Genomic DNA, 197,842 nt, shown 5'->3' with positions numbered 1-197,842 from the left:
GTTTGGTGCGCGTTGAAACCGTTCAAAAAGAGCAGGCCTTGGACATCAAACCAGGCTTCCAGAGCCTTCCGAAAACTGCTCATTTGACTTCCAGAGAGTTCCGGAAACGAAGGCCTAACTAGGATATAGACGTCACAAGTGACGGTTTTGGAGGCCAAAAGTGATGGATAACCTGTGAGGTAGGGGCCGGAGTGACGGATAACCTGGAAGCACATCGCGGCGATAAGTGCTTGATGTGTAAGCAGAGTCTGGCATCTTGTGGCATGTCCCTCCCAGGATATGTGGCGATGTGTTTGATGTGATGAACAGTCTACATGTGCCGGAGCGCTGAGTGGCCCCCCCCCTGTGGTGGGGCCTACTCCATGTAAGCCACCTGACTGGTGCCAAGGGGTGGCGTGAGCTGAGTTCGGGTGCTAGACTGAAAGCATGAATGCACGCGTTGATCAATTGTTTGACGAGGCTAGGCTGCTAGACCCCGTGAAGCGCTCGATGTTGGCGCTTGCCTTGCTGGACAGCATTGAGGGCGATCCTGTGGACGAGCAGGCTGTTGAGCAAGCATGGATCGCTGAGGCACATCGTCGCCTGGACTTGATCGTTGCAGGGTCTTTGACGACTATTCCTTGGGAAGAAGCCAAGGCTCGGATCAGGGCCCTGTGATTCGATACTCCGTAGAGATTACGCCGCAGGCGGAGCAAGAGATTGCTGATGCTGTTCTGTGGTATGCATCCAAGAGCAAAGTTGTAGCCGAAAATTTCGTGTAATTGTGTTTGACTCAATTGAGTTGATTTCAAATTCGCCACTCAGTTGGGCAGCGGTTTCAGCACGCGGAGTTCGGAGGTTTGTGCTGCCGAGGTACCCATACACGGTATTTTTTCATGTGATGGGTAGCACGGTCAAAATTATTGCTGTAACTCACCATCATCGTAAACCGAAGATTTGGTGATAGAGGCTGGGCTATTGAATTTCGTCGAGGCTGTCCATCCAGCGATCTGCTTCGACCATGCTGTCTTCGGCGATGAAGTTCCAGATGTCCAGGATGTCGACGGCGGCTTCTGGGCGACGAGTGACGCGAGCCATTCAGGCGGCGCCTGTGGTCGGCTTGCGCCTTGCGCGGGCAGCAGCTTTGAGCTCAGTGGCGTTCCAATCTTGACTTGGTCCACTTTCAAGCCCGCGGCGTATGTCTCTGCGCAGTTCTTCAAGCTTGGCCTCGCGCAATTGATCCTGTTCCTGCATGAGGCGTAGCGCCTCTCTGACTACTTCGCTGGCAGACGTGTACATCCCAGAACTGACTTTGGCACGTACCCAGTCCTCAAGCTGCGGTGTCAGGTTGACGTTCATTCCCATGGCTGGTCCCCTGAAGAAGCGATCAGTTCATGGCGGCAAAGTATGGCAATGTTTGACATTCTTTGCTGGTTGCTGAGGTGTGGCGCTGTTGGCAGCCGACGGCGCGGGAGATGTGGCCTGACTATCAGGTCACCGGCGCCGAAGGGCTATTCATTGGGTGTTTTCATGACCCTTGGTGGCGCCCGCGTTGTCCTGACAGTTCGGCGCAGTAGCCATGAAAGACGCTTGCCCTATGGATGCCGAAGCGCTAGCGTGTGGATAAACCGCCTAATGAATACACAACATGCGCACAAACATTGAGATCGACGACAAGTTGATGAGCGACGCACTTCGCTTGACTGGCCTGAAGACCAAGAAGGAGGTAGTGGAGCTTGGCTTGCGCACGCTGTTGAGACTGCGCCAGCAAGAAGAGCTGCGGCGCCTCCGAGGCAAGTTGCAGTGGGACGGTGACCTGAACGCCATGAGGACGGACAAGTGATTGTTGTTGACTCCAGCGTGTGGATTGACTTCTTCCGTGGAGTGGTGACGCCCCAGACCGAGCGACTGGATGCCCTGTTGAGCACCGATCCACTTGCGGTTGGGGACCTGATCCTGGCTGAAGTGCTGCAAGGCTTCAGCAGTGAGAGAGACTTCAATCTGGCCAGAAGGCTGATGACTGGCCTGGACGTGATCACGCTGGGTGGGCAAGAGATCGCGTTACAGGCCGCACGGAACTACCGTGTCCTGAGGGCGCAAGGCGTGACGATATGCAAAACCATTGACACGGTCATCGCGACTCGGTGCATTGAGGACGACCTGCCTTTGCTTTACAGCGACCGGGATTTTGATCCGTTCGTTGAGCATCTGGGTTTGCGTTCTGCGATGGTGGAAGACTGAGTCCGACTACCAAGGTAACCGGCGCTGGATTCGGTCAGGGCGAAGGGCACACCAAGCGTCATGATGATGCCGACCTGGCGGCCCTTGGTTGGGTGCGGGTTGACATTGGAACCACTGCTCTATGACGGACTCATCTTCGATGCAGTCGCGCCAGTACCCGCACGGCTTGCATGCACTCTCAGAGCATGCCCCAGCGAACCTCGCCCCAACTGCACGTCAGCGGTCATGCCCCCTTGAGTGGGATATTGGGCTGTGAATTTATACAGTATCGTAAGGCATGGTCGCGCCACGCCCACAGCCCCGCACTGCTCCTCCACCAGCCCCCGGTCGCCTGCTCGATCAGGTGCGCGATCGCATCCGCTACCTGCACTACAGCCGCCGCACTGAAGAGGCCTACGTCTACTGGATCAAGGCCTACATCCACTTCCATGGCTTGAGGCACCCCCAGGAGATGGGGGGCCCTGAGATCGAAGCCTTCCTGCAGCACCTGGTATCCCAGCGCTCCGTCTCGGGCAACACCCACAAACAGGCGCTGTCGGCTTTGCTGTTTTTGTACGCCAAGGTGTTGGGCCAGACCCTGCCGTGGCTGAATGATGTGCAGCGTCCCAAGGCCACGCAGCGCTTGCCGGTGGTGCTCACCCAAGACGAAGTGGCGCGCTTGTTGGCGGCCTTGCCCGCGCAGCACCGCCTGTTGGGACAGTTGCTGTATGGCACCGGCATGCGCTTGATGGAGGGTCTGCGCCTTCGCGTCAAAGACATCGACTTCGATCACCGCGCCATCATCGTGCGCGAAGGCAAGGGCGCCAAAGACCGCACCGTGATGCTGCCCGACGCCTTGATCCCGGTGCTGCGCCAGCACCTGCAGCAGGTGCACCTGTGGTGGCAGGCCGATCGTGATGCGGGTGTGGGCCCGGTGTACCTGCCACATGCGCTGGAGCGCAAGAACCCGCGCGCGGGCCTCAGTTGGTCGTGGTTCTGGGTATTTGCCCAGCCCGAGCTGTCGGGCGATCCGCGCACGGGCGAAGTGCGCCGCCACCACGCGCAAGACCAGGCCTTCCAGCGTGCCTTCAAGAAGGCCCTGGCGGTGGCCCAGATCGCCAAGCAGGCCACGCCGCACTCGCTGCGCCACTCCTTCGCCACCCACCTGCTGCAGGCCCGGTACGACATCCGCACCGTGCAAGAGCTGCTGGGCCACAGCGATGTCAGCACCACCATGATCTACACCCATGTGCTCAAGGTGGGCGGCGGCGGGGTGGCCAGTCCGCTGGACGCCATGCTCCAGCGCGCCCATCCCTTGGAGGCCTCGCCGTCACTGCAGGCACAATAAGGCAGCTTTGTTCTCCGGAAGTCCATGTCTCAGCAACCGCTTGATTTCGTCCAGCCGCCCAGCGATGGTGGCGAGTCCCTGACCCTGGCTCACTACGCCGAACGGGCCTACCTGGAGTACGCCCTGAGCGTGGTCAAGGGCCGCGCCTTGCCCGATGTGTGCGATGGGCAAAAGCCCGTGCAGCGCCGCATCCTGTACGCCATGGAGCGCATGGGCCTCACCTTCAGCGGGGCCAGTGGTGCCAAGCCTGTCAAGAGCGCCCGGGTGGTGGGTGATGTGCTGGGCCGTTTCCACCCCCATGGGGATTCGGCCGCCTACGAAGCCCTGGTGCGCATGGCGCAAGATTTTTCGCTGCGCTACCCACTGATTGACGGGCAGGGCAACTTCGGCTCGCGCGACGGCGACGGTGCAGCCGCCATGCGCTACACCGAAGCCCGCTTGTCACCCATTGCACGTCTGCTGCTGGACGAGATCGACATGGGCACGGTTGATTTCGTGCCCAACTACGACGGCTCGACCGACGAACCGCGCCAGCTGCCCGCGCGCCTGCCTTTCGTGCTGCTCAATGGCGCCAGCGGCATCGCCGTGGGCATGGCCACCGAGATCCCCAGCCACAACCTGCGCGAGGTGGCCGCGGCTGCCGTGGCCTTGCTCAAGAACGATCAGCTGCCGGATGAGGACCTGGCCGAGCTCATCCCGGGCCCGGACTTCCCTGGCGGTGGGCAGGTCATCTCGGCGCCCCAGGACATCCAGGAGGCCTACCGCACCGGCCGTGGCAGCCTGAAGGTGCGCGCCCGCTGGAAGATTGAAGATCTGGCCCGTGGCCAATGGCAACTGGTCGTCACCGAGCTGCCCCATGGCACCAGCGCCCAGAAGGTGCTGGAAGAAATCGAAGAGCTGACCAACCCCAAGGTCAAGGCGGGCAAGAAGGCGCTCACGGCCGATCAAACCCAGCTCAAGACCACGGTGCTGTCGGTGCTGGATGGCGTGCGCGACGAGTCCAGCAAGGATGCGGCCGTGCGCCTGGTGTTCGAGCCCAAGAGCCGCGCCATTGACCAGCAAGAGCTGATCACCACCTTGCTGGCCCACACCAGCCTTGAAAGCTCGGTCTCCATCAACCTCACGATGGTGGGGGCCGATGGCAAGCCCACCCAGAAGGGCTTGCGCCAGATCCTGACCGAGTGGGTGGGCTTCCGCCTTGACACCGTCACGCGCCGTACCCAGCACCGCCTGGGCAAGGTGCTGGACCGCATCCACATCCTGGAGGGGCGCCAGAAGGTCCTGCTCAACATCGACGAGGTCATCCACGTCATCCGCCACAGCGACGAGCCCAAGCCCGCGTTGATCGAGCGCTTCCAGCTGAGCGACCGCCAGGCCGACGACATCCTCGACATCCGCCTGCGCCAGTTGGCCCGTCTGGAAGGCATCAAGATCGAGCAAGAGCTGGCCGAGTTGCGCACCGAGCAAGGCAAACTCGAAGACATCCTCTCCAGCCCCGCCACCTTGCGCCGCACCGTGGTCAAAGAGATCGAGGCCGACGCCAAGCAATACGGTGATGGACGCCGCACCCTGATCCAGGCTGAAAAGCGCGCCGTGGCCGAGGTCAAAGTGATCGACGAGCCCGTCACCGTGGTCATCAGCCAGAAGGGCTGGGTGCGCGCCCGCACCGGTCATGGCCATGAGCCGGCCAGCTTCGCCTTCAAGGCGGGCGATGGCCTGTACGGCACCATCGAATGCCGCACGGTCGACCCACTCATCGTGCTGGGCAGCAACGGGCGCGTCTATAGCGTGCCGGTCAGCGCCTTGCCCGGCGCCCGTGGCGACGGTCAGCCCATCACCACCATGATCGAGCTCGAATCGGGCACGCAGCCCGTGCACTACCTGGCAGGCGCCCTGGACCAGACCATCCTGTTGGCCAACACCGGAGGGTTTGGACTGCTGGCCAAGCTGGGTGACCTCACCACCCGTCAAAAGGGCGGCAAGTCCTTCCTGACGCTGGACGAGGGGTGCGCGCTATTGCCCCCGGTGGTGGTGCAAGCCATCCATACCCAGGTCGCTTGCTTGAGTGGCGATGGCCGCATGCTGGTCTTCGGGCTGGATGAGCTGAAGCTGCAGTCCAACGGCGGACGGGGTCTCACCCTGATGGAGGTCGATCCGCCCAAGGTGCCTCTGGTGTCGGTGGCATCGGTGCACAACGGGGTTCGCGTGATCGGCACCACCCGCGGCGCCAAGCCCAAGGAAGAAGATGTGCGCAACTCGGCCTATCAGGCGCACATCGGCAAGCGAGCGCGCAAGGGCAAGGCCGTGGACGCCTTTCAAAAGGTCTCTCGCTTGCAAGCGCTGCAGTGAGCACATCAGGGTGGCGAGCGCACACCTCGCCCCCATTTGGTAGCATCTTGGCAAACGCTCCCCCATCCACCGATGAGAACCGCAGAACAAGAGGCCGTGCTGCGCTCCGTGCGCAAGCTCGTTGATTTCTGGCAGATCGAGGCCCACGAACTCGGCATGGACGCCCCTGCTCGTCAGGCAGTCGAGGTGGCGCCGCCCGTGCGCGTGCCCAAATACCGGCACCCCCGAACCGGCGACACCTGGGATGGTGTGGGTTCTCAGCCTGAATGGCTGCGCCTGGCGCTGACCAAAGAGGGCTACACCGTGGAAGAGCTGCGGGTGGTCCCCCCGACAGGAATCGAACCTGTATCTGCCCCTTAGGAGGGGGCCGTTCTATCCATTGAACTACAGAGGGCGGGCCACGTCGCGCGGCCTGTGCCAACGCGAGCGCCGTAGTGTACTGCGAGCTCGCTTAATCCTTGCATAAGCTGGCTGTTGTGCAATCGCCGCTTCTGATCATCAGAGGGATCCGGCATGCGCGCGCAATTCAGTTCAATGCGGTGGACACTGTGGTGGCGCCTGTGGGCGATGTTCATGGTGATGTCCACCGTGTTGCGCCTGGGCCTGATGACCCAGGGGGTTCTGCAGGCACCGCACCATGACTTGCCCATGGCGTTCTTGCGTGGGGCCTTGTTTGACGCCTTGTCCGGCGCTGCGGTGCTGTACGTGCTTGCCTGGTTTCTGGCCGTGCTGCCGGCGCGGGCCTGGCGGGGCCCTTGGTGGCGCGCCTGGATGGTGATGGGCACCGCCTGCTGGTTGGCTTTTTTCGCCGTGGTTCTGGTGTCTGAATGGATCTTCTGGGGTGAATTCCAGTCCCGCTTCAACTTCATCGCGGTGGATTACCTGGTCTACACCCACGAGGTGCTGGGCAACATCTGGCAGTCGTATCCTGTGGGGCGCTTGTTGGCCTTGGTCGGGGTGCTGGCGGTCTTGGGCAGCCTGACCTTGTGGCAGCGCTGGCTGCCGCGCTCGCGTGCGCTGAACGCCGACATCGGGCCACGCTGGGGCTTTCCGTTGGCACTGACGGCCGTCTTGGCCGGGGGATTCTCTGTGGCGTCGGGCGCCAGCCACCGCTGGTCTGAGGACGCGCGGCTCAACGAATTGTCTGGCGCGGGCGTGTACGAGTTCTTCTCGGCCGTGCGCAACAGCGAGCTCGATTACGAGCATTTCTACGCCAGCATGCCCGCCCCTGAGGCCATGCAGCGCCTGCGCCATCAACTGGTCACGGCGCACGCCGGGCTGGCCAGCGATGACCCCATGGATATCACCCGGGTGGTGCGCTACGACCAGCCCGAGCAGCACTGGAACGTGGTGCTGGTGAGCATTGAAAGCCTGTCGGCCGATTTCCTGGGCGTGTTTGGCAACCCACGGGGCTTGACGCCGCACCTGGACGAGCTGGCCCGCCAAGGCCTGTTGTTCACCAGGCTGTACGCCACGGGCACCCGCACGGTGCGGGGGCTGGAGGCGCTGACGCTGTCCGTGCCGCCCACGCCGGGGCAGTCCATCGTCAAGCGGCCTGGGCACGCCGGGCTGTTCACCCTGGGCAGCGTGCTGCGCAGCAAGGGCTACGACACCCAATACGTCTATGGTGGTTACGGCTACTTCGACAACATGAACGCCTTTTTTGGCGACAACCACTACGAGGTGGTGGACCGCACGGCCATCACCCAGCCCGTGCACCACGAAAACATCTGGGGTGTGGCCGACGAAGACCTCTTCAGCCTGGCGCTCTCGCAGGCCGATCAGGCCCACCAACGGGGGCGGCCCTTCTTTTTGCATGTGATGACCACCTCGAATCACCGGCCATACACCTACCCGTCAGGGCGCATCGACATCCCATCGCACACCGGACGCGAGGGCGCCGTGAAGTACACCGACTGGGCCTTGGGGGACTTCGTCCGGCGCGCCAAGGCACAGCCCTGGTTCGACCGCACCGTGTTCGTTTTCGTGGCCGACCACTGCGCCTCCAGCGCCGGCAAGACCGAGCTGCCCATCGAGAAGTACCACATCCCGGCCATCGTCTACGCGCCAGGCCTGGTGCAGCCTGGGCGTGTGGACCGCCTGGCCAGCCAGATCGATCTGGCCCCCACGCTGCTGGGCCTGATGCACATGAACTACACCAGCCGCTTCCTGGGTTATGACCTGATGGACCTGGAGCCCGGGCGAGAGCGCGCTTTCGTGTCCACCTACCAGAACCTGGGTTACTGGCGCGGCAACACCCTGGTGGAGTTGTCGCCTCAGCAGCTCACATCGGTCACCGCTGTCGCAGGGGCAGATGCCAGTGATGCCGGACACCTGTTGCGCGACGACGTGATGGCCGATGCCATCAGCTGGTACCAGGGCGCCGCCTGGGCCTACCGGCACGGCGGCCTGGCCGACGTCAACAGCGCAGGCCTCAAGCGGCCTTGAGCATGCCCTTGGTTTCGATGAATTCGATGACCTGATCCAGGCCAGTCTTGGTTTTGAGGTTGGTCATCACAAAGGGGCGCGTGGGTCGCATGCGCTTCGTGTCGGCTTCCATGATCTCCAGGTTGGCGCCCACGTGCGGGGCCAGGTCGGTCTTGTTGATCACGAACAGGTCGCTCTTGGTGATGCCGGGGCCCCCTTTGCGCGGGATTTTTTCGCCAGCGGCCACGTCGATCACGTAGATGGTGAGGTCGCTGAGCTCCGGGCTGAAGGTGGCCGCCAGGTTGTCGCCGCCTGATTCAATGAACACGATGTCGGCATCCGGGTACTTGGCCAGCATGCGGTCCACCGCCTCCAGGTTGATCGAGGCGTCTTCACGGATGGCCGTGTGTGGACAGCCGCCCGTTTCAACGCCCATGATGCGATCCGGGTCGAGCGCGCCGGCCACGGTCAGCAGGCGTTGGTCTTCTTTGGTGTAGATGTCGTTGGTGATGACCACCAGGTCGTGGTGCTCGCGCATGGTCTTGCACAGCATTTCGAGCAGGGTGGTCTTGCCCGAGCCCACGGGCCCGCCCACGCCCACGCGCAGGGGGGGGAGCTTCTTGGTGCGGCCAGGGATGTTGTGCAAAGCGCTCATGATCGGAACAGTCGAGAGTATTGAGATTCATGCTGCGCACTGAGGATGGCCAGCATGGGGGTGAAAGCCTGTCGCTGACCATCCGACAGCGACAGGGCGGTGTCGATGGCCTGGGGAATGTCGTCCACCAGGGCCTGCAAGATGCGCTGGCCAGCGCTTTGTCCCAGGGGCACGGCCTTGATGGCCGCCTGGACCATGTTTTCAGCCCAGCCAAAGGTGAAGCTCAGCAAGGCCTCGCGCACGATGGGGGCGGTCGATGCCGCACAAGAGCGCACGGACCCCGGCGGCAAACACTGCGCCACCGCCAGTGCAAAGGCCACTGGCCAGGTGGGGGCAGGCGCCAGCGCGGCGCATTCGCTCAGGCGGGCATCGTCTGTGGCCACCTGAGCCCCGCCACCCCGGTTGCGCAACCACTCCACCAGCGAGCGCCCCATTTGTTCGGTCTGCAGCCGAAGCTCGCTGGTTTCACGGGTGTGGATCACCCAGTCGTTGAGTTCCCGCACGCGCATCAGGTCGTGCCGCTGCCACGCGGCCACGGCACGGGCCACCACGGCCAGGTCACTGCGGGCCACGGCCAGGTGCAGTTGGTCCACCAGCCAGGCCTGGGCCTGGGCCTCTGTGCCCACCAGGCCGGCATCGATGGCCGCCTCCAGGCCTTCTGAGTAGCTGAAGCCACCCACCGGCAGGGCCGGCGAGGCCAACCACATCAGTTGCAAGCGGGCGGCGGCGGTGATCGGGGCGCTGCGCTCAGTGATCATGGCCGCAGCCCGGGCCGTGCACATGAGGTGTGGCGGGCGCTCCTTTGACGGGAATCCCGACGGGCTTGCCACGGGGCGTTGGCGCATGGTCGTGATCGTGGCCGTGTGCATGGTCATGCCCATGCCCATGCCCACCCGCAGCGTAAGCGCCCCCTTCAGGTTCGAAGGCCTCGTGGGCCTCACGCACCGTCAGGTGCATGGCGCGCAGCATGTCGGCCAGCACGTAGTCGGGCTCGATTTTCAGGTGGTCCGGCTGCAGTTCGATCTGCACGTGGCGGTTGCCCAGGTGGTAGGCCGCGCGCACCAAGTCGAAAGGCGACCCGTGTGCCGCACAAGGCGTGATCACCAACACCGCCTGGGGCGCCGACACCACGCGGATCATGGAGCCGTCTTCAGCCACCAGCACATCACCGCCTCGCACGGCCGTGCCACGAGGCAAGAACACGCCCAGGGTGCGGCCCTGGCTGTCGGTGGCGTCAAAGCGGCTTTTCTGGCGCACGTCCCAATCCAGTTCGACGGTGGCGGCGCGCTTGAGCAGCACAGGGGCCAGGCCCTGGCCTTGAGGGAGGAGTTTGTTGACGGTCAGCATGGACGCCAGTGTGGCTCAGAACAAGAAGTACTTCTGCGCCATCGGCAATTCGGTGGCGGGTTCGCACACCAGCAACTGCCCGTCGGCGCGCACCTGGTAGGTTTGCGCGTCGATTTCCATCTTGGGCAGGTAACTGTTGTGAACCATGTCCGTCTTCTTGACGGTGCGGCAGCCCTTGACGCCCACGATCTGCTTGTTCAGCCCCAGCTCGCCCGGGACGCCCGCAGCGATGGCCGACTGGCTCAAGAACGCCAGCGAGGTACGTGACAAAGCGCCCCCAAAGCTGCCAAACATGGGCCGGTAATGCACGGGCTGCGGCGTGGGGATGGAGGCGTTGGGGTCGCCCATGGCCGCCGCTGCAATGAAGCCGCCTTTCATGATGATGCTGGGTTTGACGCCAAAGAAGGCGGGCTTCCAGATCACCAGATCGGCCCATTTGCCTTCTTCCACGCTGCCCACCTCGTGGGCGATGCCATGGGCCAGCGCCGGGTTCATCGTGTACTTGGCCACATAACGCTTCACGCGGGCGTTGTCATGCCGTGCCGTGTCACCGGGCAGGGCACCGCGCTGCGCCTTCATCTTGTGGGCCGTCTGCCAAGTGCGCATGATGACCTCGCCCACGCGGCCCATGGCCTGCGAGTCCGAGCTGAACATGCTCATGGCGCCCAGGTCGTGCAGGATGTCTTCGGCGGCGATGGTCTCGCGCCGGATGCGGCTTTCCGCAAAGGCCAGGTCTTCGGCGATGGACGCGTCCAGGTGGTGACACACCATCAGCATGTCCAGGTGCTCGTCGATGGTGTTGACCGTGTAGGGGCGGGTGGGGTTGGTGGACGAGGGCAGCACATTGAGCTCGCCCACCACCTTCATGATGTCGGGGGCGTGTCCGCCGCCGGCGCCTTCGGTGTGAAAGCTGTGGATGGTGCGGCCCTTGAACGCCGCCACGGTGTCTTCGACAAAGCCCGATTCATTGAGCGTGTCGGTGTGGATGGCCACCTGCACGTCGGTTTCTTCGGCCACGCTCAGGCAGCAGTCGATGGCCGCCGGTGTGGTGCCCCAGTCTTCGTGCAACTTCATGCCGATGGCGCCGGCGTGCACCTGCTGGCGCAAGGCCTCGGGCTGGCTGGCGTTGCCCTTGGCCAGGAAGCCGATGTTCATCGGGAAGGCTTCGGCCGCCTTGAGCATCAGGGCCAGGTTGTCGGGCCCTGGCGTGCAGGTGGTGGCAAAGGTGCCCGTGGCCGGCCCGGTGCCGCCACCGATCATGGTGGTCACCCCGCTCATCAGCGCCTCTTCGATCTGCTGCGGGCAGATGAAGTGGATGTGGGTGTCGATGCCGCCGGCCGTGACGATCATGCCTTCGCCGGCCACGATCTCTGTGCCTGGGCCGATGACGATGTCCACGCCCGGCTGCACATCGGGGTTGCCGGCCTTGCCGATCTTGACGATGCGGCCGGCCTTGATGCCGATGTCGGCCTTGACGATGCCCCAGTGGTCCAGGATCAGCGCGTTGGTGATCACGCAGTCGCAGGCGTCACCCGCGCCAGGCCCGTTGGGGCGCTGCCCCTGGCCCATGCCATCGCGGATGGTCTTGCCACCACCGAACTTGACCTCTTCCCCATAGCCGCCAGCGCGCAGGGTCAGGTCGTTTTCAACTTCAATGATGAGGTTGGTGTCGGCCAGGCGGACGCGGTCGCCAGTGGTGGGGCCGAACATTTCGGCATAGGCGCGTCGGGGGATGCTTGCCATCTTGATCAGGCTTTCAGTAGGGGGGCGTGCTCAGAGCTGGCCTTGAACCAGGCCACGGAAGCCATAGACCGTGCGGTCTCCGGCGTAGTCCACCAGCTCCACGGTGCGTTGCTGGCCCGGCTCGAAGCGCACGGCCGTGCCCGAGGCGATGTTCAGCCGCATGCCCTTCGCCGCCTCACGGTCGAAGCGCAGACCGGCGTTGGTTTCGGCAAAGTGGTAGTGCGAGCCCACCTGGATGGGCCGGTCGCCTGCGTTTTCCACCACCAGGGTGAGGGTGCGGCGTCCCGGGTTCAGGTCGATGTCGGGCCCATCGGTGATCAGCTCGCCGGGCACCATCACTTGCGCCCCTTGAACCAGATCACGCCGACCACGATGGCGGCCAGCGCGACAAAGCCCAGCACGTCGGTGGCGTGCCAGTGGGCCAGGCCGGGCAGGCCGTGGCCTTCATGCGCCAGGGCCGGTGCGCTGAGGCTGCCCAGCAAGGCCAGGGCGGACAGTCGGGCGGCAAGAATGCGGTGCGTCATCTTGGGGCTTTCGGGTGGAAGTCTGTAAATCGTGGCGGGTTGAACCCCGATCAATTGAACCAAAAAGGTGCAAATGCGGATTGATCGGTTCTTTATGCAATGGGTTGGTGCACGGTCACCAATTTGGTGCCATCCGGGAAGGTGGCCTCCACCTGGATCTCGGGGATCATGTCGGCCACTCCCTCCATCACGTCGGCCCGGCTGAGCACGGTCTTGCCATCGCTCATCAGGTCGGCCACGGTCTTGCCATCACGCGCGCCTTCCATGATGGCGGCGGTGATCAAGGCCACGGCTTCGGGGTAGTTCAACTTCAGGCCGCGTGCCTTTCGCCGCTCGGCCAGCAAGGCGGCGGTGAAGATGAGCAGCTTGTCTTTCTCGCGTGGGGTGAGTTCCATGGGTGCCTGGCAGGTCGGTGGCCCCGGGCATTGAATTTGCGGTCTTGGGGCCGGATCAGAATGCCACTATGCAAGAGACAGACCAGTTTCGTCCAGACGCCTTCAGCAGCGCCCACGCCCACGCCCCGGAGGCTCCGCAGCGGGTCGTCAAGGTGCGACGTGATTACAACAGCTGGGTGGCCGATGAGACCATCGAGGATTACGCCCTGCGCTTCACCCCACGTTCAGCGCGCAAGTGGGGCGGCTCCTGGGTGGCCAACACGGCCTTTGGCGTGGCCTCGTTCCTGGTGCTGGAGGCGCTGGGTGCCACCTTGCTCATCGAATACGGGTTCATCAACGCCTTCTGGGCCATCGTGGCCACGGGCCTGCTGATCTTGCTGGCGGGGTGGCCCATCAGCATCTATGCGGCCCGTTACGGCGTTGACATGGATTTGCTCACCCGCGGCGCGGGCTTCGGCTACATCGGCTCCACCATCACCTCGCTGATCTACGCGTCCTTCACCTTCATCTTCTTTGCGCTGGAGGCCGCCGTCATGGCCTATGCGCTGGAGCTGGCCTTTGGCATCCCGCCAGCCTGGGGTTACCTGGTGTGTGCCGTGGTGGTCATCCCCTTGGTCACCCACGGCATCACCACCATCAGCTGGCTGCAGGTGCTCACCCAGCCCATCTGGCTGGTGATGCTGGTCATTCCGTTTGTGTATGTGTTTCAGACCCAGCCCAATTTGCTGCCCGAGTTGATGCAGTACGCCGGCAAGACCGGCACCCACCAGGGTTTTGACCTGCTGGCGTTTGGCGCGGCCTTGACGGTGGGCATCGCCCTGATCACGCAGATGGGCGAGCAGGCCGATTACCTGCGCTTCATGCCCGAGCCCGTGCGGCCAGCGCGCGACCGATCAGATTGGCGCTGGCACCTCAATGTCTTCGTGGGTGGGCCTGGATGGGTGATCATGGGCGTGCTCAAGATGCTGGGTGGCGCCTTGCTGGCCTTTCTGGCCCTGCAGGTGGGGCGCTCGGTGGATGACGCCCTCGACCCGAATCAGATGTACCTGGTGGTGTGGAAGCTGATCGTGGGGCACCAGACCTGGGCCATCGCGGCCGTGGTGGTGTTTGTCGTGATCTCGCAGATGAAGATCAACGTCACCAACGCCTACGCGGGCTCGCTGGCGTGGTCCAACTTCTTTGCCCGTGTCACGCACAGCCACCCCGGTCGCGTGGTGTGGGTGGTGTTCAACGCGCTGATTGCCCTGCTGCTGATGGAGCTCAATGTGTTCCAGGCGCTGGGCAAGGTGCTGGGGCTGTACGCCAACATCGCCATCGCGTGGATGATGGCCGTGGTGGCCGACCTGGTGGTCAACAAACCCATGGGCTGGTCGCCCCGTGGCATCGAGTTCAAGCGCGCGCACTTGTACGACATCAATCCGGTGGGCGTGGGCGCCATGAGCCTGGCCTCGCTGGTGTCCATGATGGCGCATGTGGGCTGGATGGGTGAGGTGGCCCAGGCGTTTTCGGCGGTGATCGCCATGGTGGTGGCGTTCGTGACCTCGCCGTTGATCGCGTGGGCCACGCGGGGTCGCTATTACCTCGCTCGGCAGCCGCTGGTGGCCGCAACAGACGAAACCGCGCCCGACACCGAAGGCGCCCCGCTGGCCCGGGTGATTCGCCTCAAGGCCTTGCACCGCTGCACGGTGTGCGAGCGCGAGTACGAGGCCGATGACGTGGCCCAGTGTCCGGCTTACCAGGGCTTCATCTGCTCGCTGTGCTGCGCGCTGGACGCACGCTGTCAGGATTTGTGCAAACCCCATGCGCGCTGGGCCGTGCAGTGGCGTGCCCTGGCCACACGCTTGATGCCGGGCCCGGTGTGGCAACGGGTGGACACCGAGTTGGGGCACTTTCTGTTGATCATGCTGGTGCTGGCGCCCTTGCTGGCCGCCTTGTTCGGCCTGGTCTACCAGCAGCAGCTCAAAGACCTGGGGCAGCTGGATGCTCAGGCCTACGCCGGGGCCGCCAGCATGCTCAAGGACACCTTGCTCAAGCTGTTTGCTGCGCTCTTGCTGATCGTGGGGGTGGTGAGCTGGTGGGTGGTGCTGACGCACAAAAGCCGCCAGGTGGCGCAAGAAGAATCCAACCGCCAGACCCATTTGCTGGTGCGCGAAATCGACCTGCACCGCATCACCGATGAAAAGCTGCAACAGGCCAAGCACGTGGCCGAACAGGCCAACCACGCCAAAAGCCGCTACATCTCGACCATCAGCCATGAGTTGCGCACGCCGCTCAATGGCATCCTGGGCTATGCGCAACTGCTGGATGACGATCTGACGCTGCCCGAGCACGTCAAGCACGCCGTGGGCGTGATCAAGCGCGGGGGCGACCACCTGCTGTCGCTGATCGAAGGCACGCTGGACATCGCCCGCATTGAAAGCGGCAAGCTGACGCTGGACGTCAAACCCGTGTTGCTGGGTGAGCTGCTCAAGCAGATCACCGGCCTGATCGAGCACGAGGCCCGGGCCAAGCACCTGCAGTTCATCGCCGACATCGACCCGGCCTTGCCTGAGGCCGTGCGGGCCGATGAGCGCCGCGTGCGGCAGATTTTGATCAATGTGTTGGGCAACGCCGTGAAGTTCACGCAAGCCGGGCAGGTGCGTTTGAGCCTGCGTTACGCCCGCGAGATCGCCCACATCGAGATCACCGACACCGGGCCCGGCATCGCCACCGAGGAGCTGGACAAGGTGTTCGAGCCCTTCGCGCGGGGCTCTTCGGCGGCGGGCTCCTCGGTGGGGGGCACCGGCCTGGGCCTGACCATCAGCAAGATGCTGACCGACCTGATGGGCGGCGAGATGACCGTGCACAGCGTGCCAGGTCAGGGCACGAGCTTCCGCATTCGGCTGTTTTTGCCGCAGGTGCGCCATGCCGAGGTGCCTCACGTCGTGCCGCGTGGTCAACGCATCGGCTACGTGGGTGAGCGGCGCCGCATCTGGGCCGTGGACAACGAAGAGGCCGATCGCGGCCTGCTGGTGCGCATCCTGGAGCCCCTGGGCTTCGAGGTGACGCCCTTGCCTTCGGGGCTGGAGTGTCTGGCCCAGTTGCGGCTGCTGCCGCCCACGCAGCACCCCGATGCCATCTTCATGGACCTGGCCATGCCCGGGCTGGACGGCTGGGACACCCTGCGTCAGGCTCGTGACGAGGGCCTGACCGAGGCGGCCGTGGCCATCGTCTCGGCCAACGCCTTTGACAAGGCGCTGGACAACGACGTGGGCATCACCCCCGACGACTTCATCGTCAAGCCCGTGCGGGTGGCCGAGTTGCTGGACTGGCTGGGTCGTCGTTTGCAGCTGCAATGGGTGGAGGCAGCCCGTGCCGCGGCGCCACAGGCCATCGTGCCGGCCGAGTCCAGCGCCCCCGAGGCCATGCCTTCGGTGGAGGCCTTGCGCAGCCTGGAAGACCAGATCCATGCCGGTTATGTGCGCGGCGTGCACAAGGTGCTGGACCAGATCGCCGCCGCCGAGCCGCAGTGCGATGCCTTTGTGCAGCGCCACCGGCAGTGGGCCAAGCAGTTTCAGCTCGATGCCCTGGCCCATTCGGTGAGGTCTTGCCTGGAGCAGGCACAATCGGGCCCGGAGTCTTCCGAGGCCAACGCCGCCTGACCATGCTCGAACACCTGGACCGCAGCCGCACCGACGTCGTGCTCATCGTGGACGATGTGCCCGATAACCTGTCGTTGCTGCACGATGCGCTGGACGAGGCGGGCTACACCGTGCTGGTGGCCACCCACGGCGAGGCGGCCATGCAGCGCGCCACGCAGGCCGTGCCCGACATCATCTTGCTGGACGCCATCATGCCGGGCATGGATGGCTTCGAGGTGGCGCGCCGCCTCAAGGCGCAGGCCGAGACCAGCCACATCCCCATCGTGTTCATGACCGGGCTGACCGAAACCGAGCACGTGGTGGCAGCCTTCCAGGCCGGCGGGGTGGACTACGTGACCAAGCCCATCCGCCCGCGCGAGGTGATGGCCCGCATCGAGGCCCACATGCAAAGCGCCCGCCAGGCGCGTCAGGCGCGCAATGCGCTGGACGCCTTCGGACACGCGTCGCTGACGGTGCGCATCAGCGACGGGCGGGTGCTGTGGCAAACGCCTTTGGCCCGCAAGCTGCTGCAAACCTACTTTGATGCGCCTGATTCCGTGGCGCCGGCCGAACTGGCCGATTGGTTGCTGCAGACGGCGCCTGCGCTCAGCCGTGACCTGGCGGCAGGGCGGCCACCCAGCGCCGTGCCGGTGTGGACGGTGAACCAGGCAGGCAGCCGCCTGAGCTTCACCCTGCACCAGCCCACGGGTGACGATGAATGGCTGCTGGTGATGCAGGAGAGCTCGGATCAGGCCGCCATCGACGCCCTGACACAGGAGTTCAAGCTCACCACCCGCGAAGGCGAGGTGCTGTACTGGGTGGTGCGCGGCAAGACCAACCGCGACATCGGCGACATCCTGGGCAGCAGCCCGGCCACCGTCAAGAAGCAACTGGAGCACATCTTCGCCAAGCTGGGCGTGGAGACCCGCACGGCGGCAGCAGGCCTGGCCATGAGCCGCGTGGCCCAGCTCAAGGCGCGTTGAGCCCCTTGGCGACTTCAGGCACTTCACATGGCCCGGAAGTGATGGGCATGGCTGCGGCTGACCCACAGCGCTTGGGCCAGACCAGCAAGGTGCACGCACAAGCGGCCGCTGTCATCGCGCTCGATGCGGTCGATGGCATTCCAGCGCACGATGCAGCCACGATGGATTTGTACGAACAGGTCAGGCGACAGCCGGCTGGCAAGTTCACGCATGGGGGTTCGGATCAACCAGACGCGCTCAGAGGTGTGCACTTGCACGTATTTGTCATCCGCGATGAGGCAGCGCACCGCCTCAATGGGCACCAAGTGGAGACTGTTGCCGTGCGCCGCCTGGATGTGGCGCAGCGGCGCGTGTCCGGCATGGCGCTCGAGCTGGTGACAGCTTTGAATGGCGCGTGAGGTGTGGCCCTCCCGTTCGGTCATCCGGGCCTGCAGTCGGGACACCGTTGTTCTCAGGCGTGCGGGCTCCACCGGTTTGAGCACGTAGTCGATGGCGCCTGCTTCGAACGCCTCGATCGCGAAGCGGTCGAACGCGGTGATGAACACCAGCAGCGGCAGTGCACGCCCTTCGGGCCAGTCGTCCACGACGTGACGCGCAGCTTCCAGCCCGGAGAGCTCCGGCATCCGGATGTCAAGCAGCAGCAGGTCGGGCAGGTGGGTGAGTGCTGCTTCTACTGCCGCACGCCCGTCGTGCACGATGCTGTCGAGGTGAAGCTGGGGCCACAGACCACGCAGTGACCGAGCCAGTCCGCGGGCCAGCACCGGCTCATCTTCAGCGAGCACGGCACGGACGGTCGAATTCATGGGCAGCGTTTGGGCCGGCGGCGCGGATTTCATCGGAGGTGGCGGGGGAGCGGGGGTAGCTCAGGTGGACAAGGGAACGCGCACCGTGGCACGCGTCAGTTGTTGAGCGGCATCATGCGACAACTCCAGCAGGCCGCGGTCACCGTGCAGCGCATGCAAGCGCTGTTGCACACACGCCAGACCGAATCCCCCATGGGGGTCGGAGGCAGGGGGCACTTCGGCGGTGTTGCTCACCTCCAGGACCAGGCAGCCGCCTTGGTGCCGGGCGGTGATGTCCAGTTGCCCACCCTGCCGGTGGGGCGCCAGGCCGTGCTCGATGGCGTTCTCCACAAGGGGCTGAAGTACCAGCGCGGGCACCTTCACCGACGCCAGGGTCTCGGGCAGATCCAGGCGCACGCGCAGGCGGTCGGCCATGCGAATCTGCATGATGGACAGGTAATCTGCGACCAGCGCGAACTCTTGGCTGAGCGCCTGCTCGCTGGCTCGACTGCCCGCCAGCGTGGCCCGCAGGAACCCAATGAGGCGGTTGACCATGTCCCGAGCTTGTTTCGGGTTTTCTTCCATCAAATCAACCACATTGGCCAGCGTGTTGAACAGCATGTGCGGATCGAGCTGCGAGCGCAGCAGGTCCAGCTGCGCCTGCGCCGTGAGTTCTTCGGCACGTTGCACGCGCCAGCGGCTCAGCGCCACGCGGTCCTGGAAGGCTTCGAACGCGTACACCGCCAGGCACCCGTACAGCGAGTTGAACAGGGCGAACTGAAAGGGCGGTAGCACATCAGGCAAGCCCTCTGCCAAGGGCAAGGCCAGACAGACCGCCATGAGCGTCTGGGCCGCCAGGGACGCCGCACCAATGCTGAAGATCCCGCCCAGCAAGAGCTGCCAGCGGACGCGCGCAGGCAATCCAAGGTAGACGCCTCGCTGGGCGTAGCGTTCGGCCATGTCTGGCGTCATGCGCCAACCGCGCCGCGCCAGCCCCAGTATGACCGAGCCGTTGATGGTCAGGCCGCACAGGCCGATGAGGTGGATCCACAGCAACTGGTAGGGCAGACCCAGGCTGGTCCGTCCCCCGCCAGCCAGCACGTCGGTGACGTGCATGGAAATGGCGCCGACCCAGACGAGGATTTCGTTGAGCAGCGCCAGCCGCGGCATCACGACGCGCCATCTCAGGCCGGGCGGGAACGGGGGGGTAATCGTCTGCGGCGATTTCATGTGTGCAGCCTAGCGCAGGCGGCGCCAGCCGTGCGCAGCGTGACGCGGGTTGCGCCCTGAGCGCGCCAACGTCCACCGGCTGGCGCCAACGGTGGTTTGACCTCGGCGATTCGATCCCACGGCGCCTTGCGCTGCGCAGCGGCGTTTGGCGCCCACACGCCGCCATTGATCGCATTGGTCGCACACGGCGGCCGGCCGGGTCTAGCCTGCGGCATCTTCAACTCATTCAGGAGCGAGCATGAAAACAGTCATCAAGGGATACACCCGCGCAGCCAGTTGGGTGGCGGCACTGTGGTGTGCCGGCGTGGCCGCCTCCGCCACCGCCGCCGACGTGGCCCTCACAGCGCAGGTGAGCGAAGGCACCTTGAGGGGCGCCCTCATCGATGGTGTTCACCAGTTCCGGGGCGTTCCGTATGCGCTGCCGCCGGTGGGGTCCTTGCGCTGGGCTGCTCCGCAGGCGCCTCGCCACTGGTCTGGCGAGCGGGACGCTTCGCGCTTCGGGGCCGCGTGCCCGCAGCGCCCCGAGCCCTTCGCCGATCCGGGCCCGCACAGCGAAGACTGTCTCTTCCTCAATGTGTACGTGCCACCGTCGAACCCTGCGGATGGTGTACCGAGGCCGGTCATCTTCTGGATTCCGGGCGGCGGCACGGTGCTCGGTTCTGGCGCGCAGTACGACGCCAGTCGGCTGTCGCTGGCCACCGACGCCATCGTGGTCACCATCAACTACCGCCTGGGCGCCCTGGGCTGGTTGTGGACCAGCGGCATGGCGGCAGAGAAGCGCGGGCACAACTTTGCGCTGCAAGATCAGCAGGCGGCCATGCGCTGGGTACAGCGCAACATTTCAGCCTTCGGGGGGGATCCCGGACGCGTCACCTTGGTGGGGGAGTCGATCGGTGCCACGTCTGCCTCGGTGCACCTGACCTCGCCGAGCGCGGCTGGGCTGTTCCAGCGCGTCATCCTCGCCAGCGGGGTCGAAGCGCCAGGCTTGCCCACGGCCGCCCAGGCCGCGCAGCGAGGGGATGCCCTGGCGAGCACTTGGGGCTGTCCGGCTGGAGACGGGCAGATGGCCTGCCTGCGCTCACTCGGTGTGTCGGAGATGCTGGCTTCGGCCCCGGGCTACATAGACATTGGCCGCCAGGGCGTGCCCTGGACCAACTTCGTGGACGGTGAGGTGGTTGCGCAAGACGTCCTCAAAGCCATTTCGCGTGGAGAGTTCAACCGCGTGCCGATCATGGTGGGCACCACGCTTGATGAGGGCCGTGGCTTCATCCCGCTGTCCTTCGACCTCGATGGCTCGCCCATGACCGAGGCCGAGTACAAGCAGGCGATCCGCGCCTTCCTGGGGGCGTCCCTTCAGCCCGTGTTGACCGACTGGCTCTATCCGGTCAGCAAGTATGGTGCGCCCAACCTGGCCGCCTCGCAGGTCTGGACGGATGTTTTCGCGTGCCAGTCCAATGAACTTGCTCAGCGCGCCCACGCCCAGGTGCCGGTGTACATGTACGAATTCGCCGACAGGCAGGCGCCCGTCTTTGTGGAGGACCCCTTCATTGACCAGGGGGCCTTCCACGCCTCGGACCTGCTGTACTGGTTCCAGACGCCTCCTGGCGGTGCGCCACTCAAGCTGTCGGCTGAACAGTTGCGGCTGTCCCAGCAGACGCAGCGACTGTGGAAGCGGTTTGTGCACGTGGGCGACCCCGGCAGCACGACGGCGGCGGCTGCGGGCGACCCGGTCTGGCCACGCTACAGCGGCTGGCGCAAGCCTGTGCTGAGCCTGGCCCCACAGGCAACCCAGGTGCTGGACTGGGGGGCCTTCCAGCGCTCGCACCAGTGTGGCGCGTGGTCATTGTTCATCGCCTTGCGGCTCGCGGGTCTGGGATGAGCTGCTGATCATGCCAGTGGTTGCGGGTCGTGTCCGCGCGAGATCAGCCAGTCCCGCAGGGCCAGTCCCGTGGCCACGGGCCAGTAGCGCGCCTTTTCTGGGGGGATGCGTTTGTAGTCCGACAGCTCCTCCCCCAGCGCAATCACGCCAGTGGCAGAGACGTGATAAGCCAGGATGATCTGGTTTTGTCGCTCGAACCGGTAATGTCCGATGAAGTGCACGCCGGTCGCGTCCAGGTTCAGCTCTTCCTTGACTTCCCGGGCAATCGCTTCTTCGGGGCTGGGGTCGCTTTGCTCCAGAAACCCCGTGATCAGGGCGTAAAACGGCACCGGCCATGCCCTGTTGCGCGCCAGGATCACAGCGCCTTCGTGCTCAACCACGGCGGCCACCACGGGCACGGGGTTGTTCCAGTGGATGAACCCACACGCCTCGTCGGCACAACTGGGCCGTTGCACCGCAGGTGAGCCCGAGTGGGCGCGAAAGGTCAGGGGGCGGGCACAGGTCGGGCAGTAGTTGAACCTCATCGAATCCTCTTTCTCAGGGCCCGCTCCAGTCGGGTGGAGCAGGCGGCCAGCGTGGTCTGGTGCACAGTGGGCAGCGCATCCCAGCGCGCCCCAAAGTCAGCTGCCAGGGCGTCAAGGTCGGAGCGGTCGTTGGCCGCTGTGACGATCTCGTTGCCGCCCTCGTCGGACTCCACCGATATGCTCTGGCCGTCAAACACCTTGCTCAGACGGTCTCGGAGCTGGCGCGCCTGGCTGGTCGCGGCCTGCACGTTGGACACCAGGATGCCCGAGGGCGTCAGGGCCTCGCGGCAATGGGTGTAAAAGCGCCGCGTGCTGAGGTCGGGCGGGATGCCTGCGCCATCAAACCCGTCAACCAAAATGAGGTCGTAGCGCTGCGGTGGGGTGGCCACGAAGGCGGCACCATCTGCACAAACGATGCTCAGCCGTTCGCTGTCGGGGGGGATGCAGAACTCATCGCGCAAATCGATCACGCCCTGGCTGATTTCCACCGCCGTCACGCACGCCTCTGGCACATGGCGGTGCAGGTACTTCAGCATGGAGCCGCCGCCCAGTCCGATCATCAACACCCGCCGCGGGCAGGGGTTGAACAACAGGGCGCCCATCATGGTGCGGGTGTAGTCCAGCACCAGCTCGTCGGGGTCTTCCAGGCGCATGCAGCTCTGGATGAGGGTGGTCGACAAGCTCAGCGAGCGGGTCTGGCGGTTGGTGTGGATGTGGATGTCATCAGGCATGATTGGCGCCATCAGTCTAGGCCATGACGTCGCCCAGGCGACACACCGATACGCCATGTGGCGTATTCCTCGTTTTGGGGCCCCTGGGCACACTGGGTTCACTGATTCAACAACCCACGCTTACCAGGAGCGCTCACCCATGAAACTCACCCGTCGCAGTGCCGTTCAATCCCTGTCCGCCGTCGCCCTGGGCGTCGCCGGTCTGGCCTTCAGCTCCATGGCTATCGCCGCCGACACCATCAAGGTCGGCGTGCTGCACTCGCTGTCCGGCACCATGGCCATCTCGGAAACCGTGCTCAAGGACACCGTCCTGATGGCCATCGACGAGATCAACGCCAAGGGCGGCCTGCTGGGCAAGAAGCTCGAGCCCGTGGTGGTGGATCCGGCCTCCAACTGGCCCCTGTTTGCCGAAAAGGCCAAGCAACTGCTGACCCAGGACAAGGTCGATGTGGTCTTCGGTTGCTGGACCTCGGTGTCCCGCAAGTCGGTGCTGCCCGTGTTCAAGGAGAACAACGGCCTGCTGTTCTACCCCGTGCAGTACGAAGGTGAAGAGCTCGAGAAGAACGTGTTCTACACCGGTGCCGCCCCCAACCAGCAAGCCATTCCCGCTGTGGAATACCTGATGAGCAAGGACGGTGGTTCGGCCAAGCGCTTCGTGCTGCTGGGCACCGACTACGTCTACCCCCGCACCACCAACAAAATCCTGCGCGCCTTCCTGAAGAGCAAGGGCGTGGCCGAGGCCGACATCATGGAGGAGTACACCCCCTTCGGCCACTCTGACTATCAAACCATCATCGCCAAGATCAAGAAGTTCGCGTCTGAAGGCAAAAAGACGGCCGTGATCTCGACCATCAACGGCGACTCCAACGTGCCCTTCTACAAGGAACTGGGCAACCAGGGCCTGAAGGCCAAGGACGTGCCCGTGGTGGCCTTCTCGGTGGGTGAAGAAGAACTGCGCGGTGTGGACACCAAGCCGCTGGTGGGCCACCTGGCCGCATGGAACTACTTCATGTCGATCAAGAACCCGACCAACGACGCCTTCATCAAGAAGTGGAGCGACTACGCCAAGGCCAAGAACATCCCTGGCCACAAGGACAAGCCGCTGACCAACGACCCGATGGAAGCCACCTACATCGGCATCAACATGTGGGCGCAGGCCGTCACCAAGGCCAAGACCACCGATGTGGACGCCGTGATCAAGGCCATGGCGGGTCAGACCTTCAAGGCCCCGGGCGGTTTCATGTCCAAGATGGACGAGAAGAACCACCACCTGCACAAGCCCGTCTTCATCGGCGAGATCAAGGCCGACGGTCAGTTCAAGGTGGTGTGGAAGACCCCGGGCCCGATCAAGGCCCAGCCCTGGAGCCCCTACATCCCTGGCAACGACAAGAAGAAAGACGAGCCTGAAGTCAAGTGAGTCTTTCAGCGGTGGCCTCATCCGGGCCACCACCGCTGCCCCCATGTCGTGGGGCAGCGGCCCCAGCCGGATGAATTTTTGTTGCAGAGCGTTCAGCCCCGCTGGGGGTGACCCCAGGGGGCTATTTTTTTGAGCTGCAAGATGAGTGAAAGACAGGACATGCCTGTGAAATCAATTGATGTCAGCCATGCGCCACACCGTGTGTGGGGTTCTTTGAGGCAGGCCGCCAGCGTGTGCGGCCTGGTGGTGTTGATGCTGACGTCCGGGGCGCATGCGCTCACCATGCCCGAGGCCCTGTCCATCTCGGCAGGCGACAACGACGAGCGCATCGCCGCGCTGCAGGCGCTCACGCCACGCAATGACCCGGCCTTGCCCGCGCTGATCGAAGCCCTGTTGGCCGATCAGGTGAAGGTTGCGGGTGAGACCGTGCTGATCTACGACGGCGAAACCGCCCGCCATGCCATCACGGGTGAGGTGATGCCGCTGCCCGAGGCGGCAGAAGATGTGGTCAACAACAGCCGCATGAGTGGCGAGCTGGAGGCCGTGCTGGCCCTGCCCAAATTGCTCAGCGACGATGCCGACGAGCGCGAGTCCGCCATCGATGCGGTGGCCGAGGCACCGGATGAATCCAAACTGCCTGCGGTGGAGCAGGCCCTGGCCCAGGAAACCGTGCCTGCCTTGCGCAAGCAGCTGGAAACCGTGCAGGCCAAGATCCTGTTGCGTGCCAAAGACCCCGCTCGGCGCATCGAGGCCGCCAGTCTGCTGGCCGGCAAGGGCAGCCCCGAGGTGCGTGCCCTGTTGATGGAGCGCATGCAGCCCGAGGAAGAAACCGACCCGGCCGTGATGGCCGCGCTGGAAGACTCGCTCAAACAGGTCAACCGCACCCTGGCCTGGGGTGAACACGCCGGCGTGATCTTCACCGGCATCAGCCTGGGGTCGATCTTGTTGCTGGCCGCCCTCGGTCTGGCCATCACCTACGGCCTCATGGGCGTGATCAACATGGCCCATGGCGAGCTGATCATGATCGGCGCTTACGCCACCTTCGTGGTGCAAAACCTGTTTCGGCAGTACCTGCCTGGCGCGTTTGATTACTACATCTGGCTGGCCGTGCCGGCCTCCTTCATGGCCGCGGCCATCGTGGGGGCCATCCTGGAGCGCAGTGTGTTTCGCTTCCTCTACGGTCGGCCGCTGGAAACGCTGCTTGCCTCGTGGGGCATCAGCCTCATCCTGATGCAGCTGGTGCGCACCATCTTCGGCGCACAGAACGTGCAGGTCGAGAACCCCAGCTGGTTGTCTGGCGGCATGGACGTGCTCAGCAACCTCACCTTGCCCTATAACCGCCTGGCCATCATCGCGTTTGCGGTGCTGGTGCTGGTGGGCGTGTCCCTGCTCATCGCCCGCACCCGATTGGGCCTGTTCGTGCGCGGCGTGACGCAAAACCGCGCCATGGCCTCGTGCATGGGCGTCAACACGGCGCGCATCGACACCCTGGCGTTTTCGCTGGGCGCCGGCATCGCCGGGCTGGCAGGGTGCGCCTTGTCGCAGGTGGGTAATGTGGGGCCAGACCTCGGCCAAGCCTACATCGTCGACTCGTTCATGGTGGTGGTCACCGGCGGGGTGGGGCAGTTGGCCGGCACGGTCTACGCCGCGCTGGGCCTGGGGATGATCAACAAGTTCCTGGAAGGATGGTCGGGCGCCGTGCTGGCCAAGATCATGGTGCTGATCATGGTGGTGATCTTCATCCAGAAGCGACCCCAAGGGCTGTTCGCCTTCAAGGGCCGCGAGGCATGACCCCCCGATACGCTTGAGGAATCACACCATGAGTTCAATCACCTCTTCTGTCTTGCTCAAGCCCCAAAGCGGGCTTCTGCTGGGCCCGACCGGCTGGACCGCCCTCATGGCGGCCATCATCAGCGTGGTGGTGCTGGCCCCCGTGCTCAACCTGTTGGTGCCCGAGGGCTCGGCCTTCCACCTGTCCGACTACATGCTGGCGCTGATCGGCAAGATCATGTGCTACGCCATCTGCGCGCTGGCCATGGACCTGATCTGGGGCTACACCGGCATCCTGTCGCTGGGGCATGGGCTGTTCTTCGCCCTGGGCGGTTATGGCATGGGCATGTACCTGATGCGCCAGATCGGCACCGATGGCAGCTACGGCTCCGAGTTGCCCGATTTCATGGTGTTTCTGGACTGGAAAGAAGTGCCCTGGCACTGGACGTTCAGCGACTCCTTCATCGGGCAGATGATCCTGGTGGTGCTGGTGCCGGGCCTGTTGGCCTTCATCTTCGGCTTCTTTGCCTTCCGCTCGCGCATCAAGGGGGTGTACTTCTCCATCATCACCCAGGCGCTCACCTTCGCGGCCATGTTGCTGTTCTTCCGCAATGAAACCGGCTTTGGCGGCAACAACGGCTTCACCGACTTCAAGCGCATCCTGGGCATCACCATCGCCCAGCCGTCCACCCGCATGGTGCTGTTCATCATCACGGGGCTCACGCTGATCGGCTTCTACCTGATGGCCCGCTGGCTGGTGAACACCAAGTTCGGTCGGGTGCTGCAGGCCATCCGTGATGCCGAAAACCGCGTCATGTTCTGCGGCTACAACCCCCTGGCCTACAAGCTGGCGATCTGGACGCTGTCGGCCGTGATGTGCGCCATCGCCGGGGCCCTGTATGTGCCCCAGGTGGGCATCATCAACCCCAGCGAGATGTCGCCCGCGGCCTCGATCGAGATGGCCATCTGGACGGCGGTGGGCGGTCGCGCCACGCTGATCGGCCCCATCATCGGCGCCTTCTTTGTCAACGGGGCCAAGAGCTGGTTCACGGTGGCCTTTCCGGAGTACTGGCTGTACTTCCTGGGCCTGCTGTTCGTGCTGGTGACGCTGTTCCTGCCCGATGGCATCGTCGGCGGCGTGAAGAAACTGTTCAACAAGAAGGCGGAGGTGAAGGCATGACGCCCGATCTGATGGAAGAAGGCGCCAAGACCCTGTCGCGCGCCTATCAAGCTCCCACCAATGCCGGAGAATCTGGCGGGCGCGAGGCCAGCTACAGCCGTGTGGTGGAGCCCGGCCAGCTGGATGTGGCCCACGGCTCGATCCTGTACCTGGAGGACATCGAGGTCAGCTTTGACGGCTTCAAGGCCTTGAACAAGCTCAGCCTGGACATCTCGGTGGGTGAGATGCGTTGCATCATCGGCCCCAATGGTGCGGGCAAGACCACGATGATGGATGTGATCACCGGCAAAACGAGGCCGGACACCGGCACGGCGTTTTTTGGGTCAACCATCGACCTGCTGAAAATGCGCGAAAACGAGATCGCGCAGATCGGCATCGGCCGCAAGTTTCAAAAGCCCACCGTGTTCGAGCACCTGAGCGTGTTCGAGAACCTGGAGCTGGCGCTCAAGGCCGACCGTCGGGCGCGTGCCTCGGTGTTTTTCAAACTCAGTGGCGAACAGCTCGACCGCATCGCCGCCATGCTGCAGCTCATCCACCTGAAAGACCAGGCCCAGCGCACGGCCGGCTTGCTCTCGCACGGGCAAAAGCAGTGGCTGGAGATCGGCATGTTGCTCATGCAAGACCCCAAGCTCTTGCTGCTGGACGAACCCGTGGCGGGCATGACAGATGAAGAAACCGAGCGCACGGCCGAGTTGTTCCTCTCGCTGGAGGGCAAGCACTCGCTGGTCGTCGTTGAGCACGACATGAAGTTCATCCACGAGCTGACCACGCAAGGCCCCACGGCCGGCAAGAAGAAGGTGACCGTGCTGCATGAGGGCTCGGTGCTGGCCGAAGGCACGCTGGCCGAGGTGCAGGCCAACGACAAGGTCGTTGAGGTTTATCTGGGACGTTAAGGATGGGCCCACCCCCGAGCGCTTTCAGCGCTCCCCCTCAAGGGGGCGCCACTGGTGGCCCGGCGAAGCCGGTTCCACGGTGGCCGCTGGGTTGGGCAAGACGTGATGACGTGAGAGGGCAGAGATGCTGCAAATCAACAGTGTGAATCAATACTACGGCGGCTCGCACATCCTGCGCGGCCTGAGCTTCGAGGCCAAAGTGGGCGAGGTCACCGTCATCCTGGGGCGCAACGGCGTGGGCAAAACCACGCTGCTCAAGAGCCTGATGGGTCTCGTGCCCATCAAGAGCGGCGACATCCAGCTCGATGGCCGCTCCATCAACGGACAAAAACCTTACGAGCGGGTTCGTCTGGGCATGGGTTATGTGCCCCAGGGCCGCGAGATCTTCGGTCGCCTCACGGTGGCCGAAAACCTGCAGATGGGCCTGGCCTCCAAGCCCGGCAGCACGCCGGTGCCCGAGCAGTTGTTCGAGCTCTTTCCCGTGCTCAAGCAGATGCTGGGTCGCCGGGGTGGCGACCTCTCCGGCGGGCAGCAGCAGCAGCTGGCCATCGCCCGCGCGCTGTGCGCCGGCCCCAAGGTGCTGATCCTGGATGAGCCCACCGAGGGCATCCAGCCCAGCATCATCAAAGACATCGGACGGGCCATTCGCAAGCTGGCCGACGAGGGCTTGAATGGCCAGAAGATGGCCGTGGTGCTGGTGGAGCAGTTCTACGACTTTGCGGCCGAACTGGCCGACCAGTACCTGGTGATGGAGCGTGGCGAGGTGATTCGCCGTGGCCGCGGTGCCGACATGGAGGCCGACGGTGTGCGTGAATTGATGTCGATCTGAAGTCCCTGTTGACATGCATCCCGCAGGGCCCGAGGTTAGACTCGGGCCCTTGTTTTTGGACACCTCTACCCTGAAAGGAATCGCCATGCCCGTGGTCACCACCACCTCTGGTCTGCAATACGAAGACGTCACCGAAGGCAGCGGCGAGCTGGCCAAGGCTGGCGCTTACGTCACCGTGCATTACACCGGCTGGCTGTACGACAACGGCGTCAAGGGCGCCAAGTTCGATTCCAGCAAAGACCGAAACGACCCCTTCGAGTTCCCGCTGGGCGCCGGCCACGTCATCCGCGGCTGGGACGAGGGTGTGCAGGGCATGAAGGTGGGCGGCACCCGCATCCTGGTCATCCCGCCCCAGCTGGGCTACGGCGCCCGTGGCGCGGGTGGCGTGATCCCCCCCAACGCCACCCTGATGTTTGAAGTTGAACTGCTGGGCGTTTGAGCCTGGCTTGAGGCAGCGCCACCATGTTTGCACCCAACCAGGAAACCGTGCGCCGCTTTTTCTGCGAGGCCTGGGCCAAGCACCAGGCGGCACAGCCCCTGGCGCCCATGGAGGCACTGGCGGCCGACTGGATCAGCCAGCACCCCGAGTACCACGACGATCTGGCCGACGCCGAAGCTGCCGTGGCGGCCCAATTCACGGTGGAGGAGGGGCGCACCAATCCCTTCCTTCATTTGTCCATGCACCTGTCGATATCCGAGCAGGTGAGCATCGACCAGCCCCGGGGCATCCGCGCGGCCGTGGAGCGACTGGCGCACAAGCGCAACTCACTGCACGAGGCCCATCACGGGGTGATGGACGCGCTGGGCGAAACCCTTTGGGAAAGCCAGCGCTCAGGGCAGCCGCCCGACGCCCTGGCCTACCTGGAGCGCATTCAACGGCTGGCGGCTAGCTGATGCTGCAGTGCATCACTGTGTGATGCTTGTCACGGAATTGCGGCTTCTTGGGGGGTTAACCATCCATCTGGGGGTGCCGGCATGGGCCATGCGGGGGTGAATCTGCCTACACTGTGGGCATCTCAGCGTTCACCGAGAGTCAGACGCCATGCCCATCCTTGCCATGTCCGCCGGTACCGTTGTCGCTATTCGCGGCACCGCCTTCATTCGCCTGCCTGATGGCACCCTGCAGCCCCTCAATGTGGGCGACAAGGTCAAGGGTGGTCAACATGTCGTCACCGATGACAACAGTTGGGTGCAGATCTCGCCTGATCCCGATGCCAAGCCGGTCGTGGCTGCGCCCGCAGACCCGGTCGACCAGGCGATCACGGCCATCGAAACCGATGAAGAGGCCCCAGCCGCCGGTTTGACGGGTGGCGCCAGCGGTGGCCTCTTGCCCGGCCTGCGCGTGGACCGCGTGCAAGAAGGCGTGACCCCGCTGTCTTACCAGTACGACACCCAGCGTGGCCCTTCGGGCTTCCCGATCGGCTCCACCGCCGACCAGCGCGCGTTGCCGGCCAGCACGGATGAGGGCGAGCCCGAGCCCACGCCGCCGGTCCCGCCCAGCCTTGATCTGGATGCCAACAACTCGGCCGCCACTGGCACGGGCTACCAGACGTCCGCACTGGGCAACGGTGGGCCGGTGTCCATCGCAGACATTGATTCCCTGATCACGGACACCGACAGCACCCAGATGTCGGGTGCCACCATCGTCCTGACCAATCCGCAGGCCGACGATGTGTTGGCCCTGGGTGATCTGCCTGTGGGTATCACGTTGTCGCCCTCGTCCGATCCTTACACCATCATCCTGACGGGCAACGCCTCCCTGGCCGATTACCAGACCGCCATCCAGGCCATCACGTTTGAAACCGAGCAGGACAACCCCAGTACCACGCCGCGGCAGATCGAAGTCACGGTCACTGACGAAACCGGCCTGGACAGCAACACCGCGGTCAGCACCATCAACGTGTCTGCCGCACCGCCTGTTCTGTCCATCTTCTCGACGGGTGTGACCGAAGGCGGTCAACTGCCTTATGTGCTCGCGCTGAACAAACCGTCGTCAGAGGCCGTCACTGTGCAACTGACCCTGGCTGATGGTGCCGGCAATGCGGGCACAAGCCCCGCCACCGTGGGTGTCGACACCGGCACCCAACTGCAGTACGAGTCGGCGCCTGGCGTGTGGACGGACGTGCCCGCTTCGGGCGAGCTGACGTTTGCGCCGGGCCAGACCCAGATCAACCTGCGCCTGTCCACGGTGGACGATCAGGCCATCGAGCCCACCGAATATGTTCGTCTGACAGCCAACGTGGTGGCGGGCAACACGGTCAATCCCAGCGCCACGAACGAGGCCGAGATCCGTGACAACGACAGCGCACCGACCGTGCTTGCCCAGCCCCAGGCTGTGTCCGAAGAGGGGCTGAATGGCGGGCTGCCGGATGCGGATGGCGCCAGCGACAACAGCAACAGCGCCGTCGTGATCGGCCAGATCCAGGCCAGCGATGCCGACGGCGATGCCGTCACCGTGACCGTGGGCGCCCCCACAGAGACCCTCTACGTGGTGGGCTCCACCACGCCCATCAGCTGGACATCGGATGGGCAGGGCGGCTGGATCGGTACGGTGGGCACGGGGGCGGGTGCGCCCGTGGCCGCCACCATGGTGGTCGGCGCTGATGGCGCTTACACCTTCACGCTGAACATGCCGCTGCAGCACCCGGCGCAGGGCGAGGATGCGCTGCCGATCAGCTTCCCGGTCAGCGTCAGCGATGGGCTCAACACCAGCGCCACCACATTGACCATCCAGGTCGAAGATGATGCCCCGGCGCAGGCCGACATCTCCCGCGAGGTGGCTTCTCTGGACACCAACCTGCTGATCGTGCTGGACAACTCCAGCAGCATGCGCGTGCCCAGCGGCATCGGTGACCTCACCCGCCTGGAGGCGGCCGTCGAGGCCATCGGTAAGTTGCTGGACCGCTACGATGACGTGGGTAACGTCCGTGTGCGACTGGTCACGTTCAACTCATCGGCCAGTGCGCTGAGTGATGTTGAAGACTGGGTGACCGTGGACAAGGCCAAGGAATTGCTGGAATCGGTGCAACTGACCGGCCAGACCAACTACGACGCGGCGCTGGACAAGGCCATGGAGGCCTACGGCGCCACCTCAGGAAAGCTGAGCAATGCCCAGAGCGTGGCCTACTTCCTGTCGGATGGCAACCCGACCTTGTCTCGCGAGAACCCCAGCTCGGGCCAGAATGGACAGGACGGCAACATCACGCAAGAGGCCTTGGGTGACGGCATCGGCCTGACCGAAGAAGCCGCCTGGACCAGCTTCCTGCAGGCCAACAACATCAAGAGCTATGCGATCGGTCTGGGCACCAACGTGAGCCAAACCTACCTGAACCCGGTCGCGTTTGACGGCCAGGCCGGGATGAACATGGACGGGGTGGTGGTGTCTGACCTCACCCAATTGGAGCAGGTGCTCAATGGCACCGCCACCGAGTTTGCCGTGGGCAACCTGGGCGCGGCCGGCACGGTCGAGTCCGTGATGGGGGCCGATGGCTTTGGCCGTGTGGAAAAGGTGGTCATTGACGGGGTCACCTACCTTTTTGACGACGCCAACACGGAGGTGTCGGTGACGACCAGCCTGGGCGGTCGCCTGACGATCGACATGAGCACCGGGGACTACAGCTACGCGGCCTCGCCCAACCTGACCGGTGTGCAGTCCGAGACCATCGAGTTCACCCTGAGTGACCGTGATGGCGACGAGGTCAGCTCGCAGTTGCGCATCGAGGTCGACAAGGCCGTGGTGCTGTCGGGTACGTCAGGGGATGACAACCTGGTGGGCACCGCCCAGGCCGACGTGATCTACGCTGGTCAGGGCAATGACACCGTGGCCGCGGGTGCGGGCAACGACCTGGTGTACGGCGGCGATGGCGATGACCGCCTGTCGGGCGGTGCGGGCAATGACCTGCTGCTGGGCGGCCCTGGCTCGGACGTCTTTGCCTGGAGCCTGGGCGACCAGGGCACGGGTGGGGTCGGCGGCGCTGCGGCGGTCGACGTGATCCGTGACTTTGACGGTCGCGCCCCGTCGGCCGGTGGCGACGTGCTGGACTTGCGCGACCTGCTGCAAGGAGAGAACACCACCGGTGGCACCGGCAACCTCGACAAGTTCCTGCACTTCGAGACCGCAGGCAGCGACACCGTGATCCACGTCAGCCACGCGGGTGATTTTGATGCCGGTGGCATGGGCACGGAAACCCAGCGCATCGTCTTGCAAGGGGTGGACCTGCGCGCAGACCTCGGTTTGACCGCGGGTGCGGGCGACGTCGAGGTCATTGCCAAACTGCTGGACCAGAACAAGCTGATCGTGGATGCCAGCTGAACGCTGATACTGCCGCAGGCCAGACCATCACCGGCTGGCCCGGCACCCCAAACACAAAGCCCGCCGATGGCGGGCTTTGTTCATTCAGGCCGTGCCACCGCCCGGATATCAGCGGAAGCGGCTTTGCGGTACCACCCGCAGATCGCCCGGCAGGCTGCCGATGTAACGTGCCATCTGCTTGAGTTCGGCCTGGGTGAAGGCCTTGACCTGCCCCCGCATGATGGCGTTGGAGCGGCCCTGGTAGGGCTTGCCTTCCACCTGGTAGGCGCGCAGCGCGGCGTACAGGTAGTCGCTGTGCTGGCCCGCGATCTTGGGGTAGGAGGGGTCGATCGGGCTGTTGAAGTTGGCGCCGTGGCACGACATGCAGGCCCCACGGTCCAGCAGCGCTTGCACCTCAGGGGGCGCCGCCGGCGGCGCGGCCGGCACGGCGGGCGCGCCCTCGCCATGGCTGGCATAGAACGCCGCCAGGTCGGCGATGTCCTGGTCGCTCAGCGAGACCGCCACACCGCGCATCGTGGGGTGTTGGCGGTCGCCCTTGCGGTAAGCCTGCAGGGCCGCGCTGACATAGGCTGCGCCCTGGCCCGAGATCATGGGCACTTTGTAGACCTCGGGGAAGCTGGATTGGTAGCCCACGATGCCATGGCAACCGATGCACATGGCGGCTTTTTGGGCGCCCGCAGACGCCTGGCCCACAGGGGCGTCCTGCGCCAGGGTGGGGGTCGATACCGAGGTGAAGCCGGCCGCCGCAACGGCGAGCAGCAAGCGGGGCAGTCGGGGCAAGGCGTTCATGCGTGAGGTGTTCATGAGGGTTGAGGGTTGCCATAAAGGCCCGCAGGTCAAACCATTATTGGCTGTCGGCCTATACTCGAACACAGTAACAACCCGGTTGAGACAGCGCATGAAATTCCAAGGCACCGACCAATACGTGGCCACTGACGACCTGAAACTGGCCGTCAATGCCGCGCTGAAACTGCAGCGCCCCCTGCTGGTCAAGGGCGAACCCGGCACCGGCAAGACGATGCTGGCCGAAGAAGTCTCGGCCGCGCTGGGCATGCCGCTGTTGCAATGGCACATCAAATCGACCACAAAAGCGCAACAGGGGCTCTATGAATACGACGCGGTCAGCCGCCTGCGCGACAGCCAACTGGGCGAAGAAAAGGTCAAGGACATCCACAACTACATCGTCAAAGGGGTGTTGTGGCAAGCGTTCGAGGCCGACCAGCCGGTGGCCTTGCTGATCGATGAGATCGACAAGGCCGACATCGAGTTTCCGAACGACCTGCTGCGCGAAATCGATCGCATGGAGTTCTATGTGTACGAGACACGGCAGACCATCAAGGCCGTGCACCGTCCGCTGGTGATCATCACGTCCAACAACGAAAAAGACCTGCCCGACGCTTTCTTGCGCCGCTGTTTCTTTCACTACATCCGCTTCCCGGACGCGACCACGATGGAAAAGATCGTGGAAGTGCACTTCCCCCACATCAAACGTGATCTGCTGTCGGCGGCCCTGCGTCAGTTCTACGAGGTGCGCAACCTGCCGGGCCTGAAGAAAAAGCCCAGCACGTCCGAGCTGATTGACTGGCTCAAGCTGCTGGTGGCCGAAGACATCCCGCCCGAGGTGCTCCAGAGCCAGGATCAAAAGGCCGCTGTGCCGCCGCTGGTCGGGGCGCTGCTCAAGAATGAGCAGGACCTGAGCCTGTTCGAGAAGCTGGTGTTCATGGCCCGCAACAACCGCTGAGCGCAGCCGCGCGGATTGGTGGTGTCGTCAGGCCACCAGTCGACGCTGGGCGGTCACGACGCGGTTGCGGCCTTGGGCCTTGGCGCGGTACAGCGCCTCGTCGGCGCGTCGCAAGACGTGGTGCAGGGCTTCGTTCGGGTCGTTGGTGGCCGCCACGCCCACGCTCACCGTCACGCTCACCGATTCGTCCGACCAGGGCACCACCGTGGCCAGCACGGCTTCCCTGAAGCGCTCGGCCGCCAGCCGGGCGCCTTCGCCGTCGGTGCGGGGCAAGAGCACACAAAACTCCTCGCCGCCAAAACGCGCCACATGGTCCACCTCTCGCGCCTGGCTTTGCAGCACCGATGCCACGGCGCTGAGCACCAGGTCGCCAGCGGCATGGCCCAGCCGGTCGTTGACCCGCTTGAAGTGGTCCACGTCGATCAGCACCAGGGCGAATGGGTCGCCAAATCGGTGCAGGTGTTGCGCCTCTTTGTCCATGAGGGTTTCAATGGCGCGGCGGTTGAGCAATCCGGTCAATGCGTCGTGCTGAGACAGGTACTCCAGTCGGCGTACCAGGCGCATGACCACCACGTAGCCCAGCACAAAGCTGCCGGCGATCGACAGCCCCACGCTCGTGAAGACCACCCAGAAGCGCATGACATCCGGGTTCATGACCGCGTGCCATGCGTCAGGCGTCCATCCCTGGGACACCAGCGCGATGGCCACGAACATCAACACGGCCAGCACATGCACGGTGGTGGAGACCCAGGCCGTCGAGGCATCGAACTCGGCGCTCAATGCCGGGTGGGTCTGATGTGCGCTGATCAGCAAGACGGCCGCCGAGATGGCCACCGCGGTCAGCGACCCCGCGGTATCCCAGGCCATGGGCCAGCACAGGCCCAGCGTGAACAGGGTGAGCATGCCCAGGCTGGCGGCCTGCAGTGCATCGCGGGTGGGCAGGCGCAAAAAGGCCTGCAGACCACGGCGGAAACCAAAGGCGCCCCAGGCTGCCAGGGTGGCCGACAGCAGGTTGCGACCCACGTTGGCGTCATGTTGATTCTGGACCAGCAGCAACAGCGCCATGCCGTTGGCCAGGCTGGCGCCCATCCAGTGGCGCGCCGCGCGCCGTGACAGACCCATCACCCCACCCCCGATCAGCCAGGTCAGGGTGGTGAGGGTGTGGGTCAGGAGGATGAATGCGATCAGTTGGTGGTGAGAAGCCATCACTCAAAGGCTGTGCACGTGGGGCAATGACCCGACGCGCACGTCAGGCCCATTCCAGGGCCACAATAGGGGCAACAAGGCGAGACACCCATGCTCATTGATTTCTTCTTTGCGCTGCGATCGGCCCGGCTGCCGGTGACGATTCCCGAATACCTCACCCTGCTCGAAGCGATGCGGGAGGGGGTCATCGAGCCCTCGGTGGACGACTTCTACCATCTGGCCAAACTCACGCTGGTCAAGAATGAAACACATTTTGACAAGTTTGATCGCGCCTTTTCAGCTTACTTCAAGGGGGTCAGCGAAGCCGTCGATCTGACCAAGGGTATTCCCTTGGAGTGGCTGCGCAAACACCTTGAAAAAGAGCTGAGCCCCGAAGAAAAGGCCCAGATCGAAGCCATGGGTTGGGACAAGCTCATGGACCGCTTCAAGCAGCTCATGGAAGAGCAAAAAGAACGGCACGAAGGCGGCAACAAGTGGATCGGCACGGGCGGCACCTCGCCGTTCGGCGCCAATGGCTACAACCCGGAGGGGTACCGCATTGGCCAGGAGCGCTCACGCCATCGCAAAGCGGTCAAGGTGTGGGACAAGCGCGAGTTTGCCGACTACGACGACAGCATCGAACTGGGCACGCGCAACATCAAGGTGGCGTTGCGCCGCCTGCGCAAGTTTGCGCGCACGGGGGCGGCCGAAGAGCTGGACCTGGACCACACCATCCACGCCACGGCGGCCAACGCCGGCATGCTGGACATCAAGATGGTGCCGGAGCGCCACAATGCCGTGAAGGTGCTGCTGCTGATGGACGTGGGCGGCACCATGGACGACCACATCCATCGCGTGGAAGAGTTGTTCTCGGCGGCCAAGTCCGAGTTCAAGCACCTGGAGTTTTATTACTTCCACAACTGCGTTTATGACTTCATGTGGCGCAACAACCATCGGCGCTACACCGAGAAGATTCCCACCTGGGACATCATCCGCAAGTACAACAAGGACTACAAGCTGATCTTCGTGGGCGACGCCACGATGAGCCCCTACGAGATCCTGGAGCCCAGCGGCAGCGTCGAGTACAACAACGACGAGCCTGGCGCCGAATGGATCCAGCGCCTGACGCATGCCTTTCCCAGCCATGCGTGGATCAACCCCGAGCCGCCCGGGGTGTGGCCGTATCGCCAAAGCATCGACATCATTCACCGGCTGGTGGGTGGGCGCATGTATCCCATGAGTTTGCAGGGGCTGGAAGCGGCCATGCGTTTGCTGACCAAGTGACGAGTTCATGAGCCTGGGCCTGGGAGTGCGGCAGCGGTTGGTCAGGGGCTTGGCCGCCCTGGCCCATGGGGGTGTTGTCGCTGGGTTGGGCTGGTGGTCGGGGGTCTGCATGGCGCAGACCGTTGAGCCCAGCGTGTCCCCGGCGGAGCAGCCCGCTCCCCGCTGGCGTGTGCCGGCGCGCTGGACGCTCGACATCCAGGCGCCGGACGAACTGGCCCGCCTGCTGAGGTCGTACCTGGACGTGGCTCGTTTTCAGAACGAGACCGTCGATGGTGAGCCCGTGCGGGTGACCCGCTCCGAGCTCAGGCGCCTGGTGGCTGCCGTGCCGGATCAGGCGCGCGCCTTGCTGGAAGCCGAAGGCTACTTTGCTGCGCGCGTGGATGTGGCCGTTCAGGAGCCTGCCAACCAGGCCAGCGAGGCACCTCAGCGGGTGTCGATCAGGGTCGAGCCCGGGCCCCGATCCCGCATCCGTGACACCCGGTTCCTGTTTGAAGGCGATCTGGATCAGCTGCTACAGGACGAGGACCCGCAGGCGCAGGCCTTGCAGGAGCGCCTGCGTGCGGGATGGGGCCTGCAAGATGGTGAGCTGTTCACCCAGGGCGCCTGGTCATCGTCCAAAAACGCGGCCTTGGCGCAGATGCGTGCCCAGGGGTTTCCGCTGGCCAGCTGGAGCGGTACCTCGGCCACCGTCGATGCCAGCACCCACCAGGCGCGGCTGTTCCTGGTGGCCGATTCCGGCCCGCTGTTTCATTTTGGCGATGTGCAGGTGACCGGGCTGGCTTACCACCCCCTGTCGTCGGTGCTGAACGTGGCGCCCTTCGAGCCGGGCGCACGCTACCAGGAGTCGATGCTGCTGGATTGGCAAGAGCGACTCCAGAAGCTCAACCTGTTTGAAAACGTGTTCGTGTCGGCCGATCCGGATCCGGCCCAGCCGGGCCAGGCGCCCGTGCGCATCAGCTTGCGCGAGTTGCCCTTGCAGACGGCCACCACCGGGGTCGGTGTCAGCAGCGACACGGGGCCTCGCATCACGCTGGAACATCTGCACCGCAACCCGTTTCGCAGCAACTGGCTGTCTCGCAGCAAGGTGCAGTGGGGCACCAAGGAATCGCTGCTGCAGCTGGACCTGACCTCCCACCCCTGGCCGGGCCGCCGGCGTGGCCTCGCCTCGGCCGAGTGGTCGCGCACGATCGATTCGTTCGACTCCGAAACCCTCAGCCGTCGTGTGCGGGTGGGCCGCCTGCATGAGGGTGAACGGCTGGAGCGCACGAACTACGTCGAGTGGCAAAGCACGGCGGTGCGTGATCAGGGCGATGTCTTGCTGTCGGACGCCAGTGCATTGAGCCTGACCACGCAGTGGATCTTGCGCGAGGTTGACAACCAGGTGCTGCCCTTGAAGGGCTACACCGTGCTGGCGCAGGCGTCGGGTGGGCGCACCTTTTCTGCGCTGAATCAGGTGGGGTGGTTTGGCCGACTGTATGGCCGGGTGAACGCCTACCTGCCCCTGGGAGGGCAGTGGCACCTGACCGCGCGCGGTGAACTGGGTGACGTGCTGGCGGCCGACGATGTGAGCGTGCCCGACACGCTGTTGTTCAGGGCCGGTGGCGACGAGTCGGTGCGTGGTTACGCCTACCGGTCGCTGGGCATCACGCGCAATGGGGTGGTGATCGGGGGGCGCACCTTGTACACCGCCAGTGTCGAGGTGGCGCATCCCCTGCCAGGATTGCCGCCGGCGGTCTGGGGGGCCTTGTTTGCCGATGTCGGCGACGCCGCTGATCGGTTTCAGGACCTGAGTGCCAACACGGGCTACGGCCTGGGCGTGCGCTGGCGCAGCCCGGTGGGGCCCTTGCGGCTGGATGTGGCCTATGGCAATCGGGTGGCGTCCTGGCGGCTGCACTTCAGCGTGGGGATCAGCCTGTGACGGCGCCTGCGGCCCCCAAGACCCGCTGGTGGGTGACCACCGCCGGCCTGCTGCCTTTGTTGTTGGTCGTGATGCTGGTGGCGGCGGCCTGGGTCGGGCTGCGGCAACCCTGGGCCTCGGCGCAGTTGCTCAAGCGCCTGCCCGGGGTGGAGGTGTCGCTGCCTGAGGGCGCCTTGTGGGGCGACTTCAAGGCCGCGCGGGTCACCGTGCAGTTGCCGCGCGGCGGGCAAGTGGTGCTGGAGCAGTTGGTTTGGCAGGGCTTGCGCCTGGCCTGGGACGAGACGGCCCCGTGGGGCGTCGCGGTCGAAGCCGACCGCCTGGCGGTGCAGCGCCTGACCCTGGATTGGGTGCCAGACCCTGCTGCACCAGCGAGTGCGCCATTGCAGGCCCCGACCACCCTGGCCTTGCCGGTGTCGGTGCGGCTGGGGGCGCTGTCTGTGGTCGAGGCGCACAGCACCCTGTGGGGGCCAGAGCCTTTGCGTGATGTGCGTCTGAGCCTGCAGGCGATGGTGCCGAGTGGGTCTTCTGGCGCCTCGGGCACCCCTGAGCCCGCCGGGGTCACGCATCGCCTGGTTCTGGACCGACTGGATGTGCAGGGTTGGCGGCTGCAAGGGCAGGCCACGGTGGGGGCGGCATCGCCCCTGCCGGTGGCGCTCAAGCTCAACGTCAGCCAGGTGATTCCCACGCCGGGGCAGCCCGGGCTGGCGTTGAACATCACAGGCCCGCTGGCCGATTTGCAGGCGCAGGCCACGGCCCGCTGGGCCGTGGAAGGTGAGCAGTCGCCGTCCACGCTGAATGCGCGTGCACAGCTCTTGCCGTTTGCACCCTGGCCGCTGGTGTCGGCACAGGCCGAGCTGGACGCGGTCAACCCGGCAGGATTGGCCGCAGCAGCCCGACGCGATGCGGCCGGCTGGCCGCTGGCCAGACTGTCTGGGCGCGTGTCATTGCAGGCCGATGCCCAGGGCCCGGGCACCCTGACCCTGGCCTTGCGCAACGCGCCAGCGGGCGCCTGGGATGCGCAACGCCTGCCCCTGCAGGCCCTCTCGGGCGAGGTGTCGTGGCAACAACGGCCGGGCCAGGTGCCTTGGCGCACCTGGGTGCTGGACACCGCGGTGGACCTGGAGCTGACGGTGCCCGGCTGGCGTCCATCGTCTGAGCGATCCGGCGAGCCGCCAGGCGTCATCCGCCTGCAAGGGCGTCCCCAGGATGCCGACGGTCTGGTGCTGAGCTGGGATGGCTTCAACCCACGTGGTGTGCACACCTCGGCGCCGGATGTGCGCAGCCAGGCCCGTCTGGCCTTGCGCCCGCGGCTGACCAAGCCCGAGGGGCTGGCCGTGCGAGGCGAGGTTCAAGGGGTGCATGGGCGCGGTGCGGCGGCCCGACCGGTGTCGCTGTCGCTGGAGGCGTCGTATGCGGTCACGGCCGCAGGTCAGTTGCTGGAGGTGACTCGCCTGAGCACCCGCACCGGGCAAGGCTCGGGCGAGTTTCGAGACGTCCGCGTGACCCTGGCCGAGGGGCAGCCCTGGAAAGCCTCAGGGCAGGTGGTGCTTCAGGCGCTGGACCCTTCCGTCTGGCTGCCCTGGCCGATGGCGGCCCGGGGGCGGCACGCGCTGACGGGGAACGCGTCGTTCGATCTGGACGCCCAATGGCGCGGCCAGGCCAGCTTGCGCATGGAGCGCAGCCTGCTGGCCGACGTGCCGCTGCAAGCCACGGTGGACTGGCGTTCTGACGCGTCCTCGGTGATGAGCCTGAGCGCACAGGCCGATCTGGGCGGCAACCGGCTGGACGTGGAGGGCCGCGTGCCTTTGGTCACCAACGCGCAGGGCGCGGCGACCCTGGGCACGCGATGGACACTCAAGGCGAAATGGCAGATGGATGCGCTGGAGGCCTTGCAGCCTTGGGCCGTGCTGGCGGGGGCCGAGCAGTTGAGCGGTCGTACCCAGGGCAACATCGCATTGAGCGGGCAGTGGCCGCAGTGGGTCACGTCCGGGCAAGCGTCGGTGCAGGCGCTGCTGTGGCGCGACCCGCAGGCCACCACCGTCAGCGTGCCGCAGGCCGAAGCCCGGTGGGATTGGCAAGGCCATGAGGCCACCTCACCGGTCGAAGTGCAGGTGCAGGCCCGTGGTCTGAGCCTTCAGCGCGCGGGGCTGGGCGACCTGAAGGTGCCAGAGCTGGACGTGTCTGCACAAGGCGAGGTGGGGCAGCACCGCGCTCGCTGGCAGGTGAGGGCTGAGCTGCCGTCCGAGCGCACCTGGAGCCTGTCCGGGGGAGTGCAAGGTGGCTTTGAGGGGCTGGCCAGCGCGCAGCCCGCCTGGCGCGGTGCACTGCAGCAGGTGCGTGTGCTGGAAAGCTGGATGGCTCGTCGCGCAGGTCGATCCGCCGAGACTCAGCAACGGTCATGGTTGGTGGTTGACGACCTGCCCTGGCGTTGGCAACGCACGGCCCAGCATGACCGCATCGAGGTGTCGGCCTCCGACTTGAACACGGCGGGGCTGACCTGGCGTGTGCAACAGGCGCGCTGGCAGCGGCCTCGTGGCGCACTGCAGGCCGCCGATGGGGTGCCCGTCGATGCCCTGACCCTGCAAGCCCAGTTGATGCCTTGGCGCGTGGCGCCCTGGTTGCAGCAGCTCCAGCCGCAGGTGGGCTGGGCAGGCGATCTGGAGCTGGAAGGCGGCGTGTCCATCGTCCACACGCCAGAGCAGCCCTGGCAGGTGCAGGCCCACCTGCAACGTCGCGAGGGTGACCTTCAGATCATTGAGCAAGCCATCCAGGGTGGTCAGGCACAGCGGCTGGGCATTCGGGATGCCCGCATCGAGTTGTCTGCCCGACAGGGCGTGTGGACGCTGACCCAGCGCTTCAATGGCCGCGTCCTGGGCGATGTGCAGGCCCGTCAGCAGCTCACGGCGCGGCCTGCGCACCGTTTGCCCGATGTGCACAGCCCCCTGTCGGGTGAGCTGGCGTTCAACGCCCCTTCATTGCGACCCTGGGGCAACTGGCTGCCGGCTGGCTGGCGCCTGGGCGGCAAGCTTCAGGCCTGGGCGGCCCTCGGCGGCAGCCTGGCCGAGCCCAGGCTGACCGGCGGCGTTCGTGGCGAAGAACTGTCGGCCAGCCAGTTGCTCACGGGCGTCTCGCTCAGTGATGGCCGTCTGTCCATGGTGCTGGATGGCAGTCAGGTGCGTCTGGATGAGCTCATGTTCGCTGACGGGCAGGGTGGGCAGTTGCGGCTGTCGGGTCTGGCCGAACTGGGGGAACAACCCCAGGCCACGCTCGACGCGCAGTTGCAGCGCTTCACCGCCTTGCAACGCATCGACCGGCGCCTGCGCCTGTCCGGTGGCGTGCAAGCTCGGTTGCAGGGCGACGATGTGACGGCCACGGGTCAGCTCAAGGTGGACGAGGGTCTGTTTGACATCAGCCGTTCTGATGCGCCCACGATCGGTGACGACGTCCGGGTGGTCAACCGGCCGGGCGAGTCTGACGACACCGCAGAGGCCTCGGGCGATGGCGCCACCGAACGCCGCTCCGACATCCAGATCGGCATCGACCTGGGGCAGCGGCTGCGCATCCGCGGTCGCGGCCTGGAGGCCACCCTGCAAGGCGCTTTGCAGCTCACCACCCCCAACAACCGCCCCAGCCTCACCGGCACCGTGACGGTCAAAGACGGTGTCTACGCGGCCTATGGGCAGCGCCTGGTCATTGACCGAGGCGGCATCACCTTCACCGGCCCGATCGAGAACCCTCGTCTGGACTTGCGGGCCATGCGCGCCCAGTCGCCGGCGGCACGGGCTGACGATGTCAAGGTCGGGGTCACGATCACGGGCACAGCCCAGGACCCGCGCATCCGGCTGTACTCGGAGCCCTCGATGTCAGAGACCGAGAAGCTGTCGTGGCTGCTGCTGGGGCGCGCGCCCTCCGGCCTGGACGGCGCCGACATCGGTCTGTTGCAGACCGCGGCGGTGGCCTTGTTGTCGGGTGAAAGCGGCGGCCCCAGCGAGTCCCTAGTGCAGCGCCTGGGCCTGGATGAGTTGTCGGTGCGCCAGACCGACGGCACCGTGCGTGAAACGGTGGTCAACCTTGGCAAACAGCTCTCGGAGCGCTGGTACCTGGGTTACGAGCGCAACCTCAACGCCACCACCGGCAACTGGCAACTGATTTACCGGGCGGCGCAGCGCTTCACCTTGCGCGCTCAGGCGGGCGATGACAACGCACTGGACCTGATCTGGCAGTTCCGGTGGAACGGACGTGCCAAGCCGCAGACCGCGGCACCCTGATCACACCGTGATCAATCGTGCAGGCGTTTGCGGATTTGCCGGGTGGCCCACCAGATGGTCAGCACCACCACCGGTGTCAGTGCGCCGGCCAACATCTCGGGGTGCACACCGATGCCTGCGGCCTTGGCGGCCTTGCCGGCGTACAGGATCAGGCTGATCACGTAATAAGAGATGGCCGCGATGGACAGGCCCTCCACCGTGCTTTGAAGGCGCAGTTGCAGCTCTTGCCCTTTGGTGAGCTTTTCCAGCAGTTGCTGGTTTTGTGCTTCGGCCGCGATGTCCACCCTGGTGCGCAGCAAGGCGCTGGTGCGCTCGATGCGCTGTGACAGGGCGTTGAGCCGCTGCGCCGTGGCCTGTACCGTGTTGATGGCCGGGGCCAGCCGGCGCTGCAAAAACTCGCCCAGCATCTGCGTGCCCGGGATGGGCGCCTCCCGCATCTCTTCGATGCGCTGTTCAACCAGCCGGTGGTAAGCCAGGGTGGCCGAGAATCGGTACATGTGGCTGGCGGTGGCCCGCTCAATGCGTGCAGCCAGCGCGATCAGCGTGTCCAGCAGGGCTTGATCAGAGGTGTCGGCTTGCTCCATGCGCGCGGTGATGTCGGCCAGCTGGCTTTCGGCCTCGCTCAGCATCGGGGCCAGTTCCTTGGCCACGGGCAGACCGCGCAGGGCCATCAGCCGGTAGGTTTCCACTTCCAGCAGGCGTTGCGACAGCCGCCCCGCCCGCAACTCCGAGGTGTTGGGCGGCGAGATCACCAGCAGGCGCTCAAACCCGCTGTCACGCAGGCGGAAGTTGCTCATGGCACATGAGCGGCGCACCCCCAGCAGCGACGCCAGGGGCTCGCGGCTGTCCAGCCAGGGCTCGGCGGTGCGCCGCATGGCGGTGGGGTCATCCACATCGCCATGCACCATGGCCATCATGATGGCCGTCACCGTTTTGCCCGGGATGGCCGCCCACCACGAAGGCGGGATCACCAGCGATTGCAGCAAGGCGGCTTCATCGCCGCCGTTCAGCGCGTCATCGGGCAGTTTCTGCACCAGAGAGTACCGAGAGAACTCGGTGTGCCGCTCCCACTTCAAGGTGTAGTTGTCAAACCGCAGCCGCAAAAAATTGCCGGCCAGGGCCTGCACCGGCAGGTCGTCCTGGCCCGACAGGGCCCGCAGGTGCGCGCATTCCTGTTCTCGGGTGACGCCTTCGTTGAGCACCGCCACATAAACCACCAGCGCGGGCAGACGGATGCGGGCTGGCGGGCGTGCGTGCACCTCGTTGTGCAACACCTCGCGCGACTCGTCGCTGGGTGGCAAGGCCTGCACCGGAAAGGGATGCCGGGGTGCCTGCCGCGTGGGGTAGGGGGCCGTGTCGATGTGATGAGGCATGGGCAGATTGTCCCTCAGTCACTCAGGGACACCGCTTGGCGGCAACTTGCATACCCCTTATCGTATGCCAGACTGTCGCCCGTGTTGTGCCCCATGCTGAGGAGTGCCCATGTCTGAAGGTCCAAGGTTCACCAACCCGTCCGTGCAAGCCGTGCCAGACCCATCGCGTCGCCGTCGCCTGGCGGGTGGGCTGGCCCTGTTGCTGGGGGGCGCCATGGTGGCGATGCAATGGGCACGGCAGGCCCACGCGACATCGACGCCCGGTGAAAGCGTCACCTTGGCGCAGGCCCGCCAGGCCCATGAGCGCGGGCAGGCCGTACTCATCGACATTCGTGAGCCCCATGAGCATGCCGCCGGCATTGCCGCTGGCGTGCGCTTGCTGCCCACCAGCCAGTGGCGCGAGCGCTGGCACGAGATCCCGACCGATCCTGCCAAACCCGTGTACCTGATCTGTGCCACCCAGAATCGCTCGCGTGCGGCGTGGCGGCGGTTGCAGTCGCAGCCAGGCTACGAGCACGTGCGCTATGTGGTGGGCGGCATGAGCGGCTGGAAGGCCCAAGGCTGGCCCACGACGGCGCCTTGATCAGACGAAGGATCACAAGGCATTGAGCGGGATCTTCAGGTAGCGGGTGCCGTTGTCTTCGGGCGGCGGCAACTGGCCCGCGCGGATGTTCACCTGCACCGAAGGCAGGATCAGTCGGGGCATGCCCAGCGTGGCATCCCGGGACTGCCGCATCTGCACGAATTCGGTCTCGCTGATGCCATGGCGGACATGGATGTTGTGTGCACGTTGTTCGCCCACCGTCGTGACCGACTGGGGCGTGACGCGGTGGGCCGGGGGGTAGTCATGGCACAGGTACAGGCGCGTGTTGTCAGGCAAGGCCAACAAGCGCCGAACCGACTGGTAGAGCTGGTGCGCGTCGCCACCGGGAAAGTCACAACGGGCCGTGCCCACATCCGGCGGAAAGATCGTGTCGCCCACGAACACGGCCGAGCCCACCACATAGGCCATGTCTGCCGGGGTGTGGCCGGGCACATGCCAGGCTTGCGCCGTCAGGTCTCCGATCTGGAAGGTGTCGCCGTCGGCGAACAGGTGATCAAACTGTGTGCCGTTCGTGGCGAAGTCGGGCTCCAGGTGAAACAGGGCCTTGAATGTGCGTTGCACCCGCTGGATGGCCGCGCCAATGGCCACGCGTCCTCCCAGCGTTTGCTTCAGGTAGGGCGCGGCCGACAGGTGATCCGCGTGGGCATGGGTTTCCAGAATCCATTGCACCGTCAGCCCCTGATCCCGCACGAACGACACCACTTGATCCGCGCTGCGGGTGCTGGTTCGCCCTGAAGCGGCGTCGTAATCCAGCACAGGGTCGACGATCGCGGCGTGTCCGCCAGGACGGTCGTGCACGATGTGGGTGAAGGTGCTGGTGTCGGGGTCAAAGAGGCTGTGCACCAGCGGGTGCTGCGCAGGCGTATGCGAGGAAGGGGTGTTCATGGGGGGCTCCGGGACAACTCACGGCGTGTCATCAGTTGATTGAATAATAGTATATCTATAGATATAATGTTTGGTATGAAACTGTCAATGCCCACACCTGAGCAGGCCGCTGCGGGCGCCGCGCCAGCGCACGGCGAGCCTTGCGGGCGTCCGCCGGCGCCGGTCAACCTGTTGGAATTGCAGGCCTCGGCGGCGCAGGCGTGTGCTTTGTTGAAGGTGATGGCCCATGTGGACAGGCTGGTGCTGATGTGCCGCTTGGCCCAGGGCGAGTTTTGCGTCAGCGAGCTTGAGCGCGACCTGGGCATCCGTCAGCCCACCTTGTCGCAGCAACTGGGGGTGTTGCGGCAAGAGGGGCTGGTGGGCACGCGCCGCGAAGGCAAACATGTGTTCTACCGTCTGGCCAGCGCCGATGCGGCGGCGGTGATGGCGGTGCTGCACAGCCGCGTGTGTGGTGCGACGGAGCACCGCGCGTGACCCCGCACCAGGCACCGTCTCCTTGGGCCATGCCACCGGTGTGGTGGCGCCGATGGCAGCGCAGCGATTTGCCCGGTGACCTGAGCGCCGGTCTGGTGGTGGCCGTGATGCTGGTGCCGCAAAGCCTGGCCTATGCCATGTTGGCAGGCCTGCCGCCCCATGCGGGCTTGTTGGCCAGCATCCTGCCCCTGCTGGCCTACGCCGTGTTTGGTGACAGCAGGACGCTGTCGGTCGGGCCTGCGGCGGTCACGTCCTTGATGGTGGCGCACGCGCTGTCACCGCTGGCCTTGGCGGGCTCGCCGCTGTACGTGTTGCTGTCGGCCTTGCTGGCGGTGGCCAGCGGCGCGCTGATGCTGGTCATGGGCGTGTTGCGCATGGGTTTCTTGTCGCAACTGATGAGCCGGCCTGTGGTGCAGGGCTTCACGGTGGCGTCCGCCCTGTTGATCCTGGCGGGGCAACTGGGGCCGCTGCTGGGCACGCGTGGCTTGGGTCACACCTTGCCGGACATGTGGCAGACGGTGGCCAGCCGTTGGGGCACCGCCGCCGACGTCATGCCCGGTGTGGACGCGATGGTGGGCATGACCTCGCTGCTGGCCTTGTGGGTGGGGCCTCGCTGGCTTGGGCGTGTGCGGCAGGGCGGGCCAGGGCTGCGGGCTTCTTGGCTGCTGGGCCGACTCTGGCCCTTGTTGGTGCTGACCTTGTCGGGCGCGCTGGCGTGGTGGTGGGCCAGCACCAACGGTCCTCAAGTGCAGGTGGTCGGGCCCTTGAGCCTGGGACGGCCCGGCGAGGTCTGGTCCTTGCTGGGGCCTGAGCTGACATGGCGCATGGCCGGTGACCTGGTGCTGCCGGTGTTGCTGGTCAGCCTGGTGGGCTTTGTCAGCAGCATGTCGGTGGCGCAGACGTTTGCGCTCAAGCACGGTGACCGTGTGGACGCCGACCGCGAGTTGCTGGGCCTGGGGCTGGCCAATCTGGGCGGTGGCTTGTTGGGCGGTTTGGCGGTCTCCGGCGGGCTGTCACGCACGGTGGTCAACGAGGCTGCGGGGGCGCGCAGCCCGTTGGCGGGCGTGATCACCGCCGTGTTGCTGGTGCTGCTGATCGCGCTGGTGTTGCCTGCCCTGGCCTGGTTGCCGCGCGCCACGCTGTCGGCCGTGATCATCATGGCCGTGGCCAACCTGGTGACCTGGGCGCCCTGGCGCGCCACCTGGGCCTACGATCGCGCCGATGCAGGGGCCTTCGCCAGCACCTTGCTGGGGGTGCTGCTGCTGGGCTTTGAAGTGGGCTTGCTGGTGGGGCTGGTGTGGTCATTGGGGGCCATGGTCTGGCGACACAGCCAACCCCACGTGGCCGAAGTGGGCCGGGTGCCCGGCACCGAGCATTTCCGCAATGTTGATCGCCATCAGGTCGAGCGCCTGCCCGGCGTGCTCATGGTGCGGGTGGACGAGAGCCTGGAGTTCACCAACATCCAGCGGGTGGAGCAGGGCGTCATGGCCATGTTGGCGCGCCGTCCCGGCACACGAACGCTGGTGCTGCTGATGAGTGCGGTCAATCACGTGGACCACACGGCCTTGCAGGCCCTGATCGAGTGGCAGCAGGGGCTGGCGCAGCAAGGCATCACGCTGTGCTTGACCGACATCAAGGGGCCTGTGGCAGACCGACTGCACGCTACGCCTTGGTGGGAGCACATGCAAGCCCATGTATTCCTGAGCGCCAACCATGCCTGGCAGGCGCTGTCACAGACTTTCATCAACGGGTCGGGTTCGACCCACCACACGCGTTGTTAACACGCACAGGAGAAGCACATGACATCGAACGTTGGCGGCCTGGACCGCATCGCACGCATCACCGCCGGGGTTGTTCTGATCGGCCTGGCCGCCACCGGCACGGTCGGGGTCTGGGGCTGGATCGGCATCGTGCCCCTGGCCACGGGGCTGAGCGGCTGGTGTCCGGCTTACCTGCCGTTTGGCCTGTCTACCTGCAAGACCCGTTGAGCCCACCACCCGCGTGCGGTGCTTCAGCGTATCTTGCCCAGCAGGGTTTCGATTTCCTGCATCATCTGGGCAAGGGCCGGCTCGGCCCCGTCGGGCTCACCCCGACTGAGTTGTTCATGAAGGTGTTGCTCCACGTAACACATCGTCATGCGCACATAGGTGCTGTCCAGGGCCTTGCGCACGGCCGCCATCTGGGTGGCAATGGGCAGGCAACCTTCACCTTCTTCGATCATGCGCTGAATGCCCCGTAACTGCCCTTCAGCACGTTTGAGGCGGTTCAGGATGTCGGTGCGGTGTTTGTCGTTGTCGAATGCCATGGCGTCATCGAAAATGCGGTCCGACGCCTGGGCCAGCGGCGTCGGGCTCAATTGAAGGTGCCCTGAGGCCATTGTCCTACGACTTGGACGATGTCGGGGCCTGTGGTGTTGGGCCCGGCTCTGGTGTCAACAGTTCTTGGCGGCGCAGGCCCTTGATGGTCGCTGACGACAGCCCCGCCAGGACCAGGGTGACGCCCGCCAGCAAGGCCGTGGGCAGCAGTGCTGCGCCGGCCACCCCGGTGCGGCTTGACAGTTCATGGCCCAACATCCAGCTCAGTGAGGCCCAGGCCGCCAGCGGAAAGCTCAGTGCCCAGTGTGACAGGCCAAAAGGCATGGTCTTGAGCTGCGGCAGAAGCTGCATGGTCAGCCACAGCACCAGCACCGTGGCCATCAGCCAGGCCACCCAGGGCCCCACACTGCCCCAGCCCAACTCGGCCATCGACAGACCGATCACGGCCAGTGGCGCCACCTGAATGAAGCGTGCCGGCGCCAGTGGTGCCGGCAAGGGCGGCCCCCGTCGCCGACGTTGCCACAGCAGGGTGGCCCACATCATCCAGAGCACCGTGCCCAGGGCGAACTGCGCCAGGGCCCAGTCGTGATGGCCCAGGCGGATGCCGGCCAGCGGCGTCAGCACATGCCCCACCACGGGAATCAGGTGCACGGGTGTCACGCCGGCCAGTGGCATGCCCTGTCGCCACCACCGATGCAGCACCCAGGCCGACACGGCCAGCTGTGTCACGGCCCCGAGCATCCACAGCCCGTCGGCCAGCCGGGTCAGCGATGAGGCCCAGTGGGCAGACAACACAACGGTTTGCCCATCCACCGTCAGTGCACCTCGGCCCAGCAATGCCGCCAGGGCTTGCAGCCAGGTGGACACCAAAATCATCGACACCGGGATGGCCGCCACAAACGCATGCCGAACAGGGTGGGCCAGATCGGCCCGCCACTGTGCCGGGTGTTTCAAGACGCGCCACAGGCTGATCGCCGCCACAGTGACAAACACCAGCGTGGCCAGCAGCCCCACCACGACCCCGATCCACCACGCCGGCATGCCCATCGTGGGCGCGGCGCGCCACCAGGCCAGGGCCAGACCGATGCCCCCCATCACCGGCGTGAACCAGCCGGGGTGCATGTACGCCAGGGAAAAGTTGCTGGAAGCCACGGGTGACGGTGCGCTCAGGAATGATCAGCCAGGGATCAGCACGCTGACGGAGGGTTTGGCCGGGTCGTAGTACACGCGCACGGGCTGGCCCACCGGAAAGTCGGCCAGTTCTTTGAGTGACTCGGCCTCGCTGCTGTGGTTGTAGCCAAAGGCCCGAAGGCGGTTGCCGGTGTAGCTTTGGCCCTGCACCACGTAGCGGTAGCGCACTTCGCTGTGCCACATGTGCATGTCATGGCCGCTGCCGTCGCCGGTTTCATTGCGCGCCACCGCGCGGGCAGACAGCATCTCGCCCATCACAGAGGGCCACTGCGGGCTGGCCTGACGGATCTGCCAGGCGCGCCAGCCCAACACCGCAAACAGTGCAATCACTGCGATCAGGATCAATTTGCCCATTTCGTCCGACATGGCGTGGTCAAGGTTCTTGGTTGGCTTGATGCACGCTCATTTTGCGCGAAGATGATGACCTGTCATTGCCTTGCCGAGTTCGTGCCGTGTCCCTGTCTCCCCACAGCCCCTTTTACGCTCACCTGTACCGCCTGCGTTTCATCAAGCGCTGGGGGCTGATGCGCAATGCCGTGGAAGAGGATGTGGCGCAGCACAGTTGGGATGTGGCGGTGCTGGCCCATGCGCTGGCCGTGATCCGTCGTGATGTGCTGGGCCTGCCGGCCAACCCCGACGCGGTGGCCGCCAAGGCCTTGTTCCATGACGCCACCGAAGCCATCACCGGTGATTTGCCCACCCCGGTGAAGTATTCGCCTGCGATGCGTCAGGCCACGGGCCACCTGGAAGAGCAGGTGGCCGTTGAAATGACCCGCTTGCTGCCCGAGGCGCTTCGGCAAACCATGAAACCGATGATGGAGCATGCCGCCTGGTCGGACGACGAGGTGCAGCTGATCAAGACGGCCGACCGCCTGGCCGCCTGGCTCAAATGCCGCGCCGAGCTGCGCTATGGCAACCGAGAGTTCGAGCAGGCTGAAGCTCAGGTGCGCGAAAAAATGGACGCCACCATGACGCCCGAGCTGCGCTACTTCCTGGACGTGTTTGCGCCAGCCTTCGACCTGACGCTGGATTCGCTGATGCGGGGCGGGTGATCGCGCATGCACGGCGCCATGCCCTTGATCGTCACCCTGGCTGCGGCACTGGGCCTGGCCTTGGTGTTCGGCTTCGTGGCCAGCCGCCTGAAGCTGCCAGCCCTGGTCGGCTATCTGCTGGCAGGCATCGTGATCGGGCCCCATTCGCCCGGCTTCGTGGCCGACGTGAACCTGGCCATGCAACTGGCCGAGATCGGCGTGATGTTGCTGATGTTCGGCGTGGGGCTGCACTTCTCTCTGGACGATTTGATCGCGGTGCGTCGCATCGCGGTGCCTGGTGCGGTGGTGCAGATGGGAACGGCCACGGCCATGGGCGCGGTGCTGGCCTGGTGGTGGGGCTGGCCGTGGCCCGCCGCGTTGCTCTTTGGGGTGGCGCTGTCGGTGGCCAGCACGGTGGTGTTGCTCAGGGCCCTGGAAAGCCGAGGCGCCATCGACAGCGTCAACGGCAAGATCGCTGTGGGCTGGCTGGTGGTGGAAGACCTGGCGATGGTGCTCGTGCTGGTGATGTTGCCCACCGTGGCCGCCTGGTCGCACGGTGAAGGGCAGGCGCAAGACGCCTGGCAGACTCTGTTGCGCACCTTGCTGGCCGTGGGCGCCTTCCTGGTGGTGATGCTGGTGGCGGGCCGCAAGGTGCTGCCCTGGGTGCTGTTGCACATCAGTCGAACGGGCAGTCGCGAGTTGTTCACGTTGGGGGTGATGGCGGCGGCCGTCACCATCGCGTATGGGTCGTCTGCGCTGTTTGGGGTCTCGGTGGCCCTGGGGGCCTTTTTCGCCGGCCTGGTCTTGCGTGAATCCGAGTTCAGCCACCGCGCGGCCGAAGAGTCGCTGCCGTTTCGCGATGCCTTCGCCGTGTTGTTTTTCGTCTCGGTGGGCATGCTGTTCGATCCGGCGGTTCTGGTCGATCAACCGATGCATGTGCTGGGGGTGGCCGCCATCATCATCCTGGGTAAATCAGTGGCTGCCGCGGCCTTGGTGCTGGCGTTTCGCTATCCGCTCAACACGGCGCTGACGGTGTCCGTTAGCCTGGCGCAGATTGGCGAGTTTTCATTCATTCTGGCGGCGCTGGGCACCAGCCTGGGCGTGTTGCCGGCCGAAGCCAAAAGCCTGATCGTGGCCGGGGCCATGCTCTCGATTGCGCTCAATCCCTTGCTGTTCTCGCTGATCGAGCCGGTGCGGCAATGGGTGCTGCAGCGCTCCGAGCTGGCCCGCAGGCTGGAGGCGCGCGAAGACCCCCTGGCCGAGCTGCCCATCACCACCCACCAACGCTACCTGGCCCGGCAGGTGGTGCTCGTGGGCTACGGTGGCGTGGGGCGCCGTGTGGCCGAGGCCTTGTACGCGCAGCGCGTGCCGTTCGTGGTGGTGGCGCGCAGCCGCGCCGTGGTGGAAGACCTGCGCGCACGGGGGTGGGCGGCCGTGTTTGGTGAGGCGGTCGAGCCAGCCACCCTGATCCAGGCCCACATTGCCCACGCTCGGCAACTGGTGGTGACGGGCCACGACGCCGGAGAGGCCTTGATCATGCTGGAGACGGCGCGCGCCTTGAATACCGACATCGTGGCCGTGGCGCAGGCCGGCAGCGACGATGAAGCCCGCTGGTTGCGGCAGGCTGGCTACCAGCAGGTGTTCACCGGAGACGATGGCCTGTCGGCCATGCTGGTGCAAACGGTGGAAATGGCGCCTGGCGCATCGGGTGCCTCTGGCTCGTCTGGTAGCGCATGAAAAAACCCAGCGCAGACGATGTCTGGGCTGGGTTGGCAGAGTGGCTCCCCGACCTGGGCTCGAACCAGGGACCTACGGATTAACAGTCCGGCGCTCTACCGACTGAGCTATCGGGGAATATCTGTTGATGTCGGGCCTTGCGATTTCGGCAGGCAAGGCCGTCTTGGATGTTTGGCTCCCCGACCTGGGCTCGAACCAGGGACCTACGGATTAACAGTCCGGCGCTCTACCGACTGAGCTATCGGGGAATACTTCGCCGTCGTTGACTGCGAAGACCAAGACTATAGCATCGTTTCCGTGACCGGCGCTGCGTTCATGCAACGCCCGACGTCACAAAACCATCACGGTTTTTCAGCAGTCGCTCAAAAGTCCACTTGCGCCGAGGCCATCACGCTGCGGCGCGCCATGGGGAACAGGTAATAGTGCCCGAACTCTTTCGGCGACTCCCGCCAGGCACGCACGTCGAACAGGTTGTGCACCGCCACGCGCCAGGTGATGTTGTACGGGCCACCCAGGCTCTGCACGGCGCGCAGGCTCAGGTCGGCGCGCGTCCAGCTGGGCAGGTGCACGCGGTTGTCGTCCGTCACGGCGCGACGCCCTTCGTGGATCACGTCCATCTGCAGCGTCACGGGCAGCGGGGCGGCCCAGGTGTGGCTGCCCGAGAGCTTCACCGTCTGGCGCGGTACGTTCACCGGCTCTTTGCCATTCAGTGCCGCCGTCGCGCTGTTGCGGCGCTCGGCGTCCAGGATCATGGCGCTGGCGGCCAGGCCCCAGGCACCGAAGCGCCCTTGCCAGAAGCCCTCCAGGCCACGGTGCTCGGCCTCGCCGTCGTACTGGAAGCGGTTGTTCACCTCTTCGGCCAGCGGGCGGTGGATGAGGAACAGGTTCGCCCCCCACTGGCCGCTGATTCGACCAGCGCGGTGCTGGCCTTTGATGCCCAGCTCGGTCTGGCGGCTCTTCAAGGCGGGCAGAACCTGACCAGCATTGTCCAGCCCTGTGTTGCGCGGAGCTGCATTCAGCTCGATGCCCTGGCCCCAGCTCAGGTAGGCCTGGGTTTGCGGCGCCACCGTCCAGCCCAGGGCCAACCAGGGGGTCGTCACGTTCTGCGACAAGCGAATGGCCTCGCCACCATCTGTTTGAACGCTGCTGCGGGTCAATTGGGTGTGGCGAAGGCCCACCCAGGCTTGCCAGGTCTCCGAGAAGCGGATGTGGTCCAAGGCCGACCACTCGGTGCTGCGCTCCCAGCGGTTCGTGCCCGCCACATCCAGGCTGGGGGCTGCCGGCACCGGTGTGCCTGGCGCGTTCACGGCAATGGTGCCGCTGTAGTTGTAGGCTTGGGGCTTGATGTCGGTGTCGTACAGGCTGCGCATCACGCTGAAGCGCAACTGGTGCTGCAGGCCACCCCACTGCACTTGGCCATTCAACTCGGCCTTCAGGGCCTGGCTGTGGCGGTACTCGTTGTCAGAGCGGTAGTCATAAATGTCCACCGTTCCGTCGTCGTAGAACGAGATGCCATGGTCCAGCTCGGTGTAACCGTATGGAAACGCCGCCCGGTCATCGGTGCGCAAGCGCTGAAACCCATACATCACGCTGCTGTCCCAGCCCTGACCCAGGTTCTGGCGCCAGCGCAGGCTGCCACTCAGACCACGCAGGTCCACGGGCTGGGTCCAGGCCTGGTCGTTCAGGTTGAGGCTGCGGCGGTAGGCCGTGTCAGAGGGCAGGGCATCGCCCAGCAGGCTCAGCCCAGGCACGCTGGGTTGTTGCGTGCGGCTGTGCTCCAGTTCAGCCTCCACCACGGTGTCGGCCGACAAACGCCAGTCGGTGGCCACCGCCAGCAGGTAGGCGCGGCCCTTGGTGTTGTCGATGTGGGTGTTCAGGCGTGAGGCGGCGGCGTTCACGCGCAGGCCCATGGCGCCATCAGCGCCAAAGCGTGTCGACACGTCCAGCGCGCCGCGCTGGGCCCCGGCATCGTCCAGACCCACCTCCACCGAGCGCTGCGGCGCCGCCGTGGGGCGCTTGACCAGCAGGTTCACCAGGCCGCCGGGCGAACTCACGCCCGACTGCAGGCCACTGGTGCCCTTGAGCAACTCCACCGCCGCTTTGTTGTCCAGCAGCAGGCGGGTCTCGGCGCTGATGGGCAGGCCTTCGCGGCGGTAGTTGTAGGCGTTGTCCAGCTTGAAGCCCCGAATGCTCAGGTAATCCCAGTAGCCGGTGGTGTTGTACGAGTCGGTGGTGCTGGCGTCCAGCTTGCTCACGTCCGACAGGCGCGCCATGCCGGCATCCTTCATGGTGTCGGCCGCGAAGGTCTGGGCTTGCAGCGGGGTTTGCCAGGCGGGCAGCTCGCCCAGTCCGGCGATGCCGGCCCGCGCACTGCGCTTGACGATGCTGGCGCTCACGCCGATGGCGGGCAGCTCGTCTGCAGATGGCGTGGTGGCGGTCGCCGTGGTGGTGGTTTCAGCCTGCGCATTGATGGCGCCACACAGGGCCGTCAAGGTGAGCACCGAGACCGACACCGCGACGGGCCGGCAAGGCAAGGCAGGACGCAAAGAAAGGCGACGCATCAGAAGGACTCCAGCAGATGGTCGCGCAGGAGCCGATGACGCCGCCGTGCTTGCTCTGCGCTGTCAGGCGCACATGACGCCTTGAGCGAAGCGGCCCGGCAGGCCATGCTTCCCTACGCGAGGATGATCTCGTTCAGGTTCGAAGGGACTCTCTCAGTGCTGGCACGACAGGCCAGCACACCCCTAGCAAGGCGTGGATTCTAGCGCCATGCCCGTCGACGGGCGGGCGCTGGCACATCACCCTCGGCCCAGGCGGGCCTTCAGCAATGGGCTGGTGGTGGTGTAAAGCAGGTGCTGGGGGGCGTCTGGGTGCAGCGCGGCATGGGCGGCGTGCGCCGCCAGCGTGGCCTCATGAAAGCCACACAGCAACAGGCGCTTCTTGCCGGGGTAGGTGTTGATGTCACCCACGGCATACACCCCGGGCAGGCTGCTTTCAAAGCGGTCAGGTGACACGGCCACCTGCTTGCGCTCCAGCGTCAAACCCCATTCGCTCAGCGGCCCCAGTTTGGGGCTCAGTCCCAGACGGATCAACAAGTGGTCCAGCGGCAGGTGGTGGTGCTGGCCGTCCGCCCCCAGCAAGCGCAGGCTGCGCAGGCCCTCCTCGGGCCGTTCTTGTTGATACTCCGCGCCGTCCGGCAGGCCCAGCGCCAACTGAACGCTGCCCAACGACAGCTGCTCACGCAGTGCGGCGTCCAGCTCGGCGTCCACCTGAAAGGCATCGCGACGGTGCAGCAGCGTCAGGCGGGCTGGGCGCCGCTCGGGCGCCTCGGCCAGCAGGTTCAACACGGCGCTGACGGCTTCTTCTCCGCCACCGTGCACCACGAGATGTTGGCCCGCCCAGGCCGGCGTGGCGTCGGCCGCCGGCAGGTGGTGATGCACATTGGGGGCCAGCGCCAGCCCCGGCATCTTCAGTGTGCGCGGCACGAACGCGCCAGCCCCGGCCGCCACGAACACCGCCCGTGCCAGGAACTGCTGGCCATGGTCGGTGTGCAACTCGAACCGGCCGTCGCCTGTGGGCCGCAGGCTCGCCACCCGTTGGTTCAGGTGCAGCGAGGCCCACTGGCCATCGGCCTGTCGGGGCAGGAACGGCGACGCCTGCTCCAGCAGGCGCTGAGCCAGCTCGCGCCCAGAACAGGCCGGAACGCCGGGCACGTCGTAGATGGGTTTGTCGGGATACAGTGCAACGCACTGTCCCCCGGGTTCGGGCAGGGCATCCACCACCTGGGCACTCATGCCCAGCAGGCCCAGCTGAAAGACCTGGAACAGGCCGACAGGGCCCGCCCCGACGACCAGGGCGTCCGTCTCGATCAGGGTGGAGGCCGACACGCCGATGTCAGCGAATCAGTTGATCCAGCTTGTCCGTTTTGTCCTTCCAGTCATCCGCGTCAGGCAGTGGCGTCTTGCGCTTGGTGATGCTGGGCCATTTTTTGGCCAGGTCGGCATTGATCTGGATGTATTGCTGCTGGTCACCCGGCACATCTTCTTCCGGGACGATGGCATTGACGGGGCATTCGGGGATGCACACCGCACAGTCAATGCATTCATCGGGATCGATGACGAGGAAGTTGGGGCCTTCGCGGAAGCAATCCACCGGGCACACGTCCACACAGTCCGTGTATTTGCAGCGGATGCAGGCTTCGGTGACGACGTGGGTCATGACGTTCTCAGTTGATGTTGATGATGGGGATCGGGGCCGGATTTTACGGGTGCTCAGCCCTTTGCGGGGGGCTGACCTTCTCCGCACAGGGGGATGTGGGTCAAAGGTTCGTCAGGTAGTTCGGTGGCGCCAGCGCCCACAATGACCAGGGTGGGGCGGCCGGCATGGATGGCCGAAGCCTCGTCCAGCGTGCCCACCGTGTGCACGGTGTGGCGCATGTCAGGCCAGCCGGCGCGCGACACCACGCTCACCTCGGCGTTGGTGGGCCAGCCGGCATCCAGCAGGCCTTGCGACAAGGGCGCCAGTTGGCGACCGGCCATGTAGAAGACCTCGGTGTCGGCGCGTTGGCCGGGGCCCATGCCGCACTGGAGATCGCCGGTGCGGGTCATGGCCGTGGTGAAGCTCACGCTGCGGCCCGTGCCCCGCCGGGTCAAGGGACGCAGGGTGGCTGCGGCCGCCGCCAAGGCCGACGTCACGCCCGGCACCACCTCGCAGGCGATGCCGGCGCTGTGCAAGGCATGCAGTTCTTCTTCCAGCCGCCCGAACAGCGAGGGATCGCCCCCTTTGAGTCGGGCCACCACGCCGTTGGCACCATGGCTGGCTCCGACGGCCTGGGCATGTTCAACCAGCAGGCGGTTGATGCGGGTCTGGCCATTGAAATCACTGCCTTCTTTGCCAGAAAAGCCGCGCTTGCCCACGTCCACCCAGGTGGCCGACGGTGCGAGGTCGCGCAGGCCGGGGTCGGCCAGGGCGTCGAACAGCACCACCTGCGCCTGCGCCAGCAGGCGGGCGCCGCGCACGGTGATCAGGTCGGCCTCGCCAGGGCCGGCGCCGATGAAGATCACACGTGCAGTGGCTTGACTCATGGCCGCCTTACTTGACCAGCAGTGCGCCAGAGGTGCGGTTGGTGGTTGGATCAACCACGATGAGCGCGCCGCCCACGCGGTTGTCCACGTAGGCTTCCACCGGCAGCGGCTGCTGCGTTTGCACGGTCACGCGGCCGATCTCGTTGACGGCCAGTTCTTGGGCGTCAGAGTCTTCCAGCGATTGGATGTTCAGGCGGCTTTCGATGGCCGAGATGCGGGCCTGCACCCAGCGGTTGCCATGGCGCACCCAGTACTTGCGGCCCACCACAGCGGGCTCGGTGTCCAGCCAGGCCAGCGTGGCGCTGAAGCTGTCGGTCGGCTTGATCGAGCCGGGGGTGTGGATCCAGTCGCCGCGCGAGATGTCGACCTGGCGGTCCAGCACGATGCCGGCCGACTGGCCCGCTTCGCATTGGTCCACCACCAGGGCGGCGTGGCGCACTTCAGCCACCACGGCGGTCTGACCGCTCGGGAAGATCTGCACTTCGTCACCGGCCTTGACCGCGCCATGCGCGATGCGGCCCCAGAAGGTGCGGTACTGGTGGCCCGTGCCGGAAGCGTTGGCCTCGCCTTCACCCACTGCGTCGCGCGTCACGTACTGCACCGGGTGCAGCAGGGCGCCGTCATGGCGCTCGTCGGTCACGGGCAGTTGCTCCAGCACCTGCAGCAGGGTGGGGCCCTGGTACCAGGGCCAGTTGGCCGACGGGGTGGTGACGTTGTCGCCGCGCAGGGCCGACACCGGGATCACGCCCTTGTTGACGATGCCCGCCTGCTCGGCAAAGGCTTCCAGCGAGGCCTTGACGGCGTTGAACGCCGCTTCGGTGTCTTGCTCGATGGCGTCCAGCTTGTTCACGGCGAACACGATGGAGGGCACGCGCAGCAGGTGCGCCAGCAGGCTGTGGCGGCGGGTCTGGGCCAGCAGGGGCACAGGCGACGCCTTCCAGTCGATCTTGGTGATGTCCACCAGCACCACGGCGGCGTCAGAGCCGGCGGCAGCGGTCACCATGTTGCGGGTGTACTGCTCGTGGCCGGGGGCGTCGGCGATGATGAACTTGCGGGTTTTGGTGGCGAAGTAGCGGTAGGCCACGTCGATGGTGATGCCTTGCTCGCGCTCGGCTTCCAGGCCATCGGTCAGCAGCGACAGGTCGATGGGGGCGCCAGCGGCGCGCTTTTCCAGCGCGTCGAGCTGGTCGGCCAAGATGGCACGGCTGTCAAACAGCAGGCGGCCGATCAGGGTGCTCTTGCCATCGTCCACGCTGCCTGCGGTCAGGAAGCGAAGCGCTTTGTGGGCCAGCTCTTCGGTGGCCTCGTTGTGGATCACGTTGCTCATCAGAAATAACCTTCCTTCTTGCGGCGCTCCATCGAGGCCTCGGACGTGCGGTCGTCCATGCGGGTGGCGCCACGCTCGCTCACGGTCACGTGCAGGGTTTCGGCCACGATGTCGGCCGGGCTCGCTGCGGTCGATTCCACCGGGCAGGTGCAGGTCATGTCACCCACGGTGCGGAAGCGCACGTCCACGGTCTCGATGGTTTCGCCTTCCAGCGCGGGCGTGACTTCGGTCAGAGGCACCAGCAGGCCCTTGCGGCGCATCACCTGACGGGGATGCTTGTAGTAAATGCCCGGCAGCGGGATGTTTTCGCGGGCGATGTACAGCCACACGTCCAGCTCGGTCCAGTTGCTGATCGGGAAGGCGCGGAAGTGCTCGCCCGGCTTGATGCGGGTGTTGAACAGGTTCCACAGCTCGGGGCGCTGCTCTTTGGGCTGCCATTGGCCAAAGCTGTCGCGGTGGCTGAAGATGCGTTCCTTGGCGCGGGCCTTCTCTTCGTCACGGCGGGCGCCACCGATCAGGCAGTCGAACCGGTTGTCTTCGATGGCTTCCAGCAGGGTCACCGTCTGGTGGCCGTTGCGCGACTCCAGCGGGTGGGCCAGGCGCACGGTGCCGCGCTTGATGGAGTCTTCCATGTGCGCCACGATCAGGCGCTCGCCGATCTCGGCCACGCGCTGTTCGCGGAACTCGATCACCTCAGGGAAGTTGTGGCCGGTGTCCACGTGCACCAGCGGGAAGGGCAGCTTGCCTTCCAGCTTGCCGGTGGCGGGGTTCTTCATCTTGAAGGCCTTTTCGGCCAGTTGCAGCACCACGCACGAGTCCTTGCCGCTGGAAAACAGCAGGCCTGGGCGCTCGAAGGTGGCGGCCACTTCGCGCAGGATGAAGATCGCTTCTTCTTCCAGCGCATCCAGGTGGCGGTGGTCCACTTCCGCCAGCAGTTGGTTCACATCACTCATGTTGTTCTCACTCTTGAAACTTCAGGCTGCCGTTCATTTGTGGACGTGCAGGCCGCATTCCTTGGCACCCTCGTCTTCCCACCACCAGCGGCCGGCGCGGAAGTCCTCGCCCACGGCGATGGCGCGCGTGCAGGGCGCGCAGCCGATGCTGGGCATGAACTGGTCATGCAGCGGGTTGTACGGCACGTGGTTGACAGACACGTAGTGCCACACATCGCCCCAGGTCCACTCGATCATCGGGTTGAATTTGGCGCGGCCCTTGTCATCGGTCTCGCGGGCGAGCATGTCGCCACGGTTGTTCGACTGCTCGCGGCGCAAACCGGTGATCCAGGCGCTGCGCTCGGCCAGCATGCGTGCCAGGGGCTCCAGTTTACGGATGCCGCAGCACGCTTTTCGCAGGTCGATGCTTTCGTACATGGCCTTTTCGCCATTCTTCTGCACGAACTCGATCACCGCTTCCTGCACGGGCCTGTACACCTCGACATGGATGCCTGCGTCGGCATAGTGCGTCTCGATCGTGCCGATCAGCGCAGCCGTCTCGGGGTTGAGCATGCCGGTTTCCAGCGTGCCGATGGCGATCGGCAAGCGGTGGCGAGCGATCAGATCGGTCACGATCATGTCTTCCACGCCCAGGCTGGTGGCCTGCACCACCTTGCCGGGGTGCTCGGCGGCCGCGGCCTTGAGCAGTTCGATGGTGTCGTGCACCTTGGTGGCGTAGTCGGGGCTGGCCTTGGCGTACAGCGTGATGGCCGAGCCTGCAGGCGCCGGACCACCGAACAAGGAAGAGACTTCACTCATGGTTGAGGCTCCGTCAGAAGGTCAGGCCGCGCGGCCGAACACCGGCCGGGTTTGTTGCACATCGCCCTGGTAATGACCGCGCGCACCAAAGAAGCCCAAGGCCCGTTCGGCGGCTGCACGGTCTTGATCGGCGCGCAGCACCACGGCGTTGAAGCCCGTGCGTGCCAGCAGCGGCATCATGTCCACCAGCACATCGCCGGTGGCGCGAATCTCGCCGCCAAACCGGTACCGTGCACGCAGGATGCGGGCCTGCGTGTACGCACGGCCATCGGTCCATTTGGGAAACTGCAGCACCACCAGAGACAGCTTGGCCGCGTCGGCTTCCAGCACTTCGATGTCGGTGTCATTGGCCAGGATCACGCCCACGGGCTTGTGGTCGGCCGCGTCCTTGGCTGGCCACTGATCGCGCACGGCATGCCATTGCGCCAGCGTCAGCAGGCTGTGCGACTTGATGGGCGGGTGGGCCATCGGGCCGTCTTCGCCGCCCACGGTGTGCCATTGATCGTGATGGGTGTCGATGAATTGCATGTGTGTTCTCCTGGGCTGGCTCAAGCCGTTTTGGCGGTGCTGCGGCGTGTGGCGTTGGCGGCCGCCTTGAACGGCTCCAGCCCCAGGCGCTTGACGCAGTCCACGAACTTCTCCTGGCCCTGGCGCTGCGCCTGGTAGGTCTCGATGATGGCTTCGATGGCGTCCTGCACTTCATCGGCCGCGAACGAGGGGCCGATCACCTTGCCGGCGACCGCTGCAGGCGCGTGTGCCGAGCCGTCCGAGCCGCCCAGGGTGATCTGGTACCACTCGGTGCCGTCCTTGTCCACGCCCAGGATGCCGATGTGGCCGCTGTGGTGGTGGCCGCACGAGTTGATGCACCCCGAGATGTGCAGGTCGATCTCGCCAATGTCATAGAGCTCGTCCAGGTCTTGATAGCGTTCGATCAAGGCGTTGGCGATGGGGATGGAGCGGGCATTGGCCAGGGCGCAGAAGTCGCCACCCGGGCAGGCGATCATGTCGCTCAGCAGGCCGATGTTGGGCGATGCCAGCGTGGCGGCCTTGGCGGCTTGCCACAGGGCGTACAGGTCTTCTTCGCGCACGAAAGGCAGCAGCACGTTCTGGTCGTGGGTCACACGCAGTTCGCCGCAGCTGAACTGGTCGGCCATGTCTGCAATGGCCTCCATTTGCGTGTCGGTCACGTCACCGGGCGCCTGGCCCACGCGCTTGACCGACAACTGCACGCATCGGTAGCCCTGCACCTTGTGGCCTTCCACATTGCGCTCCAGCCACTTGGCAAATTGCTGTTTGTCAGCGTCCGAGGCATCGACAGGCAGTCCATTGCCGGCGGCCACATGGGCCTGCACCGACGCGGGGAACGTAAACCCGGCGTTCACGCGGTCGAATTCGGCCTGCGGGATCAGGTGGGCCGCGCCGTCCAAGTCGCGCTCCAGGATGTTCTGGAACTCGGCGTTCACTTGATCAAAGAACTTCTGACCTTCTGCCTTCACCAGGATCTTGATGCGGGCCTTGTACATGTTGTCACGGCGGCCATAGCGGTTGTACACGCGCACGATGGCCTCGATGTACACCAGAATCTGCCGCCAGGGCACGAAGTCGTTGATCACGCTGCCGGTGATCGGGGTGCGACCCATGCCGCCACCCACCAGCACGGTGAAGCCCACCTCGCCGGCATCGTTCTTGACCAGGTGCAGGCCGATGTCGTGCCAGGCCACGGCGGCGCGGTCTTCCTTGGCGCCGCTGATCGCGATCTTGAACTTGCGGGGCAGGAAGGCAAACTCGGGGTGCAGCGTGGACCACTGGCGCAGCACTTCGGCGTAGGGGCGTGCATCGACGATCTCGTCGGCGGCCACACCCACCTTGGCGTCGGCGGTGATGTTGCGGATGCAGTTGCCCGAGGTCTGGATGCCGTGCATGTTGACCTCGGCCAGCAGGTCCATCACATCGGCGGCCTTGGGCAGCGGGATCCAGTTGTACTGGACGTTCTGGCGGGTGGTGAAGTGGGCGTAGCCGCGATCAAACTCACGGGCGATGCGCGCCAACTGGCGAATCTGCTTGCTGGACATCTCACCGTAGGGCACGGCCACGCGCAGCATCGGGGCATGACGCTGGACGTACCAGCCGTTTTGCAGACGCAAGGGGCGGAACTCTTCGTCACCCAGCTTGCCGGCCAGGTTGCGCTCAAGCTGGTCGCGAAACTGGGCGGCACGTTGTTGAACGAAGTGCTTGTCGAATTCGGTGTACTGGTACATGGCAAGACTCTCGTGGGCGGGTCGGATTCTGGATCAAGTTCAGACGAGCCTCAGCACTTTGTTGGCTGCCAGCAGCAGGCAGACACACAGCGCGAAGCGGGTGACGATTTCGGGCAGGAGACGGGTCAATTTGGCGCCGAGCCAAATCGCAGGCAACGAACCCAGCAACAGCGCCAGCAACAGCCCCCACTCCACATTGCCCAGTGAAGCGTGGCCGACGCCAGCCACCAGCGTGAGCGGCACGGCGTGCGCAATGTCGGTACCCACCAGCCGCTTCATGTCCAGACGGGGGTACAGCAGCAAGATCATGGTGGCACCCAGCGCGCCGGCCCCGATCGAGCTGAGCGACACCAACACACCCAGGATTGCACCACAAAGTACGGTCAAGGCCGAGCGATTGCTGCGCGTGACCCAGCGCTCCAGCCACAAGCCCACGCGGTGCCATACCGGCCGAAAGGCCACGGTCACGGCGGTCAGCAACAGGGCGATGCCCAGCGCCAGCGCCAGCATGCTTTGCCCTGACTTGTGGATGCCCTCGACATGCATGAACCACAGCGTCAGGATGGACGCGGGGATGCTGCCCATCAAGAGCCGCTTGGTGATGTGGTAGTCGACATGGCCCTCGCGGTGGTGAGCCACCGAGCCCGACACCTTGGTCAGTCCGGCAAACCAGAGGTCGGTGCCGATGGCCACGGCCTTGTCCAGGCCGAACACCGAAATCAGCAAAGGGGTCATCAGCGAGCCGCCGCCCACGCCGGTCAGGCCCACAATGAGCCCCACACCAGCGCCGGCCACGACCGCCATCCAATCGAGGATCATGTCTGGCTGTTGTGCAACTCCTGAAGCGGCCTGTGCACGGCATGTGACGGTCCCCGTTTCAGGAAGGCGCCACTGTAAGGACTTCTTTTATCCATGAGAACAACATTTTTTGGTTTTCATTATAACTATATGAAATATAGATGTTTGCTGGTGGTCGCAGCTTGTCTGCTGTCGGCCTGCGCCCACCGCACGCCTATGGCGCCTGCGGCTCCTGCAGCCCCTTCGGTGCAGGCCCCCGAGCCCACACCCACACGGGCGCCCCGCCTGGGCCTGGCCCTGGGTGGCGGCGCTGCGCGCGGCTTTGCCCACATCGGTGTGCTTCAGGTGCTGGAAGAGCAGGGCATCAAGCCCGACCTCGTCGTGGGCACCTCGGCGGGCAGCCTGGTGGCCACCTTGTATGCCGCCGGCCACCATCCGGTGGAGCTGGGACGCATGGCCATGACCCTGGACGAGTCCACGATCACCGACTGGGTGTTTCCCGGGCGCGGCGTGATGAAGGGCGAGGCCTTGGCCCGGTTTGTTCGTCAACAGGTTCAGGGCAGGGCGATCGAGGCCATGCGCATGCCCCTGGGCGTGGTGGCGGCCGACCTTCAGAGCGGCGAGCCCATTTTGTTCAGGCGAGGCGACCCCGGGACGGCCGTGCGTGCCTCCAGCGCGGTGCCCGCCGTGTTCGAGCCGGTGCGCATCGGAAGCCGCGAGTACATCGATGGCGGCGCCGTCTCTCCGGTGCCGGTGCGGTTTGCGCGTCAGATGGGGGCCGAGGTGGTCATCGCGGTGGACATTTCCGCCATCCCGGAGGGCCAGCCCACCCGGCGTGCCACCGACATCTTGCTGCAAACCTTCAGCATCATGGGCAAAAGCCTGGGTCAGTTCGAGACCCGAGAGGCCGATGTCGTCATCCGGCCCAAGCTGGAGGGTGTCGGCAGTGCCGACTTTGCCGCGCGCCGCCTGTCCATCCTGGCGGGGCGTGAAGCCACGCTCAGCGTGTTGCCGCAGATCCTGAAGGCGATGCAGCCGCGAACGGGGGGCCGCTGAGCCGTTGCCCCTCACGAACGCCTTTGCGTTTGAACCAGCCCTTGTTCATCTCCAGGGCAAAACGCACAGCCTCCGTGGAGCAGTGTGATTCAAGGCTGCCGGCCTGCATTTCAGCGATGTTCACCACCCGGCCATCGTCGGCCAGAAAAGCAATGGACAAGGGGATCAGCGTGTTCTTCATCCAGAAGCATTGTTGCCCCGGCCGGTCAAACACAAACAGCATGCCGTGATTGGCGGGCATGCTGCTGCGGTGCATCAAGCCGGTGGACAACTCTTGCGGCGTGCGCGCCACCTCGGCCTGGATGTTGTGCATGCCGGCACTCAGCGCCACCGTTGGCAGACTTTGGGGCGCATCGCCGGCATGGGCCGACGCGCCGATGGCCAGCAAACCGGCCGTGACAAGCCCCCAGATTTGGGCCTTCAGCCCGGCATGCAAGACAATCTTGGATGGAGACATGGCGATGACAGGTGGATGTGTCGCTGGAAGTTCAATATTGAAGGGTCTCAACCCGATCACTGTAGCAGCCCCAAGTCATGAACGCCGTATCCCCCGCACCGGCCGTGCCGCAACCCCTGTCGACCGAAGGCGGGCCACTGCCGCCGCTGCCGGAGCTCAGCGCCGCGCAGGTGGCCGGGCTGGACGACCCCGACCTGATGCAGCAGTGCGTGCTGGCACAGGTGCCCGGGTCCAGCCTGCGCACCATCGGGCTGGGTTTGTCAGGCATGTACTGTGCGGCCTGCTCCATCACGATCGAACAGGCCTTGCGCACGGTGCCTGGCGTTCAGGACGTTCAGGTGCAGGCGGCGTCCCAGCGGGCACGCATCACCCTGGACCCCAAGGCCACCCAGCTGTCGGGGCTGGTGCGGGCCGTACAGGCCGTGGGCTACCGCGCCTGGCCTGACGCTGCGGCCCGCGCCGGTCACGAGCGCTTGCGCGAACGTCGCAAGCTCCTGTGGCAATTGGCCGTGGCCGCGTTTTGCATGATGCAGGTGATGATGATCACCTTTCCGCAGTACGTGGCCGGGCGCGACGAAATCCCGCCCGACCTGTGGCAGCTCATGAACTGGGCGAACTGGGTGCTCAGCCTGCCGGTCATGCTGTTTTCGTGCGGGCCATTTTTCCAGGGCGCGTGGCGTGCGGCGCGCCAAGGTCGCATTGCCATGGACACCCCCGTGGCCATCGGCATGGCCGCGGCCTTCGTGGTCTCCACCGGGGTCACCTTCGGGCACACCGACATTTTTGGCCCGGATGCCTATTTCGACTCATTGACCATGTTCGTGGCTTTCCTGCTGGCAGGGCGCTGGCTTGAAAGCCGGGCCCGGGAGCAGGTCACCCAGTCGCTGGAGGCCTTGTGTGTGCGGCTGCCCGAGGCGGTTGAGCGCGCAGTGGACGCTCAGTCCGACCTGTCCGTGGCTGGCATCGAATCGGTGCCGATCTCGGCGCTGCGCCATGGGGATCGGGTGCGCGTGGCCGTCGGGCAGGCCTTCCCCGCCGACGGGCAGGTGCTGCAAGGCGAGACCGACGTGGATGAATCCTTGCTCACGGGTGAATCCCGGGCCGTCCATCGCCGTGCGGGTCAATTGGTCGTGGCCGGCAGCCTCAACCTCTCCGCCCCGGTGTGGATCAGCGTCGAGCGCCTGGGCATGGACACACGCTACCAGCAGATCGTGTCGCTGGTTCAGCAGGCCATGACCGAAAAGCCTGGTCTGATGAGGTTGGCAGACCGGTTTGCCAGCCCATTCTTGTGGGGGGTGCTGATCCTCGCCTTGCTGGGGGGGCTGGTCTGGAGCTGGATCGACCCCAGTCGGGCCATCTGGGTGGCGGTGTCGGTGCTGGTTGTGACCTGCCCGTGTGCGTTCTCCTTGTCGGCGCCAGCGGCCTTGCTGGCGGCAGCGGGCAACATGGCCTCCAGGGGGGTGCTGGTGCGCCGCCTCGATGCCCTGGAAACCTTGTCGAAGATCGAGCGCGTGTACTTTGACAAGACGGGCACGCTCACCGAAGGCGCCCTGACGCTGTCCTCATGGTGCATCGCGCAGGGCGCACAGCCGGTGCAGACCGTCTCTCAGGACTGGCCCCGGCGCTGGACCGAGGCCGTGGACCTGGCGGCCCACTCTCAGCATCCTTTGTCGCGATCGCTGCTGGCGGCGGCCGATGCCGCGGGTGGCTGGAGCCGGCAACCCTGGGCCGAGGTGCGCGAGTTGGCTGGCCAGGGCGTCGAGGCGGTGGACGCGTCAGGCCGTGTGTGGCGGCTTGGACGCCAGGACTGGGTGCTGCAGGGCCATGCCCCCGCCTGGGTGATGCACCACCCTGATGCGCGGGTTTGGGTGGCTGCGTGGGGCGCCGACGAGAGCTTGCAGACCGACACGGTGGTGGGCTTCGTGTTTGACGAGCGGTTTCGGGACGAGGCCCGCCCCGCGCTGGCCGGCTTGCAGCGGCTGCACATCGACGCTTTGCTGCTCTCGGGCGACCAGTGCGATCGTGTGTATGCGGCGGCGGCGCAGTTGGGCGGCAGCGCGGCTGGCTTGAGTGTCGCGCAGGCGGAGGCCACGCCAGAGGACAAGCTCCGAGCCATCCAGTCGGCCCAGTCGCAGGGCCTTCGGGTGGCCGTCGTTGGCGACGGCATCAACGATGCCCCGGTGTTGGCAAAAGCCGACGTTTCCATGGCCCTCGACCAGGGGGCCGCGCTGGCGCAGTCTCAGGCCGACCTCATCGTGCTGAACGGTCGTTTGCAGGGTGTGCCAGAAGCGGTGGCCATCAGCCGCAGGGCCATGCGAATCGTTAAACAGAACCTGACATGGTCAGCGATCTACAACTTCAGCTCCATTCCCCTGGCCCTGATGGGCTTGATGCCCCCCTGGCTTGCGGGGCTGGGCATGGCGCTGAGCTCGCTGGGTGTCGTGCTGAATGCCCTTAGACTCGGCCCCGACCGTCGCTGACGGCAAACCACGCCATGGAAATCCTCTACGTCTTGCTCCCCGTGTCCGTTTTGCTGGTGCTGGCCATCCTGGCCGTGCTGGGCTGGGCGGTCTTCAATGGTCAATTTGAAGACATCGAGCAAGAAGCCGTTCGCATCTTGAAGACAGACGAGGAAAAACCTGAGGATAAGGTTGAGCCTTATCAAAATTAGCTAGTGGTTTGCCCGCACAATTCAGCCTGCAACAAAGGAGAAGAAGAGATGGCAACCACCCACTCTGCCACATACAACGACAAGGTTGTCCGGCAGTTCGCCATTGCCGCCGTCGTCTGGGGCGTCGTCGGTATGGCGGTCGGCGTCCTGATCGCGTCCCAACTGGCTTGGCCGGAACTCAATTTCGGCATCCCCTGGCTGTCCTACGGGCGGCTGCGTCCCCTGCACACCAACGCCGTGATTTTCGCGTTCGGCGGTTGTGCGCTGTTCGCCACGTCTTACCACGTGGTGCAACGAACCTGTCAAACCCGACTGTTTGCAGGCCCATTGGCCTCCTTCACGTTCTGGGGTTGGCAATTGGTCATCGTTGCCGCTGCGCTGTCTTTGCCCATGGGTTACACCCAAGGCAAGGAATATGCCGAGCTGGAATGGCCCATTGACATCCTGATCACCCTGGTCTGGGTGGCCTATGCCGTGGTCTTCTTCGGCACCATCGGCATCCGCAAGGTGCGCCACATCTACGTGGCCAACTGGTTCTACGGCGCGTTCATCATCGCTGTGGCCCTGCTGCACATCGTCAACAGCGCCGCCATCCCGGTGTTCGACAACGGCGTCCTGTCGCCCAAGTCTTACTCTGCCTACGCGGGCGTGCAAGACGCCATGGTGCAATGGTGGTACGGCCACAATGCCGTGGGCTTCTTCCTGACCGCCGGCTTCCTGGGCATGATGTACTACTACATCCCCAAGCAGGCCGAACGTCCGGTTTACTCCTACCGCCTGTCCATCGTCCACTTCTGGGCGCTGATCTTCACCTACATGTGGGCGGGTCCTCACCACCTGCACTACACCGCGCTGCCTGACTGGACCCAATCCGTCGGCATGGTGTTCTCGCTGATCCTGCTGGCACCATCTTGGGGCGGCATGATCAACGGCATCATGACCCTGTCGGGTGCCTGGTACAAGCTGCGTGACGACGCCATCCTGAAGTTCCTGATCGTGGCCCTGTCGTTCTACGGCATGTCCACCTTCGAAGGTCCGATGATGTCCATCAAGACCGTGAACTCGCTGTCGCACTACACCGACTGGACGGTGGGCCACGTGCACTCGGGCGCCCTGGGCTGGGTGGGTCTGATCTCGATGGGATCGCTCTACTACCTGATCCCGCGCATGTTCGGGCGCAAGACCATGTACAGCGTCTCGGCCATTTCGGTGCACTTCTGGGCCGCCACCATCGGCATCGTGCTGTACATCGCTGCGATGTGGATCGCCGGTGTGATGCAGGGCCTGATGTGGCGTGCAGTGAATGCCGACGGCACCCTGGTCTACACCTTCGTCGAAAGCGTGAAGGCCACCTATCCCTTCTACGTGATCCGCGTCGCGGGCGGCCTGCTCTACCTGGGCGGCATGATCCTGATGCTGTGGAACACCGTGATGACCGCCATGGCTGGTCGCGCCGTCAACGCGCCGATCCCCCAGGCCACGCCGGCACACGCCTGATTGGAGATTGATCATGGCTGACAACAATCACAAGCCCAAGCTGTTTTCCCACGAACGGATCGAAACCAGCAACTTCCTGATGATCGTCCTGACCCTGGTGGTCGTGGCGTTCGGTGGTCTGGTGGAAATCGTTCCCCTGTTTTTCCAGCAAAGCACCACGCAACCGGTCGACGGCCTCAAGCCTTACACCGCCTTGCAGTTGGCTGGTCGTGACGTTTACCTGCGTGAGGGCTGCTACGGCTGCCACTCGCAGATGATCCGTCCCTTCCGCGCTGAAACCCTGCGTTATGGCCACTACTCGGTGGCGGGCGAGTTCGTGTACGACCACCCCTTCCAATGGGGCTCCAAGCGCACCGGCCCCGACCTGCACCGGGTTGGCGGCAAGTACTCCGACGAATGGCATCGCGTGCACTTGATCAACCCGCGTGATGTGGTGCCCGAGTCCAACATGCCGGCCTACCCCTGGCTGGAGACCGCCACGGTCAACGCCAAGGGTCTGGCGCCCCGCATGGAAGCCCTGCGCAAGGTGGGCGTGCCTTACTCCGATGACGAGATCAAGGCCGCCGAAGCCGAGGTGGAAGGCAAGACCGAGCTGCAAGCTCTGATCGCCTACCTGCAGGTGCTGGGCACTGCCGTCAAGTAACCAGGAGCAGCAGACATGGACGTCATGGATCTGAGAAGCCTCTTCACCGTGGCATGTCTGGGCGTGTTCGTGGGCATTGTGGTCTGGGCGTATTCGCGCGGCAACAAGGCCCAGTTCGAAGAGGCGGCCAAGCTGCCTCTTTCAGAAGATTGACTGGAGGCTCGCAATGAGCGACTTCGTTTCAAGTGGATGGGCGTGGTATGTCGCGGCCATCGTGGTGTTCGGGTTGGTGTACTGCGCCTTCGTGCTCATCGGCGCTGCCCGTCACAAGGTGATCTACGATGCCCAGGGCAACGTGGACAAAACCACGGGTCACGTCTGGGACGGCGACTTGCAGGAGTTGAACAATCCCCTGCCGCGCTGGTGGCTGGTGCTGTTCATCATCACCCTGGTGTTTGCCGTGGCTTATCTGTCGTTCTACCCCGGGCTGGGTGTCTACCAGGGCAAGCTGCAATGGAGCGCCGTGGGTCAGCTTGAGCGTGAAATCCTCAAGGCCAAGGAAACCGAGGGCCAGGTGTACGCCAAGTTCGACGGCAAGTCCGTGGAAGACCTCTCGCGTGACCCTGCCGCCCAGGCCATTGGTGAGCGTCTGTTCCTGAACAACTGCGCGGCTTGTCATGGCTCGGATGCCAAGGGCTCCAAGAGCTTCCCCAACCTGACGGACGGTGACTGGCTGCACGGTGGGTCGCCCGACAAGATCATCGAGACCATCACCGGTGGTCGCCGTGGGCAAATGCCCCCGATGGTGGCTGCGGTAGGGGGGCCTGACGAGGTTCGCCAGGTGGCCAACTATGTGTTGAGCCTGTCGGGCAGCGGGCACAACGCGGTGCTGGCCGCCCAGGGCAAGGCCAAGTTCACCGCCGTGTGTGCAGCCTGCCACGGTGCCGATGGCAAGGGCAACCAGGCCATTGGTGCGCCCAACCTGAGCGACAAGATCTGGCTGCACGGCTGGGGTGAAGACGCCATCATGAAGGCCGTCAACCATGGCATCGTCAACGTGATGCCTGCGCAAAGCCCACGTCTGTCTGATGAGCAGATTCGGGTGGTGGCGTCCTACGTGTGGGGCCTGTCCAACAACAAGACCCGCGTGGCAGACGCCCAATGAGAACCCCTTGAGGGCTCGATGACCGGATTGGCGACTTGATTGTCATCAAGGACCGGCTGAAAATCACCAACGGCGGAGGTGGTGCGTGATACCGTGATGGGTATCCGGCCCCCGCCGTTTTTCATGTGTGATGTCATGACCGACACGACTGCATCCCCACCTCCCGCCGCCTCACCAGAACAACGAGAAGTTCGACGCGAGCAGGTCATTTCCCTTTACAAGAAAAGTGAAACCATCTACGCCCGGGCGGTGGATGGCTGGTTTGCCAAGTGGCGCTGGGCGCTGGTGTGGCTGACCCAACTGGTCTTTTATGGAACCCCCTGGTTGTACTGGAACGAGCGTCAGGCGGTGCTCTTTGATCTGGGCTCTCGGCGCTTCTACATCTTCAACCTGGTGCTGTATCCGCAAGACTTCATTTACCTGACGGCACTCCTGGTGATCTCGGCTTACGGCCTGTTCCTGTTCACGGCCGTGGCCGGGCGGCTGTGGTGTGGGTATGCGTGCCCGCAATCGGTCTACACCGAGATCTTCATGTGGATCGAACGCAAGTTCGAAGGTGACCGCATGAAGCGCATGAAGCTGGACAAGGGGCCCTGGACCTTTGAAAAGCTCTGGCGCAAGGGCGGCAAGCAACTCGCATGGATCGCCGTGGCCTTGTGGACGGGCTACACCTTCGTGGGCTACTTCACGCCGATTCGTGAGTTGGGTGCCTCGGTGCTGGCACTGGGCCTGGGCCCCTGGGAGACCTTCTGGGTGCTGTTTTACGGTTTTGCCACCTACGGCAATGCCGGTTTCATGCGTGAGCAGGTCTGCAAGTACATGTGTCCGTATGCGCGCTTCCAAAGCGCCATGTTCGACCGCGACACGCTCATCATCAGCTACGACCCCAAGCGTGGCGAGCCGCGTGGCGCCAAGTCCCGCAAGGCGGCCGCCAGTGGCCAGGCCAAGGGCGATTGCATCGACTGCACACTGTGTGTTCAGGTGTGTCCCACTGGCATCGACATCCGCAATGGCCTGCAGTATGAGTGCATCGGCTGTGCTGCATGCATTGACGTTTGCGATGGTGTGATGGACAAGATGGGCACGCCCCGTGGCCTGATTCGCTACACCACGCAAAATGCCATGGACCAGGGGTGGGACTCGTCCCAGATGTGGTCTCGGGTGGCGCGGCCTCGTGTGTTGCTGTACACCGCGATCCTGGTGGCGGTGGTGGGCGCCTTCATGTACAGCCTGTACACCCGCCCCCCATTCCGCGTTGACATCGTCAAGGACCGTGGGGCGCTGGCGCGCATCGTGGACGATGGCTATGTCGAGAACGTGTACCGCGTGCAGGTGATGAACGCCTCTGAAACCGTTCAGCGCTACCGCGTGGGCGTCGAGCAATTGCCCCAGGCCGAGGTCGAGGGCGGGCAAGATATCGTGCTGGGCCCGGCCGAGGCGCGCTGGGTGCCGGTGTCGGTGCGCATCCCGCCCGATACGGCGGCGCGTCTGGGCAGCGGCAGCATGGGCATGACCATCGTGGTCGAGCGCATGCGCCACGGCGTTGACGCCCAGCTGGACGTCAGAGAAAAATCCACCTTCATGATTCCTCGTTGAGACGGAGCAACCATCCCATGGCCCAATCTGCACCTGGTAACAACGCCCAGTCTGCGCCCGTGAGCAACCCGCCCTGGTGGCGCCTGCCCATCGTCTGGCTGGTCATCGGCGGCCCCGCTCTGGTGGTGGTGGCCGGCCTCACCACCGTGGTCATCGCCGTGCGCAACGTCGACCCCGTGCTGGACACTTCTGCCGGCCAGGTTCACTCGGCCAAAGAGTTGCCCGCGCACAAAGCGCGCAACCATGCCGCCGACCCCACCAGGGCTGTGCTGGACGCGAATTGAGCCCGATCAAGGGGGTAAGCCTGCGGGCCTGAGGCCCTGGGGTTTGTCCTCGTGGCACGGGGCGCTCGCTGGGACAACATGGCTCATGCACCACATCGTGGTGGAGGAGTGCCAGATGACACATCGTCCGGTCGTGCTTGCGCAAATCCTGTGGCCGTCGTTCTTGGCTGCAGGCGTGCTTGAAATGCTGGTGTTCTCGGTGGTGGATCCCAGCCACGTCAGCCTGGGTGGCTGGCAGCCCGAGGTCAACACCATTTACAGCCTCAGCTTCCTGGTGTTCTGGGTCGTGACGGCTGGTTCAGCCGGTTTGTCGTGGTGGATGCGCAAAGCGCCTGCGGCGATCGGCGCACAGCGCCGCAGCAAGCGCATGCGGCGCGAGGCCGCCCTGACTCGCCACGCGCACGGTTAAGGCCACAGCCCAACATCATCCTGCCAAGCATGCACGGCGCGCATCACGCGCGCCGCTGTTGGATCAGCAACGTGCGTTGTTGACCAGTGCCTTCAATCCGTCTTCATTGATGATGCGGATGTCGCGCTGCTTGACCTCCAGGAAGCCCTCTTCCTGGAATTTCGAGAACGTGCGGCTCACGGTTTCCAGCTTCAGACCCAGGTAGCTGCCGATTTCTTCGCGTGTCATGCGCAGCACCAGCGCAGATGCCGAGAAGCCCCGTGCATGCAGGCGCTGCGTGAGGTTCAGCAAAAAGGCGGCCAGGCGTTCTTCAGCCCGCATGCTGCCCAGCAGCAGCATCACGCCATGATCACGAACAATCTCGCGGCTCATGATCTTGTGGAATTGGTGCTGCAGGTCCGAGACCTCGCGCGACAGCTCTTCCAGCTGAGAAAACGGAATCACGCAAACCTGCGAGTCTTCCAATGCCACCGCATCGCAGGCGTGCCGGTCGGTGCTGATGCCGTCCAGGCCCAGCAACTCGCCTGCCATCTGAAACCCCGTCACCTGATCCCGGCCGTCTTCAGCCGAGATCCGGGTTTTGAAGAAACCGGTGCGCACCGCATACAAAGAGCGGAATGGGTCGCCCGTGTGGAACAGTGCTTCACCGCGCTTGACCATCTTGCGCGACGCCACCAAGTCATCCAGGTGGTTCAACTGGTTTTGGGTCAGGCCCACAGGCAGGCACAACTCACGAAGGTTGCAGCTGGAGCACGCGACCTTGAAGGAATCAAGTCTCATGGGCTTTGATTGTGACGCACAACCAGCGTTTTGCGAAACACGACCCGGCAGTCCGCAGGGGCTGTCATCACCAGGTGCGGTGGGGGTGATGGAAATGGATGGGCTGGGTTGAAACATGAGCGACCTCAATGGTTTGCTGAATTGTTGCCGTTGACTGGCGACGGACCTTGAGCCAGATCAACCCTGGGTAGCTTCGCGCTGGCAAAGTGCCTGCATGAACCACACTGCACAGAACCACGCGCCTGCTCAGGCCGTGGTGCATGTCACTTCCGACATGCTGACCCGCCTGGACGTCAGCGGGCCGCGTTACACCTCTTACCCCACCGCAGACCGGTTTGTGGAGGCCTATGGCGCTGCACAGTACGCTCAGGCCTTGCATCAGCGCGGCAGCGGTGGCGGCGCCATCGCCGGACCGGCCAATCCGCTGTCGGTGTATGTGCACATCCCGTTTTGCGAATCGGTTTGCTACTACTGTGCGTGCAACAAGATCATCACCCGACACCATGAGCGGGCGCAGCCTTACCTGGCTGCCTTGAAGCAGGAAATCGAGTTGGTGAGGCAGCAGTTGGGGCCTCGGCAAGCGGTGTCACAGCTGCATTTTGGCGGCGGCAGCCCCACGTTCTTGTCCAATGACGAACTGAACGACCTGATGCAGGTGCTCAAGGAGGCGTTCCGTTTTGTGCCGGGTGGCGAATACGCCATCGAGGTGGACCCACGCACCGTGGACGGGCCACGCCTGGCCGCGCTGGCCGAGATGGGCTTCAATCGCCTCAGCCTGGGGGTGCAAGACTTTGACCCGGACGTTCAGAAGGCGGTGCACCGTGTTCAGCCCTTCGCGTCGGTCCAGGCGCTGATGGAGCAGGCGCGCACTTTGGGGTTCGAGTCCATCAACACCGATCTGATCTACGGCTTGCCCAAGCAGAATCTGGTGGGCTTTCGTCGCACGCTGGAACAACTGGCGTCATTGAGGCCCGATCGCGTGGCCTTGTACGGCTACGCGCACCTGCCTCAGAGGTTCAAGCCCCAGCGCCGCATCGACGCCGCAGACCTGCCCCCGGCGCAGGACAAAGTCGCCATGCTGGCCATGGCCATCGACGTGTTGCGTGAGGCCGGCTACGACTACATCGGCATGGATCACTTCGCGCTTCACCATGACAGCCTGTCGGTGGCCAAGCGCCAGGGGCGACTGCACCGCAACTTTCAAGGCTACAGCACCCACGCCGACAGCGACCTGATTGGTCTGGGTGTATCGGCCATCGGGCGGGTAGGGGCCCACTACAGCCAGAACGCCAAGACCCTGGAGGACTACACCGATGCCTTGTCGCGCGGTGAGTTGCCCATCGACCGTGGCCTGGTGCTCAGCCGCGACGATCTGGTTCGTCGTGCGGTCATCATGGCGGTGATGTGCCAGGGCAGGGTGGACATCGAATCCATTGAGCTGGCGTACCTGATTGATTTCAGGCAATACTTCGCGGCTGAATTGCGTCAACTGGAGCCGCTCGTCGAGATGGGGTTGGTGCAACTGGAGTCAGACGGTGTGCGTGTCACGCCCTTGGGGTGGTACTTTGTGCGGGCGATCGCCATGGTGTTCGACCGCTATTTGCAAGCCGACCGTACCGCTGGTCGCTTCTCTCGGATCATCTGAGCGCTTCAACGCGCTCAATCGCAGGGTGCCGTCATGTTGACCGGCCTGTTGCTGTCTGCATTTCTGATGGGCCTGGGTGGCATGGCCCACTGCGCGGCGATGTGTGGCATGGCCTGTTCGGTGGCCTTGCCGAGGGGGGTGCCCCTGATGGCCCTGCTGGGCCGCAGCCTGGGTTATGCCGCGCTGGGCGCCATGGCGGCCGCCAGTGCGGGCGTGATCGCGCAGTTGGGGCGTGAGGTGGCCTTCCTGCAACCGTTCTGGATCATGTTGCTGGCGGCGGCCGTGGTGCTGGGCTTGTGGCTGGCGTTCACGGGCCGCATGCCGGCGATGCTGGACCATTGGGGCCTGGGGGTTTACCGGCGCGCGCGCGCCCGCTGGCAGGCCTGGGCAGCCGCGCACGCCGGCGCATGGTGGCAACCCGCATGGCCATTGCTGGCTGGTGCGCTGTGGGCGTTTTTGCCCTGTGCGCTGCTGTACGGTGCCTTGATGCTGGCAGCACTGGCGCCCGATGCAGCGGGTGGTGCCGCAGTCATGTTGGTGTTCTCTGTGCCCAGCGCCTTCGGTGTGTGGGCCGCCCCCTGGGTCTTGGGCCGTTTGCTCCGGCGCTCGGCGTCGTCCACCGGCGCGGCGCCTCCGCCTGGCCCAGCGGGCTTGGGCACGGTGGCACCCGTGCTTTGGCTGCGACAGCAGCCGGTGGTGGCCACCGACGCGCCGCCTGCCGTGGCGCTGCCCCAGGAGGGCTCGCGTGGCACGGCCTGGATGGACCCGCGCTGGGCGGTGAGGCTGGCCGGTCTGGGCATGGCGGCCATGGCCGGCTGGGGCATTTCGCACCACCTGTGGATGCAGTACCAGGCCTGGTGCGCTTGAGGCGGTGTGGCAGGCGGTGTGCAAAAACCGCATACGGCGCCATGATCATGTGCTTCTCCGGCGGATGCAGTGGCGTGCTCGCGTAGAATGAAACTTGCATGACCACCATCCCTGGCCATGCATATCAAGGAAACGCCAACCGCGGAGACCACGCACATGTATCAGCACATCAAGGTGCCCGAAGGCGGGCAGAAGATCACGGTGAACCCGGACTTCTCGCTCAACGTGCCCAACAATCCCATCATCCCTTACATCGAAGGCGACGGGACCGGTTTTGACATCACACCCGTGATGATCAAGGTGGTCGACGCCGCTGTTGAAAAAGCCTACGGCGGCACCAAGAAGATCCACTGGATGGAGATCTATGCCGGCGAGAAGTCCACCCGCGTTTACGGCCCCGATGTCTGGCTGCCGGAAGAAACGCTGGAGGTGCTCAAGGACTACGTCGTCTCCATCAAAGGCCCGCTCACCACGCCCGTGGGTGGCGGCATCCGTTCGCTGAACGTTGCGCTGCGGCAAGAACTCGACCTCTACGTTTGCTTGCGCCCGGTGCGTTACTTCAAGGGCGTGCCGTCGCCGGTCAAAGAGCCCGAGAAGACCGACATGGTGATCTTCCGCGAAAACTCGGAAGACATCTATGCGGGCATCGAGTTCGAAGCCCAGAGCGACAAGGCCAAAAAGCTGATCAAGTTCCTGCAGGAAGAGTTCGGCGTCAAGAAGATCCGCTTCCCCGACACCTCGGGCATCGGCATCAAGCCCGTGTCCAAGGAAGGCACTGAGCGCCTGGTGCGCAAGGCCATCCAGTACGCCATCGACAACGACAAGCCCAGCGTCACCATCGTGCACAAAGGCAACATCATGAAGTACACCGAAGGTGGCTTCCGTGATTGGGCTTATGGCCTGGCGCAGACCGAGTTTGGGGCCGAGTTGATCGATGGTGGTCCGTGGTGCAAGTTCAAGAACCCGAAGACGGGCAAGGACATCATCGTCAAGGACGCCATCGCTGATGCCTTCTTGCAGCAGATCTTGCTGCGCCCGGCCGAATACAGCGTGATCGCCACGCTGAACCTCAACGGTGACTACGTCTCTGACGCCCTGGCAGCGCAGGTGGGTGGCATCGGCATCGCCCCCGGGGCCAACCTGTCGGATTCGATCGCCATGTTCGAAGCCACGCACGGCACCGCGCCCAAGTACGCCGGCAAAGACTACGTGAACCCGGGCTCGGAGATCCTGTCGGCCGAGATGATGCTGCGGCACATGGGCTGGTTCGAGGCCGCCGACCTGATCATCTCGTCGATGGACAAGGCCATCCAGAGCAAAAAGGTCACTTATGACTTTGCCCGCCTCATGGAGGGCGCAACGCAGGTGTCTTGCTCAGGTTTTGGCCAGGTGATGATCGATCACATGTGATGTCCGGGTCCCGGTTGCGCGCCGGGGCCACAGGCACCTCGGGGTGCTCCATGAAAAAACCTGCCCACGGGCAGGTTTTTTGTTGGCCGGCCAGCGCTCATGGCGCCAGTGCACTTCAGTGCGGCAGCCGGTGAGCGTTTCCAGTGGAAGCGTCAAGAAAGTGCATGTCCGACAAGGCGTCGGCGTGCGACTCACCCCCGGCATCACCATCGAGTTGCTGGATGTTTTGCGCCAGCATGCCCTTGGGGCCTGCCACCAGCTCATAACGAACCTTGGCGCCTTGTTTCAAAGTGCGGAATCCATCCATCTGGATGGCAGAGAAGTGGGCAAACACGTCGCCCCCGCCTTGATCTGGTTCGATGAACCCGAACCCCTTGGCGTCGTTGAACCATTTGACAGTGCCTGTGGCCATGCCTTTTCCTCCTGTGAATTTAGGCACATTTTTCGACGGAAGCCCTTGTATGTCAATAACCCGCCTTGTGTTCGTGGCATGCAGGTGTGTCCTTTTTTCAAGGTTTGGCGCGATATGACAATGGCTTGTTGCCAACGTTACAAAGCTTGTGGTGAACGACACAAATCGGCGACAAAAGGCAAGTCTCGAACAACTCTGTTGCGCCCGGCGTATTCCCGCCCTTGCAATGGTCAGGGAGACCCCAAGATGCCATGCATGAGCGCGGGGCCTCCCGTAGAATCAAATTCATGAATCATCCGTTTCGCCTGAATGCGTCCAACCCGCCAGCCGGTCCCGGTGAGCAGGGCGAGGGTGCGGCCGTGGTCGAGAAGGAAGAACTCGCGCTTGAGCCGCCCAAGCTCTATCAAGTCGTCATGCTCAATGACGATTTCACGCCAATGGAGTTTGTGGTATTCGTCTTGCAAGAGCATTTCCGTCATGATCTCGACACTGCCACACAGATCATGCTGAAAATCCACCACGAGGGTCGTGGTGTGTGCGGCGTCTTCACCAAGGATGTCGCGGCCACCAAGGTCGAACTCGTTCTTGCCGCCGCCCGGCGCGCCGGGCATCCCCTGCAGTGCATCCTGGAGACCGCATGATTGCGCAAGAGTTGGAAGTGAGTTTGCACATGGCCTTCGTCGAGGCCCGTCAACAGCGCCACGAATTCATCACCGTGGAACACCTGCTGCTGGCGCTGATCGACAATCCTTCAGCTTCCGAAGTGCTGAAGGCCTGTGCCGCGAACCTGGATGAGCTTCGCAAGAATCTGGACCAGTTCGTGCGTGACAACACGCCCACCGTGGGGGGAACCGACGAAGTCGACACCCAACCCACCCTGGGTTTCCAGCGTGTCATTCAGCGTGCCATCATGCACGTGCAGTCGTCCAGCGGTGGCAAGAAAGAGGTCACCGGTGCCAACGTGCTGGTGGCCATCTTTGGCGAAAAAGACTCCCATGCGGTGTACTACCTGCACCAACAAGGGGTCACGCGCCTCGATGTGGTGAACTACATCGCGCACGGCATCCGCAAGGTCGATCCGCCCGAGGCGGCCAAGTCGACCTCATCGGACAATGCGCCGCAGGACGCCGACAAGGAAGAGGTTGAAAGCCGCGCCTCCCCGCTGGAGCAGTACACGCAGAATCTGAATCAGCAGGCGCGCGAAGGCAAGATCGACCCGCTGATCGGGCGCGAGACCGAGGTCGAACGCGTGATTCAGGTCTTGTGCCGCCGGCGCAAGAACAACCCGCTGCTGGTGGGTGAGGCCGGTGTGGGCAAGACGGCGATTGCCGAGGGCCTGGCCTGGCGCATCACCCAAAACGATGTGCCCGAGGTGCTGTCGGATGCCCAGGTGTACGCCCTGGACATGGGCGCCTTGCTGGCGGGCACCAAGTACCGCGGTGATTTCGAGCAGCGGCTCAAGGCGGTGATCAAGCAGCTCAAGGAGCAGCCCAATTCGGTCTTGTTCATCGATGAAATTCACACGCTCATCGGCGCAGGCGCGGCCTCGGGCGGCACGCTGGACGCCTCCAACCTGCTCAAGCCCGCCTTGAGCTCGGGGCAACTCAAGTGCATTGGCGCCACCACCTTCACTGAATACCGCGGCATTTTCGAGAAAGACGCTGCGCTGTCTCGGCGATTCCAGAAGGTCGAGGTGGTCGAGCCCACCGTCGAGCAGACGGTGGAGATCCTCAAGGGTCTGAAGTCGCGCTTCGAAGAGCACCACAGCGTGAAGTACGCGCTGGGCGCGCTGCAGGCCGCAGCCGAGTTGTCGGCCAAGTTCATCAACGACCGTCACCTGCCTGACAAGGCGATCGACGTGATCGATGAGGCGGGTGCCGCGCAGCGCATCCTGCCCAAGAGCAAGCAGAAGAAGACCATCACCCGCAACGAGGTGGAAGAGATCGTGGCCAAGATCGCCCGCATCCCGCCCACCAGCGTGTCCAACGACGATCGCAGCAAGCTCAAGAACCTGGACCGCGACCTCAAGAGCGTGGTGTTTGGTCAAGATAACGCCATCGACGCCTTGTCGGCCGCCATCAAGATGGCCCGCTCTGGGCTGGGCAAGCCGGACAAGCCCATTGGTGCCTTCTTGTTCAGCGGTCCCACCGGCGTGGGCAAGACGGAAGTGGCCAAGCAATTGGCCTACATCCTGGGCATCGAGCTGATCCGCTTCGACATGTCGGAGTACATGGAGCGCCATGCCGTGAGCCGACTGATTGGCGCGCCTCCGGGTTACGTGGGCTTTGACCAGGGTGGTTTGCTGACCGAGGCCATCACCAAGAAGCCGCACGCCGTGCTGCTGCTGGATGAAATCGAGAAGGCCCACCCGGATGTGTTCAACATCCTGCTGCAGGTCATGGACCACGGCACGCTGACGGACAACAACGGTCGCAAGGCTGATTTCCGCAACGTGCTGATCATCATGACCACCAACGCGGGCGCGGAGACGCTGCAGAAGTCGACCATCGGCTTCACCACGCTGCGCGAGTTGGGCGACGAAATGGCCGACATCAAGCGCATGTTCACGCCGGAGTTCCGCAACCGGCTGGACGCCATCGTGGGCTTCAAGCCGCTGGACGAAGAGGTCATCCTGCGGGTGGTCGACAAGTTCCTGCTGCAGCTCGAAAGCCAGCTGGCCGAGAAGAAGGTCGAGGTCACCTTCACCGATGCCCTGCGTCGTCACCTGGCCAAGCGCGGCTTCGATCCGCTGATGGGCGCGCGCCCCATGCAACGCCTGATCCAGGACACCATTCGCCGTGCCCTGGCCGACGAGTTGCTGTTCGGGTCGCTGGTGGATGGCGGTCGCCTGACGGTGGATGTGGCACCCAACGCCAAGGGCGAGGACGAGGTCAAACTGGATATTCAGGCCAAGCGCAGCGACAAACCCAAGGCGGAGCCTGCCACGGCCGAGTGAGCGCGGTAACGCTCAAACACCACACGCCCGGCTTGCCGGGCGTTTTTCATTCTGCAGGGGCGTGCTCGTGCGGTGACTCCTGGAAGTAGCGGCACAGCAGCGCATAGACCGCTGGATGATCACGTTGAAGGTGATGTGGTGCAGTGAAGAAGGCTTCGCACACCACCGGAAAAAACTCGACCAGACCTGCGCTGGCTGCATAGGGATCTAGCCAGGTGGGATCACCATGCGCCAACGCGTCTCGATGGGCATCGAAGCCTTGCCACAAGGTGTCCAGCCATTCGGTGCGAGAGATGTCTCGCGGCAGTGGTGGGCAGCCATCGGCTTCAGGGCCGTTGTGCATGTCCAGCGCGTGGGCAAATTCATGCACGACCACGTTGTAGCCTTGGTGGCGCTGCGATCCGTCGTGCACGTCCGTCCAGGACAGCATGATCGGCCCGTCGGGCTGCGCCTCGCCTGCCAACACTTCCTCATGGTGATGCACCACGCCGGCCTCATCCATCCATTCACGCTGGGCGACCACCTGATCGGCGCGGATGACCACGCCCACGAAGCTGGCGTAGGGCCCCAAACCCCAGCGCTGCACCGGCAGGCAGGCCTGTGCGGCGATGGCGACGGCCATGTCGTCGGTCAGCGTCAGGCCGTCCAGCGGGGTGAATTGCTTGCGGGCCAGAAACACGGTGGACAGCTGGCGCAGGGTTTGCAAGCGCTGGGGCGAGCGCCATGTCAGGAAGGGGTGCTTGCGCAAGGTGGTTTGCCACAGTGCGTCAGGGATGGGACGGTGCCGCAGCACCCATGCATCGGGCATCCACGACACAGGCCACCAGGTGTTGAGCAGCGCAGACAGCAGGCTCATGGGCCGACCACCGCGCTTCAGCCTTGACAGGCTTCGGCAGGCGTCAGGCGCTTCACGCCTGAGGGGCCCAGCCTCAGCACTTCGGCCCGGGGTGTTGGGGTGTGATCCAGCTCCCAATCGCTGAGCACCTGGCGACCGAGCACACTGCCATCTGGTGTCAGCCCCAGCGCACTCCAGCCCGGCCGGTGCGTGTGACCATGAATCAGCGACCCGGTGCGGGCGGCTTGAAGCCAGGCGATGGCACGTGCGGCATCCACGTCGGCCCAGGTTTCGGGGGTGGCTGATGTGGCGGCCTTGCGCGCTTCGCTGGCTGCACGCATTTGTCGGGCGGTCTCCAGCCGCTTGCTCAGTGGTTGCGACAGGAAGGCTTGCTGCCAAGGGGTCTGGCGCACCTGAGCCCGAAACGCCAGGTAGGGGCCATCTTCCAGGCACCAGGCGTCACCATGGGTGATGAGGTGGCGTTGGCCGTGTGCACACAGCACGAGGGGGTCGGGCAGGGCCTGCGCACCACAGGCGGCCATGAACTCGGCGCCCATGAGGAAGTCTCGGTTGCCGACCATGATGCCCAACCAGCGGCGCTGGGCAGCCTGCCGCAGTGCTTCGGTGCAGTGGGCTTCAAAGCGCTGGTGGCGCATGTCGTCGCCAACCCACGCCTCGAAGATGTCGCCAAGCAACAGCACCGCATCCGCACGGGTGTGCGTGAGGTAGTCCAGAAAGGCCTGCGCCGTCTTGGGGTGGGAGGGGTCAAGGTGCAGGTCCGAGACCAAGTCGATCGCCTGCCAGTCTGCTGGGGTCTCCAGGCTGGCAAGCTCGGCAGCGATGGGCCAGTCGGCCGCATCGGCTGCGGGTTGAGGAACCCGCACGGTGGCGGGTGTCCCCCGGCCCATGCTCAGGCCTCGACGGCCTTGGTGATCACCACATCTTCCAGCGGCACATCGTCATGGAAGCCGCTGCGGCCAGTGCGCACCTTCTCGATGGCATCCACCACCTCGGTGCCCGCCACCACCTTGCCGAACACGGCATAGCCCCAACCCTGGGGCGACTCGGACTTGAAGTTCAGGAAGTCGTTGTCGGTGCCGTTGATGAAGAACTGTGCGCTGGCCGAATGCGGCGCGCTGGTACGGGCCATGGCGATGGTGTACTTGTCGTTCTTCAGGCCGTTGTTGGCTTCGTTCTGGATGGGCTCGCGGGTGGGCTTTTGCTTGAGGCCGGGCTCGAAGCCGCCGCCCTGGATCATGAAGCCTTTGATCACGCGGTGGAACACGGTGCCGTCATAGTGGCCTGCCTTGACGTATTCCAGAAAGTTGGCCACCGTCGCGGGGGCCTTCTGGTCGTCCAGTTCGAGGCGGATCACGCCGGCGGTGGTGTGCAGTTCAACGGTCTTGCTCATGGTTTATTTCTCGATGGTGGCTTGTTTGATGACAACGGGCTCGACGGGCACGTCACCGTGCATGCCGCGTTGGGCGGTGCGGACCTTGCGTATTTTTTCAACCACGTCCATGCCCTGAACCACCTTGCCGAACACGGCATAGCCATTGCCGTCCTGGGCGTTGGCGGCATCCAGAAAGTCATTGTCCTTCACATTGATGAAGAACTGCGCCGTGGCCGAATTGGGGTTCATGGTGCGCGCCATGGCGATGGTGCCGCGCACGTTGCTCAGGCCATTGCGGCTTTCCAGGGCGATGGGCGCGCGTGTGGGCTTTTCTCTCATGTCAGGGCTCATGCCGCCGCCCTGGACCATGAAGTTGGGGATCACACGGTGAAAGATGGTGCCGTTGTAGTGCCCGTCCTTGACGTACTGAACGAAGTTGGCCACGGTTTTGGGGGCCTTGGCAGCGTCCAGTTGCACGACGATGTCGCCCATGCTGGTGCTCAGTCGCACATTCTGGGCATGCGCCACGCCCACGCTCAGGGCCAGCACGCTGGCCATCATCGCCGCACGAATCATCCGATCACTCCTTCGTAGAAAATTTTCCACAGGCCGTTTTCCTTGCCCCAGTATTGACGCTTGAGCACGCCACTGCGTTGACCGTCAACGATTTCGCCGAAGGTCACGACCAACAGGTCATTGTGCTCGGTCGAGTTGAGGATGGCCAGGTCTTTGACATGGATCGGGCGCCGCCTGGGCTGGGACAGGTCCCTGGTCATCAGCTGTCGCCATTGAGCCAGGTCTTTACTGCCACTGGCGAACTGGTTCGAATAAAACGACATGACCCTGTCCAGATCGCCGCTGTTTCGTGCTGCGCGCCATCCCTCGATGAGGTTGTTCAGCGACCGGCGCTCGGGCTCGGCCTGGGCGTTGTTGACCCACTCGAGTTGCCGCGAAATGACGACCGGGGTCGTTCGGGGCTGCACCAGCTTGAGGATGCGTTCCAACTCGGTGTTGGCCATGGCCACACAGCCGTCGGTGCTCTGCGGCGCGCGCACATAGCTGTCGCTGGGCACGCCGTGCAGCCAGATGCCGCTGCCGGTTCGGCCCATGCGCCGGTCGAACTCATTGGGGTAGTTCAGGGGCAAGGCGCCCGCACCATAGAAGTCAGTCAACTGCCGCGGGTCCAGCCGGCTGGTGATGTAGTAAATGCCCAGCGGCGTACGCTGGTCACCTTCGACACGCTTGTCGGCACCCAGCAGGCCAATGGAGGCATAGTGGTCTGACAGCAGGCGCAGGCCTTGTGCGGTGTTCTCGAACAGGTACAGCCTGGACTTGCTGACGTCGACGGCGATGGCGTGTCGGCTGCTCAATGGCAACGCAACGAAGGGCGCGGGCACCTGGCCGGGCTGGGGGCGGTTGCGAAACGCCTCCACGCGCCGGCTGGCTTCCAGCCTGAGTTGCTCAAGCCGTTGCCGCGCCACCGGGGAGCTGACCTGCGCGCCACCGCCTTTGGCCGTGAGCGGGTGGGTGCGCGCCATGAGCAAGTCGGCATACACCAACTGTGCCAGTTGGAAGTTGGGGTGGTCTCCAACCAGCGCTTCTACCCGGTCCAGCGCCTCTCTGCCCTTGCCCGTGCTCAACAGTCGGTAGACCTCAAGCAGGCGCTGTTCGGCCTCGTTGTGGCTGGTGGGTGTGGTCTGCTGCCACAGGGAGCGGGTGTTGTTGGAGGGGCTGCTGAGCTCCGCACGGGTGCGCAAGGTCTGCGCCTCAGCAGGCGTCAACCAGGCGGCCGACAAGGCGAGCACGCTCCCCAACAGCGCCGTTCGGGCATATTCCGAAAAAAGGCCACGATGCTTGCGCATCGCAGCCTTTGTCATACCGCCAAACATCACGAGCCAGTGCTTTCCTTCTCGATCAACCACTTGCCACCAGAGCGGACCATGTCCAGCCGCTTGTTGCTGTTGATGTTCAGACTGTCGGCCCGGTACTCTTGACGGAAGCGCGCCACGGCCTTGTCGCCGTTGACCTCAACCCTGAGGTTGAGCACGCGCACGGTGATGCTGCTCTTGCCCACGATGCGCTGACGTCGCTCTTCTTCCCAGGCCTTGCGACTGCCCTTGCCACCGTTGAAGTTCTTGGTGTAGGCCGCGTAGTACCCCTTCATGTCCTGGCGGGCCCAGGCATCGGCCCAGGCGTTCACGGCCGCCTCGACCTTCTGTTCTTGCGCGTCATCCTTGACCGCCACGGGCGCCGGTGCCACAGGGGCAGGCACGGGGGTCGTCACTGCGGGTGCTGGCGTGGGCGCAGGCGCGGGTGCGGGTGCGGGTGCGGGTGCGGGTGCAGGGGCAGGTGCGGGGCGAGGTGCTGGCGCCGCAGCCGCCGGTGCGGGGGCCGGTGTAGCAGCAGGGGCTGGTGCGGGTGTGGCCGCTGCGGTGGCGATGCTGTTGCGCTCTTTGGGGAAGAGCTCCCGGATCATGGCCAGCTTGGGTGCCACGGCCGAGCGGGTGTCGATTTGCAGTGCCTTGGAATAAGCCTGGCTGGCCAGCTTGGCGTAGACGTCGCCCAGGTTTTCATACGCGGTGGCGTAGCTGGGGTTGGTGCGGATGGCCATTTCCAGCGCATTGCGCGCCTTGTCGTACTGGCCTTGCTGGGCATGCAGCACCGCCAGGTTGTTGAATGGCTCAGGCAGTTCGGGGAAGTCTTCGGTCAGTTTGGTGAAGACGTTGATGGCTTCTGCGGTGCGACCCGATTGCGACAGGCTGATGCCACGCAGGAAGCGCATCATCGGGTCGCGCGGCTTGGCGGTCAGGAACTGGTCAGCCTTTTGCAATGCTTCGGCATTGCGCCCCGCGGCCAGCAGTTTTTGGACGTCTGCGATGTCGTCGGCTCGAACGGCCACGGTCGTGAGAGACAGGGCGGCAACGGTCAGGCATTGCACGGCCAGACGGCTGAGGCGGGGGCGAATGGAAGGCACGACAGCTTGCATGTGAATGAGACCCGTGATGTTGGCGTTGGCTTGGTCGCCGGGAAGTACCAAGGCGTCAATGAGGCCGAATGACGGCAAACCCTGAGGATAGCAGGATGCGCGACCGTCCTGACGTGGTTGGTACCCTCGGCAGGGGCGCCCGGTATACTTCGCAGATTGTACTGAAGCCGCCTGATCGCTTAATGCGCCGCGTCATGGTCCGCTCATGAGGGCCACGCCGTTTTGTGTGTCGCAAGTCTTTTCCGGGGTGTCTGGCCCCGTCGTCCGTCCATGAGTTTGCGTGTTTTCAACAGCCTGACGCGTCAGGTTGAGCCTTTCGTGCCCCTGACGCCCGGACAGGTCCGGATGTATGTGTGCGGCATGACCATTTATGACCTGTGTCATGTGGGCCACGCCCGCATGATGATGGCCTTCGATGTGGTTCAACGCTGGTTGCGCACCAGTGGGTTTGCGGTCACCTATGTGCGCAACATCACCGACATCGATGACAAGATCATCCGCCGTGCCGTGGAGCGTGGCATCACCATCCGCGAACTCACCACCGAGATGGCGCAGGCCATGCACGAAGACATCGCGGCCCTGGGCATCGAGCCTCCCACGCACGAGCCACGTGCCACGGATTACGTGCCGCAGATGCTCGACCTGATCGGCAAGCTGGAGTCGCGGGGGCTGGCCTACCGCGCCTCCAATGGCGATGTCAATTACGCCGTGCGTCGATTTGAGGGGTATGGCAAGTTGTCCGGCAAGAGCCTTGATCAACTGCGCGCTGGCGAGCGGGTGGCGGTTGATGATGGCAAGCACGATCCAATGGATTTCGTGCTTTGGAAGGCCGCCAAACCCGAAGAGCCAGCCGATGCAAAGTACGGCTCGCCGTATGGCGACGGGCGCCCTGGCTGGCACATCGAGTGCTCCGCCATGAGCTGCAGCTTGCTGGGCGAGCACTTTGACATCCATGGGGGCGGGCTGGATCTTCAGTTTCCCCACCACGAAAACGAGATCGCGCAAAGCGAAGGTGCGAGTGGCAAGCCGTTCGTCAATTACTGGTTGCACAACGGCTTTGTCAACGTCGACAACGAAAAGATGTCGAAGTCGCTGGGCAACTTCTTCACCATCCGCGATGTGCTGCAGAAGTACGACGGTGAAACGATCCGCTTCTTCATGTTGCGTACGCACTACCGCAGCCCGTTCAATTACAGCGACGTGGGTCTGGACGACGCCAGGGCGGGCTTGCGCCGTCTGTACACGGCGCTGGACGCCGCGCCACAGACCCAGGGCGTGGAGGTGGACTGGTCAGATCCACATGCCGCCCGGTTCAAGGTCGCCATGGACGAGGACTTCAACACCCCGATCGCGCTGGCGGTGCTGTTTGACCTGGCCAACGAGTTGAACCGTTCCGGTTCTGCCGCAGTGGCTGGATTGCTGAAGGCCTTGGGTGGTGTGCTGGGCCTCTTGCAGCAGGGGCCTCAGCGGTACCTGCAAGGCGGTGCAGCCGCTGGTGTGGATGTGGCGGCCATCGAAGCGTTGATCGCTCAGCGTGCGCAAGCCAAGAAGGCCCGAGATTTTGCCTTGTCCGATCGCATCCGTGACGAGTTGGCCTCCATGGGCATCACGCTCAAGGACAGCCCTCAAGGCACGACCTGGGTGAAGGCCTGAGCACATGCCTGGCACCAAAACCGGCTCTGCATCATCTGCTGGCAAGCTCGTCACGCCACCGTACTGGGACGAGGCGTGCCGCCACCTGGCCAAGCGAGATCGGGTCATGCGCAAGCTCATGACCGACCACGGCAGCGCGCGGCTGTACAGCCGCGGAGACGCCTTCACCACATTGGCCCGGTCCATCGTGGGGCAGCAGATCTCCGTCAAGGCGGCTCAGGCGGTGTGGGAGCGTTTGCTGGTGCTGTTGGGCCAGGACCTGAGCGTGGCCCGTTCGCCAGTGGCGGCCGTGGAGTTGCTTCAGCAGCCGGTGGATGCCTTGCGACAGGTGGGATTGTCTGCCCGCAAGGTCGACTACCTGCACGATCTGGCGCGGCATTTCGATTCCGGGCAGGTGCATGTCACTCAGTGGCAAGACATGGACGATGAGGCCATCATTGACGAACTGGTGGCGATTCGGGGCATCGGTCGCTGGACGGCCGAGATGTTTTTGATTTTTCACCTGATGCGCCCCAATGTGTTGCCCCTGGACGATCTGGGGCTCATCAAGGGCATCAGCGTGAACTACTTCAGCGGTGAGCCGGTGTCGCGGGCCGAGGCGCGTGAGCTGGCCGAGGCCTGGTCGCCGTACCGCACCGTGGGCACCTGGTACCTGTGGCGCAGCCTTGACCCGGTGCCGGTGGAATACTGATACTGAGCCGATATTGAGCGGGGGTGGTGCATGGCACCTGGCCCCCAAAGAAAGGATGTTTGTCATGAGCAAACGGCATTTCCTGGAGTTCGAGCAGCCCATCGCCGAGCTTGAATCCAAGATCGAAGAGTTGCGCTACGTGCAAAGTGAGTCGGCCGTCGACATCTCGGAAGAGATCGAGCGGCTGAGCAAAAAGAGCCAGCAACTCACCAAAGACATTTATTCCAGCTTGACGCCGTGGCAGGTCACGCAGATTGCCCGCCATCCGCAGCGTCCGTACACGCTGGATTACGTCAACGAGTTGTTCACGGACTTCCAGGAGATGCATGGCGACCGCCACTTTGCCGATGACTTGTCCATCGTGGGCGGCTTGGCCCGCTTCAACGGACAGCCGTGCATGGTGCTGGGCCACCAAAAGGGGCGGGACACCAAAGAGCGGGCGGCGCGCAATTTCGGCATGTCACGTCCGGAGGGCTACCGCAAGGCCCTGCGGCTGATGCAAACGGCCGAAAAGTTTGGCCTGCCGGTGTTCACGTTCGTGGACACGCCTGGCGCCTACCCCGGCATCGGTGCTGAGGAGCGCAATCAATCCGAGGCCATCGGGCGCAACATCTTCGAGATGGCCAAGCTGGAAGTGCCCATCATCACCACCATCATTGGCGAAGGCGGATCGGGTGGCGCATTGGCCATCAGCGTGGCCGATCAGGTGTTGATGATGCAGTACTCGGTGTACTCGGTCATCTCGCCGGAGGGGTGTGCCTCCATCCTGTGGAAGACGGCCGACAAGGCCTCGGACGCCGCAGAAGCCCTGGGCATCACAGCGCATCGCCTCAAGGCCCTGGGGTTGGTGGACAAGATCGTCAGCGAGCCCGTGGGCGGGGCTCACCGTGATCACAAGCAGGCTTGCGCCAACCTCAAGCGCGCCTTGAACGACGCCTTGCGCCAGGTGAGTGACCTCAAGGTCAAGGATTTGCTGCAGACACGTTACGACCGCCTGCAAAGCTACGGTCGGTTCAACGACACCAAAGAGCATTGATGAGCGCGCCACTGCGGGTTGCGGTGGCGTGCAGCGGGGGCCGTGATTCCATGGCCTTGCTTCTGGCCACGGTGCGTGCGGCGCGTGCGCTCGGCGCGCCAGGCGTGGCCTCGCCCGGTGAAGCGGCGGCGACGATCGAGGTGTGGGCCTTGCATGTGCACCACGGCCTGAGTGATTGGGCCGATGACTGGGCGCAGCATGTCGAGCAGTCGTGTCGGGCGTGGGCCGCCCGTGGGTGGCCCGTGAGATCGATGGTTCGGCGGGTCACGGTGGAGGCGTCGTCGCCTCATGGCCTGGAGGCCGCAGCGCGACATGCCCGCTACGAGGCGCTGACCGAGATGGCCCATGGCTTGCACATTGATCTGGTGCTGCTGGGCCACCACCGACAAGATCAGGCCGAGACTGTTTTGCTGCAAGCCCTCAGGGGCGGCAGCCTGGCGGGCCTGGCGGCGATGCCGACACGACGGGATCGCGAGGGCATCGCCTGGGTGCGGCCGTGGTTGAACCAGCCCAGGTGCCGCATCGAGGTCTACGGCCGTCTGCATGGCTTGACCCACGTGGACGATGACAGCAACTCGGACCCTCGCTTTGCGCGCAACAGGCTGCGCACACAGGTGTGGCCCGCCTTGACGGCGGCGTTCCCGCAGGGTGAACAGGCGCTGGCTGACACGGCAGACCGCCTGGCGGATGCCCAGTCGGTGGTTCAGGCCTGGGCGTCTTCGGTGCTGCCTGCTGACGAGGGGGTGCCCTGGGCGTTGAGCGGCTGGCTGACATGGCCGGCAGCGCTGAGGCGGCAATCGCTGTTGCATTGGCTGGTGCGTGAGGCGGGTGTCAGTCCGACCACGGGCCAATTGCGCCGGCTGGTCGAAGAAATTCCTCAGTTGATGGCCTCGCGCACGGCGGGCCATTGGCCAGAGTTGAAGCTGCGCTTGTACCGTGGGGTGCTGAGTGTCGAGCGGACGGTGCATGAGGCCTGGCCACCGAATCCCATGGGCCACTGGCGTTGGGCTGAGCAGGGCATGACTGGGGCAGGGTGGTGGCGGTTTGCGCAGACCGCCGGTGTCTGGGAGGTGCAGGCCGTCGCGTCCGGGGGCGTTTCCTCCGAGATCCTGGCCGCGCTGAGGCCCAGGGCCCGTCAGGGCGGCGAGCGTTGGCAAGCCGCCCCTGGCCGTCCTGCCCGCAGCCTCAAGAAACAGTTTCAGGCGGCGGGTGTGCCGGCGTGGATGCGTGATGCCCCGTTGTTGTGGATGGGCGATGCGCTGGTGCTGGTGCCAGGCTTGGGGGTGGACGCCCGCTGGCTGGCCCCGCCAGGGCAGGCGCAATGGCAGGTGATGTGGCGTGCGCTCGCCCCGGAAATGCACGACACGAGCCCAGGTCAGTCTGACAACGCGTGATGTCGACTGGCGCGCCGGGGTGCCGACGGGCTAGAATGGCAGGTTTGGCGGCGCGCGTTTTGTTTGTGCGCGCCGCAGTTTATCCACACATCCGACATGGCACTGATCGTTCATAAATACGGCGGCACGTCGATGGGCTCGACCGAGCGCATCCGCAACGTGGCCAAGCGCGTGGCCAAGTGGGTGCGGGCGGGTCATCAGATCGTGGTCGTGCCCTCGGCCATGAGCGGTGAGACCAACCGCCTGCTGGGCCTGGCCAAAGAACTCTCCGAGCGGCCCAATCCCCGAGAGCTTGACATGATTGCCTCCACGGGCGAGCAGGTGTCGGTGGGGCTGCTGTCCATTGCATTGCAGGCCGAAGGCATGGAGGCCGTCAGCTATGCCGGCTGGCAGGTGCCCATCAAGACGAATTCCGCATTCTCCAAGGCCCGCATCGAAAGCATTGACGATGTCCGTGTGCGCGCCGATCTGGCCGCGGGCAAGGTGGTCATCATCACCGGATTCCAGGGCGTGGATCCTGACGGTCACATCACCACGCTGGGCCGTGGCGGCTCGGACACCTCGGCCGTTGCCGTGGCGGCTGCGCTGAAGGCCGACGAGTGCCTGATCTACACGGACGTCGACGGCATCTACACCACCGATCCCCGCGTGGTGCCCGAGGCACGACGCATGAAGTCGATCAGCTTTGAAGAGATGCTGGAGATGGCGTCGCTGGGCTCCAAAGTGCTGCAGATCCGTTCGGTGGAGTTTGCAGGCAAGTACCGCGTGCCCACCCGCGTGCTCTCCAGCTTCACGCCCTGGGACATCGACCTGGATGAAGAGGCCAAGTCCGGCACCCTGATCAGTTTTGAGGAAGACGAACACATGGAACAAGCCGTTGTTTCCGGCATCGCGTTCAGCCGCGAAGAAGCCAAGATCACTGTGGTTGGCGTGCCTGACACGCCCGGCATTGCCTATCAGATTCTGGGCAAGGTGGCCGACGCCAACATCGATGTGGACGTGATCATTCAGAACGTTTCGCACGATGGCAAGACCGATTTCTCGTTCACGGTGCCGCGTGGTGATTACGCCAAGACCATGGAGTTGCTGCAGACACAGGTGCAACCGGCTCTGGGTGCCCGTGAAATCGTGGGCGACCCCAAGATCTGCAAGGTGTCGATCGTGGGCATCGGCATGCGCAGCCATGTGGGCATCGCCTCGACGATGTTCAAGACCTTGTCTGACGAGGGCATCAACATCCAGATGATCACGACCTCCGAGATCAAGACGTCTGTCGTGATCGACGAAAAGTACATGGAGCTGGCGGTGCGCGCTCTGCACAAGGCCTTCGGTCTTGACGAGGCCAAGGCCTGAGTTTTCAGACAGTTTTGGGGGCGTTGTTTTGAGTACAACGCCCGGCAATGAGCGCAAACTGGGCTAGAATGCGAAGATTGCTGGAGACGTGACCGAGAGGCCGAAGGTGCTCCCCTGCTAAGGGAGTATGTGGGCAAAACCTGCATCAAGGGTTCGAATCCCTTCGTCTCCGCCAAGACCAGAGCGCCCCTGATTCGTCAGGGGCGTTTTCTTTTGTGGCCGTGCATTCAAAGGCCGCTGGCTGAAGGATCGTTGTGTTCAAGAACCTGACCGTCTACCGTGTGGGGGCCGACAGTGCTCCCGATCTGTCGGCCGTGGAAGAGGCCTTGTCTCGTGGGCGTTTCGTGGCCTGCGGCGCCACGCAGCCAAAGTCCATGGGCTGGGTGGAGCCGCGTGGCGAGGCCCATGCGCCCCTGGTTGAGTCGATCGATGGGCAGTGGGTGATGCGCCTGCAAACCGAGCAGCGGGTGGTGCCCGGTGCGGTGGTCAAGCGTCGCGTGGACGAAATGGCCCGCGAGATCGAGCAGACCACGGGACGCAAGCCGGGCAAGAAGCTGGGCAAAGAGCTCAAAGAGCAAGCCCTGCTGGAACTGCTGCCCCGCGCCTTCACCAAGCAGTCTGGCACCTGGGTGTGGTGGTCACCGCGTGAGCGCTTGCTGATGCTGGACACCGGCAGTCAGGCCCGGGCCGATGAGGTGGTCACGCTGCTCATCAAGCAGATCGATGGCCTGTCCCTGTCGCTGCTGCACACCGAGATGTCGCCTGCGGTGGCCATGGCCCACTGGCTGGGCACGGGCGAGGCCCCGCAGGGCTTCACGGTGGACCGCGAGTGCGAGCTGAAAGCGCCTGACGCGATGAAGTCGGTGGTGCGTTATGCCAGGCATCCGCTGGACATCGATGAGGTGCGTCAGCACATCACGGCGGGCAAGGTGCCCACGCGCCTGTCGCTGACCTGGCGCGACCGGTGCTCGTTCACGCTCACCGAGTCCATGCAGCTCAAGAAGGTGGCGTTGCTGGATGTGGTGTTTGAAAGCACGGGCCAGCAGGCCGATGCACAGGGTTTCGATGCGGATGTGGCGATCGCCACCGGCGAGCTGATCGAGCTGATTCCTGATCTGGTAGATGCCCTGGGTGGTGAGCAGCCCATGGGGCTGTCGGCGGCCGAGGCCCTGCCGGTCAAGCGCGAGGCATCCACTCCGTCACTTGCTGGATCACCCACTCAGGGTCATCCAACGGAAGATCATGCCCCGCCGTGGGATGCCTGAGCAGCGGGCATTGCCAGGCGTGAGCCAGTCGGCTTGAGCAGTCGGGGTGCACCAGTTGGTCGCCCTGACCGTTGAGCAGCAGCAGCGGCACGGGCGGCGGCGCAGCGGGTGCGCGGTAGCCGATGGCCGCCCTCAGTTGAGCCAGGGCATTGCGGGTGCTCACCGGGTGTTGTGTGCGCAGGCGCACCCACTCGTGCAGCACGGCATCGGGCTGGACGGCCTGGCGGCTGGTCATGCGCAGGATGGCGCGCTCCCAGACGGCGGGATCAGGTTGCGTGATCAGCAGCCGAAGGATGCGGGGATATTGGCGCGGCCGCAGGCGTTGCCAGAACGGGCTGAAGGGACGCAGGCTGGTGTTGATGAGCACGGCGCTGCGCAACTCTTGCGGGTGGGTGTGCGCCCAATGTGCGGCCACCATGGCGCCCAATGACATGGCCAGCACCCTGAAGGGGCCGCTGGATGGGGGCAGTTGGGCGCGCAGATCGTCCAGCAGGTCGCTGACGGTGTCGGGGCTGCGTTCTGTGTGGCGTTGGCCATTGCCGGCCATGTCGGGGGTGAGCACCACGCTCCCGGGTGGAAGGGCCGCCTGCAGTTGCGCAGGAAAGCGGCCCCAGTGACCTTGTCCACGCGTCAATCCACGCAGCAGCACCCAGGTGTCTTGGTTCATGGGCTCGGTCCTCCGTGCGTGCCAGTGTGAGTGTGCGTGCGCGTGCCTGCGCGGGGTGCCTCGGCATACCAGCGTGCAATGGCCTGTCGTTGGTGCAGGGCGCGCTCGCTTTCGGCGGGCAGCCAGCGTGCATGGCTGGCGGCTGCCCGCGCCATGAAGTCCAGCAAGCCCAGGTGCCGACGCAGCACCCGTTGCTGTCGGTGTGCGATCAATGGGTTGAAGATGCCGTGCCGGCTGAACAACTGACGCGGGTTTTTCTTGACCCACAGCCATGATCCCATCTCCAGGGTCAGCGGCAACAGCCAGCGGCCTGGGTGCTGGGCCTGGGCCTGCAGACACAGGTGATCCCACAGGTCGCCGTGGGTCAGGTACTGCGCGCTTTGAGGCTCGAAAATGTAGGGGTGGTGCGCATGCGTTTGCTGAAAGATGCGGTGCAGGGCATGCAAGGCCCATAACTGCGCCATGGGCTCGCGCGTGTGGGCGTATGGAAACCACAGCCGATCCTGGATGCCGAAACCCGAGTGGCAGTCGATGGCGATGGTCAGCGGTCGCTGCAAGACGTCCTGGGCCAGGAGTTCGCACAGGGCCTGGCTTTCTGGCTGCATTGCCTCACCGGCAGGCCCACGGTACCAGGGCAAGGTGGCGCTGATGCGTTGCCCGCCCACCAGCCACGGGGGGGGCTCCAGGGCGTCCACCGGGGCATTGCGCATCAGATCCACCCCCTGTGGATTGGCCCGGGTGCCCAGCAGCAGCCCGCCTGGATTGAGCACCGGCACGAACACCATGCGCACGCGCTTGAGGAGGTCATGCAGGGCTTCATCCCACTTGAGGCGCTGAACCACCTGCGCCAGGTAGGCCAGCACCACCTGGGCGCCGATGCGTTCAAGACCATGCACACCGCCCACGAACACCACGGCAGGCGCCGCCGGGTCCGGCTGGCCCAGCAGCAGGGCATCAACCTGCAACAGGTGTCCCTTGACCACCATGGAGCACAGCGTTCGTGCATCCACGTGCTGCGCGCCCATCTCGGTCAGGCGTTGTAGTTCTTCCAGCTCGGGCAGGGGTGTGGGGGTGTGCAAGCGACAGGCCAGCCATCATGACAATCAACCAGTGTCCGATGCCTGGATGACAAATTGACGACAGCGGCCCGGCTCGGGCTTACCTCTGGCCTGTCGGAGTTCGCTGTCATGGTCTTGTCATCAGCGCGCTGAATCATCCCGGTATCCGGATCGGGGCGCACAGCCTGGGAGGTGTCGATGAAAGCAAAGCGACGAGGTAAGCGGTGGGCCTCCTGGATGGCCCTGGGTCTGGCGTGCGTGGTGGGGGTGCTCGAGTGCGTGGCGCTGCTGAAGGCCCGTGCGGCGCGCCATTCCTGAAGATCGGCGAACGGTGTTTTAATCGATGCCATGAGCATCGATGTCAAGCATCTGGTCAAGCGGTTCGGTTCGGTCACGGTTTGCGATGGCTTGAACCTGCACGTGCCCTCTGGTGAACTGGTGGCCTTGCTGGGGCCGTCTGGGTCAGGCAAGACCAGTTTGCTGCGCGTGATGGCGGGCTTGGAGCAGCCCGACGCCGGCTCGGTTTTTTTGCATGGCGAGGACGCCACCCACGTGCCTGTCCGCGATCGGCGGGTGGGCTTCGTGTTTCAGCACTACGCGCTGTTTGGCCACATGTCGGTGTTTGACAATGTGGCGTTCGGGCTCAGGATGCGTCCCAAGGCTGCTCGGCCTGACGAAGGTCTGATCAGGGAGCGGGTGCATCAGCTGCTGCAGCTGGTGCAGCTGGACGGTACCCAAAACCGGTATCCCCACCAGCTGTCTGGTGGGCAGCGCCAGCGGATTGCGCTGGCCCGGGCTCTGGCGATCGAGCCCAGGGTGTTGTTGCTGGATGAGCCGTTTGGTGCCCTGGATGCCAAAGTGCGCAAAGAACTGCGCCGCTGGTTGCGTCAACTGCATGACGAGATGCGATTGACCACGGTCTTCGTCACGCACGATCAGGATGAGGCCATGGAAGTTGCCGACCGCATCATCGTGATGAACCGTGGGCGCATCGAGCAGGAAGGTTTGCCCGAGGACGTCTATGACCAACCTGCCAGCGCTTTTGTGGTCGAGTTTCTCGGGGATGTGAACCGGCTGGATGGCTCGCCAGTTCGCTATGTGAGGCCTCATGACATCGACGTGCATGCGCAGCCTGTGCCGGGTGCACTGCCTGCGGTGCTGCAGCACGTCATGTCCACCGGCGGCACCTCACGACTCACGTTTCGGTGCATCGATGGCGATGAGCCGGTCGATGTGGACCTGCCCCGCGCGGCGTATCGCGCCTGGCGTGACCAGGGGTGGTTGACGGTGGGGCACACGGTTTACCTGCAGCCGCGCCAGGTGCGTCAATTCGAGCCCGCCGCGACCTCATGAGCGCCCCATCGCCTCTTGCACCACCGGCTTCGTCAAGGGCGGTGCAAAGGCTTCGATGAAAGCGTACACATAGCTGCGCAAGAACCGTCCCCTCTTGAACGCCAGGCGGGTGGTGTTGACGGCAAACAGGTGCCCGGCATCGATGGCACGAAGATGCTGATCGCGCTGGTCGTCATAAGCGATGGACGCCACGATGCCCACGCCCAGCCCCAAGTCCACATAGGTCTTGATCACGTCGGCATCCATGGCGCTCAGCACGATGGATGGACTCAGTCCCGCATGCTCGAACGCGCTGTCGATGTGCGAGCGGCCGGTGTAGCCGGCATCGTAGGTGATCAGTGGGTAGCGGCTCAGTCGCTCCAATGTCAGGGCCTGCCCGTCGGTCAGCGGGTGATCGGGGCGCACCACCACGCTGTGCGTCCAGCGGTAGCAAGGCAGTGTCACCAGCTCGTCGTACTGGGTGAGGGCTTCGGTGGCGATGCCGATGTCGGCCTCACCCGTCAAGAGCATCTCGGCCACCTGCCGCGGAGAGCCTTGATGCAGGTTCAGCGTGACCGCCGGATAAAGTTGCCGGAAATCACGCACCGCCGATGGCAACGCATAGCGTGCTTGCGAGTGTGTTGCGGCCACCGACAGGGGGCCTGCATGGGTGGAGGCAAAGTCGCAGGAGGCGCGCCGCAGGTTGTCCTGATCCTGAAGCATGCGTTCGATGAGGGGCAGCACATGTTCACCGGGTTCCGTCAGCCCCAGCAGCCGCTTGCCTGAGCGGATGAACAGCGCCACGCCCAGCTCATCTTCAAGCTCTCTGATTTGGCGGCTGACGCCTGGCTGAGACGTGTGCAATGCCTGCGCGACGTCGGTCAGGTTGAACCCCTGACGAACGGCTTCGCGCACAGAGCGGAGTTGTTGAAAATTCATGGTGCGACGGGGTGGTGAGGTGCAGGCATTCTTTCCATGCTCTTATATAAGAAAAACAGATATTTTGTTTTATTGTTAATTGAAAAGTTGATAAGGAATGCGGGGGCATGCACAACACCGTGCACCAGCGCGGCTGCCCATGGCACCGCAGCCCGTAGACTCAGGTGCTGCGCGTTTTTGTCGAGGTATTTGTGCACCCATCTGAATGTTCTGATCACGCCCACCCGTTGGGGTCGGTGCTGGTGTACAGCCCGGCGGGCGTCGTGCCACAGGCGGCCTCGGCACGTCGTGCCGTCAAGCGCCTCAAGGCCATGGGGTTTGAGGCCGCACTCGATGAGTCGGCGCTGGCGCGTCACCAGCGTTTCGCCGGCGATGACGACATGCGTCTGAGCACGGTCCATCGGGTGGCCACCCTGGCGCCCGACGTGGCGCTGGCCACTCGCGGTGGATATGGGTTGACCCGTTTGCTGGACCGCATCGACTGGTCGCTCGTGGCCCGCAGCGTTGAGCAGGGCACCGCCTGGGTGGGTTACAGCGATCTCACGGCCTTTCACCTGGCGGCCATGGCGCACAAGGCCGCGGGCCCGAGCAGGGTGGGGCATGGCGTGACCGCCGGGCTGTGGGCCGGGCCAATGGCCTGTGGTGATTTTGGCGATGCCAGCCAGCCAGACGGTGGTGATGACGTCACCCAGGCTTGTTTTGCCGAGGCCGTCACCGGCTTGCTGGAGGCCACAGGCTTTCGCACCGAGGCCGGTTTTGACGGTCTGGACGTGCAAGGCACCCTGTGGGGCGGCAACCTGAGTGTGCTGGTGTCCTTGCTGGGCACGCCGCACTTTCCCAAGGTCAAGGGCGGTGTTTTGTTTCTGGAGGATGTCAACGAGCACCCTTACCGTGTCGAGCGTTGCCTGCTGCAGTTGCAACAAGCGGGCGTGCTGGATGCCCAAAAGGCGGTGCTGCTGGGCCAGTTCACGGGCTACCGCAAGTCGCCGCTGGACCGCGGCTACACCCTCAAGTGCATGGTGGCCCATGTGCGGCAGCACACACGCGCGCCCATCCTCACCGGGCTGCCCTTTGGCCACGTGCCGGTGAAAGTGACCTTGCCCGTGGGTCGCAAAGTGCATGTGGTGGTCGAGGGGCGTGACGCTTTGGTGCTCTGGTAGGCTAGTTGAGCAGGATTTCAGTGCGACACCTTGGAGGAACGGGTTTGATCATCGGCAGGCAGGTGGTGAAGCAGTCAGCGCGGTCAGCGCATTCACAGGGCCGACACGGCTGGGCATGGGCCCTGGCCGGGCTGGTGCTGGGCCTGTGCCTGGCCTTGGTGCCTCGGTGGTCGGTGGCGGCCCACGCCTATTCGCAGTTTGGCGACATCAAGTACCCCGCAGACTTCAGCCACTTTGACTACGTCAATCCCCAGGCCCCCAAGGGCGGCACCATGGCCCTGGTGGCCCCGTTGATCGCCAACAGCTTTGACAAGTACAACCCGTTCACCCTCAAGGGCACGTCGCCACCCGGCCTGGAGGCGCTGGTGTTCGAGACCCTGCTGGTGGGCACCATGGACGAGCCCGCCACCGCTTACGGCCTGCTGGCCGAGGATGTGAGCGTGGCACCCGATGGCCTGAGCGTGACCTTCAGGCTCAACCCCCGGGCGCGTTTCCACAATGGCGACCCGGTGCTGGCCAAGGATGTGAAGCACTCGTTTGACGTGCTGACCAGCAAGGCCGTGTCGCCGCAGTACCCGGCGTATTTTTCGGGCGTCAAGCGCCTGGTCGTGACTGGCGAACGCACCGTGCGCTTCGAATTCCATCAGAAGGATGCGGAGCTTCCCCTCATCGTGGGCGGCCTGCCGGTGTTCAGCCACCGATGGGGCATGGTCAATGGCCAGGCCAAGCCCTTCGATCAGATCATCACCGAGCATCCCATTGCGTCGGGGCCATACCGAATCGGGCGCGTGGTCAACAACCGCGACATCACCTACCAGCGCGACCCCAATTACTGGGGCAAAGATCTGAACGTGCGCAAGGGCTTGTTCAACTTTGACCGCATCACCTACCGGATGTACACCGACAACGTGTCGGCGTTCGAAGGCTTCAAGGCTGGTGAGTTCGATTTCATCCAGTCCTACATCGCCAAAGACTGGGTGCGCCAGTACAAGGGGCGCAAGTTCGATTCGGGCGAGCTGGTCAAGCAAACCTTGCCCCACGGCAACCCGGCCAACTTCCAGGGCTTCATTTTCAACACCCGGCTGGACAAGTTCAAAGACCCGCGCGTGCGTCAGGCCATCGGCATGGCCATGGACTACGAATGGATGAACCGGCAGCTGTTCTACAACATCTACACCCGGCTCAACAGCTACTTCACCAACACCGAATATGAAGCCAAGGGCCTGCCGGGCGAGGATGAGCTGGCGCTGCTGAACCCGCTGCGTGCGCGCCTGCCCGCGGCGGTGTTCACCCAGCCGGTGCCCCAGCCGGCCAACACCGCGCCGCCCAACTCCTTGCGCGGCAACCTGCGCCAGGCCCGCGATCTGCTGGCCCAGGCGGGTTGGCGCTTGCGCGAAGGCAAGCTGGTCAATGACCGCGGACAGCCGCTCACCATCGAGTTTCTGGACAACTCGCCCAGCATGGGGCGCGTGGTGGCGCCCATGATCCGCAACCTGCAGAAGCTGGGCATCCAGGCCAGCTACCGGGTGGTGGACTATGCCGTGTACGAAAAGCGCATGAAGCGCTTTGAGTTCGAGGCCGTCAGCCTGGCCCTGCCGGCACGGCTCATCCCCGGGGCCGAGTTGCGCCAGTTTTATCACTCGTCCATGGCCCAGGTTGAGGGTTCGTCCAACCTGATGGGCGTGTCCGACCCGGCGGTCGATGCCTTGCTGGACCGCATCGCCAGTGTGCAATCGCGGGCCGAACTCGCCGTGCTGACCCGCGCGCTGGACCGCGTGCTGCGCCACGGGCATTACACGATCTTCCACTGGTACTCCAACACCTACCGGGTGGCGTACCGGGGAGGGCGCTTCGGCATGCCCGAGGCGCCGCCCAGTTATTACCGGCCCGACGTCTGGGCCATGGCCACCTGGTGGAGCCGCTGATGTGGGCCTACATCCTCAAACGTCTATTGCTGATGGTGCCCACCTTGTTGGGGGTGCTGTTGCTCACTTTCACCGTGATCCAGTTCGTGCCGGGCGGGCCGGTGGAGCAGGTGCTGTCACAACTGAACGCGCGCACCACCGGCGGCGAGAAGGCTGGTCCGGCCTCTGACTATCGTGGGCGTCAGGGGGTGGACCCAGCCCAGGTGGAAGAGCTCAAGAAGTTGTACGGCTTTGACAAGCCTGCGCATGTGCGGTTCGTGGACATGGTGGTGTCGTACGCCACCTTCGACCTGGGGCGCAGCTTTGTGCATCACAAGGATGTGTGGACGCTGATCAAGGAAAAGCTGCCCGTCTCCATCAGCTTGGGGCTGTGGACCTTCTTTCTGAGCTACCTGGTGTCGGTGCCGCTGGGCATCGCCAAGGCGGTGCGGGCAGGCTCACGCTTTGACATGACGACCAGCCTGCTCGTGCTGGCGGGCTATGCCATCCCAGGATTCGTCTTGGGCGTGGCCTTGCTGGTGCTGTTTGGGGGCGGCTCGTTCCTGCAGTGGTTCCCGCTGCGCGGGCTCACCTCAGCCAACTGGGAAGAACTCAGCCTGTGGGGCAAGGTGGTGGATTACCTCTGGCACATCACATTGCCGGTCACGGCCAGCGTGCTGGGCAGTTTTGCCGTGGTCACCATGCTCACCAAAAACGCGTTTCTGGACGAGATCCGCAAGCAGTACGTGCTCACCGCCCGCGCCAAAGGCCTGGCCGAGCGCCGCGTGTTGTGGAAGCACGTGTTCCGCAACGCCCTCATCCCCCTGGTGACCGGCTTCCCGGCGGCCTTCATTGGTGCCTTCTTTGCGGGCTCGCTGCTGATCGAAACCCTGTTCACCCTGGATGGCCTGGGCCTGTTGGGGTACGAGTCGGTCATTCGGCGTGACTACCCCGTGGTCATGGGCACCTTGTACCTGTTCACCCTGATCGGCTTGTTCACCAAGCTCATCAGTGATCTTTGTTATGTGTGGGTCGACCCCCGTGTGAAGCTGGACGGTTGAGCATGAGCAGCGCCACGATGCCTACCCCTTCCACTTCTGTGGCCCCGGCCGTGCCCTTGGGCCTGTCGCCATCCCGGCGCGCCTGGCTGCGGTTCAAACAAAACCGCCTGGGTTACTGGAGCATGGTGCTGTTTGTGACGCTGGTGGTGCTCAGCCTGGTGGCCGAGCTGATCTCCAACGACAAGCCCCTGCTGGCGCGTTACCAGGGCCAGTGGTTTGTGCCCGTGGTGCAAGACCTGCCCGAAACCACCTTCGGCGGTGATTTCGAAACCTCTACCGACTACCTCGACCCCTTCATCCTGGAGCAGTTCCAGCAACCCGGCAACTGGGCGCTGTACCCGCTGAACCGATCGCACCACAGCACCATCAACTACTTTGCGTCCTCGCCCAACCCGGCGCCGCCATCGGCCGAGAATTGGCTGGGCACTGACGACCGAGGCCGTGATGTGTTCGCGCGCCTGCTGTATGGCTTTCGCGTGTCGGTGCTGTTTGGCCTGGCGCTGACGGCGATTGGCGTGCTGCTGGGTGTGGTGGTGGGGGCCATCCAGGGCTTTTATGGCGGGCGCACCGACCTCTTGATGCAGCGCGGCATCGAGATCTGGGGCTCCATGCCCGAGCTGTACCTGCTCATCATCTTCTCGGCGGTGTTTTCGCCCAGCCTGGGCCTGCTGCTGCTCTTGCTCAGCCTGTTCGGCTGGATCAGCCTGTCGGATTACGTGCGCGCCGAGTTCTTGCGCAACCGCCAGCTGGATTACGTGCGTGCCGCCCGTGCCATGGGCCTGAGCAACTGGCAGGTCATCCGCCGCCACATCCTGCCCAACAGCATGACGCCCGTGGTCACCTTCCTGCCGTTCCGCATGAGCGCGGCCATTCTGGCGCTCACCTCGCTCGACTTTCTGGGCCTGGGCGTGCCGCTGGGCACCCCCAGCCTGGGCGAATTGCTGGAGCAGGGCAAGAACAACCTCGACGCCTGGTGGATTTCGCTGTCCACCTTCGCGGTGCTGGTGAGCACCTTGCTGTTGTTGACCTTCATGGGCGATGCCCTGCGCGATGCGCTGGACCCCCGCAAGGAGCAGATGTGATGAGTGGCCCCGTGCCTTTGCTCGATGTGCGTGGCCTGCAGGTGGGCTTTGCCGGCAAGCCCGTGGTGCATGGGCTGGACCTGCAGATCGCCCCGGGCGAAAAACTGGCCCTGGTGGGAGAGTCGGGTTCGGGCAAGAGCATCACGGCGCTCAGCCTGCTGCGCTTGCTGCCCCAGGCCCAGGTGAGCGGCCAGGCCTGGCTCAACACGCCCGAAGGGCGGCGCGACCTCTTGGCCCTGGACGAGCCCAGCCTGCGCGAGGTGCGCGGCCGCGACGTGGCCGTCATCTTTCAGGAGCCCATGACGGCGCTGAACCCGCTGTACACGATTGGCGACCAGATCGCCGAAGTGATCGAGCTGCACCAGCTCACCACCCGCAAGGAAGCCTGGCGCCGTGCGGTGGAGTTGCTGGCCACCACCGGCATCCCGGAGCCGGCGCGCCGGGCCCAGGCCTATCCCCACCAGTTGTCGGGTGGGCAGCGTCAGCGGGCCATGATCGCCATGGCACTGGCCTGTCAGCCCAAGCTCTTGCTGGCCGACGAGCCCACCACCGCGCTGGATGTGACCCTGCGCGGCCAGATCCTCGATCTGCTGGCCGATTTGCAGCGTCAACATGGCATGGCGGTGCTCATGATCACGCACGACCTGCACCTGGTGCGCCACTTTGCTGACCGCGTGGCCGTGATGGAGCGCGGCGTGCTGGTGGAAACCGGCCCGGTGCAAACCGTGTTTACCACCCCTGAGCACCCCTACACCCGCAAGCTGCTGGACAGCCGCCCATTGCGCGACACCGCTTACCAGCCCCCCGCCAATGCGGTCGTGCAGGTGCAAGGGCAGGGCGTGGACGTGGGCTACAAGGTGCCCCGCCCCGGTGTGGCGGGTTGGTTCCGCTCCGGCCGGTTCGATGCGGTGCGCGGCGTCAACTTCCAGCTCAAGGCCGGTCACACGCTGGCCGTGATCGGTGAATCAGGCTCTGGCAAATCCACACTGGCGCTGGCCGCGCTGGGTTTGCAGCCCGCCGAAGGGGGGCTGACCGTCATGGGCCAGGCCTGGCAGCACCAGCCCCGGCGCGACAAACCTTTGCGGCGGCAGGTGCAGGTGGTGTTTCAGGACCCGTTCTCGTCACTCTCACCCCGCATGACGGTGGAAGAGCTGGTGGGCGAGGGGCTGCTCATTCACCACCCGGAGGTGGATGCGGCGCAACGTCGCGCACGCGTGGAGGCCATGCTGGCCGAGGTGGGTCTGACCGAGGCCCAGTTTCCTCGCCTGTTGTCGCGCTACCCGCACGAGTTCTCGGGTGGCCAGCGCCAGCGTCTGGCCATGGCGCGGGCGCTGATCGTCGAGCCGCAGGTGCTGGTGCTGGACGAGCCCACCAGCGCCCTGGACGTGACCATCCAGAAACAGATCCTGGCCCTGTTGCAGCGCTTCCAGCGCGAGCGGGGCCTGAGCTACCTGCTCATCACCCACGATGTGGAGGTGGTGGCGGCCATGGCCCACGACGTGATCGTGATGAAGGCGGGCCAGGTGGTCGAGCACGGGCCGGTGCAGCAGGTGCTCACGCAGCCGCAGCACGCCTACACCCGCACCCTGGTGGCAGCCAGCCTGGCCGATCTTGGCCAGGCCTTGGCTCAGTGAGCGCGGACCAACTCAGATCCCCATCTTGCCCAGGCGGTCCATCAGATCGCGCAGCGTGCCCACCAACACGGGATGATCCGCCTCCAGGCGGGCTTCCAGCGTTTGCGCCAGCACGGTGATGTCATCCTGTTCGCCAGGGCCTTGAGGGTCGTTGGCTGCCGCACCCGATTGCGCCAGCACCCGCTGGATGTCGGCATCCAGCGCTTGCAGAGCCTCACGGGTGGCGGCATCCACCTGGGGGCGGGCAGCCAGTTCGGTGTGCAGTGTCTGCAGCAGGGCTTTCATCTCGTCCTGGTTCATGTCATGGTCTCCTTCAAGACCCATTCTGCCTGTTCTGCGGCACCTGGAGCGCGCCACCCCGCATGGGACCACGATGTTGTGCATACATGTGCAACACCCAGGCGATGGCCGGGCGGTCCGCCCATTCCTGCAGGGCCATGCGCATGCCCTCGCGGTACGCCGGATCACCATAGACCGGGTGTTGGTCCGGGCAGGCCAGCGGTGCCAGCAGCGATGCGGCGGTGATGTCGGCCACGGTCAGGCTTTCGCCCACCAGGTGGATGCGACCGTTGGACAATTGCCGCTCCAGCCAATCCAGCGTCTCGGCGATGCGTTGCCTGGCCAGCGCCACGCGCCGCGGCTTGATCTGCAGCTTTTGCCTGAACACCCACCGCATGATCGGATACGACGTGCGGATGAAGGCGGCCTGCAGCGGGCTGGCATGGTCGGTCCACAATTTGAGGATGTGCTCGTCGGCCACCCCAAAGGCGCCTGCATAAAGCAGCCGCGCCACATCTTTGCCGATGGCATCGATTCGGCGCTCCACATCGCGCAGCAAGGTATCGAACTCCGAGGGCATCACGGCCAGCGGGCCATGGTGGGCCTGCAACCAGCGCAGGATGCGGGGGCTGTCCTGAACCGACTCGCCATCGCCTTGAATGATGGGCAAGGTGGTCTGGCCGCGCCCCCCCATGCGCAGGGCCGGTGCGATGTGGAAGGCCGGGCTCAGGCAGACTTCTCGGTAAGCGATGTGGCTCACGTCCAGCGTCCAGCGGATCTTTTCGCTGTAGTGAGACATGGCAAAGGTATAGAGCGTCAGGGTTGGCATGGCATGGGCGCGCATGGCGCAGTCTCAAACGGGTTCAATCCGGTAACCTGCGCGCGGAAAGTGCACATGCACCTCGCCGCAGCGCGCCGTGTGCAGACGAAGCGTCATGCGGTGATTCAGCAAGCTCACCAGGGCCCCGGTCACACTCGTGCCACGCCCCAGTTGTTCGGGCGTGACCACCACGGTTTGGCCGGCTTGCAGCCCGCCGCTCTCGGGGGTGAAGGGCTCGCAAGGCAAGGGGGCGGGCAGGGCCGCAGCGGCTTCGATCAAAGCCTCTTCAGCCGAGATTTCCTGCCGCTCTCCATGGCCGAACGCCGCCATGCGCCCCATCCAGGCCTGCGCCGCAGGGCAGTGAGAGAAATCGAATCCGCCGTTTTGCATGAACCACAAGGTGGCGTACAAGGTGAAATCGCCATTGCCAGGGGTGCTGCCGTTCACAAAGGGCGAGGTGCCACCCAGCGCGGTGCCCAGCCATCCCATGAGGCCTGTCAACTCTTGCGTGATGGTTGGCAGTGCTTGCTTGAGCGCCGCGCGATCCAGCGGGGCGCCGCGCAAGGCGGCACGGTCGGCCAGCAAAGCCTCCGGCAGCACGTCGGCCAATGCGCCAAAGGTGTAGCCCACCGCCTTGCCAAAGAGCACGTTGTCCACCCAGTGCGCGATGACGTCGTCAAAATGCCCACGACGCGCTGTCAGCGGAGGGGAGGGTGTCAGCCCGTCAAGCACTTCGGCGATCAGGCGGGTGTCGGCATAAACGTCGGCGCCCATTTGCAGCACCGGCACCTTGCGGTAGCCCCCCGTCAAGGCCGTCAGGTCTGGCTTGGGCGCGATGCGGGGCACCTTCACGGAGCGCCAGGCCAGGCCCTTGTAGCCCAGCATCAGGCGGGCTTTTTCGGCATAGGGGGACTCGTTGTAATGGTGCAGGATGGGCCGATGCATGGTGTGTGCGTCACGCGCAGGGGGCTGGAACATGCGCGCCATTGTGCGGATCCAGCGGTGCCCGTGGTATTGTCGTAAATGACATCTTTGAGGCTGATATGGACAATCATCGGAGCACACCTTCTGGTGCATCCGCCAGCGGCGGTGTGCGGGCACCCCGGCAGCGACACCGCATCGCGGTGGTGATCTGTCCCCAGCACAGTCTGGGCAGTGTGGGGTTGGTGCTTGACGTGTTTCGCATGGGCAACCAGATGCCTGGCCCTCATCGCTTCGAGCTCATTCGGGTGAGTGAGGATGGCGCGCCGGTCGCTCACCCGGATGGCCTGCTGGCCGTGGAGGGCGGGCCGGAGCGGCTTTCCGAGGCCACCCTGGTGGTGATCCCATCGCTGTGGACACAGGGCCCGGCCGCGGCCGCCAGCCATCCTCGTGTGATCGATGCCTTGCGGTCGTTGCCGGCATCCATCCGTGTCGTCACCTTGTGCTCTGGTGTGTTCCTGTTGGCCGCCACGGGGCGGCTGGATGGGCATGTGACCACCACCCACTGGATGCTGGCCGACGATCTGCAAGCGCGACACCCGGCTGTGGCGGTGGACGCGACCTTGAATCTGGCCCAATTTGAAGGGACCGACGGGGCTGACGGGGCCGATGGGACGGCGCCGCAGGGCGGGTGGTGGTGCTCAGGGGGATCGCTGGCGGGTGTGGATGCCTGTTTGCGCGCTATCCAGGCGCTGACTGACCGCGAAACCGCCAGGCAACTTGCCCGCATGCTGGTCACCGAACTGGATCGCGGCCCGCAGTCGCTGTACATGCCGCCACCCGGCTGGCGCCGTCATGCAGACGCTGACATCCGCCGATTACAGGATCAGATTGAGGCCGATTGCGCTGTGCCACTGTCACTCAATGATCTGGCCGAGCGCATCCACGTCAGTGTCAGAACCCTGCAGCGGCGCTTTCTGGCGGCCACGGGCGTGTCACCTTTGCAGTACCAGCAGGCTTTGCGGCTGGCGCGCGCGCAAGCCCTGCTGGAGGGCGGACGGTTGCCGGTGGCCGACGTGGCCGAAGCGGTGGGCTATGCCGACCGCGTCGCGTTCGGGCGGATATTCAAGCGGCACACGGGGCTCACGCCCGCCGCATGGCGCCTCAGGCACGCCGTGTCAGGCGTGTAAGGCGTGCCTTGAGCGCCTCATTCGCTCAGGTCGCCCAAGCCGCCCATCACGTGGCTGAACCCGCCGTCCACATAGGTGATCTCCGAGGTCACGCCGCCGGCCAGGTCAGACAGCATGAATGCGGCCACATTGCCCACGTCTTCGATGGTCACGTTGCGGCGCAGTGGGGCATTTTGTTCAACCACGCTCAGAATCTTGCTGAAACCCTTGATGCCCGAGGCGGCCAGTGTCTTGATCGGCCCGGCCGAGATGCCATTGACGCGGATGCCCCTGGGGCCCAGGCTGGCCGCGGTGTAGCGCACCGACGCCTCCAGCGATGCCTTGGCCAGTCCCATGGTGTTGTAGGCAGGCACGATGCGTTCAGCGCCCAGGTACGACAGCGTCAACAGGGCGGATTTGGGGTTCAGGTAGGGCAGAGCTGCCTTGGCCATGGCCGGAAAGCTGTAGGCCGAAATGTCATGGGCCACCCGAAAAGCTTCGCGCGACAGCCCGTCCAGGAAGTCGCCTGCGATGGCCTCGCGGGGGGCAAAGCCGATCGAGTGGACGAATCCGTCAAACGTGGGCCACACCTTCGCCAGGTCGGCAAACATCTGGGCGATTTGCTCGTCGCTGCCCACGTCGCAATCGAAAATCAGCTCGGAGTTGAACTCTTTGGCAAACTCGGTGGTGCGGTCCTTGAAGCGCTCGCCCACATAGCTGAAGGCCAGCTCAGCGCCTTCGCGGTGGCAGGCCTGGGCGATGCCGTAGGCGATCGAACGGTTGGACAGCAGGCCGGTGATGAGCAGGCGCTTGCCAGCAAGAAAACCCATGAACGCTCCAATATGGTGATCTGAATCAGGCCGGATTTTGGCACGGGTGTCGCATCTTCAAGGAATTTAGGGGGGTAGCCTTGTCCGAGGTCGTTCCTCAGGGTAAAATCCTGGTTTGGCTCTTTGGGCAGGCGCCCGCTGGCCGCTGACGCGTTGTGTCGTACTGCGGTGCCAGGTGTCCTGCGCGAAGCAGTTCGTCTCGTGTTTTCACGTGTGGGCGGATTTTTCCAGCCCATTTTTTTTGCTCGACTCTTTTTTGTTGAATCTCGCCGCTGGATGTCGTCCTGGTTGAACCTGATCGAGAGCACCGTCACGGGGCTCGGTTTTGAACTGGTGGACTGCGAACGCAGTTCCCAGGGCTTGTTGCGCGTCTACATCGACCGCCTGCCTGATCAAGCCTACGACCTGCCGGGCGATCTGGTCACGGTGGACGACTGCGAAAAGGTGACCCGCCAGTTGCAGTATGCGCTCGAAACCGTCGATGCAGACTACAGCCGGCTGGAGGTGTCTTCGCCGGGCGTGGACCGCCCCTTGAAGACGCCGGCGCATTTCGCCCGATTCATCGGCGAGCAAATCGAGATTGCACTGAAGCATCCCTTCCAGGGGCGCAAGCACTACAAGGGTGTGTTGTGCGCGTCTCCTGATGGCACGCCAGAGCAGATTGAAGCGGGGCAGGCATGGGGTTTGTTGCTGGCGCCGGCGCAGCCCAAGGCGCCTTTGTCTCGCACTGCGGCCAAGAAGCAGGCCAAGGCGATGGCCAAAGGCGAAGCGCCGGTCAGCGAAGAGGTCGATCAGGTCATGGGTTTCACGCTCGATGAGATCCGCGAGGCACGCCTGGTGCCCGTCGTGAGCTTCAAAGGGCGCAGAGCTGCGGCGCAGCCCGCAGCAGGTCAGGTTGCCGTTGATGAGGCGGAAGAACTCGGAGGTCAGAAGAAATGAATCGTGAATTGCTGATGTTGGTGGACGCCATCTCCCGCGAGAAAAGCGTGGAGCGCGATGTGGTGTTCGGTGCGGTCGAGCTGGCGTTGGCTTCGGCCACCAAGAAGCTCTACACCGGCGAGGTTGACATCCGCGTGTCCATCGACCGTGACACGGGTGAGTACGAAACCTTCCGCCGCTGGCTGGTCGTGCCCGACGAGGCCGGTCTGCAAAACCCCGATTCCGAAGAAATTCTCTCGGATGCGCGTGATCGCATCGACGACATCGACGTGGGTGACTACATCGAAGAGTCCGTTGAATCCGTGCCCATCGGTCGCATCGGTGCTCAAGCCGCCAAGCAAGTCATCCTGCAAAAGATCCGCGATGCCGAGCGCGAGCAACTGCTCAACGACTTCCTGTCGCGTGGCGAACGCATCTTCGTGGGCACCGTCAAGCGCCTGGACAAGGGCGATGTGATCGTGGAGTCGGGCCGTGTGGAAGGCCGCCTCAAGCGCACCGAGATGATCCCGAAGGAAAACCTGCGTTCGGGCGACCGTGTTCGTGCCTTCATTCTGGGCGTGGACCCCACCCAGCGTGGCCCGCAGATCATGCTGTCGCGTTCGTCGCCCGAGTTCATGATCGAGCTTTTCCGCCAGGAAGTGCCTGAAATCGAACAGGGCCTGCTGGACATCAAGAGCTGCGCCCGTGACGCCGGTTCGCGCGCCAAGATCGCCGTGCTGTCGCACGACAAGCGTGTCGACCCCATCGGCACCTGCGTGGGCGTGCGTGGTTCTCGTGTGACGGCCGTGACCAACGAGCTGGCTGGTGAGCGCGTGGACATCGTGTTGTGGTCTGAAGACCCTGCCCAGTTCGTCATTGGTGCCCTGGCGCCTGCCAACGTGCAGTCCATTTTTGTGGACGAAGAAAAGCACGCCATGGACGTCGTCGTGGATGAAGAAAACCTGGCCATCGCCATTGGCCGTGGTGGTCAGAACGTGCGTCTGGCCTCTGATCTGACCGGCTGGCGCATCAACATCATGACGGCCGAAGAGTCGGCTCAGAAGCAGGCGGTCGAAAGCGAAGGCGTGCGCAAGCTCTTCGTCGACAAGCTGGACGTGGACGAAGAGGTGGCCGACATCCTGATCGCCGAAGGCTTCACGAGCCTGGAAGAGGTGGCGTATGTGCCCATCCAGGAAATGCTGTCCATCGAATCCTTTGACGAAGACACCATCAACGAGCTGCGCAACCGCGCCAAGGACGCGCTCTTGACGATGGAGATCGCCAAGGAAGAAGAGGTGGAAGCCCTGTCCGAGAGCCTCAAGGGTCTCGACGGCCTCACGCCCGAGCTGATTGCCAAGCTGGCCGAGGCCGGCATCCATACCCGTGACGACCTGGCTGACCTGGCGGTGGACGAGCTCACCGACATGACCGGGGTTTCCGATGAACAGGCCCGCGCCTTGATCCTCAAGGCCCGCGAACACTGGTTCGCCTGATCGACCTCGTCCCACTGACGCCGCCACAATTTTTACGCAAGCTCATCGCAAGGATCTGAACAATGGCCGTGACCACCGTCGCACAATTTGCCGCGGAATTGAACCGCCCGGCAGCGACACTGCTGGAGCAGCTACAGTCTGCGGGCGTGCCCAAGGCATCGCCCGAAGACGTGCTCACGGAAGCCGACAAGGAGCGCCTGCTGGACCACCTGCGCACCGCTCACGGCACCGCCGGCGGTGATCGCAAGAAGATCACACTGACTCGCAAGTCGACCACCGAAATCAAGCAGGCAGACGCCTCTGGCAAGGCCCGGACCATCCAGGTCGAGGTCAAGAAAAAGCGCGTGTTCGTCAAGCGCGAAGACGGCAGTGAAACCACCGCCGACGCTGACCTCATGCGGCGTGAAGAAGAGGCCCGTGCCCAGGCGGAGGCCCTTCGCCAGCAGGAAGCCGAGCTGGCCGAAGCTCGCCGTGTGCGCGAGGAGCAAGAGCGTCGTGAGCGGGAAGAAGCCGAGGCCCGTGCCCGCGAAGCCGCCGAGCGCGCCGCCCGTGAGGCTGCCGAGCGTGAAGCGGCCGCCAAGGCCGCCGCTGCTGTGCCCGCTGGTGATGTGAGCGAAGATGACACCGAGCGTGAGGCCGTTGCAGCCCGTCGCGCTGCAGCCCAGCAGGCCGCTCGGGCGGAAGCTGCTGCATTGACGGCGGCCGCTCAGCGCGTGGCCAAGGGCGGCACCTTGCGTGCACCTGAAGACAAGGCCGAGGCCAAGCCGGTCGCAGAGGCGGCCCCTGAGGTCGCGCCGCAGGCCGAACCTGCCAAGACCGCAGAGGCGGACAAGGCCACGGACGCCGCAGAGGCGCCCAAGGCTGCGCCTGCCGTTCGCGTGGTCAAGGCGGCCGACATTGAAGCCGAAGAGCAAAAGCGCTTGGCCGACCTGGAGCGTCGCCGCAAGGCTGCCGAGGCCGAGGCTGCGGCCATTCGCGCCATGATGAATGCACCCAAGAAGGTGCTGACGGCCAAGAAGCCCGAGGAAGTCAAGCCCGCCGATGCCGCCGGCATCAAGGGCACGATCCACAAGCCCAAGGCCGCACCTGGTGCGACCACGGCCGGCGCTGGCGCCAAGCCGGGCGACAAGAAGTCGTTGAAGTCCGAGAAGCTCTCATCGAGCTGGGCCGACGACACCAAGAAGCGTGGCGCGCCGGCCAAGGGCCGTTCTGACGCGTCGTCTGGCAGCCGCAACGGCTGGAAGGCCCCCGGTGGCAAGGGTGGCCGTCGCGGCGACCGTGGCGACAGCCAATCCAATTTTGTGCCGCCCACAGAGCCTCAAGTGATCGAGGTGCACGTTCCGGAAACCATCTCGGTGGCCGATCTGGCGCACAAGATGTCCATCAAGGCCACGGAGCTGATCAAGCAGTTGATGAAACTGGGTCAGATGGTCACCATCAACCAGCAACTGGATCAGGAAACCGCCATGATCCTGGTCGAAGAAATGGGCCACAAGGCCTTCGCGGCCAAGCTGGACGACCCGGACGCCTTCCTGGAAGAAGAACACGCCCAGCAAGGCGCGGAGGTGTTCCCCCGCGCGCCGGTGGTCACCGTCATGGGTCACGTCGACCACGGCAAGACCTCGCTGCTGGACTACATCCGCACCTCTCGTGTGGCCGCTGGTGAAGCGGGTGGCATCACGCAGCACATCGGTGCCTACCATGTGGACACACCGCGCGGCATGATCACCTTCCTGGACACCCCGGGTCACGAAGCCTTCACGGCCATGCGTGCCCGTGGCGCCAAGGCCACCGACATCGTCATCCTGGTGGTGGCGGCCGACGACGGCGTCATGCCGCAAACGAAGGAAGCCATCCACCACGCCAAGGCGGCTGGTGTGCCCATCGTGGTGGCGGTCAACAAGATCGACAAGCCCGGTGTGAACCTCGAGCGCGTGACGCAAGAGCTGATCGCCGAGCAGGTGGTGCCCGAAGCCTATGGTGGTGAATCGCCGTTCTGTCCGGTGTCGGCCAAGACGGGGCAAGGCATCGATGAACTGCTGGAAAACGTGCTGCTGCAAGCCGAAGTGCTGGAGCTGACCGCGCCCAAGGAAGCCATGGCCAAGGGCCTGGTGATCGAAGCGCGTCTGGACAAGGGCCGCGGCCCGGTGGCCACGGTGCTGGTGCAGTCGGGTACGCTCAAGCGTGGTGATGTGGTGCTGGCCGGGGCTTCGTATGGTCGCGTTCGCGCCATGCTGGACGAAGACGGCAAGCCCGCCAATGAGGCAGGTCCGTCGATCCCGGTTGAAATCCAGGGTCTGACCGATGTGCCGTCGGCTGGTGATGAGTTCATGGTGCTGGCCGATGAGCGCCGCGCCCGTGAAATCGCCACCTTCCGTCAAGGCAAGTACCGCGATGTCAAGCTGGCCAAGCAACAGGCCGCCAAGCTGGAGAGCATGTTCGAGCAAATGGGTCAGGGCGGCGACGTCCAAACCCTGCCGCTCATCATCAAGGCCGACGTCCAGGGCTCGCAAGAAGCGCTGGCCACGTCCCTGCTCAAGCTGTCGACCGACGAGGTGCGTGTGCAGGTGGTGCATGCCGCTGTGGGTGGCATCTCCGAGTCCGACGTCAACCTGGCGATCGCTTCGAAGGCCGTGCTGATTGGCTTCAACACCCGTGCGGACGCCAATGCCCGCAAGGTGGCCGAGCACAATGGCGTGGACATCCGCTACTACAACATCATCTACGACGCCGTGGACGATGTGAAGGCAGCGATGGGCGGCATGCTGGCCCCCGAGCAGCGCGAAGAGATCATCGGCTCGGCCGAGATCCGTCAGGTGTTCGTGGCCTCGAAGATCGGCACCATCGCGGGTTGTATGGTCACCGACGGCGTCGTGCGTCGCAACGCCCGACTGCGCCTGTTGCGCGACAACGTGGTCATCTACACCGGCGAGCTGGAAGGCCTCAAGCGCTTCAAGGACGATGTCAAGGAAGTTCGCGAGGGCTTCGAGTGCGGCCTCAACATCAAGGGCTACAACGACATCAAGGAAGGCGACGTCCTCGAGTTCTTCGAAATCAAGGAAGTGGCCCGTACCCTGTAAGCCGGTTGCGACGCCATCCCCTGCAGCCCCGCCTGACCCCAGGCGGGGTTTGTGCTTGAAAGGGGGCGGCCCGAGCGCCCTGATGCGGTCCCGCTGGAGTTCACCATGCGCCATAAACGATCCATTCCCAACCGCGGCCTGCGTGTCGCTGACCAGATCCAGCGTGATCTGGCCGAACTCATCCGTGAACTGAAGGATCCGCGCATCGGCATGGTCACCCTCAGCAATGTGGAGGTCACGCCGGACTATGCGCACGCCAAGGTCTACTTTTCGCTGTTGATCGGTGACCCGACCGAGTGCGAGGCCGGTTTGAACGAGGCCGCGGGCTTCCTGCGCAATGGCCTGTTCAAGCGCCTGCAGATCCACACGGTGCCCACCTTGCACTTTCACTTCGACCGCACCACCGAGCGTGCGGCCGAGCTCAACGCCCTCATCAGCCGGGCGGTGGCCGACAAGGCCAAGGATGACGGGGAATCGTGAGCAACGCCAACGCATCGATCACTGCGCGTCCTGCACGGCTGCCTCGGCGGCAGGTGCATGGCGTGCTGCTGCTTGACAAGCCTTTGGGGCTGTCGAGCAACGATGCTTTGCAGAAGGTCAAACGCTTGTTCAGGGCCGAAAAAGCCGGCCACACCGGCACACTCGATCCCCTGGCCACGGGTTTGTTGCCTTTGTGTTTTGGTGCCGCCACCAAGTTTTCCCAGGTGTCGCTGGACGCCGACAAGCGTTACACCGCCACATTGAGGCTGGGTGAGACCACCACCACCGGCGATGCCGAAGGTGAGGTCATGCAGCGTCGCGAGGTATTGCCCGACATGGTGACGCCTGACCGGCTGTCATTGGCCTGTCAGGCCTTTGTGGGCCCGATCGAGCAGGTGCCGCCGATGTACTCGGCGCTCAAGCACGCCGGGCGTGCGCTGTACGAATATGCCCGCGAAGGCATCGAGATCGAGCGTGAGCCCCGCCGCGTGGTGATTCATGCGATTGACATCCTCAGCGCCGACCATGATGCCCTGATGATCGACGTGCGTTGCAGCAAAGGCACCTACATCCGAACGCTGGCCCAGGACATTGGTGAACACCTCGGGTGCGGCGCTCACCTGATTGGATTGCGCCGCACGGGCAGTGGCGGGGTGTCCCTGGAGGACGCCATCACCCTGGAGGCGCTGCAAACCATGACCGATACCGAACGAGACCGCCTGTTGCGTCCAGCCGATGTGTTGCTGGCCGATTGGCCGGATGTCAATCTGCCCGAGGCCGAGGCCGCCCGCTTTCTCACGGGATTGCGTCGGCGGGTGTCCTTGGGCAATATGCCGCAGGTTCGGGTTTATGGCCCGCATCCGGCAGCCCCACAAGATTCCTCACGTCGCATTCTGTTGGGCAGCGCCCATGTGCAAGGCGGCGAGTTGATCCCCAACCGCCTGCTGAGCCCGGCGGAGATCCAGGGCCTGCTCGTCCAGGCCAGCACCGCGACCCCCTGATTCCAGACCAGAGAGCTTTTCATGAGCACCCAGATCCGCAACATCGCCATCATCGCCCACGTGGACCATGGCAAGACCACCATGGTGGACCAACTGCTGCGCCAAAGCGGCACGTTCGCCGAGCACGAAAAAGTCGTCGACACCGTGATGGACAACAACGCCATCGAACGTGAGCGCGGCATCACCATCCTGGCCAAGAACTGCGCCGTGAGCTGGAATGGCACGCACATCAACATCGTCGACACCCCGGGCCACGCGGACTTCGGTGGTGAAGTCGAGCGCGCGTTGTCCATGGTCGATGGCGTGGTGCTGCTGATCGATGCCCAAGAAGGCCCGATGCCGCAAACGCGCTTCGTGACCAAGAAGGCGCTGGCCCTGGGCCTCAAGCCCATCGTCGTGGTCAACAAGGTGGACAAGCCGGGTGCCAAGCCCGACGCCGTGATCAATGCCGCCTTCGACCTGTTTGACAAGCTGGGTGCCACCGACGAGCAACTGGATTTCCCTGTGGTGTACGCCTCGGGCATCAACGGCTGGTCGTCGCTGGAAGAGGGCGAGCCGGGCGCCCAATGGGGCCCCGACATGTCGGCCCTGTTCGAGACCGTGCTCAAGCACGTGCAGCCGCACGCGGGCAACCCTGATGCCCCGCTGCAACTGCAGATTTCGGCGCTGGACTACAACTCGTTCGTGGGCCGCATCGGCGTGGGCCGCGTGAACGCCGGCAAGATCAAGCCCAACATGGACGTGGTCGTGATGGAAGGCCCGGATGGCAAGACCATCAAGGGCCGCATCAACCAGGTGCTGACGTTCCAGGGCCTGGACCGTGTGCAAGTGACCGAAGCCGGCCCAGGCGAGATCGTCCTGGTCAACGGCATTGAAGAGCTTGGCATTGGCGTGACCATCACCGATCCGGCCAACCCGTCGCCGCTGCCCATGCTGAAGGTGGACGAACCCACGCTGACGATGAACTTCTGCGTGAACACCTCGCCGCTGGCCGGCCGTGAAGGCAAGTTCGTGACCAGCCGCCAGATCTGGGACCGCCTGCAAAAAGAGCTGCAACACAACGTGGCCCTGCGCGTGTCCGAGACCGCTGAAGACGGCATCTTCGAAGTGTGCGGTCGTGGCGAACTGCACCTCACCATCCTGCTGGAGAACATGCGCCGTGAAGGCTATGAGCTGGCCGTCTCCAAGCCCCGCGTGATGTTCAAGGACGTCGATGGCGTGAAGTGCGAGCCCATGGAGCTGGTGACGGCCGACGTGGAAGAAATTCACCAAGGCGGCGTGATGCAGGCCCTGGGCCTGCGCAAGGGTGAAATGGTCAACATGGAGCCGGACGGCCAGGGCCGCGTGCGCCTGGAGTACCGCATTCCCGCGCGTGGTCTGATCGGCTTCAGCAACGAGTTTCTGAACCTGACGCGTGGCTCGGGCCTGATTTCGTCGATCTTTGACGGCTACGAGCCGCACAAGGGCGACATCGGCGGCCGCAAGAACGGCGTGCTGATCTCGATGGACGACGGTGAGATCTTCACCTATGCCCTGGGCAAGCTGGACGACCGTGGCCGCATGTTCGTCAAGGCCAACGACCCGGTGTACGAGGGCATGATCGTGGGCATCCACAGCCGCGAAAATGACCTGGTGGTGAACGCCACCCGCACCAAGCAGCTGACCAACTTCCGCGTGTCCGGCAAGGAAGACGCCATCAAGATCACGCCGCCGATCGACCTGACGCTGGAGTACGGTGTGGACTTCATCGACGACGATGAATTGGTCGAGATCACGCCCAAGAGCATCCGCCTGCGCAAACGCCACCTGAAGGAACACGAGCGCAAGCGCGCTGAGCGCGAAGCCAAGGCATGAGTAACCCTTGATGCCTGGCCCTTGACACCGCCCCGGAGTTTCCCGGGTTGTGGTTGATGGGGCGAACACATGGCCCGCACGGCAAATGCCGTTGGCGGGCCTTTTTCTTATGCTGTGCTCATCAATGACATGACTGGATGCAGGAGAACAATCCCATGAACAAGATGAGTCGTCGCGCCTGGGGCCGCCGCGTGCTGGCGGTGGGTGGGCAACTGGGTTTGAGCAGTGTGGCCCTTCCCGGACGGGTGCTGTCGACGGGCGTGATGCCCGGTGCTGCGGCCTTGGCGGGCTTGATGACGGACGCTGCTTATGCCGCCCAATGCGATGAACACGTGTCGAACCTGGTGGTGGGCACGGGCTACGGTGGTGCGGTGACGGCACTGCGGCTGGCGCGGGCGGGTCAGCCAGTGACCATGTTGGAGATGGGCCGCTTGTGGAACACCCCAGGCAAAGACGGCAACGTCTTTTGCAAACCGTTTTCGCCCGATGAGCGTGCGATGTGGTTCAAGGACCGCATCTCGGCCGTGTTTTCCACGATCGGCGGGGTGATCCCTGTCAGCAGCCTGCTGAAGGTGCCGGTGGCGGCGGGCATCCTGGATGTGGTGTCGTCCCCCAACATGGACGTGTACCTGGGACGTGGCGTGGGCGGTGGGTCGCTGGTGAACCTGGCCATGTTGATCACGCCGTACCGCGAAACCCTGCAACGCATCCTGCCGGCCGGCATCGACATCAACGAGTTATACAACGTGTACTACCCGCGCGCACGGGCCACCTTGGGCGCCAACAAGATTCGCCCCAGTTATTTTCAGAACAGCGCTTACCACCGCTATGCGCGTGTGGCCTGCACGCAGGCGGCCCGTGCGGGCTTCCAGTGGCGCACGCTGGATTCCGGTTACGACATGGCCTACATGGAGCAGGAAGAGGCGGGCCTGGTGCCCAAATCGGCCTTGGGCGCCGAAGGTGGCTTTGGCAACAACCATGGCAAGAAGAGCCTGGACAAGACCTACCTGGCCGAGGCCCTGGGCACGGGTCTGGTGCGCATCCAGCCCCTGACCGAGGTGACCTCGGTGACGCAGGCGCCCGATGGACGCTACGTGGTCACCACCAAGCAAATCGACGTGCTGGGCAATGTGCTGGCCAACAAGGTGATCAGTTGTGATCGCCTGTTCCTGGCCGGTGGCAGCATGGGCAGCACCCAGTTGTTGGTGAAGGCGCGAGAAACCGGTACGCTGCCCAAGCTCAATGAGCACATCGGTACGCGCTGGAGCTCGAACGGCGAAATCTTCATGGTGCGCAACGTCTACACGCCGACAGGCAGCAAGGCCTCGGTGTTGCCCGTCACCGGCATCGATGCCTACGATCACCGTGATCAGCAGGTGTACGCGATGAACATCGCCATCCCCCTGGGCATCGACCTCTTCAGCACGGCCCACATCACGATGACCCAAACGCCTGAGCTGGGGCGCTTTGCTTACGATGCGCAGAGCCAGCAGTCGGTGCTGCAGTGGTCTGCCAGCGCCAAGGAAGAGCCGATCAGAAGTGCGCGGGCCGTGTACGACAAGGTCAACCGGGCCAACTGGTCCACCTACAGCCGCAGCTGGTTTGGTGGCAAGATCGTGGGCGACAACGCCACCTACCATCCGCTGGGGGGGTGCCCCATCGGGCTGGCCACCGACGATGTGGGGCAGGTCCGGAACTATCCTGGTCTGTACGTGATGGACGCGGCGCTGTTCCCAGATTCGCTGGTGGCCAATCCAGCCCTGTCGGTGACGGCTTTTGCCGAGCGCAACATCGAGAGGATCATTGCACGCATGTGAGGCAGCAGATCGCTGTGCGCTATCCTGATGTCGCCTGCATGGCGTCGCAGGCGACATCATGGTGTAGCCAACAATGAGTCTGAACAGTCTGATCCGGACGGATGTGATCGGCGGCCTGGGGGTGATCACCCTGAACAGGCCCCAGGCCCTCAATGCGTTGACGCTTGAGATGGTGCGCGAGTTGACCACGGTCTTGCGTGGCTGGGCCCATGATGCGGCGGTGTATGCGGTGCTGCTGCACGGCAGCGCGCGGCCCCCCAAGGAAGGTCAGCACCCGACGACTCACTTCTGTGCTGGCGGCGACATCCGTTTCATGCACGATGCCGCCCTCGCAGGCGACCTGGCGCTCGACGACTTCTTCACAGAAGAGTACGCACTGGATCACCTGATCCATGTGTATCCCAAACCCACGGTGGCGTGGATCGAAGGCGTGTGCATGGGCGGCGGCATGGGCCTGGTGCAGGGCTGTCAGTTGCGCGTGGTGACTGAGTCGGTGCGCATGGCCATGCCAGAGACCCGCATTGGCCTGTTTCCGGATGTGGCAGGAGGCTACTTCCTGTCGAGGTGCAGCGGAGCGGTGGGCGAGTACCTGGGTTTGGTCGGGCCCCACCTGCACCTCACCGATGCGCTCACCCTGGGCTTGGCCGATGACCATGCGCGCAGCGACAGCTTGCCCGCCTTGCTCGACGGGCTGCAAGCCCACCCGGCGGCGGACAGTGACGAGCTGATGGCGCGTGTGGGCACGCATGTTCAGGCCCAGGCCTTGTCGCAACTGCCGCAGGCCACCATCACCCAGCATCTGGACCAGATCAACCGGCACTTCAGCCTGCCCACACTGGCCGAGATCCAAGCCAGTCTGCAGGACGACGACAGCGAGTGGGCCCGCGCCACGCTGCGACAGATGGATGGCCACTCGCCACTGATGATGGCCGTGACGCTGGAACAGGTTCGCCGGGCCCGCAGCATGCCCTTGGCCGAGGTCTTTCGCATGGAGCGCACGATGGTGCGGCACTGTTTTCAGCTGCGCAAGGGCGCCGACAGCGAGACGGTGGAGGGCGTGCGTGCCTTGGCGGTGGACAAGGACCACCGGCCCCGCTGGCAACCAGCGCAGGTCGCCGAGGTCACGCCAGCGATGGTGGAGGCTTTCTTTGAGCCGGTGTGGCCTTTGCACGCCCACCCGCTGCGCGATCTGACCGAGTGCGCAGGATGAGTGAGCTCAGGATGCGTACACTTCGGTCCTGATGTCTGATCTGCCCACGTCCCCCCAGCCCTTCGAGGCTTCCACTGGTTTGAGCCCCTGGCGTGCCTGCGTCGCGCCCATGCTCGACTGGACGGACCCTCATTGCAGGTACTTTCACCGTCTGTTGAGCCGCCATGCCCGGCTGTACACCGAGATGCTGACCACCGGTGCGCTGGTGCATGGCCAGATGCATCGGTTTTTGGACTACAACGCCGAAGAGCACCCGGTGGCGCTGCAATTGGGGGGCAGCGAGCCGGCCGATCTGGCCCACTGTGCGCGACTGGCACAGCAGTGGGGCTATGACGAGGTCAACTTGAACTGCGGCTGTCCCAGCGAGCGCGTGCAGCGGGGCGCTTTCGGCGCCTGTCTGATGAGCGAGGCCTCGCTGGTGGCGGATTGCGTCAAGGCCATGATCGACGCGGTGGGCGGTGATCCCAAGGTGCCCATCACGGTCAAGCACCGCATCGGCATCGACAAGATCGAGAGCTACGACTTTGTGCGTGACTTTGTGGGAACGGTGGCCAACGCGGGCTGTGAGGTCTTCATCGTGCACGCACGCAATGCCTGGCTCAAGGGCTTGAGCCCGAAAGAAAACCGCGAGATCCCGCCACTGCGCTACGGTTTCGTGCACCAGCTCAAGCGCGACTTTCCACACCTGACCATCGTGATCAATGGTGGGCTGGCCGACAACGCCGCCTGCCTGGCACAATTGCAGCCCGGGGCCGTGCTGGACGACGTGGCCCTGGACGGCGTGATGGTGGGCCGCGCGGCGTACCACACGCCCTGGATGCTCAGCGAATGGGACGAGTTGTTGTTCGGCCAGCCGGGGCGCAGCGAGCCCCTCACGCGCGAGGCCGTGGAGGCCGCCATGGTGGCTTACGTGGAGCATCAAATGGCCCGCACCCATGGGTGGGAGCACGGCGAGGTGCGTTGGCCGCAGGTCATTCGCCACATCCTGGGCCTCTACCATGGGCTCAAGGGGGCCCGTCGTTGGCGCCAGGTGTGGTCAGACCACACGCTCAAGCACCGCCAGCCCAGTGAGGTGATGCGCCTGGCCCATCAGCGGCCACAGGATGGGGCGCAGGCCGCATGATTCAGCGTGGGCAGCTCACCCAGCCCACCGCGGTGCTGGTGCTGATCTTTGTGCTGGTCATCGCGCTGGGCACGGCCCTGCTCATGTTGCCTGCCGCGCGTTCACCAGGCGCTCCTGAAACCACGTTTCTGATGGCGTTGTTCACCTCCACATCGGCGGTGTGTGTCACCGGCCTGGTGGTGGTGGACACGGCCACCCATTGGTCGCCAACGGGGCACGTCATCCTGATGATCTTGTTTCAGCTTGGGGGCTTCGGGATGATGACGGCCGCGACCCTCCTGGGTTTCCTCGTCAACCGTCAGATGCGGATGAAGTCCAAGCTGTTGCTGCAGACCGAAACCCATGCGTTGGCGGTGGGTGACGTCAAGGGCATTGCCAAGATTGTGCTGGGCATGACGTTGCTGGTGGAGTTGCTCATGGCGATCTGCCTGGCACTGCGCTTCTGGTGGGGGCACGAGATGTCGTTTGCCCAGGCCCTCTGGTACGGCGTGTTTCACTCGGTGTCTGCCTTCAACAGTGCAGGTTTTGCATTGTGGTCGGACGGTTTGACCGGTTTTGTCGGTGATCCCTGGATACTGTCGCCGGTGATGCTGGCCTCGTTCATTGGCGGTTTGGGGTTTCCGGTGCTGCACGAGCTGATGCGGCGTCGCCGCCGTGCCACCTTGTCGCTGCACGTGGTGCTCACCCTGTGGGGCACCACATTTTTGTACGTGCTCGGGGCCATCGTTTTTTTCATGGCTGAACGCCACCGGCCCGAAACACTGGGGGTGTTGAGTGGTGGTGACGCAGGCATGGCGGCGCTGTTCACGTCGGTGGCTGCTCGGTCATCGGGCTTCAACGTGATCGATCTGGGGCAACTCAGCCAGTTCTCGATGACCTTGCACTACGCGCTGATGTTCATTGGTGGAGGCAGCGCTTCCACGGCCGGTGGCGTCAAGGTCACCACTTTTTTTGTGCTGCTGCTGGTGGTCTGGAATGAGATCCGAGGCAATCAGGATGTGGAGTTTCGGCGCCGACGCATTGCCGAGTCGGCTCAGCGTCAGGCCTTGACCTTGCTCGTGCTGAGTTCGGCCTCGGTGGCGTTGGGCGTCATGTTGCTTTTGCCTTTGTCCGACCTGCCGTATCACTTGGTGCTGTATGAGGTGATTTCGGCGTTTGCCAACGTGGGCTCTTCTACTGGCATCACGGCCAACTTGCCCGCTGGCGGCCAGTTCCTGCTGGTGGTGCTCATGTTCATCGGTCGGGTGGGCGTGGTCACGCTGGCGGTCGCGCTGGCCATGAACCACACACGTCGACCCTATCGCTATCCGGAGGAAAAGCCAATTGTTGGGTAACAGAAAACCATCAGGCGACAGCGTGGTCGTCATCGGCCTGGGGCGGTTTGGCTCTTCGGTGGCGCTCGCCTTGCACGAACTGGGGCACGATGTGCTGGCCATTGACGACGATGCCGAGGGCGTGCAGTCCATGTCGGGCAAGTTGCCCCATGTGGTTCAGGCCGATACCACCGACATTGAAACGCTCAAGCAGTTGGGCGTGCAGGACTTTGCGCATGCGGTGGTCAGCATCGGTACCGACCTGGAGTCCAGCGTGCTGACGGTGCTCAACCTCAGCCAGGTGGGGGTCAGAGACATCTGGGCCAAGGCCACCACGCCGCAGTATGGGCGCATCCTCGAAAAGGTGGGGGCGCACCACGTCGTGTACCCCGAGTCCGACATGGGCGAGCGTGTGGCGCACCTGGTCACCGGCAAGATGATCGACTTCATCGAGTTCGAAGACAGCTTTGCCATCGCCAAGACGCGCTCCATGCGTGAAAGTCATGGCAAGCCCTTGTCGGAATCCAACATCCGCCAGAAGTACGGCATCACCGTGGTCGGCATCAAACGACGTCACCAGGACTTCATCTATGCCCAGCCTGACACCGTCATTCAGGCGGGCGATTTGCTGGTGGTGGCCGGTCCGACCCAGGCCATTGAACGCTTTGCCGCGCGCATCATCTGAGCGGCGCATCGGCCTTGCGGCCCTGGCCTCAAATCGTGGCCATGCCGGGGGCCGATTGCAGCGAGTCCAGTTGCATTTCCAGGCTGAAGAACCTGTTGCGTCCATTGGACTTGGCCCGGTACAGGGCTTCGTCTGCACGCATCAGCAGTGATTGAGCGGTGGTCTCGGCGTCAGGCACACAGGTGGTGATGCCTCCTGAGATCGTGACCAGTGAGCCCAGTGGCGAGTCCGGGTGGGGCAGGGCCTGCTGGTTGAGCATCTGCTGCAGGGCCCGGGCAAATGTCATGGCGCCCGACTTGGGTGTGTTGGGCAAGATCAGGCCGAACTCTTCGCCGCCATAGCGGGCAGCCTGGTCGCAGGGCCGGCGACAGACCGATTTCAACAAGCTGGCGATGTGCTGCAGGCAGCGATCGCCTTCGAGGTGCCCCTGGCTGTCGTTGTAGCGCTTGAAGTGATCCACGTCACACAGGATGAGGGTCAGTGGTTCTCCGCTGCGACGGGCTGCGGCGATCTGGGCGTGCAGTTCGGCATTGAAGCTGCGCCGGTTGGCCAGCCCGGTCAGGTCATCGTGCGCACTTTGATGGCGAAGGTGCTCGTTGGCCCGTCGGAGCTCTTCGGCCACGCTGATCAGTTGCCGGCGCATGTCCAGCAGGCGCTGCATGGCCAGCAGTTTGGAGCGCAGCACCATCTCGGACACGGGCTTGATCAGGTAGTCGTCGCCACCGGCTTCGATGCCCTGCCAAAGGTCAACATCATGGTCCATGCTGGACAGGAAGATGATGGGCGTCCATTGGGCGCCTTCGGCTTCGCGGATCTGCCTGGCCAGCCAGTAGCCATCCTGATCCGGCAGCACCACGTCCAGCAACAGCAGGTCAGGGTGCTCGGCATGGAATATGTCCAGTGCCTGCGTGGCGTGTTCGGCCTGAAATACCTGGTGGCCATGGTGCTCAAGCACCTGCGTGACGGCTCCCCTGAGGGCCGCCTGATCTTCCACCAGAAGCACGCGCATCGTTGCACCTTGTCGCCGTTGACATCGGTTTATCGGTCAGGACGGCGGCGACTTGAGTGCGTTTGGCCATGAAAAAGCGCCCCGAAGGGCGCTGATGTGCACGTGAGCGTCATGCCGGGGCACCGCCCCTGGCGTTCTCAGACGCGCTTCTTGTATTCGTTGGTGCGGGTGTCGATTTCGATCTTGTCACCGGAGTCCACGAACAGGGGCACCGAGATCTCGAAACCGGTGCCGACGATGCGGGCAGGCTTCATGACCTTGCCGGAAGTGTCGCCCTTGACGGCGGGCTCGGTTTCGATTTCGCGCACGATGGTGGTGGGCAGTTCAACGGAGATGGCCTTGCCGTCGTAGAACACCACTTCCACTTCCATGCCGTCTTGCAGGTAGTTGACGGCGTCGCCCATGTTCTCGGCTTCGACCTCGAACTGGTTGTATTCGGCGTCCATGAACGCATACATCGGGTCGGCAAAGTAGGAGTAGGTGCACTCCTTCTTGTCGAGGATGATCTGGTCCATCTTGTCGTCAGCCTTGAAAACCACTTCGGCGCCAGCACCGTTCAGCAGGTTCTTCATCTTCATGCGGACGGTGGCTGCGCCACGGCCGCCACGGCTGTATTCGGTCTTGAGCACGACCATCGGGTCCTTGCCCTGCATGATCACGTTGCCAGCGCGGATTTCTTGTGCGAGTTTCATGGTGGATTCCCGGTCGGGTCTTGAATCGGATCTTACGTAGGATCCTCGGTCGGATCTTGGGATACGCCGAGCGCTGTCACGCGAAGCGCAAAACCCAATATTCTACTCTGGCTGGATGACAAATTGCAGGGCGAAATCGGTCAACTGGCTGCAGAGGTCACGTTGACGCAGGGCTTTTTCGCGGCTGAGCCGGCCATGCTGGCGCCAGCGAGACAGGTCCGGCAGGTCTGGCAAGCTGGTGCGGTGCCCTTGTCTGTCCATGTCGGCCTGCGCGCTCAGGCCGTTCCACGCCCGCCACCAGATCGACACCTGCTCACGCAGGTCTGGGGGCCAGTCGTGCATCCAGTGCTGCATGAAGGCCTCCAGCTTGTCTGCATGCACGCCATCGTCCTGGGGGTAGATGTGCCAGGCGTGGGGCCGTCCAGCCCACAGCGCCCGCACGGCGGAGTCTTCTCCACGCACGAGGTTGAGGTCGCAGCTCCACAGCAAGTGATCAAATTCGGGCTGAGGCAGCGCCGGCAGGTGGTGCAAGGCCAGGTGGGGTGTCGCGGTGCCAGGGTTGGCTTCGTGCCACCGTTGCCCCAGGGCGCTGGCGTGGCCCGGGGTCAGCAGCACATGCGTGGTGGCGCCCGCACGCAAGGGGGTGGTTCTCCACCGGTCCAGCAGGGCGCCCAATGGCGCGTCGGCATAACAAAACACCGAGACCAGCGCATCGTCCGGCCGGGGGTACACCCCCAGTGAGGCCAACCATTGGCGCTGCGCCTCGGGCGTGAAGGCCTGCTGTCGGTCCAGCAGGTCGGGTTCTCGCATCAGCCCGCCCGTTGCTTGAGTGAAGCCAGGGTAGAAAAACCACTTGTTCAGCCCCGCGCCGGGCCCACTGCATACCGGGGAGCGCAGACCATGGCAGCGCTCCACATACGCCTCGGCGCTGAGGTATTCCAGGTTGATCCACACCGGTGGGCTGGGCCGCACCATGCGGGCAACGAAAGGGGCAGGCAGTTCACACCCAAAAGCTTCGATCACGATGTCGCCTGCCGCGAGGTTCTGGATGCGGGCAGCGTCTTCGGCCTCCTGCCAGGCCCGCAGTGTCACGGCCGGCCAGGCGCTGAGGCCTTCCGGGGCCATCCAGGTCAGGGCAGAGGCATCGTCCACCCACAGGCGAACCTGGTGGCCACGCTTCACCAGATCGCGGCTCAAGCGCCAGCACACGCCGATGTCGCCGTGGTTGTCGATGACCCGGCAGAAGATGTCCCACAGCATCGGCGGATTATGCGCACAATGCGCGCCATGACGACGCACGTTGATACACCGACTGACGCGCCTGAAGACGATCGGGACGCCTTGTGGCAGCGCCTGCTCAAAGAGGTGGCCTCATTGCCTGGTTTGCCAGGGGTTTACCGCTACTTTGATGCACAGGGCGACGTTCTGTATGTGGGCAAGGCGCGCGACCTGAAAAAGCGCGTGTCGAGCTACTTTCACAAGAACCATGGCGGCACCCGCATCGGGCACATGGTGTCGCGCATCGCGCGCATGGAAACCACCGTGGTGCGCAGCGAAGCCGAGGCCTTGCTGCTTGAAAACAACCTGATCAAAACGTTGAACCCCCGGTTCAACATCCTGTTTCGGGACGACAAGAGCTATCCCTATCTCAAGCTGGCGGCCCACCAGTTTCCGCGCATGGCGTATTACCGTGGCGCGGTGGACCGCAAGCATCGCTACTTCGGGCCGTACCCCAACGCCTGGGCCGTGAAGGAGACCATCCAGCTGCTGCAGAAGGTGTTTTTGCTGCGCACCTGCGAAGACTCTGTCTACAACCACCGCACGCGGCCTTGCCTGCTGTACCAGATCAAGCGCTGCAGCGGCCCCTGTGTGGGCCTGATCGGCGAAGATGACTACCGTCGGGATGTGGCCCGGGCCGAGCGGTTTCTGCTGGGCGACACCGATGCGGTGCTGGCCGACCTGCAGGCACAGATGATGGCCCACGCCGAAGCGCTGGCTTACGAGAAAGCCGCTGAGGTGCGCAACCAGATCTCGGCCTTGTCACGGGTGCTGCACCAGCAGACCGTGGACACGGTGATGGACAAGGACGTGGATGTGCTGGCGGTGAAGGTGCTCGGTGGCCGGGCCTGCGTGAACCTGGCCATGGTGCGTGGCGGGCGGCATTTGGGCGATCGTGCTTATTTCCCGGTGCACGTGCAGGACCATGTGGTCGAGCCCGACACCGACGCGCAGCCCGTGGACGTCGTGGTGCTGGAAGCCTTTCTGGCGCAGCATTACCTGGATGGCGCCGTGCCGAATGTGCTGATCTTGTCTCACCCTGTGGCGCAGGGCCTGATTGAAGCGCTGGAAGTGCAGGCCGGCCGCAAGGTGCATGTGGTGCTCCAGCCCCGCGAGCAGCGGCGCAGCTGGCTGGACATGGCGGTCAAGGGCGCCGAGCTTGCGCTGGCGCGGCTGCTGAGCGAGGAGGGCTCTCAACAGGCCCGTACCAGGGCGCTGGTCGAGGCGCTCGATCTGGCGCCCGAGGCCCCCGAGGGCGAAGACCCCATGGCCCGCTTGCGCATCGAATGTTTTGACATCAGCCATACCGCTGGCGAAGCCACCCAGGCCTCCTGTGTGGTGTACGAGCAGCACAAGATGCAGGCCGGCCAGTACCGCCGATACAACATCACCAACGTCACTGGCGGTGACGATTACGCCGCCATGAAGCAGGTGCTGGAGCGCCGTTACGGCGAGTCGGGCCTGAAAGCGGCCCGCTTGCCCGACATCGTGCTGGTCGACGGCGGCAAGGGGCAGGTGGCCATGGCCCGCGAGGTGTTCGAGCGCCTGGGGCTGCCCATCGAAGTGATCGTGGGCGTGGAGAAGGGGGAGGGGCGCAAGGTGGGCCTGGAGGAGTTGGTGTTTGCCGATGGTCGCCCCAAGCTGCAACTGGCGCCCACCTCCGCAGCGCTGATGCTGGTGGCCCAGATCAGAGACGAGGCGCACCGATTTGCCATCACCGGCATGCGTGCCAAACGTGCCAGCGTGCGCACCGGGGGCAGCAAGCTGGAAGATATTCCCGGGGTGGGGCCCAAACGGCGTGCGAAACTGCTGCAACGGTTTGGTGGGGTCCGAGGAGTGGCTGCTGCCAGCGTGGACGACCTGGCCAGCGTCGACGGCATATCCACCGAACTGGCCGAGGAGATTTACCGTGCCTTGCGATGACGTTCTGGCAAGGTGGCCAAGGCGCCGCCTGGTGGGGGTGATGGCGGCGGCTGGCCTGGTCGGCTTGTCGGGCTGCGCAGGTTTGCCATGGCAGGGGCAGCCACCCGAGCCAGCACCCGCACCCCCGGCATCATCCAAACGCCTGCCCGACGCGCCTGCGCCGGCTGCTGTGGAGGCGGGCCCGGTCAAGCTGTCGGCACCGGCCACGCCCAGAGACTGGACCCATGCACGCCGTCAGGCGGCTGAGCGCCTGGTGGCGGCCAATCCGCACCTGGCCTACGGCGACCGCACCCCGGATGTGCTGCTGGCCATTCCCGTCATGAGCATCGAGCTCAATGCCGATGGCAGCGTGCGCCGAATCGAGGTGATGCGTTATCCCAAACAGGCCCGTGACACGGTGCAACTGGCCGTCCAGGCCATCCGCAACGCCGCGCCTTTTGGCAATGTGTCGCGCCTGCCCAAACCCTGGCGTTTCAATGAGACGTTTTTGTTCAACGACCACCGGAAGTTCAAACCGATGACCCTGGATCGCCGTTGAGGCGACCGGGCTCGCGGCACAATGCCACATGTTCTGGACACTGCCCACCTTGCTGACCTGGGCGCGGATCGTTGCGATTCCGCTGATCGTGGGTTTGTATTACCTGCCCTGGCCTCCGCGCGAGGTCAACACGCTGGCCGCCGGCCTGTTCGTGATCGTGGCACTCACCGACTGGGCGGACGGCTGGCTGGCCCGCAGGCTCAACCAGACGTCGTCGTTCGGCGCCTTCCTGGATCCGGTGGCCGACAAATTCCTGGTTTGTGCGTCTTTGCTGATTTTGCTGCAGCTCGATCGCGTCAACGCCTTGGTCGCGCTGATCATCATTGGCCGAGAAATCGCGATTTCTGCACTGCGCGAATGGATGGCGCAGATCGGGGCCTCCCGCAGCGTGGCCGTTCACATGCTGGGCAAACTCAAGACGGCGGCGCAGATGGTGGCCATCGTGCTGTTGTTGTATGACGCATCGCTGCCCTTGCTGGGCTCGACTCGCACCTGGGGCACCTGGTTGATGTACGCGGCCGCAGGTCTGACGGTCTGGTCGATGGTTTACTACCTGCAAAAAGCACTGCCCGACATCCGCGCCAAGGCGCGTTGAGGGGCGGTGGTGCCTTGGGCGCCGCCTGTCAAGTCAGGATGTCCGCGATGCCCTGATCTTGCAAATGGCGCCATGATGGTCTGTTGACGCATGGAGGGCGCGGTGAACAAGGCAGAACTGATTGATCACATCGCACGCGAGGCCGACATTTCTCGCCTGTCTGCAGCCAGGGCACTGGAGGCAGCGCTGGGTGGCATGTGCGGCGCACTCCAGCGGGGTGAGCCCGTGTCGCTGGTGGGTTTTGGCACGTTCGTGGTCAGCACCCGCGCTGCACGTGAGGGCCGCAACCCTCGAACCGGCGAGCCGGTCAAAATCCGCAAGGCCAAGGTGCCCAAGTTCCGGCCTGGCAAGGCGCTCAAAGACGCCCTGAACTGACACGGCTTCAAGTGAGTTTACAATCCGGCCTCGTTGAGTCGGGTGCTTAGCTCAGTTGGTAGAGCGGCGCCCTTACAAGGCGTAGGTCGGGGGTTCGAACCCCTCAGCACCCACCACCGACTCATCCCTGCACGGCACCTTCGGGTGCTTTTTTCTTGGGCTCGGGTTTGTGCTGAGGCACGGGCCTCGCATTGGCCCTGCCGGCTGAACAAACCTGGGTAAAATGGATCGCAGTCAGGCGAACCGCGGTTCGCCTTTGTTTTGACTGTCTGACCATCAGCCCCCGCAGCAGCTTTGGCTGAATTCGCTGGGGTGGTCCCGCACCATGTTCGATTTCGTTCGCAATAACACCCGCATCCTGCAGGGCCTTCTGGTCTTGCTGATCCTGCCATCCTTCGTGTTCTTCGGCATCCAGGGCTACTCCAGCTTCATGGATCAGGATGGATCGGTGGCCTCGGTGGGGCGCCAGAAAATCACCAAGATGGAGTGGGACAACGCCCACCGCCAGCTCGTGGACCGGACCCGCGCCCAGCAACCCGACATCGACGTGGCCTTGCTGGACACGCCGGCGGCGCGTCGGGAATCGCTGGAGGGGCTGGTGCGCCAGGTGGTTCTGGCCCGGGTGGCCCAAGACCAGCGACTGGTCGTGCCGCCATCGCGTGTGGTGCGCATTTTCCAGAGCGATCCGCAGTTCGCGGCGGTTCGCAATCCAGATGGCACCCCCAACAAGGCGCTGCTTGAGGCCCAGGGCATGAGCTCGGCACAGCTGGAGGCCCTGCTCCGCCAGGAATTGGTGCTGGGTCAGGTGCTGGGCGGTGTGTCTCGCACTGGTTTTGCGCCAGCCACCTCCAACCGGCTTGCGGTTGAGGCACTCTTTCAGGTGCGTGAAGTGCAATGGCTGCGCCTGGACCCGGCCGCCTACAAGGCCGGCCTGGCACCTTCTGCCGAGCAATTGCAGGCCTTCTACAACGATCCGGCCAATGCATCGTGGTTGATGGCACCCGAGCAAGCCGACATCGAATACGTGGTGCTGGACCTGGATTCGCTCAAGAAAGACGTGACCGTGTCCGAGGACGATCTTCGGGCCAGCTATGAACAAAACAAGGCGCGCTTCACCACGCCTGAAGAGCGCCGAGCCAGTCACATCCTGATCGGCGCCGCGGCATCGGCCACGGCAGAGCAAAAAGCCGCCGCACGAAAGAAGGCTGAAGAACTGCTGGCCGAGTTGCGCAAGAACCCCGCTGCATTTGCCGAGCTCGCGCGCAAGCACTCCGAAGACCCTGGCTCTGCGGCCAATGGCGGAGACCTGGAGTACTTTGGGCGCGGCGACATGACGCCACCCTTTGATGCCGCCGTCTATCAGCTCAAGCAGGGCCAGATCAGCGATGTGGTGGAAACCGACTTCGGATTTCACATCATTCAGGTCACCGGCATCCGTGGTGGACAAGTGCAGCCGTTCGAGGCCGTGCGAACCCAACTGGAAGAAGAGGCCCGCCGCCAACTGGCCCAACGGCAATACGTGGATGCGGCCGAGCGGTTCACCAACACGGTGTTCGAGCAGGCAGACTCCTTGCAGCCCGTGGCCGACGAGCTGAAGCTGAAAGTGCAAACCGCCAAGGGCGTGTTGCGTCAGCCTCAGCCTGGCGAAACCGGCATCCTGGCCAATCGCCGCTTGCTGGAAGCCTTGTTTGACCCCGCCAACCGCAGCAAAGCCCGCAACACAGAGGCCGTGGAAACCGGCCCCAACCAACTGGTGTCTGCGCGCGTGGTGCAATACCGGCCCGCCGCCCGCCAACCGCTGGAGGCCGTCAAGGCCGAGCTGACCGAGCGTTGGGTCGCTGCCGAGGCCCTCAAGCGTGCCAAGGCGGACGCGCTCAAGCGCATGGAAGCGGGCAAGACCAATCCTGAGGCCGCCGGGCTGCCCGCGCCTGTGTCGATGTCGCGCCGCACCATCTTCTCGCAGCCCCCCGCCGTGCTCGATGAGGCACTTCGCATTCCGCAAGCGCAACTGCCTGCCTGGACGGTGGTGGAGCTGGGTGCCGACGGCGTGGCACTGCTGAAGGTCAACAAGGTGCTGCCGCTGGAGATCTCGGCCCAGGAGCTGAAGGAAACGCGCAGCCAATTCGGCAACTACTGGGCCAAAGCCGAGGCCGACGCCTACTTCCGCGCGCTCAAGCGCGAGCAGAAGGTGCGCTTCCTGAACGAGGGTGCCAAGGTGGTCGAGGCCGGCACGGCGGATTCGCAACAGGCCGCAGCCCAGGCGGCCTCTCGCTGAAAAACTGCTATACTCTATGTCTTTCCGGTGGTGGCTGTAGCTCAGTTGGTAGAGTCCCAGATTGTGATTCTGGTTGTCGTGGGTTCGAGTCCCATCAGCCACCCCACCGAACACCAAACGACAAGCTGAAGCGCTTGTCGTTTTTTTTTGCCAGTTTGTGCCCCCCTCTGAATCAGGGGCCGCGTCCATCTTGGCGCGAACGCTACCCTGGTCTGGTCTATGCTTCGCCGCCATGCTGTGCGTCTGCACGCTCACTGTTTCGTCGAGGTGCCCTTGAAACTGTTCTCGTCCCTGTACGACCGCGCCATGCGCTGGTCACGCCACCCCCGCGCCAGTTGGTACCTGGGGGCCATGAGCTTTGCCGAGTCGTCGTTTTTCCCGGTGCCGCCCGATGTCATGCTGGCACCGATGTGCCTGGCCACGCCGCGCAAGGCCTGGTGGTTTGCACTGATCACCACCCTGGCATCGGTGGCGGGCGGTTTGTTGGGCTATGCGATCGGATATTTCGCCATCGACGCCATCACGCCGTGGTTGCAGGACAGCCGTTACTGGGGAGCCTTTCAACGCGCCGAGCAATGGTTTGACCAGTGGGGCGTGTGGGCCATCTTCATCGCCGGTTTCTCGCCCATCCCGTACAAGGTGTTCACGGTGGCGGCAGGCGGTTTGTCGATGGCGCTGCTGCCCTTCACGCTGGCCTCGTTCGTGGGGCGTGGTTTGCGCTTCTTCCTGGTGGCGGCCTTGATGGCCTGGGGCGGCCAGCGCATGGAAGCCTTCCTGCACAAGTACGTTGACCGCATCGGTTGGGCCATGGTGGCGCTCATCGTGGCCGGCGGCGTGGCCTACAAGGTGTCCGGCACCGCCTGAGCCATGGAGGTGATCAACTTCACGCCGCTCAGCGCCGCGCTGGGTGGAGGCTTGATTGGTCTGGCTGCCGTGATCCTCATGGCATCCGTGGGGCGCATCGCCGGCATCAGCAACATCACTTATGCCTTGCTGGATGGCCTGCGCCTTGGCCGTGTCCATGGGTGGCGGCTGACCTTTGTGCTGGGCATGGTCTTGGGAGCCACCGCCTGGCATGTCATGGCTGATGCCCCGGTGACGCCACAGCGCCAGATGCATCCTGGATGGCTGGTGCTGGCAGGCTTGCTGGTGGGCTATGGCACGGCCATGGGGCGTGGGTGTACCAGCGGGCACGGGGTGTGCGGTTTGAGCCGTCTGTCATCGCGCTCTCTGGTGGCCGTCGCGGTGTTCATGGTGGTGGCAGGCATCACGGTTTACGTGGTTCGCCATTTCCTGGCCTGAGGTGCTTCCGTGCCGATGTTGATCAGCTGGTTGGCGGGCGTGTGTTTTGGTCTGGGGCTGGCGGTGTCCGGGATGACCGACCCCCTGAAGGTGCAAAACTTTCTTGACGTATCGGGCGCCTGGGATCCCAGCCTGGCTTTGGTGATGGGTGGGGCCGTGGTGGTCACCTTCTTGGGCTACCGCATGGCCTGGCGGCGCGCGGCGCCATGGTTGGCCGACCGGTTTCATGTGCCCGCTGTCATGCCGATCGACCCGCCCTTGGTTTTGGGCGCCGTGCTGTTCGGCGTGGGATGGGGCTTGGCGGGCTATTGCCCCGGGCCCGCCTTGGCCACGCTGCTGACCGGCAACCACGAAGTTTGGTGGTTTGTGCCGGCCATGCTGGCAGGCGGGTTGCTGCAGCGCTGGCAGGCCCGCCGGTCCGCTTGATTCACACCTGAGCCAGTGCCTGATCCAGGTCGGCCAGGATGTCGTCGATGTGCTCGATGCCCACGCACAGGCGCACCGTGTCTTCCGTCACGCCAGCCTTGGCCAGCTCGTCGGCCGACAGCTGACGGTGGGTGGTCGAGGCCGGGTGGGTGGCCAGCGAGCGCACATCGCCAATGTTCACCAGGCGGGTGAACAGCTGCAACGCATCCAGGAAGCGGGCACCGCCTTCGCGGCCACCCGGCACGCCGAAGGTCAGCAGGCCAGAGGCCCGGCCGCCCATGTACTTCTGGGCCAGGGCGTGATCGGCGTGGTCGGGCAGGCCGGCGTAGTTCACCCATGACACGCGTGGATGCGCCTTCAGGTGCTCGGCCACCTTCTGGGTGTTTTCGCAGATGCGGTCCATGCGCAGGCCCAGGGTTTCGATGCCCTGGATGATCTGGAAGGCGTTGAAGGGCGAGATGGCCGCACCCATGTTGCGCAGCGGCACCACACGGGCACGCCCGATGTAGGCGGCCTCGCCCAGGGCCTCGGTGTAGACCACACCGTGGTAGCTCACATCCGGCTCGTTCAGGCGCTTGAAGCGCGCCTTGTGCTGGGCCCACGGAAACTTGCCCGAATCCACAATGGCGCCGCCCAGGCTGGTGCCGTGTCCGCCCATGTACTTGGTCAGCGAGTGCACGACGATGTCGGCTCCGTGCTCAAACGGACGGCACAGGTAGGGGCTGGGCACGGTGTTGTCCACGATCAGCGGCACGCCATGTCGGTGGGCGATCTCGGCAATGCGGGTGATGTCGGTGATGTTGCCCGCCGGGTTGCCCAGCGATTCGACATAGATGGCCTTGGTGCGCTCGTCGATCAGGGGCTCGAAGCTGGCGGGATCGCGGTGGTCGGCAAATCGGGTCTCGATGCCGTACTGGGGCAGGGTGTGGGCAAACAGGTTGAAGGTGCCGCCGTACAGGGCGGTGGCCGACACGATGTTGTCGCCCGCCTCGGCAATCGTCTGGATGGCATAGGTGATGGCGGCCTGGCCTGATGCCAGTGCCAGGGCGCCGATGCCGCCTTCCAGGGCGGCCACGCGGGCTTCCAGCACGGCCTGGGTGGGGTTCATGATGCGGGTGTAGATGTTGCCCGCCACCTTCAGGTCGAACAGGTCGGCGCCATGCTGCGCGCTGTCGAACGAGTAGGCCACCGTCTGGTAGATGGGCACCGCCACCGCCTTGGTGGTGGGGTCGGGCGAGTAGCCGGCGTGCACGGCCAGGGTGTCGAATTTCCAGTTGGTTGGGCTCATGGTGTCCTCAGCAGTTGGTCTAGGTGGCGCCACTAATTCACGCTTGTGCGTGACAGCAGAGGTTATAGCCGTCTTTTGGCGCGGTTTTGGCGGGCAAACCGGCCCCAACCCTGCAGACAAGCCGGCCCGCTTTGTCGTAGATTGGGTGCGTTGTCGGTTCCTGCTGTGCGGCGAACTCGTTCACAAGACGGCGTGGTGCGCGCACGGCCAACCCTCGGGAGCTTGGTATGAATGCGCCTCTGCCTGCCGATGTGCTCAAGGCCCTGTCCAGCGTGACGCTGGACGACAAGTACACCCTGGAGGCCGGTCAGGCCTTCATGAGCGGCATCCAGGCCCTGGTGCGCCTGCCCATGCTGCAGCGGGTTCGCGATGTGCGTGACGGGCTCAACACCGCAGGCTTCATCAGCGGTTATCGGGGCTCGCCCCTGGGCGCGTATGACCACGCCCTGTGGCAGGCGCAAAAGCACCTGGCGGCCCACCACATCAAGTTCCAGCCCGGGGTGAATGAAGAACTGGGGGCCACCGCCGTGTGGGGCAGTCAGCAGTTGCACCTCACGCCTGGCCCGCATCGTTATGACGGGGTGTTTGGCCTCTGGTATGCCAAGGGCCCCGGGGTGGACCGCAGCGCCGACGCGCTCAAGCACGCCAACATGGCCGGCACGGCCGCGCGGGGCGGGGTGATCGCCGTGGCGGGTGACGACCACGCGGCCAAGAGCTCGTCCCTGGCGCATCAGAGCGACCATGTGTTCAAGGCCTGTGGCATCCCGGTGTTCTTCCCGTCGTCTGTGCAAGAGATCCTGGATCTGGGCTTGCACGCCTATGCGCTGAGCCGCTTTGCGGGCGTGTGGGCGGGCATGAAGACCATCCAGGAGGTGGTGGAGTCGTCCAGCACGGTGTGTGTGGACGCCGACCGTGTGCGCATCGTGCTGCCCGATGACGTGCTGATGCCGGACGGCGGGCTCAACATCCGCTGGCCAGACACCCCGCTGGCGCAGGAGGCCCGCCTGCTGGAGCACAAGTGCTATGCCGCGCTGGCCTACATCCGGGCCAACCGCCTCAACCAGACGGTGCTGGATGCGGCTGACGCCCGCCTGGGCCTGATGGCCAGCGGCAAGGCCTACAACGACCTGCGCCAGGCCCTGCACGACCTGGGGCTGGACGACGATGCCTGCCGCGCTCTGGGGCTGCGCATCCACAAGGTGGCGGTGGTCTGGCCGCTGGAGGCCAGCATCACGCGCGAATTTGCCACCGGGCTGCAAGAGATCCTGGTGGTGGAAGAAAAGCGCCAGATGATCGAATACCAGCTCAAGGAAGAGCTGTACAACTGGCGCGAAGACGTGCGCCCCAATGTGCTGGGCAAGTTCAGCGAGCCCGATGGCGACTTCACGGGCGGCGAGTGGTCGATGCCCAACCCGGCGCGCCACACCTTGCTGCGCGCCAAGGCCGACCTGACGCCCGCCTTGATCGCCCAGGCCGTGGCACAGCGGCTGGAGCGCCTGGGGCTGCTGGCCCGGCTGGACGCCGACCTTCGGGCCCACGTGGCCGAGCGCCTGCGCATCATCGAGGCCAAAGAGCATGCCCTGGCCCGCAGCGGCGCCGAGGCCGAGCGTGCGCCCTGGTTCTGCAGTGGCTGCCCGCACAACACCTCCACCAAGGTGCCCAAGGGCTCGCGGGCCCTGGCCGGCATCGGTTGCCACTACATGGCGCAGTGGATGGACCGCAACACGGGCATGGTCTGCCAGATGGGCGGCGAGGGCGTGACATGGGTGGGCCAGGCCCCCTTCACCGATGAGCCCCATGTGTTCGTCAACCTGGGCGATGGCACCTACTTCCACTCGGGCCTGCTGGCCATCCGTCAGGCGATAGCGGCGGGGGTGAACATCACCTACAAGATCCTCTACAACGATGCCGTGGCCATGACGGGCGGTCAGCCGCTGGACGGCAACCTGTCGGTGTCGGCCATGACGCGCGAACTGCACGCCGAAGGCGCGCGGCGCATCGTGGTGGTGAGTGATGCGCCCGACAAGTACGCGGCCATGGACGATCTGGCCCCGGGGGTGGAGGTGTTTCACCGCGACCGGCTGGACGAAGTGCAAGGGCAGTTGAAGGCCATCGCCGGCTGCACGGTGCTGATCTACGAGCAAACCTGCGCCACCGAAAAGCGCCGCCGCCGCAAGCGTGGCAAGCTGCCTCAGGCCACCACCCGCGTGGTGATCAACGAGCTGGTGTGCGAGGGCTGCGGCGATTGCTCGGTGCAGTCCAACTGTCTGAGTGTCGAGACGGTCGAGACCGACCTGGGCCGCAAGCGCCGCATCAACCAAAGCAGCTGCAATCAGGATCTGTCGTGCGTGAAGGGCTTCTGTCCCTCGCTGGTGACCATCGAGGGTGGCACCTTGAAAGCGCCCACCGCCGGTGCCGTTCAGTCCGCCACCCCCTCGTTGGACTCCATGGGTGAGCTGCCTCACCCGGCCTTGCCCGCGTGCGACCAGGCTTATGGCATCGTGGTGGCCGGCATCGGGGGCACTGGGGTCATCACCATCGGGCAGTTGCTGGGCATGGCGGCCCACATCGAGGGCAAGGGCGTGATCACCCAAGAGGCCGCCGGCCTGGCCCAGAAGGGCGGCGCCACCTGGAGCCACATCCAGATTGCCGAGCAGGCCGATGCCATCCGCACCACCAAGGTCGGCGTGGCCGAGGCCCACCTGGTGCTGGCCTGCGACCCGATCGTGGCGGCCCACAGCAACACCCTGGCGGTGATGCATGCCTCGCGCACGCATGTGGCGCTGAACACCCACCAGACCCCCACGGCGGCCTTGGTGAAAGACCGCGACTGGCAGTTTCCGAGCGGGCAATGTGATCAGGTGTTGGCCGAGCAGGTGGGCACCGGCCGCATCCGTCGCCTGGATGCCGTGCGCCTGGCCGAGCAGATGCTGGGCGATGCCCTGTACGCCAACCCCCTGATGCTGGGTTTTGCCTGGCAGATGGGCTGGGTGCCTCTGAGCCTGCAGGCCGTGCACCAGGCCATCGAGCTCAATGGGGTGCAGGTGGCGCGCAACCTGCAGGCCTTCACCTGGGGGCGCTGGGCCGCACACGACCCGGTGCGTGTGGCCCGGCTCAGCGTGCCCACGCAAGCGGTGCAGTGGGCGGGCAGGGCACCCAAGGCCACCCAGGAGCCGCTGGCTGAACTGGTGGCTCGCCGCGCCGATTACCTGCGGCAGTATCAGGACGCGGCTTATGCCGAGCACTATCGCCAGTGGGTGCAACGCGTGCAGCACGCCGAGCAGCCCCTGGGCAGCGAGCGCTTGAGCCGCGAGGTGGCCACGCAGCTGTTCCGGCTCATGGCCATCAAGGACGAGTACGAAGTGGCCCGCTTGCTCACGGCGCCTGAGTTCAAGGCACAACTGGCCCAGCAGTTCGAGGGCCGCTGGCGCATGGCATACCACCTGGCTCCTCCACGGTGGTGGCCTTGGGGGCAGGGCTCATCGGCAGAGGGCACAGCTCGTCCCACCAAGCAGCGTCATGGCGCCTGGATGGGCCCGGTGTTGGGCCTGCTGGCACGCGCCAAAGGCCTGCGCGGTAGCTGGCTGGACCCATTCAAGTGGTCGATGGACCGGCGCGAGGACCACGCCGTGCTGGCAGAGTTCGAGTCCCTGTTGCACAGGCTGCTGGCGCATCTTCAGCCAGAGCGCCACGCGCACATCTGCAACATGGTGAACGCAGCCGCTGAGATCAGGGGTTACGGCCCTCTCAGGCTGGCGTCCATCGAACGCACTCGCGCGCGCTGGCATGCCATGTGGCGTCAGGCCTTCGGGACCGAGCCCGATGCCTGATCACTTTTTGGTGAGGGTCTTGAGCTTGCTCACACAGTCCAGGCCATAACGCTGCTTCATTTCAACCAGATCGGCCTCTGGCGCCCCCTTCATCAGGGCGCAGGTGGTGTAGTGGCCATGCAGCATCTTGGCTTTGGTGTCCATGTACATCCAGTCAACGATGTCGGGCCGGTTGAACTTCACCTCTTGCGCCAGCGTGATGTTCTTGATGTTGCGGGGCATGTCGTTGAGTTGGCCCGAAAACTTCTGCCCATCGGCGGTGCCCACCGGCATCACCCACAGGTACTCGGTGTGGGGGCCAAACTTGAAGCGCACCCGAACCCCGACATTGTCCAGGTTGGGGTTGTCGCCCGACGTGGCTTTCAAAAACTGGTCCAGGGTGCGTTGCGCCTCCTGGAAGGCGCGCTTCATCTCGGGCGCGTCGGCATTGAAGTCCACCGCCACGGTTTGCTGGGATTGGGTTTCCTTTTTGGCGGCGTTCTGTGCGTGCGCGGCGGTCAAGGGCAGGCAGGCCAGCACCAGAGCGGCGGTCACGCGGGTCAAGGCTTGATCAAGTGTCATCTGAAGGTCGGGCGGATGGGCCCGATGAGGAGTGTGTTGCTGATTCAACGCCAGTGTGCGCCAGAAAGACGACAAGGGTTTCCTGGGGTTAGTGCCAGGGTTGGACGCTGTTGCCGTGCGTCAAGCGGGCTCAATAGGGGCCAACAGCGACAACAGGCAGTCCACCTGGGCCAGGATGGGCGCGGGCACGGGCACCTGGCCCGCCAGGGCTTGGTGGATCCAGCGTGCGGTCGTGGCCGCGTCATGCCCCTCGGGCAGGGCGGGCAATGCAGGCAGCGGGCCTTCGGTGGCCTCCCGGCACAGCGCAGCCTGACGAATGCCCTGCGCATAGGCCTCGAATCGGGGTTGACGCCTGGGGTCGGCCACGGGTTCGCCCTCGGTGCCTCGCATCAGGAGGGCGCGCGCGCCACTGTGCTGCAAGTAGGCGCTCAGAGAGTGCGCATACTCCGGGTGCGTGTGGTTGACCACCCGCACCGATGGCAGACCGCCTGCCGTGGCCCAGGGGTCCAGCAACTTGGCCACGGTGTGTCCCGGGTTGCGCAGGCCGACGGTCCAGCGCACCGACAGCAGGCGTGCCAGGCCTGGGCACATGGTTTCAATGGGCATGAATGCCGGGCGCGCCTCGCGCCAGCAGTCCACCAGCCCTTGCGCGGTGTGCGCATGGGGCCATCCAGCGGCCTCAAACACCTGGGCCGTGGTCACGCGGGTCGGGTCTTGCAGGGGGCCGTGCACCAGCACGCCCACGCCTTGGCGCGCCAGCCAGGCCGCCAGCAAGGCGGTGAGGTTGGGCAGCCGGCGTGCGCCGTTGTAACTGGGCAGCACCACCACCCCGCGCAGCCCCAGGGCCCGGGCCTCGCGCAAGGCATCCTCCAGGGGCAGACACCGCGTCAGCGTGGCCTGAACGAAGCCGTCAAGTTCTGCAACGGTCTCGCCCTTGATGCGCATGGCCAGGCAAAACGCGCCAACCTCCAGGTCGCTGACACTGCCGTCGAGCACCTGCGCCATCAGGTCTCGGGCCTGTTCCACGCTCAACGACCGTGCGCCGTCCTTGCCGCGGCCGATTTCCTTGATGTAGGGGGCGATGCTCATCGGGGCATTATCCGGTGTGCCACACAATCGCGCACAATCACGCCTGTCAAACAGGAGCCCTCATGAGCATCAAGTCCGATCGCTGGATCCGCCGCATGGCCGAAGAGCACGGCATGATCGAGCCCTTCGAGCCCGGCCAGGTCCGTGCCGCCGCCGACGGTACCCGCATCGTCAGTTACGGCACCAGCAGCTACGGGTACGACATCCGTTGTGCCCCCGAGTTCAAGGTGTTCACCAACATCCACTCCACGGTGGTGGACCCCAAGAATTTCGACGAAAAAAGCTTTGTCGACATCAACAGCGATGTCTGCATCATCCCGCCCAACAGCTTCGCGCTGGCCCGCACGGTCGAGTACTTCCGCATTCCGCGCAACGTGCTGACCATCTGCCTGGGCAAGAGCACTTACGCCCGCTGCGGCATCATCGTGAACGTGACGCCCTTCGAGCCCGAATGGGAGGGCTACGTCACCCTCGAGTTCAGCAACACCACCCCGCTGCCGGCCAAGATATACGCTGGTGAAGGTTGTGCCCAGGTGCTGTTCTTTGAGAGCGATGAGGTGTGTGAAACCAGTTACCGTGACCGAGGTGGCAAATATCAGGGGCAGCGCGGGGTGACCTTGCCTAAAACCTGAACCTGCACGGTCGATAACACAGATGACGTTCAGCACCACGCATCATGGGGTGACAGGTTCACCCGTTACAATGGGGGATTGACGCCGGGCATGCCCTCCGTCTGGCCACCTCGATTGTGACGTTGAGCACGGAACCCACGTGTTGACGTCAGATCACAAAAGAAACCGGTGGTCACAGGGCTTGTGCGCACCCACAGGGTCCTCTCACGAGGTGCCAGGGAGGGGGTGGGACGCATGGGCGTCATGTCTCGAGTAGTACCAAATCCGTGGGTTCCCCCCCTTATGCGTCGCCCCCTTCAATCACCAGCCCTCATCAATGCCTTCTTTGACAGCCTGAGACCCGATCAGGCTGAAACGGCACAGATCATTCACCGCGCCATCCTGGCTGCGGCCCCTCAATTGCGCCCCGAAGTCAAGTGGGGCAATCTGTGTTACCTGAACGAAAACGACAACCTGTTGTCGGTGGTGCTGCACAAGGTCAATGCCCATGTGCAGGTGTTCAACGGTGTCATGCTGGTGGCCGAGTTCCCCGAGCTCGAAGGTGCCGGCAAGGGCATGCGACACATCAAGATGCGATACCGCCGCCCGGTGGACGAGCAACTGATTCGTGAATTGGCCCTGGCCAGTGTGCAGGCCTGGGCGCAGACGCAGATGCGTCGGCAGCACGCCCCTCGTTGGGGTGGATGACCCTCCGGTGACAAGGGCAGATCAGCGCGCTAGGATGTGTCCATGCATTTGTTGAACGCTGACCTCCATTCGCACTCGACGGTTTCCGACGGCACCTTGAGTCCCGAGGCGGTGGCAGCTCGTGCGCATGGCAATGGCGTTTCGCTGTGGGCGCTCACCGACCATGACGAGGTGGGTGGCCAGCATCGTGCACGTGACGCTGCGCTGGCCCTGGGCATGGACTACGTCACGGGTGTCGAGATCTCGGTCACTTTTGCAGGCCAGACTGTGCACATCGTGGGCTTGGGGTTCGACCCTGACCATCCTGCCCTGGTGCAGGGCCTGGCCGACACCCGGGGCGGTCGTGAGCGCCGTGCGCGCGAGATGGCCGATGGCCTGGCGCGCGTGGGCATTCCCGGCGCCTACGAAGGGGCGCTGAAGTACGTGGGCAATCCTGACCTCATCTCGCGCACGCACTTTGCGCGCTACCTGGTCGAGCAAGGCATTTGCCAGGAAACCCACGAGGTCTTTCGGCGCTACCTCACCGAAGGCAAGCCCGGCTATGTGGAGCACCGTTGGGCTCGGCTGGCCGATGCGGTGTCCTGGATCCGTCAGGCAGGTGGTGAAGCCGTGATCGCACATCCAGCACGGTACGACTTTTCACCCAATGAAGAGTACGCCCTGTTCACGGACTTCAAAGCCTTGGGTGGTGTGGGTGTGGAGGTGGTGACCGGCAGCCACACCGTGGCCGAGTACCAGCGTTATGCAGACATGGCCAAAGAGTTCGGGCTGCTGGCATCGCGCGGCTCCGACTTCCATGACCCGGCCGAAAGCCACACGGATCTGGGCACCTTGCCCGACCTGCCCGGGGCCGTCACACCCATCTGGGACGTGCTGACCGACCGCATTGTCAAGGCCTGAGCCGGTCTGCAGCCTGTGGGGCGATGGCATCGGTTAACCTGCCGGCATGGCCCAGCTTTTTGAAGTTCACCCCGAGCACCCACAGCCTCGCCTGTTGAAGCAGGCCGCCGACCTGCTGCGTGCAGGCGGCATTCTGGCCGTGCCCACCGACTCCAGCTACGCACTGGTCTGCCACCTCGATGACAAGGCGGCCGTTGATCGCATGCGTCGATTGCGTGGCGTGGACGAGCGCCATCACCTGACCTTGCTGTGTCGTGACCTGTCCGAGCTGGCGCAATACGCGCGGGTGGACAACCAGCAGTACCGGCTGCTCAAGCTGGGCACGCCCGGGCCTTACACCTTCATCCTGCAGGCGACCAAAGAAGTGCCTCGCCGGCTGTCGCACCCGTCGCGGCGCACCATCGGTTTGCGCGTGCCAGAACACAGGGTCACACAGTCGCTGCTGGCCGAACATGCCCAGCCTTTGCTGGCCACGACCCTCATCCTGCCTGGGGATGAGTTGCCATTGAACGATGCACAAGAAATCCGTGAACGCCTGCAAAAACAGCTGCAAGGGGTCATCGACGCTGGTGCGTGCTCGGTCGAGCCCACCACCGTGATCGACTTGAGTGGCGATGAGCTCGCCGTGGTGCGTCAGGGCCGTGGCGACTTGTCCGTTTTGGGCCTGGATTGAAGGGCCTCGGCCAGCCACACGGGGTCAAAACCCAGTCGCCACAAGCCATTGACGTGCAGCAGCGGCACGCCAGGTGAGCCTCGGGCTTGAAACAGGCGTTGGCATGCCTGGTTCTGGTCGATGTTGCACTCCTGCCAGGTCGCCTGATGGCGGTTCAGCCACTGCCGCGCCTGCTCGCAGTACGGGCAGGTGTCGGTGGTGAACATGGTGATTTCGGCCTGGGCGCTGTGCACCCGCACCGCTTCGGCCGCGCGGTCACCGCGCCACCACGACCACGCCTGACTGCCACCCATCACGACCAGCAGGATCACGGCCAGCGACACCCATGAGTGGCGTCGGTCTGTCGAGGCGGGCGGCGTGTTCATGCCGCCATGTTCACGCTGTTTGCCCGATCTTGCTCTCCTGGCCTGCGATCAGCTTGCGGATGTTGGGGGCATGACGCCAGATCAGCAAGGCGCTCATGACGGCCACGGCGACCGTCATGAGGCTCGGTCCATTCAGCCACACCTGAAGCGCCGGGGCCGCCAACGAGGCCGTCAGTGCCGCCAACGACGAGTAGCGGAAGACGGCCGCCATGCCGATCCAGACCAGCAACACCAGGCCGCCCAGCGCCGGATCAAAGCCCAAGAGCACCCCGGCAGCCGTGGCAACGCCTTTGCCGCCCTCAAACTTGAAGAACACGGGCCAGAGGTGGCCGATGAAGGCGCCCAGACCAATGGCGGCCACCACCGCGGCGGGCCAGCCTGACGCCACGGCCAGTGCCACCGGCACATAGCCCTTGAGTGCGTCGAACACCAAGGTGAGCACCGCCGCTGCCTTGTTCCCCGAGCGCAGCACATTGGTGGCACCAGGGTTGCCTGAGCCATACGTGCGGGGGTCGTTCAGGCCAAAAACGCGGCTCACGATGACAGCAAATGACAGGGAGCCAATCAGGTAGGCCAGCACGGCGCCAATGGCGATCCACGCAGGCAGGGGCAGGGCAGTCGAGTTCATCCGGGGACGGGATTGAGAAATGGGGCCGAGAAACCAGGCCGATACGTGGCGCTGAGGAGTGGTGCAGCGCGGCTGCAGCAAACCCCTCAGTTTATCGCCTGTGGGGGCCTTTCCCGGCACGCAGCGCTCGAAGCCGGGTTTTCCCACGTCGGTGTGCCCAGGGGCATGGTCCACAATGCGCCGGACCTGTCTGTATTCGGTTTCAGCCCTGTCATGATCACTTACCAAAACGCCTCAAGTTCAAAACGTTTCTGGATGCTGGTTCCGGTGGTGGGCGTGTTGCTGGGTGTGGGCGTCTGGTGGTGGCAAGGGCGGCAGGTTGTGCCCCCCGAGGTGGTGGATGCTGCCCCCGAGAAGCCCGGCATCATCAAAGAATTGCCGGTGATGCAGCCACTCGACACCCTGCCGCCAGCGACCCTGTCGGGCGACAGGCCTGCAGATTTCACTGGCGAAGAATGGGCGGCCTTGAAAGAGGCCATGTCCCGAACCGACAACCCCGAGAAAGAGCTGGAACGTGTCGTGACGTACCTGCGCTTTCAGCGTGGTTTTGAGCAATGGCAGAGCCTGCAAGACAGTCCGGACGTCGCGGCTCGCCGCCGCTTGGCAGAGCAGTTGTTTGAGCGTGTGCCCGAACGCCTTCGCCAGGGCGAGTTGAGCATGGGTGAGGCGGTGTTGATCCAGGCCGCGTTGCTCAATGACATCGAATCCAATGAGCAGGTGCGTCAACAGCGCCTCAAAGAGGCCCAAAAAGCCTTGACCGACGCTGCGCCGCGTCCTGATTCTGACGAGCAAGCCCGTGAAGCCGCACTGCTGGCCGAGTACAAGCGTCGCGAGGCCGCCATCCTGGCCGACTACAAAAGCCGGCCAGAGTCTCAGCGAGACTATGCGCGCCTGGAAGAAGCGCTGGAGTCCGCCCGCCGCGCGGTCTACGCCGGCCAGTGACATCGCCACAGCGCAGGGCTCTTGGGTTGCCGTGGCACCGATAGAATCGGTGCCACATGAATCAAATCTCCCTCTCATCGGTAGGCTGGCAGTCGTGGCTGATCGGCGCCCTGGTCTTGGCCCTGTTGTGGTTGCATGCCGCGATCGTGGTGCCTTTTGCACTGGCGGTGGTGTTGGCCTATGTGCTCAGGCCCATGGTGATCAGGCTGCAGGCCTGGCGTCTGCCGCAGGGGCTGGCCATTGGCTTGTGCCTGCTGCTGGTGGCCCTGGTGGCGGCCGTCCTTGTGGTGCTGCTGGTGCCGATCGTGTCAGAACTGGTGCCCATGCTGCGCAGCCAGTTGCCGGATCTCCTGGCCCAGGTCTGGACCGACTTGGCGCCGCGCCTGAAGGCCATGGGCCTTCAGGTGCCAGACAGCGCCGACGAGTGGCGCAGTCAGCTCACGCGGCTCTTGCAAGAGCACGTGCCTCAATGGAGCGGCGCCTTGTGGCACTCGGTGGTGGTGGGCGGAGGCAATGTGCTCACGGTGATGGGCTTGGGGATTCTGGTGCCCATGCTGGCCTTTTACGTGATGGCTGACTGGGCGTCTTTGACCGCGCGCGCCCGGGCCTTGCTGCCCCAGACCTGGCGAACCAGCTCGGACGAGTTGCTGCGCGAGATCGACGACATCATGGGGCAGTACCTGCGAGGGCAACTGCTGGTCATGCTCATTTTGGCGGTGTACTACAGCGTGGGTCTGGCGGTGGCCGGCTTTTCGCTGGCCCTGCCCATCGGTGTGTTCACCGGGCTGGCGGTGTGCATTCCTTACATTGGCTTTGGTCTGGGCCTGGTGCTGGCCTTGCTGGCCGGGGTGTTGCAGTTTGCTGCCACCGACGCCGGCTGGGCCTACCCCTTGATCGCAGTGGGCCTGGTGTATGGCATCGGCCAGTTTGTTGAAAGCTTTCTGCTCACACCACGGCTGGTGGGAGAGCGCATTGGTCTGCACCCCTTGGGCGTCATCCTGGCCTTGATGCTGTTTGGTCAGTGGCTGGGCTTCTGGGGGCTGCTCATCGCCTTGCCCTGCACGGCACTGCTGACCATCATGGGACGGCGAGGGCTTCAGGCATGGCAGGGCAGCCGCCTGTACCTGGGTGACTGAGGGGCCATTCATGGGCATGCGGCAGATGCTGCTGGACCTGGGTCCACAGCGGCAACCAGGGCTGAGTGACTTCCTGCCGGGGCGCAACCAGGAGGTGCTGTCATGGCTGTGCCACTGGCAGGCCCACGAACCTCCCGCCTCGCCCGTCTACCTCTGGGGGCCGGCGGGCTGCGGCAAGACCCACCTGCTGCGCGCCATGCTGGCCCAGGTTCGTGCATGGGGGTGGGGTGCCATCTGGCTGGCGCCCGGAAGCTGCCAGATGTGGGAGGCAGACGCCCCCCAGGCGCCCACCCTGGCCCTGATCGATGACGCCCATGCCTTGCATGTGGACGAGCAGCACCTGGCGTTCAACCTGTTCATCGAGTCGGCTGCCAGCACCACGGGCGGTGCGCTGGTCATCCTGGCCGCGGGGGGCGCACCGCCGGTGGACCTGCCCGTGCGCGATGATTTGCGCACCCGCCTGGGGTGGGGGCTGGTGTTTCAGCTCTCGCCGCTGGATGAAGCCGGTCTGCGCGAAGCGCTGGTGGCAGAGGCCCAGCGCCGCGGCATGCATTTGCCCGACGAAGTGCTGGCCTACCTGATGAATCGTTTCAGCCGCGACCTGGGCTCGCTGATGCGTTTGCTGGATCAACTCGATGCTTATGCCCTGGAGGCGCATCGCCCCATCACCGTGCCGCTGGTGCGCGAGGTGATGACCCTGGAGACCACATGAACCTGTGCCTGTTCGACCTTGATCACACGCTGTTGCCGCTGGATTCCGACCACGAATTCGGAGAGTTCCTTATTCGGCAGGGGCTGGCTGACGGCGAAGACTATCGCCGCCGCAACAACGACTTCTATCAGCAGTATTGCGACGGCACCCTGGTGCTGGGTGACTACATCAACTTCACCACCAGCATCTGGCGTCAAATGGACGACGATGCCCAGCATGCGCTGCAACAGGCCTTCATGGCGCAGGTGATCCTTCCGGCAGTGCAGCCTCAGGCGCGCGAGCTGGTTGAACGCCACCGCGCCCAGGGTGATCTGCTGGCCATCGTGACGGCCACCAACGAATTCGTCACCCAACCCATCGCAGATGCGTTCGACGTGGAGCACCTCCTGGCCGTGCGCCTGGTGCGCGACGCACATGGGCGTGTCACGGGTCAGATTGATGGCGTGCCCTCCTTCCGTGAGGGCAAAATCACACGTGTGGAACAATGGCTGGCCAGTCTGGGTCGGCAGTGGTCCGATTTCGGGCGCATCAGCTTCTACAGCGACTCCCCCAACGACCTGCCTTTGCTGGAGCGTGCCACTCATCCGGTGGCCACCAACCCCAGCCCCTCGCTGGAGGCCGTGGCCCTGGAGCGCGGCTGGCCCATCCTTCGTTTGTTTGCATGATCAAGACCTTCATCAACAAGATTCTGGGCAAAGCGCCGGCCGCGATGCGTCCTGCTGCTGCAGCCAAGCGCGCCGCCAAAGCCCCGCGCATCCCCACCGGCAAGCGCGTGGAGGTGCCCGCCAGCGAGCACGGCATCGACCCCGATTGGGTGGATGACCGCGCACGCAAGGTCGTCGACACCCTGCAGGATGCTGGCTACGAGGCCTACATCGTCGGTGGCGCCGTCCGTGATCTGATCCTGGGTCACCGCCCCAAGGATTTCGACGTGGCCACCAACGCCACGCCCGAACAGGTCAAGGCCTTGTTTCGTCGTGCCTTCATCATCGGTCGGCGATTCCGCATCGTGCACGTGGTGTACGGCCGCGGTCGTGAGCACGAGGTGATCGAGGTGTCGACCTTCCGGGCCTACCTCGATGCCAGCGCCGCCGAGCAAGTGGCCGGCAATGAGAAAACGTCCAAGAAAGAGTTGGCGGACAAGACCCACGTGGTCGACGCCAGCGGTCGCGTGCTGCGCGATAACGTCTGGGGCCCGCAAGATCAGGACGCCGCGCGACGAGATTTCACGGTCAATGCGCTGTATTACGACCCCAACACGGGCATCGTGGTGGACTATCACGGTGGCATCAAGGACGCCAAAAAGCGTGTGCTGCGCATGATCGGGGATCCGGTCACCCGCTACCGTGAAGATCCGGTGCGCATCATTCGGGTGGTGCGTTTTGCCGCCAAGCTGGGCTTTGAGCTTGAGACCCACACCCGTGAGCCTGTGCGTGAGATGGCCGAGTTGCTGGCCAACATTCCCCAGTCGCGCTTGTTTGATGAAATGATCAAACTGCTGCAGACGGGGCATGCACAAGCCTCGCTGACGGAGTTGCGCAAGCAGGGGCTCGACCGGGGGGTGTTCCCCATCCTGGACGCTGTGTTTGACGAAGCACGCCGGCATCCGGGCCGCGAGCAGTTTGTCCAGCTGGCCCTGGCCGACACCGACCGTCGTGTCGGCGAAGGCAAGCCCGTGGCGCCCAGCTTTTTGCTGGCCTGTTTGCTGTGGCACGACGTGCAGGCGCACTGGCAGCGCCTCCAGCAACGCGGTGAGCCTGCCTTCCCGGCGCTGCAGCAGGCCATCGACGAGGTCTTCAATGCCCGTGTCGGCGACATTTCGGGGCGCGGCAAGCTCGGTGCTGACATGCGCGAGATCTGGTCCATGCAGCCGCGATTTGACCGTCGGGTGGGCAATGGCCCCTTCACGCTGGTGCAACAGCCTCGATTCCGGGCAGGGTTTGACTTTTTGCGCCTGCGTGCCCAGGTGGGCGAGGCCGACATGGCGCTGGCCACCTGGTGGGAAGACTTCTCCTTGGCGGATCCATCCGAGCAGCGCCAATTGATGGAGCGCGCCCGTGAGGAAGAGGCTGCGCGGCGACAGGCCGGCGCGCCAGCACGCAAGACTGGCGGTCGTTCGCGTCGATCTGCCGGGCAGGCTGAGTCGGGGCAGGCCGATCGCGAGCACCACGACATGAACGAGGTCGACGACGACGAAGCCGAGGCCATCGAGGCCATCGATGTCACTCACACCGTGGGCGAGGGCGCTGCACCGGCCCGCAAACGTCGTCGACGCCGTCGCAAACCGGCCGGCGGTGCACCCGCTGGCGAGGCCTGATCCCATGTCGGCACCGCAGGCTGCTGCCCTGGCGTGGTGTGGGCTTCCCGAAGGCATGCCGCGCTGGACGGCCTACATCGGCATGGGCGGCAACCTGGGGAACGTGCGCCAGGCGCTCGAGCACGCCTTGCATGGGCTGAGTGCTCAGCCTGGCATCGAGGTGCTGGCCATGTCGCCGCTGTATGGCAGTCGCCCGGTGGACGCCGATGGCCCCGATTACGTCAACGCCGTGGCGGCTGTGCACAGCGTGTTGGGGCCGCATGAACTGCTGGCTTGCCTGATGCGGCTGGAGCGCGAGGGCGAGCGCCAGCGGCCGTATCGGCACGCGCCGCGCACCCTGGATCTGGACCTCCTGTGGTACGGTGGGCACACGTGTGAAACTCCCGCGCTGAGCCTGCCTCACCCGCGCATGATGGGCCGTGCGTTCGTGCTGGCGCCCTGGCTGGCCCTGCTGGGGCAGCAGGGATTGAATCCCGCGGAGGCCTGTCCTGATGTGGCCTGGCCCAGTGCGGCCGATCTGGCCCACATGACCGCCCAACAGGGATTGTGGCCAATTTGAGAATATCAGGGTATAATCTTTGGCTTTGTTGGTTGGGCTTGGGCATGATCGCATGCACCGCCTTGATCAAAATGCCTTGAGCGCCATGTTTGGTGGTGTTTTGGGTGTTTTGACGGGCCTTGCTCTAGCCTGTTGAATGCATTCAAACTGAAAGCGAATCCGAATGACGACCATCCGTGTCAAGGAAAACGAGCCGTTTGACGTGGCCCTGCGCCGCTTCAAGCGCACCATCGAAAAGCTGGGTCTGCTGACCGAGCTGCGCGCCCGTGAGTTCTACGAGAAGCCCACGTCCGAGCGCAAGCGCAAGAAGGCCGCCGCCGTCAAGCGTCACTACAAGCGCGTGCGCAGCATGCAGCTGCCCAAGAAGCTGTACTGATCAGTTTCTGGCCTTCAGGCTGTTCAGGCCTCAAGGCTTCACAGCACCGAAGCCCGCGCGGGGACGCCCATGCGGGCTTTGCTTTTTTCAGATCCACCTAATTCTGCCGCCATCATGAGCCTCAAACAACGCATCAACGACGACATGAAAGCCGCCATGCGCGCCAAAGAAGCCGAGCGCCTGGGCACCATCCGCATGCTGATGGCGGCCATGAAGCAAAAAGAGGTCGATGAGCGTGTCGAGCTGGACGACACCTTGATCGTGGCCATCGTCGACAAGCTGATCAAACAGCGCAAGGATGCTGCCCAGCAGTACGAGGCCGCCGCTCGCGCAGACCTGGCCGACAAGGAAAAAGCCGAGATCACCGTGCTGGAGGCCTATCTGCCCGCACGGATGGGGGCCGATGAGATTCTGGCTGCCGTGAAGGCCATCGTGGCCGAACTCGGCGCGTCAGGCCCTGGTGACATGGGCAAGGTCATGGGCGTGGCCAAACAGCGCCTCGGGGGCCAGGCTGAAATGGCGCAGGTGTCTGCCGCCGTCAAGACGGCGCTGGCGGGCTGAATCCTGTGACTGAACTGCGTTACGCTTCGGCCCTGTGCCCCCACCTTTGAGGACGACGCCATGAGCAACCAAGTGACCCTGCAGCCCATCGCCGAAGGTGTGTATGCAGCCCCTCAGCTGACACCCGACGCCATGGCTGCCGCGGCCGAGGCCGGCTTCAAGGCCATCATGAACAACCGCCCTGACATGGAAGGTGGCCCTGACCAGCCGACCAGCGCGCAGATCGAGGCGGCCGCCCAGGCCGTGGGCCTGAGTTACGCCTATCTGCCTGTCCAGGGCGGCTACCAGTCGCCTGAGCAGATTGCACAGTGCGCAGCGTTGCTCAAAACACTGCCTCGGCCGCTGCTCATGTTCTGCCGCAGTGGTGCGCGCTCGACCAGCCTGTACATGCAGGCGGCATCCCTGGACGCTTGAGCCTCTTTCCGAGCGCAGCCGGGCAAGGCCAGAACACATGAGGCAGATGGCACACGCTTATGTGAGGCTGATGGACGCGCTGTCGCGCTGGCTGGGCCTGGGTGCTGCCTGGGCGTTGTTCGCCGCATGTCTCATCAGTGCCGGCGCGGCCACTGCGCGCTACGCCTTCAGCATGGGGTCGAATGCCTGGCTGGAGGTGCAGTGGTACCTGTTCGGCATGGCCGTGTTCATGGGGGCGCCGCTCTTGCTGCGGCTCAACGAGCATGTGCGCGTTGACGTTCTTTATGGTGGACGGCAGCCCCGCACCAAGGCGTGGATCGATGCGGTGGGCCTGGCCCTCGTGCTGATCCCCCTGTGCCTGATCATTGCCTGGTTGGCCTGGCCCTACGCCCTCGACGCCTACCAGCAGCACGAGATGTCTCCCAGCGCTGGTGGGCTGGTTCGCTGGCCCATCAAGCTGGCCATTCCTGCAGGCTTTCTGATGCTGGCGCTTCAGGGGCTGGCCGAGCTCATCCGCCGCATCAACTACCTGCGCGGTGAGCTTGATCTCGACCTGCACTACGAAAGACCACAACAGTGAGCGCAGTGAGGATCCGCGCATGAGCGGCATGGAGATGCTCGCCCCCGTGATGTTCGGCAGCCTGGTGCTGGCCATGGTGCTGGGGTTCCCTGTGGCCTTCACCCTGGGTGGGTTGGGCATGGCTTTTGGCTACTATGCCGTCGGCCAGGGCTACTTTCCAGAAGCGTTCATGGCCAACCTGCCGCTGCGCTTGTTTGGCATCGTCTCCAACGAGTTGCTGCTGTCCATCCCCTTCTTCACCTTCATGGGGGCCATCCTGGAGCGCTGCGGTCTGGCAGAAGACCTGCTGGAGGGTACTGCGCAACTGTTCGGGCGCTTTCCCGGCGGCATCGCATTTGCTGTCATCGTGGTGGGCGCCATCCTGGGGGCCATCACCGGCACCGTGGCCGCCAGTGTGATCGCCATGGGCGTCATTGCCTTGCCCATCATGATGCGGGCCGGCTACAACATGCGCTTTTCCACTGGTGTGGTGGCGGCCTCGGGCACCATCACCCAGGTCATTCCGCCGTCGCTGGTGCTGATCATCCTGGCCGATCAGTTGGGCCGCTCGGTGGGCGACATGTACATGGGGGCGATCGGGCCCTCACTGATGCAGATTGGCATCTTTTTGCTGTTCACCCTGGGCGTGGCGCTGCTGCGTCCGCAGTGGGTGCCGCCCTTGCCTGAAGAGGCACGTACCGAGCGCGGCTGGCCGCTGGTGCGCCGGGTGCTGTGGGGCATGGTGCCCTCGATGGCCCTGATCTTTCTCGTCCTGGGCACCTTGTTCATGGGGCTGGCCACACCCACCGAGGCCGGTGCCATGGGCGCCATGGGGGCCATGGCGCTGGCGGCGGTGCACAAGCGGTTGAACACCACGCTCATCTGGCAGGCCATGCAATCCACCATGCGAGTCACGGTGATGGTGATCTTCATCTTGCTGGGCGCCAGTGTGTTTTCGCTGGTGTTTCAGGGGGTGGACGGCCATGTGTGGATCGAAGAGATGCTCAGTGATCTCCCGGGCGGTCCGGTAGGTTTCCTGATCGCCGTGAACCTGTTCGTGTTCTTCCTGGCCTTCTTCCTCGACTTCTTCGAGATCGCCTTCATCGTCGTGCCCTTGCTGGCCCCGGTGGCCCAGGCCCTGGGCATTGACCTGGTCTGGTTTGGCGTGCTGCTGTGCGTCAACATGCAGACCAGCTTCATGCACCCCCCGTTTGGCTTTGCGCTCTTCTACCTGCGGGGAGTGGCTGATCAGGTGCACAACAACGGCGCGCTGGCGCGTCCCATCGCCACCAAAGACATCTACCTTGGAGCCATCCCCTGGCTTGGCCTGCAGTTGTTGCTGGTGGCCATCCTGATCTTCTGGCCCGGCCTGGTCACACACTGGCTTGACAAGGAGCCTCAGGTGAACCTGGATGAAGTCACCATCGACATGCAGATTGAAGACATGGGCGCTGACGCGCCTGTGATGGATTTGAACGACGTGCCGTTGGACGTGCCGGCGGAGTGAGCGTGCGGTTGCACGCTCGCCGCATCAACGAGCAGCGGGTTTCAACCCATCCACTTGAACTTCGATTTCACCGTAGGGTGAACTGCGCGTGGTCGCAACGACATCAGCTCCATCTGCCCAATAGACCACACCAAAGCCTGTATGAATGGCTTGGCTTGTTTGCACAGGGATCTTTTTGCTGTAGCTGCCGCGCAAACCTGATCCGTGGATCAGCATATACCGCTCGCCAGCGTTGGCCGGGTTGATGTAGATGGTGCGTTCGGGGTTTCCCCCGCGGGTGCGGAGGTCCGACTCATGAAATGACCGCGTCACTTCAAAGCGGCTGTTCATCATCTTGACCCTTGGCGCAAACACCATCCGTTCGGTTTGCATGCCTTGCGTGATGCTTGTCAAAGTGACGCTGTAGGTCTTGGCAAACTCTGGCAACTCAAACAGCACGCCATAGGCTTTCTCGCCATCTTGCAAAAACACCTCAGCTGTTTCATTCATCAAGAACTTGGTGGCTTCCGTCGGTAGCGAACGGGTGGGCGCCAAGCTCCATTCAGCACAGCAGGGCGTTCGTGCAGCCAAATCAGCCTCTGCTCGAGATGCTCTTTCCTGGGGGGATAAGTTGCTGCACGCGGCCAGGCTCAACCCTGACGCAAGCAACGTAAGCCGCCAACGCAGCGCCGACATTGACATATGCACCTCAGCGCTTCAAGTCGGTGGCCACTTGGGTTGCCACCAGGTCAATGCCAGCCTGCAGACCCTCACGCGCCAGATCCTTGCGAGACATCAGGTCGTCCAGATCCTTGAATCGATAGCGGGCGTCACTCTCGAGGTGAACGGTTTGCTGGCCCTGGTGGGTGTACCCATAGGTGATCACATCCTGATAGAGGACCTCGCCTGACTTGACGTCCTTGGTGATCACGTCCACACGGATGTAGGGAAGGTAGTCAGAGCCGGGACCAGCAGCTGTGTAGCCACCATAAAAGCCCAAGTCCAGCACGGCGTCGGTTGCCAGGTTGGCACGGAGCGCCTCGTAGGCTTTGCCGCTGTCTGTGCGCGCAGGCACGAACGTGATGCTGGCGTCATACCCCGTGCCGTTGAGCTGTTCTGCCACCTTTGTCGACAGACGTTTTTGCAAAGCTGTCTGGGCAGGATCAAGGGCTTCGGTGAGCTTGTTGGACTTGCTGGTCAAATCTGCGGCTGCGATCAAACCGCCGATCAAACCGAAATTCACGCCCGGATGGGCAATGATGTTGATGTTGTATGACTCTTCATCACTTCGCTCAGCCACCGCAACCGATTTCAGCTGCGTTGCGCCTTCGCGGTTGAATGCTTTGCGGGGTGCATTTGCGCAGCCAGCAAGAACGGAAGCCGCCACGGCGGCAATCATCAAAGACTTCATCATCAATCTGCTCCCTGTGAAAATTGGAGCCGATCGTAACAAAGGCTTGTGACAAGTTGTTGTGGGTGTTTTCCCCGTGAATCTTTCTTGTCAGTTGTTTCAGGCCGCTGCCACTGTTGGCTCGGCCCGCGTGGCCAGATAAGCGCACAGCGCGCCCAGCCCGCCCAGGATGGCCCACATCAGTGGGCGGGGGCCCAAGCCGTATGCGGTGAGGGCTGCGCTGGCGGCGATGCCGGAGATGGCTGCGACCTTGCCTTTGCGAGAGATCTGCTTTTTTTCAACCCACAAGCGCAGGCCTGGCCCAAAACGTGGGTGTGCCAACAGGCGTTCGCGCATGCGTGGGTCGCCCTTGCCATACGCCCACAAGCCGATCAACAAAAACACCGTGGTGGGCAGCACAGGCACAAAGGCATTGACGATGCCAATACCGAAAAAGAGGGCTCCCACGCTGCGCCAGGTGCGCTGCAGGGCACGTTCGCCCCAGTCCTGGCCCCCGCTGTACGCCGTGGGCGCGCTGGCGGGACGGATGCCGTGAGGTCGCCTGTTGCGACCGAGCTGGGGGGGAAGGGATACCGATGCCATGGGCTGCTCCGATCTTGCGCCATGCGGGTGCCAGCCGCTGTAGGAACCTCACTGTATCGGTATCGGCGTTCACCGGCCAATATGGAAAGTCTCTAGGCCAGATTGGCGCATTCAATCTGGCGACAATCCGGCAAACTTCACGAATCGAATGCCGAAACGCCGCTGCTCTTGGGTCAGCAACTCGCGCACCAGGGGGTGCTGTAGCTGGGTTTCCAGGTAGCTGCGCCACACTTTGCGGTCTTCCATGACCACGTGGGACGACTCGGTTGCATAAAACAGCTCTTCGTAAAAGTTCAGGCGAAAGAACACATAAGAACGCAAGCGGGTCGCCATCTGGAGGCCTTGCAGGCCTGTCGCACCGGCGCCTGCCGGCACCCCTGACAACCGCGCAAAGTACGAGCCAGTGAAATTGGCTGGGTTGAGAAACTCGTAAGCCACATCACCGTATTGAACACCCAGTTTGTTGAGCTCATACAGCCTGTCACGGTACTTGGCCGACAGCGTTTTGTAGTTGTTCCAACGGGTGAGGAAATAAGTGCCCGCGGCCACGGCGGCGGTGACCAGGGTGAAGGCCCCTGCAGCCAGAAATTGAGACACAAAATCAGACATGGCGGGGGTCCTTCCAGAGTGATTGGGTTCACGCCGCCCGGGCGCGTACGCGGGCATTCAAGTCCGCTTTCACCTCGGGCCATTCGGTGGCGGTGATGCTGTAGATGACTGAATTGCGCACAAAGCCGTCGCGCATCACCATGTGGTTGCGCAGAATGCCTTCTTGTCGGGCGCCGATGCGCTCGATGGCTTGGCGCGAGCGGTTGTTGCGCTCGTCGGTGAGCAGCTCTACCCGGTTGCACCCCCAGGTCTCGAAGGCGTGTTGCAGCATGAGGAGCTTGGCCTCAGTATTGACGTGCGTGCGCTGACTGGAGGCCGCCACGAACGTGGCGCCAATCTCTACCCGGCGGTGTTGAGCCTCGATGTTGCGAAAGCGCGTGCTGCCCACCACCTTGCCAGACTGGCTATCGATGGTGGCGAAGGCCAGCTCGCGTCCAGCTTGGAAGGCGGACTCGGCTGCACTCAGGAATTCACCCAGGTGGTCTGGCTGGGGCACGAAGGTGACCGGGATGGTCCATAGCTGGCCGTCTTCGATGGCTGCCTCGAGACCGGCGAGGTGATCCTGCCTCAGCGGCTCTAGCCGCACCCGGTCACCCGCCAGGATGGTTTTGACGATTTTCACGGTGCTCCTTGGGTTGATGGCGTTGCGATGGGTGCGCCACGCTGATGGTGTGGACAGCATAGTGCCATCCCGTTGTGGCCATCCCCCATTTCCGGGCGAACCTCGGTCGCGCGCCGAGCCCCGATTTGCCGGACAATCCACTCCCATGAGTTCCGAACTGTCCCCCACCGCTCCTCCCGCCAGCGCCCCGAAGATCGGCTTTGTCAGCCTGGGCTGCCCCAAGGCCCTGACCGACTCCGAGCTGATCCTCACCCAGTTGCGCGCCGAAGGCTATGAAACCAGCAAGACCTTCGCCGGCGCCGATCTGGTGATCGTCAACACCTGCGGCTTCATCGACGACGCGGTCAAGGAAAGCCTGGACACCATCGGCGAGGCCCTGGCCGAAAACGGCAAGGTGATCGTCACCGGCTGCCTGGGGGCCAAGGCCGGTGCCGATGCGGGCAGCAACCTCGTCAAGGACGTGCACCCCAGCGTGCTGGCCGTGACCGGCCCCCATGCCACCCAAGAGGTGATGGATGCTGTGCACCTGCACGTGCCCAAGCCCCACGACCCGTTCGTGGACCTGGTGCCCGAGGCGCGCGCGGAATTTCGAGGGGTCGCCGGCATCAAGCTCACGCCCAAGCACTATGCCTACCTGAAGATCTCTGAGGGCTGCAACCACCGCTGCAGCTTCTGCATCATCCCCAGCATGCGCGGCGACCTGGTCTCGCGTCCCATCGGCGACGTGCTGAGCGAAGCCAAGGCGCTGTTTGAATCAGGCGTCAAAGAGCTGCTCGTCATCAGCCAGGACACCAGCGCTTATGGCGTGGATGTGAAGTACCGCACCGGCTTCTGGGATGGCAAGCCCGTCAAGACCCGCATGCTGGACCTGGTGGCCAAGATTGGCGAAATGGCGCAGGCCCATGGTGCCTGGGTGCGCTTGCACTATGTGTACCCCTATCCGCATGTGGACGAGGTGATCCCGCTGATGGCCGAAGGCCTGGTGCTGCCTTACCTGGACGTGCCGTTCCAGCACGCCCACCCGGACGTGCTCAAGCGCATGAAACGCCCGGCCAATGGCGAGAAGAACCTGGATCGTCTGCGCCGCTGGCGTGAGCTGTGCCCTGAAATCGTGGTGCGCTCCACCTTCATCGCCGGCTTCCCCGGTGAAACAGAAGACGAATTCCAATACCTGCTGGATTTCATGAAAGAGGCCGAGATCGACCGCGCAGGCTGCTTCGCCTATTCGCCGATCGAGGGCGCGCCGGCCAACGCCCTGGAAGGCGCCTTGCCCGACGAGGTGCGCGAAGAGCGCCGTGCCCGTTTCATGGAAGTGACCGAGGCCGTGTCGATTGCCAAGCTGCAGCGCCGCCTGGGCGCCACCATGCAGGTGCTGGTGGACAGCGCACCGGCCTTGGGTCGCAAGGGCGGGGTGGGGCGCACGTATGCGGACGCGCCCGAGATCGATGGCACCGTGCGCCTGCTGCCGCCCGAGAAGGCCAGCAAGACGCTGAAGGTGGGCGAGTTCACCCGCGCCCGCATCGTGGCCGTGGAAGGCCACGACCTGGTGGGCCTGCCGATCTGATTGCCGATCTGATGTCCGCTGACAAGGCCACCCAGCTCATCCACCATCCGTACCGGGCCCCTGGCGGGTTCGACGCGGTGGTGCCGGGGGTGCACAAGGCCTCGACCGTGATCTTCGAGAACACGGCGGCTTTGGCCACCCGGCAGTGGAAGGACAAGAGCGGCTACACCTACGGCCTGCACGGCACACCCACCACCTTCACGCTGGAAGAACGCCTGGCCACGCTGGAAGGTGGGCTGCAGACGCTGCTGGCGCCGTCGGGCCTGTCGGCGCTGGCACTGGTGAACATGGGCCTGCTGCGCGCGGGCGATGAAGTGCTGCTGCCCGACAACGCTTATGGCCCGGGCAAAGACCTGGCCCGGGGCGAGCTGGCGCATTGGGGCATCACCCACCGCTTTTATGACCCGCTGGATGCCGCGTCGTTGCAGGCGGTGTTGAGCGAACGCTCGCGCCTGCTGTGGCTGGAGGCGGCGGGCTCGGTCACGCTGGAGTTTCCGGACCTCAGCGGCCTGATGCAGGTGGCCCGACAGCAGCCCGGCCTGGTGGTCGCCATGGACAACACCTGGGGCGCCGGCCTGGCCTTCGATGTGTTCAAGCTGGGGGTGGATGTGTCGGTGCATGCCCTGACCAAATACCCATCCGGCGGTGGCGATGTGCTGATGGGCTCGGTGGTGACCCGAGACGACGCCTTGCACCAGCGTTTGAAGCTCACTCACATGCGCCTGGGCCTGGGCGTGGGGGCCAACGATGCCGAGGCTATTTTGCGCGGCCTGCCCAGCATGGCCTTGCGCTACCACGCGCATGACGCGGCCACCCGGCAGGTGGCACAGTGGCTGACGCAGCGCGCCGAACTGGCCCAGGTGCTGCACCCGGCCTTGCCAGGGTCACCAGGGCATGCGCACTGGGCTGAACACTGCACGGCTGCTGGTGGCCTGGTGTCGATGGTGTTCGATGCCAGCCGCTATCCCACCGCCCGCGTCCACGCCATGGTTGATGCGCTCAAGCTGTTCAAGATCGGCTATTCATGGGGTGGCCCCATGAGCCTGGTGATGCCCTACGCGCTCAAGGGCATGCGCCAGTTTGGTGCCCTGGCCGGCCGTGAGGGCACGGTGGTGCGCCTGGCCATCGGGCTGGAATCGCCCGATGACCTGATGAACGACCTGAACCAGGCCTTCAACCACCTTTGACCGGCCGCTGTCGCAGGCTCAGCGTCCCGCCGCGTGCAGGGCGTTGCCGGCTGCGATGGCGTCGCCCGTGGCCTGGTAGGTTTCCAGCCACGTGCCATAGCTGGGCATTTCTTTGACCTTCCAGGGGTGGAAGCCAGGCTTGTAATACGCGAAGTAGTAGCCCAGCGTGGGCGGGAACAGGCCGCCTGGCTTGTAGAACCACCACAGCCCCTTGGCCCACAGCTTCATGCGCTCCAGGAAGCTGAAGCCGTCCACCTTGAACATGTGGTTCATGATCGTGGCCACTGTGAACGGAAAGCCAAACGTCACGATCATCATCGACAACACCCGTCGCGGGTAAGACACCTTGGCAGCCTTGGTCAGCACGTCATAGGCCACGGCCTTGTGCTCCACCTCTTCGATCGCGTGCCACGCATACATGGCGCGAACGCGGGGGTCACTGGTCTCCAGCAGTTCCCGGCGTTCGAAGAAGCAGGTGCACATCATGGCCGTCAAGTGCTCCAGCGCTGCGGTGGCTGCCAGACGCTGGTAGCGGCTGGTGAACTTGGGCAGCCGCTCGAAGAAATGCTGCTCCAGCTCCCGGTTGATGTAATCGATGTCCACCCCCTGCGCGGCGAGCCGGTCGTTGAACTGCCGGTGGATCATGCTGTGCTGGGCTTCTTGACGCGTGAAGTCGCGCACTTCTTGCTGGAGTTGCGGATCGGTGACTTCGTCCTTGAACTCGCGCACGCTGGTGATGAAGAATTTTTCGCCCTGCGGGAACAGGGTCGACATGGCATCAAAAAAGCGCGTCTTGAAGGGATCGTTGTCCATCCAGTAGCGTGGGATGTCGCCATCCAGGCCAAAGTCCAGCTTTTCGCGGGGCACGATGGGCACGTGTTGGTCGTGGCGGGAAGCGTGGGCTGCAGCAGTCATGAGACCTCCGGTACGGGAACGTACCCGCACTATAGGGATGTTTGGCTGACAGTGTTGTTACCTTTTCACCAGTCAGGGGATGAGGGGCGACAATTAGACTCGAAGTCGGCGTCAAAGCCACTTCGAGGTGCCGTCTCGGGCACCGTCAACCACAGGGAATTTCATGCTGCGCGCGTTAAGGATGATGGTCAAGCGGCCCCGCCTGCAATCCATGGGGGCGGCATGGTTGGTGGCCCTCAGTGCCATGCCTGTGGCGGCGACCCAGTGGGGCGCCGATGCCCCGGTGGTGGTGCAACAGGCCTCGCCCAAAGGTGTGGTGGGACTGGTGCAGCAGGTGTCGGTTCGCTTTGCGCAGCCCGCCGTGCCTGCGGGCGATCCCCGTGCCCCGGCGCCCTATGATCTGACGTGCACGGGGCCCGTGCCGTCGGGGCAGGGCCGATGGGTCAATCCACGCACCTGGGTGCATGACTTTGACGCCCAGGTGCCGCCAGGCGTGCGCTGCGTGTTGCAGGGCCGTCGCCCGGGCGCGGCCAACTTCGGGTTTCAGACCGGTGGGCCGGCCGTGCGTCGGGTGGAGCCGAGCGGCGGGCAGATTGAAGAGCACCAGGCCTTCTTGTTGCGCTTGACCGGCGTTCCTGATCTGCCATCGGTGGCTGCACGTGCGCACTGCCTGGTGGAAGGGCTGGGTGAGCGCCTGCCTGTGCGCCTGATCCTTGGCGCCGAGCGTGAGGCGGTGCTCAAAGCCCGCCGCATCCCGGCTGCAGAAGCGGCCCAGGCGCTGGTCCTGGCCTGCCAGCGCCCGTTGCCCCCTGATGCACAAGTCAAGCTGGTCTGGGGCGCAGGCATTGCCGCCAAGGCCATGCCCGAGGCCATCACGCGTGATGCGCAGGTGTTTGACTACACCGTTCAGCCCATCTTCACGGCCGAGTTGTCATGTGAGCGTGAACGCGCCGACAAACCGTGCCTGCCGGTGCGTCCCTTGAGTCTGCGTTTCAGCGCCCCTGTTCCGCGGTCGTGGGTGCAACAGGTGCGCCTGCAGCCGCCCAACGGGGCCGCCCTCATGCCGGTTCAGCCCGATTCGGTCGGCTCGACGCCTGAGGCCCTGGTGCACGAGTTGGTCTTTGCGCCGCCGTTCCAGCCCGACACCCGCTACACCTTGAGCCTGCCCCAGGGCCTGGTTGACGATGCAGGCCGCCCGCTGGCCAATGCCGGGGCTTTCCCGCTGAGTGTGACCACTGGCGACATGCCGCCGCTGGCCAAGTTTGCGGCAGCACCTTTTGGGGTGATCGAGCTGCATGCCGAGCCAGGTCAGCCGCCGCTGTTGCCGGTCACGGTGCGACAAGTTGAACAGGCCTTGCCCGTGCGCAGCAAGACGCTGCACAGTGCTGCCGACATCCTGACGTGGATGAGGCAGGTGCGTCGATACCATGAGTCTCAGTTGTCCGCGCGCGAACTCGGGCGACCCAAGGCGGAATGGACCGAGTGGGTGACGGTGCACGAGGACGATGGCGAGCCGCAGGCTCGTCCCCGCAAGGTGCAGCGTGAGCGATGGATCGCCACGCGCGAGTTGTCATTGCTGGCGGGTGCGGGCGGGGCGGCAGGCGGTGTGAAGCAGTTGCAGGTGCCGCGTTCACCCCCCGGTGATCCCCGACCTTTTGAAGTGGTGGGCATTCCGTTGGCTGGCCCGGGTTACCACGTGGTCGAGCTGGAGTCGCCCCGTTTGGGGGCTGCGTTGCTGCCACAGGCCGGTCCCATGTACGTGCGAACCGGGGTGTTGGTGACCAACCTGTCGGTGCACTTCAAGCTCGGGCGCGACAACGCCTTGGTGTGGGTCACCAGCCTGGACAAGGGCCAACCCGTGAAGGACGCAGAGGTGGCGGTGCACGATTGCCGCGGCACGCGGCTGTGGCATGGCCGCACTGACGGCGATGGCTTGGCGCACGTGGGAAGCCCGCTGGCGGTGGAGCGCAGCCAATGCACGGTGGACGATGGCCTTTTCGTGATGGCCCGTCACACCCTTCGCAGTGGCCCTTACCAGGGGCAGACCGATGTCGCGTTCGTCTTCAGTGACTGGCAAAAGGGCATCGAGCCCTGGCGATTCCAGCACCCCACGCAGTCACCGGAATCCGACTGGGGTCACGACGGCGTGCGTGCCCACACCGTGTTCGACCGCAGCCTGTTTCGCGCCGGCGAAACCGTCTCGATGAAGCATTTTGTGCGCATCGAGCACCGCCTGGGCCTCAAGGGGGTGCCGCCTGCGCAATGGCCGGACACACTGAAGATCGTGCACCAGGGCTCGGGCACCGAGATCACCATGCCGCTGCGCTGGGAGGCGCGCCCTCAGGCCGGACTGCATGCCTTGTCGCGCTGGACCATACCTCCGCAGGCCCAACTGGGGGTGTATGAGGTGAGCCTGGAAGGGCCGGTGATCGCCTCGTCGAACCGCCCCGCCGACAGCGGTGTGCAAGACCGTCGCAGTTGGGCCTCGGGCACTTTCAGGGTCGAAGAGTTCAGGGTGCCGCTGGTTGATGCGCGTCTTGTGCCGCCGCAGGCTGTGCAGGTGGCGCCAGCCTCGTTGCCTTTGTCCATTCAGTTGCGCCACCTGTCGGGCGGCGCCATGCAGCAGGCGGCGGGCCAGGTCACGGCCATCTGGCGAGAGCGCACCCCGCGTTTCGCTGAGTACGAATCCTTCAGCTTCGAGTCGCCGCGGCGCATTCAGCCCGATCACACCATGCCGGGCAGCGATGGGGATGACAACGGCATGGACGACCACGAGGCCGAGCTGGCCTCTGGTGGTGAGCGCGTGCTGGCCAAGGCCGTGGGCGTGGTGACCGACCGCCAGGGGCTGGCCCGCGTGTCGTTGGCCTCATTGCCCGATTGGCGCCAAGCTCAGCGCCCCGGGGAAGTGCATGCCGAACTGAGCTTTGCCGACCCGAATGGTGAGGTGCAGACGGTGGCCACCACCGTGCCGGTGTGGCCCAGCGACGTGGTGCTGGGCTTGACCAGCAGCCGTTGGGCCGGCGGCACGGGAGACGATGCCAGCCTGGTGCGTTTTCAGGTGGCGGCCTTGAGCACCGCAGGCAAGCCGCTGCGGGGCCAGCGTGTGGCCGTGGAGGCGCGCCTGCTGCAGCATTTCAGTCACCGCAAGCGCATCGTGGGCGGCTTTTATGCGTATGACAACCGCACCGAGGTGAAAAACCTGGGCACGGTCTGTGACGGGCAGACCGATGCCCGTGGCCTGCTGTGGTGCGAGACCCGCTTGAAACAGGCCGGCGAGGTGGAACTGGTGGCCCGCGCCAAAGACAGCCACCAGCGAATGGCAGAGGCCGCCACCACCGTGTGGATCACGGACCAAGGCGAGCTTTGGTTTGCACAAGACAACGACGACCGCATGGACGTGTTGCCCGAGCAACCAGCCTACGAGCCAGGCCAGACCGCCCGATTGCAAGTGCGCATGCCCTTCAGACAAGCCACGGTGCTGGTGGCCGTCGAGCGTGAAGGAGTCATCGATACGCGCGTGATGAAGTTGCAAGGTGATGCCCCCGTGATCGAGGTGCCCATTCCGAAAGCCGGCCACGGGGACGAGCTTGCGCAAAGCTGGGCGCCCAATGTGTACGTCAGCGTGATGGCACTGCGGGGCCGATTGCGGGAGGTGCCCTGGTACAGCTTCTTCACGTGGGGTTGGCGCTCACCCGTGGAGTGGGCTCGCGCCTTCTGGTATGAGGGCCGCAGTTACAAGGCCCCCACCGCGATGGTTGACCTGTCCCGACCAGCGTACAAGTTGGGTGTGGCCGCCTTGCGCATCGGCCGTGCAGAACACACCTTGAAGGTGGAGGTGCGGCCCGACAAGGGGGTGTACGGTGTGCGCGATACCGCCCGCACCCGCATCCGCGTGACACACCAGGGCCGTCCCGTGCAGGGCTCGGTGGCCTTCGCGGCGGTGGATGACGGGCTGCTGGCCTTGTCGCCCAACCCCTCATGGAACCTGCTGGAAGGGCTGCTGCAGGAGCGCGCCTGGGGCGTTGAAACCAGCACCGCGAACAGTGAAGTGGTGGGCCGCCGCCACTACGGGCGCAAGGCTGTGGCCCCTGGGGGCGGCGGTGGCGGTGGCGCCACGCGAGAGCTGCTGGACACCTTGCTCCTGTGGCAAGGTGATGTGCCGCTGAATGCCCAGGGCGAGGCCGTGGTGGACGTGCCCATCAATGATGCACTGACACGATTCCGTTTGGTCGCGGTGGCCTCATCCGGGCTGCAACGCTTTGGCACCGGTCAGGCCGAGATTCGGGTCACCCAGGATCTGCAGGTGCTGCCGGGCCTGCCACCCCTGGTGCGCGAAGGCGACCGTTTTGAGGCCCTGGTGACCGTGCGCAACACCACGACGCAGGCGCGATCGCTCACGGTGGCGCTGAGCGGCAGCACACGCGGTGACGTGGCGGCCGGGGTGCGCACCTTGGCGCCACCGCCGCAGCGCGTCACCCTCCAGCCAGGCAGCGCGCAAGAGCTTCGATGGGCGGTGCAGGTACCCACAGGTGCCACCGGCATCGCGTGGCGTGCATCGGCAGAGACCACAGACCACGGTGGCACCCCGTTGCGCGACGCCGTGACCGTACAACAGACCGTTGAGCCGGCGGTGCCGTTGCGGGTGTGGCAAGCCGCGCTGGTGCAGGCACCGCCTGGCGCAGACGGCGCCAACGCGCAGCTGCCCCTCATGCGCGCTGCGCCACCGGCCGGCGCCCTGGCCGCCCCGAGCAGCCCAGCCACCGCGTTGGGTGGTGTGCGCGTCAGCTTGCATGCCAGCTTGGCGGGGGCCTTGCCGGGGGTGCAACGTTATTTTGAGCACTACCCCTTTGCGTGCCTGGAGCAGAAAGTGGCCAGGGGCCTCGGCCTGGCCATGACGACGGGTGATGCCACGCTCTGGGACGCCGTGGCGGCACAGTTGCCTTCGTACCTTGATGATGACGGCCTGGCCGCCTATTTCCCGCCGACGGGCAATGGCTTGGGGCAGGGCGGATCGGATGTGCTGACCGCCCACCTGCTGAGCGTGACGCACCAGGCCGGGCGCGAATGGCCCCTTCAGGCCCGCGATGCCATGTTGTCAGGCCTGTCGGCGTTCGTCCGTGGGGAAATCCGGCGTGAGCTTTGGACGCCGGGCGGTCGCTCGCGGGGCCTGGTCAACGACGTGCGACGCCTGGCCGCCATCGACGCCTTGGCCCGTCATGGCCGTGCCGAAGCGCGCTGGCTGGACACGGTTCACATCGCGCCTCAAACATGGCCAACGTCTGCCCTGATCCACTGGGTGAGCATCTTGCAGCGCCTGCAGGGCGTGCCTCAACAGGCGCAGAGACTGGCCGAAGCCGAGCAACTGCTGCGCTCGCGCCTGATTCAGGGCGGCACGATGCTGCGTTTTGCCACCGAGGCAGATGACTTTTGGTGGTGGACCATGGATTCGCCAGACGCCAATGCCGTGCGCCTGCTTCTGGCGGTGATGGACAGGCCTGACTGGCGCGACGATTTGCCCGGGTTGTTACAGGGGGCCTTGGCGCGACAGCGTGGCGGCGCATGGCTGACCACACCCGCCAATTTATGGGGCGTGCTGGCTGTGCAGGGGTTCGCCGCCCGCTTTGAAGCCACAGCGGTGAAGGGGCGAAGTGCCGTGACCTTTGGAGACGCACGTCGTGAATGGGACTGGGCCTCGTCACAGGCCACACCGGCACCGTGGACCTTGCCCTGGCCAGCGGGGGCCGCGTCAGCAGCGCCTGTGGCCTTGGAGTGGCGGCATCAAGGCCAAGGTCGCCCGTGGGTGGCGGTACAGACCCTGGCGGCCGTGCCATTGCAGGCACCGTTGCATGCGGGTTATCGTCTTCACAAAACCATCACCCCGGTGGATGCCACTGGGCATCCCATCCAGGCCCTGCAGCCGTATGCACGAGGCACCTTGTTGCGCGTGACATTGGTGCTTGAGGCGCAGGCCGACATGAATTGGGTGGCGGTGCAAGACCCCGTGCCGGGCGGCGCCACGGTGCTGGGCAGTGGTTTGGGCCGCGACAGCGCCCTGGCCAGTGCTGGCGAGCGTCAAGCAGCCCAGGGGGCCATGCCGGTGTTCATCGAGCGCAGCTTTTCGGCCTGGCGCGCCTACTTCGACATGCTGCCCAAGGGGCGGCATGTCATGAGCTACACCGTGCGCCTGAACAACCCGGGCCGCTACCTGTTGCCGCCCAGCCGTGCCGAGGCCATGTACGCGCCCGACACCTTTGCCGAGCTGCCCAACAGCCCGGTGGAGGTGGCACCTTGAGCGCCTGGCAGGTGCTTTCGCGCCGGCTGCTTTGCTGGCTGTGCTGGTGCCTGGGATGGCCCGCTGTGGCCCATGCGGCTTACCCCACGCTGGCGCAGGTGCGTGGCGCGCATCAGCCCAGCGATCTGGTGCTGCTGGACCGTCGAGGTGAGCCCATCCAGAGCATTCGGGTTGACCACACAGTGAGGCGCTTGCCGTGGGTCGCCCTGGAGGACGTGTCTCCCGCCATGCGCACGGCCATCATCCTGTCTGAGGACCAGCGGTTCTGGCAGCACAGCGGGGTGGACTGGCAGGCCGTGGCCGCCAGTGCCTGGGCCAATCTGATCAATGAGCGCACACGTGGCGCCTCGACCGTGACCATGCAGCTTGCCGGCTTGCTGGACCAGCAGGCAGCGCGTCCGGGCGGCGGCCGCAACTGGTCCCAGAAAGTGGCGCAGGCCTGGGGCGCACGCCAGCTGGAGGCCCGATGGCGCAAGAGCGATATTTTGGAGGCCTACCTCAACCTGGTGCCTTTCAGGGGTGAGTTGGTGGGATTGCCTGCGCTCACAGAGACCCTGTTTCGCAAGCATCCCTCAGGGTTGGATGCCCAAGAGGCGGCGATCGCCGCTGCGCTGGTGCGTGGGCCCAACGCCAGCATCGCTGTCGTGTCTCGCCGGGCCTGCCAGGTGCTGCGCCTGCAACAGCGCACCTGTGAGGGCCTGGACTTGCTGGCCGCACAGGCTTTGTCGCAAAAGGGGGCGCCCATGCTGGGCACCCAGATGGCGTCGCACTTTGCACGATGGGCCCTGGATGGGCGCCCGACAGGTGGCGCAGCGACCACGGCCCGCACCAGCCTGGATGCGCGAGTGCAGAGCCAGGCCCACAGTCTGCTGCACCGCCACCTGGTTGAGCTGCATCGGCAGCAGGTGGAAGACGGCGCCGTGCTGGTGCTGGACAATGCCAGTGGCGACGTGCTGGCCTGGGTGGGCAGCAGTGGTGGCTTGTCGTCGGCGTCGGCCGTGGATGCCGTGCTGGCACGGCGTCAGCCCGGCTCGACGCTGAAGCCCTTGTTGTATGGCGTGGCCTTTGAGCGCCGCCTGCTGACGCCGGCCAGCCTGCTGAACGACGCCCCCGTGCAGTTGCCCACAGGGGCGGGTCTGTACATTCCGCAAAACTACGATCGCCGCTTCCGGGGCTGGGTCAGCGTGCGCACGGCACTGGGCAACAGCCTGAACGTGCCCGCCGTGAGGGCTGGCGCTTTGCTGGGGCCTGATCTGCTGGCCCGGCGACTGAACGACTTCGGGCTGGGCCTGCAACACCCGGGCAGCCATTACGGCCCCGGGCTGGCACTGGGCAGCGCCGAGGTCAGCCTGCTGGCCCTCACCAACGCCTACCGCGCCTTGGCCCAGGGTGGGCGCTGGACACCCGTGCGTGCCTGGTGGCAGCCAGAGTCGGCCTCAGCGCCAAGCCCAAGCCACATCGCCTTGTCGGCCGCGGCCGCCTACCTCGTGACCGACATCCTGGCTGACAACGCGGCCAGAGCCATCACGTTTGGCCTTGACAGCGTCTTGGCCACCCGGGGCTTTGCCGCGGTCAAAACCGGCACCAGCAAAGACATGCGCGACAACTGGTGTGTGGGTTACACCAGCCGCTACACCGTGGGGGTTTGGGTTGGCAACGCCAGCGGCGCACCCATGCGCAACGTCAGTGGCGTGTCAGGGGCGGCGCCTGTGTGGGCCGCTCTGGTGCGCGCCTTGCACGAGGGGCAGCCCTCGCAACCCCCTCGGCTGCCTGCGGGGGTGGTTCGCCAAGCCATCACCTACGAGCATCCAGGCCAGCCCCTTGACGAACCCGATCGCACCGAGGTGTTTGTGCAGGGCACCGCACAGGCACGCTGGCATCTGGGCGCGCCCGCGTCTGCGGCACCCCTCCGGCCTGGTCGCGCGATTCGCTCGCCTGCCGACGGCGCGATCCTGGCGCTGGACCCCGACATCCCGCCACAAGCCCAGCGATTGCACCTTCAAGCCACGCTGCCAGGCGGCGGCCCCCCGGCACACTGGTGGCTCAATGGGCGCAAGCTCGGCGCCGCGTCCCAGCCCCTGCCGTGGCTGCCCATGCCCGGCCGACACCGTTTGGAGTTGCGCCGGGGCGCACAGGTGCTGGACGCCGTGCGTTTCGAAGTAAGGGGCGCCTCAGTCCTTGCCGCTCGATGAGACTTTGTGTCTCATCAGGCGGCCCTTTTAGCGAAACGGCCGCCACGCTGCACGCTCAGTCCTTCGGACTGGATGAGACTTTGTGTCTCATCAGGCGTCCCTTTTCACGCTCCCACTCGCGTTCTTTCACGGTGTTGCGCTTGTCGTGCTCGGCCTTGCCCTTGGCCAGGGCGATCTCGGCTTTCACGCGGCCACCTTTCCAGTGCAGGTTCAAGGGCACCAGGGTGTAGCCTTTTTGCTCGATCTTGCCAACCAGGCGGCGGATCTCGGCCTTGTGCATCAAGAGCTTTTTGGTGCGGTCGGCCTCGGGCGTGATGTGGGTCGAGGCCGACCGCAGCGCGTTGATGCGCAGCCCGATCAGGTACAACTCACCGTTCTTGATCACCACGTAGCCGTCGGTCATCTGCACCTGGCCCTCGCGGATGGCCTTCACCTCCCAGCCCTCCAGCACCACCCCGGCTTCGTAGCGCTCCTCGAGGTGATAGTTGAAATGGGCTTTTCGATTTTCTGCGATGCTCATGAGAGGCCGGGGCTTCCTTAAAATAACGACATTCTATGAAGCACGTTCAAAAGTCTGTCTTGCTCTGGTACTCGCCCCGCGAAATGTATGGGCTGGTCACCGGGGTACAAGACTACCCCCAATTTCTCCCCTGGTGTGAGCGCGCCGAGGTGTTGCAGCAGCATCCCGATGGCGTGACGGCTCGGCTGCACATCGCCTTTGCGGGTGTGCATCAGGCTTTCACCACCCGCAACACCCACGAAGAAGGGCGCAGCCTGCACATGGCCCTGGTGGACGGCCCCTTCTCTCAACTTGAAGGCACCTGGCGCTTCTTGCCCCTGCAAAAGCCTGGAGTGGAGCCCAGCGCCGACCCCTTGGATGCTCCAGCGTGCAAGGTGGAGTTTTCGCTGCAATATGCGTTCGCCAGCCGCACCTTGTCGATGGTGGTCAGCCCCGTGTTTGATCGCATCGCCAACACCTTTGTCGAAGCCTTCGTGAAGCGGGCCGAGCAGGTTCATGGCCCCCGCTGAAACGCTGAAGATCGAGTGCTGGGTGGCGCCGGCGCCACGCAGCGTGATGTCGCTTGTTGTGCACCTGCCCCCGGGCAGCACGGCAGGGCAGGCCATCGAAGCCACGGGCTGGCTGGGCCAGGTGCCCGGGCTGGACGCCAGCGTGATTCAAGATGAGCAAGCGCGCGGCGTCAAGCAAGGTGCTTGGGCGATTGCCATCTGGGGGCGCAAAGTGGGCTGGGATCATCCCGTGCGGGAAGGTGACCGTGTCGAACTGCTGCGCTCACTGACCGCCGACCCCAAAGAGGCCCGCCGGGTACGCTACCGTGCCCAAGGCGAGAAGCTGCCCAAAGGCTTTCACCGCCCCAAGGCCAAACCAGAGACGACGGGCTGAGTGCCCTGACACGGAACGGCTCAGCGGCACTCGCTCGTGATGAGCTCTTGCGTGCGACGTTGCTCTGCGGCGCGGGCGCTGTCGTCCAGCACCTCTCGCTCGCCGTTGGCGTTCACTTTGGCGATGCGGATGCCGTCGTTGAGCGAGCGCATGTACGAGCGGGCGCGTTCGCAGTTTTCTGCCCGCACCTTGGCCACACGTTCCTCTTCGGCCTTTTTCTGGGCTTCAAGGCGCGCTTTCTCATCCTCTTCAGCCTTGCGCTTGCGGGCGTCGAGGTCGGCGGCCTGCTTTTGCTCGGCGGTCTCGGTCGGGGCCGACGCCGCAGCAGCGGGCGGTGGCGCTTTGCGCGCGTTGCTGGGTCGTGACAGGATGGACTGCTCAGGCGTGCCCGGCGGCGGCGGACGATCGCTGTACTGCACAACGCCACTGGCGTCACGCCACTTCCACTGGGCCTGGGCCTGAGGCGTTGCCACCAAACCCAAGACCAGCCAGGCCAGGGGCAGGACGACGGTGCTCAGCCGATGAGGGTGCGCGCGTTTCATACGGTGCAGTGTAGCCAAGCTCATGTCTTTTGCGGCCTTGTTTCGACTTGGTTTTTATCCCTAGAGCGTGGCAAACCGCATGAACGGACAGCGCTCGGGACTCCGCGTATAATCCGCTTTTGCGTCTGGAGCCCGTTCATGCGCCTGCTTGGAAAAGCCCTCACGTTCGACGACGTGCTGCTGGTGCCAGCTTACTCTCAAGTGTTGCCCCGCGACACCTCACTGGCCACCCAATTCACCCGAAACATCCGCCTCAACCTGCCCCTGGTGTCTGCCGCCATGGACACGGTCACCGAGTCGCGTCTGGCCATTGCCATTGCCCAGGAGGGCGGCATCGGCATCATCCACAAAAACCTGACGCCTCAGCAGCAGGCCGCAGAAGTCGCGCGCGTCAAGCGCTATGAATCTGGCGTGTTGCGCGACCCGATCACCATTTCGTCGGGCGTGAAAGTGCGCGACGTGATCGAGCTGTCCAAGCAGCACGGCATTTCCGGCTTCCCCGTGGTGGACGAAGGCAAGGTGGTGGGCATCGTCACGGGCCGCGACCTGCGTTTCGAGACCCGCCTGGATGTTCCTGTGCGCGAGATCATGACCCCCCGTGAGCGTCTGATCGTGGTGCACGAAAGCGCCTCGCCAGCGGAGGCCAAGGCCTTGATGCACCAGCACAAGCTGGAGCGCGTGGTGGTCGTCAACGACGCCAACGAACTGTGCGGCCTGGTCACTGTCAAGGACATCAACAAGCAGACCAACTTCCCCAACGCCGCACGTGACCCCCACGGCAAGCTGCGCGTGGGCGCGGCCGTGGGCGTGGGCGAGGGCACCGAAGAGCGCGTCGAACTGCTGGTCAAGGCCGGCGTCGATGCCATCGTGGTCGACACGGCCCACGGACACAGCCATGGCGTGATCGAGCGCGTGCGCTGGGTCAAGAAAAACTTCCCTCAGGTGGACGTGATCGGGGGCAACATCGCCACGGGCGCGGCCGCACTTGCCCTGGCCGAGGCCGGTGCCGACGCCGTGAAAGTGGGCATTGGCCCGGGGTCCATCTGCACCACCCGCATCATTGCCGGTGTGGGCGTGCCTCAGATCACCGCCATCGACAACGTGGCCACGGCCTTGCAAGGCACTGGTGTGCCGCTCATCGCTGACGGCGGCATCCGCTATTCGGGCGACATCTCCAAGGCCATCGCCGCCGGCGCGGGCAGTGTGATGATGGGTGGCCTGTTTGCGGGCACCGAAGAGGCGCCGGGTGAGGTCATCCTGTACCAGGGTCGCAGCTACAAGAGTTACCGCGGCATGGGCTCGATCGGCGCCATGAAGGCGGGTTCGGCCGACCGCTACTTCCAGGAAAACGACGAGACCACCAACCCCAATGCCGACAAGCTCGTGCCTGAGGGCATCGAAGGTCGTGTGCCTTACAAGGGTTCGGTGCTGACGATCATTTACCAGATGGCAGGTGGCTTGCGGGCCTCGATGGGCTACTGCGGTTGTGCCACGGTGGACGACATGCGCAACAAGGCCGAGTTCGTGCAGATCACGGCGGCGGGCATCCGTGAAAGCCACGTGCACGACGTGCAGATCACCAAGGAAGCCCCGAACTACCGCATGGAATGACCGCCTCTGCCGGTCACGTTCTGCGCCCGGCCTCTGGCCGGGCGTTGGTGTTTTTAAGATGAAGCCCAGCACCGTTCCCAGCACACCGTCAACCTCCCAGGGTGGTGGTCGCGTCGCGGCCATGCGCTTCATCATGATCACCGTGGTGCTGGACATGATCGCCATCGGGCTGATCATCCCGGTGCTGCCTGCCCTGGTGGGCACCTTCACACAGTCTCAAACCGAGCAGGCAGAGGCTTACCGCCTGGTCACGCTGGCGTTTGGTGTGGCCAACTTTCTGTGCTCGCCATTGCTGGGCGCCTTGTCCGATCGTTTCGGCCGCCGACCTGTGTTGCTCATCGGCATGACGGGGCTGTCCATCAGCCTGTTCACCACCGCCATGGCCACGGCCTTGTGGATGCTGGTGGCGGTTCGCCTGGTGTCGGGCGCCATGCAGGCCAACATTGCGGTGGCCAACGCCTATGCCGCCGACGTCTCCACCCCTGAAACCCGTGCCAAGCACTTCGGCATGCTGGGCGCCATGTTCGGCGTGGGCTTCATGTTGGGGCCCATCCTGGGCGGGGTGCTGGGTGCCATTGACATCCACCTGCCGTTTTTCGTGGCGGGCACGCTGACCGTGCTCAACGGCCTGTACGGCTACTTTGTGCTGCCCGAATCACTGCCCAAAGAGCGTCGCAGCCCGCTGAGCTGGACCAAGGCCTCACCGCTGACGTCGTTCAAGTCGCTCAACAAGCTCGAAGGCATGGGGCCCTTGGTGCTGATTCTGGCGCTGTCGGGCCTGGCGCAGTTCACCTTGCACACCACCTGGGTGCTGTACACCCAAATGAAATTTGGTTGGGGGCCGCTGGAAAACGGCCTGTCTCTGTTTGCGGTCGGCCTCATGTCGGTGATCGTGCAGGGTGGTCTGATGGGCCGATTGACCCTGTCCTTTGGCGCGCGTCGGCTGGCCATCGCCGGACTGATTTCATCGGCGGTTTGTTACCTGGGTTGGGGGGTGGCCTGGGAGGGCTGGATGATGTTCGCCATCGTCGGCCTCAACCTGTTGGGCTTCACGGCGCAGCCCGCCATGCAAAGCTTGATCTCCAATTCTGCCGCGCCACATGTTCAAGGCCAGACCATGGGCGCCGTGGCGGCCGTCAACAGCCTGATGGCGGCCATCGCCCCCGTGGTGGGCCCCTCGATGCTGGTGTGGGTGGGTCACCTGCCGCAAGGTGATTGGCGCATCGGTGCCCCGTATTACCTGTGTGCGGTCCTGCAACTCTGTGCGGCATTGCTGGTGTGGCGCCATGTGCGCCAGCCGGCGCGGCCCATCAGCACCTCTATTGATCCTTCCGTGAGCGCCTCATCGCGTTGAACCATCATGCATGACAAGATCCTCATCCTTGATTTCGGCTCCCAGGTCACCCAACTGATCGCACGTCGCGTGCGCGAGGCCCACGTCTATTGCGAAATCCACCCAAACGATGTGTCTGACGACTTCATCAAGTCGTTCGCGCCCAAGGGAGTGATTTTGTCGGGCAGCCACGCCAGCACCTACGAAGACCATCAGCTGCGCGCGCCACAAGCCGTGTGGGACCTGGGCGTGCCGGTGCTGGGCATCTGCTACGGCATGCAGACCATGGCCGTGCAATTGGGCGGTGAAGTGAGCTGGTCTGACACCCGCGAGTTCGGCTACGCCGAGGTGCGCGCGCATGGCCATACCAAGCTGCTGGACGGCATCGCCGACTTCACCACCGCCGAAGGCCACGGCATGCTGAAGGTGTGGATGAGCCACGGCGACAAGGTCACCAAGCTGCCTGAGGGCTTCAAGCTGATGGCCTCGACGCCCAGCTGCCCGATCGCGGGCATGGCCAACGAAGACAAGGGCTACTACGCCGTGCAGTTCCACCCTGAGGTCACGCACACCGTGCAGGGCCAGGCCATGCTCAACCGCTTCGTGCGCGACATCGCCGGCTGCCAGGGCGACTGGATCATGGGCAACTACATCGAAGAAGCCGTGGCCAAGATCCGCGAGCAGGTGGGCGACGAAGAAGTCATCCTGGGCCTGTCGGGTGGTGTGGATTCAAGCGTGGCGGCCGCCCTGATCCACCGCGCCATCGGCGACCAGCTGACCTGCGTGTTCGTGGACCACGGCCTGCTGCGCCTTAATGAGGGCGACATGGTCATGGACATGTTCGAGGGCAAGCTGCACGCCAAGGTGATTCGTGTGGATGCGTCCGAGCTGTTCCTGGGCCAGCTCGCTGGCGTGACCGACCCCGAGCGCAAGCGCAAGATCATCGGCGGCCTGTTTGTGGACGTGTTCAAGGCCGAGGCCGAGAAGCTCAAGGCGGCCGGCAACGGCGTGAAGGGTGCCACCTTTTTGGCCCAGGGCACCATCTACCCCGACGTGGTGGAAAGCGGTGGCACCAAAACCAAGAAAGCCACCACCATCAAGAGCCACCACAACGTGGGTGGCCTGCCTGAGCAACTGGGCCTGAAGCTGCTGGAGCCCCTGCGCGAGCTGTTCAAGGACGAGGTGCGTGAACTGGGCGTGGCCCTGGGCCTGCCGCCCGAGATGGTCTACCGCCATCCCTTCCCAGGCCCGGGCCTGGGCGTGCGCATCCTGGGCGAGGTGAAGAAGGAGTACGCCGACCTGCTGCGCCGTGCCGACGCCATCTTCATCGAAGAGCTGCGCAACACCATCGATCCGGCCACCGGCAAGAGCTGGTACGACCTCACCAGCCAGGCCTTCACCGTGTTCCTGCCGGTCAAGAGCGTGGGCGTGATGGGCGATGGCCGCACCTACGATTACGTCGTGGCCCTGCGTGCCGTGCAAACGTCTGACTTCATGACGGCCGACTGGGCCGAGCTGCCCTACAGCATGCTCAAGCGCACGTCAGGCCGCATCATCAACGAAGTGCGCGGCATCAACCGCGTGACCTACGACGTGAGCTCCAAGCCGCCTGCCACGATCGAGTGGGAATGATTTGAGAGCGCCTCACGGCGTCCCAGAACGTCCCAAAATTTCATTTAAGCCCTTGATCTTCAAGGGCTTTTTTGTTTTTGACGTCCCATGAGGTTCCATGACATCCCGAGTTTTTTGTCGGTAAAGAAGACGGTTGATTTTTTTAGTCGATTGATCTTTGATTGTTTACCGTCTTGATGCTCTGACGGTAAGTGATGCAAGGTACGAAAGGGGTTACCCAATGGCACTGACCGATACCAAACTCAAGAACCTCAAGGCCGCCGACAAGGTCTACAAGGTGGCGGACCGCGACGGTTTGTACGTCGTCGTCTCCCTCAAGGGAACGCTGACATTTCGCTACGACTATCGACTGGGGGGACGGCGCGAGACGCTGACCGTGGGGCAATACGATGAGTTCCAGGCGTCGCAACCCAAGCGGGCGCCCGAGGACATCACCTACGGCGATCCGCTTTCGCTGGCGGATGCCCGCGACCTGCTGGCCAGGGCCAAGAACATGGTCAGCCGGGGTGAGTCACCGGCGCGGGTCAAGTCTGAAACGAGGAAGGAGTGCCAAGAGTCAGGCACCTTCGAGTCCTTTGCCGACATCTGGTTGCGCAACGGCGGGCTGGCAGACAGCACGGCGGCGATGCGCAAGAGCATCCTGGATCGTGATGTGCTGCCCAAGTTCGGTAAGCGCAAGCTGGAAGAAATCACCTCCAGTCAGGTGCTGGCGCTGTGCGAGAAGATCAAGGCACGGGGAGCCCCGGCTACAGCGGTTCATGCGCGCGAGGTCATCCAGCAGGTGTACCGGCACGCCAAGTCCCGAGGCCTCAAGATCGAGAATCCCGCTGAGGCGGTGAAGGCGTCGGCGATTGCCACCTTCAAACCCAGGGAGCGTGCTTTGACGCCAAGTGAGATCCATCGGTTCTTTTCAGCGCTGGACACTCTCGGGACCTTGCCCACGCTGAAACTGGCGGTGAAGTTCATCTTGCTGACCATGTGCCGCAAGGGCGAGTTGTTGCTGGCGACCTGGAAAGAGGTGGACTTTGATGCGGCCACCTGGACGATTCCGCCGGAGCGCATGAAGGCCAGACGGGCGCACGTGGTCTATCTCAGCAGCCAGGCAATCGATCTGCTGGTGGGCCTCAAAACCTGTGCTGGAAGCAGCCCTTATCTGCTCCCCGGTCGGTATGAGACCGACAAGCCGATGAGCGAAGCAACGCTCAACCGTGTGATCACGGCGGCGGTGGAAAAGGCTCAGAAGGACGGAGTGGATCTTCCTCACTTCTGCGTGCATGACCTTCGCCGGACGGCATCAACACTGCTGCACGAGGCTGGCTTCAACTCCGACTGGATCGAGAAGTGCCTGGCGCATGAGCAAAAAGGGGTGCGGGCCGTCTACAACAAGGCGGAATACGCGGAGCAGCGGCGGGCCATGTTGCAAAGTTGGGGAGATATGGTGGACGGCTGGATCGCAGGTAGCAAAGCGACGCCTGTTGCCCTGAGATCGGTTGCTTGATGTGCGGTGGATCGGCGGGAGGGCGGATGTTGTTGGTATCTGCATTGCCTTGATGTCGTGGGAAAAGTTAAGCCTTGTTTAATTTTTGGTGCCAGATTCAATCAATTTTTTCTGGTTGATTGGAATTTGTGATATTTTTATGGCATGGCTGGAAATCAAAGACACTCTTTGCTCAAGCGGCTTCAGTCGGACATGCCCCGTGGTGCCCCCTTCGGGCTGGCCGAGTTGGAACGCCTGGGCATTTCCCCCACGCTGGCGGCCCACTACGTTGAAAGCGGGTGGCTGCTACGGCTTGCGCAGGGTGTCTATGCCTTCCCGGGCGATGACGTGAACGTACATGGTTCGATCAAACTGCTCCAGAGCAGGGTGACGGGTCTGCATGTGGGCGGCAAGACGGCGCTGGCTTTGCAAGGGGTCAGGCACAACCTCTCGACACGAGAGCAGTGGGTGCTGTGGGGTGATGTGCGTTTCGCCGTGCCAGACTGGTTCACATCCCGATTTCCGGCACGGTATGCGTCGGCGCGCTTGTTTGAGTGGGCGGACGAGGGCTTGCCTAAGAAAAGCCTTATCACGCCACCGGGACTGCCGCTTGGCTTGCTGGTGTCGGCGCCGGAGCGCGCGCTGTTGGAAATGCTCTATGACGTCGGTACGCGTCAGAGTCTGGAAGAGGCGCGCAACCTGTTTGACGGCGTGCGGAACTTGCGCAAAGACATGCTGGGCCACTTGTTGGCGTGCTGTACGAGTGTCAAAACTGTGCGACTGTTTCTGGCCTGGTCTCGCGAAACGGGCCTGGTGGATGTGGACGAATTCTTGCAACGCTACACGCTGCCTGTAGGGAGCGACAAGCGCTGGATGTCGCGCATGAAGGACGGCAGTTTGTTGACACTCAAACCTCATGGATAAGGTCTACGCGGATACTGTGCGCCTCCTCCTGAAGGTGGCACCCGATGTATTTGCCAACGATATCTTTGCGATGAAGGGCGGCACGGCCATCAACCTCTTCGTGATGGACATGCCACGCCTATCCGTTGACATCGACGTGGTCTACACGCCATGGGACACCCCGCGAGAGCAAGCCCTCAACGAAATCGCGATTGAAATGGAGGCCATTGCAGCCAGGGCGACCAAGTTGGGGCTGAACGCACGCAAGGTACGAAGCAAAGACCTTGCTGAGACCAAACTCCTGATCGAGAACGACGACAGTCAGGTGAAGGTCGAGGTCAACGTGGTGTTCAGAGGCACGGTGTTGCCGGTTGAGAGGCGCCCCCTGATGCCCAAGACAGCTGACATGTTCAGTGTGGAAGTGGCGTTGCCAGTGTTGGCCACGGCGGAACTCTATGGCAGCAAGTTGGTGGCAGCCATGGATCGTCAGCATCCACGGGACTTGTTCGACGTGTGGCAGATGTTCGAATCAGGCGGGTTCACGGATGCTGCGGTTGAATGCTTTGTGACGTACCTGGCCGGGCACAACCGACCAACACATGAGGTGCTGTTCGGGAATGAAAAAGACATTGAGGCGGAGTACCACAACAACTTCGTTGGCATGACAACGGAGCACGTCACCCTGGAAACACTTTCGGCTGCCAGAGACCGATTGCGCAGAGAGTTGCCTCAGCGCTTGACTGCTGCGCAAAGGCAGTTTTTGAGCGGCCTGGCACAAGCAAAACCCGACTGGTCATTGCTCGCCTGCCCACATGCGGCAGAACTGCCGGCCCTCCGTTGGAAGCTGGCAAACCTCCAGACGTTCAAAGAGCGGCGTCGTGAAGACTTTGAAAGTCAGGCCAGGAAATTGGACGAATTGTTGTAGTTGCCGTGTTGCTGGTGTCGGCCACAAGCAGCCGTTGGGTGGTGCGTCCGGAAGCGGACGTCGATTACCCAGACCAGCTCATTGCATCAAAGCTTCGATCAATGGGCAGGTGGGCGGAGCGGGCGTCGGCGCCTAGCTGAAGGGTAATCGCGTGTCGCCGAGGGCTGAACCTTCGACATGCGAAGCGGGGCCGGGACGTTAGCGGGCAGCCCCAGCAGTCGCATCTGCCTGGGCGATGAACGCCAGCAACGCGGGCGTCGACTGCTTCTCACGATGCACAACCAGATGACATTGCCGAAGCTGCCGCGGCAATGTCGTGGAGACGCGGCACAGACGTCCAGCCTCCAGCGCATCGTTCACTACCCAGGCGGACAGGCAAGCCACCCCCAACCCTTCCTGAGCGGCACGCTGGATGGCCTCCGAACTGCCTAGCTCGATGCTGCGCCGGTAAGAACGCAGGTGGGGCAGCAAGCTCTGGTCGGTGGCCTCGCGCGTGCCAGAGCCCGTTTCGCGAACCAGCCAGACCGCCTCACGCAGCGTGCGCAGGGGAATGCGATCGCCCGCCCGGCTTGACTGGGCCAGCGCACTGTCGGGCGCAGCCACGACCACCATCTCGTCTTGCAGCCAGGGGGTGATCACCAGCTCCGGCTGGTGGCTGGGCCCCTCGATCAGCCCCACGTCGAGTTCGAAAGCGGTCACGGCATCGCAGATGGCGGCGGTGTTCCCGATAACGACCTTCGACCGCCAGGCGGCGGCGCTGCCGGGCTGCTGTGCCCCCATGAAGCCAGCGAGCAGCTTGGGCAACACGTAGTTGCCAATCGTCGTGCTGGCGCCGATGCGCAGCGACTGCGCCTGCGCGCTGCCGTCGCGCGACATCTGCTCGATGCCTGCGGCGCCGTCGAGCAAAGCCAAAGCCCGCGGCAACAGCGCGCGGCCGTTGTCGTTCAACAGCAGGCGTTTGCCGGCGCGGTCGAACAGGCGCAGCGACAGCAGGCGTTCCAGCTCGTTGACGGCCGAACTGGTGGCCGATTGCGACAGCGCTATCTCAGCGCTGGCCGCCGTGGTGCTGCCGCTGCGCGCCACGGCGACAAAAATCTGCAGCTGACGCAGGGTGAGTCGAAGCACGTCCACGGTGATTGCCTTTGTTATCGATTTCGCAGGTACATCTTAGTCATACAACCCGTTGGACGGGTTGATTGCCAAGCTCTAAATTTGCCTGGCCGCTCGATCACGGGGCGGCGGCCCGCCGCGCCACCACCGGCATCTGGAGCCCGACATGCTGACCCTTGAACGAACAACCCCACGCCCCGCAGCACCCGGCCCGCTGGCCCCACAGGCGCTGCATGCCCTTCAATGGGTTGCTGCCCGGCGGCCAGTGGCGGGCTTCATGGGGCCGACCCGCGACGTGGCCCATGCCGTCTCGACCACCTTGGCCGCCGACAGCAGCATCGACCCGCAGGTGCTGCGCTGGATGCCGGTCGCAGTGCCGATGGCGGCCGTGCTGCTGTGCGCCGGCATCGCCTTGATCTGGGTGCTGGCGTGATGCACGCGCTGTCGACCTCACAAGCCAGCCCTGGCCCGTCAGCCGGCCACCGGGCAGCGCGGTTGCGCTTGCAGTTGGCAGCCCTGCTGCCCGGCCTGGCCTTGAGCGGCGCCCTGGCCGCGACCGGCATCGCGCTGGGCCACATCGGCTGGCTGCAGGACCACGGCTTCAGTGCGCTGACGCTGGCCATCGTGTTGGGCATGCTGGTGGGCAACACGGTCTATCCGCTGGTGCCGCGCCTGGCCGCGGCCAGCGGTGCCGGCGTCAACGTGTCCAAGCAGAACCTGCTGCGCCTGGGGGTCGTGCTGTACGGCCTGCGGCTGACGGTGCAGGACATCGGCCACGTCGGCATCGCCGGCGTCGCCATCGACGCGCTGGTGCTGGGCTCGACCTTCGCGCTGGCCTGCTTCATCGGCACGCGCTGGTTGGGCCTGGACCGCAAGACGGCGATGCTGATCGGCGCCGGCAGTTCCATCTGCGGCGCCGCCGCGGTGATGGCTGCCGAACCGGTGGTCAAGGCGCGCGCCGAGCAGGTAACGGTGGCGGTGGCCACGGTGGTGGTGTTCGGCACTCTGGCGATCTTTCTGTACCCGGCGCTGTTCGAGCTGAACCAGCACTGGGCGCTGATTCCGGGTGGCGCCAACGGCTTCGGCATCTACGCCGGCTCGACCATCCACGAGGTAGCCCAGGTGGTGGCCGCGGCGCGTTCGGTGGGCCCGGACGCGGCCAACTCGGCCGTCATCGCGAAGATGGTGCGGGTGATGATGCTGGCGCCGTTCCTGGTGATGTTGTCGGCCTGGCTGGCACGTGACGACAAACGCCACGCCCACACTTCCGCCGCCACGGGCCAGGCCCCAGGCAAGCTCGCCGTGCCCTGGTTCGCCTTCGGCTTCGTCGCGGTGGTGTTGTTCAACTCGCTGCAGTGGCTGCCGGCCTCGGTGGTGGCGGTGACCACCGAGATCGACACCGCGCTGCTGGCCATGGCCATGGCCGCACTCGGCCTGTCCACGCACATCGGCGCCATCCGCAAGGCCGGTGCCAAGCCGCTGTTGCTGGCGCTGATCCTGTTCGGCTGGCTCATCGTCGGCGGTGCCTTGATCAACCGCTGGGTACCGGCCCTGCTCGGCTGAAGCCTCGAATTCACGGCCCGACGGAATAAACCACGGGCTCTCCTCGTCCACCACAGCAAGCCTTTCCCTCTTTTCTCAACACTCTCCGAAAGACATCCCATGAATACCTTCTTCCGCACCACCGCGCTGGCCTGGTGCAGCACCTTCGTCCTCGTCGCCGCCAGCGTGCCCGCCAACGCCGCCAACGGCGCCGAAGCCACCCCGGCCCGCGTCACCTTCGACGGCCAGATCCGCAACAACTCGCTGGCGCTGAGCCCCGACGAGGCCACCGCCGTGGTGTCTTACAGCGAGCGCCCGGACGTCATCGTCTACGACCTGGCCACCGGTGCCGTGCGCGGTGTGCTGCGCGGCTACGTCACGCCGCGCAACATCGTGTTCGCGCCCGACGGCAAGAGCTTCTATGTCTCCGACAGCAGCCTGGGCACGGTGACGCGCCTGGACACCACCACGCTCAAGCCGCTGGCCACCGCGTCGACGCTGGCGGCCGGCCCCGGCGCCTTCGGCACCGCGCTCAGCAAGGACGGCAGCGCGCTGTATGTCAACAACCAGGCCAGCAGCACGGTGACGCGACTGGACACCGCCAGCGGGCAGGCCAAGGCGGTGATCACCGGCTTTGCGCAGCCGCGCCAGGGCGTGCGCCTGAGCCCGGACGGCGCGAAGCTCTACGTCACCAACTTCCTGGGCGACAAGGTGACCATCGTCGACACGCAGACCGACAAGATCGAGGGCGAGATCACCGGCTTCAACAAGATCCGCGCCATCTCCGTCACCGCCGACGGCAAGACCCTGTTTGCGGCCAACAGCGGCAGCAACGACATCGCGGTGGTGGACATCGCCGCGCGCCGCGTCACCGGCACCGTGCCGGTGGGCCGCGACCCCTACGGCGCCGCGCTCACGCCCGACGGCCGCTTCGTCTACTCGGGCAACTTGGCCGACAACACGGTGTCGGTGATCGACGTGGCCACGTTGAAGGTGGTCGCCACCATCGCCGGCTTCAAGCAGCCGCGCCAGGCCATCGTGTTCACGCGCGACGGCAAGACGGCCTACGTGCTGAACGAGGACCTGAGCATCTCCAAGGTCGAGCGTGCCGGGCAGCGAATCGTCGCCACGGTGGCCGCTGCGCAGGCGGTGGCGGCGTACTGAAAACCGGGAACTGTCAGAGAACCGGCGCACCGCACGACCGAGCCGGGGGCTTGCCGCTTCCGGTTCGCCCCGTTGTCGCCCCGCCCGCACAAAGGATCGAATGAAAACGCTGGCCAACCCCTGCCGGCGCCGCTTGGCGGCACTTTGTCTGGCCATGTGCACGCTGCCCGCCGCGTTCGCAGCTCAGGCCCAGACGGCCGCCCCGCCGGCGCTGGAACTCGTGGTGCTGGGCTCGGGCGGCCCGGGTGCCACCGGCCGCGCGGGCTCGGCCTTCGTGGTGTTGGTGGATGGCGTGGCGCGTGTTTTCGTCGACGCCGGCCCGGGATCTTTCGTGCGCCTGGGTGAAGCCAAGCTGGCGCTGGGTCGGGCCGACATCGTGCTGCTGACGCACCTTCATGTGGACCATGCCGGTGGACTGCCAGGCCTCTTCAAGGCCCGTGCGGTGTCCAACCGCGGGCCGGTCGATTTCAAGATCTTCGGGCCGGCAGGGCGGCGTGCGCTCGATGCCGACGATGCCGACTTCCCGGCCACCAGCCGCTTCATCGACCTCTTGTTCGGCAAGCAGGGCGCCTTCGGCTACCTGAAGGACTTCTCGGCGCCGCTGCGCTTTCAAGTGAACGACATCGACGCACCCGCCACGGCGTCAGCCCTGCCCGAAGTGCGCACGGTGTTCGATGAGGGCGGCCTGCGCATCAGCTCCGTGGCCGGCCACCACCGCGACGCACCGGCGGTGGTCTACCGCATCGACCACGCCGGCAAGAGCATCACCTTCAGCGGCGACATCGACGCCAGCTGGCTGGCGGGTCTGCGGCGAATCGCCCAAGGCACCAGCCTGCTGGTCTTCAACAGCGTGGTGCTCGACCCACCCGGCTCGCCCGACGTGCTGTACACCTTGCACACGCCACCCAAGGCCATCGGCGAAGTGGCCGATGCGGTGCGCGCCGGCCAGCTGCTGCTGAGCCACCTGTCACCTGCGCTCGACGCGCAGCGTGATGCCGTCAAGGCGTCGATTGCCGCGCACTACGCCGGCGGGGTGGTGTTTGCGCAAGACGGTCAGCGGCTGGCGCCCTGAGGCGCGCAGCCGCCGGCGATAGTGCCGGTACCGGCCCCCAGTTCGACGCCCGTGCCCACCGACCCCACGAAGGTGATCACTCGAGCCATGCCGTCGGGCCGCAGGAACACGGCGGCGTCGAACTTCATGCGCTGGCCGACCGATGGGCTGCCGCTCACGAAACCTTCGGTGCCGACACCGCGGTCCAGGCCCCGCAAGTAGAAGGCGCCCTCCGTGGTGCCGAGGGCGTCGGCAAAGGTGCCCGAGAAGCTGAAGGTGTCGCTGGCCGGGTCGTAGCCGGCGAACGCGCTCGCCACATCCACGTCGCCGTTCTGCGGACCGATGTACGTGGGCAGTAGGTTGCCAATGGGGTCGGTGATGCCTTGCGCCAGCGCACCGGTCGCGGCGGTGAACAAGCTGGCCAGCAGCAGGAAGGTCAGGGTTCGCTTCATCGGAGCAATTGGTGGAGCGTGTCGGGCGGGTCAACTGCCGATGGCGTGACAGAAAAAGTTTTTGCGTGGGCCGGAATAGACCGCCTGCCGGCGCCGTCTGCCCTTGTGTCGGGACCTCATGGACCCTTCATCCACCACCGACCACCCTCACTTCACATCAAGCCTTCAACGGAGCCCTCCATGTTCAAGACATTCACCTTCGCCGCTACCGCCCTGACCCTTGCCGCCGGCAGCGCCTTCGCCGCCCCTTCCGACGACGCCCGCACGCACTTCCAGGCCATCGCTTCGGGCGACACGCAGATCGTGATGCGCGGCTACGCCGACCAGGCCCAGCTGAACTGGGTCGGCGGCCCGCTGGACGGCACCTACGCCACCACCGACGCCATCCGCGGCACCTGGGAAAAGTTCGGCAAGGCCGTCGGCCCGCTGAAACTCACCATCGGCTCAATCGAAGAGTCGGCCAACCCCAAGGGCGCCACCGTCTCGGCCAACGTCGTCTTCGAAGGCAAGATGCCCATCAAGGTGCGTTACGTGCTGACCTACCGCGAAGGCAAGATCGTCAGCGAAACCTGGCAGATCGACCCCAAGCTGGCAGTGGCTGCGGCTTACTGAGCCACCCGCTCAGCCCATCAGCACTCTACCCAGGACGCCCCCATGAAACATCTCCCCACCTTGGCCGCGATGCTCATCGCCACGGCTTCCTTCGCGGCGCCGCCGACGAGCGCCATGGCGGCCGACGTGCCGGCCAAGCTCGCCAACGGCGTGCTCGTCGACGCCAAGGGCATGACGCTCTACACCTTCGATAAGGACATGGCCAGCAGTGGCAAGAGCGCCTGCAACGGCCCCTGCGCGACGCTGTGGCCGCCCGCGATGGCCGCCGCCAGCGACCAGCCCGCCGGTTCGTACACGATCGTCGTTCGCGACGACGGCTCGCGCCAGTGGGCCTACAAGGGCAAGCCGGTCTACACCTACCAGGCCGACCAGAAGCCCGGCGACCGCGCTGGCGACAACTTCAAAGACGTCTGGCACATAATCAAGGAATGACCTCTGTCGACGATCCACACCCAGCCCCGCACGCCGCGAGCCGCCGATGCAAGACGACTCCAACCTGCTGAGCTGGGTGCCGCGCCTGCGCCGCTATTCCCGGGCGCTGGTGAACAACCATGAAGATGCCGACGACCTGGTGCAGGACACGCTGGAGCGGGCCTGGGCCAAGTCGGGCCTGTGGGGCGGCGTGGCCGATATGCGCGCCTGGCTCTTCAGCATCATGCACAACCTGCACGCCGATGGCGTGCGCCGGCCCAGGCTGCACACCGTGACCATGGACGACGACACCCCCGAGGTGCCGGTGGCGCCGACGCAAGGTGACAGGCTGGCGGTGCTGGACCTGCAGGCCGCGCTGGACCTGCTGCCCGTCGAGCAGAAGGAAGTGCTGCTGCTGGTGGCGCTGGAAGACATGGCCTACGCCGACGTGGCGCAGGCCCTGGGCATTCCTATCGGCACGGTGATGTCGCGCTTGTCGCGCGGCCGCGAGCGTCTGCGCGGCCTGATGGAAGGCCGTGCCGAGCCCGTGCGGCTGAAGGTCGTCAAATGACAGCACAACGAAGCACCCCATGAGCACCGATCGCCCCCCACCGCCCACCCCCCCGGTCACCGAGGCCGACCTGCATGCGTTCGTCGATGGCCACCTGCCCGCAGAGCGCCAGACCGCGATCGCTGCTTTCCTGGCCGCGCGTCCCGACGACGCGCAGCGCGTCGAGACCTACCGCGCGCAGAAGCGAGAACTGCACGCCTTGTTCGACCCGGTGCTGGACGAGCAGCCGCCGCAGCGCCTGCTCAAGTCGGCGGGCCCACGCACCGTGTCGCCGACGCCCTGGTACCTGCAGCGCCTGGCTGCCGGGCTCGCCATCGCCGTGATCAGCGGCGCCACGGGCTGGGGGCTGCGCGGCGCCGGGGCTGGCGCCCGCGCGGGTGTTGGCGGTGACGATGCGGCCCGCATGGCGGCCGTGAAACCGGCCCCGGGTGGGTTGACCTTGGTGTCTGCCAGCGGCTTCGCGCAGCGCGCCGCCGTGGCGCATGCGGTCTACAGCCCCGATGTGCGCCGGCCCGTGGAAGTGGACGCCGCGCACGAAGACCAGCTCGTGGCCTGGCTGTCCAAGCGCATGGGCGCGCCGATGAAACCGCCGCACCTGCAGGCGCAGGGCTACACGCTGGAAGGCGGGCGCCTGCTGCCAGGTGGCCAGGGGCCGGTGGCTCAGTTCATGTACCGCAACGAGCAGGGCAGCAAGCTGACGCTGTACGTGTCCAATGACGTCGCTGACGTGGGCAGCGCCGCGGGCTCGGGCGGGGCCGCGAAACCGGATGCGAAACCGGGTGCGAAGAACGCTGACACCGCCTTCCGCTTCGCGCAGGAAGGCGCCGTCAACGTGTTCTATTGGGTCGACGGACCCTTCGGCTACGCCTTGTCGTCAGACGTCGACCGCAGCGTGCTGGCGCGGGTGTCGACCGAGGTCTACCAACAGCTGGGCACCCCGCGCTAAAGGCAACAGCAAGTCCCGCGGCGCAGGTGGTTTGCACCGCCATGGAATGAAACGCCCTGCAGTGCGCTCTTGGCTGCGAGCGCCTGACGCACCGCCGCCGCCCGTCGTTGGGTGCGAGGTCACGCGTCACACACTGCCGTCCACCTTTGCACTGAACACAGAAAGCACCCATAAGCACACAACGTCGCGACATCCTCAAATACTCGCTGGCCGCCGCAGCCGCCAGCGCGCTGCCCGCAGCGCAAGCCCAGGCGCCGTCCAGCGCCGCCGCCGCCACCGGCATCGACCCGCGCGACCGCGTCTTCATCACCAACGAAGACTCCAACACGCTGGTCGTGATCGACCCCAGGACCAACACCGTCGAGAGCACCATCAACCTGACCAGCTTCGACGAAGACCCGCGGCCGCCCTTCCGCTATGTCACCGCCGGCGTGGCGCCGACGCACGCGGCGATGATCCACAAGCCGCTGTACCACGGCTGCATCGACGCCCACGGCGCGGTGCCGTCGCCCGACGGCCGGCTGCTGGCCACCAGCGGGCGCGGCTCGAGCAACATCTACCTCGTCGACGCCGAGCAGCGCCGCGTCATCGGCAACACGCCCAACCCGGCCGCTGGCATGACGACCAACCCCGAACGCCTGAGCAGCGGGCTGCTGCTGGGCCGCGAACCGCACGAGCCCACCTTCACGCGCAACGGCAAGGAGCTTTGGGTGACGCTGCGCGGGGAAGACCGCATCGCCATCGTCAACGTCGAACTCGCCCTGCGTCAGTTGAAGGGCACCGACAACACAGGTTCGACGGCCATCCGCCAGTTCCTGCCGACGATCAACGGCCCGGCCCAGGTATGGTTCAACCGCGAAGGCACGCTGGCCTTCGTGGCCAGCCAGAAGGTGTCGCAGGTCGACGTGTTCCGTGTCAACCCGGGCGCCGATGGCCACAGCCAGCCGCAGCGCGTGACGACACTGGACATCAGTGCGCAGGACAAGCCCGGCTTCACGCCCTTCATGAAGACCACGCCCGACGGCGCCGAGGTGTGGTTCTCGCACAAGCTGGCCGATGCGCTGTCTTCTCGCTCGACGCGGGGCGGTTTCGACCTCATTGACAGCGTGCCGCTGGGCATGGGCGCGCGGCCCAACCACGTCGAGTTCGTCAGCAACGCGCGCGGCAGCGTGGTCTATGCCAGCCTGGCGCGCATCGACGACGGGGGCCCCGGCGGCGTCGCCTCCAGCCCCATCGCCATCATCGACCGCAGCGCAGCCAGCGGCCAGCGCAAGGTGGTCGGCACCTTCTTCAGCCACGGCCGCGAATCGCACGGGCTGTGGACCAACCCCGAGAACACGCTGCTCTACGTGGCGCACGAGCAGGACGAACTGCCCGGCACGCCCAACGCCGGCCAGACGGTGTGCAGCGCCTTCGACGTCAGCGACCCGCTGAAGCCGGTCTTCATCGCGCAGATTCCGCTGGGCAACCTGACCCTGCCTTCCGGAGCGCTGCGCAACAAGAAGAGCATCAACCTGGTCTACGTGCGCGTGGGTGCCAAGGGGCAGACTGCATGAAGGGCATGAAGGGCATGAGGGGCGGACACGCCCAACATGGAGTCAGTGCCTTCGAGCGCGAGATGGACGCTTCGATGGCCCGCATGATGCAAGACATGCACGGCCCGGGCTTCGTGGGCCAGGCCGACATCGACTTCCTGGCGATGATGATTCCGCACCACGCCGGCGCCGTCGACATGGCGCGGCTGGTGCTGCAGCACGGCCGCGACCCGGCCACGCGGCAACTGGCGGAGGAGATCATCGCCGGCCAGACCATCGAGATCGAGAGCATGACGCGGCGGCTGGCGGCCTTGCAGCAGCGCTCTAGCGCGGGTTCGGCAGCCGAATTTCCATCGCTGGGTGGCACGCGCGGGCCGTGATGCCCAGCCTGAGGGTAAGCACTGACGATGGCGATGGAATGAACCGCAGCGCTGTCCGCTCTTGATCACCATGCTGTTCCAGTCTGCCGAGTCCCGCTACAACCAATGGGTGCGGGACCATTACCGCTTCCTGCTGCGCAGCGCCTGGGCGCTGACGGGCTCGCGTGACATCGCCGAAGACGTGGTGCAGGACTGTTTTGCCAACGCCTGGAAGCACCGCGAGCAGTTGCGCGATGCGGCCTTGGCGCGGGCCTGGCTGTTCCAGATCATGCGGCGCGCCGCCTTCCGCCAGGCCGCGCCGGGCATGCAGTCGCTGGACGACGACGAGCAGCCCGAGCAGGCCGCCCCCGACGCCGGGCTGGACGACAAGCTGGACGTGGTCAAGGCGCTCGCGCGGCTGGCGCCCATCCACCGCGAGGTGCTGGTGCTGTTCTATTTCGACGACATGCCCACCGCGCAGATGGCCGAGGCGCTGGAGATTGCGCCCGGCACCGTGCTGTCGCGCCTGGCTCGCGCGCGCGACGCGCTGAAGCAGGTGATGGGCGTGCCAGTGCGGGCACCCGGCGGCGCCCAGGTCACGCCCTTGCGGAAGACCCCGTCATGAAGCGCGAACTCCGGCCGCCCGAGTTGCCCGACAGCGCGTTCGACTTGCGCACGCGCGCCGAACTGGCGCTGGCCTTCGAGCCCATCGACGCCCCGCCGCACTTGTACCGCAAGGCGCAGCCGCTAATGGCGCGGCGCAGCTTCCAGCGCGCCGTGCTGGGCCTGCTGCTGGCAGGCAGCGGCACCGGCGCCGTGCTGGCCATGCGCCCGCCAGAACTCGTGCGCGGCGCCATCGAACACGAATACTTCGAGCGCACGCTGCGCGGCACCTTCATGGCCAGCGCGCCCTTGCTGCAGCACCTGGGGCTGGCCGGCCAACAGGTTGTGCCCGGCTTCCCGCAGCTGATGCGGCCTTGCGACATCGACGGCCACCTCGTCTACCACCTCACCACCTTCTTCGAGAAGGGCGGCATGGTCACCGTGTTCGCCTTCGACAAGGCGGTGGCGCTGACGGAGGGCAGCGGCTGGTGGGGCAACGTGCACTGGAAAGTCATCACCTCGCGCGACGGCAAGCCGCTGGTGCTGGTGGCGCAGAAGAAGCAGGCCCTGGCCGTGGCGCAAAGCCAGTTCGGTCCAGCCACCGACATGTCCCCACCGAATTCCACACCGACCCCCAAGGAGACCCGATGAACAAGACCTTGAACTCGCTGCCGCGGCGCCAGATGCTGGCCGGCAGCGCCAGCGCCCTGGCCGCGGCCGGCCTGGCCACTTTCACGCGCGGTGCCGCCGCGGCTGGCGAAACCCCAGTGGCCAGCGCCACGCCCAAGCCGCTGCCCGCCTACGTGAACTGGAAAGACCCGGCCAGCGTCATCGTGCACAGCAGCACCACCATCGAGACCAAGCGCGCGGCCTTCGGCAGTGGCGTCATCACGCCGGCCGAGCAGCTCTACATCCGCAACAACCTGCCGGCGCCCGACGCCTCCATCGTGGCCGACCGCGACGCGTGGGAAGTGGCCATCGAAGGCGTGAAGGCCCCGCGCAAGCTGACGCTGCGCGAGCTGAAGACGATGGGCGTGGAGACCACCGCGATGGTGCTGCAGTGCTCGGGCAATGGTCGCGGCTACTTCCCCAGCAAGCCCAGTGGCACACCCTGGCAGGTGGGCGCGGCGGGTTGCGTGATGTGGACCGGCGTTCCGGTGCGCGTGGTGGCCGAAGCGCTGGGCGGCGTCGTGCCGGGCGCCGGTTACCTGACCGGCACCGGCGGCGAGAAGCTGCCCGAAGGCCTGGACCCGCTGAGCATCATCGTCGAGCGCTCGGTGCCGGCCGCCGCGATGGCTGACGCGCTGCTGGCCTGGGAGATGAACGGCGTGCCGATCTCGCTGGCCCACGGCGGCCCGCTGCGCCTGATCGTGCCCGGCTACACCGGCGTGAACAACATCAAGTACATCAAGCGCTTGGCCTTCACGGCCAAGGAGACGGACGCGAAGATCATGTCGCACGGGTACCGCATCTCGCCGCCGGGCGGCAAAGGCGACCCGAGCCAGCCGTCGGTGCAAGAGATGACGGTCAAGTCATGGATCAACTCGCCCGCGCCCGACGCAGCTGGCGTGAGGGCCGGCCTGGTGCAAGTGCAGGGCGTGGCCTTCGGCGGGATGAACGGCATCAAGCGCGTCGAGGTGTCGCTGGACGGCGGCAAGACCTGGAGCGACGCGCGGCTCACCGGGCCCGACCTCGGCCGCTATGCCTGGCGCCAGTTCGTGCTGCCGGCCAGGCTGCCGGCCGGCAGCCACACGCTGGCCAGCCGCGCCACCGACACGGCAGGCAACGTGCAACCCGAGCAGCGCATGGAAAACGCCGGCGGCTACAACAACACGAGCTGGGCCGACCACGCCGTGAAAGTGACGGTGGCCTGATCATGCGCAGCACTATCCAGCAGCGCTTCATGTTGCATGCAATGAGGGTCGCGTCGGTGCTCGTCGCCGGCCTGGCGCTGCCCGTTCTACCCGCGCTGGCGGCCGACGACAGCGCGCAACTCGCGCTAGGGAAGAAGCTGTTCCTGCAAGGCGTCGTCCCGTCGTGCGCCGTTTGCCACACCTTGCAGGCCGCGGGCGCCGAGGGCGCCGTCGGCCCGGTGCTGGACGAGTTGAAGCCCGACGCTGCGCGCGTGGCGAAGGCGCTGCGCAACGGGCTGGGCCAGATGCCCTCGTACAAGGACAAGCTCACCGAAGCAGAGATTGCGGCGCTGGCGCTCTACGTGTCGAAGGCCAGCGGGGGTGCCAAGTGAAACTTCAGGTGGGTGGAATCTGTGGTGCATCCCCACCGATAAAGGCTCGTCCGCGCGGGCCGCAAGACGCTGACTGGCACCGAAACGCAGGGCATCTTCATCGGTCGCCGCCGTCGGCAGCGACTGCTTCTCAACTCCTCGACAGACTGGATTGGGTCGTATGCAGCCAAGTGGCTATCGGGGTTGCAAGCGCAATTGAGTGTCGTTAGGCTGATCGGTGTGAGGTGCCAACATGCAGAAACCAATCTTCTTCGGCTTCATCGCTTTAGGTGGTCTGGTTGGCCTGTTTTCCGCCGCAATGGATGATTGGGGAACGATGGTGGTCATGAGCTGTATCGGGATGCTCTTTGGCGCGGCTCTTGGTGGTGCATTGACTCGCGTTGGCGGAAGGGGGCGGAACTCAAAGCGGGACGCCGATCCGATCCCTGGGATGGGAGTGACGTCGGAGGATCTAGCTGCAAATTACTGGCGCGACAAAGGGCATCCGCCTTTCATGAAACCACCAGAAAGAGACTTGAACGCGAACGGCACGCATGATGATTCGGCCTGACTATTTTTTGAGAAGATCTTTCACAACGTCTGCGGCGTTTTCGGTGGTTGCTCCAGCGTCCTTGACGACTTGCTTGCCAGACCGCTTTAGCAACGATCTTTTGGATGCCAGAGTTCCATCTTCGTTCTTGACAATCTCTGCCTTGGCATCGAAACCGGTTTGATCCGCCTTTGCCTGTGATCGAACCTCTGTGCCTCTGGCCTGAACCTCTTGTCTTGTCGATGAGGGCTCAGGGGCGGGGGCTGGTTGGCCTGCACGCGCAGACTTGCCGAAGCGAGACACCTGTCGATCATTGCTTCGATGGCGATCATCGAGCGCCGGATTCAACGCCGTGTCGGCCTTTTCTTGTCGGTGTTGAACTTGAACGTCCTCAAACGAAGATGGCAATGCTGTGCCATCGGAGAACACCCGATTGGGCTTGAGTGACTGCCTTGCCAGTTCTGAGGCCATCAAGGCCTGAGCCGCTTTGCTGTCGCCCCCGTATTGTTCTGCATAGCGAGTGAACATTTCCAGGTTGTGTGGATCCTGCGCAATGTCGATGGAGATGGTTTCGCCCTTTTCATACGCGGAGGTTAGGCGCTCTGACAGTGCGGTGCGTTCAGCAAGGCTCGCCTCCGCACGTTCAGATCGCGTGGCCGTGTTCATGAGCCTGGATGCAGTGTCCCGGGCCTCTCGGGAGTCGCTGCTGATGGTGTTGATGAAGCTCGAATCTCGGGAGACGCGGTCGCCGAATTGCTTGAAGTCGGCTATTTGCTCGCTGGTCAGACTGCTCAGCACCTTGCGTTCATCGGCGGATAGGCCCGACAGGTAGCTCTTGTCAGCGCTGGCGTTGGCTTTTGCGCCGGCGAAGCGCCCGTCAACGCCCACATGTCCAGACGCACCAAATGCGATGCGCGCTACCTGAGACTGTGAAAGCCCTGTGCTGTCAGCGATGCCCTTGGAGATCTGGTCCAGGCGATTGAGTGTTTCTCCAAATTGCTCGAAGCTGCTGGACGTGGATCCGCTGCTGCTGCGGCCAGAGCGAAGACTGCTCAGTCCTCGCGTGAATGCTTCGGAGAGGGCTGCGGATCGATCTGAACTGGCAGCCAAGGCTTCGCTGCGTGCTGCAGTGACCTGCCGACTCGCGTCGGACACGTCCTGTTCAGACACCCGCATGGACACCACCCGCGAAGCAAACCCCTGGTTGCGCAGCAAGCTGACGGCAGTTCGCCCGGTCAGGCTGTTCGACGAAAAGGTGTTGCCACTGAGGTCATTTTGCCAACTGCTCATGAACGCCGAGGTTCGGTTCGGGGCCAGTTGTGCCTGGTCCATGGTGACGTTGCCCATGTTCATGTTGCCGGTGGCAGCAGATGCTGTGCTGCCGGTCAGCATGCTTTGCAGGCCGGACAAACCACCCACCAGGGCGGTCCCGACACCCTCCATCTTCTTCAAAGCCGCCCAGGCAATGATAGGAATGCTGATTGCGAGGTAGCCCACAACAGCCTCACCCGCGATGGAGCCCGAATAGATCGTCGAGGCGGTTTGCAAAGACAGGGCCTTGGTGCCCGAGCCGATGTCCGAAGCCGCAGCCAGATCGTAAGCCGCATAGATGGACGCCATGTAGTTCAGCACCGCGTACAGCGGGGGCCACAGCTGGATCCAGATCAGGATGGCTGCGTAGCCTTTGAAGGCCAGCATCGTGTCGCGCCCACTGGTCAGCAGCAAGAGCAGCACCATCAAGGGGAACAATGCGTAGGTGAGCGCTTCAATGACGTTGCGGAACACGGGCAGGGCTTGCTCGGCCACCTTGCCGTTGTTGATCCACGCGGCGTTCTGCTGGGCGACGGCTTGTGCCCGGCCAACGGCCAGCACCATGGCCGCTGGATCGTTGACCTTCTGTCCGACGATGGTGCTGGTGTCGTTGATCGCATTGAGCATGGCGCTTTGGCGGATCAGGTCGGCAGCGGTGGTGGCCGCATTGGCGATGTTGTTCTTGATGTACGCCTGCTGAATCTGGTTGGCGATGACGGCTGCGGCAGCAGCACCAGGCAGGGTGGGGTTCAACTGGAAGGCCAGGCGGCCCTGAATCTGGTTGATCTGCACTGGCAGTCGGCCATTGAGGTTTGTGTAGATGTTGGGGCAGGTGTCCACATCGATGCCCGCAGCGCTGGTGACCGTGCTGAAGCGCGCAGGATTGGGCGTGGCCATGAGGGACCAGACATCTGCGGATGTCGAGAACACGGCAGGACCAATCGTGCCGTCGATGAGGTCATACATCGTGCAGTTGTGGATGAAGTTGATCAGGTCGGTGCGGAAGTTGGGATCCTGGAATGTCACCTTGCTGGTGCTCCTGATCAGCCGGTTGCCAAACATCAGGCCGTTCTTCTCGTAGGTGAGTTCGCTGGGCAAGGCGCCTGGGCCGGGAATGGTCTGGAAGGCGGTTTCGAACAGGCTTGTCAGGGTGTGGCCAATGGTGCTGGTGATGCTGCCGAGCATGACCATGCCGAAGGGCACGTTGGCCACGACCTTGACCGGGGCTCCGCCTGTCTTGTCCACGATGCCCACGGTGGCCCTGGGCAGGATCAGGATGGAGAACACCAGCAGCACTGTGCCCAGCCACTTCCAGCCTTGCAGCTTCTCAGGGGCAAAGGCGTAGGCGATCAGGGCGGCCACGAAGCCGCAGAAAGCGACGGCGGCAACGGCCGACATGTAGTCGCCCGAGGCGTGGATGGCCGCTGCTGCATTGAAGACGCCGAACAGGCTGTCCGCGTTCTGGTAAGCGTAGATCTCCCACATGGCATCCCCTGTGGTCGGTGAAGGTCAACGAGCCATGTAAGCAGCCTGCTGCCCAAGCATGTCCATCACGTGCTGCGGCATGCTGGATCGCAATTGCCGCTCCAACTGTTCCAGGTGGCTGGAGACAGCTCGGTAAGAGCCGACCTTCTGATACAGGAGGTTCTTCTCTTGAGAGAGTTGCTGCAGCATGACCAGGGCGCGTTGACGAATCTGGACCGCCTGTTCGCGCTGTGTCTTTTGCAGTTGATAGTCCTTGTCGAGCGCAGCCAAGCCGACGCGCAGATTGCGCTCCAGGAACACATAGGCATAGTCCGCTGCGATCACGTCGCGGTATTGGGCGATGAGGCTGTCTGCCAGGCCCGATCCTGGGATGGTTGCGCCCACCGACAGCATTTTGTAGACCGGTTCGGTGGTCTGGTTGACGAAGCCGACTTCTGCCGAGTTGTTGGGAATGGCGGTCCGGGTGGCGATTTTTTCCGCGATGGAGCGCATCAGTGCCTCGACTTTGGCAGTGAATGGCGTGTGTGTGTAGGTGGTGTTGAGGGTCACGGCATCACAGTTCACGTAGTCATTGCACTTGAGCAGGTGCTGGGTGACGTTCACGCCAGCGCCAGCACTTTGCCCATAGAGCAACTGGCTGATCGAGGTGAGTGTGGCGGCGATGGGTTCCGGGTCGCGGGCGGCTTCTTCCGGGTGGTAGATGACGGTGCCCACCATGCTCATGATCAGTTCACGCTCCTGATCGTCCAGGGAGACCCCGGTGTACTTCAGGGCCTTCCAGGTCAGGTTGCCCACGAAGGGCGCCTTGTTGCGCACGTTGGCATCGCCTGAGGTGCGGGCCGAAGCGAGGATGCTGGGCCGGTCGGAAGCGCAACGCCTGCGTGCAGCGTCACGGTCGCTTTCCATGCCCATCTCGATGGCGAGGTCGGCGCAGGTCTCCTGCGAGCTGTACCCCGTGGCCTCGGCCGCCGTGCTGACGATGGCTTTGGCTGTTTCGCAGGAGTTGATGCGGGCGTTGTTGATCCAGGTCTCCAGACCCTTGGCCCATTTGCTCAAGCCACCCAGGAGTGGTGAGACGGCTTCCAGTGCAAGTTGAAAGGCGATGCCCGGTAGGGCAGCGGTGATGTTCTTGAGCATGTTCTTGAACTCGGTGGCCGAGATGTGCGAGAACGATCCGCCGAACACATCGATGCCACCGCAGCCCGCCTTGGCGCTGGGGAACTGAATGGCGGCGAGTTGGTACACCTTGTTGGGGGAGCGCATGAACAGACTGCCGCCGGTGTAGGTGTTCATGGTCTGACCACGGAAGGCGCCAGGTGCGGTGTAGTTGCCAATGGCCCCCAGGTTGTTGAACATGCTGTTCACTTCGGCATTGAGGTCCCCGGCGTGCAGAGGCAGCGGCGATGCGATGACCAGCACGGCCATCAGGGTGGCGACTAGTCGTCTCCAGAGTGGTGCCGTCGGCGTGGGTGTCTGAATCATGATCTGCTCCTATTGAAGAACGACTTGCCTGTTCACGCTGGGCAACATGGCCTGGGCAGCAGGTGTGCTCACCGTGGTGATGCGCTCCAGCAACTCGGATTCGGACAGCACGCCAAAGCCAATGGGTGTGATTTGCCCGGTGTAGGGCTGGGCGAGAAACACCGCTGGCACCTGGGTGACCTTCAGGGTGTTGGCGATGCCGTTGTCGGCTCGGGCATCTGCAAAGCCAGGCATGGGGCCGCCATCCACGCTGATGGCCACCACCTTGATGCCGTGGCGCGCCTCGAAGGCCGTCAGCGTGGGGGCGAAGGCGTGGCAGTACGGGCAGTCACTGCGGAAGAAGAAGAACAGGACGTGGTCCTTGCCCTGTGAGGTGATGGACTGGGAACGGCTGAGCAACTGGTCCCGGTCGAACACCTCCAGCGCCTTGGCGTTGACTGGGCGGCCATGTACGGTGGGGTCCAGCTCCGGTGTGGCCCAGGCGACGCGCTGGGCGACGTCGGCGAAGTAGGACGCTCTGGC

Annotated in this window: 184 protein-coding genes, 6 tRNA genes, 1 pseudogene and 1 riboswitch (1 of these 192 running past the window's edge); of the genes and pseudogenes, 121 read left to right on the top strand and 70 right to left on the bottom strand. The window is 64.5% G+C overall.

Annotation, left to right across the window (positions count from 1 at the left end; translation table 11 throughout):
- Positions 1–426 precede the first annotated feature (426 nt).
- Entirely contained in the window at positions 427–657 is a 231-nt protein-coding gene (locus WNB94_RS15730) for an addiction module protein (RefSeq protein ID WP_341391318.1), read from the top strand.
- Positions 658–954: 297 nt separating this feature from the next.
- Here the strand turns inward: WNB94_RS15730 and WNB94_RS15725 are convergent, their stop codons facing one another.
- Positions 955–1,077 (bottom strand): hypothetical protein, encoded by a 123-nt coding sequence (locus WNB94_RS15725; protein ID WP_341391317.1) that lies wholly within the window; start codon positions 1,075–1,077, stop codon positions 955–957.
- Positions 1,078–1,344, bottom strand: a complete 267-nt coding sequence (locus WNB94_RS15720) for a type II toxin-antitoxin system ParD family antitoxin (RefSeq protein ID WP_341391316.1) — start codon at positions 1,342–1,344, stop codon at positions 1,078–1,080.
- A gap of 283 nt (positions 1,345–1,627) precedes the next feature.
- Here WNB94_RS15720 and WNB94_RS15715 point away from each other — a divergent pair, with 283 nt between their 5' ends.
- The 5 genes from WNB94_RS15715 to WNB94_RS15695 all read left to right on the top strand — a co-directional run bounded on the left by WNB94_RS15715 (position 1,628) and on the right by WNB94_RS15695 (position 6,256).
- Entirely contained in the window at positions 1,628–1,822 is a 195-nt protein-coding gene (locus tag WNB94_RS15715; RefSeq protein ID WP_341391315.1) for a type II toxin-antitoxin system VapB family antitoxin, read from the top strand.
- Positions 1,819–2,220: a type II toxin-antitoxin system VapC family toxin gene (gene vapC / locus WNB94_RS15710; RefSeq protein WP_341391314.1), complete on the top strand. Its 402-nt coding sequence runs from the start codon at positions 1,819–1,821 to the stop codon at positions 2,218–2,220. Before WNB94_RS15715 ends, vapC begins: the two co-directional genes overlap by 4 nt.
- 277 nt (positions 2,221–2,497) lie before the next feature.
- Complete coding sequence (locus WNB94_RS15705; protein WP_341391313.1) at positions 2,498–3,547, top strand: integron integrase; 1,050 nt, start codon at positions 2,498–2,500, stop codon at positions 3,545–3,547.
- 24 nt (positions 3,548–3,571) lie between these two features.
- Positions 3,572–5,896, top strand: a complete 2,325-nt coding sequence (gene parC, locus WNB94_RS15700) for a DNA topoisomerase IV subunit A (RefSeq protein WP_341391312.1) — start codon at positions 3,572–3,574, stop codon at positions 5,894–5,896.
- Positions 5,897–5,968: 72 nt separating this feature from the next.
- On the top strand, positions 5,969–6,256 hold the full coding sequence (locus WNB94_RS15695; RefSeq protein WP_341391327.1) for an H-NS family nucleoid-associated regulatory protein: 288 nt from the start codon (positions 5,969–5,971) through the stop codon (positions 6,254–6,256).
- On the opposite strand, the gene WNB94_RS15690 is transcribed toward WNB94_RS15695, so the two are convergent.
- A tRNA-Arg gene (locus WNB94_RS15690) sits at positions 6,216–6,290 on the bottom strand. The genes WNB94_RS15695 and WNB94_RS15690 overlap by 41 nt on opposite strands.
- Before the next feature lie 119 nt (positions 6,291–6,409).
- Between WNB94_RS15690 and WNB94_RS15685 the strand changes: the two genes are divergently transcribed.
- Positions 6,410–8,344 (top strand): LTA synthase family protein, encoded by a 1,935-nt coding sequence (locus tag WNB94_RS15685; RefSeq protein ID WP_341391311.1) that lies wholly within the window; start codon positions 6,410–6,412, stop codon positions 8,342–8,344.
- On the opposite strand, the gene ureG is transcribed toward WNB94_RS15685, so the two are convergent.
- The 7 genes from ureG to ureA form a co-directional block, all read right to left on the bottom strand.
- Positions 8,331–8,978, bottom strand: coding sequence for an urease accessory protein UreG (ureG, locus tag WNB94_RS15680; RefSeq protein ID WP_341391310.1), 648 nt, complete (start codon positions 8,976–8,978; stop codon positions 8,331–8,333). The two genes, WNB94_RS15685 and ureG, sit on opposite strands and share 14 nt — an antisense overlap.
- Positions 8,975–9,736, bottom strand: coding sequence for an urease accessory protein UreF (locus WNB94_RS15675; RefSeq protein ID WP_341391309.1), 762 nt, complete (start codon positions 9,734–9,736; stop codon positions 8,975–8,977). The genes ureG and WNB94_RS15675 overlap by 4 nt, the downstream gene beginning before the upstream one ends.
- Positions 9,726–10,325 (bottom strand): urease accessory protein UreE, encoded by a 600-nt coding sequence (gene ureE / locus WNB94_RS15670; RefSeq protein ID WP_341391308.1) that lies wholly within the window; start codon positions 10,323–10,325, stop codon positions 9,726–9,728. The genes WNB94_RS15675 and ureE overlap by 11 nt, the downstream gene beginning before the upstream one ends.
- 15 nt (positions 10,326–10,340) lie before the next feature.
- Positions 10,341–12,068 carry an urease subunit alpha gene (gene ureC, locus WNB94_RS15665; RefSeq protein ID WP_341391307.1) on the bottom strand — a complete coding sequence of 576 codons (1,728 nt, stop codon included), beginning with the start codon at positions 12,066–12,068 and terminating at the stop codon, positions 10,341–10,343.
- Between the two features lie 30 nt (positions 12,069–12,098).
- Positions 12,099–12,404 (bottom strand): urease subunit beta, encoded by a 306-nt coding sequence (locus WNB94_RS15660; protein ID WP_341391306.1) that lies wholly within the window; start codon positions 12,402–12,404, stop codon positions 12,099–12,101.
- A complete protein-coding gene (locus WNB94_RS15655; RefSeq protein ID WP_341391305.1) occupies positions 12,404–12,592 on the bottom strand; it encodes a hypothetical protein in 189 nt (62 codons plus the stop codon). The genes WNB94_RS15660 and WNB94_RS15655 overlap by 1 nt, the downstream gene beginning before the upstream one ends.
- Positions 12,593–12,684: 92 nt before the next feature.
- Complete coding sequence (gene ureA, locus WNB94_RS15650) at positions 12,685–12,987, bottom strand: urease subunit gamma (protein ID WP_341391304.1); 303 nt, start codon at positions 12,985–12,987, stop codon at positions 12,685–12,687.
- A 68-nt stretch (positions 12,988–13,055) separates the two neighbouring features.
- Here ureA and WNB94_RS15645 point away from each other — a divergent pair, with 68 nt between their 5' ends.
- Both WNB94_RS15645 and WNB94_RS15640 read left to right on the top strand, forming a co-directional pair.
- Positions 13,056–16,628, top strand: a complete 3,573-nt coding sequence (locus WNB94_RS15645) for a hybrid sensor histidine kinase/response regulator (RefSeq protein WP_341391303.1) — start codon at positions 13,056–13,058, stop codon at positions 16,626–16,628.
- Positions 16,629–16,630: 2 nt separating this feature from the next.
- Entirely contained in the window at positions 16,631–17,590 is a 960-nt protein-coding gene (locus WNB94_RS15640; protein ID WP_341391302.1) for a response regulator, read from the top strand.
- 23 nt (positions 17,591–17,613) lie between these two features.
- Here the strand turns inward: WNB94_RS15640 and WNB94_RS15635 are convergent, their stop codons facing one another.
- Both WNB94_RS15635 and WNB94_RS15630 read right to left on the bottom strand, forming a co-directional pair.
- On the bottom strand, positions 17,614–18,393 hold the full coding sequence (locus WNB94_RS15635) for a LytR/AlgR family response regulator transcription factor (protein ID WP_341391301.1): 780 nt from the start codon (positions 18,391–18,393) through the stop codon (positions 17,614–17,616).
- Positions 18,394–18,453: 60 nt separating this feature from the next.
- Entirely contained in the window at positions 18,454–19,542 is a 1,089-nt protein-coding gene (locus WNB94_RS15630; protein WP_341391326.1) for a sensor histidine kinase, read from the bottom strand.
- Between the two features lie 298 nt (positions 19,543–19,840).
- Here WNB94_RS15630 and WNB94_RS15625 point away from each other — a divergent pair, with 298 nt between their 5' ends.
- The gene (locus WNB94_RS15625) at positions 19,841–21,481 is read left to right on the top strand and encodes a carboxylesterase/lipase family protein (RefSeq protein ID WP_341391300.1); all 1,641 of its coding nucleotides are present in this window, start codon (positions 19,841–19,843) and stop codon (positions 21,479–21,481) included.
- Between the two features lie 8 nt (positions 21,482–21,489).
- Here the strand turns inward: WNB94_RS15625 and WNB94_RS15620 are convergent, their stop codons facing one another.
- Positions 21,490–22,005, bottom strand: a complete 516-nt coding sequence (locus WNB94_RS15620) for an NUDIX domain-containing protein (protein WP_341391299.1) — start codon at positions 22,003–22,005, stop codon at positions 21,490–21,492.
- Positions 22,002–22,736, bottom strand: coding sequence for a fused MFS/spermidine synthase (locus WNB94_RS15615; protein ID WP_341391298.1), 735 nt, complete (start codon positions 22,734–22,736; stop codon positions 22,002–22,004). Before WNB94_RS15615 ends, WNB94_RS15620 begins: the two co-directional genes overlap by 4 nt.
- A gap of 139 nt (positions 22,737–22,875) precedes the next feature.
- Here WNB94_RS15615 and urtA point away from each other — a divergent pair, with 139 nt between their 5' ends.
- From urtA to WNB94_RS15575, 8 genes are all read left to right on the top strand, one after another.
- Positions 22,876–24,153: an urea ABC transporter substrate-binding protein gene (urtA, locus tag WNB94_RS15610; RefSeq protein WP_341391297.1), complete on the top strand. Its 1,278-nt coding sequence runs from the start codon at positions 22,876–22,878 to the stop codon at positions 24,151–24,153.
- 252 nt (positions 24,154–24,405) lie between these two features.
- Entirely contained in the window at positions 24,406–25,944 is a 1,539-nt protein-coding gene (urtB, locus tag WNB94_RS15605) for an urea ABC transporter permease subunit UrtB (RefSeq protein ID WP_341391325.1), read from the top strand.
- A gap of 28 nt (positions 25,945–25,972) precedes the next feature.
- Positions 25,973–27,103 (top strand): urea ABC transporter permease subunit UrtC, encoded by a 1,131-nt coding sequence (gene urtC, locus WNB94_RS15600; RefSeq protein WP_341391296.1) that lies wholly within the window; start codon positions 25,973–25,975, stop codon positions 27,101–27,103.
- A complete protein-coding gene (urtD, locus tag WNB94_RS15595) occupies positions 27,100–27,996 on the top strand; it encodes an urea ABC transporter ATP-binding protein UrtD (protein ID WP_341391295.1) in 897 nt (298 codons plus the stop codon). The genes urtC and urtD overlap by 4 nt, the downstream gene beginning before the upstream one ends.
- Before the next feature lie 124 nt (positions 27,997–28,120).
- The gene (urtE, locus tag WNB94_RS15590) at positions 28,121–28,825 is read left to right on the top strand and encodes an urea ABC transporter ATP-binding subunit UrtE (RefSeq protein ID WP_341391294.1); all 705 of its coding nucleotides are present in this window, start codon (positions 28,121–28,123) and stop codon (positions 28,823–28,825) included.
- Between the two features lie 85 nt (positions 28,826–28,910).
- Complete coding sequence (locus WNB94_RS15585) at positions 28,911–29,264, top strand: FKBP-type peptidyl-prolyl cis-trans isomerase (protein WP_341391293.1); 354 nt, start codon at positions 28,911–28,913, stop codon at positions 29,262–29,264.
- A gap of 23 nt (positions 29,265–29,287) precedes the next feature.
- Complete coding sequence (locus WNB94_RS15580) at positions 29,288–29,719, top strand: DUF1841 family protein (RefSeq protein WP_341391292.1); 432 nt, start codon at positions 29,288–29,290, stop codon at positions 29,717–29,719.
- 148 nt (positions 29,720–29,867) lie between these two features.
- Entirely contained in the window at positions 29,868–33,137 is a 3,270-nt protein-coding gene (locus WNB94_RS15575; RefSeq protein WP_341391291.1) for a type I secretion C-terminal target domain-containing protein, read from the top strand.
- Between the two features lie 108 nt (positions 33,138–33,245).
- Here the strand turns inward: WNB94_RS15575 and WNB94_RS15570 are convergent, their stop codons facing one another.
- On the bottom strand, positions 33,246–33,908 hold the full coding sequence (locus tag WNB94_RS15570) for a c-type cytochrome (RefSeq protein ID WP_445819093.1): 663 nt from the start codon (positions 33,906–33,908) through the stop codon (positions 33,246–33,248).
- A gap of 127 nt (positions 33,909–34,035) precedes the next feature.
- Between WNB94_RS15570 and WNB94_RS15565 the strand changes: the two genes are divergently transcribed.
- Complete coding sequence (locus tag WNB94_RS15565; protein ID WP_341391290.1) at positions 34,036–34,878, top strand: AAA family ATPase; 843 nt, start codon at positions 34,036–34,038, stop codon at positions 34,876–34,878.
- Positions 34,879–34,905: 27 nt separating this feature from the next.
- Here WNB94_RS15565 and WNB94_RS15560 read toward each other — a convergent pair whose 3' ends face one another.
- Entirely contained in the window at positions 34,906–36,084 is a 1,179-nt protein-coding gene (locus WNB94_RS15560; RefSeq protein ID WP_341391289.1) for a GGDEF domain-containing protein, read from the bottom strand.
- Between the two features lie 90 nt (positions 36,085–36,174).
- On the opposite strand from WNB94_RS15560, the gene WNB94_RS15555 reads away from it, so the two are divergent.
- The 3 genes from WNB94_RS15555 to WNB94_RS15545 all read left to right on the top strand — a co-directional run bounded on the left by WNB94_RS15555 (position 36,175) and on the right by WNB94_RS15545 (position 43,533).
- Positions 36,175–37,347, top strand: coding sequence for a vWA domain-containing protein (locus WNB94_RS15555; RefSeq protein ID WP_341391288.1), 1,173 nt, complete (start codon positions 36,175–36,177; stop codon positions 37,345–37,347).
- Positions 37,348–37,456: 109 nt separating this feature from the next.
- Positions 37,457–39,265 (top strand): autotransporter assembly complex protein TamA, encoded by a 1,809-nt coding sequence (locus tag WNB94_RS15550; protein ID WP_341391287.1) that lies wholly within the window; start codon positions 37,457–37,459, stop codon positions 39,263–39,265.
- Complete coding sequence (locus tag WNB94_RS15545) at positions 39,262–43,533, top strand: translocation/assembly module TamB domain-containing protein (RefSeq protein WP_341391286.1); 4,272 nt, start codon at positions 39,262–39,264, stop codon at positions 43,531–43,533. Before WNB94_RS15550 ends, WNB94_RS15545 begins: the two co-directional genes overlap by 4 nt.
- An 11-nt stretch (positions 43,534–43,544) precedes the next feature.
- On the opposite strand, the gene WNB94_RS15540 is transcribed toward WNB94_RS15545, so the two are convergent.
- Positions 43,545–44,906, bottom strand: a complete 1,362-nt coding sequence (locus WNB94_RS15540) for a DUF3422 family protein (protein WP_341391285.1) — start codon at positions 44,904–44,906, stop codon at positions 43,545–43,547.
- Positions 44,907–45,015: 109 nt separating this feature from the next.
- Here WNB94_RS15540 and WNB94_RS15535 point away from each other — a divergent pair, with 109 nt between their 5' ends.
- On the top strand, positions 45,016–45,489 hold the full coding sequence (locus WNB94_RS15535; protein ID WP_341391284.1) for a rhodanese-like domain-containing protein: 474 nt from the start codon (positions 45,016–45,018) through the stop codon (positions 45,487–45,489).
- Between the two features lie 12 nt (positions 45,490–45,501).
- Here the strand turns inward: WNB94_RS15535 and WNB94_RS15530 are convergent, their stop codons facing one another.
- Entirely contained in the window at positions 45,502–46,395 is an 894-nt protein-coding gene (locus WNB94_RS15530; RefSeq protein WP_341391283.1) for an MBL fold metallo-hydrolase, read from the bottom strand.
- An 87-nt stretch (positions 46,396–46,482) separates the two neighbouring features.
- On the opposite strand from WNB94_RS15530, the gene WNB94_RS15525 reads away from it, so the two are divergent.
- The 3 genes from WNB94_RS15525 to WNB94_RS15515 are packed head-to-tail and all read left to right on the top strand — an operon-like array spanning position 46,483 to position 48,857.
- On the top strand, positions 46,483–46,869 hold the full coding sequence (locus tag WNB94_RS15525; RefSeq protein ID WP_341391282.1) for a metalloregulator ArsR/SmtB family transcription factor: 387 nt from the start codon (positions 46,483–46,485) through the stop codon (positions 46,867–46,869).
- Positions 46,866–48,650 (top strand): SulP family inorganic anion transporter, encoded by a 1,785-nt coding sequence (locus tag WNB94_RS15520; protein WP_341391281.1) that lies wholly within the window; start codon positions 46,866–46,868, stop codon positions 48,648–48,650. The genes WNB94_RS15525 and WNB94_RS15520 overlap by 4 nt, the downstream gene beginning before the upstream one ends.
- 18 nt (positions 48,651–48,668) lie before the next feature.
- Positions 48,669–48,857, top strand: coding sequence for a YgaP family membrane protein (locus tag WNB94_RS15515; RefSeq protein WP_341391280.1), 189 nt, complete (start codon positions 48,669–48,671; stop codon positions 48,855–48,857).
- Positions 48,858–48,880: 23 nt separating this feature from the next.
- On the opposite strand, the gene WNB94_RS15510 is transcribed toward WNB94_RS15515, so the two are convergent.
- The 3 genes from WNB94_RS15510 to WNB94_RS15500 form a co-directional block, all read right to left on the bottom strand.
- The gene (locus WNB94_RS15510; RefSeq protein WP_341391279.1) at positions 48,881–49,174 is read right to left on the bottom strand and encodes a metal-sensing transcriptional repressor; all 294 of its coding nucleotides are present in this window, start codon (positions 49,172–49,174) and stop codon (positions 48,881–48,883) included.
- A gap of 76 nt (positions 49,175–49,250) precedes the next feature.
- A complete protein-coding gene (locus WNB94_RS15505; protein ID WP_341391278.1) occupies positions 49,251–50,336 on the bottom strand; it encodes an SLAC1 family transporter in 1,086 nt (361 codons plus the stop codon).
- A 24-nt stretch (positions 50,337–50,360) separates the two neighbouring features.
- Positions 50,361–50,741: a DUF3592 domain-containing protein gene (locus WNB94_RS15500; RefSeq protein WP_341391277.1), complete on the bottom strand. Its 381-nt coding sequence runs from the start codon at positions 50,739–50,741 to the stop codon at positions 50,361–50,363.
- A gap of 86 nt (positions 50,742–50,827) precedes the next feature.
- Here WNB94_RS15500 and yfbR point away from each other — a divergent pair, with 86 nt between their 5' ends.
- Together yfbR and WNB94_RS15490 are read left to right on the top strand one after the other, a co-directional pair.
- Positions 50,828–51,427 carry a 5'-deoxynucleotidase gene (gene yfbR, locus WNB94_RS15495; RefSeq protein ID WP_341391276.1) on the top strand — a complete coding sequence of 200 codons (600 nt, stop codon included), beginning with the start codon at positions 50,828–50,830 and terminating at the stop codon, positions 51,425–51,427.
- Positions 51,428–51,433: 6 nt separating this feature from the next.
- On the top strand, positions 51,434–53,143 hold the full coding sequence (locus WNB94_RS15490) for a cation:proton antiporter (protein WP_341391275.1): 1,710 nt from the start codon (positions 51,434–51,436) through the stop codon (positions 53,141–53,143).
- 41 nt (positions 53,144–53,184) lie between these two features.
- On the opposite strand, the gene WNB94_RS15485 is transcribed toward WNB94_RS15490, so the two are convergent.
- From WNB94_RS15485 to WNB94_RS15430, 12 genes are all read right to left on the bottom strand, one after another.
- Positions 53,185–53,260, bottom strand: a tRNA-Asn gene (locus tag WNB94_RS15485).
- Positions 53,261–53,315: 55 nt separating this feature from the next.
- Positions 53,316–53,391: transfer RNA gene (locus tag WNB94_RS15480), tRNA-Asn, on the bottom strand.
- A gap of 114 nt (positions 53,392–53,505) precedes the next feature.
- Entirely contained in the window at positions 53,506–55,704 is a 2,199-nt protein-coding gene (locus WNB94_RS15475) for a TonB-dependent siderophore receptor (RefSeq protein WP_341391274.1), read from the bottom strand.
- A 93-nt stretch (positions 55,705–55,797) separates the two neighbouring features.
- A riboswitch (TPP riboswitch) is annotated at positions 55,798–55,899 on the bottom strand.
- A gap of 42 nt (positions 55,900–55,941) precedes the next feature.
- The gene (locus WNB94_RS15470; protein ID WP_341391273.1) at positions 55,942–57,030 is read right to left on the bottom strand and encodes an NAD(P)/FAD-dependent oxidoreductase; all 1,089 of its coding nucleotides are present in this window, start codon (positions 57,028–57,030) and stop codon (positions 55,942–55,944) included.
- Between the two features lie 7 nt (positions 57,031–57,037).
- Positions 57,038–57,361, bottom strand: coding sequence for a ferredoxin FdxA (fdxA, locus tag WNB94_RS15465; protein WP_341391272.1), 324 nt, complete (start codon positions 57,359–57,361; stop codon positions 57,038–57,040).
- A 53-nt stretch (positions 57,362–57,414) separates the two neighbouring features.
- Positions 57,415–58,227, bottom strand: coding sequence for a uroporphyrinogen-III C-methyltransferase (gene cobA, locus WNB94_RS15460; protein ID WP_341391271.1), 813 nt, complete (start codon positions 58,225–58,227; stop codon positions 57,415–57,417).
- Positions 58,228–58,234: 7 nt separating this feature from the next.
- On the bottom strand, positions 58,235–59,554 hold the full coding sequence (locus WNB94_RS15455; protein WP_341391270.1) for a sulfate adenylyltransferase subunit 1: 1,320 nt from the start codon (positions 59,552–59,554) through the stop codon (positions 58,235–58,237).
- Positions 59,554–60,507, bottom strand: a complete 954-nt coding sequence (gene cysD / locus WNB94_RS15450) for a sulfate adenylyltransferase subunit CysD (protein WP_341391269.1) — start codon at positions 60,505–60,507, stop codon at positions 59,554–59,556. The genes WNB94_RS15455 and cysD overlap by 1 nt, the downstream gene beginning before the upstream one ends.
- 33 nt (positions 60,508–60,540) lie before the next feature.
- Positions 60,541–61,305 carry a phosphoadenylyl-sulfate reductase gene (locus WNB94_RS15445; protein ID WP_341391268.1) on the bottom strand — a complete coding sequence of 255 codons (765 nt, stop codon included), beginning with the start codon at positions 61,303–61,305 and terminating at the stop codon, positions 60,541–60,543.
- Between the two features lie 21 nt (positions 61,306–61,326).
- Complete coding sequence (locus WNB94_RS15440; RefSeq protein ID WP_341391267.1) at positions 61,327–61,833, bottom strand: DUF934 domain-containing protein; 507 nt, start codon at positions 61,831–61,833, stop codon at positions 61,327–61,329.
- Positions 61,834–61,853: 20 nt separating this feature from the next.
- Positions 61,854–63,563 carry a nitrite/sulfite reductase gene (locus WNB94_RS15435; RefSeq protein WP_341391266.1) on the bottom strand — a complete coding sequence of 570 codons (1,710 nt, stop codon included), beginning with the start codon at positions 63,561–63,563 and terminating at the stop codon, positions 61,854–61,856.
- A gap of 39 nt (positions 63,564–63,602) precedes the next feature.
- Complete coding sequence (locus WNB94_RS15430; protein ID WP_341391265.1) at positions 63,603–64,382, bottom strand: sulfite exporter TauE/SafE family protein; 780 nt, start codon at positions 64,380–64,382, stop codon at positions 63,603–63,605.
- A 129-nt stretch (positions 64,383–64,511) separates the two neighbouring features.
- On the opposite strand from WNB94_RS15430, the gene WNB94_RS15425 reads away from it, so the two are divergent.
- Complete coding sequence (locus WNB94_RS15425; protein WP_341391264.1) at positions 64,512–65,417, top strand: patatin-like phospholipase family protein; 906 nt, start codon at positions 64,512–64,514, stop codon at positions 65,415–65,417.
- Here the strand turns inward: WNB94_RS15425 and WNB94_RS15420 are convergent.
- Positions 65,362–65,874, bottom strand: coding sequence for a DUF192 domain-containing protein (locus WNB94_RS15420; protein WP_341391263.1), 513 nt, complete (start codon positions 65,872–65,874; stop codon positions 65,362–65,364). The two genes, WNB94_RS15425 and WNB94_RS15420, sit on opposite strands and share 56 nt — an antisense overlap.
- Positions 65,875–65,951: 77 nt before the next feature.
- Here WNB94_RS15420 and WNB94_RS15415 point away from each other — a divergent pair, with 77 nt between their 5' ends.
- The 9 genes from WNB94_RS15415 (at position 65,952) to WNB94_RS15375 (ending at position 74,079) form a co-directional block, all read left to right on the top strand.
- Positions 65,952–68,354: a heavy metal translocating P-type ATPase gene (locus WNB94_RS15415; RefSeq protein ID WP_341391262.1), complete on the top strand. Its 2,403-nt coding sequence runs from the start codon at positions 65,952–65,954 to the stop codon at positions 68,352–68,354.
- Between the two features lie 14 nt (positions 68,355–68,368).
- Positions 68,369–68,545, top strand: coding sequence for a cbb3-type cytochrome oxidase assembly protein CcoS (gene ccoS, locus WNB94_RS15410; protein WP_445819089.1), 177 nt, complete (start codon positions 68,369–68,371; stop codon positions 68,543–68,545).
- A 48-nt stretch (positions 68,546–68,593) separates the two neighbouring features.
- Positions 68,594–70,042, top strand: coding sequence for a cytochrome-c oxidase, cbb3-type subunit I (ccoN, locus tag WNB94_RS15405; protein ID WP_341391261.1), 1,449 nt, complete (start codon positions 68,594–68,596; stop codon positions 70,040–70,042).
- Positions 70,043–70,055: 13 nt separating this feature from the next.
- Positions 70,056–70,685: a cytochrome-c oxidase, cbb3-type subunit II gene (ccoO, locus tag WNB94_RS15400; RefSeq protein WP_341391260.1), complete on the top strand. Its 630-nt coding sequence runs from the start codon at positions 70,056–70,058 to the stop codon at positions 70,683–70,685.
- A 15-nt stretch (positions 70,686–70,700) separates the two neighbouring features.
- A complete protein-coding gene (locus WNB94_RS15395) occupies positions 70,701–70,838 on the top strand; it encodes a cbb3-type cytochrome oxidase subunit 3 (RefSeq protein ID WP_341391259.1) in 138 nt (45 codons plus the stop codon).
- A 13-nt stretch (positions 70,839–70,851) separates the two neighbouring features.
- Positions 70,852–71,790 (top strand): cytochrome-c oxidase, cbb3-type subunit III, encoded by a 939-nt coding sequence (gene ccoP / locus WNB94_RS15390; protein ID WP_341391258.1) that lies wholly within the window; start codon positions 70,852–70,854, stop codon positions 71,788–71,790.
- Between the two features lie 123 nt (positions 71,791–71,913).
- On the top strand, positions 71,914–73,386 hold the full coding sequence (gene ccoG / locus WNB94_RS15385) for a cytochrome c oxidase accessory protein CcoG (RefSeq protein WP_445819088.1): 1,473 nt from the start codon (positions 71,914–71,916) through the stop codon (positions 73,384–73,386).
- Between the two features lie 17 nt (positions 73,387–73,403).
- On the top strand, positions 73,404–73,670 hold the full coding sequence (locus WNB94_RS15380; RefSeq protein ID WP_341391256.1) for a nitrogen fixation protein FixH: 267 nt from the start codon (positions 73,404–73,406) through the stop codon (positions 73,668–73,670).
- A gap of 115 nt (positions 73,671–73,785) precedes the next feature.
- Positions 73,786–74,079: a hypothetical protein gene (locus WNB94_RS15375; protein ID WP_341391255.1), complete on the top strand. Its 294-nt coding sequence runs from the start codon at positions 73,786–73,788 to the stop codon at positions 74,077–74,079.
- Positions 74,080–74,142: 63 nt separating this feature from the next.
- On the opposite strand, the gene fnr is transcribed toward WNB94_RS15375, so the two are convergent.
- Positions 74,143–74,859, bottom strand: coding sequence for a fumarate/nitrate reduction transcriptional regulator Fnr (gene fnr, locus WNB94_RS15370; protein ID WP_341391254.1), 717 nt, complete (start codon positions 74,857–74,859; stop codon positions 74,143–74,145).
- A gap of 253 nt (positions 74,860–75,112) precedes the next feature.
- Between fnr and hemN the strand changes: the two genes are divergently transcribed.
- From hemN to icd, 3 genes are all read left to right on the top strand, one after another.
- Entirely contained in the window at positions 75,113–76,504 is a 1,392-nt protein-coding gene (gene hemN, locus WNB94_RS15365; RefSeq protein ID WP_341391323.1) for an oxygen-independent coproporphyrinogen III oxidase, read from the top strand.
- Between the two features lie 33 nt (positions 76,505–76,537).
- Complete coding sequence (locus tag WNB94_RS15360; protein WP_341391253.1) at positions 76,538–77,371, top strand: urease accessory protein UreH domain-containing protein; 834 nt, start codon at positions 76,538–76,540, stop codon at positions 77,369–77,371.
- Between the two features lie 156 nt (positions 77,372–77,527).
- A complete protein-coding gene (gene icd, locus WNB94_RS15355; protein ID WP_341391252.1) occupies positions 77,528–78,781 on the top strand; it encodes an NADP-dependent isocitrate dehydrogenase in 1,254 nt (417 codons plus the stop codon).
- Between the two features lie 217 nt (positions 78,782–78,998).
- Here icd and WNB94_RS15350 read toward each other — a convergent pair.
- A pseudogene (locus WNB94_RS15350) lies at positions 78,999–79,193 on the bottom strand (cold-shock protein); the annotation flags it as partial.
- A gap of 287 nt (positions 79,194–79,480) precedes the next feature.
- Between WNB94_RS15350 and clpS the strand changes: the two are divergent.
- Positions 79,481–79,834, top strand: a complete 354-nt coding sequence (gene clpS / locus WNB94_RS15345) for an ATP-dependent Clp protease adapter ClpS (protein ID WP_341391251.1) — start codon at positions 79,481–79,483, stop codon at positions 79,832–79,834.
- Entirely contained in the window at positions 79,831–82,149 is a 2,319-nt protein-coding gene (clpA, locus tag WNB94_RS15340; protein WP_341391250.1) for an ATP-dependent Clp protease ATP-binding subunit ClpA, read from the top strand. Before clpS ends, clpA begins: the two co-directional genes overlap by 4 nt.
- Before the next feature lie 46 nt (positions 82,150–82,195).
- Here clpA and WNB94_RS15335 read toward each other — a convergent pair whose 3' ends face one another.
- Genes WNB94_RS15335 through WNB94_RS15310 form a run of 6 tightly spaced genes read right to left on the bottom strand, consistent with a single transcriptional unit; the run spans position 82,196 to position 87,363 of the window.
- On the bottom strand, positions 82,196–83,005 hold the full coding sequence (locus tag WNB94_RS15335) for a M90 family metallopeptidase (RefSeq protein WP_341391249.1): 810 nt from the start codon (positions 83,003–83,005) through the stop codon (positions 82,196–82,198).
- A gap of 17 nt (positions 83,006–83,022) precedes the next feature.
- Entirely contained in the window at positions 83,023–83,892 is an 870-nt protein-coding gene (locus WNB94_RS15330) for a UDP-2,3-diacylglucosamine diphosphatase (RefSeq protein WP_341391248.1), read from the bottom strand.
- A 2-nt stretch (positions 83,893–83,894) separates the two neighbouring features.
- Positions 83,895–84,395 (bottom strand): peptidylprolyl isomerase, encoded by a 501-nt coding sequence (locus WNB94_RS15325; protein WP_341391247.1) that lies wholly within the window; start codon positions 84,393–84,395, stop codon positions 83,895–83,897.
- A gap of 3 nt (positions 84,396–84,398) precedes the next feature.
- Complete coding sequence (locus WNB94_RS15320) at positions 84,399–84,938, bottom strand: peptidylprolyl isomerase (protein WP_341391322.1); 540 nt, start codon at positions 84,936–84,938, stop codon at positions 84,399–84,401.
- Between the two features lie 11 nt (positions 84,939–84,949).
- Entirely contained in the window at positions 84,950–86,239 is a 1,290-nt protein-coding gene (locus WNB94_RS15315; RefSeq protein WP_341391246.1) for a L,D-transpeptidase family protein, read from the bottom strand.
- A 26-nt stretch (positions 86,240–86,265) separates the two neighbouring features.
- Positions 86,266–87,363, bottom strand: coding sequence for a nuclear transport factor 2 family protein (locus WNB94_RS15310; protein ID WP_445819087.1), 1,098 nt, complete (start codon positions 87,361–87,363; stop codon positions 86,266–86,268).
- A gap of 270 nt (positions 87,364–87,633) precedes the next feature.
- Between WNB94_RS15310 and cysS the strand changes: the two genes are divergently transcribed.
- From cysS to WNB94_RS15275, 7 genes are all read left to right on the top strand, one after another.
- Positions 87,634–89,016 (top strand): cysteine--tRNA ligase, encoded by a 1,383-nt coding sequence (gene cysS / locus WNB94_RS15305; protein WP_341391244.1) that lies wholly within the window; start codon positions 87,634–87,636, stop codon positions 89,014–89,016.
- A gap of 4 nt (positions 89,017–89,020) precedes the next feature.
- Positions 89,021–89,707, top strand: coding sequence for a DNA-3-methyladenine glycosylase family protein (locus WNB94_RS15300; RefSeq protein ID WP_341391243.1), 687 nt, complete (start codon positions 89,021–89,023; stop codon positions 89,705–89,707).
- 64 nt (positions 89,708–89,771) lie between these two features.
- Positions 89,772–90,743, top strand: coding sequence for an acetyl-CoA carboxylase carboxyltransferase subunit alpha (locus WNB94_RS15295; RefSeq protein ID WP_341391242.1), 972 nt, complete (start codon positions 89,772–89,774; stop codon positions 90,741–90,743).
- Positions 90,743–92,137 (top strand): tRNA lysidine(34) synthetase TilS, encoded by a 1,395-nt coding sequence (gene tilS / locus WNB94_RS15290; RefSeq protein WP_341391241.1) that lies wholly within the window; start codon positions 90,743–90,745, stop codon positions 92,135–92,137. Before WNB94_RS15295 ends, tilS begins: the two co-directional genes overlap by 1 nt.
- A gap of 96 nt (positions 92,138–92,233) precedes the next feature.
- Positions 92,234–93,490 (top strand): aspartate kinase, encoded by a 1,257-nt coding sequence (locus WNB94_RS15285; protein WP_341391240.1) that lies wholly within the window; start codon positions 92,234–92,236, stop codon positions 93,488–93,490.
- Positions 93,491–93,572: 82 nt separating this feature from the next.
- Positions 93,573–93,665, top strand: a tRNA-Ser gene (locus WNB94_RS15280).
- 79 nt (positions 93,666–93,744) lie between these two features.
- Positions 93,745–94,755: a recombination-associated protein RdgC gene (locus WNB94_RS15275; RefSeq protein ID WP_341391239.1), complete on the top strand. Its 1,011-nt coding sequence runs from the start codon at positions 93,745–93,747 to the stop codon at positions 94,753–94,755.
- On the opposite strand, the gene WNB94_RS15270 is transcribed toward WNB94_RS15275, so the two are convergent.
- Together WNB94_RS15270 and WNB94_RS15265 are read right to left on the bottom strand one after the other, a co-directional pair.
- Complete coding sequence (locus tag WNB94_RS15270; protein ID WP_341391238.1) at positions 94,667–95,422, bottom strand: alpha/beta fold hydrolase; 756 nt, start codon at positions 95,420–95,422, stop codon at positions 94,667–94,669. The two genes, WNB94_RS15275 and WNB94_RS15270, sit on opposite strands and share 89 nt — an antisense overlap.
- Positions 95,419–96,501 (bottom strand): M14 family zinc carboxypeptidase, encoded by a 1,083-nt coding sequence (locus WNB94_RS15265; RefSeq protein WP_445819086.1) that lies wholly within the window; start codon positions 96,499–96,501, stop codon positions 95,419–95,421. The genes WNB94_RS15270 and WNB94_RS15265 overlap by 4 nt, the downstream gene beginning before the upstream one ends.
- A 327-nt stretch (positions 96,502–96,828) precedes the next feature.
- Here WNB94_RS15265 and WNB94_RS15260 point away from each other — a divergent pair, with 327 nt between their 5' ends.
- On the top strand, positions 96,829–97,833 hold the full coding sequence (locus WNB94_RS15260; protein ID WP_341391237.1) for a sulfate/molybdate ABC transporter ATP-binding protein: 1,005 nt from the start codon (positions 96,829–96,831) through the stop codon (positions 97,831–97,833).
- Here the strand turns inward: WNB94_RS15260 and WNB94_RS15255 are convergent.
- The gene (locus tag WNB94_RS15255) at positions 97,828–98,751 is read right to left on the bottom strand and encodes a CysB family HTH-type transcriptional regulator (protein WP_341391236.1); all 924 of its coding nucleotides are present in this window, start codon (positions 98,749–98,751) and stop codon (positions 97,828–97,830) included. The genes WNB94_RS15260 and WNB94_RS15255 overlap by 6 nt on opposite strands.
- A 191-nt stretch (positions 98,752–98,942) precedes the next feature.
- Here WNB94_RS15255 and WNB94_RS15250 point away from each other — a divergent pair, with 191 nt between their 5' ends.
- The 5 genes from WNB94_RS15250 (at position 98,943) to WNB94_RS15230 (ending at position 105,592) form a co-directional block, all read left to right on the top strand.
- Positions 98,943–99,911, top strand: a complete 969-nt coding sequence (locus WNB94_RS15250; RefSeq protein ID WP_341391235.1) for an LD-carboxypeptidase — start codon at positions 98,943–98,945, stop codon at positions 99,909–99,911.
- Between the two features lie 62 nt (positions 99,912–99,973).
- Positions 99,974–101,836: an extracellular solute-binding protein gene (locus WNB94_RS15245; RefSeq protein WP_445819092.1), complete on the top strand. Its 1,863-nt coding sequence runs from the start codon at positions 99,974–99,976 to the stop codon at positions 101,834–101,836.
- Positions 101,836–102,876, top strand: a complete 1,041-nt coding sequence (locus tag WNB94_RS15240; protein ID WP_341391233.1) for a microcin C ABC transporter permease YejB — start codon at positions 101,836–101,838, stop codon at positions 102,874–102,876. The genes WNB94_RS15245 and WNB94_RS15240 overlap by 1 nt, the downstream gene beginning before the upstream one ends.
- 17 nt (positions 102,877–102,893) lie before the next feature.
- Positions 102,894–103,958 carry an ABC transporter permease gene (locus tag WNB94_RS15235; RefSeq protein ID WP_341391232.1) on the top strand — a complete coding sequence of 355 codons (1,065 nt, stop codon included), beginning with the start codon at positions 102,894–102,896 and terminating at the stop codon, positions 103,956–103,958.
- Positions 103,958–105,592, top strand: a complete 1,635-nt coding sequence (locus WNB94_RS15230) for an ABC transporter ATP-binding protein (protein WP_341391231.1) — start codon at positions 103,958–103,960, stop codon at positions 105,590–105,592. The genes WNB94_RS15235 and WNB94_RS15230 overlap by 1 nt, the downstream gene beginning before the upstream one ends.
- Positions 105,593–105,604: 12 nt before the next feature.
- Here the strand turns inward: WNB94_RS15230 and WNB94_RS15225 are convergent, their stop codons facing one another.
- The 3 genes from WNB94_RS15225 to WNB94_RS15215 are packed head-to-tail and all read right to left on the bottom strand — an operon-like array spanning position 105,605 to position 107,669.
- Positions 105,605–105,892, bottom strand: a complete 288-nt coding sequence (locus WNB94_RS15225) for a DUF4404 family protein (RefSeq protein ID WP_341391230.1) — start codon at positions 105,890–105,892, stop codon at positions 105,605–105,607.
- Positions 105,893–105,905: 13 nt separating this feature from the next.
- On the bottom strand, positions 105,906–106,715 hold the full coding sequence (locus WNB94_RS15220) for a glutathione S-transferase family protein (RefSeq protein WP_341391229.1): 810 nt from the start codon (positions 106,713–106,715) through the stop codon (positions 105,906–105,908).
- A 9-nt stretch (positions 106,716–106,724) separates the two neighbouring features.
- Complete coding sequence (locus WNB94_RS15215) at positions 106,725–107,669, bottom strand: glutathione S-transferase family protein (RefSeq protein WP_341391228.1); 945 nt, start codon at positions 107,667–107,669, stop codon at positions 106,725–106,727.
- A gap of 65 nt (positions 107,670–107,734) precedes the next feature.
- On the opposite strand from WNB94_RS15215, the gene WNB94_RS15210 reads away from it, so the two are divergent.
- Positions 107,735–108,802 (top strand): GlxA family transcriptional regulator, encoded by a 1,068-nt coding sequence (locus tag WNB94_RS15210; RefSeq protein WP_341391227.1) that lies wholly within the window; start codon positions 107,735–107,737, stop codon positions 108,800–108,802.
- Positions 108,803–108,819: 17 nt separating this feature from the next.
- On the opposite strand, the gene fabI is transcribed toward WNB94_RS15210, so the two are convergent.
- Entirely contained in the window at positions 108,820–109,611 is a 792-nt protein-coding gene (gene fabI / locus WNB94_RS15205; RefSeq protein ID WP_341391226.1) for an enoyl-ACP reductase FabI, read from the bottom strand.
- A gap of 276 nt (positions 109,612–109,887) precedes the next feature.
- Between fabI and WNB94_RS15200 the strand changes: the two genes are divergently transcribed.
- From WNB94_RS15200 to WNB94_RS15150, 11 genes are all read left to right on the top strand, one after another.
- Positions 109,888–110,550, top strand: coding sequence for an LSm family protein (locus WNB94_RS15200; protein ID WP_341391225.1), 663 nt, complete (start codon positions 109,888–109,890; stop codon positions 110,548–110,550).
- On the top strand, positions 110,547–112,022 hold the full coding sequence (gene nusA / locus WNB94_RS15195; RefSeq protein ID WP_341391224.1) for a transcription termination factor NusA: 1,476 nt from the start codon (positions 110,547–110,549) through the stop codon (positions 112,020–112,022). The genes WNB94_RS15200 and nusA overlap by 4 nt, the downstream gene beginning before the upstream one ends.
- A gap of 62 nt (positions 112,023–112,084) precedes the next feature.
- Entirely contained in the window at positions 112,085–115,102 is a 3,018-nt protein-coding gene (gene infB, locus WNB94_RS15190) for a translation initiation factor IF-2 (protein WP_341391223.1), read from the top strand.
- 105 nt (positions 115,103–115,207) lie between these two features.
- Positions 115,208–115,582 carry a 30S ribosome-binding factor RbfA gene (rbfA, locus tag WNB94_RS15185; RefSeq protein WP_341391222.1) on the top strand — a complete coding sequence of 125 codons (375 nt, stop codon included), beginning with the start codon at positions 115,208–115,210 and terminating at the stop codon, positions 115,580–115,582.
- Between the two features lie 17 nt (positions 115,583–115,599).
- Complete coding sequence (truB, locus tag WNB94_RS15180) at positions 115,600–116,583, top strand: tRNA pseudouridine(55) synthase TruB (protein WP_445819091.1); 984 nt, start codon at positions 115,600–115,602, stop codon at positions 116,581–116,583.
- 21 nt (positions 116,584–116,604) lie between these two features.
- Positions 116,605–118,437, top strand: a complete 1,833-nt coding sequence (gene typA / locus WNB94_RS15175; protein WP_341391220.1) for a translational GTPase TypA — start codon at positions 116,605–116,607, stop codon at positions 118,435–118,437.
- Between the two features lie 155 nt (positions 118,438–118,592).
- On the top strand, positions 118,593–120,254 hold the full coding sequence (locus WNB94_RS15170; protein ID WP_341391219.1) for a GMC oxidoreductase: 1,662 nt from the start codon (positions 118,593–118,595) through the stop codon (positions 120,252–120,254).
- 73 nt (positions 120,255–120,327) lie between these two features.
- Complete coding sequence (locus tag WNB94_RS15165; RefSeq protein WP_341391218.1) at positions 120,328–121,464, top strand: enoyl-CoA hydratase/isomerase family protein; 1,137 nt, start codon at positions 120,328–120,330, stop codon at positions 121,462–121,464.
- A gap of 31 nt (positions 121,465–121,495) precedes the next feature.
- The gene (gene dusA, locus WNB94_RS15160; protein ID WP_341391217.1) at positions 121,496–122,587 is read left to right on the top strand and encodes a tRNA dihydrouridine(20/20a) synthase DusA; all 1,092 of its coding nucleotides are present in this window, start codon (positions 121,496–121,498) and stop codon (positions 122,585–122,587) included.
- Entirely contained in the window at positions 122,584–123,921 is a 1,338-nt protein-coding gene (locus tag WNB94_RS15155) for a TrkH family potassium uptake protein (RefSeq protein WP_341391216.1), read from the top strand. The genes dusA and WNB94_RS15155 overlap by 4 nt, the downstream gene beginning before the upstream one ends.
- A gap of 22 nt (positions 123,922–123,943) precedes the next feature.
- On the top strand, positions 123,944–124,585 hold the full coding sequence (locus WNB94_RS15150) for a potassium channel family protein (RefSeq protein WP_341391215.1): 642 nt from the start codon (positions 123,944–123,946) through the stop codon (positions 124,583–124,585).
- Positions 124,586–124,613: 28 nt separating this feature from the next.
- On the opposite strand, the gene WNB94_RS15145 is transcribed toward WNB94_RS15150, so the two are convergent.
- The 3 genes from WNB94_RS15145 to earP form a co-directional block, all read right to left on the bottom strand.
- Positions 124,614–125,594 (bottom strand): GGDEF domain-containing response regulator, encoded by a 981-nt coding sequence (locus tag WNB94_RS15145; protein ID WP_341391214.1) that lies wholly within the window; start codon positions 125,592–125,594, stop codon positions 124,614–124,616.
- A gap of 137 nt (positions 125,595–125,731) precedes the next feature.
- A complete protein-coding gene (gene efp / locus WNB94_RS15140; protein ID WP_341391213.1) occupies positions 125,732–126,286 on the bottom strand; it encodes an elongation factor P in 555 nt (184 codons plus the stop codon).
- A 102-nt stretch (positions 126,287–126,388) separates the two neighbouring features.
- Positions 126,389–127,546, bottom strand: a complete 1,158-nt coding sequence (gene earP, locus WNB94_RS15135) for an elongation factor P maturation arginine rhamnosyltransferase EarP (RefSeq protein WP_341391212.1) — start codon at positions 127,544–127,546, stop codon at positions 126,389–126,391.
- Positions 127,547–127,573: 27 nt separating this feature from the next.
- On the opposite strand from earP, the gene uvrC reads away from it, so the two are divergent.
- The 10 genes from uvrC (at position 127,574) to WNB94_RS15085 (ending at position 134,998) form a co-directional block, all read left to right on the top strand.
- Positions 127,574–129,487 (top strand): excinuclease ABC subunit UvrC, encoded by a 1,914-nt coding sequence (uvrC, locus tag WNB94_RS15130; RefSeq protein ID WP_341391211.1) that lies wholly within the window; start codon positions 127,574–127,576, stop codon positions 129,485–129,487.
- Between the two features lie 40 nt (positions 129,488–129,527).
- Entirely contained in the window at positions 129,528–130,025 is a 498-nt protein-coding gene (locus WNB94_RS15125) for a hypothetical protein (protein ID WP_341391210.1), read from the top strand.
- A 28-nt stretch (positions 130,026–130,053) separates the two neighbouring features.
- Positions 130,054–130,620 (top strand): CDP-diacylglycerol--glycerol-3-phosphate 3-phosphatidyltransferase, encoded by a 567-nt coding sequence (pgsA, locus tag WNB94_RS15120; RefSeq protein WP_341391209.1) that lies wholly within the window; start codon positions 130,054–130,056, stop codon positions 130,618–130,620.
- Between the two features lie 102 nt (positions 130,621–130,722).
- On the top strand, positions 130,723–130,995 hold the full coding sequence (locus WNB94_RS15115) for an HU family DNA-binding protein (RefSeq protein WP_341391208.1): 273 nt from the start codon (positions 130,723–130,725) through the stop codon (positions 130,993–130,995).
- 40 nt (positions 130,996–131,035) lie between these two features.
- A tRNA-Val gene (locus tag WNB94_RS15110) sits at positions 131,036–131,111 on the top strand.
- Positions 131,112–131,320: 209 nt separating this feature from the next.
- Positions 131,321–133,270, top strand: a complete 1,950-nt coding sequence (locus tag WNB94_RS15105; RefSeq protein WP_341391207.1) for a peptidylprolyl isomerase — start codon at positions 131,321–131,323, stop codon at positions 133,268–133,270.
- Positions 133,271–133,300: 30 nt separating this feature from the next.
- Positions 133,301–133,376, top strand: a tRNA-His gene (locus WNB94_RS15100).
- 167 nt (positions 133,377–133,543) lie between these two features.
- The gene (locus WNB94_RS15095) at positions 133,544–134,134 is read left to right on the top strand and encodes a YqaA family protein (RefSeq protein WP_341391206.1); all 591 of its coding nucleotides are present in this window, start codon (positions 133,544–133,546) and stop codon (positions 134,132–134,134) included.
- Between the two features lie 3 nt (positions 134,135–134,137).
- Positions 134,138–134,572, top strand: a complete 435-nt coding sequence (locus tag WNB94_RS15090) for a YeeE/YedE family protein (protein ID WP_341391205.1) — start codon at positions 134,138–134,140, stop codon at positions 134,570–134,572.
- A 15-nt stretch (positions 134,573–134,587) separates the two neighbouring features.
- Complete coding sequence (locus WNB94_RS15085; protein WP_341391320.1) at positions 134,588–134,998, top strand: DUF6691 family protein; 411 nt, start codon at positions 134,588–134,590, stop codon at positions 134,996–134,998.
- Between the two features lies 1 nt (position 134,999).
- Here the strand turns inward: WNB94_RS15085 and WNB94_RS15080 are convergent, their stop codons facing one another.
- A complete protein-coding gene (locus tag WNB94_RS15080) occupies positions 135,000–136,286 on the bottom strand; it encodes an O-acetylhomoserine aminocarboxypropyltransferase/cysteine synthase family protein (RefSeq protein WP_341391204.1) in 1,287 nt (428 codons plus the stop codon).
- A 227-nt stretch (positions 136,287–136,513) separates the two neighbouring features.
- Between WNB94_RS15080 and WNB94_RS15075 the strand changes: the two genes are divergently transcribed.
- Positions 136,514–140,116, top strand: coding sequence for an indolepyruvate ferredoxin oxidoreductase family protein (locus tag WNB94_RS15075; RefSeq protein ID WP_341391203.1), 3,603 nt, complete (start codon positions 136,514–136,516; stop codon positions 140,114–140,116).
- Here WNB94_RS15075 and WNB94_RS15070 read toward each other — a convergent pair whose 3' ends face one another.
- Both WNB94_RS15070 and ybiB read right to left on the bottom strand, forming a co-directional pair.
- The gene (locus tag WNB94_RS15070) at positions 140,117–140,677 is read right to left on the bottom strand and encodes a YegJ family protein (RefSeq protein WP_341391202.1); all 561 of its coding nucleotides are present in this window, start codon (positions 140,675–140,677) and stop codon (positions 140,117–140,119) included.
- Between the two features lie 120 nt (positions 140,678–140,797).
- The gene (ybiB, locus tag WNB94_RS15065; protein WP_341391201.1) at positions 140,798–141,766 is read right to left on the bottom strand and encodes a DNA-binding protein YbiB; all 969 of its coding nucleotides are present in this window, start codon (positions 141,764–141,766) and stop codon (positions 140,798–140,800) included.
- Between the two features lie 62 nt (positions 141,767–141,828).
- Here ybiB and dcd point away from each other — a divergent pair, with 62 nt between their 5' ends.
- From dcd to WNB94_RS15045, 4 genes are all read left to right on the top strand, one after another.
- A complete protein-coding gene (gene dcd / locus WNB94_RS15060) occupies positions 141,829–142,398 on the top strand; it encodes a dCTP deaminase (RefSeq protein WP_341391200.1) in 570 nt (189 codons plus the stop codon).
- Positions 142,399–142,680: 282 nt separating this feature from the next.
- Positions 142,681–143,085 (top strand): DUF1801 domain-containing protein, encoded by a 405-nt coding sequence (locus WNB94_RS15055; RefSeq protein ID WP_341391199.1) that lies wholly within the window; start codon positions 142,681–142,683, stop codon positions 143,083–143,085.
- 42 nt (positions 143,086–143,127) lie between these two features.
- A complete protein-coding gene (locus WNB94_RS15050; protein WP_341391198.1) occupies positions 143,128–143,985 on the top strand; it encodes a 3',5'-nucleoside bisphosphate phosphatase in 858 nt (285 codons plus the stop codon).
- 46 nt (positions 143,986–144,031) lie between these two features.
- Positions 144,032–144,658, top strand: a complete 627-nt coding sequence (locus tag WNB94_RS15045; protein ID WP_341391197.1) for an L-threonylcarbamoyladenylate synthase — start codon at positions 144,032–144,034, stop codon at positions 144,656–144,658.
- Here the strand turns inward: WNB94_RS15045 and WNB94_RS15040 are convergent.
- The gene (locus tag WNB94_RS15040) at positions 144,619–145,023 is read right to left on the bottom strand and encodes a glutaredoxin family protein (protein WP_341391196.1); all 405 of its coding nucleotides are present in this window, start codon (positions 145,021–145,023) and stop codon (positions 144,619–144,621) included. The two genes, WNB94_RS15045 and WNB94_RS15040, sit on opposite strands and share 40 nt — an antisense overlap.
- Positions 145,024–145,033: 10 nt before the next feature.
- Complete coding sequence (gene plsY / locus WNB94_RS15035) at positions 145,034–145,651, bottom strand: glycerol-3-phosphate 1-O-acyltransferase PlsY (protein ID WP_341391195.1); 618 nt, start codon at positions 145,649–145,651, stop codon at positions 145,034–145,036.
- 213 nt (positions 145,652–145,864) lie between these two features.
- On the opposite strand from plsY, the gene WNB94_RS15030 reads away from it, so the two are divergent.
- The 11 genes from WNB94_RS15030 to WNB94_RS14980 all read left to right on the top strand — a co-directional run bounded on the left by WNB94_RS15030 (position 145,865) and on the right by WNB94_RS14980 (position 154,734).
- Positions 145,865–146,593, top strand: coding sequence for a hypothetical protein (locus WNB94_RS15030; RefSeq protein ID WP_341391194.1), 729 nt, complete (start codon positions 145,865–145,867; stop codon positions 146,591–146,593).
- A 56-nt stretch (positions 146,594–146,649) separates the two neighbouring features.
- Positions 146,650–147,729 carry an AI-2E family transporter gene (locus WNB94_RS15025; RefSeq protein WP_341391193.1) on the top strand — a complete coding sequence of 360 codons (1,080 nt, stop codon included), beginning with the start codon at positions 146,650–146,652 and terminating at the stop codon, positions 147,727–147,729.
- 10 nt (positions 147,730–147,739) lie between these two features.
- Entirely contained in the window at positions 147,740–148,441 is a 702-nt protein-coding gene (hda, locus tag WNB94_RS15020) for a DnaA regulatory inactivator Hda (RefSeq protein WP_341391192.1), read from the top strand.
- Entirely contained in the window at positions 148,438–149,106 is a 669-nt protein-coding gene (locus tag WNB94_RS15015) for a histidinol-phosphatase (protein ID WP_341391191.1), read from the top strand. The genes hda and WNB94_RS15015 overlap by 4 nt, the downstream gene beginning before the upstream one ends.
- Positions 149,103–150,758: a polynucleotide adenylyltransferase PcnB gene (gene pcnB / locus WNB94_RS15010; RefSeq protein ID WP_341391190.1), complete on the top strand. Its 1,656-nt coding sequence runs from the start codon at positions 149,103–149,105 to the stop codon at positions 150,756–150,758. Before WNB94_RS15015 ends, pcnB begins: the two co-directional genes overlap by 4 nt.
- A gap of 4 nt (positions 150,759–150,762) precedes the next feature.
- Positions 150,763–151,317 carry a 2-amino-4-hydroxy-6-hydroxymethyldihydropteridine diphosphokinase gene (gene folK / locus WNB94_RS15005; protein WP_341391189.1) on the top strand — a complete coding sequence of 185 codons (555 nt, stop codon included), beginning with the start codon at positions 150,763–150,765 and terminating at the stop codon, positions 151,315–151,317.
- Positions 151,318–151,480: 163 nt separating this feature from the next.
- A complete protein-coding gene (gene rpsU, locus WNB94_RS15000) occupies positions 151,481–151,693 on the top strand; it encodes a 30S ribosomal protein S21 (protein WP_009551973.1) in 213 nt (70 codons plus the stop codon).
- A gap of 114 nt (positions 151,694–151,807) precedes the next feature.
- A complete protein-coding gene (locus WNB94_RS14995; RefSeq protein ID WP_341391188.1) occupies positions 151,808–152,254 on the top strand; it encodes a GatB/YqeY domain-containing protein in 447 nt (148 codons plus the stop codon).
- 60 nt (positions 152,255–152,314) lie between these two features.
- The gene (locus WNB94_RS14990) at positions 152,315–152,668 is read left to right on the top strand and encodes a protein tyrosine phosphatase family protein (protein ID WP_341391187.1); all 354 of its coding nucleotides are present in this window, start codon (positions 152,315–152,317) and stop codon (positions 152,666–152,668) included.
- 46 nt (positions 152,669–152,714) lie between these two features.
- Complete coding sequence (locus tag WNB94_RS14985; protein WP_341391186.1) at positions 152,715–153,248, top strand: TRAP transporter small permease subunit; 534 nt, start codon at positions 152,715–152,717, stop codon at positions 153,246–153,248.
- Positions 153,249–153,276: 28 nt separating this feature from the next.
- On the top strand, positions 153,277–154,734 hold the full coding sequence (locus tag WNB94_RS14980) for a TRAP transporter large permease (RefSeq protein ID WP_341391319.1): 1,458 nt from the start codon (positions 153,277–153,279) through the stop codon (positions 154,732–154,734).
- Between the two features lie 24 nt (positions 154,735–154,758).
- On the opposite strand, the gene WNB94_RS14975 is transcribed toward WNB94_RS14980, so the two are convergent.
- From WNB94_RS14975 to WNB94_RS14955, 5 genes are all read right to left on the bottom strand, one after another.
- The gene (locus WNB94_RS14975; RefSeq protein WP_341391185.1) at positions 154,759–155,268 is read right to left on the bottom strand and encodes a hypothetical protein; all 510 of its coding nucleotides are present in this window, start codon (positions 155,266–155,268) and stop codon (positions 154,759–154,761) included.
- Between the two features lie 154 nt (positions 155,269–155,422).
- Complete coding sequence (locus WNB94_RS14970; protein ID WP_341391184.1) at positions 155,423–156,127, bottom strand: hypothetical protein; 705 nt, start codon at positions 156,125–156,127, stop codon at positions 155,423–155,425.
- 96 nt (positions 156,128–156,223) lie between these two features.
- A complete protein-coding gene (locus WNB94_RS14965) occupies positions 156,224–156,706 on the bottom strand; it encodes a YbaN family protein (protein ID WP_341391183.1) in 483 nt (160 codons plus the stop codon).
- Between the two features lie 111 nt (positions 156,707–156,817).
- A complete protein-coding gene (locus WNB94_RS14960; RefSeq protein ID WP_341391182.1) occupies positions 156,818–157,315 on the bottom strand; it encodes a hypothetical protein in 498 nt (165 codons plus the stop codon).
- 28 nt (positions 157,316–157,343) lie between these two features.
- Positions 157,344–157,937, bottom strand: a complete 594-nt coding sequence (locus tag WNB94_RS14955; protein ID WP_341391181.1) for a GNAT family N-acetyltransferase — start codon at positions 157,935–157,937, stop codon at positions 157,344–157,346.
- Positions 157,938–158,082: 145 nt separating this feature from the next.
- Here WNB94_RS14955 and rimO point away from each other — a divergent pair, with 145 nt between their 5' ends.
- Positions 158,083–159,501: a 30S ribosomal protein S12 methylthiotransferase RimO gene (gene rimO, locus WNB94_RS14950; RefSeq protein ID WP_341391180.1), complete on the top strand. Its 1,419-nt coding sequence runs from the start codon at positions 158,083–158,085 to the stop codon at positions 159,499–159,501.
- Between the two features lie 11 nt (positions 159,502–159,512).
- Positions 159,513–160,688: a PLP-dependent transferase gene (locus tag WNB94_RS14945; protein ID WP_341391179.1), complete on the top strand. Its 1,176-nt coding sequence runs from the start codon at positions 159,513–159,515 to the stop codon at positions 160,686–160,688.
- An 18-nt stretch (positions 160,689–160,706) separates the two neighbouring features.
- Here the strand turns inward: WNB94_RS14945 and WNB94_RS14940 are convergent, their stop codons facing one another.
- Positions 160,707–161,603, bottom strand: coding sequence for a metal-dependent hydrolase (locus tag WNB94_RS14940; protein ID WP_341391178.1), 897 nt, complete (start codon positions 161,601–161,603; stop codon positions 160,707–160,709).
- A 163-nt stretch (positions 161,604–161,766) separates the two neighbouring features.
- Between WNB94_RS14940 and WNB94_RS14935 the strand changes: the two genes are divergently transcribed.
- Both WNB94_RS14935 and pbpC read left to right on the top strand, forming a co-directional pair.
- A complete protein-coding gene (locus WNB94_RS14935) occupies positions 161,767–167,895 on the top strand; it encodes an alpha-2-macroglobulin family protein (protein ID WP_341391177.1) in 6,129 nt (2,042 codons plus the stop codon).
- Positions 167,892–170,087 carry a penicillin-binding protein 1C gene (gene pbpC / locus WNB94_RS14930; RefSeq protein ID WP_341391176.1) on the top strand — a complete coding sequence of 732 codons (2,196 nt, stop codon included), beginning with the start codon at positions 167,892–167,894 and terminating at the stop codon, positions 170,085–170,087. The genes WNB94_RS14935 and pbpC overlap by 4 nt, the downstream gene beginning before the upstream one ends.
- A gap of 55 nt (positions 170,088–170,142) precedes the next feature.
- Here the strand turns inward: pbpC and smpB are convergent, their stop codons facing one another.
- The gene (gene smpB / locus WNB94_RS14925; RefSeq protein WP_341391175.1) at positions 170,143–170,607 is read right to left on the bottom strand and encodes an SsrA-binding protein SmpB; all 465 of its coding nucleotides are present in this window, start codon (positions 170,605–170,607) and stop codon (positions 170,143–170,145) included.
- A gap of 35 nt (positions 170,608–170,642) precedes the next feature.
- Here smpB and WNB94_RS14920 point away from each other — a divergent pair, with 35 nt between their 5' ends.
- Together WNB94_RS14920 and WNB94_RS14915 are read left to right on the top strand one after the other, a co-directional pair.
- On the top strand, positions 170,643–171,116 hold the full coding sequence (locus tag WNB94_RS14920) for a type II toxin-antitoxin system RatA family toxin (RefSeq protein WP_341391174.1): 474 nt from the start codon (positions 170,643–170,645) through the stop codon (positions 171,114–171,116).
- Positions 171,103–171,489, top strand: a complete 387-nt coding sequence (locus tag WNB94_RS14915) for an RnfH family protein (RefSeq protein ID WP_341391173.1) — start codon at positions 171,103–171,105, stop codon at positions 171,487–171,489. Before WNB94_RS14920 ends, WNB94_RS14915 begins: the two co-directional genes overlap by 14 nt.
- Positions 171,490–171,509: 20 nt before the next feature.
- On the opposite strand, the gene WNB94_RS14910 is transcribed toward WNB94_RS14915, so the two are convergent.
- A complete protein-coding gene (locus tag WNB94_RS14910) occupies positions 171,510–172,031 on the bottom strand; it encodes a DUF4124 domain-containing protein (RefSeq protein WP_341391172.1) in 522 nt (173 codons plus the stop codon).
- 138 nt (positions 172,032–172,169) lie between these two features.
- On the opposite strand from WNB94_RS14910, the gene guaB reads away from it, so the two are divergent.
- The 6 genes from guaB (at position 172,170) to WNB94_RS14880 (ending at position 179,912) form a co-directional block, all read left to right on the top strand.
- The gene (gene guaB, locus WNB94_RS14905; RefSeq protein WP_341391171.1) at positions 172,170–173,642 is read left to right on the top strand and encodes an IMP dehydrogenase; all 1,473 of its coding nucleotides are present in this window, start codon (positions 172,170–172,172) and stop codon (positions 173,640–173,642) included.
- 58 nt (positions 173,643–173,700) lie between these two features.
- A complete protein-coding gene (locus tag WNB94_RS14900; protein WP_341391170.1) occupies positions 173,701–174,996 on the top strand; it encodes a TCR/Tet family MFS transporter in 1,296 nt (431 codons plus the stop codon).
- Between the two features lie 6 nt (positions 174,997–175,002).
- Entirely contained in the window at positions 175,003–176,607 is a 1,605-nt protein-coding gene (gene guaA / locus WNB94_RS14895) for a glutamine-hydrolyzing GMP synthase (RefSeq protein WP_341391169.1), read from the top strand.
- Positions 176,608–176,827: 220 nt separating this feature from the next.
- Entirely contained in the window at positions 176,828–178,105 is a 1,278-nt protein-coding gene (locus tag WNB94_RS14890; protein WP_290871907.1) for a tyrosine-type recombinase/integrase, read from the top strand.
- Between the two features lie 144 nt (positions 178,106–178,249).
- A complete protein-coding gene (locus WNB94_RS14885; RefSeq protein ID WP_290871910.1) occupies positions 178,250–179,008 on the top strand; it encodes a type IV toxin-antitoxin system AbiEi family antitoxin domain-containing protein in 759 nt (252 codons plus the stop codon).
- Positions 179,001–179,912 carry a nucleotidyl transferase AbiEii/AbiGii toxin family protein gene (locus WNB94_RS14880; protein ID WP_290871913.1) on the top strand — a complete coding sequence of 304 codons (912 nt, stop codon included), beginning with the start codon at positions 179,001–179,003 and terminating at the stop codon, positions 179,910–179,912. The genes WNB94_RS14885 and WNB94_RS14880 overlap by 8 nt, the downstream gene beginning before the upstream one ends.
- 198 nt (positions 179,913–180,110) lie before the next feature.
- Here the strand turns inward: WNB94_RS14880 and WNB94_RS14875 are convergent, their stop codons facing one another.
- Positions 180,111–181,043 (bottom strand): LysR family transcriptional regulator, encoded by a 933-nt coding sequence (locus tag WNB94_RS14875; protein WP_130966406.1) that lies wholly within the window; start codon positions 181,041–181,043, stop codon positions 180,111–180,113.
- A gap of 145 nt (positions 181,044–181,188) precedes the next feature.
- Here WNB94_RS14875 and WNB94_RS14870 point away from each other — a divergent pair, with 145 nt between their 5' ends.
- From WNB94_RS14870 to WNB94_RS14855, 4 genes are all read left to right on the top strand, one after another.
- On the top strand, positions 181,189–181,455 hold the full coding sequence (locus tag WNB94_RS14870) for a hypothetical protein (RefSeq protein ID WP_031943569.1): 267 nt from the start codon (positions 181,189–181,191) through the stop codon (positions 181,453–181,455).
- On the top strand, positions 181,455–182,585 hold the full coding sequence (locus WNB94_RS14865) for a YeiH family protein (protein ID WP_230179413.1): 1,131 nt from the start codon (positions 181,455–181,457) through the stop codon (positions 182,583–182,585). Before WNB94_RS14870 ends, WNB94_RS14865 begins: the two co-directional genes overlap by 1 nt.
- Before the next feature lie 99 nt (positions 182,586–182,684).
- Positions 182,685–183,728, top strand: a complete 1,044-nt coding sequence (locus WNB94_RS14860; protein WP_031943571.1) for a beta-propeller fold lactonase family protein — start codon at positions 182,685–182,687, stop codon at positions 183,726–183,728.
- Positions 183,729–183,828: 100 nt separating this feature from the next.
- On the top strand, positions 183,829–184,800 hold the full coding sequence (locus tag WNB94_RS14855) for an MBL fold metallo-hydrolase (protein WP_230179414.1): 972 nt from the start codon (positions 183,829–183,831) through the stop codon (positions 184,798–184,800).
- Here the strand turns inward: WNB94_RS14855 and WNB94_RS14850 are convergent.
- Positions 184,782–185,231, bottom strand: coding sequence for a hypothetical protein (locus tag WNB94_RS14850; protein ID WP_031943573.1), 450 nt, complete (start codon positions 185,229–185,231; stop codon positions 184,782–184,784). The genes WNB94_RS14855 and WNB94_RS14850 overlap by 19 nt on opposite strands.
- A gap of 180 nt (positions 185,232–185,411) precedes the next feature.
- On the opposite strand from WNB94_RS14850, the gene WNB94_RS14845 reads away from it, so the two are divergent.
- The 11 genes from WNB94_RS14845 (at position 185,412) to WNB94_RS14795 (ending at position 193,063) form a co-directional block, all read left to right on the top strand.
- Positions 185,412–185,843 carry a nuclear transport factor 2 family protein gene (locus WNB94_RS14845; protein WP_130966404.1) on the top strand — a complete coding sequence of 144 codons (432 nt, stop codon included), beginning with the start codon at positions 185,412–185,414 and terminating at the stop codon, positions 185,841–185,843.
- 69 nt (positions 185,844–185,912) lie between these two features.
- Positions 185,913–186,275, top strand: coding sequence for a COG4315 family predicted lipoprotein (locus tag WNB94_RS14840; RefSeq protein WP_054018144.1), 363 nt, complete (start codon positions 185,913–185,915; stop codon positions 186,273–186,275).
- A gap of 46 nt (positions 186,276–186,321) precedes the next feature.
- Positions 186,322–186,825 carry an RNA polymerase sigma factor gene (locus WNB94_RS14835; protein ID WP_054018143.1) on the top strand — a complete coding sequence of 168 codons (504 nt, stop codon included), beginning with the start codon at positions 186,322–186,324 and terminating at the stop codon, positions 186,823–186,825.
- Between the two features lie 19 nt (positions 186,826–186,844).
- Positions 186,845–187,771 (top strand): anti-sigma factor family protein, encoded by a 927-nt coding sequence (locus WNB94_RS14830; protein ID WP_230179415.1) that lies wholly within the window; start codon positions 186,845–186,847, stop codon positions 187,769–187,771.
- Positions 187,772–187,941: 170 nt separating this feature from the next.
- Complete coding sequence (locus tag WNB94_RS14825) at positions 187,942–189,327, top strand: YncE family protein (protein WP_130966402.1); 1,386 nt, start codon at positions 187,942–187,944, stop codon at positions 189,325–189,327.
- A gap of 5 nt (positions 189,328–189,332) precedes the next feature.
- A complete protein-coding gene (locus WNB94_RS14820) occupies positions 189,333–189,686 on the top strand; it encodes a DUF305 domain-containing protein (RefSeq protein ID WP_086010188.1) in 354 nt (117 codons plus the stop codon).
- 70 nt (positions 189,687–189,756) lie between these two features.
- Positions 189,757–190,290, top strand: a complete 534-nt coding sequence (locus WNB94_RS14815; protein WP_165456618.1) for an RNA polymerase sigma factor — start codon at positions 189,757–189,759, stop codon at positions 190,288–190,290.
- Positions 190,287–190,919 (top strand): hypothetical protein, encoded by a 633-nt coding sequence (locus WNB94_RS14810; RefSeq protein WP_004306457.1) that lies wholly within the window; start codon positions 190,287–190,289, stop codon positions 190,917–190,919. Before WNB94_RS14815 ends, WNB94_RS14810 begins: the two co-directional genes overlap by 4 nt.
- Entirely contained in the window at positions 190,916–192,142 is a 1,227-nt protein-coding gene (gene sorT / locus WNB94_RS14805; protein WP_130966400.1) for a SorT family sulfite dehydrogenase catalytic subunit, read from the top strand. Before WNB94_RS14810 ends, sorT begins: the two co-directional genes overlap by 4 nt.
- A gap of 41 nt (positions 192,143–192,183) precedes the next feature.
- Positions 192,184–192,513, top strand: a complete 330-nt coding sequence (sorU, locus tag WNB94_RS14800; protein ID WP_371820138.1) for a SorU family sulfite dehydrogenase c-type cytochrome subunit — start codon at positions 192,184–192,186, stop codon at positions 192,511–192,513.
- A gap of 232 nt (positions 192,514–192,745) precedes the next feature.
- On the top strand, positions 192,746–193,063 hold the full coding sequence (locus WNB94_RS14795) for a hypothetical protein (RefSeq protein ID WP_290871239.1): 318 nt from the start codon (positions 192,746–192,748) through the stop codon (positions 193,061–193,063).
- Here WNB94_RS14795 and WNB94_RS14790 read toward each other — a convergent pair whose 3' ends face one another.
- The 3 genes in view from WNB94_RS14790 to traF are tightly spaced (at most 24 nt apart) and all read right to left on the bottom strand, a layout consistent with a single transcriptional unit that may run on beyond the window.
- Positions 193,064–195,838: a conjugal transfer protein TraG N-terminal domain-containing protein gene (locus WNB94_RS14790; RefSeq protein WP_341391168.1), complete on the bottom strand. Its 2,775-nt coding sequence runs from the start codon at positions 195,836–195,838 to the stop codon at positions 193,064–193,066.
- Between the two features lie 24 nt (positions 195,839–195,862).
- The gene (locus tag WNB94_RS14785; protein ID WP_290871237.1) at positions 195,863–197,320 is read right to left on the bottom strand and encodes a conjugal transfer protein TraH; all 1,458 of its coding nucleotides are present in this window, start codon (positions 197,318–197,320) and stop codon (positions 195,863–195,865) included.
- A 9-nt stretch (positions 197,321–197,329) separates the two neighbouring features.
- On the bottom strand, positions 197,330–197,842 hold the 3' portion of the coding sequence (gene traF, locus WNB94_RS14780; protein ID WP_290871236.1) for a conjugal transfer protein TraF. It continues 423 nt past the right edge of the window; the window shows 513 of its 936 coding nt (coding positions 424–936); its start codon lies beyond the right edge, outside the window; the stop codon is at positions 197,330–197,332.

Source organism: Aquabacterium sp. A3, from assembly GCF_038069945.1.
GTDB lineage: Bacteria > Pseudomonadota > Gammaproteobacteria > Burkholderiales > Burkholderiaceae_C > Aquabacterium.
Note: the sequence above shows the minus strand (reverse complement) of the source record. Positions and strands in the feature narration are given on the sequence as shown.

Excerpts from the sequence above, each read along its gene's own strand:
- WNB94_RS15730 (WP_341391318.1), top strand. The coding sequence starts at position 427 with ATGAATGCACGCGTTGATCAATTGTTTGACGAGGCTAGGCTGCTAGAC.
- WNB94_RS15725 (WP_341391317.1), bottom strand. The coding sequence starts at position 1,077 with ATGGCTCGCGTCACTCGTCGCCCAGAAGCCGCCGTCGACATCCTGGAC.
- WNB94_RS15720 (WP_341391316.1), bottom strand. The coding sequence starts at position 1,344 with ATGGGAATGAACGTCAACCTGACACCGCAGCTTGAGGACTGGGTACGT.
- WNB94_RS15715 (WP_341391315.1), top strand. The coding sequence starts at position 1,628 with ATGCGCACAAACATTGAGATCGACGACAAGTTGATGAGCGACGCACTT.
- WNB94_RS15705 (WP_341391313.1), top strand. The coding sequence starts at position 2,498 with ATGGTCGCGCCACGCCCACAGCCCCGCACTGCTCCTCCACCAGCCCCC.
- parC (WP_341391312.1), top strand. The coding sequence starts at position 3,572 with ATGTCTCAGCAACCGCTTGATTTCGTCCAGCCGCCCAGCGATGGTGGC.
- WNB94_RS15695 (WP_341391327.1), top strand. The coding sequence starts at position 5,969 with ATGAGAACCGCAGAACAAGAGGCCGTGCTGCGCTCCGTGCGCAAGCTC.
- WNB94_RS15685 (WP_341391311.1), top strand. The coding sequence starts at position 6,410 with ATGCGCGCGCAATTCAGTTCAATGCGGTGGACACTGTGGTGGCGCCTG.
- ureG (WP_341391310.1), bottom strand. The coding sequence starts at position 8,978 with ATGAGCGCTTTGCACAACATCCCTGGCCGCACCAAGAAGCTCCCCCCC.
- WNB94_RS15675 (WP_341391309.1), bottom strand. The coding sequence starts at position 9,736 with ATGATCACTGAGCGCAGCGCCCCGATCACCGCCGCCGCCCGCTTGCAA.
- ureE (WP_341391308.1), bottom strand. The coding sequence starts at position 10,325 with ATGCTGACCGTCAACAAACTCCTCCCTCAAGGCCAGGGCCTGGCCCCT.
- ureC (WP_341391307.1), bottom strand. The coding sequence starts at position 12,068 with ATGGCAAGCATCCCCCGACGCGCCTATGCCGAAATGTTCGGCCCCACC.
- WNB94_RS15660 (WP_341391306.1), bottom strand. The coding sequence starts at position 12,404 with ATGGTGCCCGGCGAGCTGATCACCGATGGGCCCGACATCGACCTGAAC.
- WNB94_RS15655 (WP_341391305.1), bottom strand. The coding sequence starts at position 12,592 with ATGACGCACCGCATTCTTGCCGCCCGACTGTCCGCCCTGGCCTTGCTG.
- ureA (WP_341391304.1), bottom strand. The coding sequence starts at position 12,987 with ATGGAACTCACCCCACGCGAGAAAGACAAGCTGCTCATCTTCACCGCC.
- WNB94_RS15645 (WP_341391303.1), top strand. The coding sequence starts at position 13,056 with ATGCAAGAGACAGACCAGTTTCGTCCAGACGCCTTCAGCAGCGCCCAC.
- WNB94_RS15640 (WP_341391302.1), top strand. The coding sequence starts at position 16,631 with ATGCTCGAACACCTGGACCGCAGCCGCACCGACGTCGTGCTCATCGTG.
- WNB94_RS15635 (WP_341391301.1), bottom strand. The coding sequence starts at position 18,393 with ATGAATTCGACCGTCCGTGCCGTGCTCGCTGAAGATGAGCCGGTGCTG.
- WNB94_RS15630 (WP_341391326.1), bottom strand. The coding sequence starts at position 19,542 with ATGCCGCGGCTGGCGCTGCTCAACGAAATCCTCGTCTGGGTCGGCGCC.
- WNB94_RS15625 (WP_341391300.1), top strand. The coding sequence starts at position 19,841 with ATGAAAACAGTCATCAAGGGATACACCCGCGCAGCCAGTTGGGTGGCG.
- WNB94_RS15620 (WP_341391299.1), bottom strand. The coding sequence starts at position 22,005 with ATGAGGTTCAACTACTGCCCGACCTGTGCCCGCCCCCTGACCTTTCGC.
- WNB94_RS15615 (WP_341391298.1), bottom strand. The coding sequence starts at position 22,736 with ATGCCTGATGACATCCACATCCACACCAACCGCCAGACCCGCTCGCTG.
- urtA (WP_341391297.1), top strand. The coding sequence starts at position 22,876 with ATGAAACTCACCCGTCGCAGTGCCGTTCAATCCCTGTCCGCCGTCGCC.
- urtB (WP_341391325.1), top strand. The coding sequence starts at position 24,406 with ATGCTGACGTCCGGGGCGCATGCGCTCACCATGCCCGAGGCCCTGTCC.
- urtC (WP_341391296.1), top strand. The coding sequence starts at position 25,973 with ATGAGTTCAATCACCTCTTCTGTCTTGCTCAAGCCCCAAAGCGGGCTT.
- urtD (WP_341391295.1), top strand. The coding sequence starts at position 27,100 with ATGACGCCCGATCTGATGGAAGAAGGCGCCAAGACCCTGTCGCGCGCC.
- urtE (WP_341391294.1), top strand. The coding sequence starts at position 28,121 with ATGCTGCAAATCAACAGTGTGAATCAATACTACGGCGGCTCGCACATC.
- WNB94_RS15585 (WP_341391293.1), top strand. The coding sequence starts at position 28,911 with ATGCCCGTGGTCACCACCACCTCTGGTCTGCAATACGAAGACGTCACC.
- WNB94_RS15580 (WP_341391292.1), top strand. The coding sequence starts at position 29,288 with ATGTTTGCACCCAACCAGGAAACCGTGCGCCGCTTTTTCTGCGAGGCC.
- WNB94_RS15575 (WP_341391291.1), top strand. The coding sequence starts at position 29,868 with ATGCCCATCCTTGCCATGTCCGCCGGTACCGTTGTCGCTATTCGCGGC.
- WNB94_RS15565 (WP_341391290.1), top strand. The coding sequence starts at position 34,036 with ATGAAATTCCAAGGCACCGACCAATACGTGGCCACTGACGACCTGAAA.
- WNB94_RS15560 (WP_341391289.1), bottom strand. The coding sequence starts at position 36,084 with ATGGCTTCTCACCACCAACTGATCGCATTCATCCTCCTGACCCACACC.
- WNB94_RS15555 (WP_341391288.1), top strand. The coding sequence starts at position 36,175 with ATGCTCATTGATTTCTTCTTTGCGCTGCGATCGGCCCGGCTGCCGGTG.
- WNB94_RS15550 (WP_341391287.1), top strand. The coding sequence starts at position 37,457 with ATGGCGCAGACCGTTGAGCCCAGCGTGTCCCCGGCGGAGCAGCCCGCT.
- WNB94_RS15540 (WP_341391285.1), bottom strand. The coding sequence starts at position 44,906 with ATGCCTCATCACATCGACACGGCCCCCTACCCCACGCGGCAGGCACCC.
- WNB94_RS15535 (WP_341391284.1), top strand. The coding sequence starts at position 45,016 with ATGTCTGAAGGTCCAAGGTTCACCAACCCGTCCGTGCAAGCCGTGCCA.
- WNB94_RS15530 (WP_341391283.1), bottom strand. The coding sequence starts at position 46,395 with ATGAACACCCCTTCCTCGCATACGCCTGCGCAGCACCCGCTGGTGCAC.
- WNB94_RS15525 (WP_341391282.1), top strand. The coding sequence starts at position 46,483 with ATGCCCACACCTGAGCAGGCCGCTGCGGGCGCCGCGCCAGCGCACGGC.
- WNB94_RS15515 (WP_341391280.1), top strand. The coding sequence starts at position 48,669 with ATGACATCGAACGTTGGCGGCCTGGACCGCATCGCACGCATCACCGCC.
- WNB94_RS15510 (WP_341391279.1), bottom strand. The coding sequence starts at position 49,174 with ATGGCATTCGACAACGACAAACACCGCACCGACATCCTGAACCGCCTC.
- WNB94_RS15500 (WP_341391277.1), bottom strand. The coding sequence starts at position 50,741 with ATGTCGGACGAAATGGGCAAATTGATCCTGATCGCAGTGATTGCACTG.
- WNB94_RS15490 (WP_341391275.1), top strand. The coding sequence starts at position 51,434 with ATGCACGGCGCCATGCCCTTGATCGTCACCCTGGCTGCGGCACTGGGC.
- WNB94_RS15475 (WP_341391274.1), bottom strand. The coding sequence starts at position 55,704 with ATGCGTCGCCTTTCTTTGCGTCCTGCCTTGCCTTGCCGGCCCGTCGCG.
- fdxA (WP_341391272.1), bottom strand. The coding sequence starts at position 57,361 with ATGACCCACGTCGTCACCGAAGCCTGCATCCGCTGCAAATACACGGAC.
- cobA (WP_341391271.1), bottom strand. The coding sequence starts at position 58,227 with ATGAGTCAAGCCACTGCACGTGTGATCTTCATCGGCGCCGGCCCTGGC.
- WNB94_RS15455 (WP_341391270.1), bottom strand. The coding sequence starts at position 59,554 with ATGAGCAACGTGATCCACAACGAGGCCACCGAAGAGCTGGCCCACAAA.
- cysD (WP_341391269.1), bottom strand. The coding sequence starts at position 60,507 with ATGAGTGATGTGAACCAACTGCTGGCGGAAGTGGACCACCGCCACCTG.
- WNB94_RS15445 (WP_341391268.1), bottom strand. The coding sequence starts at position 61,305 with ATGAGTGAAGTCTCTTCCTTGTTCGGTGGTCCGGCGCCTGCAGGCTCG.
- WNB94_RS15440 (WP_341391267.1), bottom strand. The coding sequence starts at position 61,833 with ATGCAATTCATCGACACCCATCACGATCAATGGCACACCGTGGGCGGC.
- WNB94_RS15435 (WP_341391266.1), bottom strand. The coding sequence starts at position 63,563 with ATGTACCAGTACACCGAATTCGACAAGCACTTCGTTCAACAACGTGCC.
- WNB94_RS15430 (WP_341391265.1), bottom strand. The coding sequence starts at position 64,382 with ATGATCCTCGATTGGATGGCGGTCGTGGCCGGCGCTGGTGTGGGGCTC.
- WNB94_RS15425 (WP_341391264.1), top strand. The coding sequence starts at position 64,512 with ATGAAATATAGATGTTTGCTGGTGGTCGCAGCTTGTCTGCTGTCGGCC.
- WNB94_RS15420 (WP_341391263.1), bottom strand. The coding sequence starts at position 65,874 with ATGTCTCCATCCAAGATTGTCTTGCATGCCGGGCTGAAGGCCCAAATC.
- WNB94_RS15415 (WP_341391262.1), top strand. The coding sequence starts at position 65,952 with ATGAACGCCGTATCCCCCGCACCGGCCGTGCCGCAACCCCTGTCGACC.
- ccoS (WP_445819089.1), top strand. The coding sequence starts at position 68,369 with ATGGAAATCCTCTACGTCTTGCTCCCCGTGTCCGTTTTGCTGGTGCTG.
- ccoN (WP_341391261.1), top strand. The coding sequence starts at position 68,594 with ATGGCAACCACCCACTCTGCCACATACAACGACAAGGTTGTCCGGCAG.
- ccoO (WP_341391260.1), top strand. The coding sequence starts at position 70,056 with ATGGCTGACAACAATCACAAGCCCAAGCTGTTTTCCCACGAACGGATC.
- WNB94_RS15395 (WP_341391259.1), top strand. The coding sequence starts at position 70,701 with ATGGACGTCATGGATCTGAGAAGCCTCTTCACCGTGGCATGTCTGGGC.
- ccoP (WP_341391258.1), top strand. The coding sequence starts at position 70,852 with ATGAGCGACTTCGTTTCAAGTGGATGGGCGTGGTATGTCGCGGCCATC.
- ccoG (WP_445819088.1), top strand. The coding sequence starts at position 71,914 with ATGTGTGATGTCATGACCGACACGACTGCATCCCCACCTCCCGCCGCC.
- WNB94_RS15380 (WP_341391256.1), top strand. The coding sequence starts at position 73,404 with ATGGCCCAATCTGCACCTGGTAACAACGCCCAGTCTGCGCCCGTGAGC.
- WNB94_RS15375 (WP_341391255.1), top strand. The coding sequence starts at position 73,786 with ATGACACATCGTCCGGTCGTGCTTGCGCAAATCCTGTGGCCGTCGTTC.
- fnr (WP_341391254.1), bottom strand. The coding sequence starts at position 74,859 with ATGAGACTTGATTCCTTCAAGGTCGCGTGCTCCAGCTGCAACCTTCGT.
- WNB94_RS15360 (WP_341391253.1), top strand. The coding sequence starts at position 76,538 with ATGTTGACCGGCCTGTTGCTGTCTGCATTTCTGATGGGCCTGGGTGGC.
- icd (WP_341391252.1), top strand. The coding sequence starts at position 77,528 with ATGTATCAGCACATCAAGGTGCCCGAAGGCGGGCAGAAGATCACGGTG.
- clpS (WP_341391251.1), top strand. The coding sequence starts at position 79,481 with ATGAATCATCCGTTTCGCCTGAATGCGTCCAACCCGCCAGCCGGTCCC.
- clpA (WP_341391250.1), top strand. The coding sequence starts at position 79,831 with ATGATTGCGCAAGAGTTGGAAGTGAGTTTGCACATGGCCTTCGTCGAG.
- WNB94_RS15335 (WP_341391249.1), bottom strand. The coding sequence starts at position 83,005 with ATGAGCCTGCTGTCTGCGCTGCTCAACACCTGGTGGCCTGTGTCGTGG.
- WNB94_RS15330 (WP_341391248.1), bottom strand. The coding sequence starts at position 83,892 with ATGGGCCGGGGGACACCCGCCACCGTGCGGGTTCCTCAACCCGCAGCC.
- WNB94_RS15325 (WP_341391247.1), bottom strand. The coding sequence starts at position 84,395 with ATGAGCAAGACCGTTGAACTGCACACCACCGCCGGCGTGATCCGCCTC.
- WNB94_RS15320 (WP_341391322.1), bottom strand. The coding sequence starts at position 84,938 with ATGATGGCCAGCGTGCTGGCCCTGAGCGTGGGCGTGGCGCATGCCCAG.
- WNB94_RS15315 (WP_341391246.1), bottom strand. The coding sequence starts at position 86,239 with ATGCGCAAGCATCGTGGCCTTTTTTCGGAATATGCCCGAACGGCGCTG.
- WNB94_RS15310 (WP_445819087.1), bottom strand. The coding sequence starts at position 87,363 with ATGCAAGCTGTCGTGCCTTCCATTCGCCCCCGCCTCAGCCGTCTGGCC.
- cysS (WP_341391244.1), top strand. The coding sequence starts at position 87,634 with ATGAGTTTGCGTGTTTTCAACAGCCTGACGCGTCAGGTTGAGCCTTTC.
- WNB94_RS15300 (WP_341391243.1), top strand. The coding sequence starts at position 89,021 with ATGCCTGGCACCAAAACCGGCTCTGCATCATCTGCTGGCAAGCTCGTC.
- WNB94_RS15295 (WP_341391242.1), top strand. The coding sequence starts at position 89,772 with ATGAGCAAACGGCATTTCCTGGAGTTCGAGCAGCCCATCGCCGAGCTT.
- tilS (WP_341391241.1), top strand. The coding sequence starts at position 90,743 with ATGAGCGCGCCACTGCGGGTTGCGGTGGCGTGCAGCGGGGGCCGTGAT.
- WNB94_RS15285 (WP_341391240.1), top strand. The coding sequence starts at position 92,234 with ATGGCACTGATCGTTCATAAATACGGCGGCACGTCGATGGGCTCGACC.
- WNB94_RS15270 (WP_341391238.1), bottom strand. The coding sequence starts at position 95,422 with ATGAACCAAGACACCTGGGTGCTGCTGCGTGGATTGACGCGTGGACAA.
- WNB94_RS15260 (WP_341391237.1), top strand. The coding sequence starts at position 96,829 with ATGAGCATCGATGTCAAGCATCTGGTCAAGCGGTTCGGTTCGGTCACG.
- WNB94_RS15255 (WP_341391236.1), bottom strand. The coding sequence starts at position 98,751 with ATGAATTTTCAACAACTCCGCTCTGTGCGCGAAGCCGTTCGTCAGGGG.
- WNB94_RS15240 (WP_341391233.1), top strand. The coding sequence starts at position 101,836 with ATGTGGGCCTACATCCTCAAACGTCTATTGCTGATGGTGCCCACCTTG.
- WNB94_RS15235 (WP_341391232.1), top strand. The coding sequence starts at position 102,894 with ATGCCTACCCCTTCCACTTCTGTGGCCCCGGCCGTGCCCTTGGGCCTG.
- WNB94_RS15230 (WP_341391231.1), top strand. The coding sequence starts at position 103,958 with ATGAGTGGCCCCGTGCCTTTGCTCGATGTGCGTGGCCTGCAGGTGGGC.
- WNB94_RS15225 (WP_341391230.1), bottom strand. The coding sequence starts at position 105,892 with ATGAACCAGGACGAGATGAAAGCCCTGCTGCAGACACTGCACACCGAA.
- WNB94_RS15220 (WP_341391229.1), bottom strand. The coding sequence starts at position 106,715 with ATGCGCGCCCATGCCATGCCAACCCTGACGCTCTATACCTTTGCCATG.
- WNB94_RS15215 (WP_341391228.1), bottom strand. The coding sequence starts at position 107,669 with ATGTTCCAGCCCCCTGCGCGTGACGCACACACCATGCATCGGCCCATC.
- WNB94_RS15210 (WP_341391227.1), top strand. The coding sequence starts at position 107,735 with ATGGACAATCATCGGAGCACACCTTCTGGTGCATCCGCCAGCGGCGGT.
- fabI (WP_341391226.1), bottom strand. The coding sequence starts at position 109,611 with ATGGGTTTTCTTGCTGGCAAGCGCCTGCTCATCACCGGCCTGCTGTCC.
- WNB94_RS15200 (WP_341391225.1), top strand. The coding sequence starts at position 109,888 with ATGTCGTCCTGGTTGAACCTGATCGAGAGCACCGTCACGGGGCTCGGT.
- nusA (WP_341391224.1), top strand. The coding sequence starts at position 110,547 with ATGAATCGTGAATTGCTGATGTTGGTGGACGCCATCTCCCGCGAGAAA.
- infB (WP_341391223.1), top strand. The coding sequence starts at position 112,085 with ATGGCCGTGACCACCGTCGCACAATTTGCCGCGGAATTGAACCGCCCG.
- rbfA (WP_341391222.1), top strand. The coding sequence starts at position 115,208 with ATGCGCCATAAACGATCCATTCCCAACCGCGGCCTGCGTGTCGCTGAC.
- typA (WP_341391220.1), top strand. The coding sequence starts at position 116,605 with ATGAGCACCCAGATCCGCAACATCGCCATCATCGCCCACGTGGACCAT.
- WNB94_RS15170 (WP_341391219.1), top strand. The coding sequence starts at position 118,593 with ATGAACAAGATGAGTCGTCGCGCCTGGGGCCGCCGCGTGCTGGCGGTG.
- WNB94_RS15165 (WP_341391218.1), top strand. The coding sequence starts at position 120,328 with ATGAGTCTGAACAGTCTGATCCGGACGGATGTGATCGGCGGCCTGGGG.
- dusA (WP_341391217.1), top strand. The coding sequence starts at position 121,496 with ATGTCTGATCTGCCCACGTCCCCCCAGCCCTTCGAGGCTTCCACTGGT.
- WNB94_RS15155 (WP_341391216.1), top strand. The coding sequence starts at position 122,584 with ATGATTCAGCGTGGGCAGCTCACCCAGCCCACCGCGGTGCTGGTGCTG.
- WNB94_RS15145 (WP_341391214.1), bottom strand. The coding sequence starts at position 125,594 with ATGCGCGTGCTTCTGGTGGAAGATCAGGCGGCCCTCAGGGGAGCCGTC.
- efp (WP_341391213.1), bottom strand. The coding sequence starts at position 126,286 with ATGAAACTCGCACAAGAAATCCGCGCTGGCAACGTGATCATGCAGGGC.
- earP (WP_341391212.1), bottom strand. The coding sequence starts at position 127,546 with ATGCTGTGGGACATCTTCTGCCGGGTCATCGACAACCACGGCGACATC.
- uvrC (WP_341391211.1), top strand. The coding sequence starts at position 127,574 with ATGACGACGCACGTTGATACACCGACTGACGCGCCTGAAGACGATCGG.
- WNB94_RS15125 (WP_341391210.1), top strand. The coding sequence starts at position 129,528 with ATGGCGGCGGCTGGCCTGGTCGGCTTGTCGGGCTGCGCAGGTTTGCCA.
- pgsA (WP_341391209.1), top strand. The coding sequence starts at position 130,054 with ATGTTCTGGACACTGCCCACCTTGCTGACCTGGGCGCGGATCGTTGCG.
- WNB94_RS15105 (WP_341391207.1), top strand. The coding sequence starts at position 131,321 with ATGTTCGATTTCGTTCGCAATAACACCCGCATCCTGCAGGGCCTTCTG.
- WNB94_RS15090 (WP_341391205.1), top strand. The coding sequence starts at position 134,138 with ATGGAGGTGATCAACTTCACGCCGCTCAGCGCCGCGCTGGGTGGAGGC.
- WNB94_RS15085 (WP_341391320.1), top strand. The coding sequence starts at position 134,588 with ATGTTGATCAGCTGGTTGGCGGGCGTGTGTTTTGGTCTGGGGCTGGCG.
- WNB94_RS15080 (WP_341391204.1), bottom strand. The coding sequence starts at position 136,286 with ATGAGCCCAACCAACTGGAAATTCGACACCCTGGCCGTGCACGCCGGC.
- WNB94_RS15075 (WP_341391203.1), top strand. The coding sequence starts at position 136,514 with ATGAATGCGCCTCTGCCTGCCGATGTGCTCAAGGCCCTGTCCAGCGTG.
- WNB94_RS15070 (WP_341391202.1), bottom strand. The coding sequence starts at position 140,677 with ATGACACTTGATCAAGCCTTGACCCGCGTGACCGCCGCTCTGGTGCTG.
- ybiB (WP_341391201.1), bottom strand. The coding sequence starts at position 141,766 with ATGAGCATCGCCCCCTACATCAAGGAAATCGGCCGCGGCAAGGACGGC.
- dcd (WP_341391200.1), top strand. The coding sequence starts at position 141,829 with ATGAGCATCAAGTCCGATCGCTGGATCCGCCGCATGGCCGAAGAGCAC.
- WNB94_RS15055 (WP_341391199.1), top strand. The coding sequence starts at position 142,681 with ATGCGTCGCCCCCTTCAATCACCAGCCCTCATCAATGCCTTCTTTGAC.
- WNB94_RS15050 (WP_341391198.1), top strand. The coding sequence starts at position 143,128 with ATGCATTTGTTGAACGCTGACCTCCATTCGCACTCGACGGTTTCCGAC.
- WNB94_RS15045 (WP_341391197.1), top strand. The coding sequence starts at position 144,032 with ATGGCCCAGCTTTTTGAAGTTCACCCCGAGCACCCACAGCCTCGCCTG.
- WNB94_RS15040 (WP_341391196.1), bottom strand. The coding sequence starts at position 145,023 with ATGAACACGCCGCCCGCCTCGACAGACCGACGCCACTCATGGGTGTCG.
- plsY (WP_341391195.1), bottom strand. The coding sequence starts at position 145,651 with ATGAACTCGACTGCCCTGCCCCTGCCTGCGTGGATCGCCATTGGCGCC.
- WNB94_RS15030 (WP_341391194.1), top strand. The coding sequence starts at position 145,865 with ATGATCACTTACCAAAACGCCTCAAGTTCAAAACGTTTCTGGATGCTG.
- WNB94_RS15025 (WP_341391193.1), top strand. The coding sequence starts at position 146,650 with ATGAATCAAATCTCCCTCTCATCGGTAGGCTGGCAGTCGTGGCTGATC.
- hda (WP_341391192.1), top strand. The coding sequence starts at position 147,740 with ATGGGCATGCGGCAGATGCTGCTGGACCTGGGTCCACAGCGGCAACCA.
- WNB94_RS15015 (WP_341391191.1), top strand. The coding sequence starts at position 148,438 with ATGAACCTGTGCCTGTTCGACCTTGATCACACGCTGTTGCCGCTGGAT.
- pcnB (WP_341391190.1), top strand. The coding sequence starts at position 149,103 with ATGATCAAGACCTTCATCAACAAGATTCTGGGCAAAGCGCCGGCCGCG.
- folK (WP_341391189.1), top strand. The coding sequence starts at position 150,763 with ATGTCGGCACCGCAGGCTGCTGCCCTGGCGTGGTGTGGGCTTCCCGAA.
- rpsU (WP_009551973.1), top strand. The coding sequence starts at position 151,481 with ATGACGACCATCCGTGTCAAGGAAAACGAGCCGTTTGACGTGGCCCTG.
- WNB94_RS14995 (WP_341391188.1), top strand. The coding sequence starts at position 151,808 with ATGAGCCTCAAACAACGCATCAACGACGACATGAAAGCCGCCATGCGC.
- WNB94_RS14990 (WP_341391187.1), top strand. The coding sequence starts at position 152,315 with ATGAGCAACCAAGTGACCCTGCAGCCCATCGCCGAAGGTGTGTATGCA.
- WNB94_RS14985 (WP_341391186.1), top strand. The coding sequence starts at position 152,715 with ATGGCACACGCTTATGTGAGGCTGATGGACGCGCTGTCGCGCTGGCTG.
- WNB94_RS14980 (WP_341391319.1), top strand. The coding sequence starts at position 153,277 with ATGGAGATGCTCGCCCCCGTGATGTTCGGCAGCCTGGTGCTGGCCATG.
- WNB94_RS14970 (WP_341391184.1), bottom strand. The coding sequence starts at position 156,127 with ATGATGAAGTCTTTGATGATTGCCGCCGTGGCGGCTTCCGTTCTTGCT.
- WNB94_RS14965 (WP_341391183.1), bottom strand. The coding sequence starts at position 156,706 with ATGGCATCGGTATCCCTTCCCCCCCAGCTCGGTCGCAACAGGCGACCT.
- WNB94_RS14960 (WP_341391182.1), bottom strand. The coding sequence starts at position 157,315 with ATGTCTGATTTTGTGTCTCAATTTCTGGCTGCAGGGGCCTTCACCCTG.
- rimO (WP_341391180.1), top strand. The coding sequence starts at position 158,083 with ATGAGTTCCGAACTGTCCCCCACCGCTCCTCCCGCCAGCGCCCCGAAG.
- WNB94_RS14945 (WP_341391179.1), top strand. The coding sequence starts at position 159,513 with ATGTCCGCTGACAAGGCCACCCAGCTCATCCACCATCCGTACCGGGCC.
- WNB94_RS14940 (WP_341391178.1), bottom strand. The coding sequence starts at position 161,603 with ATGACTGCTGCAGCCCACGCTTCCCGCCACGACCAACACGTGCCCATC.
- WNB94_RS14935 (WP_341391177.1), top strand. The coding sequence starts at position 161,767 with ATGCTGCGCGCGTTAAGGATGATGGTCAAGCGGCCCCGCCTGCAATCC.
- smpB (WP_341391175.1), bottom strand. The coding sequence starts at position 170,607 with ATGAGCATCGCAGAAAATCGAAAAGCCCATTTCAACTATCACCTCGAG.
- WNB94_RS14920 (WP_341391174.1), top strand. The coding sequence starts at position 170,643 with ATGAAGCACGTTCAAAAGTCTGTCTTGCTCTGGTACTCGCCCCGCGAA.
- WNB94_RS14915 (WP_341391173.1), top strand. The coding sequence starts at position 171,103 with ATGGCCCCCGCTGAAACGCTGAAGATCGAGTGCTGGGTGGCGCCGGCG.
- WNB94_RS14910 (WP_341391172.1), bottom strand. The coding sequence starts at position 172,031 with ATGAAACGCGCGCACCCTCATCGGCTGAGCACCGTCGTCCTGCCCCTG.
- guaB (WP_341391171.1), top strand. The coding sequence starts at position 172,170 with ATGCGCCTGCTTGGAAAAGCCCTCACGTTCGACGACGTGCTGCTGGTG.
- WNB94_RS14900 (WP_341391170.1), top strand. The coding sequence starts at position 173,701 with ATGAAGCCCAGCACCGTTCCCAGCACACCGTCAACCTCCCAGGGTGGT.
- guaA (WP_341391169.1), top strand. The coding sequence starts at position 175,003 with ATGCATGACAAGATCCTCATCCTTGATTTCGGCTCCCAGGTCACCCAA.
- WNB94_RS14890 (WP_290871907.1), top strand. The coding sequence starts at position 176,828 with ATGGCACTGACCGATACCAAACTCAAGAACCTCAAGGCCGCCGACAAG.
- WNB94_RS14885 (WP_290871910.1), top strand. The coding sequence starts at position 178,250 with ATGGCTGGAAATCAAAGACACTCTTTGCTCAAGCGGCTTCAGTCGGAC.
- WNB94_RS14880 (WP_290871913.1), top strand. The coding sequence starts at position 179,001 with ATGGATAAGGTCTACGCGGATACTGTGCGCCTCCTCCTGAAGGTGGCA.
- WNB94_RS14870 (WP_031943569.1), top strand. The coding sequence starts at position 181,189 with ATGCTGACCCTTGAACGAACAACCCCACGCCCCGCAGCACCCGGCCCG.
- WNB94_RS14865 (WP_230179413.1), top strand. The coding sequence starts at position 181,455 with ATGCACGCGCTGTCGACCTCACAAGCCAGCCCTGGCCCGTCAGCCGGC.
- WNB94_RS14860 (WP_031943571.1), top strand. The coding sequence starts at position 182,685 with ATGAATACCTTCTTCCGCACCACCGCGCTGGCCTGGTGCAGCACCTTC.
- WNB94_RS14855 (WP_230179414.1), top strand. The coding sequence starts at position 183,829 with ATGAAAACGCTGGCCAACCCCTGCCGGCGCCGCTTGGCGGCACTTTGT.
- WNB94_RS14850 (WP_031943573.1), bottom strand. The coding sequence starts at position 185,231 with ATGAAGCGAACCCTGACCTTCCTGCTGCTGGCCAGCTTGTTCACCGCC.
- WNB94_RS14845 (WP_130966404.1), top strand. The coding sequence starts at position 185,412 with ATGTTCAAGACATTCACCTTCGCCGCTACCGCCCTGACCCTTGCCGCC.
- WNB94_RS14840 (WP_054018144.1), top strand. The coding sequence starts at position 185,913 with ATGCTCATCGCCACGGCTTCCTTCGCGGCGCCGCCGACGAGCGCCATG.
- WNB94_RS14835 (WP_054018143.1), top strand. The coding sequence starts at position 186,322 with ATGCAAGACGACTCCAACCTGCTGAGCTGGGTGCCGCGCCTGCGCCGC.
- WNB94_RS14830 (WP_230179415.1), top strand. The coding sequence starts at position 186,845 with ATGAGCACCGATCGCCCCCCACCGCCCACCCCCCCGGTCACCGAGGCC.
- WNB94_RS14820 (WP_086010188.1), top strand. The coding sequence starts at position 189,333 with ATGAAGGGCATGAGGGGCGGACACGCCCAACATGGAGTCAGTGCCTTC.
- WNB94_RS14815 (WP_165456618.1), top strand. The coding sequence starts at position 189,757 with ATGCTGTTCCAGTCTGCCGAGTCCCGCTACAACCAATGGGTGCGGGAC.
- WNB94_RS14810 (WP_004306457.1), top strand. The coding sequence starts at position 190,287 with ATGAAGCGCGAACTCCGGCCGCCCGAGTTGCCCGACAGCGCGTTCGAC.
- sorT (WP_130966400.1), top strand. The coding sequence starts at position 190,916 with ATGAACAAGACCTTGAACTCGCTGCCGCGGCGCCAGATGCTGGCCGGC.
- sorU (WP_371820138.1), top strand. The coding sequence starts at position 192,184 with ATGAGGGTCGCGTCGGTGCTCGTCGCCGGCCTGGCGCTGCCCGTTCTA.
- WNB94_RS14795 (WP_290871239.1), top strand. The coding sequence starts at position 192,746 with ATGCAGAAACCAATCTTCTTCGGCTTCATCGCTTTAGGTGGTCTGGTT.
- WNB94_RS14790 (WP_341391168.1), bottom strand. The coding sequence starts at position 195,838 with ATGTGGGAGATCTACGCTTACCAGAACGCGGACAGCCTGTTCGGCGTC.
- WNB94_RS14785 (WP_290871237.1), bottom strand. The coding sequence starts at position 197,320 with ATGATTCAGACACCCACGCCGACGGCACCACTCTGGAGACGACTAGTC.